This window comes from Pseudoflavonifractor hominis (genome assembly GCF_014288125.1).
In the GTDB taxonomy this organism is placed as follows: domain Bacteria; phylum Bacillota; class Clostridia; order Oscillospirales; family Oscillospiraceae; genus Pseudoflavonifractor_A; species Pseudoflavonifractor_A gallinarum.
In genome coordinates this window covers 112,084-338,741 of sequence record NZ_JACOPR010000001.1, presented here as the reverse complement: position 1 = coordinate 338,741, position 226,658 = coordinate 112,084, and the positions used below count along the sequence as shown (strand labels likewise).

The 226,658-nt window shown below is 63.3% G+C and carries 213 protein-coding genes, 1 tRNA gene, 1 pseudogene and 2 riboswitches (2 of these 217 only partly in view); of the genes and pseudogenes, 154 read left to right on the top strand and 61 right to left on the bottom strand.

The features are described 5' to 3' along the window. From H8S34_RS01625 to H8S34_RS01590, 8 genes are all read right to left on the bottom strand, one after another. A protein-coding gene (locus tag H8S34_RS01625; RefSeq protein WP_186962860.1) for an NAD(P)/FAD-dependent oxidoreductase crosses the window boundary here: on the bottom strand, positions 1–544 show its 5' portion. 536 nt of this gene lie to the left of the window's left edge; 544 of the gene's 1,080 nt are visible here — the first part of the coding sequence; its start codon is at positions 542–544; its stop codon lies off the left edge, out of view. Next, positions 541–852 carry a (2Fe-2S)-binding protein gene (locus H8S34_RS01620; RefSeq protein WP_101693622.1) on the bottom strand — a complete coding sequence of 104 codons (312 nt, stop codon included), beginning with the start codon at positions 850–852 and terminating at the stop codon, positions 541–543. Before H8S34_RS01620 ends, H8S34_RS01625 begins: the two co-directional genes overlap by 4 nt. Positions 853–866: 14 nt before the next feature. Continuing rightward, positions 867–1,997: an NAD(P)/FAD-dependent oxidoreductase gene (locus H8S34_RS01615; RefSeq protein WP_186962859.1), complete on the bottom strand. Its 1,131-nt coding sequence runs from the start codon at positions 1,995–1,997 to the stop codon at positions 867–869. Positions 1,998–2,131: 134 nt separating this feature from the next. Next, the gene (locus tag H8S34_RS01610; protein WP_186962858.1) at positions 2,132–3,184 is read right to left on the bottom strand and encodes a BMP family lipoprotein; all 1,053 of its coding nucleotides are present in this window, start codon (positions 3,182–3,184) and stop codon (positions 2,132–2,134) included. Positions 3,185–3,301: 117 nt separating this feature from the next. Continuing rightward, positions 3,302–4,222 carry an ABC transporter permease gene (locus H8S34_RS01605; RefSeq protein ID WP_101693619.1) on the bottom strand — a complete coding sequence of 307 codons (921 nt, stop codon included), beginning with the start codon at positions 4,220–4,222 and terminating at the stop codon, positions 3,302–3,304. Beyond that, the gene (locus tag H8S34_RS01600; RefSeq protein WP_101693618.1) at positions 4,222–5,304 is read right to left on the bottom strand and encodes an ABC transporter permease; all 1,083 of its coding nucleotides are present in this window, start codon (positions 5,302–5,304) and stop codon (positions 4,222–4,224) included. The genes H8S34_RS01605 and H8S34_RS01600 overlap by 1 nt, the downstream gene beginning before the upstream one ends. Then, positions 5,301–6,854 carry an ABC transporter ATP-binding protein gene (locus H8S34_RS01595; RefSeq protein ID WP_101693617.1) on the bottom strand — a complete coding sequence of 518 codons (1,554 nt, stop codon included), beginning with the start codon at positions 6,852–6,854 and terminating at the stop codon, positions 5,301–5,303. Before H8S34_RS01595 ends, H8S34_RS01600 begins: the two co-directional genes overlap by 4 nt. 496 nt (positions 6,855–7,350) lie before the next feature. Beyond that, positions 7,351–8,097 carry a GntR family transcriptional regulator gene (locus H8S34_RS01590; RefSeq protein ID WP_101693616.1) on the bottom strand — a complete coding sequence of 249 codons (747 nt, stop codon included), beginning with the start codon at positions 8,095–8,097 and terminating at the stop codon, positions 7,351–7,353. A gap of 593 nt (positions 8,098–8,690) precedes the next feature. Here H8S34_RS01590 and H8S34_RS01585 point away from each other — a divergent pair. The 18 genes from H8S34_RS01585 (at position 8,691) to H8S34_RS01500 (ending at position 29,879) form a co-directional block, all read left to right on the top strand. Beyond that, positions 8,691–10,085, top strand: a complete 1,395-nt coding sequence (locus tag H8S34_RS01585) for a uracil-xanthine permease family protein (protein WP_101693615.1) — start codon at positions 8,691–8,693, stop codon at positions 10,083–10,085. A gap of 203 nt (positions 10,086–10,288) precedes the next feature. Further along, positions 10,289–10,759, top strand: a complete 471-nt coding sequence (locus H8S34_RS01580) for a (2Fe-2S)-binding protein (RefSeq protein ID WP_101693614.1) — start codon at positions 10,289–10,291, stop codon at positions 10,757–10,759. 28 nt (positions 10,760–10,787) lie between these two features. Continuing rightward, positions 10,788–13,052: a xanthine dehydrogenase family protein molybdopterin-binding subunit gene (locus H8S34_RS01575; RefSeq protein WP_186962857.1), complete on the top strand. Its 2,265-nt coding sequence runs from the start codon at positions 10,788–10,790 to the stop codon at positions 13,050–13,052. Positions 13,053–13,154: 102 nt separating this feature from the next. Continuing rightward, positions 13,155–13,883, top strand: coding sequence for an SDR family NAD(P)-dependent oxidoreductase (locus H8S34_RS01570; protein ID WP_101694009.1), 729 nt, complete (start codon positions 13,155–13,157; stop codon positions 13,881–13,883). A 40-nt stretch (positions 13,884–13,923) separates the two neighbouring features. Further along, on the top strand, positions 13,924–14,883 hold the full coding sequence (gene mch, locus H8S34_RS01565; RefSeq protein WP_101693612.1) for a methenyltetrahydromethanopterin cyclohydrolase: 960 nt from the start codon (positions 13,924–13,926) through the stop codon (positions 14,881–14,883). A 109-nt stretch (positions 14,884–14,992) separates the two neighbouring features. Further along, positions 14,993–15,946, top strand: a complete 954-nt coding sequence (locus H8S34_RS01560) for a thiamine pyrophosphate-dependent dehydrogenase E1 component subunit alpha (protein ID WP_243207872.1) — start codon at positions 14,993–14,995, stop codon at positions 15,944–15,946. Beyond that, positions 15,943–16,926 carry an alpha-ketoacid dehydrogenase subunit beta gene (locus tag H8S34_RS01555; protein WP_101693610.1) on the top strand — a complete coding sequence of 328 codons (984 nt, stop codon included), beginning with the start codon at positions 15,943–15,945 and terminating at the stop codon, positions 16,924–16,926. Before H8S34_RS01560 ends, H8S34_RS01555 begins: the two co-directional genes overlap by 4 nt. A gap of 15 nt (positions 16,927–16,941) precedes the next feature. Further along, complete coding sequence (locus H8S34_RS01550; protein WP_186962856.1) at positions 16,942–18,255, top strand: dihydrolipoamide acetyltransferase family protein; 1,314 nt, start codon at positions 16,942–16,944, stop codon at positions 18,253–18,255. A gap of 168 nt (positions 18,256–18,423) precedes the next feature. Then, on the top strand, positions 18,424–19,824 hold the full coding sequence (locus H8S34_RS01545) for an amidohydrolase family protein (RefSeq protein WP_101693608.1): 1,401 nt from the start codon (positions 18,424–18,426) through the stop codon (positions 19,822–19,824). A gap of 22 nt (positions 19,825–19,846) precedes the next feature. Further along, complete coding sequence (locus H8S34_RS01540; protein WP_101693607.1) at positions 19,847–20,854, top strand: dihydrofolate reductase family protein; 1,008 nt, start codon at positions 19,847–19,849, stop codon at positions 20,852–20,854. 100 nt (positions 20,855–20,954) lie between these two features. Continuing rightward, entirely contained in the window at positions 20,955–22,346 is a 1,392-nt protein-coding gene (lpdA, locus tag H8S34_RS01535) for a dihydrolipoyl dehydrogenase (protein ID WP_101693606.1), read from the top strand. A 93-nt stretch (positions 22,347–22,439) separates the two neighbouring features. Further along, positions 22,440–22,784, top strand: coding sequence for a TIGR03792 family protein (locus tag H8S34_RS01530; protein WP_186962855.1), 345 nt, complete (start codon positions 22,440–22,442; stop codon positions 22,782–22,784). Then, on the top strand, positions 22,784–23,653 hold the full coding sequence (locus H8S34_RS01525) for an MBL fold metallo-hydrolase (RefSeq protein ID WP_186962854.1): 870 nt from the start codon (positions 22,784–22,786) through the stop codon (positions 23,651–23,653). Before H8S34_RS01530 ends, H8S34_RS01525 begins: the two co-directional genes overlap by 1 nt. Before the next feature lie 148 nt (positions 23,654–23,801). After that, positions 23,802–24,059 carry a YlmC/YmxH family sporulation protein gene (locus H8S34_RS01520; RefSeq protein WP_101693603.1) on the top strand — a complete coding sequence of 86 codons (258 nt, stop codon included), beginning with the start codon at positions 23,802–23,804 and terminating at the stop codon, positions 24,057–24,059. Positions 24,060–24,281: 222 nt separating this feature from the next. Further along, complete coding sequence (gene glmS, locus H8S34_RS01515; RefSeq protein ID WP_186962853.1) at positions 24,282–26,114, top strand: glutamine--fructose-6-phosphate transaminase (isomerizing); 1,833 nt, start codon at positions 24,282–24,284, stop codon at positions 26,112–26,114. Positions 26,115–26,191: 77 nt separating this feature from the next. Next, positions 26,192–27,811: an ABC transporter substrate-binding protein gene (locus H8S34_RS01510; RefSeq protein ID WP_186962852.1), complete on the top strand. Its 1,620-nt coding sequence runs from the start codon at positions 26,192–26,194 to the stop codon at positions 27,809–27,811. Positions 27,812–27,915: 104 nt separating this feature from the next. Continuing rightward, on the top strand, positions 27,916–28,881 hold the full coding sequence (locus tag H8S34_RS01505; protein WP_186962851.1) for an ABC transporter permease: 966 nt from the start codon (positions 27,916–27,918) through the stop codon (positions 28,879–28,881). Further along, positions 28,878–29,879, top strand: coding sequence for an ABC transporter permease (locus H8S34_RS01500; RefSeq protein ID WP_186962850.1), 1,002 nt, complete (start codon positions 28,878–28,880; stop codon positions 29,877–29,879). The genes H8S34_RS01505 and H8S34_RS01500 overlap by 4 nt, the downstream gene beginning before the upstream one ends. A 47-nt stretch (positions 29,880–29,926) precedes the next feature. Here H8S34_RS01500 and H8S34_RS01495 read toward each other — a convergent pair whose 3' ends face one another. From H8S34_RS01495 to H8S34_RS01485, 3 genes are all read right to left on the bottom strand, one after another. Next, positions 29,927–31,300 (bottom strand): permease prefix domain 1-containing protein, encoded by a 1,374-nt coding sequence (locus H8S34_RS01495; RefSeq protein ID WP_186962849.1) that lies wholly within the window; start codon positions 31,298–31,300, stop codon positions 29,927–29,929. Beyond that, complete coding sequence (locus tag H8S34_RS01490; protein WP_186962848.1) at positions 31,290–31,631, bottom strand: PadR family transcriptional regulator; 342 nt, start codon at positions 31,629–31,631, stop codon at positions 31,290–31,292. The genes H8S34_RS01495 and H8S34_RS01490 overlap by 11 nt, the downstream gene beginning before the upstream one ends. A gap of 187 nt (positions 31,632–31,818) precedes the next feature. Beyond that, positions 31,819–31,995 (bottom strand): hypothetical protein, encoded by a 177-nt coding sequence (locus H8S34_RS01485; protein ID WP_180956924.1) that lies wholly within the window; start codon positions 31,993–31,995, stop codon positions 31,819–31,821. 271 nt (positions 31,996–32,266) lie between these two features. Between H8S34_RS01485 and H8S34_RS01480 the strand changes: the two genes are divergently transcribed. Genes H8S34_RS01480 through H8S34_RS01445 form a run of 8 tightly spaced genes read left to right on the top strand, consistent with a single transcriptional unit; the run spans position 32,267 to position 40,147 of the window. After that, entirely contained in the window at positions 32,267–33,544 is a 1,278-nt protein-coding gene (locus H8S34_RS01480; protein ID WP_101693596.1) for a dihydroorotase, read from the top strand. 55 nt (positions 33,545–33,599) lie between these two features. Beyond that, a complete protein-coding gene (gene pyrF, locus H8S34_RS01475; protein WP_186962847.1) occupies positions 33,600–34,526 on the top strand; it encodes an orotidine-5'-phosphate decarboxylase in 927 nt (308 codons plus the stop codon). 42 nt (positions 34,527–34,568) lie between these two features. Further along, entirely contained in the window at positions 34,569–34,826 is a 258-nt protein-coding gene (locus H8S34_RS01470; RefSeq protein WP_186962846.1) for a PF20097 family protein, read from the top strand. 33 nt (positions 34,827–34,859) lie between these two features. Further along, positions 34,860–35,639, top strand: coding sequence for a dihydroorotate dehydrogenase electron transfer subunit (locus H8S34_RS01465; protein ID WP_186962845.1), 780 nt, complete (start codon positions 34,860–34,862; stop codon positions 35,637–35,639). Beyond that, entirely contained in the window at positions 35,632–36,552 is a 921-nt protein-coding gene (locus H8S34_RS01460; RefSeq protein ID WP_186962844.1) for a dihydroorotate dehydrogenase, read from the top strand. Before H8S34_RS01465 ends, H8S34_RS01460 begins: the two co-directional genes overlap by 8 nt. Before the next feature lie 23 nt (positions 36,553–36,575). After that, the gene (locus H8S34_RS01455) at positions 36,576–36,914 is read left to right on the top strand and encodes a DUF6054 family protein (RefSeq protein WP_186962843.1); all 339 of its coding nucleotides are present in this window, start codon (positions 36,576–36,578) and stop codon (positions 36,912–36,914) included. A gap of 33 nt (positions 36,915–36,947) precedes the next feature. Continuing rightward, complete coding sequence (locus tag H8S34_RS01450) at positions 36,948–38,123, top strand: bifunctional histidine phosphatase family protein/GNAT family N-acetyltransferase (RefSeq protein ID WP_186962842.1); 1,176 nt, start codon at positions 36,948–36,950, stop codon at positions 38,121–38,123. Between the two features lie 32 nt (positions 38,124–38,155). Further along, positions 38,156–40,147, top strand: a complete 1,992-nt coding sequence (locus H8S34_RS01445) for a YgiQ family radical SAM protein (RefSeq protein ID WP_186962841.1) — start codon at positions 38,156–38,158, stop codon at positions 40,145–40,147. Positions 40,148–40,441: 294 nt separating this feature from the next. On the opposite strand, the gene recQ is transcribed toward H8S34_RS01445, so the two are convergent. The 3 genes from recQ to H8S34_RS01430 all read right to left on the bottom strand — a co-directional run bounded on the left by recQ (position 40,442) and on the right by H8S34_RS01430 (position 43,386). Continuing rightward, positions 40,442–42,268 (bottom strand): DNA helicase RecQ, encoded by a 1,827-nt coding sequence (recQ, locus tag H8S34_RS01440; protein WP_186962840.1) that lies wholly within the window; start codon positions 42,266–42,268, stop codon positions 40,442–40,444. Between the two features lie 210 nt (positions 42,269–42,478). Then, a complete protein-coding gene (locus H8S34_RS01435) occupies positions 42,479–43,054 on the bottom strand; it encodes a hypothetical protein (RefSeq protein WP_186962839.1) in 576 nt (191 codons plus the stop codon). Between the two features lie 35 nt (positions 43,055–43,089). Next, entirely contained in the window at positions 43,090–43,386 is a 297-nt protein-coding gene (locus tag H8S34_RS01430) for a hypothetical protein (protein ID WP_186962838.1), read from the bottom strand. Between the two features lie 211 nt (positions 43,387–43,597). Between H8S34_RS01430 and H8S34_RS01425 the strand changes: the two genes are divergently transcribed. The 7 genes from H8S34_RS01425 to H8S34_RS01395 all read left to right on the top strand — a co-directional run bounded on the left by H8S34_RS01425 (position 43,598) and on the right by H8S34_RS01395 (position 49,090). Further along, positions 43,598–43,798, top strand: coding sequence for a helix-turn-helix domain-containing protein (locus H8S34_RS01425; protein ID WP_186962837.1), 201 nt, complete (start codon positions 43,598–43,600; stop codon positions 43,796–43,798). 184 nt (positions 43,799–43,982) lie between these two features. Beyond that, positions 43,983–44,906, top strand: coding sequence for a metal ABC transporter substrate-binding protein (locus H8S34_RS01420; protein ID WP_366485538.1), 924 nt, complete (start codon positions 43,983–43,985; stop codon positions 44,904–44,906). Beyond that, entirely contained in the window at positions 44,903–45,670 is a 768-nt protein-coding gene (locus tag H8S34_RS01415; RefSeq protein WP_101693585.1) for a metal ABC transporter ATP-binding protein, read from the top strand. Before H8S34_RS01420 ends, H8S34_RS01415 begins: the two co-directional genes overlap by 4 nt. Position 45,671: 1 nt before the next feature. Beyond that, on the top strand, positions 45,672–46,520 hold the full coding sequence (locus H8S34_RS01410; RefSeq protein WP_186962836.1) for a metal ABC transporter permease: 849 nt from the start codon (positions 45,672–45,674) through the stop codon (positions 46,518–46,520). Positions 46,521–46,541: 21 nt separating this feature from the next. Continuing rightward, on the top strand, positions 46,542–46,694 hold the full coding sequence (locus H8S34_RS01405; protein WP_180956888.1) for a hypothetical protein: 153 nt from the start codon (positions 46,542–46,544) through the stop codon (positions 46,692–46,694). A 17-nt stretch (positions 46,695–46,711) separates the two neighbouring features. Next, positions 46,712–47,581: a patatin-like phospholipase family protein gene (locus H8S34_RS01400; RefSeq protein ID WP_186962835.1), complete on the top strand. Its 870-nt coding sequence runs from the start codon at positions 46,712–46,714 to the stop codon at positions 47,579–47,581. 141 nt (positions 47,582–47,722) lie between these two features. Then, complete coding sequence (locus H8S34_RS01395; RefSeq protein WP_101693582.1) at positions 47,723–49,090, top strand: citrate/2-methylcitrate synthase; 1,368 nt, start codon at positions 47,723–47,725, stop codon at positions 49,088–49,090. A 75-nt stretch (positions 49,091–49,165) separates the two neighbouring features. On the opposite strand, the gene H8S34_RS01390 is transcribed toward H8S34_RS01395, so the two are convergent. The 8 genes from H8S34_RS01390 to spoVAD form a co-directional block, all read right to left on the bottom strand. Further along, entirely contained in the window at positions 49,166–50,461 is a 1,296-nt protein-coding gene (locus tag H8S34_RS01390; protein WP_186962834.1) for a polysaccharide deacetylase family protein, read from the bottom strand. A 183-nt stretch (positions 50,462–50,644) separates the two neighbouring features. Next, positions 50,645–51,151 (bottom strand): Gx transporter family protein, encoded by a 507-nt coding sequence (locus tag H8S34_RS01385; protein ID WP_101693580.1) that lies wholly within the window; start codon positions 51,149–51,151, stop codon positions 50,645–50,647. Positions 51,152–51,182: 31 nt separating this feature from the next. After that, on the bottom strand, positions 51,183–52,064 hold the full coding sequence (locus tag H8S34_RS01380; RefSeq protein ID WP_101693579.1) for a 4Fe-4S binding protein: 882 nt from the start codon (positions 52,062–52,064) through the stop codon (positions 51,183–51,185). After that, positions 52,048–52,194: a CD1871A family CXXC motif-containing protein gene (locus tag H8S34_RS01375; protein ID WP_180956887.1), complete on the bottom strand. Its 147-nt coding sequence runs from the start codon at positions 52,192–52,194 to the stop codon at positions 52,048–52,050. The genes H8S34_RS01380 and H8S34_RS01375 overlap by 17 nt, the downstream gene beginning before the upstream one ends. Beyond that, on the bottom strand, positions 52,191–52,787 hold the full coding sequence (locus tag H8S34_RS01370; protein WP_101693578.1) for a TlpA family protein disulfide reductase: 597 nt from the start codon (positions 52,785–52,787) through the stop codon (positions 52,191–52,193). The genes H8S34_RS01375 and H8S34_RS01370 overlap by 4 nt, the downstream gene beginning before the upstream one ends. An 82-nt stretch (positions 52,788–52,869) precedes the next feature. Next, positions 52,870–53,427, bottom strand: coding sequence for a phosphodiesterase (gene yfcE / locus H8S34_RS01365; RefSeq protein WP_101693577.1), 558 nt, complete (start codon positions 53,425–53,427; stop codon positions 52,870–52,872). A 138-nt stretch (positions 53,428–53,565) separates the two neighbouring features. Further along, positions 53,566–53,934, bottom strand: coding sequence for a stage V sporulation protein AE (gene spoVAE / locus H8S34_RS01360; protein WP_101693576.1), 369 nt, complete (start codon positions 53,932–53,934; stop codon positions 53,566–53,568). A 12-nt stretch (positions 53,935–53,946) separates the two neighbouring features. Continuing rightward, a complete protein-coding gene (gene spoVAD / locus H8S34_RS01355) occupies positions 53,947–54,960 on the bottom strand; it encodes a stage V sporulation protein AD (RefSeq protein WP_186962833.1) in 1,014 nt (337 codons plus the stop codon). Positions 54,961–55,175: 215 nt separating this feature from the next. Between spoVAD and H8S34_RS01350 the strand changes: the two genes are divergently transcribed. The 7 genes from H8S34_RS01350 (at position 55,176) to H8S34_RS01320 (ending at position 67,655) form a co-directional block, all read left to right on the top strand. Further along, a complete protein-coding gene (locus tag H8S34_RS01350) occupies positions 55,176–55,784 on the top strand; it encodes a hypothetical protein (RefSeq protein ID WP_101693574.1) in 609 nt (202 codons plus the stop codon). A gap of 23 nt (positions 55,785–55,807) precedes the next feature. Continuing rightward, entirely contained in the window at positions 55,808–56,554 is a 747-nt protein-coding gene (locus tag H8S34_RS01345) for an acyl-[acyl-carrier-protein] thioesterase (protein ID WP_101693573.1), read from the top strand. A 58-nt stretch (positions 56,555–56,612) separates the two neighbouring features. Beyond that, positions 56,613–58,088, top strand: coding sequence for an IMP dehydrogenase (gene guaB, locus H8S34_RS01340; RefSeq protein WP_101693572.1), 1,476 nt, complete (start codon positions 56,613–56,615; stop codon positions 58,086–58,088). A 93-nt stretch (positions 58,089–58,181) separates the two neighbouring features. Beyond that, complete coding sequence (locus H8S34_RS01335; RefSeq protein ID WP_186962832.1) at positions 58,182–61,511, top strand: PD-(D/E)XK nuclease family protein; 3,330 nt, start codon at positions 58,182–58,184, stop codon at positions 61,509–61,511. Positions 61,512–61,557: 46 nt separating this feature from the next. Next, complete coding sequence (locus H8S34_RS01330) at positions 61,558–62,997, top strand: alanine/glycine:cation symporter family protein (RefSeq protein WP_186962831.1); 1,440 nt, start codon at positions 61,558–61,560, stop codon at positions 62,995–62,997. Positions 62,998–63,053: 56 nt separating this feature from the next. Next, entirely contained in the window at positions 63,054–66,665 is a 3,612-nt protein-coding gene (gene addA / locus H8S34_RS01325; RefSeq protein ID WP_186962830.1) for a helicase-exonuclease AddAB subunit AddA, read from the top strand. A 63-nt stretch (positions 66,666–66,728) separates the two neighbouring features. Then, the gene (locus tag H8S34_RS01320) at positions 66,729–67,655 is read left to right on the top strand and encodes an AEC family transporter (protein ID WP_186962829.1); all 927 of its coding nucleotides are present in this window, start codon (positions 66,729–66,731) and stop codon (positions 67,653–67,655) included. A 10-nt stretch (positions 67,656–67,665) separates the two neighbouring features. On the opposite strand, the gene H8S34_RS01315 is transcribed toward H8S34_RS01320, so the two are convergent. After that, positions 67,666–69,045: an alanine/glycine:cation symporter family protein gene (locus tag H8S34_RS01315; RefSeq protein WP_101693567.1), complete on the bottom strand. Its 1,380-nt coding sequence runs from the start codon at positions 69,043–69,045 to the stop codon at positions 67,666–67,668. A 197-nt stretch (positions 69,046–69,242) separates the two neighbouring features. Between H8S34_RS01315 and rpmE the strand changes: the two genes are divergently transcribed. The 9 genes from rpmE (at position 69,243) to rpoD (ending at position 77,343) form a co-directional block, all read left to right on the top strand. Then, positions 69,243–69,449 carry a 50S ribosomal protein L31 gene (gene rpmE / locus H8S34_RS01310; RefSeq protein ID WP_101693566.1) on the top strand — a complete coding sequence of 69 codons (207 nt, stop codon included), beginning with the start codon at positions 69,243–69,245 and terminating at the stop codon, positions 69,447–69,449. A gap of 96 nt (positions 69,450–69,545) precedes the next feature. Next, the gene (locus H8S34_RS01305; protein WP_186962828.1) at positions 69,546–70,052 is read left to right on the top strand and encodes a flavin reductase family protein; all 507 of its coding nucleotides are present in this window, start codon (positions 69,546–69,548) and stop codon (positions 70,050–70,052) included. Between the two features lie 21 nt (positions 70,053–70,073). After that, entirely contained in the window at positions 70,074–71,378 is a 1,305-nt protein-coding gene (gene hflX, locus H8S34_RS01300) for a GTPase HflX (RefSeq protein WP_186962827.1), read from the top strand. A 12-nt stretch (positions 71,379–71,390) separates the two neighbouring features. Beyond that, positions 71,391–71,933, top strand: a complete 543-nt coding sequence (locus H8S34_RS01295; RefSeq protein WP_101693563.1) for a GNAT family N-acetyltransferase — start codon at positions 71,391–71,393, stop codon at positions 71,931–71,933. 9 nt (positions 71,934–71,942) lie between these two features. After that, the gene (locus H8S34_RS01290) at positions 71,943–72,572 is read left to right on the top strand and encodes an IMPACT family protein (RefSeq protein WP_101693562.1); all 630 of its coding nucleotides are present in this window, start codon (positions 71,943–71,945) and stop codon (positions 72,570–72,572) included. A gap of 16 nt (positions 72,573–72,588) precedes the next feature. Next, positions 72,589–73,149: a GNAT family N-acetyltransferase gene (locus tag H8S34_RS01285; protein ID WP_101693561.1), complete on the top strand. Its 561-nt coding sequence runs from the start codon at positions 72,589–72,591 to the stop codon at positions 73,147–73,149. Between the two features lie 102 nt (positions 73,150–73,251). Then, positions 73,252–74,256 carry a deoxyguanosinetriphosphate triphosphohydrolase gene (locus tag H8S34_RS01280; RefSeq protein ID WP_101693560.1) on the top strand — a complete coding sequence of 335 codons (1,005 nt, stop codon included), beginning with the start codon at positions 73,252–73,254 and terminating at the stop codon, positions 74,254–74,256. A 20-nt stretch (positions 74,257–74,276) separates the two neighbouring features. Beyond that, positions 74,277–76,031: a DNA primase gene (gene dnaG, locus H8S34_RS01275; protein ID WP_186962826.1), complete on the top strand. Its 1,755-nt coding sequence runs from the start codon at positions 74,277–74,279 to the stop codon at positions 76,029–76,031. Positions 76,032–76,035: 4 nt separating this feature from the next. Continuing rightward, the gene (gene rpoD, locus H8S34_RS01270) at positions 76,036–77,343 is read left to right on the top strand and encodes an RNA polymerase sigma factor RpoD (RefSeq protein WP_186962825.1); all 1,308 of its coding nucleotides are present in this window, start codon (positions 76,036–76,038) and stop codon (positions 77,341–77,343) included. 73 nt (positions 77,344–77,416) lie between these two features. Here the strand turns inward: rpoD and H8S34_RS01265 are convergent, their stop codons facing one another. Beyond that, positions 77,417–78,100, bottom strand: a complete 684-nt coding sequence (locus H8S34_RS01265) for a DUF2461 domain-containing protein (protein ID WP_186962824.1) — start codon at positions 78,098–78,100, stop codon at positions 77,417–77,419. A 74-nt stretch (positions 78,101–78,174) separates the two neighbouring features. After that, the gene (locus tag H8S34_RS01260; RefSeq protein WP_186962823.1) at positions 78,175–80,076 is read right to left on the bottom strand and encodes a VanW family protein; all 1,902 of its coding nucleotides are present in this window, start codon (positions 80,074–80,076) and stop codon (positions 78,175–78,177) included. A 364-nt stretch (positions 80,077–80,440) separates the two neighbouring features. Between H8S34_RS01260 and H8S34_RS01255 the strand changes: the two genes are divergently transcribed. Both H8S34_RS01255 and H8S34_RS01250 read left to right on the top strand, forming a co-directional pair. After that, positions 80,441–81,571 carry a 5-bromo-4-chloroindolyl phosphate hydrolysis family protein gene (locus H8S34_RS01255; protein ID WP_243207870.1) on the top strand — a complete coding sequence of 377 codons (1,131 nt, stop codon included), beginning with the start codon at positions 80,441–80,443 and terminating at the stop codon, positions 81,569–81,571. 68 nt (positions 81,572–81,639) lie between these two features. Further along, positions 81,640–82,410 (top strand): peptidoglycan recognition protein family protein, encoded by a 771-nt coding sequence (locus tag H8S34_RS01250; RefSeq protein WP_186962822.1) that lies wholly within the window; start codon positions 81,640–81,642, stop codon positions 82,408–82,410. Positions 82,411–82,468: 58 nt separating this feature from the next. Here H8S34_RS01250 and murC read toward each other — a convergent pair whose 3' ends face one another. Further along, positions 82,469–83,842 carry a UDP-N-acetylmuramate--L-alanine ligase gene (murC, locus tag H8S34_RS01245; protein WP_101693554.1) on the bottom strand — a complete coding sequence of 458 codons (1,374 nt, stop codon included), beginning with the start codon at positions 83,840–83,842 and terminating at the stop codon, positions 82,469–82,471. A 147-nt stretch (positions 83,843–83,989) separates the two neighbouring features. Between murC and H8S34_RS15010 the strand changes: the two genes are divergently transcribed. The 17 genes from H8S34_RS15010 (at position 83,990) to H8S34_RS01160 (ending at position 100,205) form a co-directional block, all read left to right on the top strand. After that, the gene (locus H8S34_RS15010) at positions 83,990–85,180 is read left to right on the top strand and encodes a CCA tRNA nucleotidyltransferase (RefSeq protein WP_207724861.1); all 1,191 of its coding nucleotides are present in this window, start codon (positions 83,990–83,992) and stop codon (positions 85,178–85,180) included. Further along, positions 85,174–85,554 carry a prenylated flavin chaperone LpdD gene (gene lpdD / locus H8S34_RS01235; protein ID WP_101693553.1) on the top strand — a complete coding sequence of 127 codons (381 nt, stop codon included), beginning with the start codon at positions 85,174–85,176 and terminating at the stop codon, positions 85,552–85,554. The genes H8S34_RS15010 and lpdD overlap by 7 nt, the downstream gene beginning before the upstream one ends. 166 nt (positions 85,555–85,720) lie before the next feature. Then, positions 85,721–87,472 carry an aryl-sulfate sulfotransferase gene (locus H8S34_RS01230; protein WP_186962821.1) on the top strand — a complete coding sequence of 584 codons (1,752 nt, stop codon included), beginning with the start codon at positions 85,721–85,723 and terminating at the stop codon, positions 87,470–87,472. A gap of 120 nt (positions 87,473–87,592) precedes the next feature. After that, positions 87,593–87,874 (top strand): YabP/YqfC family sporulation protein, encoded by a 282-nt coding sequence (locus H8S34_RS01225; protein ID WP_101693551.1) that lies wholly within the window; start codon positions 87,593–87,595, stop codon positions 87,872–87,874. Between the two features lie 10 nt (positions 87,875–87,884). Next, complete coding sequence (locus H8S34_RS01220) at positions 87,885–89,135, top strand: sporulation protein YqfD (protein WP_186962820.1); 1,251 nt, start codon at positions 87,885–87,887, stop codon at positions 89,133–89,135. After that, positions 89,132–90,106, top strand: coding sequence for a PhoH family protein (locus H8S34_RS01215; RefSeq protein WP_101693549.1), 975 nt, complete (start codon positions 89,132–89,134; stop codon positions 90,104–90,106). The genes H8S34_RS01220 and H8S34_RS01215 overlap by 4 nt, the downstream gene beginning before the upstream one ends. Positions 90,107–90,136: 30 nt before the next feature. Next, positions 90,137–90,649: an rRNA maturation RNase YbeY gene (gene ybeY / locus H8S34_RS01210; protein ID WP_101693548.1), complete on the top strand. Its 513-nt coding sequence runs from the start codon at positions 90,137–90,139 to the stop codon at positions 90,647–90,649. After that, the gene (locus tag H8S34_RS01205) at positions 90,636–91,388 is read left to right on the top strand and encodes an XAC2610-related protein (protein WP_186962819.1); all 753 of its coding nucleotides are present in this window, start codon (positions 90,636–90,638) and stop codon (positions 91,386–91,388) included. Before ybeY ends, H8S34_RS01205 begins: the two co-directional genes overlap by 14 nt. Positions 91,389–91,421: 33 nt before the next feature. Beyond that, entirely contained in the window at positions 91,422–92,318 is an 897-nt protein-coding gene (gene era, locus H8S34_RS01200; RefSeq protein ID WP_101693546.1) for a GTPase Era, read from the top strand. A 232-nt stretch (positions 92,319–92,550) separates the two neighbouring features. Then, the gene (gene recO, locus H8S34_RS01195) at positions 92,551–93,357 is read left to right on the top strand and encodes a DNA repair protein RecO (protein WP_101693545.1); all 807 of its coding nucleotides are present in this window, start codon (positions 92,551–92,553) and stop codon (positions 93,355–93,357) included. Beyond that, a complete protein-coding gene (locus H8S34_RS01190; protein ID WP_186962818.1) occupies positions 93,354–93,845 on the top strand; it encodes a nitroreductase family protein in 492 nt (163 codons plus the stop codon). Before recO ends, H8S34_RS01190 begins: the two co-directional genes overlap by 4 nt. Before the next feature lie 39 nt (positions 93,846–93,884). Further along, positions 93,885–96,266 carry an endonuclease MutS2 gene (locus H8S34_RS01185; protein ID WP_101693543.1) on the top strand — a complete coding sequence of 794 codons (2,382 nt, stop codon included), beginning with the start codon at positions 93,885–93,887 and terminating at the stop codon, positions 96,264–96,266. Positions 96,267–96,442: 176 nt separating this feature from the next. Then, positions 96,443–96,706, top strand: coding sequence for an HPr family phosphocarrier protein (locus H8S34_RS01180; protein WP_101693542.1), 264 nt, complete (start codon positions 96,443–96,445; stop codon positions 96,704–96,706). Between the two features lie 84 nt (positions 96,707–96,790). Then, positions 96,791–98,650, top strand: coding sequence for an excinuclease ABC subunit UvrC (gene uvrC, locus H8S34_RS01175; RefSeq protein WP_186962817.1), 1,860 nt, complete (start codon positions 96,791–96,793; stop codon positions 98,648–98,650). A gap of 6 nt (positions 98,651–98,656) precedes the next feature. Next, entirely contained in the window at positions 98,657–99,202 is a 546-nt protein-coding gene (gene rsmD, locus H8S34_RS01170; RefSeq protein WP_101693540.1) for a 16S rRNA (guanine(966)-N(2))-methyltransferase RsmD, read from the top strand. Positions 99,203–99,234: 32 nt separating this feature from the next. Then, positions 99,235–99,732, top strand: coding sequence for a pantetheine-phosphate adenylyltransferase (gene coaD, locus H8S34_RS01165; RefSeq protein ID WP_101693539.1), 498 nt, complete (start codon positions 99,235–99,237; stop codon positions 99,730–99,732). Then, on the top strand, positions 99,732–100,205 hold the full coding sequence (locus H8S34_RS01160; RefSeq protein ID WP_101693538.1) for a hypothetical protein: 474 nt from the start codon (positions 99,732–99,734) through the stop codon (positions 100,203–100,205). The genes coaD and H8S34_RS01160 overlap by 1 nt, the downstream gene beginning before the upstream one ends. 74 nt (positions 100,206–100,279) lie before the next feature. On the opposite strand, the gene H8S34_RS01155 is transcribed toward H8S34_RS01160, so the two are convergent. Then, positions 100,280–100,915, bottom strand: coding sequence for a DUF1847 domain-containing protein (locus tag H8S34_RS01155; RefSeq protein ID WP_186962816.1), 636 nt, complete (start codon positions 100,913–100,915; stop codon positions 100,280–100,282). Positions 100,916–101,232: 317 nt separating this feature from the next. Here H8S34_RS01155 and mraZ point away from each other — a divergent pair, with 317 nt between their 5' ends. The 14 genes from mraZ (at position 101,233) to H8S34_RS01085 (ending at position 116,974) form a co-directional block, all read left to right on the top strand. Further along, positions 101,233–101,670: a division/cell wall cluster transcriptional repressor MraZ gene (mraZ, locus tag H8S34_RS01150; protein WP_101693536.1), complete on the top strand. Its 438-nt coding sequence runs from the start codon at positions 101,233–101,235 to the stop codon at positions 101,668–101,670. Between the two features lie 49 nt (positions 101,671–101,719). Continuing rightward, positions 101,720–102,655 carry a 16S rRNA (cytosine(1402)-N(4))-methyltransferase RsmH gene (gene rsmH / locus H8S34_RS01145; protein WP_101693535.1) on the top strand — a complete coding sequence of 312 codons (936 nt, stop codon included), beginning with the start codon at positions 101,720–101,722 and terminating at the stop codon, positions 102,653–102,655. 49 nt (positions 102,656–102,704) lie between these two features. Next, the gene (locus H8S34_RS01140; protein WP_186962815.1) at positions 102,705–103,256 is read left to right on the top strand and encodes a hypothetical protein; all 552 of its coding nucleotides are present in this window, start codon (positions 102,705–102,707) and stop codon (positions 103,254–103,256) included. Positions 103,257–103,363: 107 nt separating this feature from the next. Then, a complete protein-coding gene (locus tag H8S34_RS01135) occupies positions 103,364–105,799 on the top strand; it encodes a penicillin-binding transpeptidase domain-containing protein (RefSeq protein WP_243207869.1) in 2,436 nt (811 codons plus the stop codon). Between the two features lie 100 nt (positions 105,800–105,899). Then, positions 105,900–107,408 carry a UDP-N-acetylmuramoyl-L-alanyl-D-glutamate--2,6-diaminopimelate ligase gene (locus H8S34_RS01130; protein WP_186962814.1) on the top strand — a complete coding sequence of 503 codons (1,509 nt, stop codon included), beginning with the start codon at positions 105,900–105,902 and terminating at the stop codon, positions 107,406–107,408. A 105-nt stretch (positions 107,409–107,513) separates the two neighbouring features. After that, entirely contained in the window at positions 107,514–108,506 is a 993-nt protein-coding gene (gene mraY, locus H8S34_RS01125; protein ID WP_101693532.1) for a phospho-N-acetylmuramoyl-pentapeptide-transferase, read from the top strand. Between the two features lie 45 nt (positions 108,507–108,551). Next, entirely contained in the window at positions 108,552–109,772 is a 1,221-nt protein-coding gene (locus tag H8S34_RS01120) for an FtsW/RodA/SpoVE family cell cycle protein (RefSeq protein ID WP_243207868.1), read from the top strand. 42 nt (positions 109,773–109,814) lie between these two features. Next, on the top strand, positions 109,815–110,939 hold the full coding sequence (murG, locus tag H8S34_RS01115; protein ID WP_101693531.1) for an undecaprenyldiphospho-muramoylpentapeptide beta-N-acetylglucosaminyltransferase: 1,125 nt from the start codon (positions 109,815–109,817) through the stop codon (positions 110,937–110,939). A 77-nt stretch (positions 110,940–111,016) separates the two neighbouring features. Next, positions 111,017–112,306, top strand: a complete 1,290-nt coding sequence (gene murA, locus H8S34_RS01110) for a UDP-N-acetylglucosamine 1-carboxyvinyltransferase (protein ID WP_186962813.1) — start codon at positions 111,017–111,019, stop codon at positions 112,304–112,306. A gap of 84 nt (positions 112,307–112,390) precedes the next feature. Then, positions 112,391–113,257: a cell division protein FtsQ/DivIB gene (locus tag H8S34_RS01105; RefSeq protein WP_180956884.1), complete on the top strand. Its 867-nt coding sequence runs from the start codon at positions 112,391–112,393 to the stop codon at positions 113,255–113,257. A 40-nt stretch (positions 113,258–113,297) separates the two neighbouring features. After that, a complete protein-coding gene (locus tag H8S34_RS01100) occupies positions 113,298–114,044 on the top strand; it encodes a DUF881 domain-containing protein (protein ID WP_101693528.1) in 747 nt (248 codons plus the stop codon). Then, on the top strand, positions 114,044–114,436 hold the full coding sequence (locus H8S34_RS01095) for a small basic family protein (RefSeq protein WP_101693527.1): 393 nt from the start codon (positions 114,044–114,046) through the stop codon (positions 114,434–114,436). Before H8S34_RS01100 ends, H8S34_RS01095 begins: the two co-directional genes overlap by 1 nt. A 50-nt stretch (positions 114,437–114,486) precedes the next feature. Then, a complete protein-coding gene (gene ftsZ / locus H8S34_RS01090; RefSeq protein WP_101693526.1) occupies positions 114,487–115,641 on the top strand; it encodes a cell division protein FtsZ in 1,155 nt (384 codons plus the stop codon). 403 nt (positions 115,642–116,044) lie between these two features. After that, the gene (locus H8S34_RS01085) at positions 116,045–116,974 is read left to right on the top strand and encodes a magnesium transporter CorA family protein (protein WP_180956917.1); all 930 of its coding nucleotides are present in this window, start codon (positions 116,045–116,047) and stop codon (positions 116,972–116,974) included. A gap of 61 nt (positions 116,975–117,035) precedes the next feature. On the opposite strand, the gene H8S34_RS01080 is transcribed toward H8S34_RS01085, so the two are convergent. The 5 genes from H8S34_RS01080 to H8S34_RS01060 all read right to left on the bottom strand — a co-directional run bounded on the left by H8S34_RS01080 (position 117,036) and on the right by H8S34_RS01060 (position 121,879). Beyond that, positions 117,036–117,605: a chromate transporter gene (locus H8S34_RS01080; protein WP_101693525.1), complete on the bottom strand. Its 570-nt coding sequence runs from the start codon at positions 117,603–117,605 to the stop codon at positions 117,036–117,038. Next, a complete protein-coding gene (locus H8S34_RS01075; RefSeq protein ID WP_101693524.1) occupies positions 117,602–118,177 on the bottom strand; it encodes a chromate transporter in 576 nt (191 codons plus the stop codon). Before H8S34_RS01075 ends, H8S34_RS01080 begins: the two co-directional genes overlap by 4 nt. Before the next feature lie 57 nt (positions 118,178–118,234). Then, positions 118,235–119,854: an NAD(P)/FAD-dependent oxidoreductase gene (locus H8S34_RS01070; protein ID WP_186962812.1), complete on the bottom strand. Its 1,620-nt coding sequence runs from the start codon at positions 119,852–119,854 to the stop codon at positions 118,235–118,237. A 12-nt stretch (positions 119,855–119,866) separates the two neighbouring features. After that, entirely contained in the window at positions 119,867–120,577 is a 711-nt protein-coding gene (deoD, locus tag H8S34_RS01065; RefSeq protein ID WP_101693522.1) for a purine-nucleoside phosphorylase, read from the bottom strand. 105 nt (positions 120,578–120,682) lie between these two features. Then, positions 120,683–121,879 (bottom strand): acetate/propionate family kinase, encoded by a 1,197-nt coding sequence (locus tag H8S34_RS01060; RefSeq protein WP_101693521.1) that lies wholly within the window; start codon positions 121,877–121,879, stop codon positions 120,683–120,685. Between the two features lie 160 nt (positions 121,880–122,039). On the opposite strand from H8S34_RS01060, the gene H8S34_RS01055 reads away from it, so the two are divergent. After that, positions 122,040–123,245, top strand: a complete 1,206-nt coding sequence (locus H8S34_RS01055; protein WP_186962811.1) for a tRNA(Met) cytidine acetate ligase — start codon at positions 122,040–122,042, stop codon at positions 123,243–123,245. Positions 123,246–123,501: 256 nt separating this feature from the next. Here the strand turns inward: H8S34_RS01055 and H8S34_RS01050 are convergent, their stop codons facing one another. After that, on the bottom strand, positions 123,502–124,380 hold the full coding sequence (locus H8S34_RS01050) for a rhomboid family intramembrane serine protease (protein WP_186962810.1): 879 nt from the start codon (positions 124,378–124,380) through the stop codon (positions 123,502–123,504). 92 nt (positions 124,381–124,472) lie between these two features. Beyond that, positions 124,473–126,806 carry a polysaccharide pyruvyl transferase family protein gene (locus H8S34_RS01045; RefSeq protein ID WP_186962809.1) on the bottom strand — a complete coding sequence of 778 codons (2,334 nt, stop codon included), beginning with the start codon at positions 126,804–126,806 and terminating at the stop codon, positions 124,473–124,475. Between the two features lie 206 nt (positions 126,807–127,012). On the opposite strand from H8S34_RS01045, the gene H8S34_RS01040 reads away from it, so the two are divergent. After that, the gene (locus H8S34_RS01040) at positions 127,013–128,116 is read left to right on the top strand and encodes a glycosyltransferase family 4 protein (RefSeq protein WP_186962808.1); all 1,104 of its coding nucleotides are present in this window, start codon (positions 127,013–127,015) and stop codon (positions 128,114–128,116) included. 14 nt (positions 128,117–128,130) lie between these two features. Beyond that, positions 128,131–129,669 carry an O-antigen ligase family protein gene (locus H8S34_RS01035; protein WP_186962807.1) on the top strand — a complete coding sequence of 513 codons (1,539 nt, stop codon included), beginning with the start codon at positions 128,131–128,133 and terminating at the stop codon, positions 129,667–129,669. 58 nt (positions 129,670–129,727) lie between these two features. Here the strand turns inward: H8S34_RS01035 and H8S34_RS01030 are convergent, their stop codons facing one another. The 3 genes from H8S34_RS01030 to H8S34_RS01020 are packed head-to-tail and all read right to left on the bottom strand — an operon-like array spanning position 129,728 to position 135,998. Next, entirely contained in the window at positions 129,728–132,964 is a 3,237-nt protein-coding gene (locus tag H8S34_RS01030) for an apolipoprotein A1/A4/E family protein (RefSeq protein ID WP_186962806.1), read from the bottom strand. Continuing rightward, positions 132,948–135,401, bottom strand: a complete 2,454-nt coding sequence (locus H8S34_RS01025; protein ID WP_186962805.1) for an efflux RND transporter permease subunit — start codon at positions 135,399–135,401, stop codon at positions 132,948–132,950. The genes H8S34_RS01030 and H8S34_RS01025 overlap by 17 nt, the downstream gene beginning before the upstream one ends. A 3-nt stretch (positions 135,402–135,404) precedes the next feature. Next, a complete protein-coding gene (locus tag H8S34_RS01020; protein ID WP_180956883.1) occupies positions 135,405–135,998 on the bottom strand; it encodes a TetR/AcrR family transcriptional regulator in 594 nt (197 codons plus the stop codon). A 291-nt stretch (positions 135,999–136,289) separates the two neighbouring features. On the opposite strand from H8S34_RS01020, the gene rpoN reads away from it, so the two are divergent. After that, on the top strand, positions 136,290–137,648 hold the full coding sequence (rpoN, locus tag H8S34_RS01015) for an RNA polymerase factor sigma-54 (protein WP_101693513.1): 1,359 nt from the start codon (positions 136,290–136,292) through the stop codon (positions 137,646–137,648). Between the two features lie 83 nt (positions 137,649–137,731). Here the strand turns inward: rpoN and H8S34_RS01010 are convergent, their stop codons facing one another. The 5 genes from H8S34_RS01010 to pepF all read right to left on the bottom strand — a co-directional run bounded on the left by H8S34_RS01010 (position 137,732) and on the right by pepF (position 142,073). Further along, positions 137,732–138,205, bottom strand: a complete 474-nt coding sequence (locus tag H8S34_RS01010; protein WP_186962804.1) for a threonine/serine exporter family protein — start codon at positions 138,203–138,205, stop codon at positions 137,732–137,734. Next, positions 138,202–138,978, bottom strand: a complete 777-nt coding sequence (locus H8S34_RS01005) for a threonine/serine exporter family protein (RefSeq protein ID WP_366485530.1) — start codon at positions 138,976–138,978, stop codon at positions 138,202–138,204. Before H8S34_RS01005 ends, H8S34_RS01010 begins: the two co-directional genes overlap by 4 nt. A gap of 225 nt (positions 138,979–139,203) precedes the next feature. After that, positions 139,204–139,842 (bottom strand): flavodoxin family protein, encoded by a 639-nt coding sequence (locus tag H8S34_RS01000; protein ID WP_101693511.1) that lies wholly within the window; start codon positions 139,840–139,842, stop codon positions 139,204–139,206. 198 nt (positions 139,843–140,040) lie between these two features. Beyond that, a tRNA-Ala gene (locus tag H8S34_RS00995) sits at positions 140,041–140,116 on the bottom strand. Positions 140,117–140,267: 151 nt separating this feature from the next. Further along, on the bottom strand, positions 140,268–142,073 hold the full coding sequence (gene pepF / locus H8S34_RS00990; RefSeq protein ID WP_186962803.1) for an oligoendopeptidase F: 1,806 nt from the start codon (positions 142,071–142,073) through the stop codon (positions 140,268–140,270). A gap of 241 nt (positions 142,074–142,314) precedes the next feature. Here pepF and H8S34_RS00985 point away from each other — a divergent pair, with 241 nt between their 5' ends. Both H8S34_RS00985 and H8S34_RS00980 read left to right on the top strand, forming a co-directional pair. Next, positions 142,315–142,548, top strand: a complete 234-nt coding sequence (locus H8S34_RS00985; RefSeq protein ID WP_101693509.1) for a hypothetical protein — start codon at positions 142,315–142,317, stop codon at positions 142,546–142,548. Between the two features lie 240 nt (positions 142,549–142,788). Continuing rightward, entirely contained in the window at positions 142,789–143,268 is a 480-nt protein-coding gene (locus H8S34_RS00980) for a phage holin family protein (protein ID WP_101693508.1), read from the top strand. A gap of 114 nt (positions 143,269–143,382) precedes the next feature. On the opposite strand, the gene H8S34_RS00975 is transcribed toward H8S34_RS00980, so the two are convergent. From H8S34_RS00975 to H8S34_RS00940, 8 genes are all read right to left on the bottom strand, one after another. Next, positions 143,383–144,237: an undecaprenyl-diphosphate phosphatase gene (locus H8S34_RS00975; RefSeq protein ID WP_207724860.1), complete on the bottom strand. Its 855-nt coding sequence runs from the start codon at positions 144,235–144,237 to the stop codon at positions 143,383–143,385. Positions 144,238–144,408: 171 nt separating this feature from the next. Continuing rightward, on the bottom strand, positions 144,409–146,232 hold the full coding sequence (locus tag H8S34_RS00970; RefSeq protein ID WP_186962802.1) for an ABC transporter ATP-binding protein: 1,824 nt from the start codon (positions 146,230–146,232) through the stop codon (positions 144,409–144,411). Beyond that, on the bottom strand, positions 146,216–147,961 hold the full coding sequence (locus H8S34_RS00965; RefSeq protein ID WP_186962801.1) for an ABC transporter ATP-binding protein: 1,746 nt from the start codon (positions 147,959–147,961) through the stop codon (positions 146,216–146,218). The genes H8S34_RS00970 and H8S34_RS00965 overlap by 17 nt, the downstream gene beginning before the upstream one ends. An 18-nt stretch (positions 147,962–147,979) precedes the next feature. After that, positions 147,980–148,405, bottom strand: a complete 426-nt coding sequence (locus H8S34_RS00960; protein ID WP_101693504.1) for a MarR family winged helix-turn-helix transcriptional regulator — start codon at positions 148,403–148,405, stop codon at positions 147,980–147,982. 137 nt (positions 148,406–148,542) lie between these two features. Beyond that, entirely contained in the window at positions 148,543–148,728 is a 186-nt protein-coding gene (locus tag H8S34_RS00955) for a hypothetical protein (RefSeq protein ID WP_101693503.1), read from the bottom strand. Between the two features lie 118 nt (positions 148,729–148,846). Then, a complete protein-coding gene (locus H8S34_RS00950) occupies positions 148,847–149,131 on the bottom strand; it encodes a zinc-ribbon domain containing protein (protein WP_101693502.1) in 285 nt (94 codons plus the stop codon). A gap of 58 nt (positions 149,132–149,189) precedes the next feature. Then, on the bottom strand, positions 149,190–149,399 hold the full coding sequence (locus H8S34_RS00945; RefSeq protein WP_186962800.1) for a cold-shock protein: 210 nt from the start codon (positions 149,397–149,399) through the stop codon (positions 149,190–149,192). Between the two features lie 175 nt (positions 149,400–149,574). After that, the gene (locus H8S34_RS00940) at positions 149,575–149,886 is read right to left on the bottom strand and encodes a hypothetical protein (RefSeq protein ID WP_101693500.1); all 312 of its coding nucleotides are present in this window, start codon (positions 149,884–149,886) and stop codon (positions 149,575–149,577) included. A 169-nt stretch (positions 149,887–150,055) separates the two neighbouring features. Between H8S34_RS00940 and H8S34_RS00935 the strand changes: the two genes are divergently transcribed. Beyond that, positions 150,056–150,676 carry a flavodoxin family protein gene (locus H8S34_RS00935; RefSeq protein ID WP_186962799.1) on the top strand — a complete coding sequence of 207 codons (621 nt, stop codon included), beginning with the start codon at positions 150,056–150,058 and terminating at the stop codon, positions 150,674–150,676. A gap of 55 nt (positions 150,677–150,731) precedes the next feature. Here H8S34_RS00935 and H8S34_RS00930 read toward each other — a convergent pair whose 3' ends face one another. Further along, the gene (locus H8S34_RS00930; RefSeq protein ID WP_101693498.1) at positions 150,732–151,925 is read right to left on the bottom strand and encodes a coenzyme F420-0:L-glutamate ligase; all 1,194 of its coding nucleotides are present in this window, start codon (positions 151,923–151,925) and stop codon (positions 150,732–150,734) included. A gap of 232 nt (positions 151,926–152,157) precedes the next feature. Here H8S34_RS00930 and H8S34_RS00925 point away from each other — a divergent pair, with 232 nt between their 5' ends. The 3 genes and pseudogenes from H8S34_RS00925 to proC form a co-directional block, all read left to right on the top strand. Continuing rightward, positions 152,158–152,538: a BlaI/MecI/CopY family transcriptional regulator gene (locus H8S34_RS00925; RefSeq protein ID WP_186962798.1), complete on the top strand. Its 381-nt coding sequence runs from the start codon at positions 152,158–152,160 to the stop codon at positions 152,536–152,538. Between the two features lie 3 nt (positions 152,539–152,541). Continuing rightward, a complete protein-coding gene (locus tag H8S34_RS00920; protein ID WP_186962797.1) occupies positions 152,542–155,598 on the top strand; it encodes a M56 family metallopeptidase in 3,057 nt (1,018 codons plus the stop codon). Between the two features lie 64 nt (positions 155,599–155,662). Beyond that, a pseudogene (proC, locus tag H8S34_RS00915) lies at positions 155,663–156,475 on the top strand (pyrroline-5-carboxylate reductase); the annotation flags it as partial. Between the two features lie 123 nt (positions 156,476–156,598). On the opposite strand, the gene rpmB reads toward proC, so the two are convergent. Next, positions 156,599–156,787: a 50S ribosomal protein L28 gene (gene rpmB / locus H8S34_RS00910; RefSeq protein WP_101693494.1), complete on the bottom strand. Its 189-nt coding sequence runs from the start codon at positions 156,785–156,787 to the stop codon at positions 156,599–156,601. A gap of 205 nt (positions 156,788–156,992) precedes the next feature. Between rpmB and hprK the strand changes: the two genes are divergently transcribed. Both hprK and H8S34_RS00900 read left to right on the top strand, forming a co-directional pair. Beyond that, positions 156,993–157,937 (top strand): HPr(Ser) kinase/phosphatase, encoded by a 945-nt coding sequence (hprK, locus tag H8S34_RS00905; RefSeq protein WP_101693493.1) that lies wholly within the window; start codon positions 156,993–156,995, stop codon positions 157,935–157,937. A gap of 215 nt (positions 157,938–158,152) precedes the next feature. Then, positions 158,153–159,001: a C39 family peptidase gene (locus tag H8S34_RS00900; protein WP_186962795.1), complete on the top strand. Its 849-nt coding sequence runs from the start codon at positions 158,153–158,155 to the stop codon at positions 158,999–159,001. Between the two features lie 41 nt (positions 159,002–159,042). On the opposite strand, the gene H8S34_RS00895 is transcribed toward H8S34_RS00900, so the two are convergent. After that, the gene (locus H8S34_RS00895; protein ID WP_101693491.1) at positions 159,043–159,666 is read right to left on the bottom strand and encodes a superoxide dismutase; all 624 of its coding nucleotides are present in this window, start codon (positions 159,664–159,666) and stop codon (positions 159,043–159,045) included. A 145-nt stretch (positions 159,667–159,811) separates the two neighbouring features. Here H8S34_RS00895 and H8S34_RS00890 point away from each other — a divergent pair, with 145 nt between their 5' ends. From H8S34_RS00890 to H8S34_RS00855, 8 genes are all read left to right on the top strand, one after another. Next, positions 159,812–161,041 carry a class I SAM-dependent rRNA methyltransferase gene (locus H8S34_RS00890; protein WP_101693490.1) on the top strand — a complete coding sequence of 410 codons (1,230 nt, stop codon included), beginning with the start codon at positions 159,812–159,814 and terminating at the stop codon, positions 161,039–161,041. Between the two features lie 12 nt (positions 161,042–161,053). Next, positions 161,054–161,452, top strand: a complete 399-nt coding sequence (locus tag H8S34_RS00885; RefSeq protein ID WP_101693489.1) for a Mini-ribonuclease 3 — start codon at positions 161,054–161,056, stop codon at positions 161,450–161,452. Positions 161,453–161,455: 3 nt separating this feature from the next. Next, positions 161,456–163,183 carry an Rqc2 family fibronectin-binding protein gene (locus H8S34_RS00880; RefSeq protein WP_186962794.1) on the top strand — a complete coding sequence of 576 codons (1,728 nt, stop codon included), beginning with the start codon at positions 161,456–161,458 and terminating at the stop codon, positions 163,181–163,183. Between the two features lie 18 nt (positions 163,184–163,201). Next, positions 163,202–163,897, top strand: a complete 696-nt coding sequence (locus H8S34_RS00875; protein WP_101693487.1) for a response regulator transcription factor — start codon at positions 163,202–163,204, stop codon at positions 163,895–163,897. Between the two features lie 103 nt (positions 163,898–164,000). Beyond that, a complete protein-coding gene (locus H8S34_RS00870) occupies positions 164,001–164,924 on the top strand; it encodes an ABC transporter ATP-binding protein (RefSeq protein WP_101693486.1) in 924 nt (307 codons plus the stop codon). Continuing rightward, positions 164,917–165,672 (top strand): ABC transporter permease, encoded by a 756-nt coding sequence (locus tag H8S34_RS00865; RefSeq protein ID WP_101693485.1) that lies wholly within the window; start codon positions 164,917–164,919, stop codon positions 165,670–165,672. Before H8S34_RS00870 ends, H8S34_RS00865 begins: the two co-directional genes overlap by 8 nt. Before the next feature lie 23 nt (positions 165,673–165,695). Further along, on the top strand, positions 165,696–166,451 hold the full coding sequence (locus tag H8S34_RS00860) for an ABC-2 transporter permease family protein (protein WP_186962793.1): 756 nt from the start codon (positions 165,696–165,698) through the stop codon (positions 166,449–166,451). Between the two features lie 102 nt (positions 166,452–166,553). Further along, on the top strand, positions 166,554–167,465 hold the full coding sequence (locus tag H8S34_RS00855; protein ID WP_186962792.1) for a sensor histidine kinase: 912 nt from the start codon (positions 166,554–166,556) through the stop codon (positions 167,463–167,465). A gap of 10 nt (positions 167,466–167,475) precedes the next feature. On the opposite strand, the gene H8S34_RS00850 is transcribed toward H8S34_RS00855, so the two are convergent. Beyond that, positions 167,476–168,018 (bottom strand): beta-class carbonic anhydrase, encoded by a 543-nt coding sequence (locus H8S34_RS00850; RefSeq protein ID WP_101693482.1) that lies wholly within the window; start codon positions 168,016–168,018, stop codon positions 167,476–167,478. A 387-nt stretch (positions 168,019–168,405) separates the two neighbouring features. Between H8S34_RS00850 and H8S34_RS00845 the strand changes: the two genes are divergently transcribed. Both H8S34_RS00845 and gltA read left to right on the top strand, forming a co-directional pair. Beyond that, complete coding sequence (locus H8S34_RS00845) at positions 168,406–169,266, top strand: sulfide/dihydroorotate dehydrogenase-like FAD/NAD-binding protein (RefSeq protein WP_186962791.1); 861 nt, start codon at positions 168,406–168,408, stop codon at positions 169,264–169,266. Between the two features lie 15 nt (positions 169,267–169,281). Further along, entirely contained in the window at positions 169,282–170,676 is a 1,395-nt protein-coding gene (gltA, locus tag H8S34_RS00840; RefSeq protein WP_186962790.1) for an NADPH-dependent glutamate synthase, read from the top strand. A 64-nt stretch (positions 170,677–170,740) separates the two neighbouring features. On the opposite strand, the gene H8S34_RS00835 is transcribed toward gltA, so the two are convergent. Further along, positions 170,741–172,078: an S-layer homology domain-containing protein gene (locus H8S34_RS00835; RefSeq protein ID WP_186962789.1), complete on the bottom strand. Its 1,338-nt coding sequence runs from the start codon at positions 172,076–172,078 to the stop codon at positions 170,741–170,743. A 75-nt stretch (positions 172,079–172,153) separates the two neighbouring features. Continuing rightward, positions 172,154–173,374, bottom strand: a complete 1,221-nt coding sequence (locus H8S34_RS00830; RefSeq protein WP_243207867.1) for an FtsW/RodA/SpoVE family cell cycle protein — start codon at positions 173,372–173,374, stop codon at positions 172,154–172,156. Positions 173,375–173,522: 148 nt separating this feature from the next. Between H8S34_RS00830 and tsaE the strand changes: the two genes are divergently transcribed. The 5 genes from tsaE to H8S34_RS00805 all read left to right on the top strand — a co-directional run bounded on the left by tsaE (position 173,523) and on the right by H8S34_RS00805 (position 178,342). Next, positions 173,523–173,972, top strand: a complete 450-nt coding sequence (tsaE, locus tag H8S34_RS00825; protein ID WP_186962788.1) for a tRNA (adenosine(37)-N6)-threonylcarbamoyltransferase complex ATPase subunit type 1 TsaE — start codon at positions 173,523–173,525, stop codon at positions 173,970–173,972. Further along, positions 173,969–174,694, top strand: a complete 726-nt coding sequence (gene tsaB, locus H8S34_RS00820) for a tRNA (adenosine(37)-N6)-threonylcarbamoyltransferase complex dimerization subunit type 1 TsaB (protein ID WP_243207866.1) — start codon at positions 173,969–173,971, stop codon at positions 174,692–174,694. Before tsaE ends, tsaB begins: the two co-directional genes overlap by 4 nt. Positions 174,695–174,714: 20 nt before the next feature. Continuing rightward, positions 174,715–175,344 carry a uracil phosphoribosyltransferase gene (gene upp / locus H8S34_RS00815; protein WP_101694001.1) on the top strand — a complete coding sequence of 210 codons (630 nt, stop codon included), beginning with the start codon at positions 174,715–174,717 and terminating at the stop codon, positions 175,342–175,344. A gap of 76 nt (positions 175,345–175,420) precedes the next feature. Continuing rightward, entirely contained in the window at positions 175,421–176,503 is a 1,083-nt protein-coding gene (gene eutH / locus H8S34_RS00810; protein WP_101693478.1) for an ethanolamine utilization protein EutH, read from the top strand. Between the two features lie 168 nt (positions 176,504–176,671). Further along, complete coding sequence (locus H8S34_RS00805; RefSeq protein WP_195278495.1) at positions 176,672–178,342, top strand: formate--tetrahydrofolate ligase; 1,671 nt, start codon at positions 176,672–176,674, stop codon at positions 178,340–178,342. Between the two features lie 289 nt (positions 178,343–178,631). Here the strand turns inward: H8S34_RS00805 and H8S34_RS00795 are convergent, their stop codons facing one another. After that, the gene (locus H8S34_RS00795; protein ID WP_186962787.1) at positions 178,632–180,227 is read right to left on the bottom strand and encodes an N-acetylmuramoyl-L-alanine amidase family protein; all 1,596 of its coding nucleotides are present in this window, start codon (positions 180,225–180,227) and stop codon (positions 178,632–178,634) included. 212 nt (positions 180,228–180,439) lie between these two features. Here H8S34_RS00795 and H8S34_RS00790 point away from each other — a divergent pair, with 212 nt between their 5' ends. The 6 genes from H8S34_RS00790 to H8S34_RS00765 all read left to right on the top strand — a co-directional run bounded on the left by H8S34_RS00790 (position 180,440) and on the right by H8S34_RS00765 (position 187,227). After that, the gene (locus H8S34_RS00790) at positions 180,440–182,671 is read left to right on the top strand and encodes a hydratase (RefSeq protein WP_186962786.1); all 2,232 of its coding nucleotides are present in this window, start codon (positions 180,440–180,442) and stop codon (positions 182,669–182,671) included. 94 nt (positions 182,672–182,765) lie between these two features. Beyond that, on the top strand, positions 182,766–183,932 hold the full coding sequence (locus H8S34_RS00785) for an alanyl-tRNA editing protein (protein WP_186962785.1): 1,167 nt from the start codon (positions 182,766–182,768) through the stop codon (positions 183,930–183,932). Positions 183,933–184,065: 133 nt separating this feature from the next. After that, on the top strand, positions 184,066–185,613 hold the full coding sequence (locus H8S34_RS00780; protein ID WP_186962784.1) for a peptidylprolyl isomerase: 1,548 nt from the start codon (positions 184,066–184,068) through the stop codon (positions 185,611–185,613). 116 nt (positions 185,614–185,729) lie between these two features. Further along, entirely contained in the window at positions 185,730–186,425 is a 696-nt protein-coding gene (locus H8S34_RS00775) for a tRNA threonylcarbamoyladenosine dehydratase (protein WP_101694000.1), read from the top strand. 65 nt (positions 186,426–186,490) lie between these two features. Beyond that, positions 186,491–186,871, top strand: a complete 381-nt coding sequence (locus tag H8S34_RS00770; RefSeq protein ID WP_235964270.1) for a TSUP family transporter — start codon at positions 186,491–186,493, stop codon at positions 186,869–186,871. Further along, complete coding sequence (locus H8S34_RS00765) at positions 186,865–187,227, top strand: sulfite exporter TauE/SafE family protein (RefSeq protein ID WP_186962782.1); 363 nt, start codon at positions 186,865–186,867, stop codon at positions 187,225–187,227. The genes H8S34_RS00770 and H8S34_RS00765 overlap by 7 nt, the downstream gene beginning before the upstream one ends. On the opposite strand, the gene H8S34_RS00760 is transcribed toward H8S34_RS00765, so the two are convergent. Then, a complete protein-coding gene (locus H8S34_RS00760; RefSeq protein ID WP_101693471.1) occupies positions 187,224–187,529 on the bottom strand; it encodes a putative quinol monooxygenase in 306 nt (101 codons plus the stop codon). The two genes, H8S34_RS00765 and H8S34_RS00760, sit on opposite strands and share 4 nt — an antisense overlap. Before the next feature lie 58 nt (positions 187,530–187,587). Beyond that, positions 187,588–188,007, bottom strand: coding sequence for a Holliday junction resolvase RuvX (ruvX, locus tag H8S34_RS00755; protein WP_101693470.1), 420 nt, complete (start codon positions 188,005–188,007; stop codon positions 187,588–187,590). Between the two features lie 327 nt (positions 188,008–188,334). On the opposite strand from ruvX, the gene rpmG reads away from it, so the two are divergent. From rpmG to hemL, 33 genes are all read left to right on the top strand, one after another. Then, positions 188,335–188,499, top strand: coding sequence for a 50S ribosomal protein L33 (gene rpmG / locus H8S34_RS00750; protein ID WP_087262704.1), 165 nt, complete (start codon positions 188,335–188,337; stop codon positions 188,497–188,499). 39 nt (positions 188,500–188,538) lie between these two features. Continuing rightward, on the top strand, positions 188,539–188,820 hold the full coding sequence (gene secE / locus H8S34_RS00745) for a preprotein translocase subunit SecE (protein WP_101693469.1): 282 nt from the start codon (positions 188,539–188,541) through the stop codon (positions 188,818–188,820). Between the two features lie 12 nt (positions 188,821–188,832). Next, positions 188,833–189,357 (top strand): transcription termination/antitermination protein NusG, encoded by a 525-nt coding sequence (gene nusG / locus H8S34_RS00740; protein ID WP_101693468.1) that lies wholly within the window; start codon positions 188,833–188,835, stop codon positions 189,355–189,357. Between the two features lie 88 nt (positions 189,358–189,445). Then, entirely contained in the window at positions 189,446–189,871 is a 426-nt protein-coding gene (gene rplK / locus H8S34_RS00735; protein WP_101693467.1) for a 50S ribosomal protein L11, read from the top strand. A 19-nt stretch (positions 189,872–189,890) separates the two neighbouring features. Continuing rightward, positions 189,891–190,583: a 50S ribosomal protein L1 gene (rplA, locus tag H8S34_RS00730; RefSeq protein WP_101693466.1), complete on the top strand. Its 693-nt coding sequence runs from the start codon at positions 189,891–189,893 to the stop codon at positions 190,581–190,583. Between the two features lie 396 nt (positions 190,584–190,979). Then, on the top strand, positions 190,980–191,525 hold the full coding sequence (gene rplJ / locus H8S34_RS00725) for a 50S ribosomal protein L10 (protein ID WP_101693465.1): 546 nt from the start codon (positions 190,980–190,982) through the stop codon (positions 191,523–191,525). 107 nt (positions 191,526–191,632) lie between these two features. After that, positions 191,633–192,013, top strand: a complete 381-nt coding sequence (gene rplL / locus H8S34_RS00720) for a 50S ribosomal protein L7/L12 (protein WP_101693464.1) — start codon at positions 191,633–191,635, stop codon at positions 192,011–192,013. Positions 192,014–192,233: 220 nt separating this feature from the next. Beyond that, positions 192,234–192,935, top strand: a complete 702-nt coding sequence (locus H8S34_RS00715; protein WP_101693463.1) for a response regulator transcription factor — start codon at positions 192,234–192,236, stop codon at positions 192,933–192,935. 91 nt (positions 192,936–193,026) lie between these two features. Then, the gene (locus H8S34_RS00710) at positions 193,027–195,051 is read left to right on the top strand and encodes a sensor histidine kinase (protein ID WP_186962781.1); all 2,025 of its coding nucleotides are present in this window, start codon (positions 193,027–193,029) and stop codon (positions 195,049–195,051) included. Between the two features lie 115 nt (positions 195,052–195,166). Next, positions 195,167–195,350, top strand: a riboswitch (cobalamin riboswitch). An 86-nt stretch (positions 195,351–195,436) separates the two neighbouring features. Next, the gene (cbiD, locus tag H8S34_RS00705) at positions 195,437–196,591 is read left to right on the top strand and encodes a cobalt-precorrin-5B (C(1))-methyltransferase CbiD (protein WP_186962780.1); all 1,155 of its coding nucleotides are present in this window, start codon (positions 195,437–195,439) and stop codon (positions 196,589–196,591) included. Next, complete coding sequence (gene cobM, locus H8S34_RS00700; RefSeq protein ID WP_101693460.1) at positions 196,588–197,346, top strand: precorrin-4 C(11)-methyltransferase; 759 nt, start codon at positions 196,588–196,590, stop codon at positions 197,344–197,346. The genes cbiD and cobM overlap by 4 nt, the downstream gene beginning before the upstream one ends. Next, the gene (locus H8S34_RS00695; protein ID WP_186962779.1) at positions 197,343–198,398 is read left to right on the top strand and encodes a cobalt-precorrin 5A hydrolase; all 1,056 of its coding nucleotides are present in this window, start codon (positions 197,343–197,345) and stop codon (positions 198,396–198,398) included. Before cobM ends, H8S34_RS00695 begins: the two co-directional genes overlap by 4 nt. Then, positions 198,389–199,123, top strand: coding sequence for a precorrin-3B C(17)-methyltransferase (gene cobJ / locus H8S34_RS00690; RefSeq protein ID WP_101693458.1), 735 nt, complete (start codon positions 198,389–198,391; stop codon positions 199,121–199,123). Before H8S34_RS00695 ends, cobJ begins: the two co-directional genes overlap by 10 nt. Position 199,124: 1 nt before the next feature. After that, entirely contained in the window at positions 199,125–199,871 is a 747-nt protein-coding gene (gene cobK / locus H8S34_RS00685; RefSeq protein ID WP_186962778.1) for a precorrin-6A reductase, read from the top strand. Further along, positions 199,868–201,070: a precorrin-6y C5,15-methyltransferase (decarboxylating) subunit CbiE gene (cbiE, locus tag H8S34_RS00680; protein ID WP_101693456.1), complete on the top strand. Its 1,203-nt coding sequence runs from the start codon at positions 199,868–199,870 to the stop codon at positions 201,068–201,070. Before cobK ends, cbiE begins: the two co-directional genes overlap by 4 nt. Further along, positions 201,067–202,437, top strand: coding sequence for a cobyrinic acid a,c-diamide synthase CobB (locus H8S34_RS00675; protein ID WP_186962777.1), 1,371 nt, complete (start codon positions 201,067–201,069; stop codon positions 202,435–202,437). Before cbiE ends, H8S34_RS00675 begins: the two co-directional genes overlap by 4 nt. A gap of 2 nt (positions 202,438–202,439) precedes the next feature. Next, entirely contained in the window at positions 202,440–203,501 is a 1,062-nt protein-coding gene (gene cobT, locus H8S34_RS00670) for a nicotinate-nucleotide--dimethylbenzimidazole phosphoribosyltransferase (protein WP_101693454.1), read from the top strand. Continuing rightward, positions 203,498–204,484: an adenosylcobinamide-phosphate synthase CbiB gene (cbiB, locus tag H8S34_RS00665; RefSeq protein ID WP_186962776.1), complete on the top strand. Its 987-nt coding sequence runs from the start codon at positions 203,498–203,500 to the stop codon at positions 204,482–204,484. The genes cobT and cbiB overlap by 4 nt, the downstream gene beginning before the upstream one ends. A 24-nt stretch (positions 204,485–204,508) precedes the next feature. Continuing rightward, on the top strand, positions 204,509–205,558 hold the full coding sequence (locus H8S34_RS00660) for a pyridoxal phosphate-dependent aminotransferase (protein ID WP_186962775.1): 1,050 nt from the start codon (positions 204,509–204,511) through the stop codon (positions 205,556–205,558). Next, positions 205,558–207,060 (top strand): cobyric acid synthase, encoded by a 1,503-nt coding sequence (locus H8S34_RS00655; RefSeq protein WP_186962774.1) that lies wholly within the window; start codon positions 205,558–205,560, stop codon positions 207,058–207,060. The genes H8S34_RS00660 and H8S34_RS00655 overlap by 1 nt, the downstream gene beginning before the upstream one ends. 3 nt (positions 207,061–207,063) lie before the next feature. Further along, positions 207,064–207,711: a precorrin-8X methylmutase gene (locus H8S34_RS00650; RefSeq protein WP_101693450.1), complete on the top strand. Its 648-nt coding sequence runs from the start codon at positions 207,064–207,066 to the stop codon at positions 207,709–207,711. 18 nt (positions 207,712–207,729) lie between these two features. Next, on the top strand, positions 207,730–208,536 hold the full coding sequence (locus H8S34_RS00645) for a sirohydrochlorin cobaltochelatase (RefSeq protein ID WP_101693449.1): 807 nt from the start codon (positions 207,730–207,732) through the stop codon (positions 208,534–208,536). A gap of 37 nt (positions 208,537–208,573) precedes the next feature. After that, positions 208,574–208,766: riboswitch (cobalamin riboswitch) on the top strand. Between the two features lie 158 nt (positions 208,767–208,924). Continuing rightward, entirely contained in the window at positions 208,925–209,638 is a 714-nt protein-coding gene (locus H8S34_RS00640; RefSeq protein WP_186962773.1) for an energy-coupling factor ABC transporter permease, read from the top strand. A 13-nt stretch (positions 209,639–209,651) separates the two neighbouring features. Next, positions 209,652–209,942 carry an energy-coupling factor ABC transporter substrate-binding protein gene (locus tag H8S34_RS00635; protein ID WP_101693447.1) on the top strand — a complete coding sequence of 97 codons (291 nt, stop codon included), beginning with the start codon at positions 209,652–209,654 and terminating at the stop codon, positions 209,940–209,942. Between the two features lie 4 nt (positions 209,943–209,946). Beyond that, positions 209,947–210,729: a cobalt ECF transporter T component CbiQ gene (cbiQ, locus tag H8S34_RS00630; RefSeq protein WP_101693446.1), complete on the top strand. Its 783-nt coding sequence runs from the start codon at positions 209,947–209,949 to the stop codon at positions 210,727–210,729. Next, positions 210,726–211,580 (top strand): ATP-binding cassette domain-containing protein, encoded by an 855-nt coding sequence (locus H8S34_RS00625; RefSeq protein WP_186962772.1) that lies wholly within the window; start codon positions 210,726–210,728, stop codon positions 211,578–211,580. Before cbiQ ends, H8S34_RS00625 begins: the two co-directional genes overlap by 4 nt. Next, positions 211,577–212,269, top strand: coding sequence for a precorrin-2 C(20)-methyltransferase (gene cobI, locus H8S34_RS00620; RefSeq protein ID WP_186962771.1), 693 nt, complete (start codon positions 211,577–211,579; stop codon positions 212,267–212,269). Before H8S34_RS00625 ends, cobI begins: the two co-directional genes overlap by 4 nt. 1 nt (position 212,270) lies before the next feature. Further along, a complete protein-coding gene (gene hemA / locus H8S34_RS00615) occupies positions 212,271–213,449 on the top strand; it encodes a glutamyl-tRNA reductase (RefSeq protein ID WP_243207865.1) in 1,179 nt (392 codons plus the stop codon). A gap of 15 nt (positions 213,450–213,464) precedes the next feature. Further along, complete coding sequence (locus H8S34_RS15065; RefSeq protein ID WP_243207864.1) at positions 213,465–213,914, top strand: precorrin-2 dehydrogenase/sirohydrochlorin ferrochelatase family protein; 450 nt, start codon at positions 213,465–213,467, stop codon at positions 213,912–213,914. Beyond that, a complete protein-coding gene (gene hemC, locus H8S34_RS00610; RefSeq protein WP_101693443.1) occupies positions 213,911–214,780 on the top strand; it encodes a hydroxymethylbilane synthase in 870 nt (289 codons plus the stop codon). The genes H8S34_RS15065 and hemC overlap by 4 nt, the downstream gene beginning before the upstream one ends. Next, the gene (cobA, locus tag H8S34_RS00605) at positions 214,773–216,266 is read left to right on the top strand and encodes a uroporphyrinogen-III C-methyltransferase (RefSeq protein WP_186962770.1); all 1,494 of its coding nucleotides are present in this window, start codon (positions 214,773–214,775) and stop codon (positions 216,264–216,266) included. The genes hemC and cobA overlap by 8 nt, the downstream gene beginning before the upstream one ends. Positions 216,267–216,305: 39 nt before the next feature. After that, positions 216,306–217,289 (top strand): porphobilinogen synthase, encoded by a 984-nt coding sequence (gene hemB / locus H8S34_RS00600; RefSeq protein ID WP_101693441.1) that lies wholly within the window; start codon positions 216,306–216,308, stop codon positions 217,287–217,289. Continuing rightward, positions 217,289–218,578, top strand: coding sequence for a glutamate-1-semialdehyde 2,1-aminomutase (gene hemL, locus H8S34_RS00595; RefSeq protein ID WP_101693440.1), 1,290 nt, complete (start codon positions 217,289–217,291; stop codon positions 218,576–218,578). Before hemB ends, hemL begins: the two co-directional genes overlap by 1 nt. A 57-nt stretch (positions 218,579–218,635) precedes the next feature. Here hemL and H8S34_RS00590 read toward each other — a convergent pair whose 3' ends face one another. Then, positions 218,636–219,226: an adenylyltransferase/cytidyltransferase family protein gene (locus H8S34_RS00590; RefSeq protein ID WP_207724859.1), complete on the bottom strand. Its 591-nt coding sequence runs from the start codon at positions 219,224–219,226 to the stop codon at positions 218,636–218,638. Positions 219,227–219,576: 350 nt separating this feature from the next. On the opposite strand from H8S34_RS00590, the gene H8S34_RS00585 reads away from it, so the two are divergent. After that, a complete protein-coding gene (locus tag H8S34_RS00585; RefSeq protein WP_186962768.1) occupies positions 219,577–220,239 on the top strand; it encodes a DUF624 domain-containing protein in 663 nt (220 codons plus the stop codon). A 79-nt stretch (positions 220,240–220,318) separates the two neighbouring features. On the opposite strand, the gene H8S34_RS00580 is transcribed toward H8S34_RS00585, so the two are convergent. Beyond that, entirely contained in the window at positions 220,319–221,692 is a 1,374-nt protein-coding gene (locus H8S34_RS00580) for an ROK family protein (protein WP_186962767.1), read from the bottom strand. A 262-nt stretch (positions 221,693–221,954) separates the two neighbouring features. On the opposite strand from H8S34_RS00580, the gene H8S34_RS00575 reads away from it, so the two are divergent. The 5 genes from H8S34_RS00575 to H8S34_RS00555 form a co-directional block, all read left to right on the top strand. Further along, a complete protein-coding gene (locus H8S34_RS00575; protein WP_243207863.1) occupies positions 221,955–223,166 on the top strand; it encodes an AGE family epimerase/isomerase in 1,212 nt (403 codons plus the stop codon). Between the two features lie 35 nt (positions 223,167–223,201). Continuing rightward, a complete protein-coding gene (locus H8S34_RS00570) occupies positions 223,202–224,053 on the top strand; it encodes a MurR/RpiR family transcriptional regulator (RefSeq protein ID WP_101693435.1) in 852 nt (283 codons plus the stop codon). A gap of 161 nt (positions 224,054–224,214) precedes the next feature. Then, the gene (locus H8S34_RS00565; protein WP_186962766.1) at positions 224,215–225,564 is read left to right on the top strand and encodes an ABC transporter substrate-binding protein; all 1,350 of its coding nucleotides are present in this window, start codon (positions 224,215–224,217) and stop codon (positions 225,562–225,564) included. A 121-nt stretch (positions 225,565–225,685) separates the two neighbouring features. Further along, positions 225,686–226,624 (top strand): carbohydrate ABC transporter permease, encoded by a 939-nt coding sequence (locus H8S34_RS00560; RefSeq protein ID WP_101693433.1) that lies wholly within the window; start codon positions 225,686–225,688, stop codon positions 226,622–226,624. 12 nt (positions 226,625–226,636) lie between these two features. Next, positions 226,637–226,658: the start of a carbohydrate ABC transporter permease gene (locus tag H8S34_RS00555; RefSeq protein WP_101693432.1), read on the top strand. It continues 818 nt past the right edge of the window; the window shows 22 of its 840 coding nt (coding positions 1–22); its start codon is at positions 226,637–226,639; its stop codon lies beyond the right edge, outside the window.

Here is a 226,658-nt window from a genome sequence, read left to right as displayed (position 1 = left end):
CGGCCTCCAGGATGGCCTTGACGTTGGCCCCCGCCTGGAGGAGCTGATAGGTGACGATGAGGCCCACGTTGCCCGAGCCCACCATCACGATGTTCTGCCCGGGCAGGACGTGGTGGACGTTGGCGAAGGTCTGGGCCGCGCCGGCGGTCATCACGCCGGGGAGGGTGCAGCCGGGGAAGGCCAGGGCGTTCTCCGAGGCGCCGGTGGCCAGGATGAGGTAGGAGCCCTGGTAGCGGACGCTCTCGGTGTCGTTGGCGGCGGTGACGCTGCCGTCGGGGAAGATGCCCCACACCCGGCGGCCCAGGTGGATCTCCACCCCGGCCTCCTCGGCCTCCTGGAGCAGCTGGCGGCCGATGGCGAAGCCCCGGGTCCCGGCGTAGTGCTCCCGGGAGCCGAAGAACTTGTGGATCTGCTTGAAAAGCTGGCCGCCGGGGCGGTCGTTCTCGTCCAGCAGGAGGACCTTGGCACCCTGCCGTCCGGCCTCGATGGCGGCCCCCAGACCGGCGGGTCCGGCCCCCACCACGATCACATCATAGTGTTTCATGAAGCGCTCCCTCCATTTCCCTCCTGGGTGCGGACGGTCATGCCCTCCCGGACCCGGGTGATGCAGGTTTTCACGTTGGGCTTGCCGTCCACCTCCATCACGCAGTCGGTGCACTGGCCGATGCCGCAGAAGAGGCCCCGGGGCTCGTGATAGCGGGCGGTGTGGCGGAAGGTGCGGATGCCGTTGGCCATGAGGGCGGCGGCGATGGTATCTCCCTCCCGGGCCTCGATGGGGGTGCCGTCCACCGTGATGTGGACCACGGGGCGCTCCTCCACGGAGAGGATGGGATGTTGTTGGATCCGATGCATCAAAATTCCTCCTTTCAAAGGGCAGAGACGGTACGGTCGGGGGAGAAGGCGTCGCCCTCCCACACGAAGCCCTCGTCCAGGGCGCGCACCAGCACGCGGGCGGCGGCGGGGGCGATGGAGAAGGCCCCCTTGAAGCCGGTGAAGTGGAAGAGGTTGGGGAAGGAGCGGCTGAAGCCGAAGATGGGGAGCCCGTCGTGGGTGAAGGGGGTGACGCAGGCCCAGGCCCGGACGATCTCCAGGTCGCCCAGGGTGGGGAAGTGGTCCAGGAAGGTGCGGGCCGTGAGGCACAGGCCGGGGAGCGTGACCTCCCGGCTGTCCACCCCGGAGGTCTCGGTGGCCTGGGCGATGATGACGCTGCCGTGGGCGGTCTGCACGCCGCCCAGACCGATGTGGCGGCGCAGGGACATGTCCCGGTGAGCCAGGAACATCTCGCCGCCCACGATGGGACCCCGGATGCAGGGGGGAATGGGCTGGGAGACGAAGGCGGTGGCCCGGTGGTAGCCCAGGGGGATGGAGAGCCCCAGCATCCCGGCCAGATCCAGGCTCCAGGCGCCGGCGGCGTTGACAAAGAGGTCGCCCTCCACCCGGCCCTGGTTGGTCTGCACGGCGGTGACGGTGTCGCCGCAGGTCTCAAATCCGGTCACGCAGGTGTGGAGGCGGATCTCCGCCCCGGCGTCCTCGGCCTGGCGGTAGTAGTGGAGGGTGGTGAGCAGGGGGTTGAGCTTGCCCTCATGGGGGCAGTGGAGCACGCTGTGGATCACCGTGTCGTCCAGGAAGGGCTCCACCTCCCGGGCCTCCTTTCCCACCAGGATGCGGGCGGGCTCGCCCAGGCGGCGCAGGGCGTCGCAGACGGGGAGGGCCCCCTCGTACTGGGCCTCATCCTGGAGGACCACCACGCCGCCGGAGCAGTCGTATTCGATGGTCTCTCCCAGGTGGGAGAACTCCTCAAAGGTCTCGCAGGCCAGGGCATAGTGCCAGGGCTCGATGCGGTCGAAGAGGGAGAGCTGCCCCAGGTTGGCGCCCGAGGCGCCGCAGGCCAGTTCGCCCTTTTCCAGCACGGTGACCGGATGTCCGGCCCGGGCCAGAGCCGCTGCCGCCGCGGCGGACATCAGACCGCCGCCGATCAGTACCACACGTGGCTTCATGGGAAAGGCTCCTTTCATCAGTTGAGATAGAGGGTGGAAAACGAAAAAGGGCCGGCGCAGCTGCGCCGGCCCTCCTCGTATATTCGGTGAGGAGATAATGCGAAGTTCAAAGGATCGCGTTGGAAAAGCAGAGGTTAGTTGTAGGAAGCCAGCTGCTCCTTGGCAGCGTCCTGCTCATACTCGTTGGGAACGTCGATCTTGCCGCTCTTGATGTCCTCGTAGGCCTGATCCACGGCAGCCTGCACGTCCTCGGGCAGCGGGATGTCGGAGTTCCACTCCACGGACACACAGCCGTTGGCGATGGTCAGGTACATGATCTCGGCCTCAGCAGTGCCTTCCATGATGGCCTTGGTGGCCTCGTCATAGCCCACGTTGTAGTCGCCGATGATGTTGCCCAGAACCTTGCCGGGAGCCATGTCGAAGAAGTTGCCCAGGCAGCCGAAGGTGTAGACGTTCTCGCTCTCGCCCACGGCCTTCATGGCGCCGGCCTGACCCTCGTTGGAGTTGGAGAGGATGAAGTCGGCTCCGCTCTTGATCTGGTTCATAGTGGTCTCATAGCACTCGTTGGAGTCGGGGGAGCTGAGGACGGCCTCCTGGATCTTCAGGTCGGGGTTGACGCTCTTGGCGCCCAGGGCGAAGCCCATGGTGGTCTTGGTGTAGGCGGGGTAGTCGCCGCCCAGGGTGAAGGCGATGTTGTCGGTCTGAGTCATCATACCGGCCGCCACGCCCAGCACATAGGTGCCTTCCTCCGCGCACATGCACACGGGGAAGAGGTTGTCCCGGATCTCGGTGCCGCCGAAGGTGACGAACCAGGTGTCGGGATAGTCCTCGCAGATCTCAGCGAAGGGAGCGGAGCACTGACCGCCGTGACCGAAGACGATCTTGTAGCCCTCAGCGGCCATGGTCTCGGCCTCGGACTTGATGACGTCGGCGGTGCCGGCCTCAACGGTGGCCACCTCGTAGCCGTAGTTCTCCTCCAGCTTCTTGCCGGCCTCGGCGCCCTGCTGGGAGAAGCCGCCGTCGGTGGGGGAGCCGGGGATCAGGATGCCGATCTTCACGTCGGAAGCCTCGCTGCCGCCCTCGGCGGGAGGAGTGCTGCCCTCAGGAGTGGTGGAGGTGCCGCCGCCGCAGGCGGCAGTACCGAGCAGGAGCGCGCCGGACAGGATCAAAGGGATCAGCTTTTTCATGTTCATTCCTCCAATAAAATGTTTTTAAAACCAATGGTTTTGGTTACGGAATGGGATAAAACGTGATCAAATAGGATCCATACATTCTGCTGAGGAAGGGTGCTTGGATGGGAATGCTTACGCCTTCTCGTAGGCCACGCCCTTGGCGCTGGCGTCCACGGCCTTCTTCTTGCAGGCGGCCAGAACAGCCAGAACGGTGACGATGTAGGGCACCATCAGGATGAGGTTGTTGGGGATGTTGAGGCCCGCGTTCTGGAGGGTCATCTGCAGGGCATTGGAGCCGCCGAAGATCAGAGCGCCCAGAAGCACGCCGCCGGGCTTCCACTTGCCCAGGACCACCACGGCCATGGCGATGTAGCCCTTGCCGCCGGTCATGTCCACCTGGAAGGTGTTGGACTGGGCGATGGCCAGGTAGGCGCCGGCCATACCCATCAGCAATCCGCTGAAGAGGGTGGCGGCATAGCGGGTGGTGAAGACGTTGATGCCCAGGCTGTCGGCCGCCTTGGGATGCTCGCCCACGGCGATGATCCGGGTGCCGATGGAGGTGCGGTTCATCAGGAACCAGATGGCCGGAACCAGGATGAAGCCGATGTAGACGATGATGTTGTGCTGGAAGAAGACCTCACCGATGAAGGGGATGCTGGAGAGGCCGGGGATCTGGATGGGAGGGAAGGGGGTGACCTGGGTGCCGCCGGTCTGCGCGTCAAAGAACATCTTGCGGAACAAAACGGCGGTGAAGCCGGAGCCCAGCATGTTGATGGCGCAGCCGATGACCACCTGGGGTGCCCTGAAGCGGATGGAGGCCACCGCAAAGATCAGCGTCATGAAGCAGCCTGCCAGCATACCGGCCAGCATGCCCAGCCAGTAGTTGTTGGTGTAGTAGGCCACGGCGAAGGCGGCAAAGGCACCGGTAAGCATGGTACCCTCCACGCCGATGTTGATGAGGCCGGCGCGCTCAGAGACCACCAGGCCCAGAGCAGCGATCAGAAGGGGAATGGCCATGCGAATCGTCGCAGCGAGGAAAGAAGAGAGATCCATTACTGCTTCGCCTCCTTCAAAACAGGCTTTTTACCGGGACGGGCCGGAGCGGTACGCTTTTTCTTCACGCGGCTGACCGCGGCCACAGCGACAAAGATGATGATGATGCCCTGCACGATGTCAGCGAAGGAAGAGGAGACACCGATGTTGCGCTGCATGGCAGTGGAACCGGACGCCAGGAAGCCGAAGAGCAGGGAGCTGAGGATGACGCCGATGGGGTTGTTGTTGGCCAGGATGGCCACGGCGATGGCGGTGTAGCCGTAGCCGTTGGAGATCTTCTCGTAGAGGTAGTGGGCGGAGCCGGCCACCTCGAACGCGCCGCCCATGCCGGCCAGAGCGCCGGAGATGAGCATGGTGGAGATCATGGTGCGGCTGACGTTGATGCCGCCGTACTTGGCCGCGGTGGAGTTGTAGCCCACGGCGCGCACTTCATAGCCGAAGTAGGTCTTGAAGAGCAGGATGAAGATGACCACAGCGGCGATGCAGCCGAAAAGGAAGCCGGGATGCAGCTTGGTCTTGGCGATGAGGTAAGGCATGAAACCCTGCTCCGCGATGGTGTAGGACTGGGGCTCGGCCTGGCTCAGGTCGCGCATGGGGTTGCGGACCAGATAGCCCACCAGCTGGAGGGCGATGTAGTTGAACATGATGGTGGTGATGATCTCAGAGATGCTGAACTTGGTCTTGAGGAGACCGGGGATGAAGGCCCAGGCGGCACCGGCCAGCGCGCCGGCCAGAACCATGAGGATCATCAGGAGGATACCGGGCATATAGGTGAAGGTGATGCCCACCCAGGTGGCGGCGGTACAGCCCATGATGAACTGACCTTCTGCGCCGATGTTAAAGACGCTGCCGCGGTTGCCGATGGCCACGGCGATACCGGTGAACAGAAGGGGACAGGCCTTGTTCAGGGTGTTGCCGAACACGCGGAGATTGCCGAAGGTGGCGTCCCACAGGGAGACAAAGGCCTCATTGGCCGGATAGCCGAAGGCCGTCAGCAGCAGCCAGCTGCAGATGACGGCGAAGAACACCGCCACCAGGGGTTTCCAGATGGACTGTAACAGTCCCGTCAGTTTTTCTTTCATCCTTGGACGCCTCCTCCTGCGGCAGCGTGCTGCTCCGCCTTCAGATCTTCTTGGCTCTTACCGGCCATCATCAGGCCGAGAATGCTGACGTCGACATCGGGAGAGACCTCACCCATGACGCGCCCGCCGTGCATGACCAGGATACGGTCGGAGAGGGAGAGGATCTCGTCCAGGTCGGTGGAGATGAGCAGGACCGCCTTATCCTTGGCGCGCTCCTCCACCAGCTTGGAGCGGACGAACTCGATGGCGCCGATATCCAGGCCGCGGGTGGGCTGGATGGCCAGCATGACCTTGGGGTCACGGGAGACCTCGCGGGCCAGAATGACCTTCTGCTGGTTGCCGCCGGAGAGGCCGCCGGCCAGATACTCGGGATCGTGGGGACGGATATCAAAGGCCTCCACCATCTCGGCGCCGTGCTTGGTGATGGCGTGGTTGTCGGCCATGAGACCGTGGGCAAAGGGGGCTTTGCGCTGGGTGCCCATGATCAGGTTCTGCTTGATGGGGAACTGGAGGACCAGACCCTTGGTGAGGCGGTCGTCCGGGATGTGGGCCAGGCCCAGATCCAGGTGGCGGCGGATGTTGGCCTTGGTGACCGACTCGCCGTCCAGACGGATGTCGCCGTCCTCGATCTTGCGTCCGCCGACGATGGCCTCGCCCAGCTCCAGTTGGCCGTTGCCGTCGACGCCGGCGATGCCGACGATCTCACCGGCGTGGACCGCGAAGGAGATGCCGTCCACCGCGGGCAGGCCCTTGTCGTTCTTGACGCGGAGATGGTCGATCTCCAGCAGGGGCCGGCCGGCCTCCTTGGGCTCGATCTGGCGCTCCAGATGGACGTCGCGGCCCACCATCATGTGGGCCAGCTCTTCCTCGGTGGTGTCCTTGACGTTGACCGAGCCGATCACCTCGCCCAGCCGCATGACGGTGACGCGGTCGGCGTAGGTCATAACCTCGCTCATCTTGTGGGTGATGAGGATGATGGAATAGCCGCTGTCGGCCAGCATCCGGATGGAGGTAAAGAGCTCTTCCACCTCGTTGGGAGTCAGAACAGCGGTGGGCTCATCCAGAATGAGGATCTTGGCCTGACGCATCAGGACCTTGAGGATCTCCACCTTCTGCTGCACGCCGACGGGGATCTGCCAAATCAGGGACTGGGGATTGACGTTGAAGCCAAACCGGTCGTTGAGCTCCTGGACCTTTTTGTCCAGCTCTTTGATGTGGTGGACGATACCCGTCTCTTTATCCATGCCGAGGAAGATGTTCTGCGTGACGGTGAGCTGGGGGATCAGCATGAAGTGCTGGTGCACCATGCCGATGCCGTGCTGAATGGCCACGCTGGGGCTGGACATGTGAACTTCTTCCCCGTTGATGAGAATATGTCCTTCGTCATGGGCGTAAAGGCCGTAAAGGATGTTCATCAGGGTGGACTTACCGGCTCCGTTTTCGCCGAGCAGCGCATGGACTTCGCCTTGCTTCAGGGTAAATTCGATGTTCTTGTTGGCACAAAAATTCCCGAAGTATTTGCAGATGCCATGCATTTCTACAACGTTCATTTTCTGGCTCCTTTCGGATTGGTTTGTTTGCCGATGGGAACACGAGCTTTTCCGTTCGAAGCGCCGGAGAACCGCAGGGACACGGTAGACAGGCTTTCCAGCAGATCGCAGATGCAGAGACAGAGGTACAAGTCCTTTGTACTACATACAACTTATGATGATTATATAAAGGTACCCTGGTAAAGTCAATATAATTTTGACAAATCTCACGAAAGGGCGTGTAGATTATGAAAAAGAAGAAACTTAAAATAAAGCATTATTCTATAAAAAAGAAGGAAAGATCGGGCAAAAAAACGCGGGAATCGCAATAGAATATTACACAAAAGAAATACATTATAACATCATAAGACTATACAGTTTAAATAAAAAGGAAACAGAAAAGACAAAAAAGAAGAGGGTACGTCAAATCTGTTACAGAGTCATCGCATCGTAAAACAGGTTTGACGTACCCTCACAAAGGGTCGGATCGGGAGGATTTCCAGCCGGTAAGGCAGCTTTACCAGTTTTTCCGCAGGAACTTGAGGTCCAGGAACCCGCTGCGGAAATAGATGGTGGAGTGGGCCACGATCTCATGGTCGTAGTTATAGACATAGTCGTCCATCAGAAGGACGGGCTCGTGCTCGCCCAGGTGCATCAGCTCGATCACAGCGGGGGGCGGGATGACCGCGTCGATGTGGGAGAGGGTGTAGGCCATGGTGGTGTGGCAGTACTGCTCCAGGAACTGATAGTGCCCCATGTTCTGGAGCTTGAAGATGGAATCCCGGGCGGGCTCGGCAAAACGCCCGTCGATGTGGTCGGTACAGTAGGCGGCCACGACGCCGTCGATCCAGCCCAGTTTTTCGGTATTTAAATAAGAGGTAGACTCCGGACCGAAAGCGGGGTCGTTCTGGAACACGAAGCCCAGGTTCAGAGACTCGATCCGGGGGTGGTAGCCGGCCTCCTCCATGGAGCGGAAGAGCTCCGGAGCGGTATCCAGCCGGAACGCGTTGTCGGCCAGCTGCGGATTGGCAATGGTACCCTTTCCGCGCCGACGGGTGACCACACCCATTTCCTCCAGAGAGGCCAGCGCGTCACGCAGTACATTCCGGCTGATGCCCAGCCGGCGTGAGAGCTCGTCCTCATTGGGAAGTTTGAAAGGGGCGTTGTCCTGACTTGAAGTGCGGATGAGATCCAAGAGCGCACGCTTTGTTTTATAGGAGAGCTGCTTATTGTCTACCCGCAGGATATGCAACTGATCATCCATCTAGTACCACGTCCAACAAAGTTTAATTCGCCTGAGAAACATCCTTATTATACCTCCCGGACCTGTTGAATGCAAGACTATATTCAAATAAACGAAAAAAAGAAAAAATAAAACCGGAAAATAAGATAAAATAGACAATCGAAAGGCTGGTGTAGCGAAAAAATTGATTTTTGCAAATGGAAGAAATGCAGAATAAAAGGGAAGACCCTGCAAAACCGTTCGTTCTACTTTGTGAAAGTGCCGAAGAAAGAGACTCAAAAAAATATTTGGTAGTACTAATATACCAAAAAGTCATATAAAGTGAATGAAAAGAGATAGAAGCGAAACATAAAAAAGTAAAATTAGCATTTGAAATTTAGCATATTATACAGAATTGATAAAAATGAGGGAAATACGCAAATAAAATTGACATATTAGACGGAGCGGTCTATACTGACATTAGTACTACAAACGACCAAGGAGAGATGATTCAGACGCGGTGCCCCCCAGCCGGGAACCCCAGTGAAATGAGTGTTATTGCGGAAGATATGAAATAAGGTGTTATATATCCTGTCTCTCGGCGTTCTGTAAATCCAAAAGAAGGTGGATTCGAGATGGAAAACCTCAAGTATGGAATCAACGACAAGCCAACCCTTGTAAAGACCATTCCCCTTGCGTTCCAGCACGTGCTCTCCGCTTTCGCAGGCACGCTGTCCGGCGCACTGATGCTGGCGACCGGCATGGGCATGAACAGCCAGGATACCGCCCTGGTCGTCCAGTGTGCCATGCTCATCTGTGCCGTGGCCACCATCATCCAGTCGGTAGGCATCGGCCCTCTGGGCGCCCGTCTTCCCATCGTCACCGGCGGCAGCTACACCCTGATCGCTCCCATGGTGGCTCTCTCCAAGGATATGTCCATCGGCACGGTGTTCGGATCCTCCTTTGTGGCGGCCATCGCGCTGACCGTGCTCGGCCCTCTGGCGGTCAAGTATCTGCATCGCTTCTTCTCCCCCGTGGTGACCGGCAGCGCCGTGCTGGCCGTCGGTATGTGCCTGATGGGCAGCGCCTTCAGCTACATGGTCAACAACTCCGCGGATCCCGCCAATGAGCCTCAGATCTGGTTCTTCGTGGGCATCGCTCTCTTTACTCTGGTTCTCACTCTGGTGCTGGACTCCTTCACCAAGGGCTTCGTCCAGTCCTGCTCCATCCTGATCGCCATCGTCGTGGGCTACGTCCTGTGCGTGGTGCTGGGCCTGGTGGACTTCTCCGCCGTGGGCACCGCCTCCTGGCTGGCTCTGCCCAAGCCCGTGAACTTCGGCTTCGGCTTTAACTTCAGCGCCATCATCACCCTGTGCATCGTGCACATCGCTACCGTCATGGAGAACATCGGCGACACCACCGGCGTGGTCTCCGGCGTGGAGGACCGCCTGCCCACCAAGAAAGAGCTCATGCGCGCCGTCAGCGGCGACGGCCTGGGCAGCATCTTCGCCGCCCTGTTCAACGGCCTGCCCGTGATCTCCGGCTCCCCCAACGTGGGCATCATCACCATGACCGGTGTGGGCAGCCGCTTCGTCACCCTGGCCGGCGGCATCATCATCGGCATCCTGGCCTTCTTCCCCAAGTTCGCGCAGGTCCTGGCTCTGACTCCCTACCCCGTCCTGGGCGGCGTGCTCTTCGTTTCCTTCGGTACCATCGCGGCCTCCGGTATCCGCGTGATCGGCATGAGCCGTATGAGCAAGCGTGACATCACCATCCTGGCCATGGCCATCGTGGTGGGCATCGGCGGCAGCGCCGCTTCCGCCAGCCTGAGCTTCCTGCCCTCCACCGTGCTGACCCTCATCACCGGCATCCCCGGCACCGCCATGACCGCTCTGGTCCTCAACATCATCCTGCCCCGCAGCAAGGCGGACAAGGAGTTCGAGGCCAAGCAGGCCGCCGAGAACGCCCGTCTGGAGGCTGAGGCCGAGGCCAAAGTGGCCACCCAGACCCAGAAGAGCGGCAAGAAGTAAGCATTTTGTACCGGTTCCGGCGGGCGGGACAGGGGCGGGAAACCGCCCTTGCCCGATCTGCCAAAAACAGACCCTGAAGTTTGGTTGTTTTTTTCAAAAAAACAGGCGAAAGAGATATGAAGACTGCGTGACATTTCCGATGAGATTCGGTATAATAGGGCCAGGGAACCATTAATAAGACTTATGAAGGAGAACGGGTAACTATGGAATCCATTGAACTGAAAATCAACGGAGAAGTCAAGTCGGTCCAGGTGGAGAAAAACTGGACGCTGCTCTATGTTCTGCGTGAGGTCCTGGACCTGACCGGCGCCAAATGTGGATGCAACACCGGCGACTGTGGTGCCTGTAAGGTGATCATCGACGGCGAGGCGGTCAACTCCTGCCTGGTGCTGGCCCCTAAGGCCGTGGGCAAGGACATCTGGACCATCGAGGGCCTGTCCAACGGTCCGGAGCTCCATCCCATCCAGCAGGCGTTCATCGATGCCGGCGCGGTCCAGTGCGGTTACTGCACGCCGGGCATGGTGATGTCGGCCAAGGCTCTGCTGGACAAGAACCTGGATCCCTCTGAGGAGGAGATCCGCGCCGCGATCTCTAACAACCTGTGCCGCTGCACCGGGTATGTGAAGATCGTGGAGGCCATCCGGCTGGCCGCCGAGCGCATGCGCAACGCTTAACGAGGATACAGGAAAGGACGCAAAACATATGAGCTGTGAAACTCCTACCAACGGAATGATTGGAAGCCGCCTCCCCGTGCGGGACGCACAGGTCAAGGTCACCGGTCAGCTCAAGTACGTAGCCGATATGAAGATGCCCCACATGCTGCACGCCAAGGTGCTCTTCAGCCCCGTGGCTCACGCCCGGATCAAGAGCATCGACACCAGCGAGGCGGAAGCCCTGCCCGGCGTGCGTGCGGTGGTGTGCTACAAGAACGCCCCCGACATTCCCTTCAACTGCTGCGGCGAGAACATCGACGAGAGCAAGAACGAGCGCATCTTTGACCAGGTGGTCCGCTATGTGGGCGACAAGGTGGCCGCTGTGGCCGCCGACACCGTGCAGATCGCGGAGAAGGCTCTCAAACTGATTAAGGTAGAGTATGAGGAGCTGCCCTTCTACATCGACCCGGAAGAGGCCATGAAGGAGGACGCCTATCCCATCCACGAGGGCGGCAACATCGCCGAGGTGGTCAACCTGAACCAGGGCGATGTGGACGCCGGCATGAAGGAGGCCGACCTGGTCTTTGAGGACCGGTACAGCCTGCCCGCCATCCACCACAGCGCCATCGAGACCCATGCGGCCCTGGCCTCTTACGACGCCAACGGCAAGCTCACCGTCTGGTCTCCCTCTCAGGACGCCTTCGCGGTGCGGGTCAACCTCTCCCGGCTGTTCGGACTGAAGATGAGCCGGGTCCGTGTGGTGGCCTCCGCCATCGGCGGCGGCTTCGGCGGCAAGATCGACATGATCGTGGAGCACGTGGCAGCGCTCCTGTCCATCAAGACGGGCCGCCCGGTGCGCCTGGTCTACACCCGGCGGGAGGACATTCCCTCTTCCCACAGCCGCCATCAGATGATCGTTTACCTCAAGACCGGCGTGAAGAAGGACGGCACCGTCGTGGCCCAGGACTTCAACGTGGTCATCAATGCCGGCGCCTTCGCCGGCGGCACCTCCAGCGTGGCCTGGGCCATGGGCGGCAAGGCCTTCCGGATCATGGACACCCCCAACATCCGCTTCAAGGCCACCGAGGTCTATACCAACTGCACCTGCGGCGCGGCCATGCGCGGCTTCGGTTCGCCCCAGCTGTTCTTCGCCCAGCAGCGGCAGTTCAACAAGATCGCCAAAGAGCTGGGCATGGACCTGACCGAGTTCCTCCTCAAGAACCTGAAGGGGGAGCTGGGCATGGACCTGCGCAACAACACGCCTCTGGGCAACACCTATGCCAAGGCCTGTGTGGAAAAGGGCGCTGAGATCTTCAACTGGAAGAAGGCCCTGGAAGAGCAGGAGGCCTCCCGCAAGGAGAACGGACGCTACCGCATCGGCGTGGGCATGGCAGTGGCCGCCCACGGCAACGGCGTGTTCGGCGTCCATCCCGACACCACCGGCATCATCCTGCGGATGAATGAGGACGGCACCGTGATCCTCTCCAGCGGCTGCTGCGATATGGGCAACGGCTCGGTCTCCCTCCAGGGCCAGCTGGTGGCCGAGGTCCTGGGCATCCCCATGACCGACATCGAGTACATCCAGGCCGATACCGACGCCACCCTGTGGGATCTGGGCAACTACTCCAGCCGCGGCACCTACGTCAGCGGCGCGGCGGCGGTGAAGGCGGCCAACAGCCTGAAGAAGATGCTCCTGGAGGAGGCGGCCGACGTGCTGCCCGAGGATCCCGACCGGATCGTGTTCCACGACGGACGGGCCTGGAGCCTGAACTACCCCGACCGCTCCGCCAGCATGGCGGACCTGGCCCACCACGCCCACCACAAGAACCAGCGGGATCTGGTGGTGGCCGAGACCTTCGCCAGCCAGGCCATGGCGGTCTCCTACGGCGCCCACTTCGTCAAGACCCAGGTGGACACCGAGACCGGCGAGGTCAAGGTGCTGGACTATGTGGCGGTCCACGATGTGGGCACCCCCCTGAACCCCATGTCGGTGGAGGGCCAGATCGAGGGCGCCATCCAGATGGGCCTGGGCTATGCGCTGTGCGAGAGCATCGACCGGGACGAGAAGGGCAAGGTAAAGAACGGCACCTTCCGCACCTATCACATCTTTACGTCCACCGAAATGCCGCCCATTCGGATCGGCTTTGTGGATAAACCGGAGGAGACCGGCCCCTACGGAGGCAAGAGCATCGGCGAGTGCTCCGTGGTCCCCGCACCGGCCGCCATTGCCAACGCGGTATCCAACGCGGTGGAGGGCGACTACCATGACCTGCCTCTGCGCAAAGAGGTGGTGCTTGCGGGTCTTCCCCAGTAAGCAGCATCGAAACGCCTCGATTTCGAGGCGTTTCGGAAGAGGGACGGAGGGTTCCGTCTCCCTTCCGAGACGCCCCAAATGAATGGAAATGGAGCTGATACCATGGAATTTGAAGGAAAGGTTGCCGTCGTTACCGGCGCCGGACAGGGCCTGGGTGCAGGCTTTGCCAAGGACTTTGCCCGCCAGGGTGCCAAGGTGGTCCTGCTGGGCCGGACCCTCTCCAAGGTGGAGAAGGTGGCCGAGGAGATCAAGGCCGAGGGCGGCTGGGCGCTGGCCCTGGGCTGCGACGTGGGCGACCGGGACCAGGTGAAGGCCAGCTTTGAGCGCATCTTCGCTGAAGTGGGCGGCGTGGACATCCTGGTGAACAACGCCGCGTATCACCGCTCCCTCTCGGTGCTGGACACCAGCATGGAGGAGTGGGACAAACACATCAATTCCAATCTGAATGGTACCTTCTACTGCATCAAGGCAGTGCTCCCCGGCATGGTGGAGCGGCGCTACGGCAAGATCATCAACATCAGCTCGTCGGGCGCCAAGCTGTTCTTCCCCGGCTTCGGGGCTTACGCGGCCTCCAAGGGCGGCATCGTCTCCCTGACGCAGATCCTCTCGGAGGAGGTCAAGAACTACAACATCAACGTCAACGCCATCTATCTGGGCATGACCAATACCGAGCACACCCGGGAGCGCATCGACAGCGACCCCGCCGTCACCGTCAAGCTGGACGAGATGCTCCAGGTGGACGAGGTGTCCAAGGTGGTCTGCTTCCTGGCTTCCGATGCCGCCGCTCCCATCATGGGCGCCGCCATCGACGTATTCGGAAAGAAAGCATAAGAACGGAATAAAAAATAAGACAGAAAGAAGGTAAAACAAGATGGTCAGTACGAATCAGCGCGCCATGAAAGTGGTGGAGGAGCTGCTGGAGAACGCGGAAGCTCTGGGCTGCAAGGTGGTCAAGCTGGACTGCGGCGCCACCGTCATCGACCTGGGCCTCAACTGCCGGGGTAGCTGGCAGGCCGGCGTCCTCTTCACCCGGGCATGCATCGGAGACCTGGGCGTGGTCAGCCTGAGTGATTTCAAGCTGAATGACCAGTACAGCTTTGCCGCCGTCAATGTCTTTATCGAGCAGCCCCTCATCGCCTGCCTGGGCTCTCAGATCGCCGGCTGGAAGCTGGGAGAGGGCGAGTTCGCCACCATCGGTTCCGGTCCCGCCCGCGGCATCGCCCACGTGGCCTCCGACTGGTACTTTGAGATGACCGACTACAAGGACGACTACGACAAGGCGGTCCTGTGCATCCAGGATGTGAAGTATCCCTCCAATGAGATCGCCCTGGAAGTGGCCAACGCCTGCCATGTCAAGCCGGAGGACACCTACATCCTGATGTCTCCCAGCACCTGTGTGGCCGCCTCCATCCAGGTCTCCGCCCGGATGCTGGAGCAGACCTGCCACAAGATGTTCGAGAAGCACTTTGACCCCGCCCAGATCGTCATGATCCGCGGTAAGGCCCCCATCGCCCCGGTGGTGAAGGATGAGCTCAAGACCATGGGCCGCATCAACGACGCCCTCATCTACGGCAGCGAGATCGAGGTGTGGGTGGACGCCGAGGACAAGGACATCGCCAAGGTCATCCACCAGCTGGCGGGCAAGACCTCTTCCCCCAACTACGGCGAGCTCTTCGAGGACGTGTTCAAGGATGCCGGCTGCGACTTCTTCTATGTGGACCACGATGTCCATTCCGTGGGCAAGATTCAGATCCACAACGTGAACACCGGCCGGGCCTACTGCGCCGGCGAGATCAACTACGAGGCGCTGGAGCGCAGCTTCCTGAACTAAGGGATCTCAGCGCGTCACCTAAAATTTTTTAGGTGAATCCGTTTGTGATACATACTACTAATTTCAATAAATAGGAGGAAACAAGATGGCACTTTCGAATGAAAGATTATTGAAGCTGTATCGTGACATGGTCATGATCCGCCGCTTTGAGGAGGTCATCGAGACCTATGCCGCCAACGGCACCGTCCCCGGCTTCGTACACCTGAGCATCGGCCAGGAGGCCTGCCAGGCCGGCGTGGTGGACTGCCTGAAGAAGACCGACTATAAGTTCCCCGATCACCGCGGACACGGCGCCATCTGCCTGTGCGGCACCGATCCCAAGCTGGTCATGGCCGAGATCTTCGGCAAGGCCACCGGCATCAACCACGGCCGCGGCGGCTCCATGCACGTCAACGACCTGGACTGCGGCAACATGGGCTTCAACGGCATCCAGGGTTCCACCATGGTCACCTGCCTGGGCACCGCTTTTAACGCCGTTTACAACCACACCGACGCCGTTACCGCCGTGTTCATGGGCGACGGCACCCTGGGTGAGGGCACCTGCCATGAGAGCATGAACATGGCCGCCACCTGGAAGCTCCCCATCATCTACTGCCTGGTGAACAACCAGTACGCCATCTCCACCAAGTACACCGAGGCTCATCCCCAGAAGCGCCTGAAGACCTGGGGCGAGGGCTACGAGGTGCCCAGCTTCTTCGTGGACGGCAACGACATCGAGGCCGTCGTGGAGGCCGTCGAGGCCGCTGTGGAGCGCGCCCGCAAGGGTGAGGGCCCCACTCTGCTGGAGTTTGACACCTACCGCTGGCAGGGCCACTTCGCCGGCGACCCCGCCGCCTACCGTCCCGAGGAGGAGGTCCAGGCCTGGAAGGATCGCGATCCTGTGAAGCTGTGCCGCAACACCATGCTGGAGCGCGGCATCTCCGAGGCCGACATCAAGAAGATCGAGGACGAGGAAGAGGAGCACGTGCAGGAGATGCTGAAGTTCTCTCTGGAGAGCCCCTATCCCGGCATCGAGACCGCTACGACCTACACTTATGCTGACAGAGAGGTGGAGACGAGATGAGCAGAGGAAAGAAGCTTTCTTACGGCATGGCCATCAACGAGGCCCTGCATCAGATCATGGAGCAGGACGAGCGCGTGTTCGTCCTGGGCGAAGACGTAGCCAAGATGGGCGGCGACTTCGGTATCACCAAGGGCATCTGGGCCAAGTGGCCTGACCGCATCAAGGACACCGCTCTGTCCGAGTCCGCCATCCTGGGCCTGTCCTGCGGCGCCGCCGTCTGCGGCCTGAAGCCCGTGCCCGAGATCATGTTCGCTGACTTCCTGGGCGTCGGCTTTGACCAGATCACCAACAACGCCGCCAAGCTGAACTACATGTATCAGGGCAAGGCCCACTGCGGCATCACCGTCCGCGCCCCCCAGGGCGGCGGCATCCGCTGCGCCTACCATCACTCCGCCTGCGTGGAGTCCTGGTTCATGAACACCCCCGGCCTGGTCATCGTGTGCCCCACCACCCCCTATGAGGCCAAGGGCCTGCTGATCTCCGCCATCAAGAGCGACAACCCCGTGCTCTTCCTGGAGCACAAGGCTCTGTACAACGTCAAGGGCGAGGTGCCCGAGGAGATGTACGAGATCCCCCTCTACGAGGCCGAGATCGAGCGCGAGGGCAGCGACGTGACCATCGTGGCCACCCAGACCATGCTGGCCAAGGCCCACAAGGCCGCCGAGGAGATGGAGAAGGAGGGCGTCAGCTGCGAGATCATCGACCTGCGCACCGTCTTCCCCTACGACAAGGACACCATCCAGAAGTCCGTCGCCAAGACCGGCCGTCTGGTCATCGCCCAGGAGGGCGTCAAGTGCGGCGGCTGGGCTGCTGAGATTTCCGCTATGATCAATGAGGACGTGTTCGAGTACCTGCGCGGTCCCGTCAAGCGCGTGACCGGTCTGGATTCTCCCATGCCCTTCTCTCCGGATCTGGAGGACTACGTCATGCCTCAGCAGGACGACGTGGTCAAGGCCATCCGCGAGGTTATGGAATATTAAGGGGAGGATACGACAATGATTACGAAATACGGTATGCCGAAGTTCGGCCTCTCCATGGAGACCGGCATCATCGGCGAGTGGCTCGTGAAAGAGGGCGACTCCGTGAAGAAGGGCGACGCCCTGGTGGAAGTGAGCACCGATAAGATCACCAACACCGGCGAGGCTCCCTGCGACGGCGTGATCCGCAAGATCATCGCTCAGGTGGACGACGAGATCCCCTGCGGCGAGACCATCTGCCTCATCGCCGACAGCATGGATGAGCCCGTGGACGGCGACGCCCCCGCCGCGGCTCCTGCCGCCGCTGAGGCCGCTCCTGCCGCTGCCCCCGCTGCGGCTCCCGCCGCCGCGCCCGCCGCTCCCGCCGGGGATGTGAAGATCACCCCCCGCGCCAAGAAGATCGCCGAGGAGAAGGGCCTGGCCTACGCCCACATCAAGGGCACCGGCCTGCTGGGCATGATCACCATCGACGACCTGAAGAAGTACGGCAAGCCTCTCTCCGAGGTGGCTGCTCCCGCCGCTCCCGCGCCCGCTGCGGCTCCCGCCCCTGTGGCCGCCCCCGCGGCTCCTGTGGCCCCCGCGCCCGCGGCCGCTCCGGCTCCTGCCGCCGCTCCCGCCCAGGTCTACAACACCGCGCCCTGCGCCGAGGGTGACGTCATCACCAAGATGACTCCCATGCAGTCCGCCGTGTGCAAGGGCATGATGAACTCCCTCCAGGGTTCCGCCCAGATCACCATCGCCACCGAGGCCGATGTGACCAACCTGGTGAAGGTGTACAAGTCCATCAAGGGCAAGTACAAGAACGCCGGCGTGAAGCTCAGCTACACCGCCATGCTCATCAAGTCCGTGGCCCAGGCTCTGGAGAACCATCCCGCCATGCGCATGACCGTGGCCGACGCCAACCACATCAAGACCACTGCCCGCATCAGCATCGGCTGCGCTGTGGACATCCCCGACGGCCTGATCGTGCCCGTCATCCGGGACGCCAACCTGAAGGACCTGCGCACCATCTGCCTGGAGCTGGCCGATCTGACCGAGCGCGCCAAGGCCGGCAAGCTCAACAGCGATGAGCTGGGCAATGCCTCCATCACCATCACCAACCTGGGCATGTTCGGCATCACCTACTTCACCCCCATCATCAACGCTCCCGAGGGCGCCATCCTGGGTGTTGGCGCGATCCTGGAGAAGATGATGGTGAAGGACGGCGGCTTCTATCCCGGCTCCGTCATGAACCTGAGCCTGACCCACGACCACCGTGTCATCAACGGCGCGCCCGCGGCCCGCTTCCTCCAGGAGGTCATCACCGGCCTGCAGGACTTCAAGTGGCTGTAAGACACGCCCCACGGAATGGCTGACGACCACCCACTGATATTGACGTGAGCACTTCCGCTCACTGAACCGAACCGGCGGCGGCCAACCCAAACTGCGGTTGGCCGCCTGCTGTCTATCCGGCTTAGATTGGCATCCCCGCATGTATACGAAACGGAAAGGATCGTGGCTATGAAGCAGATTGACCTCATTATCAAAAATGCCTACCTCATCACCATGAATGCCAAGCGGGAAGTGATTCCCAATGCCTGCATCGCGGTGGAGGGAGACAAGATCCTGGCGGTTGGAACCGATGCGCTTTTGGAGCAGTATCAGGCCGACAAAGTTATTGACGCCGCGGGCAAGTATGTCTTCCCCGGCTTTATCAGCACCCACTCCCATCTCTTCCAGACCATGCTCAAGGGTCTGGGCCGGGACAAGTTCCTCATCGACTGGCTCAACAGCTCTGTGCGGGTGGCCCTGCACAACTTCGACGAGGAGACCGTCTACTATGCCGCCCTGCTGGGCTGCATGGAGGGCATCCGCTCCGGCACCACCACTATTCTGGACTATATGTACGCCCACCCCATCGCCGGGCTGGACGACTGCGTGACCCAGGCCTTTGAGGACATCGGCATCCGCGGCGTCCTGGGCCGCGCCTTCACCAACGTGGCTTCCTTCCCGCCTGAGATCGCCTGCCCCCGTGTGGAGACCGAGCGGGACTTCTTCGACGACGTGCGCCGTCTGAACACCAAGTATCAGAACCACTCCCGCATCAGCGTGTGCATGGCCCCCGGCATCATCTGGGACCACACCGACGAGGGCTTCCGGGAGATGCGCAGCACCGCCAACGAGCTGCACATGCCCATCACCATGCACCTGGTGGAGACCCCCGACGACGACGCTTTCTCCCGTGAGCAGTACGGAGAGGACACCATCCCCCACCTGGAGAAGCTGGGCGTCCTGGGCCCCGACTTCATCGCCGTGCACTGCGTGTATATGAAGGACGAGGACCTGGATACCTTCAAGAAGTACGACGTGAAGGTCTCCCACAACCCCAACTCCAACATGGTTCTGGCCTCCGGCGTGGCCCGCATCCCCGAGATGCTGGAGAAGGGCATCACGGTCAGCCTGGCCTGCGACGGCTCGGCCAGCAACGACACCCAGAATATGCTGGAGGTCATCAAGGCGGCCAGCCTGATGCAGAAGGTCCATCACTGCAATCCCTCCCTGATGCCCGCCTCCACCGTGCTGGAGCTGGCCACCCTGGGCGGCGCCCGCACCCTGGGCCGGGAGAGCGAGCTGGGCTCCGTGGAGGCCGGCAAGAAGGCCGACTTCATCCTCTTCGATCCTCTGAGCCCCTGGTCCGCCCCCGTGTATGATCCGGTCAGCACCCTGACCTATGCCTGCAGCCCCGACAACATCAAGGCGGTGGTCATCGACGGCAAGGTGGTCATGGAGAACGGCCATATGACCACGGTGGATGAGGAGAAGGTCATCCGCGAGGCCCAGCGTCTGGGCACCAAGCTGGTGGAGAAGTCCGGCCTGGGCAACGTCCAGTGGGGCCAGAAGATGCCCCTGATGCACATTTGATCTGGTGGGAGGTAGTAAAACCATGAATAAGCTGTTCTTTTTCCAGACCCCGAAGGAAAATCTGAAGATCAACGTGGTCTTCCGGGACGAGAAGCTGCTGGAGTCCTTCAAGGCCGACTCCGCCGAGACTGAGGTCCTGCCCGACGTCCACGACTACTATACCGACATCTACTTCCCCAAGGCGCCCGCGGATCGTCCTTACACCTTCTCCTCCATCGTGCTCTCTTCCGATGGTAAGATGGCCTATCAGGACAATCCCTCCGGCCCCCTGGTGGCCAAGAACAACTTCCTGGATCCCGACGGCTCCCTGGGCGACTTCTGGGTGCTCAATGTGCTGCGCTCCTATGCCGACGGCATCATCGTGGGCGCCAACACCCTGGCCAAGGAGCCCGGCATCACCTGCCACGTCTACGACGAGGACCTGACCCGTCAGCGCCGGGAGCACCTGGGCAAGAAGCATCAGCCGGTCAGCGTGGTGGTCTCCTTTGACGCCACCGACATCCCCTTCGACCACTACACCTTCGACGTCGACCCCGCCGAGGAGCTGAAGATGGTCATCGCCACCGGTCCCGACGGACTGGACTACATCCAGAAGAAGTCCCCCCTCAAGCACGTGGTCTACGGCCCCTTCACCTGCAAGGAGGATGTGGACAAGGCGGAGCTGGCTCCCCTGGACCGGGACTACGACGTGGTCCCCGTCATCGTCACCGGCGAGGGCAAGAACCCCGACGGCCATGTGATGATGTATGTCCTCAAGAAGCTGGGCCTGGAGAAGCTGTGCGTGGAGTCTCCCTCTTACTGCGCCTACATGCTCAAGGAGCAGATGCTGGATGAGTACTTCATCAACTACTCCATGGTCTTCGTGGGCGGCACCACCACCCCCGGCTCCTTCATCTCCTACGGCCACCTGGATCACCCCCACGCCGATCTCATCTCTCTGGGTACCCACAAGAGCAACTTCCTCTTTACCCGTCAGAAGATCCGCTACAACGTCAAGCAGGAGACCGACCTCTCCGCCTACAAGTATTAAACTGAAACCATTCGTCCAAGGCGCACAGCGCCATCGGGACACCGTCCGGCGGGGAAGGCCCCGCGGAATTTGTCCTCATGAAAATTAGGAGGAAAGAAACATGAATTACGATCTGGTTGTCATCGGCGCCGGCCCCGGCGGCTATGTGGCCGCCATCCGCGCGGCCCAGCTGGGCATGAAGACTGCGATTGTGGAGAAGGACGCCTGCGGCGGCACCTGCCTCAACTACGGCTGTATCCCCACCAAGGCCCTGTACAAGAACGCCGAGGTGGTGGACGAGATCATGCACGCCGATGAGTTCGGGATCTCGGTCAAGGGCTACGACATCGACATGAAGAAGGTCCAGGCCCGCAAGGCCAAGGTGGTCAAGACCCTGTCCGGCGGCGTGGAGTTCCTGCTCAAGGCCAACAAGGTGGAGCTGGTGAAGGGCGCCGCCAAGATCCTGGCCCCCGGCAAGGTGGACGTGAACGGCAAGGTGCTGGAGACCAAGAACATCCTCATCGCCTCCGGCTCCAAGGCCTCCAAGCCTCCCATCAAGGGCATCGACAACCCCGGCGTGCTCACCAGCAAGGAGGCGCTGGAGATGGACCACGTGCCCGGTAAGATCGTCATCATCGGCGGCGGCGTCATCGGCATCGAGTTTGCCGGCATCTACAAGGCCTTCGGCGCCGAGGTCACCATCGTGGAGTTTATGCCCAAGATCATCCCCAACATGGACAAGGAGATCACCGACCGCCTCCAGAAGCTGCTGGAGAAGAAGGGCATCCAGTTCATGGTGGGCACCAAGGTGGAGGAGATCAGCAAGAGCGGCTCCGGCCTCTCCGTCACCGTGGACAAGGACGGCACCAAGAGCAGCCTGCCCTGCGACGAGGTGCTGGTCTCCACCGGCCGTGAGCTGGACATCGAGGGCCTGAACCTGGACGGCCTGGGCATCGCCTACGACCGCAAGGGCGTCAAGGTGGATGAGAACTTCCAGACCAACGTCCCGGGCATCTACGCCATCGGCGACGTGATCGGCGGCGTGATGCTGGCCCACGTGGCTTCCGACGAGGGCAAGGTCTGCGTGGAGCGCATGGCCGGCGAGGACGCCCGGGTGGACTATGACCTGGTGCCCAGCGCCGTGTTCACCTTCCCCGAGGTGGCCAGCGTCGGCATGTCCGAGGAGCAGGTCAAGGAGAAGGGCCTGGAGTACGAAGTGGGCAAGTTCCAGTTCTCCGGCAACGGCAAGGCCCTCACCATGAACAACGCCGAGGGCATGATCAAGGTCATCGTGTCCAAGGACAAGCAGCGCATCCTGGGCGTCCACATCGTGGGCCCCAACGCCAGCGACCTGCTCACCGAGGCGGCCCTGGCCATGCGCGGCGAGTTCACCGTGGAAGAGGTGGCCAACACCATGCACGGCCATCCCACCCTGTCCGAGGCCTTTGAGGAGGCCCTGACCCTGACTCTGGGCCGCGGCATCCACAGCGCCCCCGCCAAGAAAAAGAAATAAGGCTCCGTCCGGAAAACGGCGCATTTGGGCAGAGACACCCCTCCGTGCAGCAGCGCGGAGGGGCCTTTGCCTACCATTGAAGGAGGAATTACCATGGAACTCAAAGTCTATGACAAGCCCCAGTTCATCGAGGAGCTGGTGTTCCGCATCGCCCCCGGACAGGTGGAGCGCTATCTGGAGCTGGAGCAGGAGATCTTCTCCGAGCCCCTCTCCCACCGGGCCGGCTTCCTGGGAGCCGAGACCTGGATGAGCAAGGACCACGAGGGGGAGGTGACCTCCCTCTACTTCTGGGAGAGCGAGGAGGCCTACCACAACCTGGATCAGGTCTGGCTGGGCGGCCAGAAGGATAAGATGGGCCAGCTCATGGGCGAGGACGCGGTCTTTGTCCGGGCGGGCCATGTGTCCGACCGCCGCTTCCGGGTGCGGGAATACCGCTGATGGCAGCCGTCCGGTCCAAGCGGGACCTGCCGCCGGAGGGGCCTCTCCCGCGGCCGGAGCCCCGGCAGTGGTGGGAGGGGGAGGAGCCGGTGGAGCTCCGCCTCACGGCCAACGCAGGGGTGCTTCTGACCTTCCGGGGGGAAAAGCTGCTGGTGGACGGACTCCACGACAGCCGCGCCCACGATTTCAGCCCGGTCGCCCCGGAGACGCTGGCGGCACTGGCGGCCGGCGCGCCCCCCTGGGACGGGATCCGCTGGCTCTTTTATACCCATCTGCACATCGACCACTTTTCCGGCCGGGAGACCATCCGCTTCCTGGAGGGAAACCGGGTGGAGAAGCTCTTCCTGCCCGCCGGGAACGGGGGACCGGGGATCGACCGGGAGGACGTGTCCGCCCTGCGCAGCTGGCTCACCCAGCGGGCCGCGCCGGTGCAGGAGCTGCGCCTTCCCGAGTACCGCAGCGTGACCTATCCGCTGGTGAGCGGGATCCGGGTGACGGCCTTCCGCTCCCTCCACGCCGCGGAGGAGTTTGAGGAGGTGGAGCACGAGTGCTTCCTCTTCGACCTGGCCGGGAAGAAGATCCTCTTTCTGGGGGACTCCAACTACGACCGGGACTACTTCGCCACCATGCTGGACGGGGTGGAGGTGGATACGGCGGTGGTGAATCCCCTCTTTCTCACGAATCCCTCCGGACGCAGCGTGGTGCTGGAGGGGGTCCGGCCCCGCCGGGTGGTCATCGACCACATCCCCTTCCAGGAGGACGACAAGCTGCACATGCGCAAGCTGGTGGTGCGCAGCCTGGAGCGGTGGGGAGAGTCCTTTCCCCCCGTGGCGGTCCTCTGGGAAGCGGGGGACACCGTGCGCCTGTAAACCCGGAGGGCCCGGAGGGGAGAAGCGCTCCCTTCCGGGCCCTGTTTCGTCCCCGCAGATTCCTCCAGAATCCCTCATAGTACAAGCTGCCCCGCGCATAAGATGACAGCACAAGCGCGGAGAGCGCGCGTCGAATGGAGGGATCTCAATGGAACAGCGTATTGCCGACCTTCGGTGCAAGGAGATCATCAGCATCAACGACGGGACGCGGTACGGATTCGTGGGTGATGTGGAGGTAGAGCTGGACACCGGCCGGATCCGGGCCCTGGTGGTGCCGGGCCGCCTGCGGCTGTTTGGCCTGCTGGGGCGGCGGGAGGACCGGCTCTTCTCCTGGGAGAGCGTGCGCCGCTTTGGAGAGGACATCATCCTGGTGGAGGAGCATCCGAGGCGTTTGCCGGAGGAATAAATTTTTTGTTCGCCCGTTTGGTATGAAAAGCATGCTTTTTTTTCACAAACGGGAGGAAACGTCAGGAAATAGTAAAGGATGTTCCGGAAGGGGGCACCGCCCTCCGGAATCGGGGACTTTACGATGCTAAAAGATGTGATATAATAACGGGTATAGTTTAGGAACGATTTTTAAACTTGTTAGTATGTTAAAAAATGCACGAGACAGGCTGGGGGAACCATTATGTGCGGAATCGTAGGATTTGCAGGAAAAGAGGAAGCGGCGCCCATTTTGCTGGACGGCCTGCGCCGTCTGGAATACCGGGGATATGATTCGGCCGGTGTGGCCGTCTATCACCCGGAGCGGGGCCTCCAGGTCATCAAGACCAAGGGCCGCATCCAGGCGCTGGCCGACCAGGTGGAGGCCGCCGGCGGCATGCCCGGGAGCATTGGCCTGGGGCACACCCGCTGGGCCACCCACGGAGAGCCCTCCGATGTCAACTCCCACCCCCACATGAGCCAGAACGGCCGCATTGCGGTGGTACATAACGGCATCATCGAAAATTATGCCGAGATCAAGGAATTTCTCCAGTCCACCGGCGTGCATTTTGTCTCCCAGACCGACACGGAAGTGGTGGCCCAGCTGCTGGAGTACTACTATGACGGCAACATTCTGGACGCGGTCACCAAGGTGCTCCACCGGATCCAGGGGGCCTATGCCCTGGGCATCCTGTGCGCCGACTGCCCCGACCGGCTGATCGCCGCCCGGAAGGACAGCCCGCTCATCCTGGGCTTTGGGGAGGGATTCCACCTCATGGCCTCCGACGTGACGGCGGTCATCCGCCACACCCGGGAGGTCTGCTACCTGGACGACGGGGAGATCGCCGAGCTCACCCCCGACCACTGCTGGGTGTACGACGCCTATCTCCGCCCGGTGGAAAAGAAGCACCACCAGGTGGATTGGGAGATCTCCGCCGCCGAAAAGGGCGGATATGAGCACTTCATGCTCAAGGAGATCCTGGAGCAGCCCAAGGCGGTACGGGACACCATCTCCCCCCGCATCCAGAACGGGGAAGTGGTCCTGGACGGGGTGGAGCTGGACGCGGACTATCTCCACGGTCTGGACAAGATCTATGTGATCGCCTGCGGCTCCTCCTACCATGTGGGCGTGGCGGCCAAGTACATTCTGGAAAAGCTGCTGCGCAAGCCGGTGGAGGTGGCCCTGGCCTCCGAGTTCCGGTACTGTGACCCCATCGTGAGCAGCCGGACCCTGGCCCTGGTCATCAGCCAGTCGGGCGAGACCATCGACACCCTGGCCGCCCTGCGGGAGGCCAGACGGAGAGGGGCCCGGGTCCTGTCGGTGGTGAATGTAGTGGGCTCCACCATCGCCCGGGAGTCCGACGAGGTGCTCTACACCTGGGCCGGGCCCGAGATCGCGGTGGCCACCACCAAGGCCTACTCCACCCAGCTGGCCCTGGTGGATCTGATCGCCCTGTACGCCGCCCGGCAGATGGGGACCATTCCCGATGCGGAGTATGCCGCCGCCGTGGCCGCCCTGGAGGGGCTGCCCGAGCTGCTGGAGAGGGTCCTGGAGCAGCGGGAGCAGATCCAGTATCTGGCCTCCCTGTACTTCAACCACCCCTCGGTCTTCTTCATCGGCCGCAACCTGGATTACGCGGTGGGGCTGGAGGGCTCCCTCAAGCTCAAGGAGATCTCCTATCTCCACTCGGAGGCCTACGCCGCCGGAGAGCTCAAGCACGGCACCATCTCCCTGATCGAAAACGGGACCCTGGTGGTGGCCCTGGCCGGATACGCCCCTCTCTTTGAAAAGACCATGAGCAACGTGGTGGAGGTCAAGAGCCGGGGGGCCGACGTGCTGGGCCTGACCATGGAGGGCTTTGAGAAGCCCATGTCGGAGGCGGTCAACCACACCCTCGCAGTGCCCGCGGCCCATCCCATGCTGCTCCCCTCCCTGGAGGTGGTGCCCATGCAGCTGTTTGCCTACTACGTGGCCCTGATGCACGGGTGCGACATCGACAAGCCCCGCAACCTGGCAAAATCGGTGACCGTGGAATGACGGCACGTTTTTGACAAAGCGCCCCCTCTTCCGCCGGGAAGAACGGACGTAAAAAAGATCTGGAGGTATCCTGAATCGTGAAAAGACTGCTTGCACTGACGCTGTCCCTGGCTGTGGCCGGCACCCTGACCGCCTGCGGTTCCGCGCCCTCTGACTCCTCTGCGCCCTCTGGTTCCTCCGCGCCGACCCAAGAGCAGAACTCTGCACAGCCTGTTGTGATCAATTACGGACTCTCCAACCCGTGGGATTCGCTCATGCCCTACAACAGCCCCTCGGGCAGCAACTACTCCCGCATGATCTACGATAAGATCTACGACCGGCTGGTCTTTGTCCACGCCGACGGCACCCTGACCCCCAGAGCGGCCAAGTCCTGGGAGAGCGCCGACGACGGCCTGGCGGTGATCTTCCACCTGGACGAGAAGGCCGCCTTCCACGACGGCACGCCGGTCACGGCCCAGCACTGGGTGGACAGCATCGCCCTGGTGACCAACCCCGACTGCCCCGCCCTGGGACGCTCGGCCTTCGCCGTGCTGGCCGGCACCGACAGCACCGGTGCCGCCGTGGCGGGGGAGAAGCTGGGCGCGGAGGCCCTGGACGACACCACGCTGAAGCTGACCTTCAAGAACGTGACCACGCCCGAGGACTTTTTGCTGGACAAGAACCGGGAGTTCTACGTCCTGCCCACCCATCTGCTGGAGGGGACCGACCCGTCGCAGGTGATGGAGCTGGACCTGTGGAAGGCCCCCATCGGCTCCGGCCCGTGCAAATTTGTCTCCGAGGTGGCGGGCAGCACCCTGACGCTGGAGGCCAATCCGGACTACCAGCTGGGCGCGCCCGGCTTTGACCAGCTGGTCATCACGGTGATGGACAAGTCCAGCCTCCTCACCGCCCTGATCGCCGGGGATCTGGACTACTACGGCATCGGCGGCAGCGTCACGGCGGACACCGCCCCCGCCGCCACCGAGGCCGGGCTGACCGTGCAGGAGGGCACGGTGCCCAACACCTTCTATGAGCTGATGCTCAACAACGAGACCATCTCGGATGCCCGCATCCGCCGGGCCATCGAGCTGGCCCTGGACAAGGAGCTGCTGAGCGAGCAGTCCACCGGCGGATACGGCACGGTCACCGGCACCTCGGTGCTGCCCACCTGCGCCAGCTACGCCGGAGACTACAACACCCCCTACGACGTGGAGGGGGCCAAGGAGCTGCTGACCGAGGCCGGGTATGACGGGACCACCTATACCCTGGCCTGCGCCTCCAACCGCGCGGGTCTCGCCGCCCTCATGCAGCAGGAGCTGGCCGAGGCCGGCATCACCATCACCATTGAGACAGTGGACTCCGCCACCATGTTCTCCGGCATGGCGGACGGCACCTATGACATGGGCATCGCCAGCCATACCCCCAGCGCTCTGCCCCTGTGGTTCGTGGAGAGCCGGTTCACCGAGAACAACAACATCTTCCACGTCCAGGACCTGAGCGAGGTGTCGGCCCTCATCCAGGCGGTGAAGGAGGAGACCGACCCCGATGCCCGCACCCAGGCCGTGAAGGCGCTGGAGGACTGGATGGCCCAGGAGCGTCCCTTTATCCCCCTGTGGTTCGGGACGGCCCTCCACGTGGAGTCCCCCACGGTGAGCGGCATCGAGTACACTGCGGCCAGCTTCTCCAACGAGAACGTGTGGGAGTGGGTCAAGAACTGACGGCCGGACCAGACGCCCGGCGGTGAAATTTGGAAAACCTCCGTAAGAGCCTGCGGGCTCTATGCTCCCCCACCGGGGAGCCGGAAGTGTAGGAGGAAACAATCGTGCTACATTATATCCGCAAGCGGCTTTTGACGGTGATCCCGGTCTTTTTTGGGATCACACTGTGTGTCTTTCTCTTTCTCCATCTGGGGCCGGGGACCATCGCCGACCTGATGGGGGACGGAAGTTCCTTCAACGACACGGACCGGGCGGCGCTGGAGGCCCAGCTGGGCCTGGACCAGCCCTTCCTGGTGCGCTATGGCCACTGGCTGGGGGACCTGCTCCAGGGAGATCTGGGCAGTTCCTACCAGACCGGCCGTCCGGTGGCTGAGACCATCGAACAGCGGGTGATCCCCTCCCTGATCCTGACGGGGACGGGCGTAGTCCTGGCGGTGGCTCTGGCCATCCCCCTGGGGGTGGCGGCGGCCTGGAAGCCGGGCTCCTTCTGGGACAAGCTGGCCTCCGGGTGCGCCATGGTGAGCTTTGGAGTGCCCGGGTTCCTGCTCAGCCTGATGGCGGTCTATGTGTTCTCCATCACGCTGGGCTGGCTCCCCTCGGCCCGGATGTACACCACCGGGAGCACGGGCACCCTGCCCGACCTGCTGCGGCATCTGATCCTGCCCGCGGCGGTCATCTGCGTGAGCAATATGGGAGAGCTGGTGAAGCAGACCCGCTCGGCCTGCCTGGAGACCCTGGGGGAGGACTATATCCGCACCGCCTGGGCCAAGGGGCTGCGGGGGCGGGTGGTCATGGTGCGCCATATGTTCCGCGGCTCTCTCATCCCCATCGTGACCACCGTACTCAGCCACATCCCCCACATCATCGGCGGCTCGGTGGTGGTGGAGCGGGTCTTCGGCTGGCCGGGGATGGGAAGTCTCATGTTCTCGGCCATCAATAACCGGGATTTTACCATCGTCATGGGCGTGACGGTGGTCATCGCCCTGACCGTGCTGTGCACCAATCTGCTGCTGGACCTGGTCTACGGACTGGTAGACCCCAGGGTCCGGTATGGGAGGTGCGGCGGATGAGGCGGGGAGGAATGGCCGGCGTCTGGAGCCGGTTTTGCCAGGACCGCCGGGCGGTGGCCGGGTTGTGCATCCTGGTGGCTGAGATCCTGTGCGTGCTCCTTCTGCCCCCCCTGATGGGGCTGGAGCCCAATGTGACCGACCGCTCCGCAGGCTTCTGGGCGGCCCCCTCCGCGGCTCACTGGCTGGGCACGGACGATGTGGGCCGGGATCTGTTTGCCCGGCTGGTCTGCGGCGGGCGGATCTCCCTGCTGGTGGGCTTTGCCGCCGCCGGGATCAGCGTGGCGGTGGGCGTCCCCCTGGGGCTGCTGGCCGGATACCGCCGGGGCACGTGGGAATTCTGGATCATGCGCTGTGCCGACGTGGTCCAGAGCTTTCCCAGCATCGTGCTGGTGCTCTGCCTGGTGGCCATGGTGGGCGCGTCGGTGTGGAACATCATTCTGGTGATCGGACTGCTGGGGTGGACCTCCATCGCCCGGCTGGTCTACGGCAACACCCTCTCCATCCGGGAGAAGGAGTATATCCTGGCGGTCCGGGCGCTGGGCGGGAGCACCGCCACCATCCTGCGGCGGAACGTCCTGCCCAACGCGGTGGCCCCGGTGTGGGCCGCGCTGGCCCTGCGGGTGGGGCGTGCCATCCTGTCCGAGTCCAGCCTGAGTTTTCTGGGCGTGGGCATCCGGACCCCCCAGGCCTCCTGGGGCAATATGATCCAGTATGCCACCAATCCCGTGGTCTTCGCGGGAAAGCCCTGGGTGTGGATCCCGCCCAGCATCTGCATCGTGGTGACGGTGTTCTGCCTCCAGTTTATCGGGGACGGCCTGCGGGACGCCATGGACCCCAAGTGGGTCCGCACCGCGGGGGTGGCCGAGTCCCGCGGCGTGTGCCACGAGACGCCCGAGGAGCTGACCCAGGTGGAGCACTGCGCCGTGGAGACGGAGGAGCCCGACGGCCGGGTCTGTGCCTTTGGCCGCAAGCGGATGAAAACCCATCATTTGACCTGAGAGAAAAGCAGCGGTCCCGCTTCCTGTTTGGGAGGCGGGACCGCTTTTTAGTTTGCCCGGTATTCGATGTGGAGCCGTCCCCCGGGCAGGGGGATGGAGGCGGCATGGGAGCGGGGGGTGAGCCGGGTTGGGAAGGGTCCCTCCCGGGCCAGGGTGTCCATCCGGAACACCGACAGGAGCACCCCTGCCAGGAGGAAGGAGGGGATCTGTCCGGCGGGCGCGTAGGAGACAAAGGGGAGGGGGAGGGCGTTGGACAGCGGGCTGCACCCCAGGTTGCCCAGCCAGTAGAGGATGCCCTGGAAGAACAGGGGCCACAGGGCCGCCCAGGCCAGCAGGCGGCCGGAGGCACTTTGCAGGGCCAGAATGCGGCGGGCGCAGAGAAAGAAAAAGAGCAGGATGCACAGCAGAGCCGCCCAGAACACCACGCTCCCCATCCGGGAGGCCAGATTGGCCAGCATCAGGCTTATATCGTGGTAGAGGGCGGTGACCCGGTAGCCGGTATCCGTCCCCTGGAAGAGGGAGAGGCTGTCCCGCAGGGAGCGGAGGGTGGCGTACAGATAGCCCGCCCCGTCCCGGTCCGGATGCAGGAAGGTCTGGAAGCGCTGGGAAAAGAGGGCAGCGTGCCGGAGGCAGAAGGCCCCGGCCAGGAGGCACGGGGGTACCCAGATTGCCAGCAGGCCGGTCCGGCGCTTCAGAGAGAAAAACCCCTGCCAGACGGCGGCGGTCAGGACCAGAAGCATGGAGGCGTAGAGGATGGCGCAGACCTCCAGCGCGGGAAAGAGGGCGGGGACCAGCGCCCCCAGGAGCATCACCGGATGGCAGAGGAGGAGGGAGGGGAGGCCCCGCCCGGGCCGGGCGCTGAGCCAGGCGGCAAAGAGAAGGGGGACAAAGAGAAAGAGGTAGAGGAGCCACCGCCCGGGTGCGCCGGGGAGAGCGGACCGGGTGAGCGGGGCAGCGAGGCACGCGGCGGCGAAGGCCAGGACCAGCAGCAGGAAGCAGAGGGGGACCCACCGCCGCCCCTTCCGCAGCAGGCGGGGATAGTCACACAGCCAGACCGCCCCCATGCCCAAGAGGCCCAGGGAGATTCCCAGATACTGCTCCGGCCCATTGTAAAAGTGCGAGTTGGTAAATCCGTGCAGCACAAGGCCCACAAACACGATTCCCACCAGAAAGAGGACGATCTCCCAGCGGGTTTGGGGCCGGTGCAGGCGGTCCAGCTCCCGACCCACGGCCACCGGGTCCCCCATCTCTTCCACCGCCCGGGCGGCGGCCTCCTCCGGGGAGAGCCCCTGGTCCAGGAAGTCCCCCTCCTGGTCGGCAATGTGGTCGGAGAGCTCCCGGAGGAGATAGGTGCGGGCCCGGCCCCAGCGGATCTCCCGGCCCACGGAGTGAAGGTAAGTCCGGATCACGTCACGCTCCACACAGGGCACCTCCTTCCAGCACGCCCCGCACCGCGTCGGCGTAGGCATTCCACTCGGATTTCTGCTCCTCCAGGGCGGCGCGGCCCTGGGGGGTGATGCGGTAGTAGCGGCGCACCCGGCTCCCCGGTGCGCCGTCGTCGTAAGAGGTGACCCAGCCCTGCTGCTCCAGGGTGTGGAGCAGGGGATAGAGAGTTCCCGCCTTGAGCGCAAAGACCTGGTTGGAGCGCAGGCGGAGGGCCTCGATCATCTGATAGCCATACATGTCCTGTCCGGCCAGAAGGGCCAGCAGCAGCATACCCAGCCCGCCTGGACCATGCTTTTCCCGGGGCATATGCATTCCTCCCTGATAGATAGATTATCTATATAAGATTATAGATAGATCATCTATCTATGTCAAGAGGGCGGTGAGGCTGATCTGGAGGAACGGGCCGAAACAGAAAACTGGGACCGCTCGCATCCGAGCGGTCCCAGTGGCGCAGAGACAGGAGAACGGGATGGGAAACACAGTGTACGGTCCCTTAAAATCCCATGTTGCTGGACAGGTCGTCGGCCAGATTTCCCATGTTGCGCATAGCCTTGCGGGCGGTGCGCTTGAGGTCTTTTTTCTTGGGAGCCATGGCCATGCTCAGTGCGGCGCCGGCCACCATGCCCAGGCCCATCAGGCCCATACCGCCGAGAACGGGATGATGATTCATATGGTTTACCTCCTTACTTGAGTCTGCTGTTATTCTTCCCGAAAACCAGCAAAAATGCGTTGCTAAATCCTGAAAGTCACGGTATAATAAAAATGGATTTCCGGGCGATGGTGCGCCCGGAGGACCTTCATTCAGACAGGAACCGGATGCGGCCCCCAGGGGCGGTCCGGAGCAAGGGGCGGGGGAGGAACCTGGTCCCTTTTTCTATGTTCAAACGACCAGATTAATATGGTATCAAACGGGATACTGATCATGAGAAAGGAGTGATGGCGTGAAGCTGTTGATTCAACAGGGACGCCTGGTGGACCCGGTGAGCGGGATCGGCGGCGTCATGGACGTCCTGGTCGAGGACGGGAAGATCGCGGTTCTGGGCAGCGACATCCGTGATCCGGAGGCCGAGGTGCTGGACGCCCGCGGATTGACCATCTGTGCCGGCCTGGTGGATATGCACGTCCACCTGCGGGACCCGGGACAGGAGTATAAGGAGACCATCGAGACCGGCACCCGGGCGGCCGCCCGGGGAGGCTTTACCTCGGTGGCCTGTATGCCCAATACCCGTCCGGCCATTGACTGCGCGGAGCAGATTTCCTATGTCAAGCGCAAGGCGGAGGAGGCCTGCGGGGTCAACGTCTGGCCCATCGGCGCGGTGAGCCAGGGGGAGAAGGGCGAGGCCCTCACCGATTTTGAGGAGCTCAAGCAGGCGGGCGCGGTGGCCCTCTCGGACGACGGGATGCCGGTGCAGAACGCCAATCTCATGCGGGACGCCCTCATCCTGGCCCACCGGCAGGACCTGACCGTCCTCTCCCACTGCGAGGACGCCGACATGGTGAAAAACTATGCCGTCAACGAGGGACGGGTCTCCCGGCAGCTGCGTCTGCCCGGCCGTCCCGCCATCGCGGAGGAGATCATGGTGGCCCGGGACGCCATGCTGGCGGAGGAGACCGGCGCGGCCGTCCACATCTGCCACATCAGCACGGCCAAGGCGGTGGCCATCGTGCGCCGCTACAAGAAGAAGGGGGTCCACATCACCTGTGAGACCTGCCCCCAGTATTTCTCTCTCACCGAGGACGAGGTGCTGGAGCAGGGAGCCATGGCCCGGGTGAATCCCCCTCTGCGCACCCGCGCCGATGTGGAGGCCATCATTGAGGGCCTCAAGGACGGCACCATCGACGCCATCGCCACTGACCACGCCCCCCACTCCGCCGAGGAGAAGGCCCGCCTTCTGGAGGAGGCCCCCAGCGGCATGGTGGGCCTGGAGACCGCTCTGGGCGTGACCCTGACCTACCTCTACCACACCAAGCACATGCCCCTGTCCGATATCCTGCGGAAGATGACCCTGAACCCGGCCTGCATCCTGCGGATCAACAAGGGCCGTCTCGCCATCGGCGGGGACGCCGACATGGTGATCTTCGATCCCGATGAGGAGTGGACGGTGGACCCGGAGCAGTTTGCCTCCAAGGGCCGCAACACGCCCTTCGGCGGCCACAAGCTCAAGGGCAAGGTAAAGTATACCATCGTGGGCGGAAAGATCGTCTACCAGGACGCGTAAGCCCGGCAGATCCCGCCCCGGAAGAGAGAAAATAGAACAGAAGGAGAACATTCACATGTCTTTTGATGCACTTCAGGAGAAGATCCTTGCGGTAAAGAACCCCACCGTGGCCGGCCTGGACCCCAAGCCCGAGTATGTGCCTGAGCACATCCGCAAGGCCGCCTACGCCGCCCACGGCGAGACCCTGGCCGGCGCCGCCGAGGCCATCTGGCAGTTCAACAAGGGCCTGATCGACGCCCTGTGCGACATCGTCCCCTCGGTCAAGCCCCAGAGCGCCTACTATGAGCGCCTGGGCTGGCGTGGCATGGAGGTCATGGAGCGCACCATCCGCTACGCCAAGGAGAAGGGCATGTACGTCATCGCCGACATCAAGCGGGGCGACATCGGCTCCACCGCGGAGGCCTACAGCGACGGCTGGCTGGGTGCCACTCAGGTGGGCGAGCAGAGCTGCACCGTGTTTGACGCCGACTGCGTGACCCTCAACGGCTACATGGGTGCCGACAGCGTCAATCCCTTCCTGAACACCTGCAAGGAGTATGGAAAGAGCTGCTTCGTGCTGGTCAAGACCTCCAACCCCGGCTCCGGCGAGCTGCAGAACGTCTCCGCCGGGGAGAACGACACGGTCTACGGCCTGATGGCCGACCTCATCGAGAAGTGGGGCGTTGGCACCGAGGGCAAGTACGGCTACACCATGGCCGGTGCGGTGGCGGGCGCCACCCATCCCGAGGAGCTGCGGCAGATCCGTGCCCGGATGCCCCACACCTTCCTGCTGGTGCCCGGCTACGGCGCTCAGGGCGGCACCGCCGAGGATGTGCAGTACGCCTTCCACCAGGGCGGCAAGGGCGCCATCGTCAACTCCTCCCGCGGCATCATCTGCGCCTGGAAGAAGACGGGCCACAACGGCGAGGACTACCAGGAGGCCGCCCGCAACGCCGCGCTTTCTATGCGGGACGACATCTGCCGTTTCATCACCATCGAATAAAGAGGCAAAGAGAGCGCCATTCTGCGGAAGGAGCGTGTGCATATGGACTGTCCCATCTGTCACAGAGCCATGGAGCCCGGGAGCGTGAAGCTCCGGACGCTGGGGGGATTTATGAGCAGCCGGACCACCCTCACATGGTATCCCCGGAAGGCATCCGAGAAGCGCGGACTGGATGCCATCCTGCCCGCCGTGGGGAAGCAGCTGTCCGTCATCAGCGGGATGCAGAGTGAGACCTGTCCCGACGCCTGGTACTGCCCGGCCTGCGGGCACGTGATGGCGCTCTTTTCCGCCGATCCATGAACATAACATAGAAGAGACAAGGGCGTGATACCAATGAAAGTGGAACGCAAGTGTAAGATTGTATCCAAGGAGTGGCTCAACCAGGACGCGGTGTATATGGTCCTGGAGGTGGGCGATATGGTGCGGGAGGGCTTCAAGGCCCCCGGCCAGTTTGTCCATGTAAAGTGCGGGGAGGGACTCCTCCTCCGTCGTCCCATCTCGGTGTGCAGCTGTCAGGAGGGCGACCCCAGCGACCTGCTGACGCTGGTCTTTGAGGTGCGGGGCGAGGGCACCGCGTGGCTCTCTGAGCGCCAGGTGGGAGATACCCTGGATGTGCTGGGCCTGCTGGGCAACGGATTCCAGGTCCGGCCTGAGGGCCGCTACCTGCTGGTGGGCGGCGGCATCGGCATCCCCCCCATGCGGGGCTGCGCCCAGTACACCCAGGGCCGCTCCACCGCCATCCTGGGCGGCCGGTCGGCGGACAAGGTCATCCTGCAAAACTGCTTCCAGGACGAGTGCGCCAAGGTGCTCGTCGCCACCGACGACGGCTCCCTGGGCTACCACGGCTTTGTGGACGCCCTGGTGCGCCAGGAGCTGAGCGAGGACAAAAACTACGACGCGGTGCTGGCCTGCGGCCCCAAGCCCATGCTGCGCAACGTGGCGAAGGTGGCCGAGGAGTTCGGCGTGCCCTGCCAGGTCTCCATGGAGGAGCGGATGGGCTGCGGCGTGGGCGCCTGCCTGGTGTGCGTGTGCGACATGAAGGACGGCACCCGCAAGCACGCCTGCAAGGACGGCCCGGTGTTTGATTCCAAGGAGGTGGACTGGGATGCATAATGTGGATCTGTCGGTCACCCTGGCCGGGATGACCATGAAAAACCCGGTGGTGGTGGCCTCCGGTACCTTCGGCTTCGGCCGGGAGTACGGGGAGTTCTATGACCTCTCGGAACTGGGCGGCATCTGCGCCAAGGGCCTGACCCTCCACCGGCGGGAGGGCAACCCCGGTCCCCGCATCGCCGAGACCCCTATGGGCATCCTCAACTCCGTGGGCCTTCAGAACCCCGGTGTGGACGCCTTTATCGCCACTGAGCTTCCCTTCCTGCGGCAGTATGACGTGAAGGTCATCGCCAACATCTCGGGCAACAGCCCCGAGGAGTACGGCGTGATGTGCGAGAAGCTCTCCGAGGCCGGGGTGGATATGATCGAGGTCAACATCTCCTGCCCCAATGTAAAGGCGGGGGGCCTCGCCTACGGCACCCGGCCCGAGCTGGCCGCTGAGGTCACCGAGGTGGCCAAGGCCCACGCCGGGCAGGTGCCCGTGATGGTGAAGCTCTCCCCCAACGTCACCGACATCACCGAGATCGCCCGGGCGGTGGAGGGCGCGGGGGCGGACGCCCTCTCCCTCATCAACACCCTGCGGGGCATGCGGATCGACGTGAACACCCGCCGCCCCATCCTGAAGATGAACACCGGCGGCATGTCCGGTCCCGCCGTACTCCCCGTTGCGGTGCGCATGGTGTGGGAGGTCTCCAACGCCGTCAAGATCCCCGTGCTGGGCATGGGCGGCGTCTCCAAGGGCGAGGACGCGGCCCAGATGATGCTGGCCGGCGCCACCGCCGTGGCGGTGGGCACCGCCTGCTTTGCCGATCCCTACGCCCCGCTCAAGGTGCGGGACGGCCTGGCTGAGATCGCCGCCAGGCAGGGGCTCTCCGCCGTGTCGGAGCTCACCGGCGGCGTAAAGCCCTGGTAAAACGCGGAGAGGAGGCGCGGAACATGGAGGACCACTACTATGTATCCCTGAGCCTGGAGGAGTGCATCGACCGGGTCCACGCCGCCGTCACCGGCAGCATCACCGGCGAGCTCATCGACCGGTATGAGGTCCCCCATCCCAAGGGCGGGACCTGCGTGGTGCTGGTCTACGAGAAGCACTACTGGCGGGCGGGCAACCGCCTCACCCTCACCGTGGTGCTGGACGACTTTGCCGGAACCGACGTGACGCAGGTCCACTGTGCCGGCGGAGGCGGGGGCGAGGGCCTGTTCCGCTTTGACTGGGGCGCGGCGGGGAGCTTTGAGGACGCCGTCCACCGTGCCCTGGAGGCATACCGGCTCTGAGGCCGGAGAGACTGAGAGAGGGGGAGGAGTCCCATGGCTTGTACACTGTATATCGTCCGCCACGCCGAGGCGGAGGGGAATCTCTACCGCCGCATCCACGGCTGGTATGATTCCCTCATCACCGACAACGGCTACCGCCAGATCGCCGCGCTGGAGGAGCGCTTCCGGGACATTCCGGTGGACGCGGTGTACTCCAGCGATCTCTTCCGCACCAAGACGACCGCCGGGGCCATCTACCGCCCCAAGGGGCTGGCGCTCCAGACCCGGGACGACCTGCGGGAACTCTCCATGGGCGTGTGGGAGGACCATACCTGGGGCGAGGTGGCCCACTTCCAGCCGGAGCACTATCTCCGGTACAGCACCTGTGACCCCGGGTGGAAGAACGAGGGGGGCGAGTCCCGGCAGGAGGGCCGCCGCCGCATCCGCGCCGCCATCCTGGACATTGCCGCCCGGCATCCGGGCGAACAGGTGGCCGTGGTCTGCCACGGGGACATCATCCGCTGTCTCCAGGCCGAGGTGCTGGGGGTGCCGGTGGAAGAGATGCCCTCCCTGGGGCACTGCGACAACACCGGCGTGACCGCCCTGCGGGTGGAGGGGGAGCGGATGGAGCTCCTCTTCCAGAACGACAACTCCCACCTGCCGGAGGAGTGCTCCACCCTGGCCCGCCAGCGGTGGTGGAAGGACGTGCGCAACACCATGGGGGACGCCAACTTCTGGTTCCGTCCCCTCACCGCTGCGGATGAGGCCTTTTACTGCTCCCTCCACCGGGAGACCTGGACCGGGCTGTACGGCGCCGAGTCCGGCTATGACGCGGGAGCCTTCTTCCGGGACGCGCTGGAGTGGGCCGGGCGGGATGCCCGGGCGGTGAGCGTGGCCATGCTGCGGGAGGAGGCGGCCGGGATGGTACAGCTGGACCTCGCTCGGGATGAGGCCCAGGGAGCAGGACACATCCGCTTCCTGGCCCTGGCCCCCCAGCGGCGGGGGAAGGGGCTGGCCCCCCAGCTCCTGGGGCAGGCCGTGTCGATCTACCGGGGCATGGGCCGGGACCGGCTGCGCCTGCTGTGCGCGCCGAAAAATGAGCGGGCCCGGCGGTTCTACGACCGCCACGGCTTCCGTACCATCGCGGCTCAGCCCGGACACCGGGGGAGTCTGGATCAGATGGAAAAATACATCGGCTATCGTCCGGACGCCCGGGGAGGGCTCCTCTGACGGGGCCCATTTTAAGACAAGACGAGGTTTTTATGAATCAGTTTTTACCCGTATCCAAAGAGGAAATGGTGGAGCGCGGCTGGTACTGGTATGACTTTCTGGTCATCACTGGCGACGCCTATGTGGACCACCCCACCTTCGGCCCGGCCATCATCTCCCGGGTGCTGGAGGCGGAGGGCTACCGGGTGGCCGTGCTGGCCCAGCCCGACTGGCACAGTGCCGACGCCTTTGCCGCCATGGGGCGTCCCCGGCTGGGAGTGCTTCTCTCGGCGGGCAACATCGACTCCATGGTGGCCCACTACACCGCCGCCAAGCGCCGTCGGCACGACGACGCCTATTCCCCCGGCAATCAGGCCGGACGCCGTCCCGACCGGGCCACCATCGTCTACTCCAACCGGGTGCGGGAGGCCTTTGGGGACATCCCCCTCATCATCGGCGGCCTGGAGGCGTCTCTGCGCCGGTACGCCCACTACGACTACTGGGAGGACAAGGTGCGCCGCTCCATCCTGGTGGACAGCCAGGCCGACCTTCTGACCTACGGCATGGGTGAGCGGGCCACCCGGGAGATCGCCAGGCGGCTGGCGAAAAAGGAGCCCATCTCCTCCATCACCGATGTGAAGGGCACCTGCTTCCTGGCCCGCAGCGCCGACGCGTGCGCCTATCCCAAGGTGGAGGTGGCCTCCTTTGAGGAGGTGGCCCGGGACAAGCGGGCCTACGCCCTGGCCAACCAGGTGGAGTATGAGGAGCACGACCCCATCCGGGGCCGGGCCATCGTCCAGCGCCACGGGGATGCCTATGTCATCGCCAACCCGCCCGCCATGCCCCTGAACACGGCGGAGCTGGACGCGGTGGCGGAGCTCCCCTATGTGCGGGAGCCCCATCCCATGTACGATGCCATGGGCGGCGTGCCCGCCATCGAGGAGGTGCGCTTCTCGGTGGCCCACAACCGGGGCTGCTTCGGGGCGTGCAACTTCTGCTCCCTGGCCTTCCACCAGGGGCGGATGATCACCTCCCGCAGCCATGAGAGCGTTATCCGGGAGGTGGAGATGCTCACGAAGCATCCGGGCTTCAAGGGCTATATCCACGACGTGGGCGGCCCCACCGCCAACTTCCGCCATCCCTCCTGCGCCAAGCAGCTGGAGCACGGCCTGTGCAAAAAGCGGGCCTGTCTGGCACCCACGCCCTGCCCCAACCTGGACGCCGACCACAGCGACTATTTAAAGCTCCTGCGGGAGCTGCGCGCCATCCCGGGCATCAAGAAGATCTTTATCCGCTCGGGCATCCGCTTTGACTATATGCTGGAGGACAAGAACGGGGAGTTCTTTGCCGAGCTGGTCAAGCACCATGTCTCCGGCCAGCTCAAGGTGGCCCCGGAGCACTGCGTCAACGGCGTGCTGGACTATATGGGCAAGCCCCATATCCAGGTCTATGAGAAGTTCAAGCAGAAGTACGACCGCCTGAACCAGAAGTACGGCAAGGAGCAGTATGTGGTGCCCTACCTCATGTCCTCCCATCCGGGCTGTACCCTCCAGGACGCGGTGAAGTTGGCCGAGTGGCTCAACAAGACCGGACGCCAGCCCGAGCAGGTCCAGGATTTCTATCCCACGCCGGGCACCCTGTCCACCTGCATGTACTATACCGGCATCGATCCCCGCACCATGGAGCCGGTCTATGTTCCCACCGATCCCCACGACAAGGCCATGCAGCGGGCGCTCATGCAGTGGAAGCGCCCGGACAAGCGCCCCCTGGTACTGGAGGCCCTGCGGAAGGCGGGCCGGGGGGATCTCATCGGCTACGGGAAGGAGTGCCTGCTCCGTCCCGTCCACGGAGCGCCTGCCGGCGGACCGGCAGAGAGCCGGAAGAGCGCCGGGAAGGGCCGCACCGGGGAGAAGAGCCGGGGCGGCAAGCCCAAGCTCAAGCAGGCGGGCCTCCGGGTGGAGCACAACGAGTCCCACGCCAAGCGAAAGGCCGGCTGGGCCAAGCCCAAGAGCAAGAAGAACGCCAAGCCCGGAAAGGGCCGTTAAGCGCGTGTCAATGGAAAGGCCGCAGATAAAGTGTATTTCTGCGATTGGTGCTGCAAGAGCCTCGCAGAGTTCCGCCGTCCGCAGACGGCGGAAGAGGGTCGGATCGTGTTTTCCGGCGGCATGTACGTCGGAAAACACTCTGCTCAGGCCACAAGTGTGCGAGCGGAAGCGAGTGCGCACAGCGGCCTGCATCCCCTCGAAAAAATGCTTGCATTTTTGAGAAGCGTGTCGAAGTTTTTCGACACGCGGAAGGCCGCCGCGAAACCATTTCGGTTTCGCGGCGGCCTCTTTGCATCAGGTGTGGTTTCCCTGGATGACGGCCAGGAACTGCTTGCCGTACTGGGCCAGCTTGTGGCTGCCCACGCCGGGGACCCGCTCCATCTCGGAGAGGGTGGCGGGCTTGCGGGCCGCCATCTCCCGCAGGGTGCGGTCGGTGAAGATGACGTAGGCGGGCAGACTCTTTTTCCGGGCCAGCTCTCCCCGCAGGGCCCGCAGGTTCTGGAAGAGGGTCTCGTCCACCGGTCCTCCGGGGAGGGGCTGGGGCCGCTCCCGGCGGGCGGGATGGGACTGCCCGGCCTTCATGCGCATGGTGACCTGTGCACTTCCGGCGGAGAGCTCCCGGGCCCGGGGACCCTGGGAGAGAACAGGGTAGTCCCCGTCGCTGAGGGCCAGATACCCCTGGTCCACCAGGTGGCGGATCTGGGCCTTGACCTGCTCCACCTTCCGGTGGGACAGGAGCCCGAAGGAGCGCCGCCGGTCCAAATCCCACCGGAGGGTGCGCTCGTTCTCCCGGCCGCAGAGGAGGTCTGCGATGGTGGTCACGCCGAAGCGCCCGCCGCACTCATCCACGGCGGAGAGGATGGCCCGGGCCTCCTTGGTGATGTCCACATCCTCCCACCCATCGGTGCAGTTGGAGCAGTGGCCGCAGGAGGGGGACGGGGGCTCCTCCCCAAAGTAGCGGAGGATGAAATGGCGCAGGCAGTCGTTGGTGGTGGCGTAGAAGGTCATGGTCTTGAGCCGGTCCATCTGCCGCTGGCGCAGGGCGGAGAGGGCCTCCTCCTCCACCCCCTCGGGGGCCTGGGACTGGTCGATGAGGTAGCGGTTCGTGATTACGTCCCGCCCGCTGTACAGGAGGATGCAGTCGGCGGGACTGCCGTCCCGTCCGGCCCGGCCCGCCTCCTGGTAGTACCCTTCCAGATCCAGGGGCATGTTGTAGTGGACCACATAGCGGACGTTGGATTTGTCGATGCCCATGCCGAAGGCGTTGGTGGCCACCATGACGGGGCACTCGTCGGTGGCAAAGGCGTCCTGGTTGGCCTGCCGTTCCTCGGGGCTCAGTCCGGCGTGATAGCGGGTGGCGGCCACGCCGTGGGCCTGGAGAAAGGCGCAGACCTCCTCCACCGCCTTGCGGGTGGAGCAGTAGACCACGCCGCTCTCATTCTGCCGCCGCAGGAGGATGGAGAGAAGCTCGTCCTTCCGGTTCTGGGGATGGCGCACCTCGAAATAGAGGTTTTTCCGGTCAAAGCCGGTGGTAGTGGTCACCGGGTCCTGGAGGGAGAGCTTTTGCAGGATGTCCTCCCGCACCTCGGGGGTGGCGGTGGCGGTAAAGGCCCCCAGGGCGGGGCGCCTGGGCAGGGAATCCAGAAAGGCGGGGATCTTCAGATAGCTGGGGCGGAAGTCGGTGCCCCACTGGGAGACACAGTGGGCCTCGTCCACCGCCACCATGGAGATCTGGGCCTGCTGGGCGAAGCGGAGAAAGCCGGGGCTCTCCAGACGCTCGGGGGCCACATAGATGATCTTATAGCGGCCCTGCCAGGCCCGCTCCAGGGCCAGGGCATACTGCCGCTCGGTGAGGGAGCGGTTGAGATAGGCCGCCGGGATGCCGGCCTGCACCAGGCTCCCCACCTGGTCCTTCATCAGGGAGATGAGGGGGGAGATCACCAGCGCCACTCCCGGGAGCATGATGGCCGGGAGCTGGAAGCACAGGGATTTGCCCGCGCCGGTTGGCATGATGGAGAGCACGTCCCGCCCCTCCAGCAGGGCGTCCACCGCCCGCTCCTGGCCGGGAAGAAAGCCGCGGTATCCAAAATAGGCCTGGAGCATCTCCAGTTTATAGGACATGGGGGACCCCTCCTGTCTGCACTCGAACAATCGTTGCTATTGTAGCACAGATCGCGCCCCGAGACAACGGGGGAGGAAATTGCAAATGCCCTTTTACCATTTAGATTGATTTCGATGAAATGGGAATTCTATGTTCCAAATCGGAAGCGGTACAGATCAAAACCTCCACGAGATTTTCAATGCCTCGTGGAGGTTCTCTTCACATGGTCCTCAGAAAGTAATATTCACAACTTCGGTATCCACAATGGTTTCCCAGTTCTCGAAGTCGAACACATGGAACGACAATTCCACATCATTGATTGCCGTGATGTCGTTTTCACTCAGATCGGATTCCATAAATGTGATGGTATCCACCGCTTTCTTTCCTGCAACCACATTGCAGGAGAACATAGCATTCACCATAAAACCGTTGATGGATACGTCCCTGGTCTGCACCGTGATATCCTTGTCGCTGTTGTTTTCCATATAAACTACGATGCTTGGGCCAAAGATGGATTCATCCTCTGCAAGGCCCTTGATGACAATTTTTACACCATTTCCATCATAGGCTAAACTGCCGCTGTCGTCAAAAGTGTATTCATAAGTATCCGCGATGGAAGTTTTAAGCTGGATTGCATCGGTATCGAGGTAGGTCTCCCATTCGGCCGTATCAAAGATGTGGAATGCAATCTCCATATCAGCGATTGCATCAATACCGCAGGCTTCAAAACTTGATGCCGCAAAAATGAAACTGTCGTTGGCTTTTTTGCCATTCACAACATCCACAGACATCATTGTTTCTGCCATGTATCCGTTCACGCAGGCGTTTTTACATTGAAAGGTTAAGTCTTTACCGGAATTGTTCTCAATAAGGAGTTTAATCTCCGGTCCAAAGATTCCGTCCATTTCGAGGCTTTTGCTGTGATTTTTACTCCGGATTCCTCCAGAAGTACCGTTTCAGGAATCGTCACTTCTTCCGGCTCCGTTTTTCCTGCCTGCTCGCTCGGCTGTGCTTCTGCACCGCTGTTTCCAGTCGTAACAGAGGAAGCGTCTTTGATTTCTCCACCGGAAGAATCTCCGCAGGCGGCGAAGGACATCACGATGACGAGGGAAAGGATAGCGGCTAAAACTCTTTTCATGTTCTCTTCTCCTTTACTTTGCATCTTGTGGCATGAAAATAACTCCAATATTACCAGACAAACATACAGCTCAGCATTTCTTTTCCCGCCACATTTGGGTTCAGTATACCAAGTTTAAAAATATATGTCAATAATCGTATATATGAGTTATCGTATATATTAAAAATCGCACATACTTCCTATACTTCATAGTAATAGGAGGTACTGGTAGATGATCAGCTATGAACCGTTATTTCGGACAATGAAGGAAAAGGGGATCACATCCTATCGTTTGGGAAAAATGGGATTTCCCTTATCGAATTATTATGCTATGAAGCGTGGTGAGAATATATCTACACACACATTAAACCAGTTATGTAAATTACTTCAATGCAAAGTAGAAGATATATTGGAATATTTAGACGAAGAATGAACTGCGGATATGGGGAATGATCCTGTATCTGTGGTTTTTTATATCATAAAATATGACTTGAGTGCACCTGTTGGAGCATATTTGGACCCTAAATCAGGATTTTACAAATCCGGGCAAATAGGATATAATAAAGTGTTATAAATCCCTATAATTCCCTATAGGACCTAGATTCTGAGGTGCTTGCGTGAAAAAAACTTACCTGGCAGGCCTGGCGGCCTGCGCACTCCTGCTGACCTCCTGCGCGCCTGCGGGGGAGGGGAAGCAGGATCTGCCCACCGTAGCGGCCACCACCTGGCCGGTCTACTGCTTTGCCTCCGCGGTGGCGGAGGGCGTGGAGGAGATCCGGGTGGTGCCGGTGGTGAATGAGCCCATGAGCTGTCTCCATGACTATACCCTGTCCATCCGGGACATGAAGGCCCTGGACGGGGCAGACCTGATCCTGGAAAACGGCGTGGGGATGGAGGACTTCATGGCGGATGCCGTGGCTGCGTCCAGAACGCCGGTGGTGGACTGCTCCGCCGGCGTGGAGCTGCGCCACCTGGACGAGGACGAGGAGGGCCATGTCCACGAGGAACACGAGGGGCATGACCACGGCGAGTATGACCCCCACATCTGGATGGACCCGGAGCGGGCCGCCGTGATGACCGGGACCATCGCCCAGGCTCTGGCCCAGTGGGACCCGGACCATGCCGAGACCTACTATACCAACGCCCAGGCGGCCCAGGAGAAGCTGTGCGCCCTGGCGGAGGAGGGGCGGGAGACCCTGTCCGGCCTGACCAATCGGGAGCTCATCACCTTCCACGACGGCTTCGGCTATTTTGCCGAGGCCTTTGACCTGCACATCCTCAAGGCCATTGAGGAGGAGGAGGGGAGCGAGACCTCCGCCCGGGAGTTCAAGGAGCTGGTGGAGCTCATCCGCGCCGAGGAGATCCCGGCGGTCTTCACCGAGGTCAACGGCTCGGACGCCACGGCCCGGGCCCTCTCCCGGGAGACGGGGGTGACCAGCGCCCCCCTCACCATGATCATGAGCGGAGAGGGGAGCGGCCTGGACCCCTACCTGGAGGCCATGGAATCCAATCTTGAGACCATTTTGGAGGCACTTGCATGAGCGTACAGAAACATCAGAATGCCGGAGAGGGGTGCACGGGCGCCTGCTGTCTCCGGCTGGACAAGCTGGGGGTGGACATCGGCGGAGACTCCATTCTCCACGACGTGAGCTTCCACCTCCACTGCGGGGAGATCGTGGCCCTCATCGGGCCCAACGGCGCGGGAAAGAGCTCTCTATTCCGGGCCATCCTGGGGCAGATCGGCCACACCGGCAGCATCGACTTCCAGCAGGCCGGCGGGAGCCGGACCCGCCCCCTCATCGGCTATGTGCCCCAGAGCCCCAGCTTTGACCGGGGGGACCCGGTGAGCGTGCTGGACTTTTTTGCGGCGGCCATCTCGGACTGGCCGGTCTTTCTGCCCACACCCCGCCGGCTGCGGGAGCGGGTGCGCAGCTGTCTGGAGCGGGTCCACGGGGCCTCCCTCATCGACAAGCGCCTGGGGGCCCTCTCGGGCGGCGAGCTCCAGCGGGTGCTGCTGGCCCTGGCGCTGGAGCCGCTGCCCCACATCCTGATCCTGGACGAGCCCCTCTCCGGCGTGGACATCGACGGGGAGCGGCAGCTCCTGGACATGCTGGATGAGATCCGGCGCAGCTATGATCTCTCCATCCTCCTCTCCACCCACGACTTTGCCACCCTGGAGCAGTTTGCCGACAAGGTGGTCCTCCTCAAGAGCAGCGTGCTGCGGGTGGGCCCGCCCCGGGAGGTCCTCACCTCGCCGGAGTTCCGGGAGGTATTCCATCTGGATCTGCGAAAGGAGGGGATGTAACATGGAGCTGTGGTATGCTCTGGTAGAACTGCTCCCCTTTGAGTGGGCCCAGCCGGACAGCATGTATTTCATGAAAAACGCGCTGCTGGCCATCCTGGTGATCTCGCCCCTCTTTGGCCTGCTCTCCACGATGGTGGTGGAGAGCCGGATGTCCTTCTTCTCCGACGCGCTGGGCCACTCGGCCTTTACCGGGATCGCCATCGGGTCCCTGTGCGGTCTGGCCGAGCCCATGTGGTGCGCGGTGGTCTTTGCGGTGATCTTTGCCGTGCTGTTTACCTACGTCCGCCGACACACCAACCTGGCCAGCGACACGGTGATCGGGGTCTTTTCCTCCACGGCGGTGGCCCTGGGCATCTTCATCGCCACCCTGGGCGGGGGAAGCTTTACCAAATTCAACGCCCTGCTGGTGGGCGATATCCTGAGCGTGGAGCCGGGAAAGATCGGCCTCCTGGCGGCCATCCTGCTGGTGGTGGTCGTGCTGTGGGTGTGCTCCTTCAACCAGCTGATGCTCGCTTCGGTCCATCCGGCCCTGGCCGACAGCCGGGGCATCCGGGTGTTCTGGCAGGAGAGCCTCTTTGCCGCCGCCATCGCCGTGGTGGTGACGGTGTCCATGACTTGGGTGGGCCTGCTGGTCATCAACTCGCTTCTGGTGCTGCCCGCGGCGGCGGGGCGGAATCTGGCCCGGAACCTGCGGCAGTATCATCTCTTCTCGGTGGTGGGCGCCCTGGTGGCCGGAATTGCGGGGCTCTTGACCTCCTATCAGGTGGGGGCCTCCACCGGCGCGTGCATCACCCTCTATCTGGCGATCTATTTTGCGCTGACCTTCTGTTTCCGCACCCGGCGGATGTAAGAAAAGAAGGGGGAACACTTCATGAAACAACGGCAGAGTCTTCAAATCGTCCTGGTCCTGGTGCTGCTGGCACTTTTGGTGGGCGCGCTGTCCTACTGGGATGGACAGCACCGGAGGGAAGGGCCCCCGGGCCAGACCTCTGCCGTCTGTATGACGGTCCCAGCCGTGGGATAGAAAGAAGGAATGAAACCATGAAAACGGGAATCGTGCTGGAGGGCGGAGCGCTGCGCACCATCTTCTCCAGCGGCGTGACGGACGGCCTGCTGCGGGGCGGGGTGGACTTCTCCTATGTGGTGGGGGTCTCCGCCGGGATCGCCTACGGGGTGAGCTACCTCTCGGGGCAGTTCGGGCGGAATCTGGAGATTCTGACCCGCTATGCCAACGATAAGCGGTATATGAGCAAGCGCAACCTCCTCCGTCCGGGCAACCACTGCTACTTCGGCCTGCGCTTTACCTATGAGGAGATTCCCAACCGCCTGGTCCCCTTTGACTATGAGACCTTTGCCGCCTGGCCTGGAAAGGCCGAGGCGGTGGTCACCAACCTGGAGACCGGGCGGCCCGAGTACCTGGAGGTCCCCCGCCGGGACGACCAGTTCCTGCTCTTACAGGCCACCTGCGCCATGCCCCTGCTCTTTCCCATCTACGAGCTGAACGGGATCAAGTGCCTGGACGGCGGGGCGGCCGACGCCATCCCCTTCCGGCGGGCCTTCCAGCAGGGATGCGACCGGGTGGTGGTGGTCCTCACCCGGGAGCGGAGCTACCGCCGGCAGCCGGAGAAGCTCCAGCCCCTCATCGACCTGCGCTATCACAAGTATCCCCATTTCTGCGAGACCATGCGCCGCCGGGCCGAGACCTACAACGCCGACCGGGAGGAGCTCTTCCGCCTGGAGCGGGAGGGAAAGGTCCTGCTGCTGGCCCCCGAGGACACCCGTGGATTCTCCCGGGTGGAGCGGGATGTGGACAAGATCCGCGCCCTCTGGCAGTCCGGCTATGACCAGGCCATGGAGCGCATGGAGGAGATCCGGGACTTTCTCGGCCTGGAGGAGACGGCGGGGCGGTAAAACGGTTTTGCAGGAAAATTTACAGGACCATTCATAATCTGGTAACATTTTTATGCTACAATAGACCTCAAACAATTGCGCCATAGGAGGCAAAAGTGTATGGTGCCGTGGAAAAAGTGCGCATAGAATGGAGGTTTTTGTATGGCGAGCAATCCGAATTACGGCGTCGTGACCGAAGAGATCCGGTGCTTGGCGGCCCTGACCCAAGAGAATAGTTGCATTAACCCGGATGACTACGTGCGTTATGACGTCAAGCGCGGTCTGCGAGACCTGAACGGCAAGGGCGTCGTGGCCGGTCTGACGGAGATTTCTGATATTGTGGCCAAGCAGGTGGTCAACGGTGAGAGCGTCCCCTGTGAGGGCAAGCTCTATTACCGGGGCATCAATGTGGAAGACCTGGTACAGGGCGTGCTGAAGGAGGGGCGCTACGGCTTTGAGGAGACGGCGTACCTTCTGATGCTGGGCCAGCTGCCCAATGAGGCCCAGCTCCGGGAGTTTTGCGGACAGCTCTCCTACTACCGCACCCTGCCCAACAACTTTGTGCGGGACATCATCCTCAAGGCCCCCAGCCGGGACATCATGAACTCCCTGGCCCGGAGCGTGCTCAACCTGGCCTCCTATGACGAGGACGCTGACGACATCTCCCTGCCCAATGTGATGCGCCAGTGCCTCCAGCTGCTGGCGGTCTTTCCCATGCTGGCAGTGTACGGCTATCAGGCCTACAACTACAAGAGCGGCAGCAGCCTGTACATCCACGCCCCCCAGCCCGAGCACTCCACCGCCGAGAGCATCCTGGCCCTCCTGCGGCCCGATTCGGCCTACTCCTACTGGGAGGCCCACGTGCTGGACATCTGCCTGATGCTCCACGCCGAGCACGGCGGCGGCAACAACTCCACCTTTACCACCCACGTGGTCACCTCCTCGGGGACCGACACCTATTCCTGCATCGCAGCCGCCCTGGCCTCCCTGAAGGGCCCCCGGCACGGCGGTGCCAACATCAAGGTCATCCAGATGTTTGAGGACATGAAGCAGGTGGTCCGGGACTGGAAGGACGAGGACGAGGTGCGGGCCTATCTCCGGGCCCTGCTGGACAAGCGGGCCTTTGACAAGTCCGGCCTGATCTACGGCATGGGCCACGCGGTCTACTCCCTGTCCGATCCCCGTGCCAACATTCTCCACGGGATGGTGGAAAAGCTCTCCCGGGAGAAGGGACGCATGGAGGAGTACGAGCTCTACTCCCTGGTGGAGCGCCTGGGTCCCGAGGTCATCTCCGGCGAGCGGAAGATGTACAAGGGCGTATCGGCCAACGTGGACTTCTACTCCGGCTTTGTCTATCACATGCTGGACCTGCCCCAGGAGCTCTATACCCCCCTCTTCGCCATGGCCCGCATGGCAGGCTGGGGCGCCCACCGGATGGAGGAGCTCATCAACATGGGCAAGATCATCCGGCCCGCCTATCAGTATGTGGGCACCCATCAGGATTACCTGCCCCTCAAGGAGCGGGACTGAGCGCCCAGACATCCATGAAAAAGCCCCCGGCTGTCCTCCCGCAACAGGGAGGATAGCCGGGGGTTTGTTTTGTACTCAGGCGCCGGGCTTCTGGATCTGGTCCAGGATGGAGGCCTTTTCGGCCCAGTTGTTGCCGTAGTCGGGGCGGTGGACGGTATCCATGATGTCCCGCACGTCATAGAACTGGGTGTAGTGGTGTCCGCCGTAGCGCAGGGTGGTCCCGTCCGGATGGAGCCGGTCGCAGATGACGGCGGAGAGATCGTCCTTAATGTAGGAGAAGGAGTTGACGCCCACGCTGGCGAAGATCCGGAAGCCCTGGCTCTGGAGGTACTGGAGCTTGGGGCCGGTCTGATGCCAGTCGTCCTCGTCGGGGCGGGCGCCGTGGGGATAGAAGAGGATATTGGTGGGACCCACCAGGGAGCCCACCTCCTCGGCCCAGCGGACGGTGTCCCGCTTGACCCAGTCCAGATCCACCTTGGAGGAGCCCAGGTTGATGTGGCCCCAGGTGTGGGAACCGAAGGTCCAGCCGGTGTCCTTGAGGCGCTGAATGATGGGCTTGACCGCCTCGATCTCGGCCTGGCGGTTGGCGTCAAAGGCGGGACGGCGGGGGTCGTCGGCGGCGATGTCGATGTCGTTCTGGGTCCGGTAGCCCAGGATGCCCTCATAGCCGGTGAGGGAGAAGCAGCCCTTGGCGCCGTTGAGGGAGAAGTCCGGGTGGGCCCGGACAAACTGGTCCAGAATGGGAGTGGCGTCCAGATCCTGGGTGAGGAAGGTCTCCTTGGTGTTGGGATCGGTGCACTCAGCCCAGATGTCCCCGTCCTCGCCCAGCACCAGCTTGGAGGTGAAGCCCTCGGCCAGCATGTACTCGTAGTAGTTCACATCGTCAAAGGAGAGGACCAGGGGCTTCTTGCCCTCGGGCAGCATGAGGGTGTTGCGCTGCATCCGGGACTCGCCGCTCTCGGTGGTGTACTCGCTCCACACATCGCACATGTTGACCAGGATGTAGTCCCGCCGGTAGAGCTCGTCCAGGATCTTCTTGAACTCGTCGGCGGTGAGCATCCAGTCGTCCAGGCCCTTCTGCCGGTTCTCCGGCACGGCGCTGGAGAAGGTGAACTCCGGATAGGCGATGACCGGGTGGAAGAAGAGATGCTCCACCACCTGGTTGGGGCCCCAGGCCTGGGTGAGCTGGTCCTCCGACCAGTAGGTGCGCACGGCCTCCTCCGGGTCGGGCGTGGGTGTGGGCGTGGGGGCCGGGGCGGCGGAGGCGCTCGGCTCCGGTCCGGGTGTTGCGCCGGGCTTTTGGCAGGCGGCCAGAGAAAAGGTCATCAGCAGGGCCAGAGAAAAGGCCGCGCCGCGTTTCAGGCAATTCATAAAGCTCGCATCCTCTCTTTATCATCTGTATTTCCGGAGGAAGGAGGAGAAGACGGCGTCCCAGGGGACGATGCTCCTCCGGCAGACACTATCATAGCGCGGAAAGGACCGAAAAAAACCACAAACAGGTTACAAATTCTTACGAAATTCCGTCGAATCGTGTAAGATTTGGAAAAGGCCCGGTCAGGCGGCAGAGAAGGGTGCGGGCACCCGCCGCACCAGCAGGAGGGAGACCGCCCCGGTGACCGCCCCTGTCACCAGAGAGCAGAGGAGCAGCGGGGCCAGATAGACCAGCGGGGCCCGGCTGCCCAGCACAGCCATGGCGGCCAGGATCTGCCCGGTGTTGTGGGCGGCGGCCCCGGCGATGGATACGCCGTAGAGGGAGAGGGCGGGGAGCCGGAGCAGGAGGGCCATGACCCCCAGTGCCAGCAGTCCGCCGGTCAGGGAGAAGGCCAGGGCCATCAGATTGCCCCCCAGAAGGTTGCCCAGGAAGCAGCGGGCCAGGAGGATGAGGAGAGCCTCCCGCCCGGAGAGGCGGCACAGGGCGTATACCGTCACCAGATTGGCCAGGCCCAGCCGCAGGCCGGGCAGGGGGATGAGGATGGTCAGCGGGGCCAGACCCTCGGCCACCGAGAGGGCCAGGGCCAGAGCCGTCAGTACGGCGCAGCGGGTCAGTCGGGAAACAGACAAGGCGGGCGCTCCTTTCACAGCAGGGGAGAAATCAGGATCTGCCCCGGCAGGCCCTGCGCAGCTGGGCCGGGGTGGAGGTGATGGCGCCGGTGGGACAGGCCTGGAGGCAGTCGCCGCAGCGGATGCACTCCACGCTGTTGGGGCGCTGCCAGACCGGGATGTCCAGCTTACAGGCGCTCTGGCAGTGGCCGCAGCTGGTACAGCGGTGGGCGTCCACCTTCAGCCGGTACAGGGAGATGGGGTTCAAGAGGCCGTAAATGGCCCCCAGGGGACACAGGTACCGGCAGAAGGGACGGTAGACCAGAAGAGAGAGCACGATCAGCAGGATGAGGAGCAGACTCTTCCAGGCAAAGAGAAACCCGAGGACGTCCCGCAGCATGGGATTGACGGCGGCCAGGGGCCAGCCGGCCAGCAGGGTGCCGGAGGGGCAGACGTACTTGCAGAACCAGGGGGAGCCCTGTCCGAAGGCGTCCACCGCAAAGAGGGGGAGCAGGATGACAAAGCCGATCAGCAGCAGGTATTTGATCCTGCGCAGCCATTTCTCCCCGGGCAGACGGCGCAGCTTCCGCACGAAGGGGATCTTGTGGAGCAGGTCCTGCACCAGGCCGAAGGGACACAGCCAGCCGCACACAAAGCGGCCCAGGGCCGCGCCGATGAACATCAGAAAGCCCAGCACATACAGAGCGGTCCTGGCCCGGCCGCTGGCCAGGGTGGACTGGAGGGCGCCCAGGGGGCAGGCGCCCAGCGCGCCGGGGCAGGAGTAGCAGTTGAGCCCCGGGACGCAGTAGGCCTTGGAGGGACCCTTCCAGATGGTCCCGGAGGTAAAGCCCTGCACATAGCCGTTGGTGAGGGCGGTCCAGGCCAGCTGGACCCAGGTCCGGAGACCGCGGCGCTTCTTATCCAATGCCAACACACTCCAGACAGAGATTCACGGCCTTCATAAAGACCGCGTCCCGTCCCCCCAGACGGGTGCCCACCACCATCAGGGCCGCCCCCAGCCCCAGCACAAGCAGGGTGGGGAGAAAGGCGCGCACATTCTTCACTGCACTTCCTCCAGGGTCTCCTCAATGACGGCGGCCCACTGGTCCTTGGTCTTGGCCCCCATGTAAAACTTCCCCACCTGGTTGCCCTCGGAGTCCACAAAGAAGGTGGAGGGCAGGGCGTAGATCTGCCCCAGGATGGGATAGAGGCTCTCCGAGGGGAGAAGATTGGTGTAGGTGACGCCCGAGCCCTCCGCGATGGTGCGGGCCTCCTCCACCTGCTCCGGATTGAGGGTGCCGTCCTGGTTGAGCACGTCGCTGACGATGCCCACGATCTGGAAGCCCTGGTCGGCATACTCGGTGTGCAGCTCGGCCAGCGCGGGCATCTCCTCCTTGCAGGGGGGACAGAAGGTACCCCAGACGTTGATCATGGTCAGGTCATAGTCGGCCAGGATGGACTGGTCCACCGCCTGGTCGTTCAGGTCGGTGGCGGTAAAGACGCTGAGGACGCCGCTCTGTTCCTGGGCCGTATCCTCCGCAGCGGCAGAGGGCGAGGGGGAGGGAGAGGGAGAGGCGGCGGTGGTTCCGCCGCCGCAGGCGCTCAGGGTACAGGCCAGCAGCAGAGCCGAGGGGAGCAAGAGTCGGGGAAATTTCATAAAATACTCCTTATAGATTTGGAATCAATGGGGGATTGCGGTAGTTTGATTCTACCACAGGGGAGCGGGAACGTCCATGTCTTTACCGGGCAGGGGACATGGACCAGGCCTGAAAGACGTGTCCGTCCTCCAGGTCCTTCCACTGGAAGCGGCCGTCCTCCAGCAGCAGGACGCTGTGGGGGCTGTTCTCTTTGGGGATGGAGACCGAGCCGGGGTTGAGATAGGTAAAGACCGGCCCCTCCACACAGACCGGGACGTGGGTATGTCCGTGGAGCAAAATGTCTCCGGGCTGGAGCTTGGGCGGGTGGTCCAGGTGAAACTGGTGCCCGTGGGTGGCGAAAATCAGGTGCTCCCCCTCCTGGAGGAGGGCATAGTCGGCCAGGACGGGAAAGTCCAGCACCATCTGATCCACTTCCGCCTCGCAGTTGCCCCGGACGCACAGGATCTGGGAGGCGAGGGGGTTGAGCATGGCGATGACCTCCTTGGGGGCATAGTCCCGGGGCAGGTCGTTGCGGGGCCCGTGGTAGAGCAGGTCCCCCAGCAGGAGCAGCCGGTGGGCGCCCTCGGTGTGGAAGGCATCCAGCAGGCGGGCTGTCCAGTAAGCCGACCCGTGCAGGTCGGAAGCGATGAGCCATTTCATGAGCGGATACTCCTTTGCGTTGGAATACGATTGAGTATACCACAAAGACATGGGGAAAGAAAAGAGCGCCTGTCCCCCAAACGGGTGGACAGGCGCTCAGCGTGCGTGAATAGGTTCGACCGCTTTTTCAAACAGGCTTTAGGACTTTGGCTTTGGCTTGAAGAGAAGGGCCACCAGGTAGCCAAAGAAGATGGCGGCGGTGATCCCTCCGGCGGCGGCAGTGATCCCGCCGGTGAGCGCCCCCATCACGCCCTGTTCCTCCACCGCCTTGCGCACGCCCTTGGCCAGCAGATAGCCGAACCCGGTCAGGGGGACGGTGGCCCCGGCGCCGGCAAAGTCCACCAGATGTTCATAGATCCCCAGCCCGCCCAGGACCACGCCGGAGACCACATAGGTCACCAGGATCTTGGCAGGCGTGAGGGAGGTCTTGTCAATGAGCAGCTGTCCGATCAGACACAGGACGCCCCCGCACAGAAAGGCGCGGGCATATTCCCAAAAGAGATCCATATGCATTCCTCCTTAGACCTGGGTGGAGATGGCCACCGCGTGGCAGATGGCTGGGATGCTCTCCCCCTGCATGGTGGAGGTGGGGGAGAGGAGGGCGCCGGTGCCGCAGAACAGGATGTGCTTCCACCGGCCCTGGAGCATGCCCTGGAGCAGGTGCCCTGCCAGCACCACCGCGGAGCAGCCGCAGCCCGAGCCGCCGCAGTGGACGTCCTGCCCCTCCAGATCGTAGATGAGCACCCCGCAGTCCACCAGGTTTTTCAGATCCACGCCGTCCCGGTGGAAAAAGTCCAGCACGATCTCATGGCCCAGCTTGCCCAGATCCCCCGTGACGATGAGATCGTAGAAGGAGGGCTTGCGCCCCGTGTCCGAGAGATGGGTGCGGATGGTGTCGTAGGCCGCCGGGGCCATGGCGGCCCCCATATTGGCCGGGTCCTGGATGCCCTTGTCTACGATCTTGCCGGTGGTGACATGGGTCACATAGGGGCCGCTCCCCTCGGCGGTCAGGATGAGCGCGCCCGACCCGGTCACCGTCCACTGGGCGGTGGGGGTGCGCTGGCCGCCGTATTCCAGGGGGGTGCGGTACTGCCGCTCGGCGGAGCAGAAATGGGAGGAGGTCACGGCGGCCGTCAGGGTGCCGAACCCCCCGTCCAGCAGCATGGCCGCCAGAGAGAGGGACTCGGACATGGTGGAGCAGGCCCCATACAGGCCGAAAAAGGGGACGTCGGTCCCCCGGACGGCAAATCCGGTGCCGATGCACTGGTTGAGCAGGTCCCCGGCCAGGATATAATCCAGACAGGAGGCGGCCTTTCCCGCCTTCTCCAGGGCGGCGGACAGGGCCAGACGCTGCATGGCGCTCTCGGCCTTCTCCCAGCTGGTCTCGCCGAAGGTGTCATCCGCGCCGATCTGGTCAAAGGTGGCGGCCAGCGGCCCCTCGCCCTCTTTTTTTCCCACCACGCTGGCAAAGCCGGCGATGGAAGGAGGGCGCGTCAGAGCCACGGTCTGCTTGCCCCGTCGTTTGCTGTTCATGCCTTTCGCCTCCAAATGTTGTTCTCGGGCCTAGTTTGAACAAAAAGAAAGGGTCTTATGCACGCGGATTTTGTGGGGGGAACGTCTGGTCAAAGCGGGATGTTTCGAGTATAATATTTTTATCCTGTGCGGCCGCGGAAGACAGCGGGCACTCCTTTTGGGGGGAGTGCATGCGCGGCGCGGCGGCACTGCTTTTGTGGAAAAAAGGAGTTTTTATGGCGGAAGAGAAACGAACCATTGCCTATATCTGTCCCGCCTGCCGGCAGAGCGTGATCCTGGAGCGGAGCGTGTTCCAGCTGGCCGCGGCGCCCAATGAGCTGCCTTGTCCCTGCGGGAAATCGGCCCTGCGGGTGGAGATGATGGGAGATCGGGTGCATTTGACCGTGCCCTGTGTCTCCTGCGGAGGCGAGCACCGGGTGACCTGCGCCAGCCATGACTTTCTCCACCGGCGGGGACTGGCCTTCTCCTGCGGGAAGTCGGGCCTGGACTGCTGCTATGTGGGCGAGGAGGACACCGTGTTCGGCGCGGTGCGCCGCCTGGAGGAGGCCGTGGACAAGCTCCACCGGGAGGCCGGCGAGCGGGGCGCGTTCCTGGATGAGATCGTCATGCACGAGGTGCTCTCCGAGATCCGGGACATCGCCAAGCGGGGCGGGATCTCCTGCTCCTGCGGCGGCAAGGAGTGGAAGCTACAGGTCAATTACAGCTCGGTGGACCTGGTCTGTGCCGCGTGCGGGGGCGATCTGCGCATCCCCGCCGCCACCGAGAGCGATATTGAGGACATCTGCTGCAAGCACACCCTCCGCATCCACGGACGCCGGGCGTGACGGCGGAAAGAGGAGGGAAATATATGTATTTCACCTATGAATATACCATTGACTCCCGGGATACCGATCCCTTCAACCAGTGCCGCCCCTCGGCCCTGCTGGGGCTTTTGCAGGAGGCGGCCACCGAGGCGGCCGTGGCCCTGCACGTCTCCCGGGAGGAGACGCTGGAGCGGTACAACTGCTTCTGGATGCTGGCCCGGATGTGGTACCGTCTGGAGCGGCCTCTCCACTGGAATGAGACCGTCACGGTAAAGACCTGGCACCGGGGCGGCAAGGGGGCCTCCACCTACCGGGACTATGACCTGTATGTGGACGGGGTCTATGTGGGCGAGGCGGTCTCCACCTGGGTGCTGGCCGATCTGGAGACCCACAAGCTCCTGCGCCTGTCCAAGGTGCCCGAGTTCACGGGGACCGACGGGGGAGAGCTGTGCAAGGAGCGCACCCTGGGCAAGATCCACCTGCCCGCGGAGATGGCCCTGGCGGAGGAGCGGCGCATGCACTACAGCGACGCTGACGTCAACCGCCATGTGAACAACAGCAAATACGCCGATTTTATCTGCGACGCTTTGCATATGGAGAAGCTGGGCGAGGGGAAGTTCCTCTCGGAGCTCCAGGTGGGATTTTTGGCGGAATGCCTGCCGGGCGAGACCATTGAGGTCTATACCGGCACGGAGAACGGCATGTGGTATGCCCACGGCTCCGACCGGGATGGAAAGAGCCGGTTTGACGCGGCCCTCACCCTTGCGCCCCTTCCGGAAACGGAGGGTTGACAACCTTCGACACAGATAGTAAAATAGGAAAAATTCATTGCAGATAAGGAGATGCACTATGGTCAATACGGATGCAAGCCAGAAGTTTACCAAGCAGGGGCTCACCTTCGATGATGTGCTCCTGGTGCCTGCTGAGAGCAACGTACTCCCCGCGGACATTGACCTGACCACCAAGCTCACCAAGAAGATCACCCTGAACATTCCTCTGATGAGCGCCGCTATGGATACCGTGACGGAGTACCGCATGGCGATCGCCATCGCCCGGGAGGGCGGCATCGGCATCATCCACAAGAACATGTCCATCGGCGCCCAGGCGGAGCAGGTGGATATGGTCAAGCGCTCGGAGAACGGTGTTATCACCAACCCCTTCTGGCTGGCGCCCGGCCACACGCTGGCCGAGGCCGACGAGCTGATGGCCAAGTACCGCATCTCCGGTGTGCCCATCTGTGACAACGGCCGTCTCATCGGTATCATCACCAACCGCGACATGAAGTTTGAGACCGATATGAACCAGCTCATCGACAACGTGATGACCAAGGAGAACCTGGTTACCGCCCGGGAGGGCATCACCCTGGAGGAGGCCAAGGAGATCCTGCGCCGCCACAAGATCGAGAAGCTGCCCCTGGTGGACGAGAAGGGCAACCTGAAGGGCCTCATCACCATCAAGGACATCGAGAAGGCCAGCGTCTACCCCAACTCCGCCCGTGACGAGAAGGGCCGCCTGCTGGTGGGCGCCGCCATCGGCGTTACCTCCGACGTGATGGACCGCGTCTCCGCCCTGGTGGACGCCGGCGCCGACGTGCTGGCTCTGGACTCCGCCCACGGCCACAGCCACAACATTCTGGAGTGCGTCAAGCGCATCAAGGCCCTGTACCCCGACGTGCAGCTCATCGCCGGCAACGTGGCCACCGCCGAGGGTACCCGTGCCCTCATCGAGGCGGGCGCCGACTGTGTGAAGATCGGTATCGGCCCCGGCTCCATCTGCACCACCCGCGTGGTGGCCGGTATCGGCGTGCCCCAGATCACCGCTGTGTATGACGCGGCCTGCGTGGCCGCCGAGTACGGCGTGCCCATCATCGCCGACGGCGGCGTGAAGTACTCCGGCGACATCGCCAAGGCCATCGCCGCCGGCGCCAACGTGGTCATGCTGGGCTCCCTGCTGGCCGGCTGTGAGGAGTCCCCCGGGGACACCGAGGTCTACCAGGGCCGTCAGTTCAAGGTGTACCGCGGCATGGGCTCTCTGGGCGCCATGGCCTGCGGCTCCAAGGACCGCTACTTCCAGCAGAACAACAAGAAGCTGGTGCCCGAGGGCGTCGAGGGCCGCGTCCCCTACAAGGGACTCACCGGCGAGACCATCTATCAGCTCATGGGCGGCCTGCGCGCCGGTATGGGCTACTGCGGCTGCCCCACCATCGCCGATCTTCAGCAGAAGGCTCAGTTCATCCAGATCACGGCGGCCGGCCTGCGGGAGTCTCACCCCCACGATATCTACATCACCAAGGAAGCTCCCAACTACACCGTCAGCCCCCAGTAAACGCAAACACAAGGGCCCGCGCCAGGCGTTGGCGCGGGCCCTTTTTGACAGGAGGGCGGCCAGAGGCCGCCCTGCGGAAGGAGGAGGTCCAGTATGCTGCATCTGTTGTTGAGCCGGGGAGGAGGCGCGGCCTCCGGCGAGCTCTTCCGGCGCATTCGGGAGAGCGGGGGGGAGCGCCCCCAGATCCTCATCGTGCCGGAACAGCACTCCCACGACAGTGAGCGCCGTCTGTGCGCCGCCGCGGGGAACCAGGTCTCCCGCTATGCGGAGGTCCTCTCCTTTACCCGGCTGGCCGGGCGGGTCTTTTCGGTCTACGGAGGAGTGGCCACCCCGGCGCTGGACGCGGGGGGACGGCTCCTGCTCATGTATGCCGCCCTGCGGCAGATTGCCGACAAGCTCACGGTCTACCGCCGGCCCTCCCGCAAGCCGGCCTTTTTGACGGGTCTCCTCTCCACGGTGGATGAGCTCAAGAGCTGCTGCATCTCTCCCGAGGCCCTCTGGGAGGCCGGGGAGGAGACCGGCGGGGGCGAGGGGGACAAGCTCCGGGACATCGCCCTGATCTTCGGGGCCTATGAGGCCCTCACCCAGCAGCAGGGGGCCGACCCCCGGGACCGGCTTACCCGGCTGGTCACCGCCCTGGAGGGGAGCGGCTGGGCCCAGGGAAAGGACTTCTATCTGGACTGCTTTACCGACTTCACCCCCCAGGAGCGCCAGGTGCTCGCCGTCCTGCTCCGGCAGGCCCGGTCGGTGACGGTGACCCTCACCTGTGACACCCTGGAGGAGGGGGACGGGGAGGGCGGACTCTTTACCACGGCCCGGCGCACCGCCCGACAGCTCCTCCGCCTGGCCCGGCAGGGGAGAGTCCCCGCCGATACCCAGGTGCTGGAGGGGAGAGGGGAGCGGAGCCCGGCCCTCCAGGCGGTGGAGGAGGAGCTCTTCGCCCTGCGCCCGGGCGAGGCCAGAAGCGACTGGGAGGGGATCTCCCTCTTTGAGGCGGCCGCCCCCTACGCCGAGGTGGAGCGGGCTGCCGCCGGGATCCTCCGCCTGGTCCGGGAGGAGGGCTACCGCTTCCGGGACATCGCGGTGACCGCCCGCTCCATGGAGCTCTACGGCCCCCTGATCGAGACGGTGTTCGGGCGCTATGGAGTGCCTGTGTTCCTGGGGGAGATGAGCGACATCCTGCAAAAGCCGGTGCTCTCTCTCATCACGGCCGCCCTGGATACGGTGGCGGGGGAGTACCGCTATGAGGACCTTTTCCGCTATCTCAAGACCGGGCTCACCGACCTCACCGACGAGGAGCGGGACCGGCTGGAGAACTATGCCCTCAAATGGAACCTGCGGGGCGGGCAGTGGACCCAGAAGGGGGACTGGACCATGCACCCCCAGGGATACGGCCTGTCCTGGAGCGAGGAGGACCGCGCCGCCCTGGCAGAGCTCAACGCCCTGCGCCGGAAGGTGACCGGGCCCCTGGAGAAGCTCCGGCTGGGGGTGGACCGGACCGGCCGGGGACAGACCATGGCCCTCTATCAGTTTTTGGAGGAGATCGGCCTGCCCCAGCGCCTTCTGGAGCGGGAGGAGGCCCTCCGCGCCCGGGGAGAGCCCGCCCTGGCGGAGGAATACCGCCAACTCTGGGACATCCTGTGCGACGCCATGGAGCAGTGCGCCCGCATTCTGGGCGATCTGCCGCTGGAGGGGGAGGAGTATGCCCGGCTCTTCTCCCTGGTGCTCTCCCAGTACAGCGTGGGCTCCATCCCGGTCTCCCTGGACCGGGTCCACGCCGGGGAGATGCCCCGCCTGGCCCACAAGAGGTGCAGGGCCCTCTTCCTGCTGGGGGCGGACGACGCCTCCATCCCCCAGGCCTCCCCTGGGCCGGGCCTGCTCAACGACGACGACCGGAGTCTTCTGGCCTCCTTCGGGCTGGAGCTGGCCCCCAGCCTGCCCGACCGGCTGGACCGGGAGATGACCACGGTCTATGAGTCCCTGTGCATTCCAACGGAGCGGCTCTCGGTGAGCTGGCCAGCCGCCGGACCGGAGGGAGAGGAGCGCCGTCCCGCCTTCCTGGTGGGCCGCCTGCGGGGGATGTTCCCCGGCCTGGGGGTGGAGCGGGAGAGCCAGACGGGCGGGACCTTCCGCCTGTGCGCCCCCCGGCCCGCCCTGGAGCTGGCCGGGCGCTATCCGGAGGTGGAGGAGGCCCTGGAGGAGCTCCCGGAATACGCGGCGCTGGTGGAGCGGATGAAGCGGGCCGCCGCCCTGGAGCGGGGGCACCTGTCCCCCGCGGCGGTGGCCGCCCTGTACGGACAGCAGGTGCCCATGTCCGCCTCCCGCATGGACAAGTTCAAGTCCTGCCATTTCTCCTATTTCATGCAGTACGGCCTCAAGGCAAAGGCCCGCCGCCCGGCGGGCTTCCAGGCCCCGGAGTACGGCACCTTTGTCCACTATGTGCTGGAGCACGTGCTGCGCACCCTGACGAAAGAGGGCACCGTCCCCGTCCCCCGGGAGATGGAGCAGGAGGAGCTGCACGCCCTGAGCCGGTCGGTGGTGGAGCGGTATGTCCGGGAGAAGCTGGGCGGCCTGGAGGGGGAGTCCCCCCGCTTCCGCTACCTCTTCCGGCGGCTGCTCAAGTCGGTGTACGCCGTGGTGGAGAACGTGGTGGAGGAGCTCTCCCGCTCCGACTTCCAGCCCATCGCCTTTGAGCTGGGCTTCGGCCAGGGGAAGGACCTGCCGCCGGTCCAGCTGAAGGTGGACGGCCTGACCGTGAGCATCTCGGGCTTTGTGGACCGGGTGGACGGCTGGGTGGACGGGGACAAACTCTGTCTCCGGGTGGTGGACTATAAGACGGGGCGGAAGTCCTTCGACCTCACCGACATCTGGAACGGCATGGGGCTTCAGATGCTCCTCTACCTCTTCACCCTGACCGAGGAGGGGAAGGAGCGCTTCGGGAAACATATCGTACCGGCGGGGGTGCTCTACCTGCCCGCCCGGGACGCCGTTCTGGCGGGGAGCCGCTCCATGAGTGAGAGCGAGCGCCGCCGGGCCATGGACCGGGAGCTCCAGCGCAAGGGGCTCATTCTGGACGAGCCGGAGGTGCTCTCGGCTATGGAGCACGCCGGGCCGGAGGGGATCCGCTTCCTGCCCGTCAAGGTCTCCAGCCGGACGGGGGCCATTACCGGCGACGCCCTGGTCTCGGCCGAGCGGCTGGGCCGGCTGGAGCGCCACATTTCCGCCATCCTCCGGGAGATCGGCGCGGAGCTGGCGGCCGGAAAGATCGCCGCCGACCCCTTCTGGCGGGGACCGGACCACAACGCCTGCCAGTGGTGCGACTACGCCCCCGCCTGCCACTTTGAGGAGGGGCGGGGCGAGGACCGCGTCCGCTACTTCCCCACAGTAAAGGGGGAGGATTTCTGGCGGAAGCTGGGGCTGTGAGGTCCCACACGATTTTGCAGATCAAATGTTTTAAGGAGAGAAGTATATGACCACCTGGTTCAACTCGCTGTTAGGAGAGCTGAGCAACTTTCTGTACACCTATATCCTCATCGCCCTGCTGGTGGTGACGGGACTCTATTTCACCTTCCGCACGAAGGCGGTGCAGTTCCGCCTCTTTCCCGAGGCCATCCGGGTTTTGGGGGAGAAGAAGCGGGACGGAAGGGACATCTCGTCCTTCCAGGCCCTGATGATCTCCACCGCCTCCCGGGTAGGGACGGGCAACATCGCCGGCGTGGCCACCGCCATCGCCACCGCCACCGCTGTGGGCGGATACGGCGCGGTGTTCTGGATGTGGCTGCTGGCGCTGGTGGGGGCGGCTTCCGCCTTTATCGAGAGCACCCTGGCCCAGTGCTATAAGGAAAAACACGGAGAGGACTGGGTGGGTGGTCCCGCCTACTATATCCAGAAGGCGCTGGGCAGCCGGAAGTGGGGCGTGGTCTTTGCCGTACTCCTCATCGCCTGCTTTGCCTACGGCTTCAACGCCCTCCAGGCCTTCAACGCGGGCACTTCTCTGAAATACTATATCCCCCACTATGCCGACTCGATCTGGCCTCTGGTGGTGGGCGGCATCCTGGCCGCCCTCACGGCGGTGAGCATCTTCGGCGGTGTGCGCCGCATCAGCGCCATCACCTCCGGCCTGGTGCCGGTCATGGCGGCCGTCTATATCGCCCTGGGCCTCTTCATCACGGTCAAGAACATCGGCCAGGTGCCTGTCATGCTCTCCATGATCTTCCAGCAGGCCTTTGACCCCAAGGCCATGTTTGCCGGTCTGGGTGCCTCCTGCATCATGCAGGGCGTCAAGCGGGGGCTCTACTCCAACGAGGCGGGCATGGGTTCCGCCCCCAATGCGGCGGCGGCGGCCGACGTCTCCCACCCGGTCAAGCAGGGCCTGGTGCAGATGCTCTCGGTCTTTATCGACACCATCCTCATCTGCTCCACCACCGCCTTCATGCTGCTCCTCTCCGGGGTGCCCATTGACCCGGCGGTCAAGGACATGGGCTACGTTCAGGCGGCGGTGCTCAACCAGGTGGGAGAGTTCGGACCCCTCTTCATCACGGTGTCCATCTTCCTCTTTGCCTTCAGCTCCCTGGTGGGCAATTACTACTACACCGAGACCAATTTCAAATTCATCCGGGATTCCAAAACCGGACTCAACCTGTTCCGGGTAACCTGTGTGGCCGCCGTCTTCCTGGGGGCCCAGATGGACTTCTCCACCGTGTGGAACCTGGCCGACGTGCTCATGGGCCTGATGGCTCTCGTGAACCTGGTGGCCATCCTTCTGCTGGGCGGACAGGCCCTCCGGGTCCTGAGGGACTACAACGAGCAGCGCCGGGCGGGAAAGAACCCGGTCTACCGGGCCAGCGAGGTGGGGGTGGGCGACCCCGAGATCTGGAACGAGGAACACGCCCGGAAGTGGGAGGAGTAAGCTCCTCCCTTGCATGAGACAGGGCCGGAAGAGCGGCCGGGAAAGGAGCCAGGCGCATGGGATTTCAACTGACCAAACAGCAGCAGGCGGTGGTGGACAACCGGGGCGGGACCCTTCTGGTGTCGGCGGCCGCCGGCTCGGGCAAGACCCGGGTGCTGGTGGAGCGGCTGCTGGACCGGGTGGAGCGGGAGGGGCTCAACGTGGACGCCTTCCTGGTCATCACCTACACCAAGGCGGCCGCCGCGGAGCTGCGCTCCCGCATCGTGGAGGAGCTCTCCGCCCGGCTGGCCGCCCATCCGGAGGACGGGCACCTGCGCCGCCAGTCCACGCTGGTCTACAAGGCGCAGATCTCCACGGTCCACGCCCTGTGCGCCCAGATCCTCCGGGAGCAGGGCCATCTGCTGGACCTGCATCCGGACTTCCGCCTGCTGGACGAGAGCGAGGCGGGCCTGCTCATGCTGGACACCCTCACAGAGGTGCTGGAGCGGCGCTATGAGACGCTGGAGGAGGGGGACGACTTCTCCTTCCTGGTGGACACCATGTCGGCGGGGCGGGACGACAGCCGCCTGGTCCAGATCGTGCTGGACATCCGGGGGCGGGTCCAGAGCCATCCCCGCCCGGCGGCGTGGCTGGAGGAGCAGGAGCGTGCCTTCCTGCTGGACGGCGTGGCCGAGGCCGGCGAGACGGTATGGGGCCGGCTGCTGCTGGAGGACGCCGGGCGGCAGGCCGACTACTGGGCCGGGCAGATGGCCCGGGCCCTGGAGCTGTGCGTTTGCGACGATGTGTTTGAGGGGAATTACGCCCCCAGCCTGTCCGCCACGCTGGAGGGGCTGCGCCGCTTTTCCCAGGCCGCCCGCCAGGGGTGGGACGCCGCCCGGGAGGCGCTTCCCATCCCCTTCCCCACGCCGGGGCGGAAGAAGGTCCCGGCGGGGCTGGCCGACGCCGAGCGGGTGAAGGACCTGCGCAATCGCTGCAAGAAGCGGATGGAGAAGCTGGCCGAGGGCTTTGTGGACGAGAGCGCCGATCTCCTGGACGACCTGCGGGCGGTCCACCCGGCGGTGCGGGCCCTCTTCGCCCTGGTGCGGGACTTCGAGGGGGCCTATGCCGCCGAGAAGAGCCGCCGGGGCGTGCTGGACTTCTCCGACCTGGAGCATTTGACCGTGGAGCTGCTGGTGGGACCGGAGGGGCCTACCGAGCTGGCCGGGCAGCTCTCCGGGCGGTACGCCGAGATCATGGTGGACGAGTATCAGGACACCAACGAGGTGCAGAACGCCATCTTCTCCGCCCTCTCTCGGGAGGGAAAAAACCTCTTCCTGGTGGGGGATGTGAAGCAGTCCATCTACCGCTTCCGGCTGGCCGACCCCACCATCTTTCTGGAGAAATACCGCACCTCCCCCTCCTATGAGCACGCCCGGGAGGGGGAGAGCCGGCGGATCAATCTGAGCAAGAACTTCCGCTCCCGGCCTGAGGTGCTGGAGGGGGCCAACTTCCTCTTCCGCAACCTCATGTCGGTGGAGTTCGGCGAGATGGACTATACGCCCGAGGAGTTTCTCTATCCGGGGCCCGATTTCCCGGAAATCCCCAATCCCGCCGTGGAGCTGGACGCCCTGGACCTGTCCGGAGAGGACGAGGAGGAGCGCCCCGCCGAGGAGCGGGCGGCCAGGGTCTCCCGGGACCTGCAGGAGGCCCGCTTTGCCGCGGCGCGCATCCGCGCCCTTCTGGACGAGGGCTTTCCCGTGGGGGACGGGAAGGGAGGGGTGCGCCCGGCGGAGCCCTCCGACATCGTTATCCTCCTGCGCTCCCCCAACACGGTGCTTCCCCACTATGCCCGGGCGCTGGCCGAGCGGGGCATCTCCTGGGAGGCCGACGGAGGAGGGGACTTCTTTGCCTCCACCGAGGTGAACGTAGCTCTGGCCCTCCTCCAGATCGTGGACAATCCCCGGCAGGACGTGCCCCTCATCTCGGCCCTGCGCTCCCCGGTGTACGGCTTTACCGCCGACCAGCTGGCCCTGCTGCGGGCGGGCTGCCCGGATGGAGACTTCTACCAAGCGGTTTGCTCCGGGGCCGAGCGGGGGGACGAGCCCTGCCGGGCCTTCCTGGAGGAGCTGGAGGAGCTGCGCTTCGGCGCGGCCGATCAGAGCTGCTATCAATTGCTCTGGCGGCTGTATGACCGCTCCAACCTGATGGGGGTCTTTGGGAGCATGTCCAACGGCGAGGAGCGGCAGGCCAACCTCCTGCTCCTCACCGAGCTGGCCCGGCGCTTTGAGAAGGCGGGCCACCGGGGGCTGTACGGCTTCCTCTCCTACCTCACCCGCCTGCAGGAGAAGGGGGAGCGCATCACCGCGCCCGACCCGGGACGGGAGGGGGGCGGCGTGCGCATCCTGTCCATCCACCGCTCCAAGGGACTGGAATTCCCGGTGGTGCTGCTGTGCGGCCTGAGCCGGCGGCTCAACCGGGAGGACATGCAGCGCCCCATCCTCTTCCACCCCAGACTGGGCGTGGGGCCCAAGCGGCTGGACGTGGGGCGGATGGTGGAGTACCCCACCCTGGCCCGCCGGGCGGTGGCCCGGCAGCTGGAGTATGAGATGATGGCCGAGGAGCTGCGCCTGCTCTATGTGGCGGTGACCCGGGCCAAGGACAAGCTCATCCTCTCGGTGGCCCTCACCGGGGGCGGACGGGACATTGCCCGGCTGGCCCCCGACGCGGGCTGCCCGGTGGAGCCTCAGGCCCTGGCCGCCTGTCAGTCGGTGGGGCAGTGGGTCCTCCTGCCTGTTCTGGCCCGGCCCGAGGCGGCCCCCCTCCGGGACGCGGGTGCGGTGGAGGTCCCGCCCACCCTGGCCACCCTGGGTCCGGCCTGGGACATCCGCTGGATCCCCGGCGGGGCGCTGAAGCGTCCCCCTGTGTCCTCTCAGACGGAGGAGCGGACCGTGCGGACGGTCCGTCCCACCGGCATGGGGGAGGGGGAGCTGCGGGAAGCCCTCACCTGGCGCTATCCCTGGGCGCGGGACGTGGAGATCCCGTCCAAGCTGACCGCCACCCAGCTCAAGGGACGGGAGCTGGACCGGGAGGCCGCTGAGCACACCCCCCAGGCGGGCACACGCCGGGGAGAGGGGGTGCTCCGCCGTCCCCGCTTTGCGGAGGAGGAGTTCGGTCTGACCCCGGCCCAGAAGGGAGTGGCCCTCCACCTGGTGATGCAGTACATTGACTTTTCCAGGGCGTCCTCGGAGGCCCAGGTGGCCCGGGAGGTGGAGCGCCTGGTCCGGGAGGAGTATCTTACGCCCGAGCAGGGGAAGGCGGTGGACCCCGCCCGTCTGGCCGCCTTCTTTGCCTCGCCCCTGGGGCGGGAGGTGTGTTCCTCCGCCACCCTCCGCCGGGAGTTCAAGTTTTCCATCCTGGTCCCCGCCCGGGACTACTGGCCCCAGGCGGGAGCGGGCGAAGAGGTCCTGCTCCAGGGCGTGGTGGACTGCTTCTTTGAGACGGCAGAGGGGATCACCGTGGTGGACTTCAAGACCGACCGGGTGGCGGGGGAGGCCCTGCGCCAAAGGGCGGAGGAGTACCGTCCCCAGCTGGAGGCGTACAGCCGTGCCCTGGAGGAGATCACCGGCCGCCCGGTCTGCCGCCGGGTGCTGTGGTTCTTTTCGGAGAACCGAGGGGTAGAAATGATGTGAACCTGCCGGAAAAATCGGCAGAGAGAAATCCCATGTGTTTGAGAAGAAAAAGAGGAGAGAAACATGATCAGTTTGCTGCTGGCGGAGCAGATAGGAGAGCTGTTCCTGATGATTTTGCTTGGGTGGGTCCTGGTGCGGAGCGGACTTCTGGGCTCCGAGGACAGCCGAAGTCTTTCGGTGGTGACCCTTTACCTGGTCTCGCCCTGCGTGATGCTCAACGCCTTTCAGATTGAGCGGACGCCGGAGCTGGTGAAAGGACTGCTCCTCTCTCTGCTGACGGCGGTAGTCATCCATGTGGTTCTCTTTTTGCTGGTCACCTTGCTTGGAAAGGTATGGCGGTTTCGTGCGGTGGAGCAGGCCTCTGTGATGTACTCCAATGCGGGAAATCTCATCATCCCCATCGTCAGTGAGATCCTGGGCAAAGAGTGGGTGGTCTTCACCAGCGTTTTTCTGGCCATTCAGGTCCCGCTGCTGTGGACACACTGCCGGATCCTCCTCAGCGGGGAGCGGCAGGTTTCCCTCCGGAAAATTTTGCTTAACCCCAATATTTTGGCGGTGCTGGCGGGAGTCGTTCTCTTTGCAGCGGGCATCCGGCTGCCCGAGCTGCTGACGGGCGCCATGGAGGGGATGGGCGGCATGATCGGGCCGCTCAGTATGGTGGTGGCCGGTATGCTGATCGGCGGGATGGACCTGAAGAAGGCCTTCTCCTTCCGGGGCATCTGGAAGGTGACGGCCCTGCGCCTGGTGGTGGTCCCGCTGATCCTGCTGGTGCTGCTGAAATTCAGCGGGCTTTCCGCCCTGGCGGAGAACGGCGAGACCATCCTGCTGGTGAGTCTTCTGGCCGCCATTACGCCGTCGGCGGCCACGGTGACCCAGATGGCACAGCTCTATGACCGGGAGGCCGACTATGCCAGCGCCATCTATGTGGTGACGACCCTCCTGTGCATCGTGACCATGCCCATTCTGGTGGGTCTCTATCAGATGGGATAGGCGCAGAGGTTCAGGGCTGGAGCTCCCGCCAATGGCGCAGCAGGCGGAGGGCCTCCGGGGTGAGGAGCAGGAGGGCCGCCAGGTTGGGCAGGGCCATGAGGCCGTTGAAGATGTCGGCCAGCTGCCACACGGCGGACACGTCCCCCACGCTTCCCAGCACCACCGTCACCAGAAAGACCACCCGGTAGAGGGCGCAGGCCCGGCGGCTCCCGGTGAGGTAGGCGAGGCCCCGCTCCCCGTAGTAGCTCCATCCCAGCAGGGAGGTAAAGGCAAAGAGGAGCAGGCACACCGAGACGAAGAGTCCCCCGTAGGGGCCGAACACGGTGGAGAAGGCCGCGGCCGAGAGGGGGGCGCCCAGCAGGGTGCCCGAGACATGGCCCCCGGCGATGGCGTCCAGGGCGGCCTGCGGATCGTACACGCCGGAGGTCAGGATGACCAGCGCCGTGATGGAGCAGACCGTCAGGGTGGCGATCCCAACCTCAAAGATCCCCCACATGCCCTCCTCGGCGGGATCGGTCACCTGGGCGGCGGCGTGGGCCATGGCGGAGGAGCCCATGCCGGCCTCGTTGGTGAAGACCCCCCGGGCCACGCCGTAGCGCATGGCGGCGGCCAGGCCATACCCCGCCGCGCCTCCCAGGGCGGCCTGGGGACACAGGGCGCAGGAGAAGATCTGGAAGAGGGCGGCGGGAAGGGCGTCGGCGTGGCGGAGGATGACAAAGAGCCCGCCGGTGAGGAAGAGCCCCGCCATGGCCGGGACCAGCTTCTCACTGACCGCGCCGATCCGCCCCACCCCGCCCAGGATGACCGCCCCGCAGCACAGGGCCACCGCCAGACCGATGGTCAGTGGATCCCAGCCCAGGGTGCTGTGGAGGGCGGCGGCGATGGAGTTGGCCTGCACCAGGTTCCCGCCTCCCAGGGAGGCTGCCACACAGCACAGGGAGAACCAGAGGGCCAGGGGCCGCGACCCAAGGCCCCGCTCCATGTAGCACATGGGGCCGCCCTGCCAGCCGCCGCCGGGGGCGCGCTCCCGGTAGCGCACGGCGAGGGTCTTTTCCGCACAGCTGGTCATCATGCCCAACAGGGCGGACACCCACATCCAGAAAACCGCCCCCGGACCGCCGTAGAAGATGGCGGTGGCCACCCCGGCGATGCTGCCCGTGCCGATGGTGGAGGCCAGGGCGGTGGAGAGGGCCTGAAACTGGGTCAGCCCCCCGGAGGACCGCTCTCCCCGCCGGCGGAAGAGGGAGCCCACGGTGGCGCGGAGCCAGCGGCGGACCTCGAAGATCTGAAAGAAGCCGGTGCGCAGGGAATACCATAGCCCCGTGAGCAGAAAAAGAAGCAGAAGCCAGGGGTTCCAGATGGCGTCCCCCAGCGCGGTGAGAAATGACATAGTTTACCCTCCGTCCGTTGCGCAGATCCGGGGGTACCCCCGGTGATACACAGGTATGCGCCGGGCGGGAGGACCATGTCCCTCAAAAAAGAAATCAAAAAAATTTGAAAAAACAGTTGCAATTTCAGGGGAAAGGTGGTAGTATATCAGTTGCGTTTATGACGACTGATCCCCTGGGAGAAAGAGGTGAACATAAAATGAAGGAAGGCATCCATCCCAATTACGAACAGACTACCATTAAGTGCGCCTGCGGTAATGTGATCGAAACCGGGTCTACCAAGAAGGACATTAAGGTTGAAGTTTGCTCTAAGTGTCACCCCTTCTTCACCGGCAAGCAGAAGATGGTGGATACTGGCGGACGTGTCAGCCGCTTCAACAAGAAGTTTGGTCTGGATCAGAAGTAAGATTCCAATGAAAACCCGTACCGGTTCCGGTACGGGTTTTTCTGTACCCGCCCCCCGGAGCGTCCGGGCGGAGCATCCATCCAAGGAGGGACAACCATGTTCAGGAAGATCAGACCGGAGGAGATCGATCAGAATCTCTTCTCCATGCTCAACGACCAGTGGATGCTGGTCACGGCCGGCACGCCGGAACACTGCAACACCATGACCGCCTCCTGGGGCGGACTGGGTGTGCTCTGGCGCAGAAATGTGGCCATGTGCGTTATCCGTCCCCAGCGCTACACGATGGAATTTGTGGAGCGGGAGGGATACTATACTCTGTCCTTCTTTGGCGACAAGTACCGCCGGGAGCTGGCCTTGTGCGGGGCCAAGAGCGGCCGGGAGCTGGCCAAGATCCGGGAGTGCGGCTTCACCGTGGCCGCGGCGGAGGGGAACGCCCCCTACTTTGAGGAGGCCGAGCTGGTCATCGTCTGCCGCAAGCTCTACTGGCAGGACCTGGAGCCCGGACACTTCACCGATCCGGCGGTGCTGGAGCAGTGCTATCCCGAGAAGGACTATCACCGGATGTATATCGGCGAGATCGTGGAGGTCCTGCAAAAAGCATAAGGGACGCCCACAGGAGGTACTATGACCGAACAAAACACGAAAGAGATCAACCGCGCCGTGCTGGTGGGCCTCTCCGCCCACTGCCTGAGCGCCGAGGAGAACGCCACCGAGACCACCATGGAGGAGCTGGAGGACCTGCTGGAGACGGCGGGAGGCACCTGCGTGGGCTCGGTGCTCCAGAACAAGGACACCCCCGATCCCCGCACCTTCATCGGCGAGGGCAAGGTGGCCGAGGTGCGGGAGCTGGTGGAGAACAGCGGAGCGGACATGGTCATCTTTGACAATGCCCTCTCTCCCTCCCAGCAGCGGGTGCTCTCCGAGGAGCTGAAGGTGGCGGTGATGGACCGCTCGGCCCTCATTCTGGACATCTTTGCCCAGCGGGCCCGTACCCGGGAGGGCCGCCTCCAGGTGGAGCTGGCCCAGTACCAGTACCTGCTCCCCCGGCTGACCGGCATGTGGGGACACCTGGTGCGCCAGACCGCCTCGGGCGGCAAGTCCCCCATCGGCACCCGCGGCCCCGGCGAGACCCAGCTGGAGACCGACCGCCGCCACATCCGCCGCAAGATCTCCAAGCTCAAGGAGGAGCTGGAGGAAGTGCGCCGGGTCCGGGGCGTCCAGCGGGAGCGGCGCATCAAAAACGAGGTGCCGGTGGTGGCCATCGTGGGCTACACCAACGCGGGCAAATCCACCCTGCTCAACAAGCTGACCGGGGCGGACATCCCCGCCAACAACCGCCTCTTCGATACCCTGGACACCACCACCCGCACGCTGGAGATCTCGGATACCTGCACCGTGCTCATCTCGGACACGGTTGGGTTCATCTCCAAGCTGCCCCACCACCTGGTGGAGGCCTTCAAGGCCACGCTGGAGGAGCTGAGCTACGCCGATCTTCTGCTGCACGTGATCGACTCCTCCAACCCGGAGTGGCGGGACCAGGCCGCGGTGGTGGAGAAGCTCATCGTGGAGCTGGGGGCCGCTGAGACCCCCCGCATCGACGTATTCAACAAGTGCGACCGCTATACCGGGGAGATCGTGCCCCACGGGGAGGATATCGTGGCCATCTCGGCCAAGACCGGCCAGGGTCTGGACCAGCTGCTGGAGCAGATCGGCAAGCGGCTGGATACCGGTGCCTGCCGGGTGGTGCTCCACCTGCCCTATGACCAGGGCGGCCTGCTGGATATGCTCTACCGGGATGCCAAGGTGGAGCAGGTGGAGTATGGGGAGACCATCGAGGTGACGGGCATCCTCACCCCCATCCTGCTGGGGCGCATGAAGGACTATATCGTAGAGGGCTGGAAACCGCCCAAGGAATTCTGGGAGGACTGAGGAGGAGAAAGGATGCGTCTGGAAACCGAACGGCTGATCCTGCGGCCCTTTGAGGCGGGGGACGCGGAGGATCTCTTCTCCTACGCCCAGGACCCCAGAGTGGGTCCCCCCGCGGGCTGGAAGCCCCATGAGAGCCTGGAGGAGAGCCGGGAGATCATCCGCACCGTATTCTCCGAGCCCGGGGTCTTTGCTGTGGTACACCGGCAGGACGGACGGGTCATCGGCTCGGCGGGTTTCACCGGGCGGCACCGGAAGGAGGCCGGAGGGCCGGACGACGAGATCGGCTACTCCCTGGACCCGGCCTACTGGGGACGGGGACTCATCCCCGAGGCGGTGGAGGAGCTGCTGCGCTACGGGTTTGAGGACCTGGGCCTCCACACCATCTGGTGCGACCACTATGACGGCAATCAGAAGTCCAAGCGGGTCATCCGGAAGTGCGGCTTTTCCTTCCGCTTCCTCCGGATGCAGCGTCTGACCGCGTTCGGCGGGGAGCCCCGCCTGACGCTGTGCTATGCCATGACGCGCGCGGACTGGGCGAGAACAAGGGGAAAGTGAGGGGCGGCGATGACCGAGTACTATATCCCCACGGGGGATGCGGAGACCGAGTTTGTGGAGAAGCGCTCCCGCTTCATCGGCCATGTCTGGCGGGTGGAGTCCGAGGAGGAGGCCCGGGCCCGGATCGAGGCCACCAGGAAGAAATACCACGACGCCCGGCACAACTGCTGGTGCTATCTGATCCGGGAGGGCGGGATCGTCCGCTACTCCGATGACGGGGAGCCCCAGGGAACCGCGGGACAGCCCATGCTGGGGGTGTTCCAGAAGGAGGAGATCACCAACGTCTGCTGCGTGGTGACCCGCTACTTCGGCGGCATCCTGCTGGGGGCTGGGGGCCTGGTGCGGGCCTATACCCGCTCGGCCAAGGACGCCCTGGACGCGGCGGGCCGTTCTGTAGTCCGCCGCTGGGTGGATACGGCCGTGCCCTGCCCCTATGCGATGTTTGAGCGGGTCAAGCTGGAAGTGGAGGCCTGCGGCGGCGTGCTGGGAGAGACCGAATACGCCGCCGACGTCACCGTCCACGCCCTCCTGCCGGAGGGGGCGGTGGAGCCCTTCCAGGCCCGCATCACCGAGCTCACCGCCGGCACCTCCACGGCCCAGGTGGTGGGAGAGGTATTCAAGGACGTACCCATCGGCTGAGTGAGGAGGAGAGAAGATGACAGAGGAACTGTATCTGGAGACCGAGCGCCTGGTGGGCCGGGTCCCGGAGGAGTCCATGGCCGCTCTGGTCCTGGATTTCTACACCCGCAACCGGGACTTTCTGGAGCCCTATGAGCCCGAGCGCGCGCCGGAATTCTACACGCTGGAGGAGCAGAGCCGCCTGCTCCGGCAGGCCCGGATCGACCGGGAGGAGGGCCGGGGCTATTCCTTCTGGCTCTTCCGCAAAGGGGAGCCGGAGCGGGCCATCGGCTACATCGCCCTCAACAACATCGTGCGGGGTGCCTTTCAGTCCTGCTTCCTGGGCTGCAAGATGGACGGGAGCGAGATCAACAAGGGCTATATGACCGAGGCGGTCAAGGCCTGCGCCGCGTTTGCCTTCGGGACGCTGGGCCTGCACCGCATCGAGGGGAACATCATGCCCCGCAACCGCCGCTCCCTCCGGGTGGCGGAGAAATGCGGCTTCCGGGAGGAGGGCCTGGCCCGGGCCTATCTGCGCATCCACGGGGTGTGGGAGGACCACATCCACATGGTCCGTCTGGCCGACGACCCGGTGTAAGCCGGAGTGCAAAAAAATTTTTGCAAAAAGAAGGATTTTCACGCCGGAAAGCGTATATAGTAATTGGAGTGCCTTTTCAGTCGTTTCGGGAGGAGGAGCGCCATGACAGTACGGGAAGCGGTGGAACAGGCCCAGCGGGAGCAGCTGTCGCCCTGGGCCTGCCGGGCGGAGGAGAGCCGCGGCCGGGCCCGGCCGGTACCGCCCTGTCCCATGCGCACGGACTTTCAGCGGGATGTGGACCGGATCGTCCACTCCAAGGCCTTCCGGCGGCTGATGCACAAGACCCAGGTCTTTCTGGCCCCCGAGGGGGACCACTACCGTACCCGCATGACCCACACTCTGGAGGTGGCCCGGGTGGCCCGGACCATGGCCCGGGGACTGCGCCTCAACGAGGACCTGACCGAGGCGGCCGCTCTGGGGCACGATCTGGGGCACACCCCCTTCGGCCACGCCGGGGAGGCCGTCCTCAACGAGATCATGCCCGGCGGGTTTGAACACAATGTCCAGTCCCTCCGGGTGGTGGAGCGGCTGGAGCAGGGGGGCGCGGGACTCAACCTCACCTGGGAGGTGCGCAACGCCATCCGCTGCCATACCGGCGCGGAGGAGGCCGCCACCCTGGAGGGGCGGCTCATCCGCCTGGCCGACCGGATCGCCTATATCAACCACGATATCGACGACGCCATCCGGGGCGGCGTGCTCTATCCGCTGGATGTGCCGCTGGAGCTGTCCCAGGTGCTGGGCTTCTCCCACGGGGAGCGGATTGACACCCTGGTCTCCGATGTGATCGAACAGAGCCGGGACAAGGGAGAGATCTGCCAGTCGGAGCCCTGCCGCCGGGCCATGGAGGAGCTGCGGGCCTTTCTCTTTGCACGGGTCTACCACAGCCCCCTGGCCAAGGGGGAGGAGCGCAAGGCCCAGGATATGCTCCGCTTTCTCTTTGAGTACTACCGGAGGGAGGCCGACCGCCTCCCCGGTGAGTTCCAGGAAATCCGGGCGCTGGAGGGGACCGAGCGGGCGGTGTGCGACTACATCGCCGGCATGACCGACAAATACGCCGTGGAGCAGTTCCGCACCCTGGCCATCCCAAGGGCCTGGGCGGTAAAATGAGGGGAGAGGGGGGGAGCGCCATGGCCATACCTGAGGCATTTATCGACGAGCTGGTGGCCCGGAACGAGATTTCCGACGTGGTCTCCTCCTATGTCCACCTGACCCGAAAGGGAAACAATCTCTGGGGCCTGTGCCCCTTTCACAACGAAAAGACCCCCTCCTTCTCCGTGGCGCCCGAAAAGCAGATCTACCACTGCTTCGGCTGCGGCAAGGGCGGCGGGGTGATCTCCTTCATCATGGAGATGGAGAACCTGCCCTTTGTGGAGGCGGTGCGTTTTCTGGCCCAGCGCTCCGGCATGGAGATGCCCGAGCAGGGGGAGAATGAGGGATACCGCCGCCGGCGGGAGCGGCTCCTGGCTCTGAACAAGGACGCGGCCCGGTTTTTCCACGAAAAACTGCGGGCCCCGGAGGGGAGAGCGGGGGCGGAATATCTCTTCCAGAAGCGGGGCCTCTCCCCAGGGGTGGTCACCCGCTTTGGACTGGGCGTTGCCCCGGAAGGGTGGGACAACCTGATCCAGGCCATGATGGAGAAGGGCTATGCCAAGCGGGAGCTGCTGGATGCCGGACTGGCGGTGGACAACAAAAAGGGGCGGATCTATGACCGCTTCCGCAACCGGGTGATGTTCCCCATCATCGACCTGCGGGGGGAGGTCATCGGATTCGGCGGCCGCGTACTGGACGACTCCACGCCCAAGTACCTCAACTCCCCGGATACGGTGATCTACAACAAGAGCCGCAACCTCTTTGCCCTGAACATCGCCAAAAAATCCAAGCAGGGCCGGATCATCCTCACGGAAGGGTATATGGATACCCTCTCCCTCCACCAGGCGGGGTTTGACTGCGCGGTGGCGAGCCTGGGCACCTCCCTGACTCAGGAGCACGCCCAGCTCCTCTCCCGGTATACCAAGGAGGCGGTCATCGCCTACGACGGGGACGGCGCGGGGATGAAGGCTGCCCAGCGGGCCATCCCCATTCTGGAAAAGACGGGCATCCAGGTCAAGGTCCTCCAGATGCGGGGGGCCAAGGACCCGGATGAGTTTATCAAGAAATACGGCCGGGAGGCCTTTGCCAAGCTGCTGGATCAGAGCGAGAACCACATTGAGTACCGCCTGCGCCAGATCCAGGTGAAATACGACCTGAGCGACGACGCCCAGAAGGTGGAATTTCTCCGGGAGAGCGCCGCCATGCTCTCCACCCTCCCCAGCCCGGTGGAGCGGGAGATCTACGGCGGCCGGGCCGCCCAGGCGGCGGGGATCTCCCCCCAGGCCATGGCGCAGGAGATCCAGCGGGAGTATCAGCGCCGGCTCCGGCAGGCCAAGAAGCAGCAGGAGCGGCGGGACCTGACCCCGGCGGCCCAGCTTCAGCCCCGGGAGTACGGCATCCGCTATCCCAACATGCGCTCGGGACGGGCGGAGGAGGGGGTTTTGCGGCTGATGCTGCTGGAGCCCGCCCTCTTCCGGGAGAGCGAATCCCTGACGCCGGAGCAGTTTTCTGTCCCGGTGCTGGGGCGGGTATACGCCCTCCTGCGCCAGCGCTTTCAGGAGGGACGCAGCACCCAGCTGGCCGCACTGGCCGGCGAGCTGACCAGCGAGGAGATGAGCTTCCTGGCCGGGGTGCTGGAAAAGCCGGAGTCTCTGGCCCACAGCCAGCAGGCTCTGCGGGATTACATAGCCATCATTCAGACCGAGGCCCTCAAGCGGGCGGGGGAGAGCGCAGTAGACCCCCTCCTGGCGGCCGCGGAAAAATTTAGAGAAAAAAAAGCCTACGGAGGATGAGCACATGAGTGAAAAGAAAGTAAACGCGGCCAAGGGTGCCAAGGGCCCCAGCGAGGCCCAGATCGAAGCCGGACGCCTGGAGATCATGAAGGTCGTGGAGGGTGTTCCCGGCGCGGAGAAGCTCAGCGAGCTCATCGAGCGGGGCAAGAAGAAGGGCAAGCTCTCGGCCAGCGAGCTGATGGACGTGCTGGAGAACATGAATCTGGAGAGCGACCAGATGGACAAGATCTACGATACCCTGGAAAACCTGGGTATCGACACCGCCGGTGAGGACTATCTCCCCGACCTGGGCGATGACATCGTCCCCTCCATCGACGATCTGGAGGACATCCCTGAGGAGGAGATCGTAGACCCCAACACTCTGGTGGACGCCTTCAACATCGACGACCCCGTGCGCATGTACCTCAAGGAGATCGGCAAGGTCAACCTCCTCTCCCCCGACGAGGAGATCCAGCTGGCCCAGGACATGGGCGCCGGTGACGCCGCTGAGGAGCAGTGGGCCGAGATTGAGAAGGCCCGCAAGAACGGGGAGGACTATCCCCTCACCGCCGAGGAGGAGGCCGCCATCAAGAAGGCCATCCGCCGGGGCAAGGCGGCCAAGCAGCGTCTGGCCGAGGCCAACCTCCGTCTGGTGGTCTCCATCGCCAAGCGCTATGTGGGCCGCGGCATGCTCTTCCTGGACCTGATCCAGGAGGGCAACCTGGGCCTCATCAAGGCCGTGGAGAAGTTTGACTACACCAAGGGCTACAAGTTCTCCACCTACGCCACCTGGTGGATCCGGCAGGCCATTACCCGCGCCATCGCCGACCAGGCCCGTACCATCCGCATCCCCGTCCACATGGTGGAAACCATCAACAAGGTCATCCGCGTCTCCCGTCAGCTCCTCCAGGAGCTGGGCCACGATCCCAGCCCCGAGGAGATCGCCGCCGAGATGTCCATGCCGGTGGACAAGGTGCGGGAGATCCTGAAGATCGCCCAGGAGCCGGTCTCTCTGGAGACCCCCATCGGCGAGGAGGAGGATTCCCACCTGGGCGACTTCATCCCCGACGAGGATGCTTCCGAGCCCTCCGAGGCCGCCAGCTTCACCCTGCTCAAGGAGCAGCTGGTGGATGTGCTCTCCACCCTGACCCCCAGGGAGGAGAAGGTCCTCAAGCTCCGCTTCGGCATCGAGGACGGCCGTACCCGCACCCTGGAGGAAGTGGGCAAGGAGTTCAACGTCACCCGTGAGCGTATCCGCCAGATCGAGGCCAAGGCCCTGCGGAAGCTCCGCCACCCCAGCCGCTCCAAGAAGCTCAAGGACTTTTTGAACTGATCCCACAGACGGATAAGAAATCAAAAAAGCAGCTCTCCCGGTTTGCGCCAGACGCACCGGGAGAGCTGCTTTCTTATCCCTCCCGCGGGTCCGGATCGCCGTCCAGGGAGGAGAAATAGGTGTAGAAGGGGAGCAGGAAGTCATATCCCTCCAGCAGAGTGTCCACCAGGTCGTGGGAGTAGAGAAGGTCGTCCAGCTTGTGATCGCACTCCAGCGCCAAACTCTTCTTGTTGTACCAGGGGGCGAGGAGGGGGGAGGGAGGGGCCCCCTTGGGACGCTTGTAGTCCACGCCGGTGAGCTGAAAGACCGCCTGCCGGTCCATGCTGCGGACCAGGCGCTCAAAGGGCGCGGGGTCCCGGTCCAGCCGGGCGCGGAACTTGGCCATGGTCAGCGGAGTGGCCGAGTAATACCCCAGACCGTAGGACCAGCCCTCCGGCTCCAGCTCAAACCAGAAGACCGGGCGGGTGGAGAAGGCGTCCTCGGTGGGACGCTCCATGGACCACCAGAGATGATCCTTATAGGGGCCTCTGCCGTGCAGGCGCCGAGCGTCCCGGTAGATACGGGAGACCTTGCAGCACAGGCCCGGGACCTGGTGCCGGGCCTGGAAGGCGTCATAGACCTCCTGGGCCAGGGCCTTCATGGGCTGGTAGAAGTGGGTCAGATACTCCTCTTTGTGGGCCTGAAACCAGGGGCGCTCATTGTTGAACCGGATGCCCCACATAAAGTCGATGGTGGCATCGGAAAAGCCTTGAAACATAGGGGAATCCCTCCTTAAAGTGATAAACAGGAGCGCGGGTCAGAGATGACCCGCGCTCCAGGTGGCGAAAAAACTCAGGTTCCGGTCTGGGCCTCCGGGGGAAGGACCGGCACATTGGGATCGGTGGATGCATTGGGTGCCGGTGTACTGCTGGGGGGTGCGGAGGTGGTGGGCGCCGGAGTCGGTGTCGACGTGGGCGCCGCAGTGGGAGCGGGGGTACTGGAGGGCGCCGGTGTGGGTGCCGGTGTGGGTGCCGGTGTCGCGGTGGGGGACGGCGTGGGCGCCGGTGTGGGCGTGACAGGCACCTCGGTCATCAGACCGGTGGAGGTGTCGATGCCCAGACGGGCCGCGTCAGCGGGGTTATAGAAGTAGACTGCGTTGCGCACATCAAAGCGGTCGTTGTGGATGACCGTGTCACTGATGACCTTGCCGTTGGCGTCCCGCAGGCGCTGATGGACCTCCACCACCTTGCCGGTGTAGGCGGTGCGGGTGGGGTCCTTCTGGGGCTTGGAGCCCTGGGGCACCGAGCTGTTGGGCTCGTAGACGGTCTTGGGGGCGGTGGTGCTCACCACCACCGAGTAGGGATCGCCGTAGATACCGGTGGTGTTGGTGCCGTAGATGGTGACGTTGCAGTACCGGGTGCCGCCGCTCTTGGTGAGAGAGGCCACGATCTTGATGGGGTAGTCGGTGTTGTTCTTGAACCGGAAGTCCAGGCTGTTGCTGTAGACCGTGGCATCCAGGCCGGAGGGGAGATACCCCACGTCGTACTTGTGCTTGTGGCGCTCCACGGTCTCCAGATTGGCCTTGAGGGTCGTATAATAGAGGGTGGAGGAGAGCTGGCACACGCCGCCGGCCCAGGTGTCCTGGGTGGTGCCGCTCACATAGGCGCCGGCCTTCTGATAGCCGCCGGCCTGGGAGTAGGGACCCACCGTAGCGTTGTAGGAGAAGGTCTCACCGGGGAGAAGAATGGTGCCGTTGACCCGCTGGCAGGCCAGATCCACATTGTGCCAGCGGGAGGAGCCGCCGGCGGTCTTGGTGGAGGACTTGCCCAGGACATCCTTGAAGAGATTGGCATTGAGCTTAGCGGTGGTGATGTTGGGCTCCTCCTTCTCCAGAGGCACGGAGCAGACCTCGCCCTCCGCGGTGTCGGCCAGGGCGGTACGGGCGGCGTCCGTGTCAAACCGGATGCCGGTGACCGAGGGGACGATCTCCTTGGTGTTCTTGTCCAGGTAGGCGTCGGCGGGCTCGGTGTAGACCTCCTGATAGATGGCCTCAAAGTCGGGCTCGGGGGGCTCTTCCGTCATCACGGGGACCTCGATGGGCACAGGGGCGGAGGTGCCGCCCTCGGACAGCAGGGTCTGGAACTCCCGCAGGAGCTGCTCCTCCAGGGCGTCCACGTCGATGGCCTGCCCGGTGGTGCCCTTGGTAAAGTCCAGCGTGTCGGCCGTTACGGTCCAGCTGGTCTCCACCATGGGGTTGGAGATATGCTCCTCCGCCTGAGTGATGGAGGCGGGGGTCTGGGAGAAGGAGAGCTGGACCTCCACCTCGCTGGACTGCCCTGCCAGGGCGGAGAGGAAGCGGAAGCCGCCGGCCGCCGCGCCGCCCTTTTGGTTGTCGTTCCAGGCCGCCTCTACCGCGCCGGAGATATCGGCGCTCAGGGCATCCCCGGAGACAGTAAAGGTGCTGCCGTTGCAGGTGAAGTCAGCGGAGAGGGACGAGAGCCGGGTGGGAAGCTCCGCCTCCAGCTTGGCCTGGGCCTCTTCCTGGGTCAGACTGCCCACCTGGACGCCGCTGATGCGGGTGTTGGGCAGCAGCTTCCCGCTGGTGGCGGCATAGGCGCACATACCGGCGTAGCCGGCACAGAGCAGCAAAAGGAAAATGAGTACACCGACCAGGACCTTGGGTGGTCGGCCGGATTTTCTGCGTCTGCCGCCCTCCGGGTCGGGCATGACGCGTTTGCCTTTCGAGTGTTCCATGGATATCAACTCCCAATATTGAGGTAACGAACTGGATACGCTCTCCATTATAGGTGTCCCTGCCCCAAAATGCAATTACAGAACGGTTACAGGGCTTATTCCTGCCGGTTTGCGCTCCATCTAAGCGTGTTGTATGAGTTTGAAGTACTTTTTAGACGTGCCAAAAGGGATTCGGTTCCCTGTGTGGGGCGGGTTTAAAAAAATTTAAATATATTTTTCATCGATTCTTTCAGAGTTCTGTGCTACAATCAGAGATAATAAGAGTGGAAAAACCATTGCCGAACAGGAGGGCCCGGATATGGCGGGTTATGGGAAGAAAGATACAAATAACAGTGAGATCGGATCCTGGATCCTGATCGTGCTTATGCTGGCGCTGTTTTGGCCGGTGGGTCTGTTTCTGCTGTTCCGGAAATTGACCGAGAACAACCGCCCGGCGAGCCATGGGCGTTCGGCCCCCACCGGACGGACCTATGTGCAGCCCGGTACCCAGGGCGTGCACCAGGAGGAGCGGCCGGTGGTACGCCGGCGGACGGAGGTGCGCCAGCCCGGCACCCAGGGGGTATCCACCGGAATGGGGGCAGCGCGGAAGGTCCAGCGCCGGGTCCCGGCAGAGCAGGAACACCTGCGCCTGAACCGGGGGAAGAGCATGATGATCGTCGGCGGCGTGATCGCGGGCGTCTTCGGTCTGGGCACTGCCAGCGCCATTTTGGAGATGGTGGAGAGCCTGTTCTGGGGCGGCAATCCCATCTGGTACCTGGAGGACGTATTCTTCCCCCTGGGCTTCTGCTGCGCCGGCTTCGTGGTGCTGGCCGTGGGGATGAGCAGGAACAAAAAGGCCCGCCGGTTCCGCAAGTATCTGGCGCTGATCGGGCATCAGACCTCGATTTGGGTGGAGACATTGGCGCAGGCCATGCCGGTGTCGGTGCATACGGCCTGCGATGATCTGCAGGAGATGCTGGATGAGGGCCTCTTGCCCACCGGCTATCTGGACATGAGCACCGGACGCCTCATCCTCAGCGACGAGGGAATTCAGGAGGAGAAGCCTGAGCCGAAGCCCGAACCCGCCCAGGGAGAGGACGACCGGACGCTGGCCCAGATCCGCGCGGTGAACGACGCCATTGAGGACGCCGCCATGAGCGAGAAGATCGACCGCATCGAGGAGATCACCCGCAAGATCTTTGAGTATCAGAAGAAGAACCCGGAAAAGGGCGGCCAGCTGCGCAGCTTCCTGAATTACTACCTTCCCACCACGCTGAAGATCCTCAACTCCTATGCCCAGCTGGAGGAGCAGGGCGTGGAGGGCGAGAACATCAGCGCCGCCAAGGTCCGCATCGAGGGGATGATGGATAAGGTGGTGGAGGGCTTTGAAAAGCAGCTGGATAAGCTCTTTGAGAACACGGCCATGGACATCACCACCGATGTGAAGGTGCTGGAGCAGATGCTGGAAAAGGACGGTCTCTCCCAGAAGGGGAGCGGCCTGACCCTGGGCGGCTGATCTCCCAAGGGGGCCGCAGGGTGTCCGAAAAGAGAGGCGGCGCATAGGATACTCCGGGAGGAGAGACCATGCAGCTGACCGAACACATTTTAACACGAAACGACTGCTATAAGGCGGGGCGCACCATCGTACCCAAGGGCATTATGGTCCATTCCACAGGGACGCCGCAGCCGGACGTGAATGTCTGGCTGCGGCTGTGGGACCAGCCGGGGGTGGATAAATGCGCCCACGCCTTTGTTCATGCCGACGGCGTGACCGAGACCCTGCCCTGGAACTGGCGGGGCTGGCACGCCGGGACGCCGCCCAACGGCGGCACGTCGGCCAACAACACCCACATCAGCTTTGAGATCCTGGAGCCCGCCGGGCACACCTACCAGGGAGGGACCATGGTGGGCTATGACGCGGAGAAGAATGCGGACTATTTCCGGCGGGTCTACGCCAACGCCGTGGAGCTGTGCGCCATGCTCTGCCGCAAATACGGCCTGGACCCCCTGCGGGACATCGTGGACCACCGGGAGGGCTACCAGGAGGATATGGCCAGCAACCACGCCGACGTGTCCCACTGGTTTCCCAGGCACGGCAAGAGCATGGATACCCTGCGGGCCGATGTGAAGGCCCTTCTGGAAGGAGAGGACGAGTTGACACAGGAGCAGTTTGACGCCATGTTTCAGACCGCCATGGCGGCCTACCGCAAGGAGCAGGCGGCTAAGCCGGTCAGTTCCTGGGCGGAGACGGACTGGGAGGCAGCGGTGCAGGCGGGGCTCTTTGACGGGACCCAGCCCTGCGCCCCCCTGACCCGGGAGCAGGCCGCCGTCGTATTCCAGCGCATGCAGAAATAACAGTGCGGGCATACCCGGGAAGAGGGGACTTTCCGGGTATGCCCGCTTTTTGACTGGATTACTGGTGCTTGACCAGAGCCTCTCCGGCGGTGTAGATGTCGCCGGCGCCCACGGTCAGGATGAGATCCCCCGGACGGGCGATCTCCCGCAGGAGAGCCGTGACCTCCTCCAGGGTGGCGCAGTAGCGGCTGCCCGGGATCTGCTCGGCCAGGTCCCGGGAGGAGATGCCCAGGGTGTCGGTCTCCCGGGCGGCGTAGATCTCGGCCAGGATGGCCAGATCAGGCTCCCGGAGCACCTGGACAAAGTCGGAGAAGAGGGCCTTGGTCCGGGTGTAGGTGTGGGGCTGGAAGGCGCAGATGATGCGCTCATAGCCCATGCCCTTCACGGCGGAGAAGAGAGCCTGGAGCTCTCCGGGATGGTGGGCATAGTCGTCGTAGACCTCCGCCCCGTGGAAGCTGCCCTTGTGCTCAAAGCGGCGGCCCGCGCCGTGGAAGGCGGCCAGACCCTCCTCCACCGCGGCGGGGGGGAAGTGCAGGGCGATGGCCGAAGCGGCGGCGGCCAGGGCGTTTTTCACATTGTGTACGCCGGGGACCTGGAGCTCCACATGGGCGAATTTCTCCCCGCGGCAGATCACGTCAAAGGCGGGCAGGCCGTTGACCCAGGTCAGACCGGCGGCGTGGACGTCGCCCTCCTCCAGACCGAAGGTGAGGATGGGACGCTCCTCCCCCTCCAGGGCGTGCATGGTGTTGGCATCGTCCCGGTTGGCGATGATGAGACCGCCCTCGGGCACCCGGTCGGCAAAGGCGCGGAAGGAGTGCTCCACGTCCTCCAGATCCTTGAAGAAGTCCAGGTGGTCGGCCTCGATGTTGAGGATCACCGCCACGGTGGGGAAGAAGGAGAGGAAGGAGTTGCAGTACTCGCAGCTCTCCAGAATGATGGTGTCCCCCTTGCCCACCCGGTGGCCAGCGCCCAGCAGGGGAAGGGTACCGCCGATCATGACGGTGGGGTCGGCAGCGGCGGCCATGGCGATGTGGGTGCACATGGAGGTAGTGGTGGTCTTGCCGTGGGTGCCCGAGATGCACAGGGCGTTGCGGTAGCCCCGCATGATGGAGCCCCAGGCCTGGGCCCGTTCAAAGACCGGGATGCCCAGACGGTGGGCCTCGGCGATCTCGGGGTTGGAGTCGTGGGCGGCGGCGGTGCGGATGATGAGATCGGCGCCGGCGACATTTTCGGCCCGGTGGCCGATGTCCACCCGGATGCCCAGGGAGCGCAGATGCTCCGTGGTGGCGCTCTCCCGCATATCGGAACCGGTGATGGTCATACCGGCCCCGTGGAGGACCTCCGCCAGAGGGGACATGGAAACGCCGCCGATGCCGACCAGATGGGCCCGCCGGCCGGGACGCAGATAATCATGGATGTCAGTTGCAGCCATGGGTTTACACACCCTTTCCAGAAGTTTATAATGACGATATGGTATCGTATTGCGCCCTGGGCGCAGAGGGAAAACAGATTTGGAACATATTATTATATACCGCAGTATAGTCCCCTTACAAGAGAAAAATACGGGAAATGGGGTGGTATGGTGAAAGAGCTGTACATACCGGACGGCGTGCGGAGGTGCCGGGACCGCCTGTGGGAGGCGGGGTGGCCCACCTATCCGGTGGGCGGATGTGTCCGGGATCTGCTCCTGGGACGGACGCCGGGCGACTTTGACCTGACCACGGCGGCACGGCCCGAGACCGTGATGGCCCTCTTTCCCCGCACTGTCCCCACGGGCATGCGCCACGGGACGGTCACCGTGCTCACCGGGGACGGGCCGGTGGAGATCACCACCTTCCGGCGGGAGAGCGGCTATACCGACGGGCGCCACCCGGGCGAGGTGCGCTTTGACGCCACGCTGGAGGAGGATTTGGCCCGGCGGGATTTTACCATCAATGCCATGGCTCTGGCCCCGGACGGAGGGGTGATCGACCCCTTCGGCGGACGGCAGGATCTGGAGCGGGAGCTTATCCGGTGCGTGGGAGAGCCGGAAAAGCGCTTTACCGAGGACGCCCTGCGGATGTTCCGGGGGGTGCGCTTTGCGGCCCAGCTGGGGTTTGAGCTCCAGACCGACACGGCGCGGGGCATCTGGCGGTGCGCGGCGCTGGCCGAAGTGCTCTCCCATGAGCGGGTGCGGGGAGAGCTGGAGAAAATCTTGTGCTCTCCCCGGCCGGGATGGGCCCGGATGCTCTTTGACACCGGGCTGATGCGGCGGTACGAGTGCATCCCCCGGGGGGCCTTCGTCACCCTGAGCCGTCTGCCCCGGACGCCGGAGGCCCGCTGGGCGGGCTTCTGCGCCGTGGTGGGAGAGGAGGGGCCCTCCCTGTTGGAGACGCTGCGCCTGGAGAGAAAGACCATCCGGGCCTGTGCCGACGGATTCCGGCTGTGGAAGGCGGGACTGCCCCAGACCGACGAGGCGTGGCGGCGTGCCCTGTGGGAGTATGGCGTCGACGGGGCCCGGGCCGGGGCCTGGATGGGCGACTGGGAGGGCCGTGAGAGCTCCCCTGCGCTGGAGCAGGTGCTCCGCCGGGGGGATTGCTGGAGCGTGAAGGACCTGGCCCTGTCCGGGCAGGACCTGGCGGCCCTTGGCTACCGGGGGAAGGACATCGGCGCGGCCCAGCGGCAGCTGCTGGACCACGTACTGGAAGACCCCTCTGCCAATACGCCGGAGCGGCTGCGGGCCTATCTGAGCGAGACATCCAAGACAATCGAGGAGGATACGACATGCTGACCTTGCATACCGAGGGGGAGGGGATCGCCCTGACCCTGACGGCCCAGAGCATGGGCCGGGACTGGAACGTGACCATCACCGGAGGGGAGGTTCCCCATCTGGGCGCGGCGGCGCTGGGCGCGCCCTACCGCCATCCGGACGGGAGCATCGGCTCCAGCGCGTCGGTGCTGGTCCTGCCCAGCCATAAGGAGGACGGCGTGGTGAAAAAGGCCGCCGAGCGGCTGGCCAAGCGGCTGGACTGCGCGGTCCTGGTGAGCGGCGGCATCCATGTGGACGGCATCACGCCGGAGCAGATCGGCGCGGTGGTCGCCCTGGTCGGCGCGGCTGTGGAGCGGCTGGCAGAGCAGATGGAGCAGGAAGCGAACAGAGCGTAAAAGGTGCCGCCCGGAGGTTCGGGCGGCACCTTTTTGGGCGGAGAGAGACGAAATAACCCAAAAAATTTACAGATTTGTACTTGATATCGGAAATGGATTCCGTATCATTGAAAGATAGAAATTTACCTCAGGTCCGGTGAGCGGACCGCCAAGGAGCGAGTGTACCATGACAAAAAAACGAGCGATCCTGCTGATTGGAGGAGGTATCCTGCTGGCTGCCGGTATTTTGCTGGGGTGTAAGCTGGCGGTGGATTCTTTTCTGGGCGCGGAGATGAGCAGCCGGGACAGCTGGGATATCGCGGTGGGAGAGCATATCTACACCAGTGAAGAGCGGGGGATCGAGGTCTATACGGCGCCCTGCGAGGCCAGCATCCCGGTGGTGCAGATGGTGCCCGAGGAGTATGAGCAGGAGGGCTTCACCTACTATGACGAGGCGGTACAGCAGCGTTTGGCCCAGCATCTGCTGGAACTCATCCAGCAGGAGGCGCATGGGATCGGGGAGCCGCTGGCGGTGCTCAATCCTTTCGGTACGGGCTCCAACGGACTGCTGCTGTGCTTTGACACCGGGGAGAAGACCCAGATCCGCTATACGGTCCATACCACCAGCGCGGATGATCCCGACTTTACCGCGACGGCCAAGAGCGGAAAGGAGGCCTACACGGACCGCCACTGCTTTTTGCTGATCGGTCTGGTCCCGGGGGAGACCAACCAGGTCACTCTGGAGGCGGTGGACGAGCGGGGGGAGGTACAGGAGTCGGCCACATTTACGGTGGCGATGCCGGACGCCCTCTCGGGCTATGATACCCGCCTGGACGCTACCGGCCAGGCGGAGGGAGAGGCCCTCTCCGACGGGCTCTTCTATGCCACGGGGATCGGAGATTATTACGGCTACACCTTCTTCTTTGACAATGAGGGGGTCCTGCGGTATGAGATGGTGCTGGAGGGCTATCACTCCGACCGCTTCCTGTGGGAGGAGCGGGGATTCTACACCTGTGTGGGCAGCCGGAAGATCGCCCTTCTCAATCCGCTGGGCCAGGCGGTGCGGGTCTATGATCTGGGACAGTATGAGCTCCACCACGACATCAACTGGGGGCCGGACGGGACCATCCTTGCCCTGGTCACCGACACAGAGCAGGAGACCACGATGGACGTGGTCATCGAGATCGATCTGGAGAGCGGCGCGGTGACCGAGCGGGTGGATTTTTCCGAGCTGATGGACTCCTACTGTCAGAGCACCCGGCCGATCAGCGCCACAGACCCCTTTTTCTGGCAGGCAGGGGAGCGGGACTGGCTGCACCTGAATTCCATCCAGTATCTGGAGGAGAGCGACAGCATCGTGGTCAGCTCCCGGGAGACCTCCACCATTCTACAGGTCACGGGCCTTCAGACCGAGCCGGTCCTCACCGCGCTCATCGGAGACCCGGATTTCTGGGCGGGCACAGAGTATGAGAGCCTGTGCTATCAGCCGGAGGGAGACTTTGTCTTTCAGTATGGGCAGCACGATGTGGAACGGGTGGAGGATGAGAGCCTGCCGGAGGGCGTGTACCTTCTGCGCATGTACAACAACAACTACTGGGGGCTGAGCACCCGGGACGGCTATGAGCCGGAGCTGGACGAGAGCGTCGGCACGTCCCTGACAGACGGAGCGGGCGTATCCTCCTACATCTACTACTACCGGGTGGACGAGACAAACCGGACCTTTGCTCTGGTGGAGTCCATCCCGCTGGTCTACTCCAGCATTGTGTCCAATGTCCAGGAGGTGGGGGAGCACTATGTGTTCAACAGCGGCGTGGCCCATACCTTTGGCGAGTGCGATAGGGAGGGAAATGTACTGCGCTCCTTCTCCTACCCGTGTATGATGAACGGATACCGGGTCATGAAAGACAGCTTCACCGGCTTCTGGTTTGAGGCGTCCTGAGTGAGCGGCAGAATACAGGGTGTGCGTCCGGAGAAGATCCGGATGCACACCCTTTTCGTTGGGACAGGCAATTCCGAGCGGGGCGGCGCATAAAGTAGTCGGGAACAGGAGGGCGTTGCCATGGCAGGGAAGCGAAAAAAGGAGAGCGTTCTGGAGCGGACCGCCCAGGTCTTTGATCTGCCCGGCGATCTGGTGGCGGGACTGCCCCGGATGGAGCTGATCGGGGACCGGGAGCTGCGGATGGAGAATCACCGGGGGATTCTGGCCTATGGGTCGGAGGAGATCCATATTTCCGGGGGAAAACTCATCCTGAAAGTGCGGGGCGAGGGGTTGGAGCTGCGTTCCATGAACGCCGGAGAGCTGCTCATCACCGGACAGATCCGGGCCGTGGAGCTGGATTAGGAGGAAGCGGATGAAAAAAGTGGTCAATTTCCTCCGGGGCAGCGTGGAGGTGGAGGCCCAGGGGGCCTTTCCGGAGCGGTTTCTCAACCTGTGTGCCCAGCGCGGAGTGTCCTTCTGGGGGGTGGAATGGGTGGAGAGCACCGCCGTGCGGCTCAAAGTGCCCCGGCAGGAGCGCGGCGACCTGGAGGACCTGGCGACCCGGTCCGGATGCACCCTCTCCGAGGTGGAGCGGGGCGGGCTGCCCACCTTTTTGGAGCGCTTCCGCAGGCGGTACGCCCTCTTGGCCGGACTGGCCCTGTCGCTGCTGGCGGTCCTCCTGATGACCCAGTTTGTGCTGGTGGTGGATGTCTCGGGCAATACCGAGGTGCCGTCGGCCACGATTTTGTCCACCCTGCGCCGTCAGGGGGTGCGCCCCGGGGCCTTTGGTCCGGCGCTGGAGATCAACTACATCGAGCAGCGGGCGCTGCTGGAGCTGGAAGGCATCTCGTGGATGTCCATCAACCTCCACGGGGCCCGGGCCGAGGTGCTGGTGCGGGAGCGGGTCAAGGCCCCAGAGCTGGTGGACGAGAGCGAGCACGGAGACATCATCGCCGAGACCGACGGCGTCATCACCCGCCTGGAGGTCCTCGCCGGAGAGACCGAGCGCAAGGTGGGGGAGCCGGTGGCCGCGGGGGACGTGCTCATCCAGGGAAATGTGCTGCTGGAGGGGCCCATGTACAGCGAACAGGACGTGGGCTGGCAGCAGGTCCGGGCCCAGGGACGGGTGGAGGCAAAGACCTGGCGCACCCTTCAGGCCACCATTCCCCTCACGGCCCAGGTCAAGGAGTACACCGGGCGGGAGACCGGACGCTGGTTTCTCACCATTCTGGGAAAACGCATCAATTTTTACCGAAAGAGTGGAATTTCCTTCCCACAGTATGATAAAATAAGCAGTACTTGGAATGCGGGGAGCGGAATGGATCTGGCTCTCCCTCTGAGCCTGGGCCGGGAGACCATGCGGGAATACACGCTCACCCCGGCAGAAGTGGACCTGGCTGCCGCCCAAGAGATGCTGGAGGCGCAGCTGGAGCGGGCTCTCACGGAACAGATCGAAGGAGGAAGCATCACGCGGACCGAGTATACCGCCGTTGTGACGGATGAGATGCTGACCGTCACCCTCCGGGCGGAGTGCACAGAAGAGATCGGACGGTTCGTACCCTTTGACGAGCCTGGATACCAGACCCGCCTGCCGGCGGGAAGAGGAGACGAAACAAATTCATGATCGAACACACCATCAACATCGAACGGATGGAGGAGGCCATCAATATTTTTGGCTCCTTCGATGAAAATATCAAACTGATCGAGCAGGAGCTGGGGGTAACGGTGCTCAACCGGGACTCCCAGCTCAAGGTGACCGGCGAGGCCGAGGCCGTCATGTATGGCGTGAAGGCCATCGAGGGCCTGCTCACCCTTTCGGCCAAGGGGGAGTCCATCAACGAGCAGAATGTGCGCTACATCATCAATCTGGTGCGGGCGGGCAATGAGGACAAGATCGGCACCCTGGCCAAGGACGTGCTCTGCGTCACCGCAAAGGGAAAGCCCATCAAGCCCAAGACCCTGGGCCAGAAGCGGTATGTGGAGGCCATCAAGAAGAATACCATCACCCTGGGCATCGGCCCGGCGGGCACCGGCAAGACCTATCTGGCGGTGGCCGCCGCGGTGGCCGCCTTCCGGGACAAGCAGGTCAACCGCATCATCCTGACCCGCCCGGCCGTGGAGGCGGGGGAGCGGCTGGGCTTCCTGCCCGGCGATCTTCAGTCCAAGGTGGACCCCTACCTGCGCCCGCTGTACGACGCCCTCTTCGACATGCTGGGGCCGGAGAACTATCAGAAATATGTGGAGCGGGGCAACATCGAGGTGGCCCCCCTGGCCTATATGCGCGGCCGGACCCTGGACGACTCCTTCATCATCCTGGACGAGGCCCAGAACACCAGCCGGGAGCAGATGAAGATGTTCCTGACCCGGTTGGGCTTCGGCTCCAAGATCGTCATCACCGGCGACATCACCCAGATCGACCTGCCCACCGACAAGGTCAGCGGTCTGAAGGAGGCCATGCGGGTGCTCAAGGGCGTGCAGGACATCGAGATCTGCAAGCTCAATGAGGGAGACGTGGTGCGCCATGTGATCGTACAGCGCATCATCAAGGCCTATGAAGAGGATGAAAACCGCCGCAACGCCCGGCGGGACAAGTAACGGAAAGCGCCGCACAAGGGGGAGAAGCAGATGGAACATCAGATCATCATTGAGACCGAGGTAGAGGGCGTCGAGGCCTTTGCCGACGCCCTGCGGGAGGTCATCCCGGCCGCACTGGAGGCGGAGGGAGTGGGGCTCCCCTGTGAGGTGGACGTGCTCTTCACCGACGACGAGGGCATCCACCAGATCAATCTGGAGCAGCGGGATGTGGACCGCGCCACCGACGTGCTCTCCTTTCCCATGTTTGAATTCACGCCGGGGGAGCCTCCCACGCCGGAGGACGAGGACCTGCTGGACCCGGGCAGCGAGGTGCTCCCCCTGGGAGACATGGTACTCTCGGTAGACCACATCAAGGCCCAGGCCGCGGAGTTCGGCCACAGTGAGCGAAGGGAGCTCTGCTATCTGGCGGTCCACTCGGTGCTTCACCTGCTGGGCTACGACCATCTGGACGAAGGCCCCCAGAAGAAGCAGATGCGGGAGCGGGAGGAGGCCATCCTGGGCGCGCTGGGTATCACCCGGGAGGAGGACCATGGCGCAGAATAAGTGGCCCCTGGCGCTGAGCGCCGCGGTACTGCTGACCGGCCTGTGCGCCTGCGCGGCCCCGGAGTCTGTACCCACGCCCACCCCGGAGGCCGCCGAGGATCCGGAGCAGGAAGCGGTGCGGTGGCTCTCCGACGAGAACCACCGGGCCTTCGCGGTAGGGGACTTCTGGGTCACCCTGAACCATATCGAGGAGGACAAGTCCCGCATCCAGGTGTGGGACCCCAACCACCTGTCCGCCCCCCTCCAGACCATGGAGCAGACGCTGGAGACCCCCTACTTTTTCGGCGTGAGCGAGGTGGCGGACGCCAATTTTGACGGATACCCGGACTTCGGATGTCTGTACTTTATGGGCAATCAGCCCACCTACTGGAACTACTGGCTCTGGGACCCGGAAGCGGGAGAATTTGTGGAGGAGCCCGCCCTGGCGGAGGTCTGCGCACCGGAGTTTGACGCAGCCGGGCAGGTGGTGCGCAGCTATACCCGGGGCGGCTATGCCGGGCTGGTGGGGACCCACGCCTTCTACCGCTGGGAGGAGGGCGAGCTGGTGTGCGTCCGCCGCACGGACAGCAGCGTCATCCCCGGCGCGACGGAGGAACAGGACCGGGTATTGCTGACCGTGGAGGACCGGATCGACGGGAAGCTCACCCCGGTGGTCCGGGCGGAGTACACCGTGGACAGCCGGGGGTGGTTCCCGGTGGAAGAGGCCTGGCAGGATCTCGCTTATCACGGAGAATCCTAACATAAATACGCTCAAGAAAGTTGAGGATAACCTATGGAAATCAAAAAATCGGGCATGATATCGATCGTGGGACGGCCCAACGTGGGCAAGTCCACTCTGACCAACGCCCTGGTGGGCGAGAAGATCGCCATTGTCACCAACAAGCCCCAGACCACCCGCAACCGCATCTGCGCCGTGGTCAACCGGAACGACTGCCAGTTCGTCTTTATGGATACCCCGGGCCTGCACAAGGCCCGCACCAAGCTGGGCGACTACATGGTGAAGGTGGTCAAGGACAGCGTGGCTGATGTGGACGCGGTGTGTCTCATCGTGGAGCCCATTCCCCACGTGGGTGGACCGGAGGAGGAGCTCATCGGGCGCATCAAGAGCCTGGGCGTCCCCTCGGTGCTCATCATCAACAAGATCGATACCGTGGAGAAGGAGGAGCTGCTGGCCGTCATGCAGACCTACGCTGCGGCCCATGAGTTCAACGCCATCCTGCCCATCTCCGCCAAAAACGGCGAGGGAGTGGAAGAGGTGCTGGACGTGCTCGCCCAGTTCCTGCCGGAGGGACCCCAGCTCTTCCCCGAGGACATGGTCACCGACCAGCCCGAGCGGCAGGTCTGCGCCGAGATCATCCGGGAGAAGCTCCTGCTGTGCCTGGACAAGGAGATCCCCCACGGCACCGCTGTGGAGCTCATCCGCTTTGCCGAGCGGGAGCGGGACGGCGTCATCGAGATCGACGCCACCATCTACTGTGAGAAGGACAGCCACAAGGGCATCATCATCGGCAAGGGGGGCGCCATGCTCAAGAAGATCTCCACTCTGGCCCGGCAGGACATCGAGCGCTTCATGGGCGCCAAGGTGTACCTCCAGACTTGGGTGAAGGTGAAGGAGAACTGGCGGGATAACCTGAATTTGATCCATAATTTTGGATATAAAGACGAGTGACCATAAAATTTACCGCTTATAAATCCACGCGTCCTCAGCCAAGCTAACCGTGAAAAGGGGGCTTGCGCCATGGACAGCGAGACCTTGTGGGAACTCTTCTGGGCCACCGGCCTGCCGGAGGCCGCCGCGCTGGCGGAGCATCTCCGGCACAGCGAGGAGGAGGCCCAAAACGATAAGACCGCCTGAGGCGGCGGGGGGACTTGTCCCCCTTACATAGAATGGGGAAAGGGACATGCTGCTCACCACACAGGGGATCATCCTGCGGGAGGTCAATTACAAGGAATCGGACAAGATCCTCACCGTACTCACCCGGAGCGGGGGGAAGGTGACGGTCAAGGCCAGGGGCTGCCGCCGGAAGGGGAGCCGCCTGGCCGCCTCCACCCAGCTGCTGGTCTACTCGGAGATGACCCTCTTCTCCTACCGGGACCACTATACCCTCAACGAGGCCGAGCCGCTGGAGCTCTTCTGGGGCGTGCGCTCCGACGTGGAGAAGGTGGCCCTGGGCTCCTACTTTGCCGAGGTGCTGGAGGCGGTGGTGGGGGAGGAGCAGCCCGATCCCGCCGTGCTCTCCCTCCTCCTCAACGCCCTCTACGCGCTGGACCGGCTGAACAAGCCCCTGCCGCTGGTCAAGGCGGCCTTTGAGCTCAAGCTCCTCTCCCTCATCGGGTATGAGCCGCTGCTGGACGCCTGTGCCGTCTGCGGCGTGCCCGAGCCGGAGGACGCCCGCTTTCAGCTGGTGGACGGGGTGCTGCTGTGTGCCCGCTGCCGCGGAGGCGGGGAGGGACTCTCCGTCCCGGTGAGCCCGGGGGTGCTGGCCGCCATGCGCCATGTGGTGTACGGCGACCCCAAGCGGCTCTTTTCCTTTGCACTGGGGGAGGAGGGGCTGCGGCAGCTGGGGCGTGTGAGCGAGCGGTTTCTGACCACGCAGCTGGACCGGGGCTTTCGCACCCTGGACTTTTATAAGAATCTGGCCTTTCCCATACCCGGGCTCAGCCCGGCGGCGGGGGGCAACGACCAACAGGAGAACCGATCAGTATGAACAGTATTTTTCAGCGGGTAAGCGTACGTAAATTTCAGGACAAGCCGGTGACCGACGCCCAGGTGGAGCAGCTCCTCCGGGCGGCCATGGCGGCTCCCTCCGCCACCAACCAGCAGCCCTGGGAGTTCTATGTGGTGCGGGACCGGGGGCTGCTGGAGCAGTTGTCCCAGTGTCATGCCTATTCCATGTGTGCCAAAAACGCACCCATGGCCATCGTGCCCTGTTACCGGAAGGACGCGACCCATCCGGAGTATGCCCAGATCGACCTGAGCGCCGCCACCGAAAACATCCTGCTGGAGGCGGTGGAGCTGGGCCTGGGCGCCGTCTGGCTGGGCATCGCCCCGGTTCCGGAGCGAATGGATAAGATGCGGGAGATCCTGAATCTGCCCGACCATCTGGAGGCCTTCGCCATCGTGCCTGTGGGCTATCCCGAGCGGGAGAAGGCCCAGCAGGACCGCTATGACCCGGCGCGGGTCCACTGCCTGTAAGGACGGGCGCCGGGAAACCGATTGGAGTATATCGAAACTATGACAGATCTATTTGAAAAATCCATACAGACGCTGGAGCTGCCCCGGGTGCTGGAGCGCCTGGCCGAGCAGGCGGTGACGGCCGAGGGTAAGGAGCGCTGCGCCGCCCTGCGTCCCCTCACCGACGCCGACGACGTGAAGCGGCGTCTGGCCGAGACCACGGCGGCGGTGGAGCTGATGACCCTGAGCGGGACGCCCTCCTTCTCCGGCGTGAAGCCGGTGGGAGCTTCCCTACAGCGGGCCAATATGGGGGGCGCCCTCAACACCCGGGAGCTGCTGGACATCGCGGCCGTCCTGCGTGCCGCCCGCAGCGCCAAGGAGTACGCCGACGGCCGGGCGGGCGGGGAGAAGCGGACCTGCATCGACCACCTCTTCGCCTCCCTGACCCCCAACCGCTATCTGGAGGAGAAGATCACCGGCTCCATCGTGGGAGAGGATGAGATCGCCGACTCGGCCAGTCCCGAGCTGGCCTCCATCCGCCGCCACATCCGTTCCACCGCCAGCAAGGTGCGGGACATCCTCAACAAGCTCATCTCCTCCAACCAGGCCAAGTACCTTCAGGAGGCCATCATCACCCAGCGCAACGACCGCTATGTGGTGCCCGTAAAGTCGGAGCACAAGAACGAGGTCCCCGGACTGGTCCACGACGTGTCCTCCTCGGGCTCCACCTTCTTCATTGAGCCCATGGGCGTGGTCAAGGCCAACAACGAGCTCCGGGAGCTCCAGGCCCGGGAGGAAAAGGAGATCGAGCGCATCCTGGCCGAGCTCTCCGCCGAGTGCGCCTCCTACCGGGAGGACATCGCCCAGAACTACGACCTGCTCATCCTGCTGGATGTGATCTTTGCCCGGGCCAAGCTCTCCTACCGGATGAAGGGGTCCGAGCCCAGGATCGTCTCCCGGGGGATCTACCTCCGCCGGGCCCGCCATCCCCTGCTGGACCCCAACAAGGCGGTGCCCAACGATCTGATGCTGGGGGAGGAGTTTGACACCCTGGTTATCACCGGCCCCAACACCGGCGGTAAGACGGTCACCCTCAAGACCATTGGCCTCCTGGTCCTCATGGCCCAGTGCGGCCTCCACATCCCTGTGGACGGGGACAGCCACATCCAGGTGTTCTCCCGGGTGCTGGCCGACGTGGGAGACGAGCAGTCCATTGCCCAGAGCCTGTCCACTTTCTCCTCCCACATGGTGAACATTGTGGGCATTCTGGAGGCGGCCGACGACGAGACCCTCATCCTCTTCGATGAGCTGGGAGCGGGCACCGACCCCATCGAGGGCGCGGCCCTGGCCGCCGCCATCATCGAGAGCGCCCGGGAACTGGGGGCCCTGGTGGCGGCCACCACCCACTATGCCGAGCTCAAGGTGTACGCCATGACCACCAAGGGGGTGGAGAACGCCTCCTGCGAGTTCAATGTGGACTCTCTGGCCCCCACCTACCGGCTGCTCATCGGCATCCCCGGCAAGTCCAACGCCTTTGCCATCTCGGAGCGGCTGGGCCTGCCCAAGCACATCATCCAGAAGGCCGCCGACCGGCTGGACGCGGAGAATGTCCGCTTTGAGGACGTCCTCACCCAGCTGGACGAGCAGCGCCAGCAGATGGAACAGGAGAAGGAGAACGCCGCCAAGCTCCGCCGGGAGATGGAGAACTCCGCCAAGGTGGCCCGGGAGTACCGGGAGAAGCTGGAGCAGGAGCGGGCCAAGGCGGTGGAGAAGGCCCAGGCCGAGGCCCGGCGCATCCTGGAGGAGGCCCGGGAGACCGCCGACCAGGTCTTCCAGGAGCTCAACGACATGCGAAAGCGCCAGCGCAAGGAGGAGGACTGGCAGCGGGTCAATGAGGCCCGCTCCGGCCTGAAGCACCGGCTGAACGAGGCCGAGGACAAGCTGGGCCGCCGGAAGGAGACCCCCGCGCCGCCCCCCACCCGGCCTGCCAAGGCCGGCGACACGGTGGAGCTGGTCAAAATGGGCACCCAGGCCACCGTCCTGAGCGTCAACAAGGACGGATCCCTCCAGCTCCAGGCCGGCATCCTGAAGATCACCGCCAAGCAGAGCGAGGTCCGGGTGGTGGAGGGCGAGAGCCAGACCAAGAAGGAGGCCCAGAAGGTCATCCGCCGGGCCGAGCACAAGCTGCGCAGCCTGGGCGCCTCGCCCGAGGTGGACCTGCGGGGCATGATGACCGACGAGGCCGTGGGCGCGCTGGACATCTTCCTGGACAACGCCGTCATGGGCCGCCTGACCGAGGTGGTGGTCATCCACGGCAAGGGCACCGGCGCGGTGCGCAAGGCGGTACGGGAGCACCTCAAGCGCAGCCGCTATGTAAAGTCCTTCCGGCCCGGCCGCTACGGCGAGGGCGAGGACGGCGTCACCGTGGTGGAGCTGAAGTAACCGACGGATATCGGAAGGAACGTCCGCCTGTGACAAACAGATGACTCTTTTCCATGCCTGCGTGGAAAGGAGCGACATGGTTCGCTGGAATTTGTGTAAAATGTCATTGACGGGTTGGGACAAATTTGCTATTCTATATTACAGAGTATGCAAGTGCATATGGGGAGGAAACGCTTATGTATATGAAAGAGGCAGTGGTGAACAACCAGGTCGGTCTGCATGCGCGTCCGGCGACGTTTTTCATCCAGAAGGCCAATGAGTTCAAGAGCTCCATCTGGGTCGAGAAGGAGGAGCGCCGGGTGAACGCTAAGAGTCTGCTGGGTGTGCTCTCCCTTGGTATCGTGAAGGGCACCTCCATCAACCTGATCGCGGACGGCCCCGATGAAAAGGAAGCTGTGGAGGCTCTCATCGAGCTGATCAGCTCCAATTTCTCCGAGTAATCTTTATGCGCACAAGAAAAAAGCGCCGCTGACCGCGGCGCTTTTTTTCAACCGTTTTCCTGGGATGTCCTCCAGAGGTGGAATATGACCTTTGACGAACTGAAAGAAAAAGCCCACAGCCTGCCCCTCCAGCCCGGCGTGTACATCATGCAGGACGCCAAAAACACGGTCATCTACGTGGGGAAGGCCAAGGCCCTGAAAAATCGGGTCAGCCAGTACTTTGCCAATCTGGCCTCCCACACGGAAAAGACCCGGGCCATGGTCAGCCAGATCGACCATTTCGACGTCATCGTGGCCGACTCGGAGTTTGAGGCCCTGGTGCTGGAAAACGCCCTCATCAAGCGGCACCAGCCCCACTATAACATCCTGCTCAAGGATGGAAAGGGCTATCCCTATGTTCGGCTCTCGGTTCAGGACGCCTATCCCCGCTTTTCCCTGGTGGGCAAGGTGGCGGAGGACGGGGCGCGGTATTTCGGGCCCTTTGCCAGCCGGGGGAATACCCAGGCCATCCTGGACGCCATCTGCGCCGCCCTGCACCTGCCCACCTGTGCACGGGTCTTCCCCCGGGACATCGGAAAGGGCCGTCCCTGCCTCAATTACCACATGGGACGGTGCGACGGCTACTGCCGGAAGGACATGGACCAGTCCCGCTATGGGGAGGCCATCGAACAGGCGGTGCGCCTTCTGGAGGGAAAGTTCCAGGAGGTGGGGGAGGAAATCCGCGCCGAGATGGAGCGGGCCGCCGAGGAGCTGCGCTTTGAGCGGGCCGCCCAGCTGCGGGACCGTTACCGGGCCATCGAGCTGCTGGGAAAGCGGCAGAAGGTGGTGGCGGGCAGTCTGGCCGACACCGACGTGGTGGGTTTTCACCGGGGAGAGGCCAAGAGCTGCTTTGTGGTCCTCCACTATGTGGACGGGGAGCTGGCCGCCAAGGACTGGGACCTGCTGGAGACCCCCATGGAGGAGGACGAGGGGGATGTGATCTCCGCGCTGGTGCGGGGCTTCTACGGGGGCCGGGGGGACCTGCCCCGGCAGATCCTGCTGCCCTGTGAGCTGGAGGACGAGGTGCCCATCACCCGGATGCTCTCCGAGCAGGCCGGCCGGCGGGTGCATCTCATCACGCCCCAGCGGGGGGCCAAGATGGATCTCATCCGCCTGGCCACCAAGAACGCCGTGGAGGAGGTGGCCCGGGCCACCTCCCGGGAGGAGCGCCAGAGCAAGCGCATGGAGCTGCTGGGAAAGCTCCTGGATCTGCCCGAGCCTCCGCACCGTATCGAGGCCTACGACATCTCCAACACCGGCAGCGACGACATCGTGGCCTCCATGACGGTCTTTGTGGACGGAAAGCCCCGCAAGCGGGATTACCGCCACTTCAAGCTCCGGGACATGGACGGACCGGACGACTACGCCTCCATGGAGCAGGTGCTGACCCGGCGCTTCCGGCGCTATCTGGACGGGGATGAGAAGTTTGACCAGAAGCCCGACCTCCTCTTCATCGACGGCGGGACCACCCACGCCCGGGTGGCGGCCGGGGTGCTGGAGCGGATGGAGCTCTCCATTCCGGTGTACGGCATGGTGAAGGACGACCGCCACCGGACCCGTGCCCTGGTCACTCCGGCCGGGGAGGAGATCGGTATTCAGGGCAATCCCGCCCTCTTCTCCCTGGTGGGACAGATCCAGGAGGAGACCCACCGCTTTGCCATCGAATTCAACCGCCTCCAGCGGAAGGGGCGGGTCCGGGGCTCCGAGCTGGACCAGATCCCGGGCGTAGGGGAGAAGCGGCGCAGTGAGCTGCTGCGCCACTTCAAGAGCATCAAAAACATCCGGGCCGCCACAGTGGAGGAGCTGGAAAACGTAGTGCCCAGAAATGCGGCCCAGGCGGTCTATGCGCACTTCCACCCACGGCAGGAGCCGGAGGGGCAGACCCATCAACCAGGAAAGGAATGAAGCGATATGCGCGTGATATCGGGAGAGGCCCGGGGACGTCGGCTCAAGGAGCTGAGCGGCATGGAGACCCGGCCCACCACCGACAAGGTGAAAGAATCCATTTTCAATATTGTACAGTTTGACATCGAGGGGCGCAAGGTGCTGGACCTGTTCGGCGGAACGGGCCAGCTGGGCATCGAGGCCCTGTCCCGGGGAGCGGCGGAGTGTACCTTTGTGGACCTGCGCCGGGAGGCGGCCGCCCTCATCCGGGAGAACCTGAAGGCTACCCGTCTGGAGGAGCGGGGCAAGGTGGTCCAGGGGGATTCCCTGTCCTTCCTGCTCACCTGCCGGCAGAAATACGACCTGATTTTCCTGGACCCGCCCTATGCTTCCGGCCTGCTGGAAAAGGCCCTGGAACAGATCGCTGCAATTGACATCCTTTCGGAACATGGTATAATGGTCTGCGAAAGTGCGGCCGAACAGGCCCTTCCCGCTCTGGCTGAGCCCTATCAGAAGGGCAGGGAGTACCGTTACGGCAAAATCAAGATCACCCTGTACCGGCGCGGACTGTAACGGACGTCCGCGGGGGAGGAGAGAGTTATCCCTTGAAGACTGCGATTTATCCTGGAAGCTTTGACCCCATTACGCTGGGCCATCTGAATATCATCAAGCGGGCGGCGGTGTGCTTTGACAAGCTGATCGTCTGCGTGATGGTGAATTCCGACAAACTCCACACGGGCCTCTTCACCCCGCCCGAGCGGGCGGAGCTCATCCGCAAAGTGGTGTACAAGCTGCCCAATGTGGAGGTGGACTGGTCCACGACCCTCCTGGCGGAGTACGCCAGGGAGCGGAAGGCCTGCACCCTGGTGAAGGGCCTGCGGGCGGTATCGGACTATGAGAACGAGCTGCAAATGGCTCTGCTCAACCGAAAGCTCAATCCCAGACTGGATACCATGCTGATGCCGTCCAGCGCGAAATACACCTATATCAGCTCCAGTGTGGTGAAGGAAATGGCCCGCTACGGGGCCGACCTCTCGGACTTCGTGCCCAGGGAGATCATCGACGATGTGAACGAACGAATGAGACAGAGGAGGGGAGAGTAATGGCCAGCGGTGTGGAAGAACTGATGGACCTGCTCTATCAACTGATCGACGAGGCCAAGGGCGTGCCCCTGAGCAGTGACAAGTGCATCATCGAGCGGGACAAGGCGCTGGACCTTCTGGATGAGATCCGGGGCCAATTCCCCATGGAGCTGAGCGAGGCCAAGAAGCTGATCGCCAGCCGGAACGACTATATCGCCTCCGCCAAGCGGGAGGCCGACCTTATCAAGCGCCAGGCCGAGGACCGGGCCAAGCAGATCCTGGCCGAGGATGAGCTGACCGCCCAGGCCAAGCAGCGGGGCAACGAGATGCTCCGCCAGGCCGAGGAGCGCAGCCGGGAGCTGCGTCAGGCCGCCAACGCCTACTGTGAGGACGCCCTGCGCCGCACGGAAGAGGCAGTGGCCGAGGCCTATGACGAGATCAAGAAGTCCCGTGCCCGGTTCCGCAGCGCCGCCTCCAGCATGGGCAATAAATAAATGCAAAGAAACGCTCCCCCTTCCGGGTTGTTCGGAAGAGGGAGCGTTTTTTGTTTTTTGGCCGGGGGAGAGGATCAGTCCTCCCGGGGCGGATAGAGCTTTTTGCGGTAATAGCCCTGGGCCTGGTAGATGGGGGCCAGGGGATTGTGTCCGGTGACCCGGTCCTTGACGGCGAGGACCGAGGCGGGACCCTCCAGGTATTTCAGGATCAGAGTGTCATGCCCCACGCACAGACCCAGCAGCAGGTTGAAGTCGGTGCGGGCCTCGTTGAGGACCAGTGCCTGCGCAATGGGATTGCACATGACCTCGTCCGCACAGCCCCGGACGGTCTCCTGGTCACTCAGGCCCAGATCCCGCTTGGGGTGACAGCCGTTTTTACAGATGGCGGAGCAGACCTCAAAGCCGTGGTACTCCAGGATCTTGGTCAGCTCGTGGGCCTCCCGCCACAGCCCGGTGCAGAAGGCCAGACCGATCTTGTGACAGCCCATCTTCTTCAAAAAGAGGATGGTTTCCTCCACCCGGGTAAGGCGGCCATACCCCTCCGCCTCCACCTGGGCAGCCGTGCGGGCCAGCCTCTGGTTTTCCTCCTCCGCCAGAAGGGACATGGCCTGCTCCTGGAGCGGGGCGGCACAGCTGGGGCAGTCCACAGGCGGGTGCTCCAAAACGCCCCCCGCGCAGGAGTGGGGGGCACAGTTGGCACAGTGACTCATCCGATTTCCTCCTTCCAGTCCTGTATACGCAGGATGGGATTCTGTCCCATCTTACCATGTTTGGGCCGGAAAGTCACGGTTTTTACAAAAATATGCCAGATTCCGGAGCGAAAGAGGACGGGGATATTATTTAAATCGAACATATGTTTTTGTGCCGAAAACCGTGAAATTTTCCCGAAAAGACGGAACTTTTTTGAAAAAAAGAAATAGAAAATACTTGCAATTTGGTTACAGAGCCTTTATACTAAGAAACAGAATGGAGCAGAATGGAGGAATAGGGAGCAAAATCCCATTCCGGTGAGGGGAGTGAGCGGAGCATGACCGGCACCTACGAGCATACCCTGGATGCCAAGGGCCGTATGTTCCTGCCAGCCAAGCTCCGGGAGGAGCTGGGCCCCAGCTTCCACGTGGCGGTGGGCGCCAATCGCGACGCCGCCGGCATCTGCAAATACCTGGTGATGTATCCGGACGCCACCTGGCGCCGCTTACAGGAGCGGGTGGCCGAGCTGCCCAGCAGCCAGGCGGCCGCCATGGATGTGATCTTCGGCAACGCCGCCCGGTGTGAGCCGGACAGCCAGTGGCGGATCCTGATCCCCCAGGATCTGCGGGACTATGCGGGGCTCACCCGGGACATCGTCGTGGTGGGCAACAATGACAAGGCCAAGATCTGGGACGCCCAGGCTTGGAATGAGAAGAAGAAGCGCGAGCTCACCCCGGAGCAGGTGGCGGAGACCATGCTCCTGCTGGGGCTTTGAGCTCGGGCAGAGAAGATACAGAGATACGTAGAGAGGAGACCGCTCCGGTATGGCAGAATTTACCCACCTTCCTGTGCTGCTGCATGAGTGCATCGAGGGGCTGGACATCAAACCGGAAGGGATCTATCTGGACGGTACCCTGGGCCGGGCAGGCCACTCCCGGGAGATCGCAAAGCGCCTGACCACCGGTCGGCTCATCTGCGTGGACCGGGATCAGGCCGCGCTGGACGCCGCGCAGGAGCGGCTGGGTCCCTGGATGGACCGGGTCTCCCTGGTACATAGCAATTTCTGCGAGATCGACGCGATTCTGGACGGGCTGAAGATCCCGGCGGTGGATGGAATGCTCTTTGACTTGGGCGTATCCTCCCCGCAGCTGGACGACGCGTCCCGGGGCTTTTCCTATATGGCGGACGCTCCGCTGGACATGCGCATGGATCAGAGCGATACTCTGACGGCCCGCACCGTGGTCAACGAGTGGCCCCGGGAGGAGCTGCGGCGCATCTTCTCCCAGTACGGGGAGGAGCGCTATGCCGGCCCCATTGCCGCGGCCATTGAGCGCCGCCGGGCAGAGCGGCCCATCGAGACCACGCTGGAGCTGGTGGAAGTGATCCGCTCGGCCATGCCGGGTAAGGCCCTTAAGGAAAAGCAGCACCCCGCCAAGCGGTGTTTTCAGGCCATCCGCATCGCGGTCAACGATGAGCTCAGCTCGGTGGACCGGATGCTTCAGAGCGCTGTGCCCCGGCTCAAGCCCGGTGGGCGGCTGGCGGTGATCTCCTTCCACTCTTTGGAAGATCGGATCGTGAAAAATGCCCTGGCCGGATTTGCCAAGGGGTGCACCTGCCCGCCGGATTTCCCGGTGTGCGTATGCGGAAAGAAGCCGGTGATCCGGCTGGTCAGCCGTAAGCCCATCGTCTCGGGCGCGGAAGAGCTGGAAGTGAATCCCCGTGCCAGAAGCGCCAAGCTTCGGGTGGCGGAGAAATTGTGATCCCACGGAACCGGGGGATCGCCTTACGAAAGAAAAGGAGTTGGTTCCCATGGCCTCAATCGCCAAGCGTAAAACGAGATCTGCGTACCAGAGGATACCGGGAACTGCCTATGATGGCTCCGCTGCCCGCCGTCTGGAGCGGGCGGAGGTACTGGAGCCCCGTCCCCGGGTCCGCCCCAGAGAGCGGGCTGTCTCCCGCCCCCGGGTACAGGTACGGGAGGCCGGACGTGTCTCCATCTTTGCGGTGGTCGGCTTTGCGGCGGTGGCCGTGTTTGCCGTGCTGCTTCTGATGAGCTATGTCCAGCTGGCGCAGATCTCGGACGATGTGGTCTCTCTCAAGCGGGAAATGACCACCCTTCAGAGCGACGAGGCGCAGCTCCGGGCGGAGTATGCCCTGGCCTATGATCTGAGCGAGATTGAGCAGAAGCTCACGGCGGACGGCAGTATGATCCGTCCGGATGACAGTCAGATCTGCTATGTGGATCTCTCGGAGCCCGATGCCATTGAGTTCCTGACGGAGGATGCCCCGGTGAAAGGGGTAGAAGGGGTGATCCGGAGCATTCAGGAGATCGTGGGCGAAGTGGTGGAATATTTCCGCTGAGTCCTTCCATATAGTACATTGCAGACCCCAAAAAAGAGAACCGGGCTGCCCAGGATTGGCAGCCTTCCGGCGAGGGCGTAAGAAAATTTCACTTTTCTTACGCCCTCATGCAGTATATCAAGGAGAACGGCATGAGAAATGACAAAAAACGACCGCAGCCGGACCGAAAAGCCAACCGGACCATCCTGATGCGCACCCTCTTCCTGATGGTGGTGTGCGGTGTGGTGGCCTTTATCCCGCTGTTTATCCGCCTTTACAGCATTCAGATCGTGCAGCATGACGAGCTGGAGGCCAAGGCGCTGGATCAGCAGACCTGGGACCAGGCCGTCACCGCCAACCGGGGGACCATCTATGACAGCAAGGGTTCTCCCCTGGCCATGAGCGCCGAGGCCTATTATATCCAGCTTGCCCCCCGGGAGATCATCGAGCGGCAGCAGGAATACCGGGAGAAGGTGGAAAAGGCCCAGGCAGAGAGCGACCCGGAGAAGCGGGAAAAGCTCATGCCGGACTATCCGGAGCCCACGAATGAGTCCATTGCGGAGAATCTCTCCGCCATTCTGGGGGTGGGGCAGGAGGAGATCCTCAAGCGCCTGGCCAAGACCAACTCGGCCTATGAGGTCATCAAGTCCCAGGTGGAGCGGGATGTGGCCGACCAGGTCCGGAGCTATGCCTCGGAAAACGGCCTCTCCGAGGGCATCTATGTCCAGCCCAGCTCCAAGCGCTACTACCCCAACAACAGCCTGGCGGCCCAGGTCATCGGCTGGGTCAACTATGAGAACAACACGGTCAGCCACGGCGCCTACGGCATGGAGGCCATCTATGACGAGGAGCTGGGCGGCAAGGTGGGCCGTGTGGTCACCGCCAAGAATGGCCGGGGAACCCAGATGCTCTACCGGTATGAGGACTATGAGGACGCCATTGACGGCAACGACCTCCACCTGACCATCGACGCCACCATCCAGTACTACTGCGAGCGGGTGCTGGCTGAGGGTATCGAGAAATTTGAGGTGCAGGACGGAGGATTTGCCATCGCCATGGACCCCAAGACCGGGGCCATCCTGGCCTGGGCCAACTCGCCCACCTATGACCTGAACAATCCCCGCACCATCAGCGACCCGGTGCTCTCCGCCAAGCTGGACGCCATCAAGAACGATTCCAGCCTGAGCGACGAGGAGCGCTCCAAACAGAGCACGGAGCTGCTCTATGAGCAGTGGAGCAACAAGGCCATCAACGAGCCCTATGAGCCGGGCTCTACCTTTAAATCCATGGTGCTGGCCGCCGCCCTGGAGGAGGGCGTGGTCAGCGAGAGCGACACCTTTGTCTGTACCGGATCGGCCACCGTGGCCGACCGGACCATCAAGTGTTCCAAGCGGACGGGGCATGGGACCCAGACCCTGGCCCAGGCGGTGGCCAACTCCTGCAACCCGGCGTTCATCGCCATCGGGCAGCGGCTGGGGGCGGAGAAGTTCTATGAGTATGTGGAGGACTTCGGGTTCCTCTCCCAGACCGGCATCGACATGATGGGAGAGCCTAATTACAGCGTGTTCTGGTCCGAGGACCTCTTTACCAGCGCCAACGGTATCACCAACCTGGCCACGGCCTCCTTTGGACAGCGGTTCAAGGTGACCCCCATCCAGCTTCTGACGGCGGCGGCCTCGGTGGTCAACGGGGGACACCTGATGAAGCCCTATGTGATGGAGAGCATCACCGACGCCAACGGGAACATCCTCCAGCATACCGAGCCCACCGAGGTGCGGCAGGTCATCAGCGAGCAGACCAGCGAGCGCTGCCGCTCCATTCTGGAGGGCGTGGTCAAGCCGCCGGGCACTGGTAAGGGCGCCTATGTGGCAGGCTACCGGATCGGCGGAAAGACCGGCTCCTCTGAGACCGAGGAGAAGGACCACACCATCGTGTCCTTCCTGGGCTTTGCCCCGGCGGACGATCCCCAGGTCATCGTTCTGCTGGCCTATGACAACCCCAAGCCGGTGGCTCCCGGCGCCAACACCACGGCCGGCGGCTGGTACATCAGCGGCGGCAGCATGGCGGCCCCCCAGGCGGGCAAACTGCTCACTGATATCCTGGACTATATGGGAGTCGCCAAGCAGTATACGGAAGAGGAGAAGGCGGCCATGGATATGGTGGTGCCCTCCGTGCTGGGCATGACCCAGGCCAACGCGACAGCCCGCCTCAAGGAGAGCGGACTGGATGTGCGCGTGGAAGGAGAGGGCGATACCGTCACCGCCCAGATCCCGGCCCAGGGTGTGGCCATCCCGGGCGGAAGCCAGGTCATCCTATACATGGGCGTGGAGAAGCCCACCGACAAGGTGACGGTGCCCAATGTGGTGGGAATGAACCGGGAGCAGGCCCAGACCGCCATGACCAATGCGGGACTCTACCTCAAATCCACCGGTCTCACCGTGGGCAGCGATGTAAAGGCGGAGAGCCAGACCATCACGGCCGGGACCCAGGTGGAGCGGGGCACCGTGGTGGAGGTCCACTTTATCCAGAGCACCGCCAGCGGCGGTGCCGGGACCGGCATCTGACCCGATACCAAACCATAGATAAAAAATAGATCTCACAGACATTTTAGAGAGAATCCATACATAGAGTGAATGGAAGCGACAAACCCAAAGGGGTGACAGTATGAGATTACGCCAGCTTCTGGCCGGCGTCGCCCCTTTGGGGGCGTCGCTTGACTCTAAAATGGAAATTTCAGGAATTTGTTACGATTCCAGGACGCTGCAGCCGGGGGAGCTCTTTGTGGCTCTGCCGGGCAGCCGTACCGACGGACACCGGTTCATTTGGGAAGCGGTGGAGCGGGGGGCCTCCTGTGTGGTGTGTGAGCACCCGCCGGAGGGGGAGGGACCGTGGATCACGGTGCCCGACGCCCGCGCGGCCCTGGCCGCACTCTCGGCCAACTGGTTTGGGCACCCGGCCCGGGAGCTGACCGTGATCGGCGTCACCGGGACCAATGGCAAGACCACCACCACGTATCTGCTCAAGGAAGTTCTGGAGGAGGTACTGGGGGCCCGGGTGGGGCTCATCGGCACCAACCGGAATATGATCGGCGGGGAGAGCCTGCCGGCCCAGCGCACCACGCCGGAGAGTTGGGAGGTCCAGAAGCTCCTGCGGGAGATGGCAGACGCCGGATGCAGCCATGTGGTGATGGAGGTCTCTTCCCACGGGCTGGTCCTCCAGCGGGTGGCGGGGATCTCCTTTGCAGTGGGGATCTTCACCAATCTCACCCAGGATCACCTGGACTTCCATGGGACCATGGAGGCATATCGGGCGGCCAAGGGCCTGCTCTTCCGGCAGTGTGAGCGGGCGGTGGTCAATCTGGACGATGAGGCCGGGCGGTATTACGCCGCCACAGCCCCCTGTCCCTGCTACACCTATTCGGAAAATAAGGACAGCGCCGACCTGACGGCCAAGTGTATCCGGCTTTTCCCGGGACATGTGGAGTTTGAGGCGGTGATCCGGGGCGGAATTTCCCGGGTTCATCTGCCTATCCCGGGCGGATTCACCATTTACAATGCCCTGGGCGTCATCGGATGCGGCTTGGTCCTGGGGCTTCCCCTGGACGGGATCGCCCAGGCGCTGGAACACGCCCAGGGGGTCAAGGGCCGCATCGAGGTGGTGCCCACCCCCACCGACTACACCGTCCTCATCGACTACGCCCACACCCCGGATGCCCTGGAGAACATCCTCACCACGGTGCGGGATTTTACGGCGGGACGGGTGATCTGTCTCTTCGGCTGCGGGGGAGACCGGGACCGGGCCAAGCGCCCCAAGATGGGAGCGGTGGTCTCGGCCCTGGCGGATCTGGCGGTGGTGACCTCGGATAATCCCCGCTCGGAGGAGCCCATGGAGATCATCTATGACATCCTCCGGGGCATGGACCCATCCGGAGCCCCCTGGCGGGTGGAGCCCGACCGGCGCAGGGCCATCCGGCTGGCCCTCTCCCTGGCCCGGACGGGGGACACCGTGGTCCTGGCCGGGAAAGGACATGAGACCTACCAGGAGGTGGGGGGCATCCGCTTCCACCTGGATGAGCGGGAGGAGGTGGCCTCCTGCTTCCCCCCGGATGCCCCGGCGGTGGCCGCCATGGCAAAAGGGGGAGAGAACCCCGCTGCGGGGCGGGATATTTCGTGACATATTTCTCCGCCCTTTTGGTGGAAATACCAGCGTGTGTGTGATAAAATACGTCTTTGTGAGTGAATCCAGGTTTATTACAAAGAGGTACGGAGGTTCAAAAGAATGGATTTGAGTATTGTCCTGAGCATCCTTCTGGGATTCGTGGTGTCCGCCGTGGCGGGCCGGCTGCTGATCCCGGTTCTGCGCCGGCTGAAGGCGGGGCAGGCCATCAAGGAGATCGGTCCCACCTGGCACATGACCAAGCAGGGGACCCCCACCATGGGCGGACTGATGTTTATCATCGCCATCGCGGTGGTGCTGGTGGTCATCGGCTGGAAGGACCTGATGGCGGGCCGTCTGGGCGGTCTGTATACCTATCTGTTTGCGCTGGTGTTCGGCGCCATCGGCTTTCTGGACGACTATATGAAGGTAAAGAAGAAGGAGAACACCGGACTCACCGCCGGACCCAAGTTCCTCCTTCAGCTGGCGGCTGCCATTGTGTTTACCATCCTGCTGCGCAATGAGGGGTACCTGAGCCCCGATCTCTACATCCCCTTTGTCAACGTGACCTTCCAGCTGCCCTGGGTGGTCTATATGGTCTTTGCCGCCTTTGTCATGGTGGGCACGGTCAATGCCGTGAATATCACGGACGGAATCGACGGCCTGTCCAGCAGTGTCACCGTGCCGGTGGCCATGTTCTTCACCATTGTGGCGGTCCAGTGGGACCGCGGGGAGATCGGTGTGGTCTCCGGCGCCCTGGTGGGCGGACTGCTGGGCTTCCTGATCTATAACTTCCACCCGGCCAAGGTCTTTATGGGCGACACCGGCTCCCTCTTCATGGGCGGCATGGTGTGCGGCCTGGCCTTCGCGCTGGATATGCCCCTGATCCTGATCCTGGTGGGGATCATCTACATCGCGGAGACCCTCTCCGACATCATCCAGGTCACCTATTTCAAAGCCACCCATGGCAAGCGGATCTTCCGCATGGCGCCCCTCCATCACCACTTTGAGATGGGCGGCTGGAGCGAGGTCAAGCTGGTGGTGGTCTTTACCAGCGTGACCGTGGTATTCTGTGTGCTGGCCTACCTGGGTGTGGCCAACCGTTTTCCCGTATAATCTGCCCGGAAGTCCGGGCGGGGCCAAGAGCAAGGAGGCGATTCTTTGGCGCGGAAACACAAGCGAGACCTGACCGTGGAGGAACAGCTGGCCCGCGGGCCGGTGGACCTGCCCTTTCTGATGTTGGTGGTCATGCTGACCGTGATCGGCGTGGTCATGGTCTTTTCCGCCTCCTATGCCACGGCGCTCTATGACGCCAAGACGGCCCACAATAACCCTACCTATTATTTTGTCAAGCAGGCGGGCTTTGCGGTGGCGGGACTGGTGGCCATGTATGTGGTCACCAAGATCAACTATCAGTCCTTCCGCTGGATGTCGGTCTTTGTGCTGGGCGCGGCCTATGTGCTGCTGCTGCTGGTCTTTACCCCGCTGGGCTTTGGTAAGGCCACGGTGGGCGCCCAGCGGTGGATTCAGATCGGCCCCATCAATTTTCAGCCCTCTGAGGTGGCCAAGATCGGTGTTATCATGTATTTTTCCGCCCGGCTCTGTAAGCGCAACACGGAAAAACCCCGGCGGATCAATCCCCGCTCCTACTGGAGCGGTCCCCTCACTGCGCTGCAGCGGACCGGTTTTCTGGAGCTGGTGCCCTATGGGGCCATCCTGCTCTCCATCGCGGTGCTTATGATGCTGGAGCCCCACATGTCGGGTACCATCCTCATCATGCTGGGCGGCGCGGCGGTGCTCTTTGCGGCGGGAATCAAGCTCTACTGGTTCGTGGGCGGCGCGGCCGGCCTGGCCGGGCTGCTCCTGCTGATGATGAGCGGCTATCAGTCCACCCGTATCAAGATCTGGAGAGACCCCTGGAACGACGGCATGAACGGACGGGGGGACGGCTTCCAGATCATCCAGTCCCTGCTCTCCATCGGCTCCGGCGGCCTGCTGGGCGTGGGCCTGGGCAAGAGCCGGCAGAAATTCGATTTCCTGCCCGAGCCGGAGAATGACTTCATTTTTGCGGTGGTCTGTGAGGAGCTGGGTCTGGTGGGGGCCTGCGTGATCCTCTTCCTCTTCGCGCTGCTCATCATCCGGGGCTTCTGGATCGCCATCCACGCCCGGGACCGGTTCGGCGCGCTGCTGGTGGTGGGTATCATGACGCTGCTGGCCGGACAGGTGTTTCTGAACATCGCGGTGGTGACCAACCTCATTCCCACCACAGGCATTTCTCTCCCATTTTTCAGTTACGGCGGCACCGCCCTGATGATCCAGCTGGCCGAGATGGGGATGGTATTGAGCGTATCCCGTCAGATCCCGGCAGCCAAGCAGGGATAGCACCGGTGCAAGATACAGAGAATCAAGAAGGTTGTGAGAAAGATGAACGTACTCTTTACCTGTGGCGGCACGGCCGGACACATCAATCCCGCTGTGGCGCTGGCCCGGCTTTTTCAGCTCCGGGACCCGGACTGCAAGGTGCTCTTCGTGGGGGCGGACGGCGGCATGGAGACCCGTCTGGTGCCCAAGGAGGGCTATGATCTGCGCACGGTGACCATCACCAACTTCCGCCGCTCCTTTACCCCCGCGGCCATCGGACACAACCTGAAGACTGTGGTCAACATGGGCCGCTCCAAGAAGCAGGCCCAGCGGATCCTGAAGGAATTTCAGCCCGATCTGGTGGTGGGGACAGGTGGCTATGCCTCCTATCCTATCGTGAACGCGGCGGCGGCCAAGGGGATTCCAACTGCGGTCCACGAGTCCAACGCGGTGCCCGGCCTGACCACCAAGGCCCTGTCCAAGGTGGTGGATCAGGTGATGGTGGGCTTTGAGGAGAGCCGCAGCCACTACGACTGCCCGGAGAAGGTCGTGGTCACCGGGACCCCGGTGCGGGGAGACTTTTTCCAGTACACCCGCAAGGAGGCCCGTGCCAAGCTGGGCATCACCGACGAGCGGCCGGTGGTGGTCTCGGTCTGGGGCAGCCTGGGCGCGTCGGTGATGAACCGGCAGATGGCCGACTTCATCGCCCTGGAGTGCAAGGCCGGGGAGCCCTTCCATCACATCCACGGCGCGGGCCGGGATTATAAGAACGTGTGCGCCGCGCTGAAGGAGCTGGGTGTGGATCTGAAGGATCACCCCTCCATCGACGTGCGGGAGTATATCTACGACATGCCGGTGGTCATGGCGGCGGCCGACCTGGTGCTCTGCCGGGCGGGAGCCTCCACCATTTCGGAGCTGACCGCCATCGCCAAGCCGTCGGTGCTGGTCCCCTCGCCCAACGTGGTGGCCGACCATCAGACCAAGAACGCCCGGGTCCTCTCCGAGGCGGGCGGCGCCGTGCTGCTGCCGGAGAAGGAGTCCTCCGGCCAGAAGCTCTATGAGATCACCGCCGATCTGCTCACCCACAAGGAGAAGCGGGACGCCATGGGAGAGGCCCTGCGGCACATGGCGGTGCCCGATGCCAGCGAGCAGATCTACAAGACCCTTCTGGCTCTGACGCGGAAATAAGGTTTTTCACCGATGGTTCCGCTCTGCATAGGATGGTTTGTAAAACCAACAAACCAATGTTGCGGAGGACGGAATCCATGAGTGCTTTGATCGTTGAAGGCGGACGGCCGCTGAGCGGCACAGTCCGCGTCCATGGGGCGAAGAACAGCGCCCTTCCCATCCTGGCTGCCGCCATTCTGGCGCCTGGGACCAGTGTGATCCATAACTGCCCGCCCCTGTCCGATGTGACGGCCTCTCTGGAGATCCTGCGCCATCTGGGCTGCCGGGTCACCCAGGAGGGGACCACCGTGACGGTGGACGCCACGGCCCCGGTACGCTGGGACGTTCCCCACGCCCTGATGCGGGAGATGCGCTCCTCCGTGATCTTCCTGGGGGCCATCCTGGGACGGATGGGGGAGGCCGACCTCTCCTTTCCGGGCGGGTGTGAGCTGGGACCCCGTCCCATCGACCTGCACCTCAAGGCCATTCGTACCCTGGGGGGAGAGATCGAGGAGCGGGGCGGACGCCTGTACTGCCGGGGTGCGCTGAAGGGCCGGGAAGTGATCTTTGCCCGTCCCAGCGTAGGGGCCACCGAGAACGCCATGCTGGCGGCGGTGGCGGCGCCCGGGACCACTATTTTGTGCAATGCGGCCCGGGAACCGGAGATCGTGGATCTCCAGGGCTTCCTCACGGCCATGGGCGCCAGTGTGCGGGGCGCGGGGACCTCCATGGTGGTGATCGAGGGCGGCCGGCCCCTGCACGGCGGGGAATATACCGTCATGGGGGACCGGATCGTGGCCTGTACATATCTGGCGGCGGCTGCGGCGGCCGGAGGCGAAGTGACGGTGACCGGAGTGGACCCCCGGCACATCTCCACCGTGACGTCGGTCCTGGCGGAGGCTGGCTGCCGGGTGGTCAGCCAGCGGGATGCCGTCTGCCTGAGCAGCGACGCCCCCCTCTTTGGGAGCCGCCCCATCCATACCGCCCCCTATCCCGGCTTTCCCACCGACGCCCAGCCCCCGCTGATGGCGGCCCTCTGCAAGGGAAAGGGGACTACCCTCTTTGTGGAGAATATTTTTGAGAGCCGGTACCGCCATGTGGACGAATTGGCCCGGATGGGAGCCGATATCCGGGTGGAGGGCCGGGTGGCCGTGGTGTGCGGCGTGCCCGAGCTCCACGGCGCGGCCGTGGAGGCCGCCGATCTGCGGGGCGGAGCCGCGCTGGTGGTGGCCGCTCTGGCGGCCGAGGGACGCAGTGTCATCACGGGTCTCAAGCATCTGGACCGGGGCTATTGGCACCTGGAAGAGGCCCTGGGCGAACTGGGGGCCCAGATCACCCGCGGCGGAGCGGAAGAGGAGTCCGAGCCGTCCGCATTGGTCGGCCGGTAGCAGACCGGAACGGGAGATCCCCGGGAGTGGACGATGCTCCCGGGGCGGGGCTTACCAAGGAGAAGAACAGCGGAGGACAGACAAATGGCGGCGAGAAGAAAACGACGGGGAAGGCGCAGACGGGGACGCTTCGGCATCCTCTATAAAGTGCTGTCCTTTTTTCTCATCCTGGCTGCCATCGTCACGGGCTGTATCGTCTTTTTCCGGGTCAATGAGATCGTGGTGGTGGGGGAGACCCGCTATTCCGAGGCGGAGATCATCGCTGCTACCGGCGTGGAACAGGGGGAAAACCTCTTCCAGCTCAACAAGTTCGACATGGCCCACAAGGTATTGACACAGCTCCCCTATGTGGATGAAATCACCATCAGCCGTAAGCTGCCCGATACGCTGGTGCTCAAGGTGACCGAGAGCACCCCGGTGGCCGTACTGGAGAGCGGAGGGAACTGGTGGCTGCTGGATGTACGCGGAAAACTGCTGGAGCAGGGAGATGCCTCTCTGGCCCAGGGACGGGCGGTGCTGACCGGACTCGACCCGCTCTCCCCGGCGGTGGGAGGCAAGCTGGCCGTGGGCGAGGAGCAGCAAAAGAAGCTGGAGAGCCTTATGGCCCTCTTCAATGCCCTCCAGGCCAGAGGAATGGCCGGACAGGTGACCGAGTTTATCGACCTGACCGCGGAGAATGTGGTGCGGTTTGGCTACGGGGGGACCCTCACGGTGGAGATGCCCCTCTTTGACGACTTTGGGAACCAGACCTGGCGGCTCCAGCGGGCGCTGGAAGAATTGAGCGCCCGAAACGGAACGGTGAGCGGTACGCTGCACCTCCCCTCCGAGGGAAACAAGGCCTGGCTGTTGGCCCAGCGCTGGATGCCGGGGGATGAGACGGAGAGCTCCTCCACCGGGGAGGAGAGCACGGCCTCGCCCTCGCCCAGCCCAAGCCCCGCGCCGGAGGCTTAAATCAGCTTGTCCCCAACGGTCGGGGTAGAAGGAGGAAAATATGCCAAAGAGACGCAAACGCGGAGAGTTCGCGGTGGTGGCGGCCTTTGCCGTCCTGGGATTTCTGCTGGCGGTCCAGCTCAAGAGCGTCAAGCTCAATACGGCGCTGGACGCCACCAGTGCCGGCCGTCTGGAGACCCTTCAGGAGCTCTATAACGATCTGACCACCGAGCGGGACGGATTGAAGAGCCGTCTGGAGGAGACGCAGAAAGAGCTGGAGCAGTACCGGGACGCGGCGGTCTCCGGAGAGAGCAGTGCCGCCCTCAAGGCGGAGGTGGAGTATCTGTCCATGGTGGCGGGGCTGACCGACGTGGAGGGACCGGGGGTATCCGTCATCCTGAGCGACTCCAAGGCGGAAAACACCACCGGGGATGAGGCCGACTATCTCATCCATGACAGCGACCTGCTCTCGGTCATCAACGAGCTGCGGGACGCGGGGGCCCAGGCCATCTCCTTCAATGGAGAGCGCATCCTCTCCACCAGTGAGGTCCGCTGTGCCGGCTCGGTGGTCATGGTCAACGGAAAGCGCTTTGCCGCCCCCTTCATCATCTATGCCATCGGCGATCCCACCACCCTCTACAACGCGCTGACCATGCGGGGCGGCGTGGTGGATGTGCTCAGCCAGTGGAAGATCAACGTCACGGTACAGATGAGTGAAAAGCTCCTGATCGAGAAGTATACCGGGACCATCCCCACCGATTATCTGAGTACCCCCACGGCCACCGGGGAAGAAGGGAGTGAGGGCTGATGCTGAAACTGGAATTCATCGGCCTCGCGGTGGGCCTTCTGCTGGGGTGGCTGTGCCCCTGGACCTTCCCGGCCTCCTCCTCCCTCTATGTGGCGGCAGGTCTGCTGGGCGCGCTGGACTCGGCCTTTGGCGGCTGCAATGCCCGCATCAAGGGCCACTTCAAACTGGGGATCTTTCTCTCCGGCGCCATTGGAAATACCCTCATCGCGGTCTTTCTGGCCTGGCTGGGACAGAAGATGGGGATCCCCCTCTATCTGGCGGCCGTGGTGGTGTTCGGCACCCGCATGTTCCAAAACTTTGCAGAAATCCGGCGTGAGCTATTGACCAACAGGCAAAAGAGCGATAAAATAAACCAAGATATTGATTCTGAGCCGTTCGACGGCACTAAATAGCAGATTTTTACTTTTATAGAGTCGAATTGTTTTACTTAGGAGGAGCAGATATGCCATTTGGACTGGATACCGGGCCGGACAGCGTAGTTACCATTAAGGTAATCGGTGTAGGCGGCGGCGGAAATAACGTGGTAAACCGGATGATCGAGACCGGTATGGAGGGCGTGGACTTCATTGCGGCCAATACGGACAAGCCCTTTCTGGATGTGTCCCGCGCCACCTACAAGGTGCAGCTGGGTGAGAAGCTGACCGGCGGCCGGGGCGCAGGTGCCGATCCCGAGAAGGGCCGCAAGGCCGCGGAGGAGAGCCGGGCCCAGATCTCCAAGACGCTGGAGAATACCGACATGGTGTTCATCACCGCCGGTATGGGCGGCGGTACGGGTACCGGCGCCGCTCCCATCGTGGCCGATGTGGCCAAGGAGATGGGTATCCTCACCGTGGGCGTGGTGACCAAGCCCTTCAACTTTGAGGGCCGCCGCCGCATGATGCAGGCGGAAAAGGGCATCGAGGACCTGCGGGACAAGGTGGACAGCCTGGTCATCATCCCCAATGAGCGTCTGAAATACGCCACCGACCAGAAGATCACCTTCCTCAACGCCTTCCAGATCGCGGACGACGTGCTCCGCCAGGCGGTGCAGTCCATCTCCGACCTCATCAAGAAGACCGGCCTCATCAACCTGGACTTTGCCGATGTGTCCGCCGTTATGAAGGACGCCGGCATGGCCCACATGGGCGTGGGCCGGGCCGCCGGCAAGAACAAGGCCGAGGAGGCCGCCAAGATGGCCATTTCCAGCCCCCTGCTGGAGACCTCCATCGACGGGGCCAAGGGCGTGCTCATCAACTTCACCGGTTCCATGGACATGAGCCTGGAGGAAGTGGACGCCGCCGCCGGTCTGGTCAGCCAGGCTGTCCATCCCGACGCCAACATCATCTTCGGTACCACCTTCGATGAGAACATGGAGGATGAGATCCGGATCACCGTGATCGCCACCGGTTTCGAGGACAACTACCCCGGCGCCCTCTCCAACAAGCCCTTCTCCGCTCCGGAGAAGAAGGAGGAGTCCGCCCCGGTGAGCGCCGCTCCGGTGTCTCAGAGCGTGTCCTCCTCCGTGTCCAGCGCGCCGGCTCCTGCGGCCGGTGAGAGCACCGGTATGACCGATGACGGCTGGGACGATATCTTCAAAATCTTTAATCAGAAGCACTGATTCTGCCATGCGGCCCCGGTGATCCGGGGCCGCATTTTTTGTCCTTGCATTCGGGCGCGGCGGGAGGTATAATGAAGCGTACGGGACAGGCGGACATGCCGTCCCCATGGCAAGGTGACCGGTTTTGTTCGGCCGGTCCCTTCGCGGAGTGAGATCCGCAGATCAGCTTGGCCAGCGAAGGAGTGATATGCGCCGTGAGCAGCGACCCTTGGAGTCGAAAACGGAACAACGAGATCCAACCAGCGGCGCGCAGAGCCTGAGCCGGAGCCTTTTTTCCGTGCTGTCTGTGCAGCCGTGGTATTCTTGCGCTTATCCGGGTGCAGGAAACGAAACGAAAACACAGACGCGCGGGTGAATTTGTCTGTTGATACAGACCCCATCCGCCGGGAAAGGCGTGATTTTTTTGCTCTCGATCCACAAGACCATTGACGGGAAAATGACAAAGCTGGATACCATCCAGGACGGATGCTGGGTCAATCTGACCTATCCCAGCGAGGACGAACTCAACACGGTGGCTGCCACGCTGGGCGTGGAACCCACCTTCCTCCGGGCCGCACTGGATGAGGAGGAGACCTCCCGTATCGACACGGAGGACGGGCAGACCCTCCTGATCATCGACGTGCCCGCCGTCGAGAAGGACGACGCGGTGGTGTACTCCACCCTCCCTCTGGGCATCATCGTCACGGAGAAGCATATCATCACCGTCTGCCTGAAGGAATCCTCCATCATCAAGGATTTCCAGGACGGTCTGGTGCGCAATGCCGAGACCCAGAAGCGGACCAGCTTTATCCTCTATATGCTGCTGCGGGTGGCCAAGCGCTTCCTCCAGTACCTCAAGCAGATCGACAAGATCTACAACTACATGGAGCGGCAGCTCTACAAATCCCAGCGGAACAAGGAGCTGATCCAGCTGCTGGATTTGGAGAAGTCACTGGTCTACTTCAATACCTCTCTGAAGGCCAACGAGGTCACCCTGGAGAAGATCCTCCGCGGACGGATCATCACCCTCTACGAGGAGGATCACGACCTGCTGGAGGACGTGCTCATCGAGGTGCGTCAGGCCATCGAGATGGCCAACATCTACTCGTCCATCATCTCGGGCATGATGGACGCCTTTGCCAGCGTCATCTCCAACAACCTGAACGTCATCATGAAGGTGCTCACCTCCATTACCATTCTGCTGACGGTACCCAATATCGTCTTCAGCTTCTACGGCATGAATATCGAGGGGAGCGGATTGCCGCTGGCGCAGTTCTGGTGGTTCCCCCTGACGGTTACCGCGGTCATCATCGGCATTGTGGCGGTCATTCTGAAGAAGCGGGATCTCTTCTGATTGGATAAGAAAAAAGAACGGTCACAGAAAAGGACTTTTGCCTTTTCTGTGACCGTTTTTCTTATCCCAGACCGGGGAGAAACAGATAGAGGATGCCCCCCAGTATGCCGCAGCCCAGCATGACCACAACCGGGTCACACTTCCAGCGGCGCAGCACGGCGAAGGCTCCCACAAAGAGCCCTACCGCCACAAGATCGGGAAGGACGGGCGCAAAGCCCTCCGTTCCCCAAAAGGCGGTTATGACCAGAGAGAGTCCCGCCGAGGCGATGAGGGACACGATGGCCGGACGCAGGCCGTACAGGGCCCCCTGGATGGCGGTGAGACTCCGGTACCGGTAGTAGACCCAGGCCAGCAGGGAGACAATGACGCAGGAGGGGAAGACACAGCCCAGGGTAGCCACAATAGCCCCCAGGGGCCCGGCGATCTGGGTGCCCACAAAGGTAGCGGCATTGATGGCAATGGGCCCCGGGGTCATCTGGGAGATGGTGATGAGATCGGTGAGCTCCGCCATATCCAGCCAGTGGTGGACGTCCACCACCTGGGTCTGGATGAGGGGAAGGGCGGCATATCCTCCGCCGAAGCTGAAGAGCCCGATCTGGAGAAAGCTGAAAAAGAGCTGGATCAGGATCAAGGCGAACCCTCCTTCCGGCGCTGGGCGGCAAAGGTGGCGGTGATGCCCAGAAGCGCGCAGACCAGAAGGATCCAGGCCACATTGAGCCCGTCCCAGAGCAGGGTCACCAGAAAGGAGCCCGCCATGATGGCGGTGGGAAGCCATTCCCGCCGCCGCAGGATGTCCCCGCCCATGTCCACCACCACACTGGCGATGACGGCGGACACACCGGCCTGCATCCCCTTGAGGACGGCGGCCACCACCCGGTTTTCCCGGAAGGCGGTGTAAAAGAGCGAGACCACCGACAGGATGAGAAAGGGCGGCAGAATGGTCCCAAGGATGGAGAGGGCGGCCCCCAGCGGCCCGCCCACCCGGTACCCCAGCAGGATGGCGGCGTTGACCGCGATGGGGCCGGGTGCAGACTGGGCGATGGCGGTGAGGTCCAGCATCTCCTGCTCCTCCAGCCAGTGGAGCTGGTCCACAAACTTCTGCTTCATCAGGGGAACGATGACATAGCCCCCGCCGAAGGTAAAGGCGCTGAGCAGAAAGGTGGAGGAGAACAGACGGAAATAGAGTGTGTGGTCCCGCTTCAAAACAGGAAACGCCTCCTTTTGCACTGTGCTTGCCGGGAAAGGGGAGTGGACAGCCCGTCAGGGACGGGTGGCCACTGCTTCGGCCACCCGCACTCCGTCCACGGCGGCCGACATGATGCCACCGGCGTATCCCGCGCCCTCTCCGCAGGGGTAGAGCCCCCGAAGGCCGGTGGACTGGAGATCCTCCCCCCGCAGGATGCGCACGGGGGAGGAGGAGCGGGTCTCCACGCCGGTGAGGACGGCGTCCGGGGCGGCAAATCCATGCACCTTCCGGTCAAAAATGGGGAGGGCCTCCCGCAGGGTGTCGGTCACATAGGCCGGGAGGCAGCGGGTGAGGTCGCTCCAGGTGACCCCGGGGCGATAGGTGGGCTGCACCTGACCGGGCCCCTGGGAGGGGCGTCCCGCCAGGAAATCGCCCACGGTCTGCGCGGGGGCGTGGAAAAGGGGGGCGTCTTTCTGCCAGCGAGGGGCCGCGCCGCCCGTCCCCAGCTCCCAGGCCGCCAGCTCCCAGGCCTCCTGGAAGCGGACCCCGGCCAGGGGATCGTCCCCGGGGAAATCCTCGGGCCCCACACCCACCAGGAAGCCGCCATTGATGTTCTCCCCGTCCCGGGCCCGATGGCTCATGCCGTTGGTGACCACCTGGCCGTAGTCCGAGGCGGCGGCCACCACCTCTCCGCCGGGGCAGACACAGAAGGTGAAGGCACTGCGCCCCGAGGGAAGGTGACAGGAGAGCTTGTAGTCGGCCGGGGGCAGGTCCTTCCAATAGTCCCCGAACTGGGCGGCGCTGATGTCCCGCTGCCGGTGCTCAATGCGCACGCCGATGGCAAAGTTCTTCTGCTCCATGGGCAGATCCATGGCGTGGAGCATGGCGAAGGTGTCCCGGGCCGAATGGCCGGGGGCCAGGATGAGGGAATCGCAGGGGAGGTCATAATTGCCCGTGTCCGTGGTGACGGTGATGGAGCGGACCGCTCCCTCCTCCGTTTGAATGGCGGTGAGCTGGCTCTCAAAGCGCACGTCGCAGCCCAGGCGGATGAGCTCCAGCCGGATGGCTTTGACCACCTGGCGGAGCACGTCGGTGCCGATGTGGGGCTTGTGGCTCCAGGCCACGTCGGCGGGCGCGCCCGCCCCCACCAGGGTGTCCAGCACGGTGCCGATGCGGCTGTCATGGGTGCCGGTGGTGAGCTTGCCATCCGAGAAGGTGCCCGCGCCCCCCTCCCCGAACTGCACGTTGGAGGTGCGGGAGAGGGCGCCGGTGCGCCAGAAATGCTCCACATCCGCGGCGCGCTCGTCCACGTTCCGGCCCCGCTCCAGCACGATGCAGGGGATTCCGGCCCGGGCCAGATAGAGGGCGGCAAAGAGTCCGGCCGGCCCCATCCCCACCACCACCGGCGGCAGGGAGGAGCGGCGCAGCACCGGCGGGAAGCGGTAGGGCTTCCGCTCTACCTTGGAGACCTGCTTGGACTTGCAGCGGCTGAGGACCTTCTCCTCCCGGTCCACCGCCACCTGGACGGTGCAGACCAGATGGACGTCGTTCTTTTTCCGGGCGTCAATGGACTGGCGGATGAGCCGGAGCTCCCCGATGTCCTCGGGGCGCAGATTCAGGACGCGGGCGGCGCGCTTGCGCAGCTGATCCTCCCCGCCGCCCACGGGGAGGGAGAGATTGCTGATCTGTATCATGGGGCGGAGTCCTTACAGGGCGGCGGCGGTGTCCAGTGCCACCTCCATCATGGCGGTGAAGGCGGTCTGCCGCTCAGCGGCGGAAGCGCTGGCGCCGGTGAGGAGCTCATCGGAGACTGTGAACATGGCCAGGGCCTGCTTTCCGGCCCGGGCGGCGTTGCAGTAGAGGGCGTTGGCCTCCATCTCGATGGCCAGGACGCCCATCTTCCGCCAGTCCTCCACGGGGGAGACGTCGTCATAGAACACATCGGCCGAGAGCACGTTGCCCACCACGCAGTGGAGATCCTTCCGGGCAGAGGCAATGGCCTCCGCGGTCTTGAGCAGGGGGAAGGAGGCGGTGGGGGCAAAGAGGCCGGGCAGGTGGTACTGGGCGGCGAAATTGGAGGTGGTGCAGGCACCCATGGCCATGACCAGGTCGCCCACCTTCAGGTCCTCCCGGATGGAGCCGGTGGTGCCGATGCGGATGATATTCTCCACGTCGTAGAAGTGGTAGAGCTCATAGGAGTAGATGCCCATGGAGGGGCAGCCCATGCCGCTGCCCTGGACGGAGACCGGGACGCCCTTGTACTTGCCGGTGAAGCCCAGCATGCCGCGCACGCCGTTGACCTGCACGGCGTCGGTGAGGAAGGTCTCGGCAATGAATTTGGCCCGGAGGGGGTCGCCGGGCATGAGAACGGTCTTGGCGTAAGCGCCGCGCTCGGCTTCGATATGGGGAGTGGACATAGTGAGATCCTCCTTGTCAGTGAGTGTATGATTTGGGGGAAGTGGGAAAAAACAGACATCCCCACGGCCGGACTGGGACCGCGGGGATGCTGCGATGCAAGAAATTTACTTGCCGACGATCTCGGCGGTGTCGCGGGCGATCATGAGCTCCTCGTTGGTGGGGATGAGCAGGACCTTGACCTTGGAGTCGGCGGCGGAGATGACAGCCTCCTTGCCGCGGACGTTGTTGGCCTCGGCGTCCATCTTCACGCCCATGAACTCCAGACCGGAGGCGATGGCCATACGGGTGGCGGCGTCGTTCTCGCCCACGCCGGCGGTGAAGATGATGGCGTCCACCCCGCCCATGGCGGCGGCATAAGCGCCCACGAACTTGCGCACGCTGTACTGGAAGGCCTCCAGAGCCAGAGCGGCACGCTGGTTGCCCTGAGCAGCAGCCTCTTCCAGGTCACGGAAGTCGGAGGACACACCGGAAATGCCCTGCACGCCGGACTTCTTGTTCAGAACGGTGAGCATCTCCTTGATGTCCATGTTGTACTTGTTCATCAGGTACTCCAGGATGCCGGCATCCAGATCGCCGGAACGGGTACCCATGGGCACGCCGGCCAGGGGGGTGAAGCCCATGGTGGTGTCCACGCTCTTGCCGCCGTCGATGGCGGTGATGGAAGAGCCGTTGCCCAGGTGGCAGGAGATCAGCTTGAGCTCCTCAGGCTTCTTGCCCAGCATAGCGGCGGCACGGCCGGCCACGTACTTGTGAGAGGTGCCGTGGAAGCCGTAGCGGCGGACCTTGTCGTTCTCATAGTACTCGTAGGGCAGAGCGTAGATGTAGCTCTTGGCGGGCATGGTCTGATGGAAAGCGGTGTCGAACACGGCGACCATGGGCACGCCGGGCATGACCTTCTCGCAGGCCTTGATGCCGGTGATGTTGGCGGGGTTGTGCAGAGGAGCCAGGGGGATGCACTCCTCCAGAGCGGCCATCACGGCCTCGTCGATCTTGACGGAGGAGGCGAACTTCTCGCCGCCGTGGACCACGCGATGGCCCACCGCCTCGATCTCGCTCATGCTCTTGATGACGCCGTGCTCCGCGCTGGTCAGAGCGTCCAGAACGGCCTGGATGGCCTCGGCGTGGGTGGGCATGGCGATCTCAAACACGTGCTTGGCGCCGGTGGCGGGGATCTTGTGGGTCAGACGGCCGTCGATGCCGATGCGCTCACACAGACCCTGAGCCAGGACCTCCTCCGTGCTGGGATCCAGCAGCTGATACTTCAGGGAGGAGCTGCCCGCGTTGATAACAAGAACCTTCATGACACATAACTCTCCTTTATTTTGGGTTCCCCGGCTTGTGTGCCGGGGGGAAGGTATTGTAGAATAGAGCTGTAACATATGTATTTTAGCGTATTTTTCTGGAAAGAACAACCCCGCTTTGCCCCATGTGATAGGATTTTTTTCAAGGAGGCCCCTTTTTATGCGCGCAGTTGGAATAGTAGCCGAATATAACCCCTTTCACACGGGACACGCCTGGCATATTGCCCAGACCCGCCGCCGTCTGGGCGGGGAGCGGGCCATCGTGTGCGCCATGAGCGGGCACTGGGTCCAGCGGGGAGAGTGTGCGCTGACCGACAAATGGTGCCGGGCGGAGCTGGCCCTGCGGGGGGGCGCCGACCTGGTGCTGGAGCTCCCCACCCTGTGGGCCTGCGCCTCGGCCGAGGCCTTCGCCCGGGGGGCGGTGGAGGTGCTGGCCGGGACGGGGGTGGTGGATACCCTCTCCTTCGGCAGCGAGAGCGGGGAGCTGAAGTCTCTCCGGGCGGCGGCCGACTGCCTGAACCGGGAGGAGTACCACCGGGAGGTGCGCCGTCTGGCGGGGACGGGGATGGCCTTTCCGGCGGCCCGGCAGGCGGCGGCCGCAGCGCTGCTGGAGCAACAGGGGCGGCCGGACAGGGCGGCCTGCCTGGCCCGGCCCAACGACAACCTGGGGATCGAGTACCTCCGCTTTCTCCCGGCCGGGTGGGAGGCCATGACCGTGCAGCGGCAGGGCGTGGCCCATGACGGCGGGGCGGCGGAGGGCTTTGCCTCGGCGTCCCATCTGCGGCAGCTGCTGCGGGCAGGAGAGAGCGGGGCGGCAGAGCCATTTCTCACCCAGCCCTGGCAGGGAAACCTGGCCGACGGAGCGCGGTGCGAGCGCCTGGTGCTGGACCGTCTGCGTACCATGGAGGAGGGAGACTGGGCCCTCCTCCCCGACAGTGGGGCCAGGGAGGGTCTGCCCGAGCGGCTGGTGCGCTGCGGCCGGGCGGCGGGCACGGTGGAGGAATTTTTGACCCTGGCCAAGACCCGGCGCTATACCCACGCCCGGCTGCGGCGGATGGTGACCTGGGCCTTTCTGGGTCTGACCGCCCGGGACCGGCCCGCGCATGTGCCCTATCTGCGGGTGCTGGGCTTCAACCACCGGGGCAGAGTGCTGTTGGCCGAGATGAAGGAAAAGGCCACCCTCCCCATCCTCACGAAACCGGCCCACGCACGGGCGCTTTCCCCGGAGGGGCGAGCCCTCTTCGCACTGGAGAGCCGGTGTACCGACCGCTTCGGACTGTGCCTGGAGGCGGTCCCGCCCTGTGGGGAGGAGTGGCGGCACAGCCCGGTGGTCCTGCGGGAAACAGAATACAGCGTCGTTCCATAGACACGCTTCTCAAAAATGCAAGCATTTTTTCGAGTGGATGCAGGCCGCCACGCGCACTTGCTTTCGCGCGCACACTTGCGGCCTGAGAGGAGTGTTTTCCGACGTACACGCCGCCGGAAAACACGCTTTGACCCTCTTCCGCCGTCTGCGGACGGCGGAACTCTGCGAGGCTCTTGCAGCCAAAATCGCAGAGATATACTTTATTGCCAGACTAAAATGGGTCCGTTCCCTCCAGGGGAACGGACCCATTTGTTTATCACTGGATATGCACGTGGTTGTTGATGTGCTCTTTGCAGTAGCAGTAGTAGCCGTTGCACTTGGAGCAGTAGCGGAACTCCAGATCGGGGTAGTCCGTGTCGGTCTTGCCGCACACGGCGCACTTGTGGATGTACTCCTTTTTCTGCTGGGCCTGCTGCGTGGCCTTCTTGAAATTGACGGTCTGAGCCGAGGCCTGATGGCGGCGCCGGGCATTGGCGCGGCGGAACAGGCGGCTGATATCCGACCAGAAGAAAATGGCGTAGTTGACCCAGGCGGCGATCAGCATGGGCAGCAGAACGGGGAGCAGAATGGGCAGGAACACCCGGTTCATGCTGACGATGTTCCACACCTGAAGGAAGACATAGAAGCCAGCCAGCCACTTGGCCTTGACGGGCAGAATGAAGTACACCCGAATCTGAGCGTCGGGATAAAGGGTGGCAAAGGCCAGAAACAGGGTCTCATGGACCGAACCGAGGCTGACCATATAGCCCATGGTGCCGCCGGTCCAGAAATAGGTGACGATGCTGGCCAGGAAGGTGAGTACCGCGCCGCAGAGGTAGAACAGGGTGAATTTGGCACTTCCCCAGCTCTCTTCCATGGTATTGCCCAGGAAGTAATAGAAGAACATGGCGACCACGAACCAGATCGGCCTGGAGGCCTCGGGCACAAAGACAAAGGTGACCAGGCGCCAGAGCTGAAGATTCAGAATGGCGGCCCCAAAATCCAGTCCCAGCAGGGCGCTGGCCATACCGCTGGAGAACATGTCCAGCACATAGACGATAACGTTGCCGAAGATGATATAGTTGATGAGATGGGGGATCCCGAACCGCGGATGTTTGTAGCAGAAGCGGTCCAGCCAAGTGTCAATCGAACGCAAACGAATACCTCCCAAACAGTATTGTCCAGAGTCTACCCTATCCTAGCAGGGTGAAACGGAAAAATCCAGAACAATTTGTAAATATTTCAGTCCTACTTCAAAACCTTCCGGATGACCTGCTTCATCTGGGGGGTGAGGACCTTGGAGGCCATGCGGTAGGGCAGCGGGGGCTGGGAGAGGAACTGGGCCGCGGTCTTTTCAAAGGGACGGGTGCGGAAGGAGGCAAAGAAGGCGGCGCGTTTGGGGCTGGGCACGCTGGGGGAGGCCAGACGGGGATTGCCCGCCACCGCCTCGGAGAGGGGACGCTCCACCTGGCCGAACCGGTCGGCCAGGGCGGCGAAACGCTCCTCCGCCTTGCCCGAGTTAACCAGCACCAGAGAGATGCCCTTGCTCCGGTCAGTAGGCAGCTCCAGCTTGGGGTCCAGGCCCCAGAAGTCGCCCAGGGTGAAGTCGGCCGGCCGGTGGGTGTTGGTATAGGCGCACTGGGCGCAGCAGGGGCGCAGGAAGAGTCCCATGCCGAAACCCCGGCCGAAGGTGGTGCGGTAGAGCACCTCGGTCCAGTGGCTGCCGTCCGAGAACTCCGCGGTGAGGTGGGCGGTCTGCCAGCCGTGCTCCTTGTCCCGGAAGCGCAGGTTGGTGACCTGCTTGCCGTGGGTGTGCTCCAGCTCCTCCACAAAGGCGCGGAGGACGGCGGGGGAGGGTACGCCGTGACACACCAGATCCACGGTGGTGAGCTGGGGATAATCCCGGCCCAGATAGCGGTTCAAACCGTCCACCTGGCAGGCAAGGCCTGAGAAGAGCACGGGCGTTCCCTGCTCCAGAAGGTCCTTGATCTGGCGGAAGGTGTCGCCCAGGTCGCTCTGGGCGTATTTGGAGCCCCGCATGGGGGCCAGTTCCGCCTCGGTGCGGGCGGGGGCATGGCGCACGACGCGGCCCTGCTCCAGCACGGCCCCGAAGACCACGCCCCCCCGCTGGAAGGTGTCCCGGGCCAGAACGGTGAAGAAGCCGCCGGAGGTGCTCTTCTGCCGCACGGCCTCCTCCTTGCACCAGACGGCGTGGACCGGATCGGGCTGAGCGTCGCTGTCGGCGGCGGGACGGGGATGCAGGCCGGGGCAGACCCCCTCGCACTTCCGGCAGAGCACACAGGCGTCAGATACCACGGGGCGGAGGAAGCCCTCATGGTCGGGCTGCATGGAGATGGCGTTCACCGGGCAGACCGAGGCGCAGGCAGTACACCCGGTGCAGGCCGCCGGAGCGCACAGGGTGGGCCGGTTGGCGGGCGCGGTGGGCTCATCGGTCTGCTCGGGGGGAATGGGGGTGCCCTCAATGGCGGCCTTTAGATAGGCCAGACAGTCGCTGCGGGCCTCGGTGAGCTTTTCGTGGACATGGTCGTAGTCGATGGGGGCGTCCACGGGGGCGGTAGTCGCCATGCCGATGACCCGGTCGGCGCAGCCCAGCCGGGAGAGAAGGCTGTAAATGCGGGAGAAGGTGGGGTTGGCCCGCTCCTTGGGGGACATGGAGGTGAAGAAGGGGCGGTCGAACTGGAGGGAGAAGACCGCGCCATGGAAGGAGTTGGTGCACACGCAGGCGGCATGCTGGAAGAGGCCCAGGAACTCCCGGGGACCGGCGTCAAAGACCAGCTCCTTCACACCGGGGAGCTTCCGCCGGGCGCCGGCCAGCTGCACGATGGGCCAGCCGGTGCGCTCGGCCAGGGCCTGGACATAGGGAGCCACCTCTCCGGGATCGGAGACAAAGTAGCACAGGATGTAGGGGCCCTGGATCTTGGGGGCCACGGCCAGCTCGCCCCACTGCTCGCCGGTGAGGAGCAGGGTGGGGTCCAGCACCAGCCGGGCATCCCGTCCGGCCACCTCTTTCATGAGCACCTGTCCCCGCTTCTCCCGGGCGGAGAGGGCGTCAAAGCTGGAGAGGTAGTGCCGGAACTGGGCGTCATAGGGGGGCGGAAGGGTGGGGGTGGCCAGACTGGGCGCGTAGGAGATCTTCCGGCCCTCCCGGACAAAGTCCAGCAGGAAGGCGGGCTCAAACTGCTTGTCCGCGTAGATGAAGGGGTTCCAGATCTGGTCGCTGCCCGCCACATAGACGTCATAGGCGGGCGGATCGTTTTTCAGCTCCTGAAAGGAGGTGTAACGGCGGGGACTCAGATTCATCTGCTCCTCCACAAAGGCATTGAAGCGATCATAGCGGGCCTTGAAGGCGCCGTAGTGGAGGGCGGTGTGGGCGTCGGAGGCCAGTGCGCGCACCGAGGCCGAGCGCTTGAAGAGCTCATTGGTGCGTGTGGTGTGGGGCAGACGGAAGTCGATGATCTCGCAGTCGTGGCCCAGGCCCTGAATGGCCCGCATGGTGGCGTAGGCCTGAAGCTGAGCCCCGTAATGGTGGGCAAAATGGAAGGTGATAAGACCTGTTTTCATAATCAAGGGTCACTCCTGTATTATTTTCCACGGCATTTAGCTCTCTATTATACCATATACCTATCATACCCTTCAAGACAAATCGGGAAACCGGTGGGAAGAGGAGAATCGGGAAGAAAGAGTGGACAAACCGGGTGGTTGACGGTAAAATAAAGAGCGTGGGTTTCTGTCCACATCAATCAAGAAAGAAAAGGAGGGTCCTTTTTATGATGAAGGTCCTCTATCTGCTCAACTTTGCCGGGAAGGCCGGCACCGAGCGGTATGTAGAGACGCTGGTCCGCTATCTGAACCACACCCGGGTGGAGGCCTATTTCGCCTACAACGAGGGCGGGCTCCTGGTGGAGCGTCTAGAGGAGATGGGCGTGCCCTGTCGCCGGGTGGAGATGCGCCGCCGCTTTGACTTCAAGGCGGCCAAAGAGCTGGCCGAGCTGTGCCGGGAGTGGGAGATCGACCTGGTCCACTGCCACTACCTGCGGGAGCACTACACCGCCCTGCTGGCCAAGAAGTACAACCCCCACATCCGGGTGGTATACACCAACCACTTCGTGCTGGCTAACGATGCCATGACCCGCCTGTCCAACCGCTGGATGGACAAGCGGCAGGATCAGATGATCGCCGTGTGTAACAAGGGAAAGGAACAGCTCATCGCCAACGGCTGGTCCGGGGATCGGATCCAGGTGATCTTCAACTCGGTGGACCCGGCGGCATGGGCCGGGGACCGGTCGGAGTCCACCCTGCGGCAGGAGCTGGGCATCCCGGAGGACCGGTTTGTGATGCTCTGCGCCTCCCGTTTTGCCGAGGACAAGGGGCACAAATACCTCATCGACTCCCTCAAGCGGCTGACCACCATCACGGCGGTGCCCTTCACTATGGTGCTGGCGGGAGACGGGCCCCTGCTGGAGCCCTCCAAGGCCCAGGTGAAGGAACTGGGGCTGGAGGAGCAGGTGAAGTTCATTGGCTTCCGCAAGGACATCAAGAACCTCTACAAGGGTTCGGACCTGTATGTGAACGCCTCGGAGCACGAGGCCCTGTCCTATCTCATCATCGAGGCCATGGCAGCGGGACTGCCCGTCATCGCCACCGATATGGGCGGCAACCGGGACATCGTCAACGACGAGGCCGGCTGCGGCGCGCTGGTGCGGTATGACGATCCGGTCTCCATGTCGGAGGCCATGAAGCGCCTGATGGAGGACCCGGGCCTGCTGGCGCGGTGCCGCGAGGGGGCGCTGCGGACCATCGACGAGAAGTTCGAGATCCACAAGTGGATGGAAAAGACCTATGCCGTCTATGAGGCCGCACGGAAACGCTGAAAAAGGAGAATCCCATGTCAATTGCAGAAAACAGTATCTTACTGCGCTTCCTTCTGGGAATCTGGCAGGTCCTTGCCGGGGCCTGGGGGGAGAGCGCTGTGGGGCGGGTGTTTGCCCGGATAGGCCGGGCCATCTGCCGCTGGGTGCAGGGAAGCGCCCTGTGCCAGTTCGTCTGGCGGGAGGGCACCCTGCCCAAAAGCTGGCGGGAGAGCGTATCCTGCTCTCTCTTCACCCTGATTTTAAACCTGCCCTGTACCCTGGTCCGGTGGATCTACCGGGTGGGGAAGGGTGTGTGGGACGGAAGCCTGGTCTTCCGTGCCCTCTCCGCTATGGGCGGGGCCAGCTTCTTCCTGATGGGCCTCTTCCTGCTGGTGATGCTGATCGCCCCCCACCAGATCTGGAACAATGCCTACGGCCTGCTGGGCGCGGTGGGTGTGACCGCCCTCTTTGTGGTGGGAAGCGCATCCCGGCCCAAGCACCATCTGGAGAGCACCATCTTCGGGCCCTATATGCTCTTCTATCTCATGTGCATCGGCTGTGCGCTGGTGGCCAGTCTGTCCACCCGCCTGTCCATGCGCTTCTTCTCGTTCCATGTGATCTCCTTCCTCATCGTGGTGCTGGTGGTCAGCTCGGTGAAGCGGTATGAGCAGCTCCGGCTGATGGTGGCGCTGGCGGTGGCCGGAATCACGGTGGCCGCCCTGTATGGCTGCTATCAGGGCTATGTGGGCGTGGAGATCGTGGCCTCCCAGCAGGATATGACCGTCAACTACGGCATGCCCGGGCGGGTCTACTCCTTCTTTGATAACCCCAATAACTTCGCGGAGCTTCTGGCCATGCTCATCCCGCTGGATCTGGCGATTCTGCTCTCGGCTAAAACGGTGCGGGGCCGCTTTTGGTCCTTTGTGGCCCTCTTCCCTTGCGTGGCGGCCATTGGCCTGACCTACGGCCGTGCGAGTTGGATCGGCCTGGCCTTGGCGATATGTGTATTCATCGCCCTGGAGAACTGGCGCCTGGTGCCGGTGATGCTGGTGGCCGGTCTGTGTCTCATTCCCTTCCTGCCCGAGACCATCTATAACCGCATCCTCACCATCGGCAATTTGAAGGACTCCTCCACCCGCTACCGCTTGGCTATCTATGATGCATCAGTGGATCTGATGCGGGACTACTGGTACAAGGGCGTGGGCCTGGGCACTGACGTGATGAAGCAGGCCTTCCACGCCTACCCGGCCATGTATGACGGGAGCTTCCCCATTCATCTACACAACAACTACCTCCAGATGTGGGGCGAGACGGGAATCTGGGGCTTTTTGAGCTATCTGGCCATGCTGGCCTACACCCTCAAGACCGGCGTGAAGCAGTACTATCAGACCATGGACAAGCGAGTGCGCCATATGCTGGCCGCCGCCCTGGGAGCCTTCTGCGGGATTCTGGTGATCGGCTTTGCCGAGTACACCTGGTTCTATCCCCGGAATATGTTTATCTACTGGTTCCTGGTGGGCGTCATCATGGCCTGCGTAAAGCTCTCCCGGATGCCCCGCCGGGAGGAAAACTGAACAGAGTGCAAGAGAGCGGGCCGTCTGCCGGAAAGCAGACGGCCCGCTTTTTTTGTTCTTATACCGGTGCGGAAGGTTGCTCGGTTTCGGCCGCCGGAGTGCTCCGGGGCGTGGCGCGCCGACGCCGGAAGAGGAGCAGGCCGCCGGCCATCAGAAGAAGGACACCCCCGCCGCAGCCAATCAGCAGGGGGAGGGAGGGCCCCGGCTTCACGGCCAGAAGGAGGGAACCGGAGGAGGGCGCGGAACAGACCAGATAGCTGCCGTCCACGGTGGCATCCAGCTCGGTCAGTGCTCCGTCCTCCAGGAGGAAGACCCGGGCGGAGGGGTCCTCACTGCGCAGGCGCAGTGTGACCTGAGAGGGGACCTCCGCGTCGGGATCGGTGATGTCGTAGGAAGTGCTGTCCAGCACCTTGAGGCCGGAGGGGAGCAGGGCGGCATCACAGTTCCAGTCGGCAATGCTCAGACGGGCCGCAGGTGAAAAGCTGCCCTCGGCCAGGAGCAGGGGCTGTGTGCCGCCCGAGGAGATGGTGGTGGTCCAGTTGTCATAGACCGCGTGGACCGTGACGCTGCGGCGGAGATTGACCTGTGGGAAGTCCTCCCAGGTGCCGTAGCGCCCTTCCCAGACGGGGACGTCGGGGATGTCCGAGGGGTCTATGCTGCCGCCGTATTCCACAGGAATGGAGCGGATCACCGTTCCGTTGGAGACAAAGGCGACCTGGAAATCCAGAAAATCGGCGGGCAGATCGGGCAGTGCGGAGAAGGCATCATAGGAGAGCCCTTCGGCCTGGCCGGTGTAGCTCATGCCGTCCACGCCCCCCAGCTCTTCCTGGAGGAAGTAGTTCTCAGAGACCGTGCCGTCGGCGGTCCCGGCCACGGCGCCCAGCTGTTCGCCGGAACTGTCGATGACGGTCATGGCGAGACAGCCGGAGATGTCCCGGCCCTCGCCGGCGATCCCGCCCAGGGCGTCGCCGCCCTTCAGTTCGGCCTGGGCGGCACAGTCCCGGATGACCGAGCGGGAGAGCCCGGCGATCCCGCCGGCCTGTCCGGCGTCATCCGTCTCCACACGGCTGCGGCTGACGCACTGGAGAATGGCGCCTACCTCGCCCCGGCCAACAATGCCGCCGGCCGAGTCCTTTTTGGCGGTGATATCTCCGTCGTTGCGGCAGCCCAGAACGGTGGCGGTGAGCAGGACTGTGGTGTCCACTAGAACCTGCTCATCCTCCAGGTCCAGATCCTGCTCCGGGTCCTCCCCCAGCTCCAGGGAGACCATACCGGCGATCCCACCCACATTGGCATCGGCCTGGATGACGCCGGTATTGGTACAGGTGCTGATTCGGCCCGGACCGGTGTCCGCATGGTCGGCGGAGATGTCCTGCACCGTCTTTTTCGGCTGGTCGGTCAGCGCCCGGATGGCGGCCCGGGCCACATCCAGCTGGGTGAGGATGGCGGTCGTGGTGGTGTGGACGTCCTGATTGACCGAGGAGGCGCCGCTGGTCATCTTCTCCACCTGGTCGTGGATCAGGGAGAGCTGGGCATCAATGTCGTCGGCCGCACTCTGTCCCTTGTCGCTGGCGGTGTCCCAATAGGCTTTGAGGGTGTCAGAGATGAGATCGGTCTGGGTGCTCACCGTATGGAGGGAGTCACTGGCGGACTGCCCATAGGCGGAAGCGCTCTTCCGCAGGGCATCGGTGGCCTTGTCCAGGGCGGAGAGAGCGGCATCGGCATCGTCCCAGTCCTCCTGAAGGTCGTCACTGGTGTCCTGATAGATGCGGTTGAGGGAAGAGCTGAGGCTCTTGCTGATGGAGGCGATGTTGCCGATGGCAGTGCGGATACCGTCCAGATGGCCGCGGATGTCCACGCTCTGGATGGCATCGGCCGCCTCCCGCAGGGCGGCGAGCTTTTCACTCAGCGAGCCATCCCCGCTGACGATGCGCGCCACATCTTTCACAAAGTTCTGGAGCTGCTCCAAATCGCGGTGGAGGGCGTCCAGATTGCCGCCGATCCCCTGGTCCACCTCCCGCTGGATGCGGGAGAGGTCACTTTCCAGGGTGTCAAAGGCGTCGGTAAGACCGGCATCGGCATCTCCCGCCAGGTGATCGGCCGCGGTGCGCAGGTCCGAGATGGATTTGTCCATGGCGCTGAGCTGCCGCTCGGCGTCGGCCCGGAAGGAATCGGTGCAGTCCAGCAGGAGGTCCAGGGCCTGGCCCATGGACTGTGAGGCGGTATAGATGGTCTGGATGGCGGCATCCGCGTCTTCCATTCCCTCGGTACCGGCGGCATGTGTCCGATCCCGGATGGCGTCCATGGCGTCGCTGATGGCCTGGGTGTCCTGGGCGGCGTCTCCAGCAGCGTCACTGAGCTGGTCAGAGAGGGTCTGCATCTGCCCGGAGAGGTTGGAGAGGGCCGCATCCAATTCCTCCATAGGGTCCGTCCCGAAAGAGAGCTCCACATGGGGCTCCAGCTGTCCCACGATGCCGCCCACATCCTTGCGGCCGAAGATGCTCCCCGTGTTGCGGCAGGAGACCACCGCTCCGCTCTGGAGCCCCACGATGCCGCCGGTGTTGTAGCCCAGATGGGGGTATCCCAGGTCGGCGTCATTTTCACAGAACTGGATGGTGCCCGTGGAACGGCCGGCGATGCCGCCGGTGTTGCTGGGTGCGCTGGCTTCGCCGTCCTGGTTGACGGGACCGTGGTTCACACAGTGCTCCACGAGCCCGTCGTTGTGCCCGACGATGCCGCCGGCGTCGGCGGAGGCCTTTACCTCGGCCTGGTTGGTGCAGCCGCGGATCACGCCGCCGGTCTCGTTGATGCCGGCCAGTCCGCCCACCCGGCTCTCCCCCTCCACCTGGCCGGAGACGGTGCAGTTGGCAAGGGTGCCGCGGTTCTGTCCGACCAGAATTCCCACATCGGAGCGGGAGCCTTCGGGGGAGAGGACGGCGTCCTCCACCGTCAGATCGGAGACCAACGCGCCCGCCTCGATGCGGCGGAACAGGCCGGCCTGGGAACCCCGCTGGGTGTGGTAGAAGTGGGTAATCTTGTGGCCGTTTCCGTGGAAGGTACCACAGAAGACCGGGATAGAGGTAAATCCGCTGCCCGAGAGATCCAGATCGGTCTGAAGCTCCACGGTCAGCCCTTTGGAATAGGCGTCGCTCTGGCAGGACTGAGCAAAGTCTAGAAAATCGGTGATGCTGGAGATAGAAATGGTATCCCCGGCAGCCCAGGCGGGAGGGAGCAGACTCAGGCAGAGGACCAGGGAGAGCAGCGCCGCCGCGGAACGTTTAAGGATGGTCTTCATGGTCTTCCTCCTGTAAGAGATCGGGTTTCTGGTAATGGCTCTCGATGAGGGCGTCCACACTGCCGTGGAGCACGCCCTTGAACTCACCGTCGATGAAGCCGGAGACATGCCCCCGGACATGGCCATCCAGGCGCATGGTGCCCTGGTTGAAGCGCTGCTTCCGGTCCCGGTTGAGGGTGATGGCGGTGCGCTCAATGAGGGCGTCACCCAGCAGCAGGAGCTGGGGCAGGACGGTCATGACCAGCAGGATGGAGGTGAGGGTGCCCCGTCCGAGGGCCAGTCCCACCGAGCCGATGGTGGCGTCCGTGGAGATATTGCCGATGAGGAAGCCGGCCACCGACATGACGCTGCCCGAGGTGAGTACCGTGGGGAAGCTCTGGTTCAGGGCCTGGACCACCGCCTCCCTGCGGTCCATCCGGGTCTTGAGATCCAGATAGCGGTTGGTGATGACAATGGCGTAGTCGATGGTGGCGCCCATCTGAATGGAGGAGACCACCAGATAGCTGAGGAAGAACATGTTGGTCCCCGTGAGAGCGGGGAAGGAGAAGTTGATCCAGATCGAGCCCTGGATGGTCAGCACCAGCAGGATGGGAAGTCCGGCGGACTTGAAGGTAAAGAGCAGGATGACCATGACGAACAGGGCGGTCAAAATGCTGATCTTCAGGTTGTCACCGGAGAAGGAGCTGGAGAGGTCGAAGGCGTTGGTGGAGTTGCCCACCAGCACCACATCGTCACCGTAGTGGGCTTTGGCGATGCTGCGGATCTGATCCAGGAGGGCATAGGTCTCTTCGCCCTCCTGGGGGAGATCGGCCACAAAGACCAGGCGGGACCAGTGTTCGCCCCGCAGCTGCTTGAGCCCGGCGTCCAGTGTCTCCTGGAGGTCCTCCACCTCCCGGGCCTGCTCTCCGCTCAGGGAGACCACGCCCTTGTCCTTTTGCTCTAACAGGAACTCAAAGACGTCCACCAGGGGGGCTGTGTATTGGTCCACGTCCTGGAAGATGGCCCCGTATTCCTCGTTGGAGAGGCCGTAGGCCTGATAGAGAAGCCGGGCCAGCTCCACATCCACGCCGGCCAGCTCTGCAAACTGACGGGGGGTGAGCTGGTCGGTCAGATAAGTACCGTCCTCCACCTCGATATTGGCAAGGCCCGTGGCCGAGGTGATGTTGGGGAGGGCTTCCACCTGCCGGAGGACCTGGCCCTCCTTCTCGTAGTCGCCCCGGGGGACCAGAAGGGCGATGGTATTGGTCTGGCCAAAGGTGTCGGCCACCTTCTCGTCGGCAATGCGCCACTCGGGCTTGTTGTCAAAGTCGGTGTCCGTGTCGATAAAGACATAGTCGCAGCCATTGGAGAGGACCGCGCAGACGATCACCACCACCAGGAAGATGGGGGGAAGCAGAAAACGCAGCTTGACCACGCCCTGGCCCCAGAAGGTGATCTTGGGAACCAGATTCCGGTGCCGGGTGCGCTCGATGGGGGTATGGAAGAGCATCAGCAGACCGGGCATGAGCAGGAAGACGCACAGCATGCTGCATACGATGCCCTTGGCCAGGACGATGCCCATATCAAAGCCGATGCGCAGCTGCATGAGCATCAGGGCCACCAGACCGGAGATGGTGGTGAGGCTGGAGGAGGAGATCTCCACAATGGCCTTGGAGAGGGCGGTGATGTCGGCATCCCGGGCGTCCAGTCCGTTGTCCCGCTCCTCCATATAGCGGTGGCAGAAGATGATGGCGTAGTCAATGGCCAGCGCCAGCTGAAGGACAATGGCAATGGAGTTTGTGATAAAGGAGATGGTGCCGAAGATGAAGTTGGTCCCCATGTTCAAAATGGCGGCCACGGCAAAGACAATGAGGTAAACGGGGACCTCCATATAGCTCTTGGAGGTGAAGGTCAGCACGATCACGATGACGGTCGCCGCGATGAGCAGAATGACCGACATCTCCTTCTGGAGGCTGACCGAAATATCCCGGCCCACCGTGGTGGAGGGATAGGCGTCATAGCCCTCCAGAAGGGTATTGATGGACTCCATGGCCGCCACGGTATCGGGGTCGGTCTCCTCCCCGTCAAAGGTGACGGAGAAGAGGGCGGAGGAGTCCTTGTAGTGCTCCTCTGTGTGATCAAAGACCACCTCGGAGACCCCTTCGATCTGGGAAATATGCTGTGAGAGGGCATCTGCCTGCTCAAAGGTGATGTTGGACACCATGACATTTGCGGTGCCCAGGGTGACGAACTCCTCCTCCATGATGGTGAGGCCCCGGCGGGTCTCGGTGTCGGCGGGGAGATAGGAGGTGATGTCATTGTTGATCTGCACCTTGTTGATGGAAGCAGCACAGAAGATGCTGGCCGCCAGAAAGACCAGATAGAGCGCCTTGCGCTTGTCTACGATGAAGCGGGCGAGCTTGATAAGGAAGGTTTCACTGTTTTTACTCTGAGACATCGGTCAGCCTTTCTCCGCACAGATGGATCGGCCGGGCAGGAAGTGGTCCAGATGGCGTACCAGGACCTCTTCGGTCACGGGCATATTGTGCTCCACCCACCAGTAGACGAGGCTCGCCATTGCGCCGGCATAGAAATGGGCCGTGATTTCGGGATTCAGATCGCCCCAAATACCTTGAAAAGAGGGCTGAGTCAGATGTTGGGACATACGCTGAGACAGGGTGGACTCCAGCGCCAGTGCGCCGAAGTGATCCTGCGTGCCCAGTCCCACCTGGAACAGGCTGCGGTGCTGGCTGAGGAAGACCAGCGCGCTGTGGGCCACGGCCAGGAAGAAGTCGTGCGGAGAGAGGGAGGGAGAGGCTGCCGAGATCTCAAATTCCTGGAGGATGCTTTCGATGGTATAGTGCAGCAGCGCCTGTTTATCCTCAAAATGGGCATAGAAGGTCGTGCGGTGGACCATGGCGCGCTGGCAGATGTCCACCACGGAGAGGGAGGAGAAGGATTGCTCCTCCAGCAGTGCGACCAGAGCCTGCACCAGCAGGTGCCGGGTACGTTTTTGCCGCAGGTCCTCCTTGGAACGGCGGATTGTTTGCGTCATAGGGATGCTCCTTTCCGGTGTGCCTGGGATGGTGTGAGATAGCATAGCACGCAAAACAACACATGTCAAGATAAACAACGAATGTAGATTATCTTATCAAACGGATGGGAAAACAGCAAATTATGTGCCAACTCATAAATGGGAATTGAAATATGTACAGGGCCATGCTATACTATGTCGAGAATAGCGCAGGAATCCGGTATATTAGCTGGATTTATTAGGCAAAAAAGCAAGAGAATTGGTAGAGAAAGAGATGCGGTGCCATGGGGCTGCCGCCAAGTGGTGAGATGAATGGAACTGAACCTTGTACAAAAACAGACGCAGACGCTCTCTCCCCTGATGATGCAGTCCATGGAGATCCTCCAGATGGGGACACAGGAACTGATGGAATTTGTGGACAAGACCCTTCAGGAGAACCCGGTGCTGGAGCGGGAGGACCGCTTTGACTCGGGGGAAGAGGACGGGGAGCTCCTCCGGCGGAAGCTGGAGTGGCTGGAGAGCAATGACCGGCAGAACCGTACTTACTACCAACAGGATGACGAGGACCGCCCGCTGGAGAATTACGGCGTGGACCAGGGGGAGGAGGAGACGCTGTATGCGCACATCCTCTTTCAGATCCGCGGGATGGAGTTGGATCCCGCCATCCGGGAGAGTGTGATCTTCCTGGCCGAGAGTCTGGACCGCAGCGGCTGGCTGGATGAATCACTGGAAGTCCTGGCCGAGGATTCCGGTCTGCCGATGGCCGATCTGGAGGAGGGGCTGCGTCATCTCCAGAGTCTGGAGCCTGCGGGGGTGGGCGCGCGCAATCTGTCCGAGTGCCTGTGTATCCAGCTGCGGCGGCTCTATCCCAGAGATCTGCTTGCCCTGCGGATCGCCCAGGAGTGTCTGGAGCCGCTGGCCCGCAACCAGTACGGCTTGATCGCCCGGCGTGTGGGAGCCGATGCCCAGAAGGTGCGGACGGCCTGTGACCGTATCCGCACCCTGAATCCCCGCCCGGGCGCGGGGTTTGCCGGTCGGGAGGCGCCCCACTACATCACGCCCGATCTCCGGGTGGTGTGGGAGTATGACCATTTTGAAGTATATCCCAATGACCAGTGCTTTCCGGAGTTGAGCCTGAGCGGGTATTATACCCGGATGCTCCGGGAATGCGGAGAGCAGGAGGTACAGAATTATCTGTCCGATAAAGTGCGCCAGGCCAAATGGGTCATGCGGAGCATCGAGCAGCGGCGCAGTACGCTGCTGTCCTGCGCGAAATGTATTTTGAAGTTCCAGGAGGAATTTTTCCGCCAGGGACCGGGGCATCTGCTGCCGCTGGCGCTGTCTGACGTGGCTGAGGTGGTGGGCGTACATGAGTCCACGGTGAGCCGGGCAGTGAAGGACAAGTACCTCCAGTGTGACAAGGGGCTCTATCCCCTCTCCTATTTCTTTTCCCGCAAGCTGGGGGAGGGCGGCGAGGGCATGTCTCCCGATACGGCCAAGGCCCTTCTGCGCCGGCTGATCGACGAGGAGGACAAGCATAAGCCCCTCTCCGACCAGCATCTGTGTGAGCTGATGACCGAGGAGGGCTGTCAGATCTCCCGCCGCACGGTGGCCAAATACCGGGAGGAGATGAACATCCCCTGTACCAGCGGCCGAAAGCTCTTTGCCTAAACGGAATGGAAAAAAGCGTCCCGATCTTCCACTGTGTATCGACACAGAGAGATCGGGACGCTTTTCTAAACAGAGGGCGAAGGTCATTGCGGATTGTTTCCGTCCTGCGGATTGACGTTGCGCCGCCAGCCGAAGAGCCGGGCGGGGAGCGAGTAGCCCGCCAAAATTCCCAGCGCGATGGCCACGGCAAACATCAGCGTGGTATAGGCCTGGGCCACCGCCTCATCCGGCTGGTTCATAAAGATATAGTACGCGGTATAGTAGATATAGGCTCCGGGCACCAGTGTAAAGATACCGCTGAGGAGAAAGACCAGGGTGGGCGTCCGCCGCAGGGTGGAGAACCACCGGGCGCATGCGGTCAGGACCAGGGTGGCCAGAAAGGTGGCCAGAGGCGTGGAGTCGGAGCTCCACTGCACCAGCCGGTAAACCAGCCAGCCGATGGCCCCTACCAGGCCGCAGAAGGGGAAATGACGGGGTGCTACCTGAAACAGAATGGAAAAGCCGACGGTACCCACCGCGGCGGCCACCAGCTCCAGAAGAAAATGGGTGAGATTCATAGGACGATCCCTCCAAAGAGCGTATTCCAGGTCGTGATGACGCAGCCCACGCCGACCGCGATACAGCCGGCGACCAGTACGGCGTCCGTCAGACGGACCAGACCGGCGATATAATCATTTTCCATAAAATTGCGCACGGCAATGGTAAGGGGCACGCCGGGCACCAGAGGGAAGATGGCGCCCACGATCATCTTGTCCAGATGGTCTCCCAGCCCCAGGTGGAGCGCCACGCAGCAGAACAGCGTGACCAGCACACTGCTGAGGATATTGGTCATCACCTTGCGGATGTGGAAGCGGTTGCAGAAATTGAGGATGAACACATAGAGCAGCAGCCCGGCCAGGGCGGACATGGCGCAGTCCCGCAGATTTCCGCCGAAGAGAAAACCGAATCCGCCGGCGCCCAGAGCGGAAGCCAGGGTGAGGGCCACTGGCCCCGCGCCCTTGATGGCGCGAATGCGGTGTACTTCGGCCTTGGCCTCCTCCGGACCAACCACACCGGCCGCAATCCGCCGGGAGAGATCGTTCATGGCCTCCACCCGCTCCAGGTGGATGGGGGTGAGCGGAATATGCCGTACCTGACAGGAATAGAGCTCGCCCTCCACAATGGCAGAGACAAAAATACCGTTGGCGATGGTAAAGACGCTGCACTCCCGCAGACCGAACTGCCGGGCGGCGTAGACCATCAGCTCATTGGTGCGAAAAATTTCTCCTCCGTTGGAGAGCATGGTCTCCCCCAACAGAAGGACCAGATCAAACAATTCCTTTTGACTCACAGAGCCCCCACTCCTTTTTCCACTCCCTTTGCGGGTATAACGGTACTAGAAACCGACCGCTTTGTCAAGTGGAGAAAAAGCCAGCGGTATCACAGCGGATTCTGAGGAATTCGACCAGGGCGGGGGAGAAGCTCCGCGCCCTACACGGACGTGAAAAAAACCGGGGACAGGCTGCCTGTCCCCGGTTTTTGCAGATCGGAAAAAGCGTGTGTTCCCGGCCGTTTTTTATACCATCTCGTGTCCGGCCTTGAGGGCCTTGGCCACCTGGGCCACCTTCCGGCCCAGCGTCCGGCAGTTATCGATGCCGATGGGATCGTCCATGGTCGTGGAGCCGTCACCGGGATTCCACAGCATGGCGCCGCCGTAGATTCCGCCGCCGCAGGAGCAGATGTTGATGCCGTGGGTGGAAAACAGATTGTGGATGGAGCGGAGCACCGCCTCCTGTCCGCCGTTGCGGGTTCCGCCCACCACGATACCGGCGCCCACCTTGTACTGGAAGAAAGAGGTGTTGTCGACGCTCAGCTTCCAGGAAGAGCGGAAGCGGCTGTAAAACTGTGCCAGCTGGGCAGTGACGTTCATATCATAGACCGGACAACCGATGATGATGCCGTCCGCCTGGAAGAACTTATCATACAGTTCGTCCATATCATCGTGGAATACCGTGCAGCGGTCCGAGTCGTCCCGCAGACACTTGTTGCAATGGATACAGGGTGCGATTTTTCGGCCGAAGAGCTCCACCAGTTCCACCTCGACCCCATCGATGCTCTGAGCTCCCTCCATCGCAGCCATCAGACCGGCGTAGGTGGCGGAACGCGCCTTTGGGCGGGGACTGCCGCAAACCAACAAAAGCTTGACTTTGTCCATCCGAATTCCCTACCTTTCATATTCTCCGTTTGCCAAAAGGCAAAAGTCATAATAAGAGTATACGACGAAGTGCAAAAAAAAGCAAGTGGTATCTGTGAAATTTTCTAGGAGCAGCCAAAAGAGAAGTGTAAAACTTGTGCAATTTAGCAGAGCGCCCAACGCAAAAAAGACTTGAAACCGAAGTTTCAAGTCTTTTCATGGTGGAGATAAGCGGGATCGAACCGCTGACCTCTTGAATGCCATTCAAGCGCTCTCCCAGCTGAGCTATACCCCCATATTCACTTATCGCGCCGCCGGACCGGCGACTCAACGTTGGATATTATAGCGTTTCGTGACGCATTTGTCAACCCTAAATTGAAAAAAGAACAGATAAATTTGGAGAGGCCCCGGGCAGACCAATTTGTCCGCCCGGAGCCTTGGGAAAATTACGCCTCCATGAGGGACTCCATCTCATCCAGCAGCTGATCGAACAGGTCCAGTGCGGATTGGATGGGCTGGGGGGAGGTCATATCCACCCCGGCGCCCTTCAGCAGGTCGATGGGGTCCTGGCTGCATCCGCCGGAGAGGAAGTGCAGATAGTCCTCCACGGCCTGGGGTCCGCCGGAGAGGATGCGGCGGGACAGCGCGATGGCGGCGGAATATCCGGTGGCATACTGGAAGGCATAGTAGTTGTAGTAGAAGTGGGGAATGCGGGACCACTCCAGGGCGATGGCGTCATCCGAGACCATGTCGGGACCGAAATAGGCCTCGTTGAGGGCCTTGTACTCCCGGCACAGGAGGTCGGCGGTCAGGGTCTCCCCCTGGGCGGCGAGCTCGCCCATGCGCAGCTCAAATTCCGCAAACATGGTCTGCCGGTAGAGGGTGCTCTTGAACTGCTCCAGGAAATGGTTGATGAGGAAGGCGCGGGAGCGCTTGTCGGAGGTACGGGCGAGCAGATGCTCCATCAGCAGGGTCTCATTGCAGGTGGAGGCCACCTCGGCCACAAAGATCACATAGTCCCGGTAGACCGTGGGCTGGTCCCGGTTGGAGCGGTAGGAGTGGACGGCGTGCCCCAGCTCATGGGCCAGGGTGAACATGCTGTCCAGATCATCCTGATAGTTGAGGAGAATATAGGGGTGGACCATGGCACCCGACATGTATCCGCCCGAGCGCTTCCCCACATTTTCGTACACATCGATCCAGCGGTGATCCAGCGCCTCCCGGAGGATGGATTGGTACTCTTCCCCCAGGGGAGCCATGGCCTGGTAGACGGTCTCCTTGGCCTGGTCGTAGGGGAAGGCCGTAACACCGCCCGAGACCATGGGAGCATACACATCATACATATGCAGCTCATCCACCCCCAGCAGCTTCCGGCGGAGGCGGACATACCGGTGCATCTTGTCCAAATTGGCCCGGACCGTGCGGATGAGGGTGTGATAGACCGATTCCGGAACGTGATTGGCATCCAGAGAGGCGGAGAGGGCGCTGGGGTATTTGCGGGCGGTGGCAAAGAATTGCAGCTGCTTGACCTGGGAGGACAGCGTGGCGGCCAGGGTATTCTTCATTCCGCCGTAGGAGGCATACAGCCCCTCGAAGGCCGACTTGCGCAGGGCGCGGTCCTCGCTGGCCATGAGGAGGGTGTAGGAGGCGTTGGAGAGAGGATGCTGCACCCCCTGGCTGTCCACCGCCGGGGGGAAGGTGAGATCGGCGTCGGTCAGCTTGGAGAAAATATCATCCGGGGCCTGGGCCATGTCACCGGCGGCGGCCAGGAGCCGCTCCTCGGCGTCCGAGAGGGTATGGGAACGGCGGCGCTGGATGTTGTGGAAATAGCGGCGGTAGAGGGTCAGCTCCGGCTTTTGGGCATAGAAGGCCTCCAGCTGCTCCTCCGGAATGGAGAGGACCTCCGGCGTCTCAAAAGCGGTGGCGCGCAGGAAGTCCACATAGAGGGACATGGCCTTGCCCACCATGGCCTGATAGGTGTCTACGCGGGTATCCTCGTCGCTTTTGCGCTGGGCATAGTCCAGCAGCTTGGAGAGCCGCTCGCCGGCCTCCTGCTCCAGTGTGACATAGTCGTACAGCGTATCCGCGCCGGAGCCCAGACGCCCGGCATAGCTGCCCAGGGTGTCGATCTGGGTGCGGAGGAGCTGGGCATCCGTATGCCACGCGTCGTCCGTGGGATAGAGGTCGGCAGTATTCCAGGTATAGGCCTCCGGAATTTCACTGCGGAGGGGGATCGTTTTATGGTCAGGCATGAAGAGAGCCTCCTTTTCAGAATGATAAGGTGGGTTGGAAAACAGGGTACACCACACGATTAGTATGGTAACACGGCGGAGTGCATATCACAATGGGCAAAGAAAAACTCAAAAGTATCTTGACAAGATGCTTTTGGCTGAGTATACTATTGGTATCCTGACAAGATATTTAAGAAAGGTTTTGTATGGCTCTTTTTTTCAAACAAAAAGTATCTTAAAAAGAGCTAAAAGGGAGGAGTATATGGCAACACTGCTGGAATTATCAGAGCGGTATCTGGAGGAGGCGGAGCGGCTGAAACAGGATATTGCCTGCCGCAGCCGCCTCCTGCCGGAGCTGCTGCCCGAGGAGCAGAAGGCGATGGAGCACGATCTTCGGCTGCTGCGTCAGATGCTCCGGGAGACGCGGGAGATCGGCAACACCCTGCGCCACTACTATGAGCCGTCCTACTGGCGCAATCGCAAGTACATCTGCTGAAGCCCCGAGAGGGGAGATTGGACCGCCAAAGGGCGGAGAAATGAGGAAAGAGAGGAAGGTACGATGGAGATGGATTGGAACATGGGACGTACCGAGAGGTTCTGCCGCGGCACACCTTCGCGCTGTGCGGAGCATAGCATTGCCATAGAGGGTATGCGCCGGCCTCCGGTCCGGAGGGAACTTGGCTGCGGCGGGCCGTTCCATGCCAAGGCACAGGTGGAGTGAAAGGAGGTGATGGATATGGATCTGAATCATGTGAAAGCGTGGAAAGCCGCCGGGACCGCTCTGTTGGGCGGTCTGACCGCCTTCTGGGGGTGGTTGGGCTGGCTCGTTGTGGGCTGGCTGGGCTGTATGTGCCTGGACTATATCACAGGCTCGGCTGCGGCGGCCAAGGCGGGAAAGTGGTCCTCCCAGACCGCCCGGGACGGGATCTGGCATAAGGCGGGTATGATCGTGGTGGTTTTAGTGGCCGCCGGGGCGGATCTGCTGCTCTGCCTGGTGCTGGACCAGCTTCCGGTCATCCAGCTTCCCATGACCTACCGCGGACTGGTCTGTCCACTGGTGCTGGTGTGGTACTGCATTACGGAGCTTGGCTCCATCGGGGAGAACGCCATGGCCATGGGCGCGCCGGTCCCACGCTGGCTGCCCAAGCTGCTGGAGGCGGGAAAGAACGCGGTCGACCAGGTAGGAGAAAGCCTCCCCACGGAGGAAAAGAAATAGAATACAGAACAAAAGTATCTTAAAAAGAAAAGATCCACCGGGAAAACGGTGGATCTTTTTTGTGCAATAAGAATCTTGCTGAGATATTATAGATACCAAGCAGGAATGGCTGGATCAGGCTGTCAGAAGGGCGCGGGCGCCAAAGAAGAGCAGCACGATCACGCCCAGGACAATGCGATACCAGCCAAAGGGCTTGAAGTCATGCTTCTTGACGAAGTCCATCAGGAAGCGGATGCACAGCAGGGAGACCAGGAAGGAGACCACGAATCCCACCAGCAGGATGGCGGCCTCTTCTCCGGTAAAGAGAGCCTGACCGGCCATCAGCTTTTTGGCAGAGAAGGAGCCCAGCTTGAGCACGCTGACCCCCACCATGGTGGGGATCGCCAGGAAGAAGGAGAACTCTGCGGCCACCGGGCGGGCACAGCCCAGGAGAATGGCGCCCAGGATCGTGGCGCCGGAGCGGGAGGTGCCGGGGATGATGGACAGGGTCTGGAAGAGACCGATGTACAGGGCGATTTTCCAGGAGAGATCGTCCGTGCGGCGCAGAGTGGGGGCGGCATGCCGGTTTTCAATGACTAGGAAGCCCACACCATAGACGATCAGGGCGGCAGCCACCACCCAGGGGGTCATCAGGTGGGTGTCCATCCAGTCATTCAGAGGCAGTCCGATGACGGCCGAGGGGATACAGGCCAGCACGACCTTTCCCCAGAGCGTCCAGGTCTGGGTGCGCTGCAAGGTATTTTTCCGGGGAGAGAAGGGGTTGAGCTTGTGAAAAAAGAGGACCAGGACGGCCAGAATGGCGCCCAGCTGAATGACGTAGCGGTACATATCCATAAATTCGGTGGACACGCGCAGCTGGATGCACTCATCCAGCAGAATGAGATGCCCGGTCGAGCTGATGGGCAGCCACTCGGTGATGCCCTCCACAACGCCGAACAGCAGGGACTTGAACAGTTCCAGAATAAACATGGGACGCTCCTTTCATATGACGGGGTCTGACCGGAAACACCGGTCAACTGCCAAGTATACCATGCCGCGCCGGGAGAAACAAGCAGAACCGGGCGGATTGCGCCACAGAAAAGAGAAGGGGCGGGGACCATTCTGGTCCCCGCCCCCAAACAGTTCCGCAGAAAGCGAGGGTCAGGAGAGCTCGAACATGCCGTGATAGAGCTGGTAGTAGATGCCCTTTTGCGCCAGCAGTTCGGCGTGGCTGCCCCGCTCCACCACCCGGCCCTGCTCCAGAACCAGGATGGCGTCGGCATTGCGCACGGTGGAGAGGCGGTGGGCGATGACAAAGACAGTACGCCCCTCCATCAGCCGGTCCATCCCCTGCTCAATGAGAGACTCGGTGCGGGTGTCGATGGAGGAGGTGGCCTCGTCCAGAATGAGCACCGGGGGATCGGCCACGGCGGCCCGGGCGATGGCCAGGAGCTGACGCTGACCCTGGGAGAGGTTGGCCCCGTCCCCGGTGACCAGCGTATCGTAGCCCTGGGGGAGCCGTCGGATGAAGGAGTCGGCGTTGGCGATGACGGCAGCCCGTTCGATCTCCTCCTGCGTAGCATCCAGCTTGCCGAAGCGGATGTTGTCCGCGATGGTGCCGGTGAAGAGGTGGGTGTCCTGGAGGACCATACCCAGGCTGCGGCGCAGGTGGTCCTTGCGGATGCGCCGGACGTCGATCCCATCGTAGGTGATGGTGCCGCCGCTCACCTCATAAAATCGGTTGATGAGGTTGGTAATGGTGGTCTTGCCCGCGCCGGTGGAGCCCACAAAGGCGATCTTCTGACCCGGCTTGGCGTAGAGGGAGAGGTCGTGGAGGATGGTCTGCCGCGGCTCATATCCAAACTGCACATGGTCAAAGCGCACATCCCCCCGGAGGGGCACGTCGGGCGCACCGGGCTGGGCCGGGTCCCGCCAGGCCCACGGGGAAGGACCTCCTTCCGTGCGGACCAGCTCCACAGAGCCCTGGTCGATCTCTGGCTCCTCCTTCATGACGGCGAAGATGCGCTCGGCTCCGGCCAGGGCGGCCAGGAGGAAATTCCCCTGCTGGGTAAACTGGTTGATGGGCATGGCGGACTGACGGACAAAGACCAGATAGCTGGCCAGGCTGCCCACATCCGACCAGCCCAGGATCACCATGATCCCGCCCAGAACGGCGATGACGGCATAGTTGATATAGGAGATGCTGACCACTGCGGGGATCATGGTACCGGCAAAGCTCTGGGCACTGGTTCCCGCCCGGCGCAGGTTTTCGTTGCGTTCCAGGAAGCCCTGGAGGTTGGCCTCCTCATGGCGGAAGACCTTGACCACCTTCTGTCCTGCCACCATCTCCTCGATGTAGGCGTCCAGCTCGCCCAGGTATTCCTGCTGCCGCTTGAAGTAATATTTGCTCCGCTGGCCGCTGTACCGGATGTAGAGGAACATCCCGCCGTAGCCCACCACCACGATCAGGGAGAGCCGCCAGTTGAGGAGGAAGAGAAGGGCCAGCGTGCCCACCACCTGAATGAAGCTCTGGATTAGCATGGCAAAGCTGTTGTTCAGGGCATCAGAGATGGTATCCACGTCGTTGGTGAACAGGCTCATCAGCTCCCCCTTGCGCTGGCTGTCAAAAAAGCGCAGAGAGAGGGTCTGGAGATGGGCGAAGAGATCCCGGCGGATGTCGCTGAGGACCTTCTGGGCTGCCCGGACCATGATCTGTGTGTAGCCCAGTGTGGACAGGGCCCCGGTAGCATAGATGGCGGCGGCGATGGCCACCCCCACGGCCAGACCGGAGAGGCTGCCCTCTTCCATGACCTGGTTGACGATGGGTTTGATCATATAGGTGCCCAGGAGACTGGCGGAGGCGCTGACCGCGGCCAGGATCCCCACCAGGATGAGCAGCACCCGGTGCCGGCCCAGATAGGAGAGGAAGGTGCGCAGGGTCTGCCCCAGGTCCTGGGGGCGTTTTCCGTTAAAGGGCTTGGCCATCGTTCTGACCTCCTTTCATCTGGGAAGCATAGATCTCCTGGTAGATGGGATCGCTCCGCAAAAGCTGATCGTGGGTGCCCACGGCGTGGACCCTGCCGTCCTCCAGGAGAATGATCTGATCGGCCTGCATCACGGAGGTGACGCGCTGAGCGATGATGATCTTGGTCACATCGGAGAGGGAGGAGAGGGCTCGGCGGATGCTGGCCTCGGTGGCGGTATCCACCGCGCTGGTGGAGTCATCAAAAATCAGGACCTTGGGCCGCTTGAGGAGAGTGCGGGCAATGCACAGGCGCTGCTTCTGCCCGCCCGAGACATTGACGCCGCCCTGTCCCAGATCGGTGTCCAGTCCGTCGGGCATCCGGGAGAGGAACTCGTCCGCGCAGGCCATGCGGCAGGCCTGCCAGAGGGTATCGTCGTCGGCATCCGGGTCGCCCCAGCGCAGATTGTCCCGGATGGTGCCCGAAAAGAGGACGTTTTTTTGCAGAACGATGCCCACTGCGTCCCGGAGCGTACCAAGGTCATAGTCCCGCACATCGTGTCCGCCCACCCGGACGGTGCCTAGGGTGGCGTCATAGAGGCGGGGAATGAGCTGGACCAGTGTGGTCTTGGCCGCTCCGGTGCCGCCCAGGATGCCCACCGTGGCCCCGGCCGGGATGTGGAGGTTTACATGGGAGAGGGCATAGGTCTGCGCGCCCTGCACATACTGAAAGGACACATCCTCAAAATCGATCTCCCCATTGGGGACCGGCCCCACCGGAGCGGCGGCGTCGGTGAGCGCGGGGACCTCCTCCAGCACCTCCCGGATGCGTCGGGCGCTGGCCAGAGAGCGGGTGAGGAGGAGAAATACGTTGGAGATCATCATCAGGGAATTCATCACCTGGAGCACATAGCTCAGGAAGGCGGTCAGATCGCCTACCAGCATTCCGCCCACCAGCATCTGCTTCCCGCCCTGCCAGAGGATGAGCACGATGGCGGTGTACATCACCGCCTGAAAGGCGGGCAGGTTGAGGACCGCGTGGCGGAAAGTGTCCCGGCTGGCGTCGGTCAGCTCATCGTTGACCTTGGAAAATTGTTCGGTCTCATAGCTGCCCCGGACAAAGGCCTTGACGGCCCGGATGGCGGTGAAGCTCTCCTGCAGGCGGCCGTTGACATGGTCCACCGCCTGCTGCTGCCGGCGATAGAGGGGGCTGACCTTGTGTACGATGAGGGCCAGAATGATGCCCAGAATGGGGGCGGTGAGCACAAAGACCAGGGCCAGGCTCGGGTTGAGGAAAAAGGCCAGACCGATTCCCATAAAGAGCATGACCGGGCTGCGGACCAGGGGGCGCAGGCCGGCGTTTACCGCATTCTGCATGACCGTGACATCGGTGGTCATGCGGGTGACCAGGGAGGGAGTGGAGAAGCGGTCCAGGTTGGAGAAGGCGTAGTCCTGGAGCCGGCGGTACTCCGCCTGGCGCAGCTCCGCGCCGAAGCCATAGGCCGCCCGGGCGGCATAGCGGGCATAGAGCAGACCGGTCACCAGGGCCAGGACGGCGCAGAGCACCATTTTTCCGCCCTGTTGGAGGAGAAAGGCAATGTCGTGGTTGGCCACCCCGATGTCCACCATGTCGGTCATGAGCAGCGGGATAAGCATCTCAAAGACACACTCCACAAAGACCAGAAAGATGGCCAGAAAGAGATCCCGGCGATAGGGTTTCAGATAGGAAAAAATATGCTTCAAGTCTTTCATACCGCATTCCTCCCCCACTCACAGCAGGCGTCCGCCCACGTTTCGGTAGGCGCGGGTGAGAAAGTCCCGGAGCTGGGCGCGCTCCTCCGGGGAGAAGTCGTGCAGCATCTGATCCTCCAGTGTCTGACACTGGTCCTCCCAGGCGGCAAAGGCCTCCCGGCCCTTGTCGGTGATGGAGACCTCGCCGGTGCGCCGGTCGGTCTGAGAGGGACGGCGCGTCAGAAAGCCATCCCGCTCCAATGTATCCAGGATGCGGCAGATGGCGGAGGGGTCCACCTCACAGCAGTCGGCCAGCATCCGCTGAGAGCAGGGGCCCAGATGGACCAGACAGCGCAGGATCTTGGGTTGACCCAGGGAGAGGCCCAGCTTACTCAGGTGAGGCCGAAGATGGTTCTGCACGGCGTGGGTGGTGCGGGCCAGCAGAACATGGACGGCATATTCCATCGGGATACCTCCTTTGTTGATATATCAATTATTGACATGGAATGATTATAGGAGGGCGGGGGAGAAAAGTCAATACGCCGGGACAAACGATCCGCCCCGCAGACCAATGTCCGCGGGGCGGGAGAGAGGAAACGTGCTCAGAGTGCCGCGCTGGGCAGATGGGCCGCGAAGGAGCGCACCTGCTGGGGTGTGCTGAGCTGGTGGAGCTGATTCAGGATAGCCTGCTTCTGCTGGGGAGAACAATTCTGATAGAAGCGCGCGGCGGAAGGATGGGATTGCAGACAGCTCTGGAAGGCCGCGTCGGGCGAAAAGGATGGTCTCATAATCAAATCACCTCATCGCTAGTATATCCAGAGCGGGGAGCTTACAACCGTGAAAAGAATCTCCAATCCCATGCACAAAAAATGCCGCGCACCCGATTCGGGTGCGCGGCATCTGGGATCAGCGGCGGAAACAATCGCTGCAGTAGACCGGGCGGTCATTGCGGGGCTCGAAGGGCACCTTGCAGGAGACGCCGCAGGAGGCACAAACGGCATCATACATCTGGCGGGCGGGACGGCTGTCCCGGCTGCTGGAACCGCCGCCGCCCTTGCGGGTATCACGGCAGGACTTGCAGCGCTGGGGCTCGTTCTGGAAGCCGCGCTCTGCGAAAAATTCCTGCTCACCGGCGGTAAAGGTGAACTCCTGGCCACAATCTTTGCAAACGATCATCTTGTCTTGGAACATAAAACATACCTCTTTTAAATATAAAAAATTTCAATGGGTTCGGTGTAAGTGCACTCCCTTACACCAGGGAGACGCGGGCTGCGCGCAGTTTGTGGGAATCCCGTGGATCCCGCTCGACCTCGAATGTGACTTTCTGGCCCTCAGTCAGGGATTTGAAACCCTCGGTCTGGATGGCGGAAAAATGCACAAACACATCTTCCCCGCCGCCGTCGTTGGAGAGAAAGCCGAAGCCCTTCTCATCGTTAAACCATTTGACAGTACCTTGCATGGAACATACCTCCTTTCCAGCAGGATAACTGAGCAAAAAAACGGCGCCTATGAAGTCAAAATGAAAAATTGACTCCATAGGCGCCGATCAATTACTACATTTGAATACTTGCTTAGTATAGCACGGCGGGATAGACTTGTCAAGGAAAAGTTTTTTTCTTTTTGAGAGGCCCGGATCAATAGAAGTGCGGGGTCCCGTCCTCCATGATCCCCAGCATCCGGCACAGGGGGCTGGTGATGGTAAAGGCGGGGCGGCAGTAATCCCCGTGGGGACCATAGGGGAAGGCACGTCCACCCCCCTCCCAGACGGCGATGGGGGGGAGGCCCCGGTCGTCCTTCCGGTCGGGATAGAGGGTCTGGGCGGCGGAGCGGAGGGCCTCCAGATCGGTGGAGCGGGCGGTCTCATAGATCTGGAGGAGTTCCTCCGCGGTAAAGGTGACCATACCCTGGTGCATCTTTTGAATGGATGTGACAATATCGTCGGGCATAAGTGGAATACCTCCGGGATTGGATTTGTACGGAAGCGGGAAAGTGCGGTATAATGGAAGCAGACGATGGGACGGAGTGGTCCCAATGTGTCCCCCTCCATATATATAATAGGAGGGAGGCGGAGGAGGATGCCATCCCACCGCCCCATCAGAACAGGAGGAAGCGAATATGAAGGTATTGTTGCTCAACGGAAGCCCCCACGAAAAAGGGTGTACCTATACAGCGCTGCGGGAGGCGGCCGATATGCTGGAGCAGTGCGGCGTGGAGACCGAGATCTTCTGGATCGGGACGCAGGCCATCCACGGCTGTGCCGGCTGCGGCGGGTGCGCCGCCGGAAAGGGATGTGTTCTCCCCAGCGGAGAGGTCAATTCCTTTTTGGAGAAGATGGAGGGGGCGGACGGCCTGATCGTCGGCTCCCCGGTCTATTATGCCTCGGCCAACGGCGCGCTCACCAGCTTTCTGGACCGGGCCTTCTATGCCGGAAAGTGCTTTGCCCACAAGCCTGCTGCGGCGGTGGTCTCGGCCCGGCGGGCGGGCACGACGGCCTCGCTGGATCAGCTGACCAAGTACTTCACCATCTCCCAGATGCCGGTGGTCTCCTCCACCTACTGGCCCATGGTCCATGGAACCCGGCCGGAAGAGGTGCAGCAGGACCGGGAAGGACTTCAGATCATGCGCAATCTGGGGCGGAATATGGCCTGGCTGCTGCGCTGCATCGAGCTGGGCCGGGCTCAGGGCGTGGAGCCCCCGGCCGCCGAGCGGGAGGCGCGGACCAACTTCATCCGCTGAGCAAATGGAGAAAAGGCCCCTGCGGTTTTGCCGCGGGGGCCTTTTTGTTCTGCGGTTATTCGGTGGTATAGTTGTCGAAGTAACCCTGGATGTAGACGATGGGGGTGCCCTTATCGCCGGAACCGGAGGTCAGATCGCACAGAGAGCCGATCAGGTCGGTGAGACGGCGGGGAGTAGTGCCCTCGGAGACCATCTTGCCCACCAGGCTGCCGTCCTTCTTCTGGATCTCCGCCTTGATGGCGTCCCGCAGGGCCTCGCCGGACAGGTCGGCAAAGTCGTTGTCGGCCAGGTACTTGAGCTTGAGCTCATTGGGAGTGCCCTCCAGACCAGCGGTGTAGGCAGGGGAGACCACCGGGTCAGCCAGCTCCCAGATCTTGCCCACAGGGTCCTTGAAGGCGCCGTCGCCGTAGACCATGACCTCCACGTGCTTGCCGGTCTTCTCCAGCATGATCTTCTGAATGGACTCAACCAGGTCCTGGCACTCCCGGGGGAAGAGCTTCACCGTCTCCTCGGTGGACTTGTTGGAGCCCAGAAGACCATATTTCTCATTGTAGCCGCTGCCGTCCACGGGGGCGGTCAGGATGTCGTCCAGACCAAAGACCCGCTCGGCGCCCGCAGCCTTGAGCAGGCGCTTGGTGCGCTTGCGGGTGTGGATGTCACAGGCCAGGACGTTCTTGGTGTACTTGAGGATGGCGCGGGGATCGTTGGCGAAGATGATCTCCACCTCGGCGCCGCTCTCCCGGATGAGGTCGGCGTAGTAGGCCACATAGTCCACGCCGGTGAAGGGGTGGGTGGTGTACCCGAACAGCTCCCGGTACCGCTCCAGGGTGAGCACGTCCTGGTAGGGATCGATGCCCTTCTCGTCCATCACGTCCACATCGATGAGATGGTTGCCCACCTCGTCAGAGGGATAGCTCAGCATCAGCACCACCTTCTTGGCGCCCTTGGCGATGCCGCGCAGGCAGATGGCAAAGCGGTTGCGGCTGAGGATGGGGAAGATGACGCCGATGGTCTCGCCGCCCAGCTTGGCGCGCACATCGGCGGCAATGTGGTCCACCGAGGCGTAGTTGCCCTGGGCACGGGCCACAATGGCCTCCGTCATCGCGATGATGTCCCGGTCACGGACAGAAAAACCGTCCTCCGCGGCGGCCTCCAGGACGGATGCGGGCACGATCTGGGAGAGATCATCTCCGCTGCGGATAATGGGGGCCCGGACGCCCCTGGAAATGGTGCCGACCATCCGGCTCATGTTGCAACACTCCTATTACTCATTCAAATCAAAACACAGATTGTGCTCTTCTGACAGAAGAGCACAACTATTATACTATAATTCTCGGAAAATGTAAAATAAAAACTGGACGGATTGCAGTCCTCCCGGGAAAAACAGGGGAGAGGGACCAACTGTAACCAAAATGTAGTTGACAGTTGTAGTCCAAAATGATACGTTAGGTTTACAAGAGTAGACCAAAGGAGGAAAGAATATGGGACAGGAAAGCAGACTGCGTCTGAGTGAGAGCGAATGGCGGGTGATGGAGGTGCTCTGGGAGGGCCCGGCCACCCTGATGGAGCTGGTGCGGGCGCTGCATGAGCGGGCGGGCTGGGCCAAGAGTACGGTGACCACCATGGTGCGGCGCATGGAGGAAAAGGGGTTCATCCGCCACACGGAGGGCGGACGGACCAAGACATTTTATCCGGCGGTGGAGCGGGAGGCGGCGGCTGCCGCCGAGACGGAATCCTTGCTGGAGCGGGCCTACCACGGCAGTGTGGGCCTGCTGGTGAGCAGCCTGGTGCGGCGGGAGCGGCTGAGCCGGGCGGAGATCGACGCGCTCTATGCCCTGCTGGAGGAACAGAAGGAGGGGTAGATCATGCTGGAACGGATGGTCACGTCGTCGGTGTTGATTTTGGTGCTGTGCGCCCTGCGCTTTCTGCTGCGGGGCCGGGTGAGCGCCCGGGTGATGTACGGGCTGTGGCTGCTGGTGGCACTGCGTCTGCTCCTGCCCGTGGGACTGGTGGAGAGCCCGGCCAGTGTCATGAATGTGGTGCCTTCCGCGCCGGTGGTGGAAGAGACGCTGAGTCGGCTTCCGGCCGCACCGGCGGAGAACCCCGTGCAGCCAGAGAGAGGCCCGGTCCTGCCGCAGATCCGTCCGGAGTCCCGGCCGGAGGCGCCTGCCCAGTCTGTGGAAACAGAGGCCGGACCGGAGCTCTGGCCGGTGGTCTGGGGGGCAGGCGCCCTGGCCGTGGCGGTGTGGTTCCTTCTGGTCAACCTGCACCTGCGTGTCCGGCTGCGGGGGGCGCGGCGACTGGAGATGGCGGGAAGGGTGCCGTTGTATGTGGCCGAGGGGCTTCCATCCCCCTGTGTAGTGGGACTCTTCCGCCCGGCCATCTATGTGACCCCGCCCTGTCTGGAGGATGAGCGGCGGATGCGCCATGTGCTGGCCCACGAGAGGACCCATCTGCGCCACGGTGACCCGCTGTGGGCCTGGCTGCGGTGCCTGTGTCTGGCGCTCTACTGGTTCCACCCGCTGGTCTGGGTGGCGGCAGCGCTCTCCCGGCGAGACTGTGAGCTGGCCTGTGATGAGGGGACAGTGGCCTGGCTGGGAGAGGAGGAGCGCATCCCCTACGGCCGCACTCTGGTGGATCTGGTAGCGGTAGGAGCCTCGCCCAACGACCTCCTTCAGACCGCCACCACCATGGCGGGACGCCGAAGCGCCATCCGGGAGCGGGTAACGCGCATTACCCGCAGGCCCCGCATGCTGGCCGCTGGTCTGGCGGTGGCAGTCCTGGCGGCGGGCATCGCCGCGGTGTGTACCTTTACCGCCCGGACGGAGGAGACGCCCACGCTGGAGGAGCGTCTGGCAGAGCTGCCGGAGGAACTGGCGGACACCGTGGTGCTGGAGCGGAATCCAAGTGAGGACACCCTCCTGGTCTGCTACCATGCACCTGACTACCAGAGCGACTATGGCGGCTATCTCTGCTCCCTCTTTGCGGTGGAGCGGGCATTCTTTGAGCGGGAATACGACAGCCGGGAGATGACCGGCGGCTGGGACTACCTGGGCGTAAGCGGGGAGGGGAAGTACTACATCCTCCAGACTCCCACCGATGTGCAGTTTGACCCAGCCAATCAGGAGAGTTACGTGGCGGCCCAGAAGAAAGTGACAGCGTGGCTGGCCGAGGCAGTGAAAGCATCTGCCGGGACCATTCCCGTGGAGGAGGACCCCCGCTGGCAGTCCTTCCAGGCGGCCTGCACTTTCCCTGGGGAGCACTGGCTGGCCAAAGCAGTGCTGCCGGGCGGGACGGAATACTACTTTGTGCTCTCCCAACCTGTTGAGCAGGGGGAGGAGGGCATCTGGTGCGTGGACCGCTGGATCACCGGGCAGGGCGATAACCGGATCGTCCATCCTCAGGGCGCGTACAGCGTCCCCATGGAGGAGTACTATGCCCGGCAGCAGCAGGAGAACCAGGCGGCGTGGTCCGACCCAGAGCAGGTCCTACTGGACTACTGGCAGGAGGCCTTTGGGTGGCAGTATGTCCGGCCGGAGTCTATGGTCTCGGTGACCGAAGAGGAAGTGGGGGCGCTGGTGGACGCCTTGCGGCGGGAGAGCGGTACAGAGGTGTCGGCCGCCTCCGCCCTTCAGAAGGAGCTGGAGGCCCGGAAGGAGCAGCCTCTTTTTCTGACGCTGGAGCAGGCGGGCGTGGAGACCACTACCCTCCCACTTTCGCGCGGGGAGCTGCCCCTGGAGGTCCTTACCCAGTCCTATGACTGGTACCCCCAGGCGGGCGGCGAGGAGATGGACAGCGACTATACCGTCACCCTGACCGACGGAGCGGGGTTCTCGCTCCGCGGTACGGCGGGGCGGGCAGAGGTGGCGTGGACTGCGGACGGGCGGACGGACTGGTATCGGACCGAGCCCCACTACCCCTCGGATACCGACCCTGGGGTGGCGGGTCAGCTCCGGCTCTGGTATGACGAACGGGAGGCCGACTTCTACGCCCTTACCCTCCCGGTGGAAGAGGGGGAGCCCCCTGCCCGCACCATGCGCCGGCTGAGCGAGGCCCTGGCCGCCCATATCCGGGGGCTGACGCCGGGCAGCTGCTTTGCAGTTTCGCAGGCCAGAAGTCTGGGCAGCGGCATCTTTGATGTGGCCGACCAAGGGCAGGACGCCTTAGCGGGGACGGTCAGTCTGGCGCTCTCCATCCCACCGGAGTCGGTGGAGAACTCAATTTATCAGGCCGGTTCCGGGCTGGGTGAGCTCTCCGGCGACTGGACGGGCTGGTACGGCTGGGGAAGAGAGGTCATGCTCCGGCGGGACGGTGCCCGCTGGCAGGTGAGCGAGCTGGGCACCGGAGGCATGGCGGTGGATGGAGCGGCCGATCTGGGCTGGGAGCGGAACGGCGCCTCTGGCGGGAGCGTGGCGGTCTATGATGACAGCGCGCTCTGGCGGCAGGTGGAGGAGGCGCTGGACCAGCCGGTGCCGGTACAAGAGATTCCGGCTGGTGACCAACTCACCCTGTTTCCCTATGGGCGGGGAGACCACCCGACGGTCAGCGCCTGGCGGGACAGCGACTTGATTCGGGTGTGCGTTGGAGAGGAGGAGAGCTTCTACGCCGCACCGGGGCTGTGGGAGGTCTTTCAGACGGCATTCGCCCGGCTGGAACGGGAGGAGAGCGTCTCTTTCACGCTGATGGCGGATGGGCGCAGCCCCCAGGCACTGGCGGAGGACTGGGCCGGACAGTGGCTGGCCCGGGAGCATGCCAACGCACCCTATGGAGCATATGGAACCAGTGAGATGGCCCGCTGTGTCCTGGGATCACACATCCAGGACCAGATCTCTTTTTCCGTCTACTTCCGGGACGGTGAGGACCCCCTCGCGGTCCGGCTGGAACGGGGGGACGGGGTCTGGCACGGTACCTTTACTACCTGACCGGACATTGGAAAGCATTGCCGGAACGGGGATGGTGTGGTAAACTGGTCAAAAAAAGAAAGCGAGGTCTTGCAGGATGAAGCAGGCAGCATTTTTGGGAACGGGAAATATGGGCGGTGCGCTGGTGCGGGCGGCCTGCCGGTCGGTGGGGGCGGAAGAAGTGATCCTCTCCAACCGGACCCCGGCCAAGGCCCAGGCCCTGGCGGATGAGACCGGCTGCTCCGTGGCGGAGGACAACCGGGCGGCGGCGGAGAGCGCCCGCTATCTCTTCCTGGGTGTCAAGCCCCACATGGTGCGCCAGCTGCTGGAGGAGATCGCCCCGGTCCTCACCCGGGGTCAGGTGCTGGTATCCATGGCCGCCGGACTCACCACCGAGACCCTGGCCTCCTGGTCCCCGGAAGGGTTCCCCATCCTGCGTATCATGCCCAACACCCCCAGCGCCATCGGAAAGGGGATGACCGCGCTGTGCGCCGCCCCCGGCGTGGCGGAGGAACACTTGGCGGCGGTGGAGACCATCCTGGCCGGGGCCGGCCGGATCGAGCGGCTGGAGGAGCGGCTGATGGACGCCTTTTCGGCGGTGGCCGGATGCGGACCGGCCTTTGTCTATCCCTTCCTGGAGGCCATGGCCGACGGCGGCGTGCTGGCGGGCCTGCCCCGGAAGCAGGCCATGGTGTTTGCGGCCCAGACCATGCTGGGCGCGGCGGCGCTGGTGCTGGAGAGCGGGGAGCATCCGGGTGCCCTTAAGGATGCGGTGTGCTCGCCCGGCGGCTCCACCATTGAGGGTGTGGCGGTGCTGGAGCGGCATGGCTTCCGCGGCGCGGTGCTGGATGCAGTGGAGGCTGCCTGGAAGAAAAACACCGCCCTGGGCAAGGCATAACCGAATCGGAAAACGGGCCGGACCGCTCCAGAGAGCGGGTCCGGCCCCTTTTGGCGTGAAAAAAGAAATGAGTCTGTACCGAAACGGTACAGACTCATGATCTTCTTTTCTGTGGTAATCAAATTACACAGCGCGGGTGACCTTACCCGAACGGAGGCATCTGGTGCACACATAGACGTGCTTGGGCGTACCATTGACAACCGCCTTGACGCGCTTCACGTTGGGCTTCCAGGGACGATTGGAGCGGCGGTGAGAGTGGGAGACCTGGATACCGAACACAACGCCCTTGTCGCAGAATTCACATTTAGCCATTCGCTTAAACCTCCTCGCTTGCAGATATCACGCTTCTTAAAGCATCGAACGATATAATAGCAGAAAAGAGGAGAAAATGCAAGAGGGAATTTAAAAAAACTCGATCTCATCTTGTGGGAGAGTTGCCAAAGGGCTGGAAGACGTGGTATACTAATCCCATATTAAGACACGCGCGACTCATTACACGAGCAGGGAGGGACCAGCCATGTCTACGCCGTTGAGCGTCAAGCTAGGTAGTCTCATTGATGAATTCAATCTGGAGGTATTGCGGGGTGCGGAGGGGTACCGCGATCTTCCTATCTCCACGGAGGATATCAACCGCCCCGGTCTTCAGCTGACGGGATTTTTTGATTACTTTGATGCCCAGCGCATCCAGGTGATCGGCCTGGTAGAGAGCACCTATCTGGACGGCATCACCTCGGAGGAGCGGAGCATCCGCTTTGAAACCCTCTTCCAGAGCGAGATTCCGGCGTTCATCATCGCCCGCGGGATGGAGCCCTTCCCCGAGTGCATGGAGATGGCGGAGAAATACAACCGCACTGTGCTGCGCAGTAATGAGACCACGTCGGTACTCATCAGCGCCATCGTCACGTCCCTGCATAACCATCTGGCCCCCCGGATCACCCGCCACGGCGTACTGGTGGAGGTCTACGGCGAGGGCGTGCTGCTGCTGGGCGACTCGGGCGTGGGCAAGAGTGAGACCGCCATTGAGCTGGTCAAGCGCGGCCACCGTCTGATCGCGGACGATGCGGTGGAGATCCGCCGGGTCAACAACAAGAGCCTGATGGGCACCGCTCCCGAGCTGATCCGCCACTATATCGAGCTGCGGGGCATCGGCGTGGTGGATGTGCGCCGCATCTTCGGTATGATCGCCATTAAGGAAGAGACCGAGATCGACATGGTCATCAACCTGGAGCCCTGGCGCGAGGATGCGGTCTATGACCGTCTGGGACTGGACGAGCTCTATGTGGACATTTTGGACGTCAAGGTGCCCACCATCACCGTTCCCGTGAAGCCGGGCCGTAACCTGGCAGTCATCATTGAGGTGGCGGCCATGAACAACCGCCACAAAAAGATGGGCTTCAATTCCGCGCTGGAGTTCACCAAGCAGATTGAGAGCCATTTTGACCAGGCGATGGGAAATTTCTAAGCCTTCGATACAGTAAGAGACAGACCGGGCGACTTGTTGCCTGGTCTGTTTTTTATTCATATTGATAGAAATATTATGCAAAAATGAGGAGCATAATTTGGAAAAAATGTGCATTGCACTAGGGCGGCACACGCCGTATAATAACAGCCATCGCGTCCAGAATTTGGCGTGAAATCGGAATAGGGCAACATGCCCTCAACAAAGGAGATCGAGAAATGAAACAACCTGTCACTCTGGCTCTGGCCTCCACCCTGATGCTGACCACGCTGGTCGGCTGCGCGGCGGGAGCGGCCCAGACTTCCGGGGCGGACACGACATCCCTTGCGGATGCCAAACCGACTGCGGCCCAGACCGCGGAGAATTTCAGCGATGAGATGAAGATCGAACACGCCGTGGACCTCTCCCCCGAGGACGGAGCCGACTCCGTCGAGCGGGCGGGAGATCACGAGGACTCCCCCTACTTCAAGCATCCGGATTTCTACAATATGGAATCCACCGATACCCTTACCATCCTGCCCAAGTTCAAGACCATTCAGCAGACCAGCGAGTGGAGCTGCGGCGTAGACGCCATCCTGATGGCCATGGACTACTACGGCAAGCTGGGCGACTGGAATGAGGAGAGCCTGGCCGCGCTGCGCCATGAGCTCACCGGCGAGATGGCAGGGTATCCGGGTACCACTCTGAAGCAGGCCATGGATATTCTGGACGGCGTGGGCGGTTTTGAATATATTACCAGTCTGGACTATGAGGATGTGTACAGCGAGGTCACGCTGGAGACCTTCCAGCAGTGGCTGAGCGAGGGTAAACCCATCCTGGTGGCCTGGAACGACTGGGGCGGCCACTGGCAGGTCATCATCGGCTATGACACCATGGGGACCGAGACCACCCAGGACGACGTCATCATTGTGGCCGATTCCTACGACACCACCGACCACAACCAGGACGGCTACGGCATCTATCCTGCCGAGCGGTTCTACTACAACTTCACCATGTATGACTCCTTCACCGAGGAAGAGGGCGGAAACGATATGCTCTTTATCGTCCCCACTCCCACGGAGGCTTGATGGAAGCCCCCGGGACCATATAGGTCCCGGGGGCTTTTGCGCTACCAGGGGGCGGTATAGCGGGCCTCGGCCAGGGGCCAGGCGAGCAGGGAGAACCAGCGCTCCACGTAGTCGCCCCGGCGGTTGCGCACGTCCAGATAGTAGGCGTGCTCCCACACGTCCAGACAGAGCAGGGGGCGCAGACCCAGGGTGAGGGGGCAGTCCTGGTTGGGCAGAGCCAGGAGGGACAGCGCGCCCTCCCGGTCGGAGACCAGCCAGGCGTAGCCCGAGCCGAAGAGGGTACGTGCGGCCTCCGCCATCTGCCGCTTCCAGGCGAAAAAGGACCCGAAATCCCTCTGGATGGCCTCGGCCAGTGCTCCGGAAGGCTCTCCTCCGCCGCTGGGAGAGAGACCGGCAAAATACAGAAGGTGGTTGTACACCCCGCCGGCGCTGCGGCCCACCGGGACACGGTCCTGGGCGGGCAGGCTGTCCAGGTCCCGGAGCAACTCCTCCAGAGTCTTGCTCCGGCCGGCCTCGCAGTCCTCCAGCGCCCGGTTGAGCTGCTCCACGTAGGAGCGGAGGTGCTTGTCGTGGTGAAAGCAGAGGGTCTCCTCCCCGATGGCGGGGCACAGCTCGTCATAGCCGTAGGGGAGTGGGGGAAGGGTATAGGGATAGCGCAGATCCATCCTTGCATACTCCTTTCAGGGGGGCGGTTGTGTTTCCGGTGGTTTTGCGGTATACTAAATCGTTACAGGCGCGCCGGGTGCGCCCCCTGTGAGATACCAATATATGCGGGTCTGCCGCAAGCCATACAAGAGGGAGACTGGGACCATGAAACAGGAACGCGGATATGCGAAAGTGACCATCACGCCAAAGGGAGAGCGAGCCCTGCTGGGCGGACACCCCTGGGTGTACGACGGGGAGATCGTCTCCATCGAGGGCGCGTATGAGAACGGCGCTCTGGTGGATGTGGTGAGCGGAAAGGGCCGCTACCTGGGCACGGGATTTCTCAGCGAGACCTCCCGGATCCGGGTGCGTCTCATCTCCCGCAACGCCAACGACCGGTTTGACGAGGCCTTCTGGGCGCGCCGGGTGCGCTACGCCTGGGAGTACCGCAAGACGGTCATGGGGGAGGATACCGACTGCTGCCGCATCATCTTCGGGGAGGCGGATTCCTTCCCAGGCCTCACGGTGGACCGGTTCCATGATCTGCTGGTGACCCAGACCCTCTCGCTGGGGATGGAACTGCGCAAGGAGATGATCTTCCCCCTGATCTATAAAGTGCTGACCGAGGACGGACAGACCATCCGGGGGATCTATGAGCGCAACGACGTGGCCATCCGGGCCCACGAGGGGCTGGCGGAGAACAAGGGATGGTTCCATCTGGAGGGAGTCCCGGTCCCGGAGAGTCCCCGCACCGCCATCGTGGAAAACGGGGTGGAGTACGCCGTGGACGTGGAGAACGGACAGAAGACCGGCTTTTTCCTGGACCAGAAGTACAACCGCCAGGCTGTGGCCCGGCTGGCCCGGGGCAAGCGGGTGCTGGACTGTTTTACCCACACTGGCTCCTTTGCCCTGAACGCCGCCAAGGGGGGCGCGGCCCACGTGACCGCCGTGGATGTGTCTGAGCTGGCGGTGGAGATGGCCCGGGAGAATGCCCGGCGCAACGGCCTGGAGGGGATCATGGACTTTACGGCTGCCAATGTGTTCGACCTTCTGCCTGCTCTGGAGGAGAAGGGGGGCCATCCCTACGACTTCATCATCCTGGACCCGCCCGCCTTCACCAAGAGCCGCAAGACCATTGACGCCGCCGCACGGGGCTATAAGGAGATCAACTACCGGGCCATGAAGCTGCTCCCCCGGGGCGGCTATCTGGCCACCTGCTCCTGCTCCCACTTCATGGATGAGGAGCGGTTCGTGCGGATGCTCCACAGCGCGGCCCGGGACGCGGGCGTACAGCTGCGGCAGATCGAGGCCCGGCAGCAGTCGCCCGACCATCCCATCCTGTGGAATGTGCCCGAGACCAATTACCTGAAATTCTACCTGTTCCAGGTGGTATAAAGGAGAACGACCATGGATTATTTTCACTTGAATGCCTCCCGCGACCAGATCGCCGGGATCAGCAACCTGGGCCTGGCCCATCTGGGGGACGCGGTCTTTGAGGTGATGGTGCGCTCCTGGCTGTGCCTGCACGGCAAGGCCAGCGCCCGGGGCCTCCACAAGGCCACCGTCCGCTATGTGGCCGCCCCTGCCCAGGCCCAGGCGGTGGAGCGGATCCTCCCCCTGCTCAGCGAGGAGGAGGGAGACGTCTACCGCCGGGGACGCAACACCAGCCCCCACTCGGTCCCCCAGAAGGCCAGCCGGGCCGAGTACCAGAGTGCCACCGGACTGGAGGCCCTCTTCGGCTGGCTCTATTTGCAGGGGCGGACCGAGCGGCTCAACGAGCTCTTTGCCCATATGATGGAGGAGTGACCCATGCCCTTGGACGCCATTTGCCTCTCCGCCGTGGCGGAGGAGCTGCGCGCCGCCCTGGTGGGCGGGCGCATCGATAAAGTATATCAGCCCGGCCGGGACGAGGTGGTGCTGGCCGTACGGGGCAGCGAGGGGAACGGAAAGCTCCTCCTCTCGGCCAGCCCCAACCAGCCCCGGGCCCAGCTCACCACCGTCAGCCGGGAGAACCCGGGCACGCCCCCCATGTTCTGTATGCTCCTGCGCAAGCACCTGACCGGGGGCCGCATCCTGGAGATCGTCCAGCCCCCCATGGAGCGCCTGCTGGACTTCCGGCTGGAGGTCCTGGACGAGCTGGGTGACCGGGTGGAGCGGCGCCTGATCCTGGAGTGTATGGGCCGCCGGGCCAACCTCATCCTGCTGGACGGGGAGGGGCGGATCGTGGACTGCCTGCGCCGGGTGGACGGAGACCTTGCCTCCAACCAGCGGCAGGTATTGCCCGGGATGTTCTACCGCCTGCCGCCTGCGCCGGACAAGCTGGACCTGCTCGCCTGCTCGGAGGAGGAGCGGGCCGCCGCCCTGGAAAATCCCATGGGGAAGAGTCTGGACAAGCTCCTGCTGGACGCCTTTACGGGCATCTCCCCCCTCATCGCCCGGGAACTGGTCTTCCGGGCCGGGGAGGATCCCGCCGCACTGCGGGAGGAGCTGGAGAAATTCCGCACGGAGGTGCAGGAAAAGCGCTTTGCGCCCTATCTGCTGGTGCGGGAGGGCCGGGCGGTGGACTTTACCTTTCTGCCCATCCTCCAATACGGACCGGAGACTGAGTGCCGCCGTCAGGAGCGCTTCTCTCCGATGCTGGACGCATTCTATGAGACCCGGGATCAGGCTGAGCGGGTGCGCCAGCGGGGCCAGGACCTCATCAAATCGGTGACCAGCGCCCGGGATCGGGTGGCCCGTAAGCTGGCCAACCAGGAGCGGGAGCTGGAGGCCACTCTGGACCGGGAGCGGCTGCGGGAGCTGGGGGACATCATCACCTCCAATCTCCACGCCATGCACAAGGGACAGAGCGTACTGCGGGCGGTGGACTTCTATGACCCGGAGTGCCGGGAGGTGGAGATCCGGCTGGACCCCCTCCGCACTCCCCAGCAGAACGCTGCCAAATATTATAAGGATTACAACAAGGCCAAGACCGCCGAGGAGATGCTCACCATCCAGATCGAAAAGGGTGAGAAGGAGCTGGAGTACCTCAACAGTGTGCTGGAGAACATCACCCTGGCCGAGGGCGAGCGGGATTTGCAGGAGATCCGGCAGGAGCTGGCCGACACTGGCTACCTCCGCCGGGGCAAGACGGCCGCCAAGCGGGAGAAGCGGGTGTCGGGCAAGCCCATGGAGTTCCGCTCCTCCGCGGGGCTGCGGATCTCGGTGGGCAAGAACAACAGTCAGAACGACCAGCTCACCACCAAGATGGCCTTCAAGAGCGACATCTGGTTCCACACTCAGAAGATCCACGGCTCCCACGTGATCCTCTGGACCGAGGGAGGGACCCCCGACGTGCAGAGCCTCCACGAGGCGGCGGTGCTGGCGGCCTGGTTCTCCCAGGGACGGGAGGGGAAAAAGGTGCCGGTGGACTATACGCCGGTCAAGTATGTGAAAAAGCCCGCGGGGGCCCGGCCCGGCATGGTGATCTATACCACCTATGAGACCGCCTATGTGGACCCGGACGGGGAACTGGTGAAGCGTCTGCGCATAAAATAATAAGAGGAGGAAAGTGCCATGGAGAACTGTCACATTCTGGTGGTAGAGGACGACCCGGACATCAACCGCCTGCTCTGTACGGTGTTGGGGAACGCGGGATACGACTGCCGCCCCGCCTTTTCCGGGAGTGAGGCGGAGCTCTGGGCCACCCAGTACAACTATGACCTGGTGCTGCTGGATCTGATGCTTCCCGGTCTGACCGGAGAGGAATTCATCCAGAAGATGCGCCGGAAAAAGACCATGCCCATCCTGGTCCTCTCGGCCAAGGCGGGCCTGGAGGACCGGGTGAACGTCCTGCGGCTGGGGGCGGACGATTTCATCCCCAAGCCCTTTGACAACGCAGAGGTCCTGGCCCGGGTGGAGGCCCAGCTGCGGCGGTACAAGGAATTTTCCGGCGGCGGGGCGGGGCAGGTCCTCACCCACGGCGCGCTGGTCCTGGACCGGGAGAGCGTGACCGTCACCGTGGACGGAAAGCCCGCCAGCCTGACCGCCCGGGAGTTTGAGATCCTGGCTCTGCTGATGGCCCATCCGAAAAAGGTCTTTACCCGGGAACAGCTCTATGAGCAGGTATGGGGCGGGGAGTTTATGGGGGATGATAATACGGTGAATGTCCACATCTCCAACCTGCGCTCCAAGCTGAACAAGGTCAGCAAGGGGGACTATATCAAGACGGTCTGGGGCATTGGATTTAAAATGGCGGAGGAGAACGAGTGAGTCCCCGGGCAGAGTTTAGACATTCTTAATCTTTGCTTTATCCGGCTTTATGGACGAGCTGCTACAATGGCATCACAATCAAAAAGGAAGGGTTGATGCCTGTATGGCAGAACAAGTATTGACGACCCGGGGCCTTACCAAGCGCTACGGCCATGCGCTGGCCGCGGATCATATCAATCTGGACCTGGAACGGGGACAGATCTACGGCCTGGTCGGACGCAACGGCGCCGGAAAGACCACCATCATTCGGATGATCACCGCCCAGACCACCCCAACCGAGGGGGAGATCTCCCTCTTTGGGGCACGGGATGAGCGGGAAAACGCCCGTATGCGCGCCCGTACCGGGGCCATGGTGGAGACCCCCAGCTTTTATCCCTATCTGAACGCCCGTCAGAATCTGGAGTATTACCGCATTCAGCGGGGCATCCCGGGGAGGAATGCGGTGGACGAGGCGCTGGAGGCGGCCGGACTGACGGATACCGGGACCAAGCCGTTCAAGCATTTTTCTCTGGGCATGAAGCAGCGCCTAGGCCTGGCGCTGGCCCTGATGAACCGCCCCGATCTCCTGCTTCTGGACGAGCCCATCAACGGCCTGGACCCGGAGGGGATCGTGGAGTTTCGGAACCTGCTCCTGAAGCTCAACCGGGACCGGCAGACAACCATCCTGATCTCCAGCCACATTCTGAGCGAGCTTGCCAACCTGGCCACCTGCTACGGGTTCATCGACCACGGCGTGCTGCTGGAGCAGATCTCCGCCGCGCGGCTGAGTGAGAAGTGCCGGGCCTGCCTGGAGCTGCGGGTAGACGACGCCGCCAAGGCGGCCCTGGTCCTGGAGGAAGATTTGGCAACCCGGGACTTTGAGGTACTCAGTCCGTCGGTCATCCGGCTTTACAGCCATCTGGACCGGCCGGGAGAGGTCACCCGTGCCCTGGTAGGGGCGGGCGTGGGCCTCTCTGCCGTGGAGCCCCAGGGGGCCAATCTGGAGGATTACTTCCTGGGCCTGATCGGAGGTGTCCGCCATGCGTAACTATCTGGCTGCCGAGTGTTTCAAGGTGTTCCGGCGCAAGTATTTCTATGTGACCATGGCGATTTTTCTGGCTCTGGAGGGCATTCTTCTTTGGGGGTATTGGAGGACCTATTCCTGGGGCAATCCGCAGGTCTCCTTTTACTCTACCAGTATGATCGTGGCCCTGCTGCTGAGCTTCGGCATGTATGCCACCTTTGGGACCGGCGATATGGTGTTTTCCGACCAGTACAAGCATACCACCCTGAAAAATGAGGTGTCCTACGGTATCCCGCGGGTACGCATTTATCTGGGCAAGCTACTGGTCTCCCTGTTGGTAGCATTTGTCGCCTGTGCAGTGCTGGTGGGCTTCTATCTGGCAGGGTGCTGGCTTCTCTTCCCCCACAGCGGAGAGGACGGGCAGGCGCTGGCTATAGTTGGCTACTGTCTGGCCGGGGCACTGCCGCTTTGGATGGCAGCCCAGGCGGTAGTCCTGGCCTGCTACTTCCATGTACGCAGCTCCGCGATGGCGGCCTTCCTGGGGGTCGCGATCCTGGCGGTCCTGCCCAGTGTGTTTCAGGCCTTTGGTATCCTGTTCCACCCCATCTTTGAGACATTGCGGGGCTTTATGCCCGCCGTGATGCTGGAGGAGCTGAGAAATCGTGCCTTTGATGGAGGCTATCTGGCCCGATGCTGGATCACCGGACTGGTCTGGTTCGGTGCTGCCACCGGGATCGGGATGGGCCTGTTCCAGAAAAAGGAGATTCGCTGAGGTGGAAAGGGGGGAGCTTCCATATGTTCAACTATGTCAAGGCGGAGCTGTGGAAGCTCACACAGCGCCCCGCGCTCTTTCTGACCTGGGGCATTCTATTTCTGCTCATGGTGGTCTATTCCGTCCTTTTGAGCGGGAGAGAGTACAGCAATCTCGTGGCGGCATGCACGGTGGTCCTGGTGGCGGGCGTCCTGGTCGCGCCCCTGCTGGTGCTACTGGTGGATGACGGCGCACCCGATACCCTGAAGCATGAGGTCGCTTTTGGTCTGAGCCGCACCCGGATCTATCTGGGAAAACTGATTGCGGTCCTGCTGGCCGGGCTGGCCCTGTGTGTCATACTGCTGGGGGCCTGCCTCATCGGGGGGTGGCTGCTGCTGAACCACAGCGATCCGGAACAGGAGTGGACCAATCTGGTGGTGCTGGGCTTTTCTCTCCTGGGCGCGGTGCCCATCTGGTGCGGTATGGCGGGGGTCTGCCATATGGCGGCGCTGGCCATCCGGAACACGGCGGTGTGGATCTGCGGATACTATATTTATTTCTTTTTTGGACAGCCCATTTTATTGGTGTTCGTGGCCATCCTCTTTGCGGGCAACACCTCCTCCTGGGCGGCAACCGTTGCCGAGGCGATTGTTATGCCCTCTCTGCTTCTGACGCCCCGGTTTCTGAGCGGATGGCTGACTTGGACGTATCAGGTTTGGTGCTGGGGCGTGGGGCTGGGCTGGCTGGCTGCCAGCACGGCGGCCGGACTGGCTCTGCTGAAACGGAAAGACATCCGGTAGACAGAAAAAATAGGCGCACCCGCGCAAAGCGGGTGCGCCACGATTTGTTTGGAAGGGGAAGGGTCCACAGACGTGGGCCCTTCTCAGAAAGGGGAAAGGACCATGTGGATCCTCTGCGGAATCTTGCTGGTGCTGTGCATTGTGCTGGTGTGTTGGGGCCGTATACAGAACCGCTCACTCCGCTCGGCGGTGGAGCAGCTTCGGCAGCTGGAGGAGCAGGACAGCGTCTCCCGGGTACGGCTGGAGGCCCCCAATGCCGCGGCGGAAGCCCTCCTGGAGGAGGTCAACCGGCTGCTGGCCCTTCGGCAGGAGGAGCGGGCGGAGGGAAGGGCCCGGGAGCGGGAGCTCCGGCGGCAGATCTCCAACATCTCCCACGATCTGCGCACCCCGCTGACCTCCATTTTGGGTTACCTCCAGCTTCTGGAGGAGGGCGGCCTGACCGAGGAACAGCAGACGGAATATCTGGGCGTGATCCGGGGCCGGGCTCAGACGTTGCAGCGGCTCATCACCAGCTTCTATGATCTCTCCCGGCTGGAGGGCGGGGAATTTCCGCTGGAAAAGCAGCGGGTGGACCTGAGGGCGGTCTTTTCCGAGCTGCTGGCCTCCTTCTATACCGACTTTACCGAGGCGGGGTTTGAGATGGAGGTGGATCTGCCCTCCGACCTGCCCCCCGTCCAGGCCGATCCGGGGGGCGTGCTCCGGATCGGGACCAATCTGCTGCGCAATGCACTGGACCACGGGGCTGGTCCCATGTCCATCCGTCTGTGGCAGGAGGGGGGCACGGTCGTCAGCTCCTTCGCCAATGCGGCCCCCGGGCTGGAGGCGGAGGATGTGCCCCGGGTATTTGAGCGGTTTTTTACGGCGGATAAGATGCGCACCGGACGCAACACCGGGTTGGGCCTTGCCATTGTCAAGACCCTGGGGGAACAGATGGGATGCACCGTTACGGCATCCGGAGATCAGGCACGCTTTGAGATCCGGATCACCTGGCCCAGGTGGCGGGAGAGAGGGTGAGACTCTCCGGTCAGGAGACCGGGTCCAGCCGTCCGGTGGCGGGGTCCATCAGAAAGCCGCGCACCACCAGGCCGTCCGGCATGAGCGGGTGGGAGACGATCTGCTCCACGGTGGCCCGGACGGAGTCCTCCGCACTGTCAAAGCCGGTGAGCCAGCGGCGCAGGTCAATGCCGCAGCTCTCCACCAGGCGGATGCGGTCCTCGGAGATGCCGCGCTCCCCCATATGGCGGAGCATTTCCTCGCCGTCCATGTGCTGCACTCCGCAGTCGTAGTGGCCCACCACCATGATCTCCTCCACGCCCAGCTCATAGACAGCGATGAGGAGGCTGCGCATGATGCTCCCGAAGGGATGGCTGACCACCGCGCCGGCATTCTTGATGAGCTTGACATCCCCGTTGCGCAGGCCCAGCGCCGCGGGGAGCAGTTCCGTGAGCCGGGTGTCCATACAGGAGAGGACCGCCAGATGCTTGTCGGGATATTTACTGGTCTGATAGGGGGCATACCGCTCCTGAGAGACAAAGGAGCGGTTATAGCGCAGGATCTCATCGATCATATCAGGACCACCGCCTTTCACGAGATTGACTGTATTATCATACTCTTTTTGGAAAACAATGTAAAGAGTGGGCGGCGTGTTGCGGGTTGCCTGCGGAGCGATTGTAGAAATAGAGAAAAAGCTCTGGTAATTTCTTGACAAAGTTATGGGAAACTGCTATCTTTTCTTAGAGGATAAGAACTCATAGGACTTGAAACGGAGCAGAAGGCCGTTTTTATTAAACTTATGAGTCTTATTTGTTGAGTTTAGAGAGTCCGGCGGGACCCTGTTCTGCCGGAAAACGAGACGGATGGCCCCGGCTCCGCTGTCCAGCCCCACCGAAGGGAAACGGGATGGTCTGGAAACGTGCGGGCATTGGCCGAGTCGGAGGAAAGGAAAGATCAAGGTATGGTTAAAGTCGTGAGAAAGAAGGTCCTCAATCCCAGCGTGACCCTGCTGGAAGTCGAGGCCCCCATGATCGCCAAGAAGGCACAGGCGGGACAGTTCATCATCCTGCGTCTGGATGAGGAGGGCGAGCGTATCCCCCTCACCATCGGCGATTATGACCGCGAGAAGGGCACCATCACCATCATGTTCCAGAAGGTGGGCCTGACCACGGAGCTGCTGGGCGACCTCAATGAGGGTGATTATATCCGGGACTTCGTAGGCCCCCTGGGCCAGCCCACCCGCCCCGAGCTGGGCGATGTGAAGCGGGTGTGCGTGGTCGGCGGCGGCGTGGGCTGCGCCATCGCCTATCCCCAGGCCAAGAGCCTCCACGCTGAGGGCATCCAGGTGGACGTCATCGCCGGTTTCCGCTCCAAGGACATCGTGATCCTGGAGGAGGAGTTCAAGGCCGCCTGTGACAACTTCTACCTGACCACCGACGACGGCACCTACGGCGAGAAGGGCTTTGTCACCGACAAGCTCAAGGCCCTCATCGAGGCCGGCAACCAGTATGACGCTGTGATCGCCATCGGCCCCGTTCCCATGATGAAGTTTGTCTGCAAGACCACCGAGCCCTTCGGCATCCACACCCTGGTGAGCCTCAACCCCATCATGATCGACGGCACCGGCATGTGCGGCTGCTGCCGTGTCACGGTGGGCGGCGAGATGAAGTTTGCCTGCGTGGACGGCCCCGACTTTGACGGCCACAAGGTGGATTTTGACGAGCTGATGAACCGCAACTCCGTGTACCGCGAGCGTGAGGCCAAGGAAAAAGAGCGCCACACCTGCCGCATGGAGACGCTCGCCAAGAACATGATTCACTAAGGGAGGTCGAAGAAAATGCCGAACATGAGCATGACGAAGAATCCGATGCCGGAGCAGGATCCCGGCGTCCGTAACCATAACTTTGAAGAGGTGGCCATGGGCTACACCGCCGAGATGGCCATCGACGAGGCCAAGCGCTGCCTGAACTGCAAGAACAAGCCCTGCGTCAACGGCTGCCCCGTGAACATCCGTATCCCCGAGTTCATCGCCAAGGTGGCCGAGGGCGACTTCCAGGGCGCCTATGACGTCATCACCAGCACCAACGCCCTGCCCTCCATCAGCGGCCGTGTCTGCCCCCAGGAGACTCAGTGTGAGTGCCACTGTGTCCGCGGCATCAAGGGCGAGCCCGTGGCCATTGGCCGTCTGGAGCGCTTCGTGGCCGACTGGTACCGTGAGAACGTCAACGCCATGCCCGAGAAGCCCGCGTCCAACGGGATCAAGGTGGCGGTGGTGGGCTCCGGCCCTGCCAGCCTGACCTGCGCCAGCGATCTGGCCAAGAAGGGCTATCAGGTCTCCATCTTCGAGGCCTTCCACACCGCCGGCGGCGTGCTGGTCTACGGCATCCCCGAGTTCCGTCTGCCCAAGGCCATCGTGCAGAACGAGGTCGACAAGCTGTGCGCTCTGGGCGCTGATCTGGAGTGCGACGTGGTGGTGGGCCGTACCTACACCATCGACGAGATGTTTGAGGACGGCTACAAGGCCGTGTTCGTCGGTTCCGGTGCCGGCCTGCCCATGTTCATGGGTATTCCCGGCGAGGCTCTGGCCGGCGTGTACTCTGCCAACGAGTACCTGACCCGCATCAACCTGATGAAGGCCTACCGCGAGGGCTATGACACCCCCGTGAAGGACGCCAAGGCCGTGGCCGTCGTGGGCGGCGGCAACGTGGCCATGGACGCCGCCCGCTGCGCCAAGCGCATGGGCGCCAAGGTGTATGTGGTCTACCGCCGGGATGAGGAGGCCATGCCTGCCCGCCGTGAGGAGATCCATCACGCCAAGGAAGAGGGCATCGAGTTCCTGTTCCTCAACAACCCCGTCAAGATCCTGGACGATGGCCACGGCAAGGTCCGCGCCATGGAGTGCGTGAAGATGGAGCTGGGCGAGCCCGACACCTCCGGCCGCCGCCGTCCGGTGGAGATCCCCGGTTCCAACTTTGAGCTGGAAGTGGACACCGTCATCATGTCCCTGGGCACCAGCCCCAACCCCCTGATCCGCTCCACCACCCCCGGCCTGGAGGCCAACAAGAAGGGCTGCCTGGTGGCTGATGAGGAGACCATGGCTACCAGCCGTGAGGGCGTGTACGCCGGCGGTGACGCCGTGACCGGCGCCGCCACCGTGATCCTGGCCATGGGCGCCGGCAAGAAGGCCGCTGCCGCCATGGACAAGTACCTGCAGGAGAAGTACGGGAAGTAATCCGGTTGCCCCCGAAAACAACAGCGCGCCGCAGAGTCAAAGCTCTGCGGCGCGTTTTTGCATGTTACCAGGGAAGGAAGCTCCCGGTCTCCCGATTTTCCAGCACGTTGAGCGCACCGACCAGAAGCTGGGCGGCCTCCGCCCGGGTCAGGGTATTGGAAAGGGTAAGTGTGCCGTTGGACTCGGCCTGAAGGACACCGCAGCTCTCCAGGTTGGCCGCCGACTGGACCGCCCAGGCGGGCGCGCCGGTCAGATCCACGCCGAAGGTGGGCTGCGCCACGTCGGTGACCTGGAGTACCCGGTTGAGCAGTACGCTGGCCTCGGCCCGGGTCACGAGTGCCTGGGGCTGGAACACCACCTGTCCATCGGCGCTCTGGGTCCCCTGGACCAGTCCCGCTTTGAGGGCGGAGGCCACATAGGGCTTGGCCCACTGGGGAATGGAGGTGTCGTCGGCAAAGCCGGTGCGGCTCACGTCCTCCAGGGCCTCCAGCCCGGTGGTATCCATCACCATGGCCACGAACTGGCTGCGGGTCACAGGCAGATCAGGCTGGAAGAAGTAGGAGTCCCCCATACATTCCCCCACAAAGATCCCCTCTTCGGCCAGACGAATGGCGGCGTTGGCGGCGGCGTGGCCGTCCATATCCGCATAGGTGACCTTGGTGGCCGGCTTCTCGATGGTGATGGTCACCTTGGCCGGAGCGGAGGTGTTGCCCACCGAGTCCACGGCCACGTAGGTGAAGGCGTCTTTTCCAGTCTTGCCCTCATAGGGCGTGTAGGTGAAGGTGTTCTCCCCCTCGGCGGGCATGGTCACCGCGCCCCGGGCCGGTTTGCTGACCAGCTGGTAGGAGAGCAGATCTCCCTCGGGATCGGTGGCGGAGAACGGTGCGGTGAGTACGGTGTTTTTATAGGTGGAGAGCTCCAGATGCTGGGCCACCGGGGTGTTGTTCTCAGCGGAGAGAAGGTAGAGCCCTACCTCCACCTCCCGGCCGGAGACACCGTTGGAGAAGACGGGGGCAAAGGTGAACTGCGAGGTGGCCGCGGTGGGCTGAGTGGAGGCGAGAAAGCGCAGTCCATCCACCGCGTCCATGGAGACGGAATCCCCCACGTTCAGCGGGATACCGGCCAGAGTGAGCACGCCGGCTGCGGCGTCGGGAAGGGAGGAGATGACCACGGCGTCCAGGGCCACATCTCCGTCGGCGTCCACCCGGAAATCCTCGGCGGAGAAGGAGATGGACTCTCCCGGCAGGCCGTTTTTGGCAAAGGCGGCCACCGTGGCCTCTCCGGCCGATGTCTCCTCCTTGCCCCAGAACAGAAAGGCGGAGGCGGGAAGGGAGAAGGTCAGGGTGAGGGCGCACAGCGCACCCAGGGATACCAGGCGGCGGGTCAGTGCGGAATGCTTCAAAGAAAAAACCTCCTTGTTTGGAAAAATGGGATCACCCACAGTCTTTCCCAAAACAAGGAGGTTATGCGGTTTTTCCTATAATTTGCTCCGGTCCCGTAGCCAGCTGGGGAGGGAGCGCATTTTTACGCTGGATACGATGCCCATGGCGGCAAACATGGTGATGATGGAGGAGCCGCCGTAGCTCACGAAGGGGAGGGTCAGACCCACCACGGGGAAGATATACAGGCACATGGCGATGTTGACGCCCACCTGAGCCAGGAGCATTCCGGCATATCCCATCACCAGGTAGGCCGACTGGGGGGAACAGGCCCGCCGGGCCACCCAGATGCAGCGCAGGATAATGGAAGACATCAGGAGGAGCAGGAACACGCAGCCGATAAAGCCGAACTCCTCACCACAGACGGCGAAGATCTCGTCGTTGTACCGGGCGGGCAGGCTGGTGGCATAGGCGCTCTGGGTCAGGTTGCCGTTGAGGTAACCCATGCCGGTGAGCTGGCCGCTGCCGATGGCAGTGATACTCTTGGTCTGCTGCCACCCGGTGTCCATGGTCTGATCGTAGAGGGTGTCCGGGTTGCCGGTGATGTGGTCCACCACCACCTTGATTCGGCGGAAGAAATAGATGCCGCTGAACTTGTCCCAGAACAGAACGATCAGCACCACCATGGCGGCAAAGAGCAGGATGGCCAGGACAAACCAACGCTTCTTGACACCGGACACCCAGGCCACCACCACGAAGATGAAGAGATAGGTGAGCCCCATGCCGAAGTCGCCCGAGGCCACCGCGATCAGGCCGAACATCATCAGGGTATGGCCTGTGATCTGCATGACCGAGGGAATGGAGCTGATGTCATGCCCCCGGCTCTGGATGCGGCTGCACTGCCAGGCCAGAAGCAGGATAAAGGTGAGTTTGACGATCTCCGCGGGCTGGAGCTCAAAGGGGATACCGGGGATAGAGAGCCAGCTGCGGTTGCCTGTGCCGTGGTCCACACCGATGGGGGTGCGGGTGAGCAGCACAAAACCGATGTTGAAGGCCAGAAGAAACTTCCAGGATTTTTCGGTAAAAAGCTCCACGTCCACCGAGGACATCACAATATAGACCAGCACGCCCAGCACAATCGCGATGGACTGGACCGGCATGAAGCGGGTGCTCTCGGTATAGCGGGATGCGCTGTAAATGAGCACCAGTCCAAAGCCGCTGGCAGCCAGGCAGAGGGAGAGGAGCACAAGGTCGCCCTTGCGGAAAAACTCTTTCAGGGAATCGGTGAGCCAGGACAGAGAAAACGGCCTCCTTTCCAAATCGAACCAATCAGAAATCCGGAGCGCTTCCGCCGGGAAGCTCCGAGGAACGGCTCTTATCATATCACCTTTTTGGAGAGACGTAAACCGTTTTGCGCTTTCTTCAAAGATATGTTATAATATCCCCGGTTTGAAGGAGCGTGAATCCATGGAATATGTTTCCAATTGTGTGGACGATACCGAGGCGCTGGGGGAGGCCCTGGCGCGGGTGCTGACACCCGGGTCGGTGGTGGCCTTTTCCGGAGACCTGGGGGCGGGCAAGACGGCCTTTACCCGGGGGCTTGCCCGGGGCCTGGGCATCGCAGAGCGGGTGACCAGTCCCACCTTTACCATCGTCAACGAATATGAGGGCGGCCGTCTGCCGCTGTTTCACTTTGATATGTACCGCCTTGGCTCGGAGGAGGAGCTCTTTGACATCGGCTGGGAGGACTATCTGGCCCGGGGCGGCGTGTGTGCCGTAGAGTGGAGCGAAAATGTGGAGCGGGCCCTGGAAGCGGGCTGTATCCGGGTGGATATCCGCCGGGGAGCAGGAGAGGACCAGCGTCTCCTCACCATCACCGGGGCCCCCGCGCTCACGGAGAAGGAGGGGAGAGCATGAAGATTTTGGCACTGGAATCCTCGGCCACGGCCTGTTCCGTGGCGCTGTGTGAGGAGGAGAAGCTGATCGCCCAGTCCTTCCAGAACAACGGCCTGACCCACAGCCGCACGCTGATGCCCATGCTGGAGCATATGCTGGACAGCTGCGCTTCCACCCTGGATGAGATCGATCTCATCGCGGTGGCGGCCGGTCCGGGCTCCTTTACCGGGTTGCGGATCGGCGTGGCGGCGGCCAAGGGACTGGCCTGGCCGGCGGAAAAGCCCTGTGCAGGGGTCTCCACCCTGGAGGCCATGGCCTGGACCATGGCCCACACCGGCGGGGAGATCTGCGCCGTGATGGACGCCCGGCGCAGCCAGGTCTACAATGCCTGCTTCCGGGGAACGGGAGAGGGACTGGAGCGCCTCACGCCCGACCGGGCCATCGGCTTGCCGGAACTGGCGGCCGAGTTAAAAAACAGGGAAAATCCGCAAATTCTGGTTGGAGACGGCGCGCTTTTATGTTATACTACGTTTAAGGAACAGGGGCTGGATGTCCATTTGGCACCGCCCCATCTGCGCTATCAGAGCGCCTGGGGAGTTGCCCGGGCGGCACTGGAGCAGGCCCGAACCGGGGCGCTGACCGACGCGCAGGGCCTGGTCCCTGTTTACCACCGCCTCTCTCAGGCGGAACGGGAGCGGCTGGAAAGGCTCCGGGCGGAGGAAGCCGCTGAGAAAACAAGATAAAAGGGGAAGATACCATGGACATGGAAAAGGTACACATTCTGGACCACCCGCTGCTGCAGCACAAGCTCTCCATCCTGCGGGATGAGCGCACCGGCTCCAAGGAGTTCCGGGAGGTCGTTTCCGAGATCGCCACCCTTATGTGCTATGAGGCCACCCGCGACCTGCCGCTGGAGGAGGTCGAGATCAAGACCCCCATCACCACCGCCAAGTTCAAGACCCTGGCGGGCAAGAAGCTGGCCATCGTTCCCGTGCTGCGGGCCGGCCTGGGTATGGTGGACGGCATTCTGGAGCTGCTCCCTGCCGCCAAGGTGGGCCACATCGGCCTGTACCGGGATCCCGAGACCCTGGAGCCCGTGGAGTACTACTGCAAGATGCCCAACGACATTGCCGAGCGTGACATCATCATCCTCGATCCCATGCTGGCTACCGGCGGCTCCGCCTCCGCGGCCATCCAGTTCATCAAGAACTATGATGTCAAGCACATCAAGCTGATGAACATCATCGCTGCCCCCGAGGGCATCGAGCGGGTCCACAAGGATCATCCCGACGTGGAGATCTATGTGGCCGCTGTGGATGAGAAGCTCAACGAGCACGGCTACATCGTGCCCGGCCTGGGCGATGCGGGCGACCGTATCTTCGGCACCAAGTAAGAATATCACACTGGATGAAGGGACGCCCCCGGTATATGCGCGGGGCGTCCCTCTTTTTATGGCGGGATGAGAGAATATGAATGGATTGATTGCGTTTCTGCTGGTTCTGGCGGCCCTGGGGCTGCTGGATCAGCTGCTGGGCGGCCGGATGGGACTGGCGGAGCCCTTTGGACGGGGTGTGGACTCCATGGGCAGGCTGGCCATCTCCCTGGTGGGGCTGTACTGTCTGGGCATCACCGCGGTGCGGGGCAATACCCAGGCGGTGGCGGCTCTCGCCGGAGTGCTCCCCTTTGACCCCTGCGTACTGGTGGGCTGCATCCTGGCCCCCGACCTGGGCGGGTGGTCCATTGCCCGGGAAATGGCGGGGAATCCGGCGGTAGGACGGTTTGCCGGTGTGATCGTCTCCTCCACATTGGGCTGTGCCCTGAGCTTTGTGCTGCCCCTCTCTCTGGCCGGGATCGGGCGGGAAGAGGTGGGCGCCATGATGCGGGGACTGGTGCTGGGGATCGTCACCCTCCCTGCCGCCCTTCTGAGCGGAGGCATTTTGCTGGGCGTGGGATGGGGGGAGCTGGCAAGGACCTGCGCCCCCATTCTGCTGGTCTGTGCGGGGCTCTGCCTGGCCCTCTGGAAGGCCACCGGCCCCACCACCCGGGTGCTTCTGCTGCTGGGCAACGGGGTGCGGGCGCTGAGCTTTGTGCTCTTCGCGCTGGTGGTGCTGGGACTCTTTCTCCCGGCGTGGAATCTTTCGGAGCCGGGGTTGGCGGAGGAGGCCCTTGTGGTGGTGCTGAAGATCACCGCGGTGGTCTGCGGGGCCATGGTGCTCTCCCGGCTGATTCTGGCCTGGTGCCAGGGACCCATCCGGCGCCTTGCGGGCTGGATGGGTGTGAATGAGTCCGCGGCGGTGGGTCTGATTTTGAGCCTGGCCACCAGTCTCTCCATGCTCCCTCTGTTCAGCCAGATGGACCCCAGAGGAAAGGCCATGAACGCCGCCTTTTCCGTGTCGGGCGCCTTTGCCCTGGGGGGACAGATGGCCTTTATCGCCAGCGTGGAGCCGGGACCGGTGGTGGCGGCCTTTGTGGCCTCCAAGCTGCTGGGCGGCGTGTGTGCGCTGGGCGCAGCGGCCCTCTTCTATCCGCGGGTCAAGTCGGAGGGACAATAAGGGGGTCGGATGCCTTGAGAAGAAAATTTCAAAAACTAAACTGCCAAGTCTTGACAATGCCTCCGTTTCCGTGCTAGTATGGAAACAGAGTTTCCCGGAGTCGGGACATTCCATTGATTACATACAACAAACGGAAAGCGAACATGGATAATGGATAAAGGAGGCTGTATTCCGATGAAAACGGATATCGAAATCGCGCAGGAAGCGAAAATGCTGCCCATCGCAGAAGTGGCCGCCAAGCTTGGAGTTGCCGAGGACATGCTGGAGCCCTATGGCCGCACCAAGGCCAAGCTGGATCTCAACCCCCTGCGAGAGATGCCTCGAAAGGCCAAGCTTGTGCTGGTGACCGCCATCAACCCCACGCCGGCAGGCGAGGGTAAGACCACCACCAGTGTGGGACTGGCCGATGCCCTCAATCAGCTGGGCAAAAAGGTCGTTCTCTGCCTGCGCGAGCCCAGCCTGGGCCCCGTGTTCGGTGTGAAGGGCGGCGCGGCCGGCGGTGGATATGCCCAGGTGGTCCCCATGGAGGAGATCAACCTCCACTTCACCGGTGACTTCCACGCCATCGGCGCGGCCAACAACCTGCTGGCCGCCATGCTGGATAACCACATTCAGCAGGGCAATGCGCTGGATATCGACGTGCGCAAGATCACCTGGAAGCGCGCGGTGGATATGAATGACCGTCAGCTGCGCAACATCATCTGCGGCCTGGGCGGCAAGCCCAACGGCGTGCCCCGTGAGGACGGATTCGACATCACGGTGGCCTCCGAGATCATGGCAGTTCTGTGCCTGGCCACCAGCCTGACCGATCTGAAGGCCCGCCTGGCCCGCATGGTCGTGGCCTATACCCGGGATGACAAGCCGGTCACCGCCCATGACCTGAAGGCCGAGGGCGCCATGGCCGCCCTCCTGAAGGACGCCATCAAGCCCAACCTGGTCCAGACCCTGGAGCACACCCCCGCGCTCATCCACGGCGGACCCTTTGCCAACATCGCCCACGGCTGTAACTCCATCATGGCCACCGACACCGGCATGAAGCTGGGCGACTATGTGGTCACCGAGGCGGGCTTCGGCGCCGACCTGGGTGCCGAGAAGTTCCTGGACATCAAGTGCCGTGCAGCGGGCTTCGCGCCCAGCGCTGTGGTGATCGTGGCCACCGTCCGCGCCCTGAAGCACCACGGCGGCGTGGCCAAGGCCGATCTGAATCAGGAGAACCTGACCGCGCTGGAGGCCGGCCTTCCCAACCTGCTCCAGCACGTGGAGAATGTGACCAAGGTCTTTGGCCTGCCCTGCGTGGTGGCCATCAATGCCTTCCCCACGGATACCGCCGCCGAGCTCAAGCTGGTGGAGGACAAGTGCAAGGAGCTGGGCGTCAACGTGGCCCTGTCCGAGGTGTGGGCCAAGGGCGGCGAGGGCGGCAAGGCCCTGGCCGAGGAAGTGGTCCGTCTGTGCGAGCAGCCCAACCAGTTCCGCTACTGCTATGAGTCAGACGCCTCCATTGAGGAGAAGCTCAACGCCATCGCCACCAAGATCTACCGGGCCGAGGGCGTGGATCTGACCCCCAACGCCAAGAAGCAGCTCAAGCAGCTGACTGAACTGGGCTACGGCAATCTGCCCATCTGCATGGCCAAGACGCAGTACTCCTTCTCGGACGATCAGACTCTCCTGGGCGCTCCCAAGGGCTTCCGCATCACGGTGCGCAACCTGAAGGTCTCGGCGGGTGCCGGCTTCATCGTTGCCCTGACCGGTGATATCATGACCATGCCCGGCCTGCCCAAGGTGCCGTCGGCGGAGAAGATCGATATCGACGAGAACGGCGTGATCTCTGGTTTGTTCTAAGGCCGGGAATGGTCATGTCCGCCGCAGGTGCGGCGCAACAAGTCCTTTGGCAAAGCCAAATGCTTGATGCTGGGCGGATTGATTCCGCCCGAGCAGATCAAAGAAAAGGGCCCCAAAGCGGCCCGCCGCTTTGGGAAGCATGCCCGGCCTGCCCAAGGTGCCGTCGGCGGAGAAGATCGATATCGACGAGAACGGCGTGATCTCCGGGCTGTTCTAAGCGTTCCATTCCGTGTTCATAAAAAAACCCTGTCCGGTGCGCAGTGCCCGGACAGGGTTTTTTGTTTTGTAATTATGAGGAAGAAGAGTTCAGGTACCGGATGATACCATCCGCCATGCCCTGAGCCAGAAGCTGCTGGTAGGCCGGGTCGGACAGGCGCATGAGCTCCTCATGGGAGGACATAAAGCCGGTCTCCACCAGAATGGCGGGCATTTTGGTCTGCCGCAGGACGGTATAGTCGGAGTTATTCCGGATGCCGCGGTTGATGGCCCCGGTGGCCTCCGCCGTGGCGTCCTGGACGGCCTGGGCCAGTTTTTGGCCCTTGGTACTGCCTGTGGAATAGAAGGTGATGAGCCCCTGGTAATTCGTGTTGTTGGCTAAGGCGTTGCAGTGGATACTGATGAACAGGTCGGCATCCACCTCATTAGCCACCGCACAGCGGTCGGAGAGGGTCATGTAGACGTCACTCTCCCGGGTCATGATTACGTTGTAGCCCTCGTCCTCCAGAATGTCCCGCAGATAGAGACTGATGGGGAAGGTGAGATCCTTTTCCATGATCCCCTCGTAGTAGGCGCCGGAGGCGGAGCCGCCATGGCCGGGGTCGATCACAATGGTGGCCGTGGAGGGGTCGATGGGATCGGTGGGAATGTCCGGAGGAGGCGCCACATCCTCATAGTGGGAGGTCACCAGAACGCCGCCCACCTGCTTCTCTACGGTTATATTTTCCGAGTAGGTAAAGCCCTCCGCCAGGTCAAAGACCACGCGCACCGTGTGGGGATAGCTGTATCCCAGGTCGTCCCCGTGCTGGGCGTAGCGGACGGCGGTGATCACTTCGTTTTCCACGGTGATGCTGCCGCTGCCCGGGTCGATGACCGTGCCCAGAATATCCACGGCGACCCGGCTTCCCAGATCCACCACCCGGTATTCCGGAACGTGGTTGGTGGCGATAAAGATGGACTGGGCGTTGTCATCCTGCTCGATGCGCACGATGGTGCCCCGATCCTCATGCTCCGGCGACGGTGTGGGCGTAGGGGTCGGCGTGGGAGTGGGAGTCGGTGTGGGCGTAGGAGTCGGCGTGGGCGTAGGAGTCGGCGTGGGCGTAGGAGTCGGAGTCGGCGTGGGCGTGGGAGTCGGAGTAACTGCACCGGTACGGATATCGGCAGTAAAGGTGTCATTATCCCAGAGGACCTCCGCACCCAGGGTCTCGGAGACAAACCGGAGGGGGACCATGGTGCTCTCTTTTCCGTTGTATTTGACGGCACCGGCCGGAACGCCGCCGGGCAGATCGGTAATCGTGCCGTTGACCGTTGCCTTGGAGGAGCCCAGGGTGAGCACGATGGTCTGACTCTCATTCTGGATGATGACCTGACGGGTGTCGTTGACCCAGAGCACGTCGGCACCCAGGGCTTCCGAGACCAGACGCACCGGGACCAGAGTCCGCCCTGCGCCGCCGATGTACTGGATGAGGGCCGGGACGTCAGGCGGGGTAAGGGCCGTGCCGTCCAGCTGGAGCTGAACCAGATCAGTCTGGACAGGGGCGTCATAGCGCTTGGCGCTCTCACTGTAAAAAGAGACGCTCAACGTTCCCGCCGGTCCGGCCGCCTGGGCGGTGAGAAAGCCGGCCAGCAGACAGAGCATGGCGAGGAGACATAGGAAAGTTTTTTTCATGACGGACTCCTTTTCTGAGAATTGCAGACATAATTTTACCGGAAAGGAGAAAATCCGTCAACCGAATCCAGGAAAAATAGTTGACATAAATTTCAAAAGAACTTGTGCAAAATCGGGAAAGAAGGGGCTTGGAAGGGTTGCGCTCTCTGCCGCTTCTTGATACAATAAACTAAATCGCTAAATGAGAGCGACACCGTTTGGAGGGAAACCACATGATTCGAATCACACGTTCCGGCGTTTACTACCGTTCCGGCGCCTTCCTCTCGGAGGAGGAGGGCCGGACCGCCGGTCTGCCTGCCCCCGCCCAGGCCAGAGAGGGCACCATGGCCTACGGCATCCTCAAGGCCCACAACACCCTGGACACCATGGACCGTCTGGCCATCCGGTTCGATGCCATGGCCTCCCATGACATCACCTATGTGGGCATCATCCAGACTGCCCGGGCCTCCGGGCTGACGGAATTCCCGCTGCCCTATGTGCTCACTAACTGCCACAACTCCCTGTGCGCGGTGGGCGGCACCATCAACGAGGATGACCATGTCTTCGGCCTCTCGGCCGCCAAGAAGTACGGCGGTGAGTTTGTACCTGCCCATCAGGCGGTCATCCACTCCTATATGCGGGAGCGGTATGCCGCGCCGGGCAAGATGATCCTGGGTTCCGACTCCCACACCCGGTATGGCGCCTACGGTACCATGGCCATCGGCGAGGGCGGACCGGAGCTGGCCCGTCAGCTCCTGCGCAAGACCTATGACATCGCCTATCCCAAGGTCATCGGCATCCATCTCACCGGTGCGCCCCGGCCCGGCGTGGGTCCCCAGGATGTGGCCCTTGCCATCATCGGGGCTACCTTCCGGGAAGGCGTGGTAAAGAACGCCGTCATGGAGTTCTTTGGACCCGGCGTGGGGAGCCTGTCCATGGACTACCGCTCCGGCATCGACGTTATGACCACCGAGACTGCCTGCCTGTCCTCGGTGTGGAGCACCGACGAGACGACCCGCGCGCATCTGACTGCCCTGGGCCGGGGCGAGGAGTTCAAGGCCCAGGCCCCTGCGGACGGAGCCTGGTATGACGGCCTTCTGGAGGTGGACCTGTCCACGGTGGAGCCCATGATCGCCCTGCCCTTCCATCCCTCCAACGCCTATACCATCCGGGAGTTCAAGGCCAACGCCCGGGAGCTGCTCCGCCAGGTGGAGGCCGACGCGGCCGAACAGCTGGGGATCAAGGGCGCCGCGCCCCTCACCGACAAGCTGGTGAATGGACAGTTCCGGGTGGATCAGGGCGTCATCGCCGGCTGCTCGGGCGGTACTTATCAGAACCTGGTACGCGCCGCCCAGATCCTGAAGGGGAGCGCCATCGGACCGGATGAGTTCTGGCTCTCCTGCTACCCCGGCTCCATGCCCATCAATCTGGAGCTGACCCGGCAGGGCTACATCGCCGACCTGATGGCGGCGGGTGCCTCCATCCGCTCCTGCTTCTGCGGCCCCTGCTTCGGCGCGGGAGACGTGCCCGCCAACGGCGCCTTCTCCATCCGCCACTCCACCCGCAACTTCCCCAACCGGGAGGGCTCCAAGCCCGGCGAGGGCCAGATCTCCTATGTGGCCCTGATGGACGCCCGCTCCATTGCGGCCACCGCCCGCAACGGCGGCGTGCTCACTGGGGCGGATGAGCTGCCCGACTGCCCGGCCGATCAGAAGGACGAGAGCTGGAGCTATGACGATTCGGCCTACCGCTCCCGGGTCTATTTCGGCGTGGGGAAGGCAAAGCCCGAGACTGAGCTGGTCTACGGCCCCAACATCGCCGACTGGCCTGAGCAGATTCCCCTGCCGGAGAACCTGCTCCTCACGGCGGCGGCGGCCATCTACGATCCGGTGACCACCACCGACGAGCTGATCCCCTCCGGTGAGACCTCCTCCTATCGCTCCAACCCCCTGCGGCTGAGCGAGTTTGCCCTGTCCCGGAAGGATCCCCAGTATGTGCCCCGTGCCAAGGCCATCCTGGCGGAGGAGCGCAAGCGCCGCGCCGGAGAGGCCACCGATGCCCTCATGGGACGGGATCCCAAGACCACCGGCCTGGGTTCCTTCGTCATGGCCCTCAAGCCCGGTGACGGCTCCGCCCGGGAGCAGGCGGCCTCCTGCCAGCGGGTGCTGGGCGGCTGCGCCAACCTGTGCGCGGAGTTTGCCACTAAGCGCTACCGCTCCAATGTGGTGAACTGGGGCATGCTCCCCTTCATCGCCGAGGACGTGAAGGATTGGAACATCCAGCCCGGCGATCAGCTCTATCTGCCCGGGATTCGTGCCGCGCTGGAGCGGGGCGAGGAGAGCATCCAGGCCGTCCTGATCCAGAACGGAGCGGAGCGTCCAGTGACCCTCAAGCTGCCCGGCATCACCCAGGAAGAGCGGGAGATCATCCTGGCCGGATGCCTCATCAACTACTACGCCAAATAAGGTAAGCCATCGAAAAGACGGGGACCCGCGCCGCGGGTCCCCGCTTTTGACAAAAGACTTGTTTTCCAAGGGTTGAAAAGGAGAAATACGTACTATGATGACAGAGCGCGTGTATGATCTGGACAGTTATATCCGCTCGGTGGAGGCCACGGTTCTGGCCTGTGAGGAGCGGAAGGGCGGATGGCGGATCGCCCTGGACCGGACCTGTTTCTTTCCAGAGGGGGGCGGACAGTTCGGCGATGTGGGAAGCCTGTACCCGGCGGAGGGAGAGCCCCTGTCCGTCACCGACACCCAGGAGGCGGAGGGCACGATCTGGCACCACACGGACCGTCCTCTGCCCGTGGGTACCCGCGTGCGGGGGGAGATCGACTGGGAGGTGCGTTTTTCCCGGATGCAGTGCCACACCGGAGAGCACATCGTCTCCGGCCTCTTCCACACCCTCTACGGACTGGAGAACGTGGGCTTTCATCTGGGAGACGAGGAGGTCACCATCGACCTGAGCGGGCCGGTGACCTGGGCGGACGTCCAGGAGGTAGAGCGCCGGGCCAACCGGGCAGTGGCGGAGAATGTCTCCGTGGTGTGTGCCTACCCCGCACCGGAGGAGCTGGAGCACCTGGAATACCGCAGCAAGCTGGATCTGAAGGAGCACGTTCGTATCGTCACCATTTCCGGGTATGACCGGTGTGCCTGCTGCGCGCCCCATGTGGGGCGGACGGGGGAGGTGGGGCTCATCCACCTGCTCTCCATGCAGAACTGGAAGGGGGGCGTGCGCCTGCGCATGCTCTGCGGCAGCCGGGCGGTGGAGGATGTGATGCGCAAGCAGGAGAGCATCACGGCCATTTCCAATCTGCTCTCGGCCAAGCAGGAGGACGTGGCGGAGGCCGCCCGCCGGATGAGCGGGGAGCTGGAACAGACCAAGCTCCGCGCTGCCCGGCTGGGGCGGGCACTGGCCTGTGCCAAGGCGGAGCTTCTGCCCCGGGAGACCGAGCGGGTACTGGTTTTTGAAGAGTTGGACACCGACGGGCTCCGGGCGCTGGTCAACGCCGCCTTGGAGCGGGGGATCGGACTGTGTGCCGCCTTTGCCCCGGAGGAGGGACGCTTCCGCTATATTCTGGGCTCCGCGGGGCGGGATCTCCGGCCGCTGGTCCGGGAGATGAATGCCGCCCTGGAGGGACGGGGCGGCGGCTCGGCCGGGATGGTCCAGGGCAGCGTCACCGCCGGCCGGGCGGCCATCGAAGCCTGGTGGGACAAGTGTGAATAAACCGTAAAAACTGGATGTAGCGGGCGGAGAAGCCGCCTTGGGACTTGAAAGAAAACGGCTTTTCCTGTATAATGTCAAGTTGTTTATGCGAAGACTACCCTTCGCGGGAATTACTACGAGAGGACTGAACAAAATGAGCGCATCCAGAGAAAAGAAGCAGCGCCAGGATGACCCCAACCAGGGGCTCACCCAGAAGCAGATCAAGGAGCGCAAGGAAGCTGCCATCAAGAAGCGGAATACGGTGATCTATACGGTCATCGGCGTGGTGGTGGCCGTCCTGGTGGTGGCCCTGCTGGTTTGGAATTCCGGCTTCTTCCAGAGCCGTACCGTCGCTATGACCATCAACGGACGGGATTACAGCCCCGCTGAGGTCTCCTACTACTATGGGCAGACCAAGCAGAGCTACGGCTATTATCTGTCCATGATGGGCTATGACTCCACCAAGTCCGACCGGGACCAGGTGGTGGACGAGGAGAGCGGCAAGACCTTCTATGATCTCTTTATGGAGCAGGCGAAGGCTACCATGATCAAGGAGGCCGCCCTGGCCGATGCGGCCCGGGAAGAGGGCGTGACTCTGACCGAGGAGAGCCAGGAGCAGCTGGAGACCGCCCTGGAGAGCTACCGCAGCGGCGCCAGCCAGAGCGGCTACCCCAGCCTGAACAGCTTCCTCAAGGCCTACTTTGGCTCTTATATGAATGAAAAGGTCCTGCGCAGCTGCCTGGAGGAGAGCCTTCTGGCCTCTCAGTACCAGACCGCTTATTCCGACAGCCTGACCTATGATGACGCCGCGCTGGAGGAGTATTACACCGAGAACTCCGCGGACCTGGATACCTTCCGCTATCACACCATCTTCTTCAGCGGCACCGCGGAGAGCACCACCGATGAAGAGGGCAACACCGTGGAGCCCACGGAAGAGGAGCAGACCGCTGCGATGGAGGCGGCCAAGGCTAAGGCCGACGCCTTCCGGAGCGAGGTGGAGAAGTCTGACTTTGCCACGGCGGCCGAGGCGGCCAAGGCGGAGGACGAGGACCTCACCTATGAGGGAGAGATGAGCCATGTGGGCAGCGCCCTGGCTGGCCCCTATCAGGAGTGGCTCAGCGACAGCAGCCGTAAGGCCGGCGACATCACGGTGGTCGAGTCCGAGGGCTCCGGCTACTATGTGGTGCAGTTTGTGGAGCGCTTCCGCAACGAGGACGACTTCGGCACCGCCAATATCCGCCACATCCTGGTGAAGGCCGAGGTGGCCGAGGGGGCGGAGGAGCCCACCGAGGAGGCCATGCAGGCCGCCGAGGATAAGGCCCAGGAGATCCTGGATCAGTTCAAGGCGGGCGATCAGAGCGCCGACTCCTTTGCCGAGCTGGCCAAGGCCAACTCCGAGGACCCCGGCTCCAAGGACAACGGCGGCCTCTATGAGGATGTGACCCGGAGCACCAGCTTCTTCCCTGAGTTCCTGAACTGGATCTTTGCCGATGGCCGCAAGGTGGGCGACACCGGCCTGGTGGAGAATACCCAGTCCGGACAGCAGGGCTGGCATGTGATGTATCTGGACAGCGTGGGTGATCCTCTGTGGAAGTACACCGCGGAGAACGATCTGCGGGATGCCGACGTCCAGACCTGGCTGGAGGGCCTGCAGGAGGGCTATGAGGCTGTGGACGGCTCCGGTATCCAGTATATCGGCTGATCTGCACGAGACCATTTGAATTTGACAGCCTGAGGGGGCGGGGCATTGCCCCGCCCCTGTTTTATCGGGCGGAAGGAGTGAACACAGTGGGACAGGAAGCCTTTTTGCGTACGGAGATGATGCTGGGGGAGGCCGCCATGGAGCGGCTGTGGAACAGCCATGTGGCCGTGTTCGGTCTGGGCGGCGTGGGAAGCTGGGCTGTGGAGGCCCTGGCCCGGGCCGGGATCGGCGCGCTGACCCTGGTGGACCATGACGAGGTGGGAATGACTAACCTGAACCGGCAGCTGGGGGCCCTCCACTCCACCCTGGGGATGCCCAAGGCAGAGGCACTGGCCGCCCGGGTGAGAGATATCAGCCCGGATTGTCGGGTGACACCGGTGGTGAAACGGTATGAGGGAGCCTGCCGGGAGGAGTTTTTCGGCGAGCGCTATGATTTTGTGGTGGACGCCATCGACCTGGTCTCCTGCAAGCTGGATCTGATCCAGACCGCGCTGGAACGGGGAATCCCCATGATCTCGGCACTGGGCACGGGCAACAAGCTGGACCCCAGCCAGTTCCGCATCAGCGACATCTCCAAAACAGAGGGCTGTCCCCTGGCACGGGTGGTGCGCAAGGAACTGCGCAATCGGGGGATCCATCACCACCGGGTGGTCTGGTCTCCCGAGCTGCCCGCCGTCACGGACCAGAGCGGGGAGGCCCCGCCGCCGGGACGCCGCAGTGTGCCCGCCAGCGTATCCTGGGTGCCCTCCTGCGCGGGGCTGATGATGGCCGGCGATGTGATCATGACACTTGCCGGACGGAACCAGGCATAGAACGGAATCTGGAATAAAAGCATCCCTCCATTGGCAGACTGAGACCAATGGAGGGATGCTTTTTGATGAATCAGAATGGAAAAAAACAGCGGCTGCCCCTGGCCGCCCTGGTTGCAGGTGGATTGGCGGGGCTGGCAAACGGCTTTTTCGGCGGGGGAGGGGGGATGATCCTGGTGCCCATGCTCCTGGGCCGCTGTCAGCTGGAGCCCCGCCGGGCCTTCGCCACATCGGTGGCGGTGATCTTGCCCCTGTGCATGCTCTCGGCCGGGATCTACTGGCTCCGGGGCGGGCTGGATCTGTCCCTGGCGCTGCCCTATCTGGTGGGGGGACTGGCAGGGGGATTCTTGGGCGGAAAGCTCTTCCGGGGGGTCAATATCCTGTGGCTGCGCCGGATTTTCGGCGCGTTCCTTCTCTACGGCGGGGGGAAGGCGCTGCTGGGATGGTAGCCTGGTGGGGGGCGGTGCTGGTGGGCGGGCTGACCGGCATCCTCTCCGGGTTCGGCGTGGGCGGGGGGACCCTTCTGCTCCTCTATCTGACCGCGGTCGCCGGAATCCCCCAGCACCTGGCCCAGGGAATCAACCTGCTCTATTTTCTGCCCACGGCGTCCACCGCCCTCGTTTCCCATGTGCGCAACGGGTATGTAGACAAAAAAACAGCGGTGCCCGCCATCCTGGCCGGACTGGCGGGCACCGCACTGGCGGCCTGGGTGGCCACAGGGCTGGAGGTGGAGCTGCTCCACCGGTGCTTTGGGGGCTTCCTGCTGGTGGTAGGGGTGCGGGAGCTCTTCGCCCGGCCCCGTTAACCCTTCTCTCCGGCGCTCACATCAAAGCGGCGGACATCCACCTGGGCCACGTGGGCCTGCTCCACCTGGTGGATGGCCTGGAAGGGAGCGCCCGCCATATGGGCGTCCAGATGGGCCTGGCTGTCCCAGTGCTCCAGCAGCACCAGCCGGTCGGGAGACTCCACGGCGGCAAAGAGCTCATACTGGAGACAGCCCGCCTCTCCGCGGACCTGTTCCAGAAGCTGGTTCTGCTGAAGGGCGGCCAGGAAGGCCTCCCGGGCGCCGGGGTGGAGGGTGTAGGTCACATTGAGCACGATATGCATGAGAAAAGACTCCTTTCCAAAACATGATGTGCGGGGATGCACGCCGGAGGAGATGGGATCAGGGGCGGTTCCGGCGGAGGGTGAGATAGCCCTCCAGGATCAGCGTGGCGGCCACGGCGTCCACCGTCTTTTTGTGCTGCTTCATCTTCTTACCGCTGGCGTGGAGGATGCTGTGGGCCTCCACGGTGGTGCGCCGCTCGTCCCAGAGCACCGGGGTGAGGCCGGTACGCTCCTCCAGCTGTCCGGCGAATGCCCGGTAGAGCTCGGCCCGGGGGCCCTCTGTGCCGTCCATATTGCGGGGGAAGCCCATGACCAGCTCCTCCACCCCGTGGGCGGCGATCAGCTTTTCGATCTCCTCCGCAACCACCTCGCTCTTTCGGCTGTGGATGACGGTGGTAAAGCCGGCCAGCAGACCGGTGGCGTCCGATATGGCGATCCCGGTGCGGGCATCGCCGTAGTCGATGGCCATAATGCGCATGGTTTCATTCCTCCTTCGTGTCTGGTTCTATTATCCGGGCAGAGAAGGAAAAAGTCAATTTTTATTTCAAAAGAAGCTTGACTTTCGGTGGAGGGTGTGCTATTCTGGAAACACCTATGAAAGAGGGCTTTTCTTTTGTGCGCGTTTTTACGGTGTGACGGGCATGAAACCCTCCCCTCCAGGCGAGGACATAGGGAGGCAGACATGCCGAGTCCGCACCGTGACGATAGGCGCAGTGCGCCCACGTCGCTGGATTCGGCCAAGGGCTGTATCCGGCGTTTTTTTATGCCGGTGTACCGCTCAACTATTGAAGGAGGTGCCGAACACATGGCAAAGGCAGGTTCCCGGGTGAAGATCACCCTCCGCTGCTCCGAGTGCAAGCAGAGAAACTACAACACCAACAAGAATAAGAAGAACACTCCCGACCGTCTGGAGCTGAACAAGTACTGCCCCTTCTGCAGAAAGCATACGGTTCACAACGAGACCAAGTAATGAGAATGTATCTCTCATTAAGAAAGAAGGGTGTACGGAATGCCTGATTACGAGAAGAACGAGCAGGCCGCTGCCGCCAAGGCGGACAAGTCCAAGAAGGACGTCAAGAAGTCCAAGCCTGGCTTTTTCGCCCGCATCGGCAAGTGGTTCCGCGAGATGAAGGTCGAACTCAAGAAGGTCCAGTGGCCCACGAAAAAGCAGACGATCAACAACACCGTCGTCGTCATCGTGTGCTGTATCGTCATTGGCATCTGCATCTGGGCGTTTGACTGGCTGGCGCAGTCCGTCTTCGCCGCGCTCATGAATCTGTTCAAGGGTTAAGGAGCGGCGAGTATGGCAGATAACGCGAAGTGGTATGTCGCGCACACCTATTCTGGTTACGAGAACACCGTAGCTGCTTCCATTGAGAAGGCGGTGGAAAACCGCGGGATGCGCGATCTCATCCATGAGGTAAACATCCCCATGGAGACGGTTACCGAGATCACCGAAAACGGGCCAAAGACCGTGGACCGCAAGGTCTTCCCCGGCTATGTGCTGGTGAAGATGGTCATGACCGACGAGACCTGGCACCTGGTGCGCAACGTGCGCGGCGTGACTGGTTTTGTGGGTTCGGGCAGCAAGCCCATTCCCCTCACCGAGGAGGAGGTTGCCTCCATGGGTGTGGAGAAGAAGGAAGTCGTGGTCGGCTATGAAGTGGGCGACCGCGTCAAGATCACCGAAGGCGCGCTGGAGTCCTTCCTGGGCGCCGTGGAAGAGATCGACCTGGAGCGCAGCAAAGTGCGCGTCGTGGTCGAGATGTTCGGCCGTGAGACCCCTGTCGAGCTGGAGCTCGATCAGGTGGAGCGGGTCGACGACTAAACGGGTGAAAGACCCCGTATCCCCCGCACGTGGGAGGAATTGTATCAATTCCGTCTCAACCACATTTAAGTAGGAGGTGCTGTTTCAAATGGCACAGAAAGTTACTGGTTACGTCAAACTGCAGATTCCTGCCGGCAAGGCGACTCCCGCCCCCCCTGTGGGCCCCGCCCTCGGCCAGCATGGCGTGAATATCGCCGCTTTCACCAAGGAGTTCAACGAGCGCACCAAGAATGACGTGGGCATGATCATCCCCGTCGTCATCACCGTGTATGCCGACCGCTCCTTCACCTTCATCACCAAGACTCCTCCCGCCGCCGTGCTCATCAAGAAGGCCTGCAACATCGAGTCTGGTTCCGGTGTGCCCAACAAGACCAAGGTTGCCACCATCAGCAAGGAGGACGTCCGCAAGATCGCGGAGACCAAGATGCCCGACCTGAATGCGGCCAGCATCGAGTCCGCCATGAGCATGATCGCCGGCACCGCCCGCTCCATGGGCGTTGTCGTGGGCGACTAAGGCGAAGGAGGGAGAAGCAATGTTTAGAGGTAAGAAGTACGTCGAGAGCGCCAAGAAGATCGAGAAGGGCACTCTCTATGATGCCGCTGAGGCTATGGACCTGGTCGTGAAGACCGCCACCGCCAAGTTCGACGAGACCGTCGAGCTGCACGTCAAGCTGGGCGTTGACTCCCGCCATGCGGACCAGCAGGTCCGCGGCGCCATCGTCCTGCCCCACGGCACCGGCAAGACCCAGCGCGTGCTGGTCTTCGCCAAGGGCGACAAGGCTGAGGCCGCCAAGGAGGCCGGCGCTGATTTCGTCGGCGAGATGGACCTGGTGCAGAAGATCCAGTCCGAGAACTGGTTCGACTACGATGTGGTCGTCGCCTCTCCCGACATGATGGGCGTGGTTGGCCGCCTCGGTAAGGTCCTGGGCCCCAAGGGCCTGATGCCCTCCCCCAAGGCCGGCACCGTCACCCCCGACGTGGCCAAGGCTGTCAAGGAGATCAAGGCCGGTAAGGTCGAGTACCGTCTGGACAAGACCAACATCATCCACTGCCCCATCGGCAAGGTGTCCTTCGGCGCTGAGAAGCTGACCGAGAACTTCACCGCTCTTATGGGCGCCATCATCAAGGCTAAGCCCGCTGCCGCCAAGGGTCAGTATATCAAGAGCTGTGTCACCGCCACCACCATGGGCCCCGGTGTGAAGATCAACGGCGCCAAGCTGGTGTAAGAAGCGCGAATCGCCCGAAGCAGGCGCACAGTGAACCGCGCAGACCGGAAAACAGGCGACCCCGTAGGGGGAGCGGCATTTCCGGCGGAGCGGGGCGCAGTGTGCCGCAGCGGAGGGTGCGGAGCGTGCCCAAGGAAGCGCGAAGGCCGCGCCCCGATTGTGCGCGAGCCATAGCGTGACAGGGCGGAGTACATCCGTCCCCACAAAAAAGATCATTTCCGGACAGGTTATGCTTGACATAGCCTGTCCGGGGTGATATAATAATTCGCGTGTTCAAAGACAGCGGGCAGCCATAAGCCCCGCCGAGAATGCAGCAAGTGAAGAAGCTTTCTTTGTGCTGTTTTCGTGCTTTGAGCATGAGAATAGCATTTTTTATTTCATGGAGGTGAATCCCACATGCCTAACGCAAAGGTTCTGAGTGAGAAGCAGGCCATTGTCGCCGACCTGACTGAGAAGCTGAAGACCGCTGCCAGCGGTGTTCTGGTGGACTATAAGGGTATCACCGTTGCCGAGGATACCGCCCTGCGTGCCGAGTGCCGCAAGAACGAGCTGGACTACGCTGTTGTGAAGAACACCCTGGTTCGTTTCGCCATCAACAACGTGGGTCTGGAGGAGATGGATTCCGTTCTGAATGGTACCACTTCTCTGGCCCTGAGCCATGGTGACCCCATCGCTCCCATGCGTGTGATCGCGAAGTTCGCCAAGCAGTTCAACGGCGAGAAGTTCACCATCAAGGCCGGTTTCATGGACGGCAAGGTGCTGTCTCTGGACGAGATCAAGGCTCTGTCCGACCTGCCTTCCAAGGAAGTCCTGCAGGCTCAGGTTCTGGGCACCATGCTGGCTCCCATCACCAGCTTGGCTATCGTCCTCAAGGCGATCGCCGAGGAGAAGGGCGGCTTCGTCGAGGCTGCTCCCGCCGAGGAGGCTCCCGCTGCCGAGTAAGGTTGGTACGTCAGTACCCGCCTGACAGCGGTTCTGTTCCCCGCATCCCCGCACTGGGGAGACTCAAACTTATTTTTTAAATGATTGAATTTAGGAGGTATCTTATCATGGCTAGCGAGAAGATCACTGCTTTGATTGAAGAGGTTAAGGGCCTGACTGTTCTGGAGCTGTCCGAGCTGGTGCACGCTCTGGAGGAGGAGTTCGGCGTTTCCGCTGCTGCTATGGCCGCTCCCGCTGCTGGTGGCGCTGCCGGCGGCGAGGCTGCTGCTGAGAAGACCGAGTTCGACGTGGTTCTGGCCGGCTTCGACGCTGCTGCTAAGATCAAGGTCATCAAGGTTGTCCGCGAGATCACCGGCCTGGGCCTGGCTGACGCCAAGGGCCTGGTCGAGGGCGCTCCCAAGGCTCTGAAGGAGGGTGTCTCCAAGGACGAGGCCGAGGAGATGAAGAAGAAGCTCGAGGAGGCCGGCGCCAAGGTCGAGCTGAAGTAAGAGTTTCTCTTGCTGTACTGCAACGTGCGTGTCCCAATCGGGGCACGCACGTTTTTTTATGCCCTTTGACGGCGGACGGATCAAATGCTATGATGGGATAACGTTAAGAAATTGCTAAGAAATGCCCCTGGAAAACCATAAGAAGCGCCTGTTATCCTATCCTTGCCGGAAGGAGATCGGGACCGATCGGGGAAGTTCAAACGGTGGAGGAGATGTCTAGATGGAAGCGTGTGTACTGGTAGTAGATGACGACCGGGAGATCGTCCAGGCCATTGCCCTGCTGCTGGAGAAGGAGGGATACCGGGTGCTGCGGGCCTACAACGGCCTGGAGGCACTGGAGCTGGCCTGTGAGCGCTCGGTACAGCTCATCCTGCTGGACGTGATGATGCCCAGGCTGGACGGGCTCTCCGCACTGATGAAGATCCGGGAGAAACGGAACCTGCCCATCATCGTGCTCTCTGCCAAGAGTGAGGACAGCGACAAGATCCTGGGACTCTCCATGGGGGCGGACGACTATGTGTCCAAGCCCTACAATCCCCAAGAGCTGCTGGCCCGGGTCCGCAGTCAGCTGCGTCGGTATACCCGGCTGGGGGACGTCCATGCGGAAGAGCGGAGCGGAGAGATCGTCAACGGCCGTCTTACCTATTTGCCGGAGGCGCTGGAGCTTCGGGTGGATGGAGAACCGGTCCGACTCACCGCTACTGAGACTCGCATCGTGGATCTGTTGATGCGCAATCTGGGACGGATCTTTCCGGCTGAGGAGATCTACCGCCGGGTGTGGGACGGGGAGGAGGCCTATGCCTCGGAAAACACGGTCATGGTCCATATCCGGCACATCCGGGAGAAGATCGAACTCAATCCAAAGGAACCGGAGTATTTAAAGGTGGTGTGGGGCATTGGATACAAAATGGAAAAAAAGTAAAGGTATTTTGAGTGTGCTGTTCCTCCTGATCGGACTGACGCTCATGGCCATTTTTGGAGGTATCGGACTGTTGGGCGCCCGTAGTCTGCACTTGAGAGACATTATGGACGGTTTCCACAGCGACTATCAGGATACCCGGCGCTTCCGCAGGGAGATCAGCTATGACCTGCATACCATGCTGGAGTTTGTGTTGACCGGGGAAGAGCCCTCCTGCTTCCAGGATGAAAACCTCCGCTGGGGGATTTGGAAGGACGAGAAGCTGCTGGCCAGCAACCTCAACGGCATCACGGGAAATCTGATGGGACATCAGGAACCGGGCTATAATTTCTATCTGGAGTACCGGGACGGCAAGGTGCAGATCTGGAAGGATGGTGCCGAGGTGGATGTCTATGGAGACGAAGTCTACCGGGACCGGTGGGAGCAGTGGGAACTGCCCGGCTACCGCAATCTGGACACCGAGCTCTTTGTGGGCGGAGGTTGGACCGACAGCGGCCAGGGCGTTGATCTCTCCAGCATCACTGGGGCAGCCACTCCCATGGCGACAGCGGTCCCTGAAGAGCCCGGCGGGGAGGAGCCTGCTGACGGCAGCGGGAAGCCGTGGGACGGCGTGACGATCCGGCTGGCGGCGGCCGAAACACCGGTGGATTTTTACGGCCCCAACACCAACAGGATCTATCAAGTGGCGGAGACCCTGAGATATAAGCGCCTTGCGGTATGTATCGTGGGAGGCTGCTTCCTGCTGGGTGTGGCGCTGGTGGTGTGGAGCCTCCTGTGGCGGCGCTGGATGGCGCTGACCTTCCGGGCGGCTGGACGCCTCACGGGGAAGATCTGGCTGGAGATCAAGCTGCTCCTCCTGGCGCTCCTGGTGGGACCGCTGATGGTGTCCCTGTCCTATATTGCTGATCCTATTTTCTTGGTCTTTGCCATCGGCCTGTGCTGGATTCTGGTGTTTTACCTCAACGACTTCCTCTGCAATCGGGGCCGTCTGTGCCGGGTGAGTTTCTGCGGCTGGCTGGCGGGAAAGCTGCGGGGAGATGGGTTGGACCTGCCCCTCCAGCGCCGGGCCATGCGGAGCGGAGTGGTCCACCTGATGGCCGTGGTGATTCTGGCCCTGGGGGCCGCGGCCTTTGACTTGGAGTTGTTTCTGTCGGCCTGGCGCAGCGGCTCTATCCGGATCTGGGTCCCATTCCTGATCGGGCTGGTGGGGCTGGTGCTGCTGGGGATCGTCTTTCTCCACTGGAAGGAGGAGCGGGCGATGATCGAAGACCTGGGGGCTCTCTCCGATCAGATCGAGGCGGTGCGCAGGAAACAGCAGGGGACCATGCTGGCGGCGGAGCGACCTCTGGCCGGGCTCTCCCAGGCGGTAGCCGACATCGACAGCGGCCTTCAGCAGGCGGTGGAGGAACGGCTGCGCAGCGAGCGGATGAAGGTAGAGCTCATCACCAACGTCTCCCACGACCTCAAGACCCCGCTGACCTCTATCCTGAGCTATGCGGCCCTTCTGGAAGAGGAGGAACTGCCTGACCATGTGCGGGACTACGTGACCATCCTCAACGACAAGGCCCAGCGCCTGAAGAACATGGTACAGGAGGTCTTTGACGTGAGCAAGGCGGCCTCCGGAAATCTGAATCTCCACTGGGAGGAGCTGGACCTGGCCAAGCTGCTGCGGCAGACCCTGGCCGACCAGGCCGAGCCCATCGCCGCAAGCGGTCTGGATCTGCGCACCCGGCTTCCGGCGGAGCCGGTCCTCATCCGGGCGGACGGCGACCGGCTCTACCGGGTCTTTCAAAACCTGATCCAGAATGTGCTCCAGTACAGTCTGGAGGGCTCCCGGGCCTACCTCACCCTGGAGACCAACGGGGAGAGCGGGCGGGTGTGCGTCCAGAACATCTCCCGGGAGGAATTGTCCCGGGAAAAGGACTTCACAGAGCGCTTTGTCCGGGGGGATGAGAGCCGCAGCGACGGCGGGAGCGGGCTTGGTCTGGCCATCGCCAAGAGCTTTACCGAGGCCTGCGGCGGAACCTTCCGGCTGCGGACCGACGCCGACCTCTTCACCGTGGAGGTGGAATTCCCGTGTGTCCAGCCCTCCCTTCCGGAAGGAACGGAGTCAGTATAAGCCAAATGCCCTGCGGATGGGAGGATGTCCCCGTCCGCAGGGCATTTCTATGGGAAAAGATGTGTACAAAATAGACAATCCACTTTACTTTCTGCGGGGATATGGTTATACTAATGTCTAGTAACTGCCAAACGGTGCGGCGAGGGCTCGCCGCTGAAAAGGGAAGCCGGTGAAAATCCGGCGCAGTCTTACCTCTACTGTAAGCGCGGACAAAGGCGTCAGACCCATTGGCTCTGCCGAGAAGGGACGCCGGCGGAAGAAGCGCAAGCCAGGAGACCTGCCTTTTGGCCGACGTCGCTCTTAGGTGGAGAGCGCCGCTGTTTGCCTGTGCAGATCTGCGGCCCGTCTCCTCTGGAGGCGGGCTTTTTCTGTGGGGAGGTGGAGCATGCCGAAGCTGGAATACTATATCCCGGTGGGGCGGCAGCGGCTGCGCTGCGGCTATACCACCGGCACCTGTGCCGCGGCGGCGGCACGGGGCGCGGCGCAGGCCCTGCTGACTGGTATTCGCCCGGCCGGAGTGGAGATCGACACCCCCGCCGGCGTGCGGGTGCAGGTGGAGCTGCTGGACTGGTCCGCTGGAGCGGACTGGGCCATGTGTGCCGTGGAAAAGGACGGCGGGGATGACCCGGATGTGACCGATGGCATGCGGATCTATGCCAGAGTCTCCCGGCGGAGCGACGGCACGCTGCGGGTGGACGGGGGAGAAGGTGTGGGCCGGGTGACCCGACCTGGGCTGGACCAGCCCCCCGGCGCGGCGGCCATCAATTCCACCCCCCGCCGGATGATCGCCGAGCAGCTCGCGGCCGCCCTGCGGGAGGCAGGGGACCACGGCGGACTGGAGGCGGTCATCTCCGTCCCCGGGGGAGAGGTGCTGGCCCGCAAGACTTTCAACCCACGGCTGGGGATCCAGGGTGGGATCTCCATCCTAGGGACCAGCGGGATCGTCCGCCCCATGAGCGAGGCGGCTCTGGTGGACTCCATCACGCTGGAGCTGGACATGGCCCATGCCGCCGGGGTACAGCACCTGCTGGTCACGCCGGGCAACTATGGGGAGGACTACGCCCGGGACCATCTGGGTCTGGAGACGGAGGGCTGCATCTCCTGCAGCAATTACCTGGGCGCAGCCATCGACCACGCGGCGGGGCTGGGCTTTTCCAGCTTCCTGCTGGTAGGGCATCTGGGCAAGCTGGTGAAGGTGGCCGGCGGCGCCATGAACACACACTCCCGGACGGCGGACGGCCGCCGGGAGACCATGGCCGCCCACGCCGCCCTGTGCGGCGCGCCCCGGGGGCTGGTGGAACGGATCTTTGAAGCTGCCACTACCGACGCGGCCCTGGAGCTTCTGGAGGAGGCGGGGCTGCGGGAGGACGTGATGGCCTCTCTGACCAGGGCGCTCTATGAGAACCTCCGCCATCGGGCGGGGGAGGAGATGGAAATTCAGGCGGTGGTCTTTTCCAACCGCTTTGGCCTGCTGGGGCAGACCCCGGGGGCCAGTGAACTGCTGGCGCGCCACAGGCGCGGGGAAGGAGAATCCTTATGATCCATTTTATTGGCGCCGGACCGGGTGCGGCCGACCTGATCACGGTCCGGGGGGCCCGCCTTCTGGGGGAGGCCGACGTGATCATCTACGCGGGGAGCCTGGTCAATCCGGCCCTGCTGGAGTACCGCAAAGAGGGCTGTCAGGTCTATGACAGCGCCTCCATGACCCTGGAGGAGGTTCTGGCCGTCATGCGGGAGACCGAGGCGGCGGGCAAGACCACCGTCCGGCTCCACACAGGGGACCCCTCCCTCTACGGGGCCATCCGGGAGCAGATGGACGCCCTGGATGTGGATGGGATCTCCTACGATGTGACGCCGGGCGTCTCCTCCTTCTCCGGCGCGGCGGCCGCCCTTCAGGCGGAGTACACCCTGCCTGATGTCTCCCAGAGCGTCATCATCACCCGTATGGCCGGGCGGACGCCGGTGCCCGAGGGAGAGGCACTGCGCAAGATGGCCAGCCACGGCTGCACCATGGTGCTCTTCCTCTCCACGGGCCTGCTGGAGGAGGTGGAGCGGGAGCTGATGGCGGGGGGATATGCCCCCGACACCCCGGCGGCCATCGTCTACAAGGCCACCTGGCCAGAGGAGCGGGTGTTCCGCTGTACGGTTTCCACCCTGGCGGAGACCGCCCGTACCAACGGCGTCACCAAGACCGCCCTCATCACCGTGGGACGGTTCCTGGGAGAGGACTATGAGCGCTCCAAGCTCTATGACCCGACCTTTACCCACGGCTGCCGGAAGGGGATCGAGGTATGAGACTGGCCCTCACCGCCTTCACCCGCCGGGGATATGGTCTGGCCTGCTCCCTGGCCCGGGCACTGGAGGAACAGGGGGAGGAAGTGAAGCTGGCCCTCCCGGCACGGCTGGCCCAGGAACTGGGGACAGCCTCCTATGAGCGGCTGGCCGACTGGACGGGAGCGCGCTTTACCGACTGCGAGGGGCTCCTCTTTGTGGGGGCCTGCGGCATCGCGGTCCGGGCCATCGCCCCCTGGGTGAGGGACAAGTATACCGACCCCGCCGTGGTCAGTGTGGACGAGGGAGGGGCCTGGGTGGTCCCACTCCTCTCCGGCCATGTAGGCGGAGCCAACGACCTGGCCCGCCGGGTGGCCCGGCTCACGGGCGGCACGGCAGCCATCTCCACCGCCACTGATGTGAACGGGCGTTTCGCGGTGGATAGCTGGGCAAAGTGTAAAGGTTTATACATTGACAGTAAAATGGCGGCCAAACGGGTGTCCGCTGCCCTTCTGGCGGGGGATTCCGTAGGGCTGCAAAGTGATTTTCCTATACAGGGAGAGCGGCCGGAGGGCCTCTCGTCGGGGCCGTCTGAGGTGGGGATCGTCCTGACTGCGGATGTGGAAAAGGCACCCTGCCCGGTGACCCTGCGTCTTGTCCCACCGGTGCTCACCCTTGGCATCGGCTGCCGGAAGGGAACCAGCGCCGAGGCCATTGCCCGGGCGGTGGAGGAGACCCTGAAGGCCTTCCGGCTCCATCCGCGCGCGGTGTTCCAGGTGAGCACCATTGATCTGAAACAGGAGGAGCCGGGGCTGCTGGAGTTCTGCCGGACCCAAGGGCTGCCCCTGCGGGTCTGGACGGCGGAGGAACTGGCCGAGACACCAGGAGCCTTTACCCCCTCCGCCTTTGTCCGCTCGGTGACCGGGGTGGACAATGTCTGCGAGCGTGCCGCCGTGCGGGCGGGGGGAGCGCTGTTGGTCCCCAAGCAGGCGGCAGACGGGGTCACCGTTGCGGTGGCCCGGCGGCCATGGGCCGTCTCATTTGAAGAAGGAAGCGAGGAAACACCATGCGAGTGACCGTGATAGGACTGGGCCCCGGCGCCGGGGCCGATTTGACCGGGCGGGCCGTGGAGGCGCTGGAGCGCTGCGACCTGATCGTGGGCTACACCGCCTATATTGCCCTGCTGGAGGGGCAGTTCCCCGACAAGGAGCGCCGCTCCACCGGTATGCGCCGGGAGGTGGACCGCTGCCGTATGGCGGTGGAGGAGGCAGCGGCCGGCCGGGATGTGGCCCTGGTCTGCTCCGGCGACTCGGGGGTGTACGGTATGGCGGCCCTGGTGTACGAGGTATCCCGGGACTATCCGCCCATCGAGATCGAGGTGGTCCCCGGCATCACCGCCGCCTGTGGGGGAGCCGCCGTACTGGGCGCGCCCCTGACCCACGACTTTGCAGTGGTCTCCCTCTCCGACCTGATGACTCCCTGGGAGACCATCGAAAATCGCCTGCGCCTGGCGGCCCGGGCCGACTTTGTGCTCTGCCTCTACAATCCCTCCAGCCGGAGCCGGGCCGACTATCTCCAGCGGGCCTGTGACATCCTGCTGGAGGAGAAGAGCCCGGATACCGTGTGCGGCTATGTCCGCAACATCGGCCGCGCCGGGGAGGAGGCCCATACCTGCACCCTTGCCCAGCTGCGGGAGACCCAGGTGGACATGTTTACCACGGTCTTTGTGGGCAACCGGCAGACCTGCCTCATCGGCGGAAAGATGGTCACCCCCCGGGGCTACCTCCAGCGGGGGATGTGAGATGGAGGTCCTGCTCTTTGGCGGCACCACGGAGGGCCGGGAGCTGGCCCTGTGGCTGGCCCAGCGGGACTGCCGGGTGACCGTCTGTGTGGCCACCGACTACGGGGCCACACTCCTGCCCGAGGGGGAGGGGATCGCGGTCCACACCGGACGGCTGGACGCGGCAGGAATGGAGGAGCTGATGAAAAGCCGCCCCTTCTGCTGCGTGGCCGACGCCACCCACCCCTATGCCGTACAGGTCACCGCCCAGATCCGCGCCTGCTGTGAGAAGCTGGACCTGCCCTACCGGCGGATCGTTCGAGCGGAAGAGGGGGCGGGGGACTTCCTGCGCTGTGCCAGCCTGACCGACGCCGCCGAGCTGTGCCGGGAGCTGCCGGGGAACATCCTGCTCACCACGGGCAGCAAGGAGCTCGCTCCCTTCGCCCAGCCAGGGCTGCGGGAGCGATGCTATCCCCGGGTGCTGCCCAGCGTGTCCTCTCTGGAGGCCTGTCAGGCAGCGGGGTTTCCACCGAAACAGATCATCGCCATGCAGGGGCCCTTTTCGGCGGAGCTTAACCGGGCCGTGATCCGGCAGCTGGATATCTCCGTGCTGGTGACCAAGGAGAGCGGTGCGGCCGGAGGATTTGAAGAGAAGTGCGCGGCGGCCCGGGACACGGGCTGCCGGCTGATCGTGGTGGAGCGTCCCACCCGGGAGCGGGGGGAGACGCTGGCGGAATTTCAAAGGAACTGGGAGGTGCAGCGGCCATGAAAGTCTATCTGATCGGCGTGGGCATGGGAAATCCGGACACCCTCACCGGGGAGGCCCGGAGGGCCATCGAGGAGAGCCGGGTGCTCCTGGGCGCCCCCCGGCTGCTGGAGCCCTGGAGCGGGGAGAAACCGGCTCATCCCCTCATCCGCCCGCGGGAGATCCTCGCCGCCCTGGAAGGGGAGAGCGACGGCCCGGCGGCCGTCCTCCTCTCCGGAGATACGGGCTTTTACAGCGGGGCAAAGGCGCTCTGGCCCCTGCTGGAGGGGTACGAGGTACATACCATCCCGGGCATCTCCTCTCTCTCTTACTTCTGTGCCCGGCTCAACACCACCTGGCAGGATGTCCACTGGGTGAGCGCCCATGGACGTACCCACAACGCGGTGGGGGAGATTCAGAGCCACCGGCGCACCTTTGTTCTCACGGGAGGTGAGACCCGGGCCCAGGACCTGTGTGCGCAGCTGTGCAGCCGGGGCTTGGGTGATGTGCGGATCTGGGTTGGGGAGCGGCTCTCCTACCCGGAGGAGCGCATCTGTGCCGGGACGGCCCAGTCCCTGGCGGGGGAGGAGTTTGCCGATCTCGCCGTGCTGCTGGCCGAGCATCCCCACCCGGTGGAGCGATCCGCCGCCGCGCCCGGTCTGCCCGACAGCGCCTTTCAGCGGGGAAAGGTGCCCATGACCAAGGAGGAGGTCCGCGCCCTCGTGGTCTCCAAGCTCCGTCCGGAGCGGGAGAGCGTGATCTGGGACGTGGGGGCGGGCACCGGCTCGGTGTCGGTGGAGTGCGCCCTGGCCGCCCCGGCCGGAGTGGTCTACGCGGTGGAGCGGCGGAGCGAGGGCCTGGAGCTCATCGCTCAGAACGCCGCGGCCCTGGGCGCCTCCAACGTGATCCCGGTGCCCGGGACCGCCCCCGAGGCCCTGGCGGAGCTGCCGCCCCCCGACCGGGTCTTTGTGGGGGGAAGCGGGGGTGCCCTGCGGGCCATCCTGGCCGCCGCGTTGGACAAGCGCCCCGGCCTCCGGGCGGTGGTGTCGGCCGTGACTTTGGAGACCCTCCAGGAGGCGGTGTCGGCCTTTGAGGAACTGCATTTTCAGGATGTGGACCTGGTCCAGGTGGCGGTCACCCGGACCCGGAAGGCGGGAAGCTACCACATGATGGAGGCCCAGAATCCGGTGTGGCTCATCAGCGGAACGGGGGGAGCGGAATGAATCCTCCCCGTCTGCTCTTTGCCGCCCCCGCCAGCGGGTGCGGTAAAACCACGGTGACCTGCGCCGTACTCCAGGCCCTGGTAAACCGGGGACTGGATCCGGTGGCCTTCAAATCGGGGCCGGACTACATCGACCCCATGTTCCACGCGGAGGTGCTGGGGGTGCCCTCCCGCAACCTGGACCTCTTTCTGATGGGGGAACAGGCGGTGCGCCGCTCTCTGTGTCAGAACTGCGCCGGCCATGGACCCGCCATCCTGGAGGGGGCCATGGGCTACTACGACGGCGCGGCCCTCTCCAGTGAGCTCAGCGCCTGGAATCTGGCCCACCGGACCGCCACGCCGGCGGTACTGGTGGTGGACGGACGGGGCGCGGCCCGCTCTCTGGCGGCAGTGGTGAAGGGCTTCTGTGCGCTGGAGGAGGAACACGGCATCCGCGGGGTGCTCTTCAACCGGGTCTCCCCCATGTTCTACCCCGCCCTGAAGGACTGCGTGGAGGAGGAGACCGGCATCCCGGTTTACGGCTACCTTCCGGTTCTCCCCGACGCCTCCCTGGAGAGCCGTCATCTGGGCCTTATCACGGCCGCAGAGGTGTCCGATCTGCGGGGAAAGCTCTCTGCCCTGGCTGCCCAGGCCGAGAAGAGCATAGACCTGGACGGCCTTCTGGCCCTGGCCCGGTCGGCCCCCGACCTGCCGCCGGAAGAGGAGAACATCCCCGCCTCCCATCCGTCCCGGCCCCGCATCGCCGTGGCCCGGGACGAGGCATTTTGCTTCTACTACGCCGACGCCCTGGAGCTGTTGGAGAAACTGGGGGCCGAGCTGGTCCCCTTCTCCCCGCTGCGGGACGAGGGACTTCCGGAGGGATGCGCCGGGCTCTATCTGGGGGGCGGCTATCCCGAGCTCTACGGAGCGGCGCTGGCCAACAATACCGCCATGCGCCGGGCAGTGCGCCTTGCAGTGAATCGCGGGATGCCCACCGTGGCCGAGTGCGGAGGCTTTCTCTACCTCCACCGGACCCTCTCCGACGCGGACGGGGTGGACCGCCCCCTGGCGGGAGCCCTGCCCGCCGCGGCCTGGAACCAGGGAAAGCTGGGGCGCTTTGGCTATATCACGCTGACGGCCCGGACGGAGGGCCTGCTCTGCGGGGCGGGGGAGAGCCTGCCGGCCCACGAGTTCCACTACTGGGAGAGCGACCGGCCGGGAGCAGATTTCCACGCCCAGAAGCCCAGAAGCAAGCGGGGGTGGGACTGTGCCTGGCATACGCCCACCCTCTATGCGGGATTTCCGCACGTACATTTTTGCGGCTGTCAACAGGCGGCGGAGCGATTTGTGGCCGCCTGTGCCAGATATCATGGGGAAAATGAGGGATGAACATGGGACTGTTGGAGAAGACCGTACGAGAGATCACGCCTGCCGATGAGCGGGCCGCGCAGGCCGCCCGCCGCCGGTGGGATTCCATCGCCAAGCCGCTGCACAGCCTGGGCCTTCTGGAGGATGCGGTGGTACGCATCGCGGCCATGGGCGGAAGCCCCGACGTAGACCTGAGCCGCCGGGCCATCGTGGCCATGTGCGCCGACCACGGCGTGGTGGCCGAGGGGGTGACCCAGACAGGACAGGAGGTCACCGCCATCGTCACAGAGAATATGTCCAAGGGGGATACCAGCGTCTGCTGCATGGCCCGGGTGGCTGGTGCCGAGCTGGTCCCGGTGGACATCGGCGTGGCCCGTCCGGTGGAGGGGGCGCGCATCCTTCAGCGCAACCTCATGCGGGGGACCCGCAATATGACCCGGGAGCCGGCCATGGACCGGGAGACCTGTGTCCGGGCCATCGAGACCGGCATCCAGATCGCGCAGGAGCTCTGTGCTTCCGGCGTAAAGCTCCTGGGTACCGGAGAGATGGGGATCGGCAACACCACGGCCTCTTCCGCCGTGGTCTCGGTGCTCCTGGGCGTGGAGCCGGAGACGGTCACCGGCCGGGGCGCGGGCCTCTCCTCGGAGGGGCTGGTGCGCAAGGTGGACGCCATCCGCCGGGCCGTGGCGGTGAACCAGCCCGATCCAACCGACCCGGTGGACGTGCTCTCCAAGGTGGGAGGACTGGATCTGGCCGGTCTGGCCGGGGTCTTCCTGGGCGGCGCGGCCTGCCGGGTACCCGTGCTGGTGGACGGGTTCATCTCGGCGGCGGCTGCCTTGTGCGCCGTGCGGCTTTGCCCGGCGGCGGGGGACTACCTGCTGGCCAGCCACGTCTCAGCGGAGCCCGCCGGGGAACTGCTGCTGGAGGCCCTGGGCCTGACCCCCTTCCTGCGGGCCAGAATGTGCCTGGGAGAGGGCACCGGGACGGCGGCGGTCATGCCTCTGCTGGATATGGCCCTGGCGGTCTACCGGGAGATGGCCACATTTGATGAGATCGAGGTGGAGGCTTACCAGCCGCTGACATGATACAATCCTTTTTTCAGACCAACCTGACCGCCCTGCTTCTGGGGTTTTGCCTGGATCTGCTGCTGGGGGACCCCCACTGGGCCCCCCACCCGGTCCGGGCCGTGGGACAGCTCATCGCGGGGCTGGAGGGGCCCCTGCGCCGCGTCTTTCCCAAAACCCCGGGAGGAGAGCGGGCCGGCGGTACGGCGCTGGTGGTCCTGGTGCTCTTTTTCTCCGTGGGGGTGACCGGACTGGTGCTCGCCCTGTGCGCCAGACTCCACCCGGCCCTGGACTTCGGGGTGCGGACCCTCTTGTGCTATCAGCTGCTGGCAGCCCGGTCCCTGCGGGATGAGAGCGGGAAGGTCTACCGCGCCCTCCGGGATGGAGACCTTCCGGGAGCCCGCCGGGCGGTGAGCATGATCGTGGGCCGGGACACCGAGAAGCTGGACGAGACCGGTGTGGCCAAGGCGGCGGTGGAGACGGTGGCCGAGAACGCCTCGGACGGCGTGGTGGCCCCCCTCTTCTACCTGGCCCTGGGCGGTCCTCTGGCCGGAATGGCCTACAAGGCGGTCAACACCATGGACTCCATGGTGGGCTACAAGAATGAGCGCTATCTCTACTTCGGGCGGACTGCGGCCCGGCTGGACGACGTCCTCAACTTCCTGCCCGCCCGGCTGGCGGGGGGGCTCATGTGCCTGAGCGCCTTTCTCACCGGATTTGACGGACCGGGGGCGATACGCATCTTCCGGCGGGACCGGAAGAACCACGCCTCTCCCAATTCGGCTCACACCGAGGCCGCCTGTGCCGGGGCCCTGCGGGTGCAGCTGGCCGGTCCGGCCGTGTACTTTGGCCGGAGGGTGGAGAAGCCCACCCTGGGCGACCCCATCCACCCGGTGGAGGCCCTGGACATCCTGCGGGCCAACCGGCTGATGTACGGCACGGCCTTTTTGTCCCTGCTCCTGCTGTGCGGGGTGCCGCTGATGGTCCTGCGCTTTCCCTTTTAAATCCCAAAAGGAGGGAGTCATCCCATGCCCATCTATACCCATGGCGGAGACATTTACGCCCAGTCCGGACCGGTGCTGGACTTCTCCGCCAACCAGAACCCGCTGGGGATGCCCCCTGCCGTGGCGGAGGCGGCCCGGGCGGCCGTCGTGGATGCCCAGCGCTACCCGGACAGTCTGTGCCGGGAGCTGCGCCGGGCCATTTCCCGGCGGGACGGCGTCCCGGCCGAGTGGATCTGCTGCGGAAATGGCGCGGCCGATGTGATCTTCCGGCTGTGCCTGGCTCTGCGGCCCCGCCGGGCACTGGTGACCGCCCCCACCTTCTCCGAGTATGCCCAGGCCGTGGAGGCGGCCGGGGGAGAGGTTGTCCGCTATCCCCTGGCCCGGGAGAATGGCTTTGCAGTGGATGAGGGCTTTGCCGCCGCCCTTTCGGGTGGGGTGGAGCTGGCCTTCCTGTGCAGCCCCAACAACCCAACCGGGCGGCGGGTGGCCCAGCCCGTGCTGGAGGCCATCCTCCGGCGGGCGGAGGAGGAGAAGGTCTGGCTGGTGGTGGATGAGTGCTTCCTCCACCTCTGCGACGGAGGCGGAGAGGGGCTGACCGCCCGGCTCTCGGATTTTCCGCGGCTGGTGCTCCTGCGGGCCTTCACCAAGTGCTACGCCATGCCCGGGCTGCGCCTGGGGTACTGTCTGACCGCCCATCCGGAGCTGCCCGAGCGGCTCTACCGGGTGGGGCAGCCCTGGAGCGTCTCAGCCCCCGCCCAGGCCGCCGGCATCGCCGCCTGCGCCTGTCCCGGATGGCCGGAGACGGCCATGGAGCAGGTCATCCGCCCCCAGCGCGCCCGGTTGACGGCGGCGCTGCGGGCCCTGGGCCTGACCGTGTGGGAGAGCGAGACCAACTACCTGCTCTTCTCCGCGCCCGGGCGGAGCGACCTCAAGGAGCGCCTGCTGGAACGAAGGGTGCTCATCCGCTCCTGCGCCAACTACCCCGGACTGGGGGCGTGCGACTACCGCATCGCCGTGCGGCTTCCGGAGGAAAACGACATTCTGCTCAACACCTTGAAGGAGGTACTGGACTGATGGCAAAGTGCATCATGGTACAGGGGACCACGTCCAACGCGGGGAAGAGCTTCCTGTGCGCCGCCCTCTGCCGGATCTTCCGGCAGGACGGGCTCCGGGCAGCCCCCTTCAAATCCCAGAACATGGCCCTCAACTCCTTCATCACCCGGGAGGGACTGGAGATGGGCCGGGCCCAGGTCATGCAGGCCGAGGCGGCGGGAATCGAGCCCTCCGTGCGGATGAACCCCATCCTGCTCAAGCCGGTGAGCGACGTGGGCTCCCAGCTCATCGTCAACGGCGTGCCCCGGGGCAACTGGAAGGCCCGGGACTATTTCGCCTACAAGCGGGAGCTCATCCCGGAGATCCTGGAGGCCTATGAGAGCCTGGCACGGGAATATGACGTGATCGTCATTGAGGGGGCAGGAAGCCCTGCCGAGATCAACCTGAAGGACGGGGACATCGTGAACATGGGCCTGGCCGCCATGGTGGACGCCCCGGTCCTCCTGTGCGGCGACATCGACCGGGGCGGGGTGTTTGCCTCCCTCTACGGCACGGCGGCTCTGCTGGAACCGGAGGAGCGGGCACGGCTCAAGGGATTTGTCATCAATAAATTCCGGGGAGACGTGGAGATCCTCCGCCCCGGCCTCTCCATGCTGGAGGAGCGTACCGGTATCCCCGTGACCGGCGTGGTGCCCATGGTGAACGTGGACCTGGACGACGAGGACTCCCTCTCCCAGCGGCTGGGGAACGGCGGCGGGGTGGGCCTCATCGACCTGGCGGTGATCCGGCTGCCCAAGCTCTCCAATTTCACCGACTTCAACCCCCTGGAGCGCATCCCCGAGGTCTCCCTCCGGTATGTGTCCAGCCCCGCCCAGCTGCGGGAGCCAGACCTCATCCTGCTCCCCGGCACCAAGAATACCCTGGACGACCTGCGCTGGCTGCGCGCCAGCGGTCTGGAGAGCGCCATCCGCAAACACGCCGCCCGGGGCGGCGCGGTGATCGGCATCTGCGGCGGATACCAGATGCTGGGGGAGGAGGTCTCCGACCCCGACAGCGTGGAGGGGGGCGGAAGCCTGCCCGGCCTGGGCCTGCTGCCCGGGCGCACCGTGTTCCGGGGAGAAAAGACCCGCACCCGGGTCCAGGGCGTCTTTCACGGCCTGGAGGGAATCTTTGCGGGCATGAACGGCGTGGCGTTCGAGGGCTATGAGATCCACATGGGCGAGACCGCCCGGGGCGATGCTGCCGGGAGCTGCGCCCGCCTCCACACCCTGGACGGCGTGGAGAAGGCCGACGGTCTGGCCCGGGGCAATGTGTGGGGCAGCTATGTCCACGGCCTTTTCGATCAGGGCGGCTGCGCCGGAGCGCTGGTCAACTGCCTGCGCCAGGCCAGAGGGCTGGGCGAGCAGGAGGCTGTCTTGGACTGGACGGACTACAAGGAGCGCCAGTATGACATTCTGGCCGACGCCGTGCGTGCGGGGCTGGATATGGAGCGGGTCTACCGCATTCTCAACCGGGAGGAATAGGACATGAGAGAGATCCACTTGCAGCGGGTGGCCCCCGCTGAGATCGAGGCCAGGAGTATGGAGATCATCGCCTCCGAGCTGGGGGAGCGGGACATCCCGGCCCCGCAGCTGGCCGTGGTGAAGCGGTGTATCCACACCAGCGCCGACTTTGACTATGCCGACAATCTGGTCTTTTCTCCCCATGCGGTGGAGCGGGGGGTGGAGGCCCTGCGGAAGGGCTGCACCATCGTCACCGACACCCAGATGGCCCGGGCTGGCATCAACAAGCGGGTGCTGGAGGGCTTTGGCGGCCGCGTGGTGTGCTTTATGTCCGACCCGGATGTGGCCGCCGAGGCCAGGGAGCGGGGGGAGACCCGCGCCACTGTCTCCATGGAGCGGGCCGCCGGGCTGGAAGGGCCCGTGGTCCTGGCCCTGGGCAACGCCCCCACCGCTCTGGTGCGGGCCTGCCAGCTGATGGAGGAGGGACGGCTCCGGCCTGAGCTGGTCATCGGTGTGCCGGTGGGCTTTGTCAACGTGGTGGAGTCCAAGGAACTGCTCCTCTCCATGGGAGGGGAGCACATCGTGGCCCGGGGCCGCAAGGGGGGGAGCAACATCGCCGCAGCCATCTGCAACGCCCTGCTCTACCTGGCCTCCGGAGACCGGAGAGAGTAATACGTGAGGTGAGATACCATGGGGAAAGCACTTCTGATGGTCTCCTTCGGGACCAGCTATCCCGAGACGCTGGAGAAGAACATCAGCCGCATCGAGGCGGCTGTGGCCGCCGCCCTGCCGGACCGGACGCTGTTCCGGGCCTTTACCAGCGGCATGATCCTGCGCAAGCTGGCGCGGCGGGACGGCGTACAGATCGACAATGTGGACCAGGCCCTGGAGCGCCTGGCCCGGGAGGGCTATGAGGACGTGCTCCTCCAGCCCACCCACATCCTCAATGGAGAGGAATATGACAAGCTCTGTGCCCAGGCACAGCCCTGGCGGGGGCGTTTTGCCCGCTTTGTGGTGGGCAAACCCCTGCTCACCACGGCGGAGGACTATCTGGCCGCAGCCGATGCGGTGATGGAATCCATCCCCGCTCCGGAGGCAGATGAGGCCCTGGTCTTTATGGGCCACGGCAGCGAGCATTTTGCCAATTCCGCCTATGCCCTGCTGGAGTATGCCCTCCACGACCGGGGCTGGGACCGGGCTTTTCTGGGGACGGTGGAGGGATACCCCACCCTGGACCAGGTCCTGCGCCGCCTGCGGGAGTGCAGCGGCGTGCGCCGGGTACGACTCCAGCCCTTCATGGTGGTGGCGGGGGACCACGCCGCCAACGACATGGCGGGCGAGGAAGAGGACTCCTGGAAGAGCCGCCTGGAGCGGGAGGGCTATACGGTGGAATGTGTGCTGCGGGGCCTGGGGGAATACCCGGCCTTCCGGGCCCTCTTTGCCGGCCACGCCCTGGCGGCCCAGGGGGAAGAAGAGGGAGACAAGCGCCCGGACTGAGCGCCGAGACGCTTTCTCACCGGAGCGTGCTCCGGGGATAGAAGAGACGGTCTGCGGTAACCGCCCTGCGGGGCGGTTTCAAAAGGGAAGACGGGTGAGAATCCCGCACAGTCCCGCTGCCGTGATGGAAGAGCAAACCCGCATACAAGTCACTGGCCCCTTCGGGCCGGGAAGACACGGGCGCGCCATGAGGCCAGAGTCGGAAGACCTGCCGCAGACCGCGCCGGCCATGCCGGCAAACCATACCGCTACGGATGATAGGAGGTGTGTTTCCCGTGAAGAAGCAGTGGAACTCAAAAGCCGGTACCGGGTGAGCCCGGGCGCAGGACCGGTCCCGCTGGGGCGGGACCTTTGACCAAAGTGCAAATTGGGAAAGGATGAATGTACCATGAAACGATTGGATTCCTGTGTCCGCCTGGCCGCCGCCCTGTGTATGGCGCTGGGCGTGCTCACCGTGAGCGCCTCGGCCATGCACATCGCCGAGGGCTATCTCCCCCGGCCCTGGGCCTTTGGCTGGATGGCCGTGTGCGTGCCCTTTGTGGCCGCCGGTATGCGCTCTATTCAGAAGAGGGTGCGGGACTACCCCCGGGCCAAGGTGCTGCTGGCCATGTGCGGCGCCTTCGCCTTTGTGCTCTCGGCCCTCAAGCTCCCCTCGGCCACCGGCTCCTGCTCGCACCCTACCGGTGTGGGACTGGGCGCCATCCTCTTCGGGCCCACCGCTACCACGGTGCTGGGGCTCATCGTGCTGCTGTTCCAGGCTCTTCTGCTGGCCCACGGCGGCATTACCACCCTGGGGGCCAATGTCTTCTCCATGGCCATCGTGGGGCCCTTTGTCTCCTGGGGGGTGTACCTGCTGCTCAAGAAGCTGAAGGCCCGCCCCGCCGTGGCGGTCTTCTGCGCCGCCGCGCTGGGGGACCTGGTGACCTATGTGACCACCTCGGTGCAGCTGGGCATGGTCTACGGAAACATCGGGGAGTATCTGACCATCTTTGCCGTCACCCAGCTCCCCCTGGCCGTGGCCGAGGGTCTGCTGACGGTAGTGGTCTTCAACGTGCTGGAGAAGTATGCCCGGGATGAGCTGCTGGAGCTCTCGGTGCTGTAAGGAGGGACGGAACATGAAAGTCTGGCAGAAAAATACCATCCTCATTTTGCTGGTGATCCTGTTGGCGGCGGCCCCTCTGTGGCTGTGCCGGGAGGCCGAGTTCGGCGGAGCCGACGGCATGGCCGCCGAGCTGGTGGAGGAGAGCGTGCCCGGGTTTGAACCCTGGTTTGAGCCCATCCTGGAGCCGGCCAGCGGCGAGATCGAATCCCTGCTCTTCGCCCTCCAGGCGGCGGTGGGGTCCGGCGTGGTGTGCTTTATCCTGGGCCGCATCACCGCCCGGAAACCGGACAACAAGGACGCGTGACCACATGGGGACCGATCGCTATGCCTATGCCTCCCGCCTGCGGCGGGTGGACGCCATCCCCAAGCTGTGGCTGTCGCTGATCCCCCTGCTCCTGTGCGTGTGCTGTGACAGCGCCGCCGTGGGAGTGGCCACCCTGCTTCTGATGGGGGGACTCAATGTGTGGCTGGGCGGGCAGAGGCTGAGGACGGTCCTCCGTTTTCTCAAGGTCCCGCTGGCCTTTCTGGCCGTGGGCTGTCTCACCATCCTGGTGCGTCCCCTCTCGCCGGAGGAGGGCGCACTGTGGGCGGTGGAGCTTCTGGGCCGCTTCCGCTGGGGGATCACGGCGGAATACCGGGATCTGAGTCTCATGGTGCTGTGTAAGGCCATGGGAGCGGTGTCGGCCATGTATTTTCTCTCCCTGAATACCCCCGTCACCGACGTGACCCTGGCCCTGGAGCGGCTGCGGGTGCCCAAGCTCCTGGTGGAGCTGATGGAGCTGATCTACCGCTTCATCTTTGTCCTCACGGACACCGCCGGACGCATCCGGGTGGCCCAGGAATCCCGGCTGGGCTACCAGGGCTGGCGCAGAAGCCTGGAGAGCATGGGGACGCTGGTCTCCATGCTCTTCCTCCGGGCCTGGCGGCAGGGGGAGCGCTCCTTTACCGCCCTGGAATCCCGGGGCTATAAGGGGCGTTTGGACACACTGCCTGCCGACGCCGTGCCGGGGAAGTGGCTCTATGCCGTGCTGGCCGGAGTGAGCGCGGCGCAGCTGGGCGCGCTGGCGCTGGAAAGGAGCTTGCTGGGATGAACTACGCCATCGAGACAAGGGAACTGTGCTATACCTATGAGGACGGCACTCGGGCCCTGGACGCCATCTCCATCCGGGCTGCCCGGGGGGCGGTCACAGGGATTCTGGGGGCCAACGGCGCAGGCAAGTCCACCCTCTTTCTCAACCTGAACGGGGTGCTCACTCCCTCCGGGGGGCAGGTGCTGCTGGACGGGAAGGAGGTATCCTATGCCCGCCGGGATCTGCCCGAATTGCGCCGGAAGGTGGGCATCGTCTTTCAGGACCCGGACGACCAGCTCTTCTCCGCCGACGTGTACCGGGACATCTCCTTCGGAGCGGTGAACCTGGGTCTGCCGCCGGAGGAGGTGCGCCGGCGGGTGGAGCTGGCCATGGAGCGCACGGGGGTGACCGCCCTGCGGGACAAGCCCACCCATGCCCTCTCCTATGGACAGAAGAAGCGGGTGGCCATCGCCGGGGTTTTGGTGATGGAGCCCAGCGTGATGATTTTGGATGAGCCCACCGCGGGATTGGATCCCCAGGGGGTGAGCGAGCTGATGCGCCTGCTCACCGCCCTGCGGGACCAGCTGGAGATGACCATTCTGCTGGCCACCCACGATATGGACATCGTGCCCCTCTACTGCGACTACGCCTATGTACTCAGCGGAGGGCGCGTGGCGGGGGAGGGAACGGCGGAGGAGCTGGTCTGCCAGCCCGGACTCCTGCGGGAAAACCACCTGCGTCTGCCCCGGATGGCCCATCTGATGGAGGTCCTGGCCCGGGAGGACGGGATGGATCTGCCCCGCTCGGCCGCCACCATTGGGGCGGTCCGCCGGGCCATATTAGAGCTGCTCAACAAGGAGGAAATGAGATGAAGCGAGGAATACTGTACGGCGTGGGGGTGGGTCCCGGGGACCCGGAGCTGCTCACCCTGAAGGCGGTGCGCATTCTGCGGGAGGCCGACGTGGTGGCCATGCCCGACAAGGGCAGCGGTGAGCAGACCGCCCGCAAGATCGTGCAGGCCTATATCGAGGGGAAGGAGCTCCTCTCCTGCCCCACCCCCATGGTGCGGGACAAGGAGGTGCTGGCGCAGAGCTATGAGGCAAACGCCGACACCTTGTGCGCCCTGCTGGATCAGGGGAAGAACGTGGCCTTCATCACCCTGGGAGACCCGTCGGTCTACTCCACCTATCTCTACATCCATGAGCGGGTGGCCGAGCGGGGCTACGAGGCCCGCCTGATCCCCGGCGTGCCCTCCTTCTGCGCCGTGGCCGCCCGGTTGGGCATCAGCCTGTGCCAGGGAGAGGAGCGGCTCCTCATCGTTCCGGCCAGCCACAGCGTGGAGGACTGCGTGGATTTCCCCGCCAATCAGATCTACATGAAGGCCGGACGGCGTCTGGGCGGACTCCTGGAGACGCTGGAGCAGCACGGACGGCTGGAGGGGGCCATGGCGGTCTCCAACTGCGGTATGGAGGAGGAGCAGGTCTGGCCCCGGGCGGCCGACATGGACCCGGAGAGCCGCTATTTCTCCGTCCTCTTCGCGCCGGGAAAGGACCGGGACTGAGATGGGCATTTATTATTGCGGCCTGAGCGACCGGCGGGCCCCCATCGCCCTGCGGGAGCGGCTCTCCTTTACCAAGGGACGGGTGGAGGAGGTCTGCGCCCAGCTGGCCCGCCGGCCCGGCATCCGGGGCTGTGTCCTCCTCTCCACCTGCAACCGCACCGAGCTCTACTGCTCCTGGGAGGGGGAGCTGCCCCCCGGACCCCAGCTCCTCTGCGAGGCTGCGGGGGTGGAACTCTCCCTCTTTGACGGAGCCTTCCGGACGCTGTCGGGGGAGGAGGCGGGACGCCACCTCTTTGAGGTGGCTGCCGGCCTGCGCTCCCGGATCTGGGGAGAGGATCAGATCCTCTCCCAGGTGCGGGAGGCTCTGACCATCGCCCGGCGGGCGGGGAGTACGGACAGCGTGCTGGAGACCCTCTTCCGCATTGCGGTGTCGGCCGGGAAGGAGCTGCGGAGCAAGGTCCGTGTGAGCGGCGTGTCCCCCTCCTCGGCGGCCCGGGCGGTGGAGGTCCTCCAGGCGGAGACCGGGGGTCTGGCCGGCAAGCGGGCGCTCGTCATCGGCAACGGGGAGATGGGACGGCTCTCGGCCCGGCTCCTGCGGGAGGCGGGGTGCGCCGTGACCGTGACCCTGCGTACCTACCGCCATGGGGAGACCGTGGTCCCCGCTGGGTGTGCTGTGGCCCCCTATGAGGAGCGCTACCAGGCCATGGAGGGAATGGATCTCCTCCTCTCGGCCACTACCAGTCCCCACTATACGGTGGGGGCAGAGGAGTACGACGCCCTCTCCCGGCCCCCGCGTCTGCTGGTGGATCTGGCCATCCCTCGGGACATCGCCCCCCAGGTGGGGGAGCGGGCAGACGTGACCCTCTACAACATCGACACCCTGGGCTGCGGCGTGGAGCGGGTGATCCCGCCGGAGGGGGAGGCCATCCTCACCGCCGCCATGGAGCGCTTCCGCCAGTGGGAGGGCTATCGCTCCAGCCTGGGGGCCATCGAAGAGGTCAAGGCGGCGGTGCTGGAGCGGGTGCTGGCCGCCGGATGCGCGGAGCTGGAGCCGGAAGAGGCCGCCGAACTGGCCGTGAGCCGGGCGGTGGAGCTGCTGGCCGGGAATCTGAAGGGCTGTTTGAGCGCGGAGGACCTGACCCACTGCGCCCGTAAGATCCGCGCCCACACCCGGGCATAGAGAGGAGGAAGGGCCATGGAACCAAACAGAATGCTGTTTCCCCTCTTTGTGGACCTGCGGGACAAGCGGGCCGTGGTGGTGGGCGGCGGAACGGTAGCCGCCCGGCGCACCGGTGTGCTGCTGCGCTTTGGGGCCCGGGTGCGGGTGGTGGCCCCTCAGGTGAAAGAGCGGCTGGAGGGCGCGGAGTATGTGCTGCGCCCCTACGCCCCGGGAGATCTGACCGGGGCGGACCTGGCGGTGGCCGCCACCGATGACCGCCAGGTGAACGCCGCGGTGGGGGAGGAGGCCCGGAGCCTGGGCATCCCTGTCAGCGTGGCCGACGCGCCCGGAGAGTGTACCTTTTTCTTTCCCGCCATCTGTGAGGGCGGAGAACTGATCGCCGGCATGGTCTCCCGCAACGGGGACCACCGGGCCGTGGCCGGAGCGGCCCGGGCGGTGCGCCGGACATTGGAGGAGTGGAAATGAGCGTGATCCGTATCGGAAGCCGGGAGAGCCTGCTGGCCGTCCGGCAATCCGAGCTGGTAATGGAGGCCATGCGCGCCCTCTGTCCCGGTGTGGAGCTGGAGCTGGTGACCATGAAGACCACCGGGGACAAGATCCTGGACCGGACGCTGGACCAGGTGGGCGGAAAGGGCCTGTTTGTCCGGGAGCTGGACGCGGCTCTGCTGGAGGGGCGGGTGGATATCACCGTCCACAGCCTCAAGGACCTGCCCATGGAGACCCATCCGGAGCTGCCGGTGGTGGCCTTTCCCCGCCGGGCCGATCCCCGGGATGTGCTGGTGTTGCCCGAGGGTGCGGCAGAGCTGGATCGGACGAAGCCCATCGGCTGTGCCAGCCGGCGGCGCGCGCTCCAGCTGGAACGCCTCTTTCCCGGAGTAGAAGTCCGGCCGGTCCGGGGGAATGTGCAGACCCGGCTGCGCAAGCTGGACAGCGGGGAGTACGGTGCCCTGGTCCTGGCATCCGCGGGACTGTGCCGCCTGGGACTGGAGGGGCGCATCGCCCGGTATTTTTCCACGGAAGAGATGCTCCCCGCCGCCGGGCAGGGCATCCTGGCCGTCCAGACCCGGCGGGACGCCCCGGCGTGGCTGGAGAGCCTGAATGACCCGGACGCCCGGGACTGTGCCCTGGCGGAGCGGGCCTTTGTGCGGGTACTGGACGGAGGATGTTCCTCTCCGGTGGCCGCCTACGCCGTGATCGAGGGTGAGGAGCTCCTCCTCACCGGTATGGATGAGACCGGCCGGCGGCAGACCATCCGGGGGAGCCGGCAGGAGGCCGAGGCCCTGGGCAGCCGCCTGGGCGCACGGATCAAGGAGGAGAAATGCCATGGGTAAGGTGATTCTGGTCGGAGCCGGCCCCGGAGATCCGGGCCTGCTCACCGTCAAGGGGCGGGAGGCTTTGGCCCAGGCCGATGTGGTGGTCTATGACCGCCTGGTGAGCCCCGCCATTCTGGACCTCATCCCGGCGAAGGCCCGGCGGATCGATGTGGGCAAGAACGCCGGATGCCACCCCGTGCCCCAGGAGGAGATCAACCGCATCCTCCTGGAGGAGGGGAGCGGGAACCAGGTGGTGGTCCGCCTCAAGGGGGGCGATCCCTTTCTCTTCGGGCGGGGCGGGGAGGAGCTGGAGCTCCTGGCCCGGCATGGCGTCCCCTTTGAGGAGGTGCCCGGCATTACCTCCGCCATTGCGGCCCCGGCCTACGCGGGCATCCCGGTGACCCACCGGGATTTCTGCTCCTCCCTCCACATCATCACCGGCCACCGCCGGGCGGGGGAGAAGCTGGATATCGACTTCGCGGCCCTGTGCCGCGCGAAGGGTACTCTGGTCTTTCTGATGGGGGTGTCGGCCCTTCCGGACATCTGCGCCGGGCTTCTGGCCGCCGGAATGGACGGCTCCACCCCGGCCGCCGTGGTGGAGCGGGGAACCACCCCCGACCAGCGGCGGATCTCCGCCACCCTGGAAGAGCTGCCCGCCCGGGCGGCCGCAGCGGAGGTGCGCAGCCCCGCCGTCATCGTGGTAGGGGGCGTGTGTGCCCTGGCGGAGGAATTTGACTGGTTTGACCGGCTCCCCCTGCGGGGCAAGCAGGTGGTGGTCACCCGGCCCCGGGAGCGCGCCGGGACGCTGACCGGACGGCTGCGTGCCCTGGGGGCCCAGGTGTGGGAGCACCCCTGCATCGAGACCATCCCCCTTTCACCTTGTCCCGAGATGGAGGAGGCGCTGGGGCACCTGGAGCGGTATGAGTGGCTGGCGCTCACCAGCCCCGCCGGGGCCGAGTTCCTCTGGGCGGCTCTGGAGCGGATGGGTCTGGACGCCAGAGCGCTGGCCGGGGTGCACCTGGCTGCCATCGGGCCGGGGACCGCCCGTGCGCTGGCCGGGCATGGATTGAAGGCCGACCTGATCCCGGAGGTCTACGACGCATCCCACCTGGGCGAGGCGCTGGCCGCCCAGGCTGCGGGCAGGGTCCTCCTCCTGCGTGCCAGGGAGGGATCCCCCGCCTTGACGCAGGCGCTGGAACGCGCTAAACTGGAATATAACGACGTGGCTATCTATGAGACCTGCTACCGCAATCCCAAGAGCCAGGCTCTGCGGGAGGCGGTGGAGGAGAGCCGGGTGGATCTGGTGACCTTTACCTCGGCCTCCACGGTGAAGGGATTTCTCGCCACGGTGGGGGAGGGGGCCGACCTCTCCCGCATCACCGGCATATGCATCGGGGAGCAGACCGCCGCCGAGGCCCGGCGCAGCGGCATCCCCGTCCGGGTGGCCCGTTCGGCCACTCTGGAGGCCCTGACCGAGTGCGCGGTGGAGTGCGCCCGGGGGTGAGCCCGTCTGACAAGCAAGAAAAACAAGGAGGCCATTTCCATGGACCTGAGCATTCGGCCCCGCCGCCTGCGGGGCAATGAGAGCATCCGGAAGCTGTGCCGGGAGACCCGTCTCTCCCCCGACAGCCTGATCTATCCCATCTTTGTGGACGAGACTCTGACGGGCACCCGCCCCATCCCTTCGCTGGAGGGACAGCTCCACTACGGGCTGGACAGCGTGGGACAGGCGGTGGAGGACTGTCTGGCTCACGGGGTGGGCCGGTGCATCCTCTTTGGCCTGCCGGAGCACAAGGACGCCACGGGCTCCTCCGCCTGGGATGAGCACGGCGTGGTGCAGGAGGCGGTGCGCCTCATCAAGCGGTCCTATCCCGACTTCTATGTCATCACCGACGTGTGCATGTGCGAGTACACCGACCACGGCCACTGCGGGGCTCTGTGCGGCCACAGCGTGGACAACGACGCCACGCTGGAGCTGCTGGCTAAGACCGCGCTCTCCCACGCCCGGGCGGGTGCCGATATGGTGGCTCCCTCCGACATGATGGACGGCCGTGTGGCGGCCATCCGGGCCAGACTGGACGAGCACGGGTTCCAGAATGTGCCCATCCTGTCCTACTCGGCCAAGTACGCCTCGGCCTTTTACGGCCCCTTCCGGGCGGCGGCCGGCTCCGCCCCCTCCTTCGGGGACCGGAAGGGATACCAGATGGACCCCCATAACCGGAAAGAGGCCCTCAAGGAGTGCGCACTGGATGTGGAGGAGGGGGCCGACCTGCTGATGGTCAAGCCCGCGCTCCCCTATCTGGATGTGATCCGGGAGTGTGCCGATGCCTTCCGCCTGCCCCTGTGTGCCTACCAGGTGTCGGGAGAGTACGCCATGATCAAGGCGGCAGCCCGGGAGGGGCTCATCGACGAGCACCGGGTCATGTGTGAGAGCGCCGTGTCCATCTTCCGGGCAGGGGCCAATATGCTCATTACCTACTATGCCAAGGAGCTGGCCGACGCCATGCGGAAGGGGGAGATCGGATGATGAACCGGCACAAAACCTCTCAGGAGCTCTTTGCGGAGGCCCTCAAGGTGCTCCCCGGCGGCGTCAACTCTCCCGTGCGGGCCTTCCGTGCGGTGGACATGGCCCCCCGCTTCATTGCCCGCGCCAACGGCCCGTACATCTACGACGTGGAGGGGCGCGGCTACATCGACTATGTCTGCTCCTGGGGTCCCATGATCCTGGGGCACAACCACCCGGTCATCCGGGAGGCGGTGGAGCGGGCCGTCAAGGACGGACTCAGCTTCGGCGCTCCCACTGAGCGGGAGGTGGAGATCGCCCAGCTCATGGTGGAGCTGGTCCCCAACATCGACATGGTGCGCATGGTCAACTCGGGAACGGAGGCCGTCATGTCGGCCATCCGTCTGGCCCGGGGAGCCACCGGACGGGATAAGATCATCAAGTTTGAGGGCTGCTACCACGGGCACAGCGACTGCCTGCTGGTGGGAGCGGGTTCCTCCGCCCTGGCGGGAGGACATCCCACCTCGGCGGGCGTGCCCCAGGACGTGGTGCGCCACACCCTGACCGCCCAATTCAACGACCTGGACAGCGTGGAGCGTCTGCTGGAGGCCAATCGGGGCGAGGTGGCCTGCGTCATCGTGGAGCCCGTGGCGGCCAACATGGGCGTTGTGAACCCCGCACCCGGCTTCCTGAGCGGTCTGCGGACCCTGTGTGACAAGTATGGTGCTCTGCTGGTCTTTGACGAGGTCATCACCGGCTTCCGGCTGGCGCTGGGCGGGGCCCAGGCCTATTTCGGCGTGCGGGCCGACATTGTGACCTTTGGAAAGATCATCGGCGGCGGCATGCCGGTGGGGGCCTACTGCGCACGGCGGGAGCTGATGGAAGAGGTGGCCCCCTGCGGTCCGGTCTATCAGGCGGGCACCCTCAGCGGCAACCCGGTGGCCATGGCCGCGGGACTGGCCCAGCTGAGCTGGCTGAAGAGCCATCCGGAGATCTATTCCATGATTGAGGAGAAAGCCCTCTGGCTGGCCCGGGAGTTCCGGGCGCTGGCGGAAAATCACGGGGTGGCCGTCTCCATCAACCAGATCGGCAGCCTGCTCTCTCCCTTCTTCACACCCAGCAGTGTGAGCACCTTTGTGGATGCCAAGGGGAGCGATGTGGGGATGTACGCCCGGTATTTCGCCGGAATGCTGGAGCGGGGCGTCTACCTGGCTCCCGCCCAGTTTGAGGCCATGTTCCTCTCGGCAGCCCACACCGAGGAGCTGCTGGAGCACACCCGCGTTGCGGCGGACGAGGTCTTTGCCGCGCTGTAACTAGGAAAACAAGAGCCCCCGCAGAATAAAAATTCTGCGGGGGCTTCTTTCTATCTGTTATCGGGAAGGATTGGAGTCCTCCGGCGGGATGCCGGCAGCCAGCCGCTGGGTCAGGCCGTGCTCCAGCAGATACCGGGATACCGCCGGCGGGACCAGGTGGGACCAGGGCTTTCCCTCCGCGATCAGCCGGCGGACCTCCGTTCCGCTGGTGAGGCGCTGGCTGTCGTCCCGCACCCAGAGGACCCGGGTGGGAAAGCCCAGATCGGTCAGGACCTGGCGCTTGTGGTATCCCCACTGGTCATAGATGGTCACATAGCACACGGCCTCCCGGGGGATGAACTCGGGGATGCGCTCCGGGTGCTCGATGGGGAAGGGGACAATATCAAAGCGCTCCCGGGGAAGTCCGGCCTCGGTGAGTGCATCCCGGAGCATGGCTAGGCGCTCATAGTAGGTGAAGGGATTGGCCGAGGTGTTCATGCGGCCCAGATCCCGGAGCTCCTCCGGGGCGTGCTCCCAGGGGTCAAAGTGGGTCACGCCCACCAGAAGATGTTCGCAGCGCTGTGCCCCTGCCAGCAAGTATTCCATATGCCCCAGGTGTAGTCCCTGAAAACGGCCCATGACCACGCCCAATGTATCTCTCTGTTCCATATCCATCCGCCTGTCCAGCTCCTGTCTCTGATTTGCCGCCCGTGCAGCAGACACTATCTTAGTCGAAACCGGGCAAAAAGGGAAGAAGGGAGGAGACTTTATCGAAAAATAAAATAGCAATGGAAGAAATAGGGGGAAAAACGGGTTGACACCGCGCCCTAAAAGACATATAATGACTTTATCTCCCGAGGGGAGACGCGCCGCCGTGGGCGGGCGTGAGGAAAAGGTGAGGAAAATGCCGCGGGTCATCCCGCGGCATTTGACGTTTTTCGGGAAATAGGATAGAATACATTCCAACAGATGGACCGGGCCTGGACGAATGCCCGGAGGACCACAAGGAGGACATCGGTGTGTGGCGCAGTATCTTTGATCCCCAAAACGGTTTTTTTCAGACCATTGACCTGATTTTCAATCTGGCGGCCCTGAGCCTGCTCTGGGTGGCGCTGTGTATTCCGGTGGTCACGGCGGGCCCGGCCACCACAGCCCTTTACTATACGCTGGTCAAGTGCATCCGGAAGGGGGAGCCCTATCCCTTCCGGAACTTTCTGGAGTGCCTGAAGAGCAATTTCAAGGTGAGCTTTCTGACCGGGCTGGTGTGCCTGGTGGCGGGACAGCTGGTGCTGGGAGGACTGTACGTGGTCTACCAGATGGCCCTGGCGGGCAACCGTGCGGCCATGTCCCTGCTGCTGGTCTATGCACTGGTGACGCTGGTACTGCTGGGGGTGCTGGGCTATGTATTCCCGGTGATCTCCCGATTCAGCCAGGGGGTTTGGGGGGCTCTGGGCCTGGCTCTCCGGCTGGCGCTGGGGCATCTTCCCTCGACCCTGGGACTGGGGATAGTGCTGCTGGCGGCAGGACTGGTGTCGGTGCGGTATCTGGTGCCGCTGATGATCCTGCCCGCCCTGGCTGGACTGCTGGCCTCTCTGCTGCTGGAGCGGATCTTCCGCCCCTATACCATTCCAGAGGAGGGGCTGCCGGAAGATCCGGCGGAGCGGCCCTGGTATCTGCGCTGACTCGTTGTGCACATAGGAAAACGTCCGGCTCTCCACAGGGAGAGCCGGACGTTTTTTGCTTTGCTATGCTGTGACCGGATTAAAACTCGGGCAGGGAAGCGGCAGCCACAGACTGACCCACGCGGCGGGCCTTCTCGTCGGGCAGGGTGGGATTGATCTTGGAGGCGATGTCGGCATACTCCTCAGCCAGCACACGCTTGGCCTCGGCCAGCACGATGTCGCCGCCCTTGCCGGACATCACGCGGCCCAGCAGCAGGATGTGCTTGAAGCCGTAGAAGTGATAGTACAGGCGCAGGGCATGGCCCAGATACACGCCGATGGAGCGGTAGATAGCAGCGGCACGGTCGTCGTCCTTCTCCATGAGGCCCTGCACCACCTTGAGCTTCTCAGCGGGGGAGAGGGACTCGTCCAGCTCAATGCCGGCAGCGGGGGCCAGCTTGATGACGGAATCCTGGGAGAAGTACTTCACGCCGCAGCCGATGTCGCCGGACCACTCGTCCACCATGGCGGTGGGGGCGGCGTCCACGGGGACGAAAGCCAGCTCGTTGAGCCAGCCGGTGATGTTGCCCTTGTCATCCACGAAGCCAACAGCCTCGCTGGTGCCCATGGCGATACCCAGGACGTTGTTCTCCTCCAGGCTCATGGCACCGGCCAGGGCGGACACGTCGCCGTCGTTGGCCACCACGATGGGCACATCGCCAAACTCCTTGGCGGCGCGGATGTAGATGTCCTTGACCTTGGCGTCAAAGTCTTCCTTGCCCACCTTCAGGAACAGGGAGGCCACCATGGTGCGGTTGTCGATGTAGATACCGGCGGAGGACACGCCGATGGCGTCCACGCGGGGCATATGGGCAGCGGCGGACTTCATGGCGTCCACGATGCCCTGGTAGTGATAGTCGGGGTCGGAGTTGGTCTTGGGGAACCACACCACCTCTTCGGAGAAGACGGGCTCACCGTCGATGACAGCGGAGACCTTGCGGTCGCTTCCGCCGGCGTCAAAGCCGATGCGGCAGCCGTTCATATGGCGGCCGATGGCCTCGGACTTGCTCACCTCAGCGGGAACGGCGTCGCAGTAGACCACTTCGAAGGGATGCTCATAGACGCCAGCCATAAAGTCCTCGTCAAAGGCGCGGGTGCCTTCCTTGGAGTAGGCCTTGTGAATGGCCTCATAGATGGCCTTGTCGCCCGCGATATAGACCTTGAAGCCGCCCTTGAGCCACAGCAGGGTCTTGATGATGCGGTCCACATAGTAGAGGTCGGCCTCAGCCATCTCGGGAGTACCGTGAATGAAGGTCTTGTAGACAGCGACCTGACCGGCAGAGCGCTCCACCGCGATGTCCAGGGGCTTGGAAGCGCCCTTCAGAAAGGACTCATAGAAGGGGAAGAGCGGAATGTAGTTGGGGTCCAGCTCAGGGAGATTACGAACGGAAACGTCAATGCCGAGGTGTTTCATCGGTATCCTCCTCCTTGAATGTATCATTTGGGGGTATTTTTTGTACCGCCCATCAAATTTATCCACTTATAGGCTATCAGTTTTTTTCAATCTGTCAAGGGATTTCCGAGAAAAATCGAAAAAACTTTCAAAGAAGCTATTGACTGAAAGTTACTTTCAACGGTATGATATAGGCGATAAGGAAAGGGAAGCCTGTTTCAAGCCCCCGTCCATTATGCAATTTGTATCAAAAGGAAGGCGGAACGAAGTTATGGATACTGCTATGAGAGAGCGCCTTGAGGCCCATCAGAAGTGGATCAAGGAGGAGCTGGACATCTGCGTCAACTTCTGGCTGAAAAACGGTATGGACCACGTCAACGGCGGCGTATACACCTGCCTGGACCGCAAGGGCGAGATCTATTCCACCGATAAGAGCGTCTGGATGCAGGGCCGCTGCGCCTGGATGTTCGCCTACCTGTGCCACCAGTACGGGGTGAAGGAGGAGTGGCTCCAGGCCAGCAAGAGCTGCCTGGACTTTATGGAGGCCCACTGCATCAACCGGGAGGCCGGCAACCGGATGTACTTCACCGTTACCGCGGAGGGCAAGCCCCTGCGCCAGCGCCGCTACTGCTTCTCCGAGGGCTTCTACGCCATCGCCAACGCCGAGTACTACGGCGTCACCGGCGACGCCGCCTGCCTGGAGCGCGCCCGTGCTGCCTATGAGCTGATCTACCAGCTCAACAACGGCCTCATCCAGGATCCCACCGGCATGGGTCCCAAGACCATCCCCACCACCCGCACCGGCCGCGCTCTGGCCGATCCCATGATCTACCTGAACATCACCTCCGTGCTTCGCCGGGTGGACACCGATCCGGAGCGGCAGAAGCTCTACGCCGCCCGGGCCCAGGAGTGTGTGGAGACCATCTTCCAGTACCACTACAAGCCTGAGCTCAAGTGCACCCTGGAGTCCGTGGCGCCCGACGGAACCCCCCGTCTGGATGTCACCGAGGGCCGCGTGGTCAACCCCGGCCACGACATCGAGTGCTCCTGGTTCCTGATGGAGGCGGCCAACTACGCCCACGACGCCGAGACCCACGCCACCGCCGTCAAGATCTTTGACCAGGCCTTTGAGGCTGGCTGGGACAAGGAGTACGGCGGACTGCTCTACTTCATCGACTGCCTGGGCAAGCCCACCGAGGCCTACGAGCACGATATGAAGCTCTGGTGGCCCCACGACGAGATCCTGATCGCGTCCATGATGATCTTCCGGGATACCGGGGACGTGTCCTACCTGGAGAAGTTCGAGCAGACCCTGGACTACTGCAAGAAGCACTTCTCCGACCGGGAGTATGGCGAGTGGTACGGCTATCTGCGCCGTGACGGCCTGCCCACCATGCCCTCCACCAAGGGTTCCACCTTCAAGGGCCCCTTCCATCTGCCCCGTATGCTCTCCATGGTGGACAACATGCTGGGACAGATTCTGGCCCGGGACTGATTCTGCCCGCGGCAAGCGCAGGGAGGTGAGGACCCATGCCGCAGGTCAATGTGTTCGCCCGGCTGGATAATGAGTATTATCAGCTGACCGGTGCGGAAAAAAAGGTGGCCGACTATGTGGTCAGCCACGAAAAACAGACCCAGTATATGTCCATCTCAGAGCTGGCCGAGGAGTGCGGCGTGGCCGAGGCCACCATTTCCCGCTTCTGCCGCCGGATGGGGTATAAGGGGTACAGCGCCTTCAAACTGGCTGTGGCCAACTCTACGGTGATTCCGGAGCGGGTCTCCCCCATCCAGGAGATGGATCTGGAGGAGGGGGAGATCAGTCCCTGCCAGCGGCTTTACAACGCGGATGTGGCCGCCATCGCCCAGACACGCAAGCTCATTCGCCCGGAGGAGATCGCCCGGGCGGTGGACCTGATGATGGGGGCGGGGAAGGTCCTGTGCATGGGACAGGGCGGCTCCATGATCATGGCCCAGGAGGCGGCCCATCTCTTCTCCACGGTGCGGCCCAATTTCTACCCCATCTGCGACGCCCACATGCAGGCCATCTGGACGGCCCAGCTGGCGCCGGGAGATGTGGTGCTCTACTTCTCCTACTCCGGCGCCACCCGGGATCTGGTGGAGGTGCTGGCCCAGGCAAAGGGGAGAGGGGCCAGGTGCATCCTCATCAGCCGCTTTCCCAAGTCGCCCGGATCGCAGTATGCCGATCTGGTGCTCCAGTGCGGTTCCAAGGAGGGCCCCCTCCAGTTGGGAACGGTGGCGGCGCGGATGGCTCAGCTCTATCTGCTGGACGTGCTCTTCCATGAGATGTACCAGCGGGACCCCAAGGGCGCGGAGGAGAGTCGGGAGCGCATCGCCGACGCTCTTTCGGAGAAACACCTCTGATCGAAACAGGAAGAAGTTTTGAAAAAAATTTCAGTTTGAATTGAAAAGAAAAATATTTTCAGTTAACTATTGACAAAAAGGGTTTGTGATTGTACAATCTACACAACGGGTATCTCTGGCGCTCGAGAGAAATTATTCAAATCATGAGGAGGAGATCAGCAATGAATCTGAAAAAAGCAGTTGCTCTTGCACTGGCAACCGGCATGACCCTGAGCCTGGCCGCCTGTGGCGGCGGGGACGCTAAGACCAGCGGGACGCCCGCTCCCGCGGCCAGCGGCTCCGGTGCCGCTACCGGCACCGAGATCACCATGTGGACCTACCCCATCGGCAAGTGGGGCGGCACCGAGGCCAAGGTGGACGAGATCATCGCCGCCTTCAACGCCGAGTATCCTGACATCAAGGTGAACGTGGAGTTCCTGGACTACACCAACGGCGACACCCAGGTCACCTCCGCGATCACCGCCGGCAATACCCCCGACATCATCATGGAGGGTCCTGAGCGCCTGGTCTCCAACTGGGGCGCCGCCGGTAAGATGGTGGATCTGAGCGATCTGTGGACCGAGGAGGCTACCGCCGACATCGCCGCTGTGAGCGAGTCCGTGGTCAACGCCTGTAAGAGCAACGACGGTACTTACTATGAGTACCCCCTGTGCATGACCACCCACTGCATGGCCATCAACAAGGAGGTCTTTGAGGCCGCTGACGCCATGCAGTACATCAACGACGAGACCCGCACCTGGAACAGCACCGAGGACTTCCTCAAGGCCATCGCTGCTGTGAAGGCCTCTGGTCAGGTGGCCACCCCCGGTATCATCTACTGCGGCGGCCAGGGCGGCGACCAGGGTACCCGCGCGCTGGTGAACAACCTGTACGGCGGCACCTACACCAATGCCGACCACACCGAGTACACCGCCAACTCCGCTGAGAACGTCAAGGCCCTCCAGACTCTGTCTGAGCAGGTCAAGGCCGGCAACCTAACTGCCGACGCCAGCTTCCAGGCTGCCGACGAGCTGCAGGCCTTTGCCAACGGCACCGCTGCTATGACCTTCTGCTGGAACGCCTCCAACCAGGCTCAGTATGCCTCTCAGGTCTCCTTCACTCCCTACGCGGTGGCCTTCCCCACCGATCAGGAGACTCCCGCTCTGTGCGGCGGCATCTGGGGCTTCGGTATCTTCGACAACGGCGATGAGGCCAAGATCGAGGCTGCCAAGACCTTCATCAAGTTCGTCTGTGACGACGCCGAGCAGGGTCCCGAGAGCGTCCGCCTCTCCGGCTTCTTCCCCGTGCGTGCCTCTCAGGGCGACGTCTATGCCGGCACTGAGGACGAGGCCCGTATGGCTGAGTTCCAGGTCATGATGCCTTACCTGGGCGACTACTACAACGTCATCGGCGGTTGGACCGAGCAGCGCACCAACTGGTTCAACATGCTGCAGCAGATCTTCGTCAGCGGCGAGGACGTGCAGACTGCGGCCGACAACTTCGTGGAGGCCAGCAACGCCGCCATCAAGTAAGACCTCTTTACACGCAATCATGCGCCCGCTCCCTATTTGAGAGGGGGCGGGCGCATTCGCTTTGACCCGCGGAGAGCGGGGGAGAGGAAGCGTATTTTACGACAAAGGGGAACGATACGTTATGGAGCAAAAATCCGTGCCGGCTGCGGCAAAAAAGCCCAAAAAGGAACGGCGCTCTGAGTTCTCCGGCATGAGCAAGGCTCTGGTACGCCGGGAAACGATTTCCGCCTACCTCTTTCTGCTGCCCAGCCTGATTTTCTTTGTGGGGTTCGTTGTGATCCCCATGATCATCTGTGTGGTATACAGCTTTCTGGACTACGGCCTGGCGGGCTTTGAAGGGTTCGCCGGTCTGAACAACTACATCGAGATGTTCCAGGATAAGGTCTTTATCCGGGCCTTCTGGAATACGGTACTCATCGTGGTCGTAGCCGTGCCTACGGTCACCGCGTTTTCGCTGTGGGTGAGCTCCGCCATCTGCCCCATGAAGGCGGTCACCCGTTCTTTCTTCCGCTGCGTGTTCTATCTGCCCGTGGTCACTGGTACCGTGGCGGTCACCGTGGTGTGGAAGTGGATGTTCAACCCCTACACCGGTCTGCTCAATCAGATCCTGGGGACCACCGGTTTCAACTGGCTGGGCAATCCCAAGACCGCGATCTGGTGTATCATCATGATCCTGTTTACCACCTCCATCGGCCAGCCCATCGTGCTCTACGTGGCGGCCCTGGGCAACGTGGACCAGTCCCTCATCGAGGCGGCCCAGGTGGACGGCGCCACCAAGCTCCAGGTGTTCTGGAAGATCAAGTGGCCCCAGATCATGCCCACCACCCTGTACATCCTGGTCATCACCACCATCAACAGCTTCCAGTGCTTCGCGCTCATCCAGCTGCTGACTTCGGGCGGACCCAACCACGCCACCGATACCATCATGTACTATATCTTTGATATGGCGTATAAGTATCAGCGCTTCGGCTATGCCAACGCCATGGGTGTCGTTCTGGCCCTGATCATCGCGGTGTTCTCCGCCGTGCAGTTCAAGGTCACGAAGACCGACAACGGTTAAGGGGGTGAAGAGATGAACAACAGTCTTGCCATGA

What these genes read in the sequence shown, in the direction of transcription:
- H8S34_RS01620 (WP_101693622.1), bottom strand. Translation starts at nt 852, where the DNA reads ATGCATCGGATCCAACAACATCCCATCCTCTCCGTGGAGGAGCGCCCC.
- H8S34_RS01615 (WP_186962859.1), bottom strand. Translation starts at nt 1,997, where the DNA reads ATGAAGCCACGTGTGGTACTGATCGGCGGCGGTCTGATGTCCGCCGCG.
- H8S34_RS01610 (WP_186962858.1), bottom strand. Translation starts at nt 3,184, where the DNA reads ATGAAAAAGCTGATCCCTTTGATCCTGTCCGGCGCGCTCCTGCTCGGT.
- H8S34_RS01605 (WP_101693619.1), bottom strand. Translation starts at nt 4,222, where the DNA reads ATGGATCTCTCTTCTTTCCTCGCTGCGACGATTCGCATGGCCATTCCC.
- H8S34_RS01600 (WP_101693618.1), bottom strand. Translation starts at nt 5,304, where the DNA reads ATGAAAGAAAAACTGACGGGACTGTTACAGTCCATCTGGAAACCCCTG.
- H8S34_RS01595 (WP_101693617.1), bottom strand. Translation starts at nt 6,854, where the DNA reads ATGAACGTTGTAGAAATGCATGGCATCTGCAAATACTTCGGGAATTTT.
- H8S34_RS01590 (WP_101693616.1), bottom strand. Translation starts at nt 8,097, where the DNA reads ATGGATGATCAGTTGCATATCCTGCGGGTAGACAATAAGCAGCTCTCC.
- H8S34_RS01585 (WP_101693615.1), top strand. Translation starts at nt 8,691, where the DNA reads ATGGAAAACCTCAAGTATGGAATCAACGACAAGCCAACCCTTGTAAAG.
- H8S34_RS01580 (WP_101693614.1), top strand. Translation starts at nt 10,289, where the DNA reads ATGGAATCCATTGAACTGAAAATCAACGGAGAAGTCAAGTCGGTCCAG.
- H8S34_RS01575 (WP_186962857.1), top strand. Translation starts at nt 10,788, where the DNA reads ATGAGCTGTGAAACTCCTACCAACGGAATGATTGGAAGCCGCCTCCCC.
- H8S34_RS01570 (WP_101694009.1), top strand. Translation starts at nt 13,155, where the DNA reads ATGGAATTTGAAGGAAAGGTTGCCGTCGTTACCGGCGCCGGACAGGGC.
- mch (WP_101693612.1), top strand. Translation starts at nt 13,924, where the DNA reads ATGGTCAGTACGAATCAGCGCGCCATGAAAGTGGTGGAGGAGCTGCTG.
- H8S34_RS01555 (WP_101693610.1), top strand. Translation starts at nt 15,943, where the DNA reads ATGAGCAGAGGAAAGAAGCTTTCTTACGGCATGGCCATCAACGAGGCC.
- H8S34_RS01550 (WP_186962856.1), top strand. Translation starts at nt 16,942, where the DNA reads ATGATTACGAAATACGGTATGCCGAAGTTCGGCCTCTCCATGGAGACC.
- H8S34_RS01545 (WP_101693608.1), top strand. Translation starts at nt 18,424, where the DNA reads ATGAAGCAGATTGACCTCATTATCAAAAATGCCTACCTCATCACCATG.
- H8S34_RS01540 (WP_101693607.1), top strand. Translation starts at nt 19,847, where the DNA reads ATGAATAAGCTGTTCTTTTTCCAGACCCCGAAGGAAAATCTGAAGATC.
- lpdA (WP_101693606.1), top strand. Translation starts at nt 20,955, where the DNA reads ATGAATTACGATCTGGTTGTCATCGGCGCCGGCCCCGGCGGCTATGTG.
- H8S34_RS01530 (WP_186962855.1), top strand. Translation starts at nt 22,440, where the DNA reads ATGGAACTCAAAGTCTATGACAAGCCCCAGTTCATCGAGGAGCTGGTG.
- H8S34_RS01525 (WP_186962854.1), top strand. Translation starts at nt 22,784, where the DNA reads ATGGCAGCCGTCCGGTCCAAGCGGGACCTGCCGCCGGAGGGGCCTCTC.
- H8S34_RS01520 (WP_101693603.1), top strand. Translation starts at nt 23,802, where the DNA reads ATGGAACAGCGTATTGCCGACCTTCGGTGCAAGGAGATCATCAGCATC.
- glmS (WP_186962853.1), top strand. Translation starts at nt 24,282, where the DNA reads ATGTGCGGAATCGTAGGATTTGCAGGAAAAGAGGAAGCGGCGCCCATT.
- H8S34_RS01500 (WP_186962850.1), top strand. Translation starts at nt 28,878, where the DNA reads ATGAGGCGGGGAGGAATGGCCGGCGTCTGGAGCCGGTTTTGCCAGGAC.
- H8S34_RS01490 (WP_186962848.1), bottom strand. Translation starts at nt 31,631, where the DNA reads ATGCCCCGGGAAAAGCATGGTCCAGGCGGGCTGGGTATGCTGCTGCTG.
- H8S34_RS01485 (WP_180956924.1), bottom strand. Translation starts at nt 31,995, where the DNA reads ATGAATCATCATCCCGTTCTCGGCGGTATGGGCCTGATGGGCCTGGGC.
- pyrF (WP_186962847.1), top strand. Translation starts at nt 33,600, where the DNA reads ATGTCTTTTGATGCACTTCAGGAGAAGATCCTTGCGGTAAAGAACCCC.
- H8S34_RS01470 (WP_186962846.1), top strand. Translation starts at nt 34,569, where the DNA reads ATGGACTGTCCCATCTGTCACAGAGCCATGGAGCCCGGGAGCGTGAAG.
- H8S34_RS01465 (WP_186962845.1), top strand. Translation starts at nt 34,860, where the DNA reads ATGAAAGTGGAACGCAAGTGTAAGATTGTATCCAAGGAGTGGCTCAAC.
- H8S34_RS01460 (WP_186962844.1), top strand. Translation starts at nt 35,632, where the DNA reads ATGCATAATGTGGATCTGTCGGTCACCCTGGCCGGGATGACCATGAAA.
- H8S34_RS01455 (WP_186962843.1), top strand. Translation starts at nt 36,576, where the DNA reads ATGGAGGACCACTACTATGTATCCCTGAGCCTGGAGGAGTGCATCGAC.
- H8S34_RS01450 (WP_186962842.1), top strand. Translation starts at nt 36,948, where the DNA reads ATGGCTTGTACACTGTATATCGTCCGCCACGCCGAGGCGGAGGGGAAT.
- H8S34_RS01445 (WP_186962841.1), top strand. Translation starts at nt 38,156, where the DNA reads ATGAATCAGTTTTTACCCGTATCCAAAGAGGAAATGGTGGAGCGCGGC.
- recQ (WP_186962840.1), bottom strand. Translation starts at nt 42,268, where the DNA reads ATGTCCTATAAACTGGAGATGCTCCAGGCCTATTTTGGATACCGCGGC.
- H8S34_RS01435 (WP_186962839.1), bottom strand. Translation starts at nt 43,054, where the DNA reads ATGGCAGAAACAATGATGTCTGTGGATGTTGTGAATGGCAAAAAAGCC.
- H8S34_RS01430 (WP_186962838.1), bottom strand. Translation starts at nt 43,386, where the DNA reads ATGAAAAGAGTTTTAGCCGCTATCCTTTCCCTCGTCATCGTGATGTCC.
- H8S34_RS01425 (WP_186962837.1), top strand. Translation starts at nt 43,598, where the DNA reads ATGATCAGCTATGAACCGTTATTTCGGACAATGAAGGAAAAGGGGATC.
- H8S34_RS01415 (WP_101693585.1), top strand. Translation starts at nt 44,903, where the DNA reads ATGAGCGTACAGAAACATCAGAATGCCGGAGAGGGGTGCACGGGCGCC.
- H8S34_RS01410 (WP_186962836.1), top strand. Translation starts at nt 45,672, where the DNA reads ATGGAGCTGTGGTATGCTCTGGTAGAACTGCTCCCCTTTGAGTGGGCC.
- H8S34_RS01405 (WP_180956888.1), top strand. Translation starts at nt 46,542, where the DNA reads ATGAAACAACGGCAGAGTCTTCAAATCGTCCTGGTCCTGGTGCTGCTG.
- H8S34_RS01400 (WP_186962835.1), top strand. Translation starts at nt 46,712, where the DNA reads ATGAAAACGGGAATCGTGCTGGAGGGCGGAGCGCTGCGCACCATCTTC.
- H8S34_RS01395 (WP_101693582.1), top strand. Translation starts at nt 47,723, where the DNA reads ATGGCGAGCAATCCGAATTACGGCGTCGTGACCGAAGAGATCCGGTGC.
- H8S34_RS01390 (WP_186962834.1), bottom strand. Translation starts at nt 50,461, where the DNA reads ATGAATTGCCTGAAACGCGGCGCGGCCTTTTCTCTGGCCCTGCTGATG.
- H8S34_RS01370 (WP_101693578.1), bottom strand. Translation starts at nt 52,787, where the DNA reads ATGAAATTTCCCCGACTCTTGCTCCCCTCGGCTCTGCTGCTGGCCTGT.
- yfcE (WP_101693577.1), bottom strand. Translation starts at nt 53,427, where the DNA reads ATGAAATGGCTCATCGCTTCCGACCTGCACGGGTCGGCTTACTGGACA.
- spoVAE (WP_101693576.1), bottom strand. Translation starts at nt 53,934, where the DNA reads ATGGATCTCTTTTGGGAATATGCCCGCGCCTTTCTGTGCGGGGGCGTC.
- spoVAD (WP_186962833.1), bottom strand. Translation starts at nt 54,960, where the DNA reads ATGAACAGCAAACGACGGGGCAAGCAGACCGTGGCTCTGACGCGCCCT.
- H8S34_RS01350 (WP_101693574.1), top strand. Translation starts at nt 55,176, where the DNA reads ATGGCGGAAGAGAAACGAACCATTGCCTATATCTGTCCCGCCTGCCGG.
- H8S34_RS01345 (WP_101693573.1), top strand. Translation starts at nt 55,808, where the DNA reads ATGTATTTCACCTATGAATATACCATTGACTCCCGGGATACCGATCCC.
- guaB (WP_101693572.1), top strand. Translation starts at nt 56,613, where the DNA reads ATGGTCAATACGGATGCAAGCCAGAAGTTTACCAAGCAGGGGCTCACC.
- H8S34_RS01335 (WP_186962832.1), top strand. Translation starts at nt 58,182, where the DNA reads ATGCTGCATCTGTTGTTGAGCCGGGGAGGAGGCGCGGCCTCCGGCGAG.
- H8S34_RS01330 (WP_186962831.1), top strand. Translation starts at nt 61,558, where the DNA reads ATGACCACCTGGTTCAACTCGCTGTTAGGAGAGCTGAGCAACTTTCTG.
- addA (WP_186962830.1), top strand. Translation starts at nt 63,054, where the DNA reads ATGGGATTTCAACTGACCAAACAGCAGCAGGCGGTGGTGGACAACCGG.
- H8S34_RS01320 (WP_186962829.1), top strand. Translation starts at nt 66,729, where the DNA reads ATGATCAGTTTGCTGCTGGCGGAGCAGATAGGAGAGCTGTTCCTGATG.
- H8S34_RS01315 (WP_101693567.1), bottom strand. Translation starts at nt 69,045, where the DNA reads ATGTCATTTCTCACCGCGCTGGGGGACGCCATCTGGAACCCCTGGCTT.
- rpmE (WP_101693566.1), top strand. Translation starts at nt 69,243, where the DNA reads ATGAAGGAAGGCATCCATCCCAATTACGAACAGACTACCATTAAGTGC.
- H8S34_RS01305 (WP_186962828.1), top strand. Translation starts at nt 69,546, where the DNA reads ATGTTCAGGAAGATCAGACCGGAGGAGATCGATCAGAATCTCTTCTCC.
- hflX (WP_186962827.1), top strand. Translation starts at nt 70,074, where the DNA reads ATGACCGAACAAAACACGAAAGAGATCAACCGCGCCGTGCTGGTGGGC.
- H8S34_RS01295 (WP_101693563.1), top strand. Translation starts at nt 71,391, where the DNA reads ATGCGTCTGGAAACCGAACGGCTGATCCTGCGGCCCTTTGAGGCGGGG.
- H8S34_RS01290 (WP_101693562.1), top strand. Translation starts at nt 71,943, where the DNA reads ATGACCGAGTACTATATCCCCACGGGGGATGCGGAGACCGAGTTTGTG.
- H8S34_RS01285 (WP_101693561.1), top strand. Translation starts at nt 72,589, where the DNA reads ATGACAGAGGAACTGTATCTGGAGACCGAGCGCCTGGTGGGCCGGGTC.
- H8S34_RS01280 (WP_101693560.1), top strand. Translation starts at nt 73,252, where the DNA reads ATGACAGTACGGGAAGCGGTGGAACAGGCCCAGCGGGAGCAGCTGTCG.
- dnaG (WP_186962826.1), top strand. Translation starts at nt 74,277, where the DNA reads ATGGCCATACCTGAGGCATTTATCGACGAGCTGGTGGCCCGGAACGAG.
- rpoD (WP_186962825.1), top strand. Translation starts at nt 76,036, where the DNA reads ATGAGTGAAAAGAAAGTAAACGCGGCCAAGGGTGCCAAGGGCCCCAGC.
- H8S34_RS01265 (WP_186962824.1), bottom strand. Translation starts at nt 78,100, where the DNA reads ATGTTTCAAGGCTTTTCCGATGCCACCATCGACTTTATGTGGGGCATC.
- H8S34_RS01260 (WP_186962823.1), bottom strand. Translation starts at nt 80,076, where the DNA reads ATGGAACACTCGAAAGGCAAACGCGTCATGCCCGACCCGGAGGGCGGC.
- H8S34_RS01255 (WP_243207870.1), top strand. Translation starts at nt 80,441, where the DNA reads ATGCTGGCGCTGTTTTGGCCGGTGGGTCTGTTTCTGCTGTTCCGGAAA.
- H8S34_RS01250 (WP_186962822.1), top strand. Translation starts at nt 81,640, where the DNA reads ATGCAGCTGACCGAACACATTTTAACACGAAACGACTGCTATAAGGCG.
- murC (WP_101693554.1), bottom strand. Translation starts at nt 83,842, where the DNA reads ATGGCTGCAACTGACATCCATGATTATCTGCGTCCCGGCCGGCGGGCC.
- H8S34_RS15010 (WP_207724861.1), top strand. Translation starts at nt 83,990, where the DNA reads ATGGTGAAAGAGCTGTACATACCGGACGGCGTGCGGAGGTGCCGGGAC.
- lpdD (WP_101693553.1), top strand. Translation starts at nt 85,174, where the DNA reads ATGCTGACCTTGCATACCGAGGGGGAGGGGATCGCCCTGACCCTGACG.
- H8S34_RS01230 (WP_186962821.1), top strand. Translation starts at nt 85,721, where the DNA reads ATGACAAAAAAACGAGCGATCCTGCTGATTGGAGGAGGTATCCTGCTG.
- H8S34_RS01225 (WP_101693551.1), top strand. Translation starts at nt 87,593, where the DNA reads ATGGCAGGGAAGCGAAAAAAGGAGAGCGTTCTGGAGCGGACCGCCCAG.
- H8S34_RS01220 (WP_186962820.1), top strand. Translation starts at nt 87,885, where the DNA reads ATGAAAAAAGTGGTCAATTTCCTCCGGGGCAGCGTGGAGGTGGAGGCC.
- H8S34_RS01215 (WP_101693549.1), top strand. Translation starts at nt 89,132, where the DNA reads ATGATCGAACACACCATCAACATCGAACGGATGGAGGAGGCCATCAAT.
- ybeY (WP_101693548.1), top strand. Translation starts at nt 90,137, where the DNA reads ATGGAACATCAGATCATCATTGAGACCGAGGTAGAGGGCGTCGAGGCC.
- H8S34_RS01205 (WP_186962819.1), top strand. Translation starts at nt 90,636, where the DNA reads ATGGCGCAGAATAAGTGGCCCCTGGCGCTGAGCGCCGCGGTACTGCTG.
- era (WP_101693546.1), top strand. Translation starts at nt 91,422, where the DNA reads ATGGAAATCAAAAAATCGGGCATGATATCGATCGTGGGACGGCCCAAC.
- recO (WP_101693545.1), top strand. Translation starts at nt 92,551, where the DNA reads ATGCTGCTCACCACACAGGGGATCATCCTGCGGGAGGTCAATTACAAG.
- H8S34_RS01190 (WP_186962818.1), top strand. Translation starts at nt 93,354, where the DNA reads ATGAACAGTATTTTTCAGCGGGTAAGCGTACGTAAATTTCAGGACAAG.
- H8S34_RS01185 (WP_101693543.1), top strand. Translation starts at nt 93,885, where the DNA reads ATGACAGATCTATTTGAAAAATCCATACAGACGCTGGAGCTGCCCCGG.
- H8S34_RS01180 (WP_101693542.1), top strand. Translation starts at nt 96,443, where the DNA reads ATGTATATGAAAGAGGCAGTGGTGAACAACCAGGTCGGTCTGCATGCG.
- uvrC (WP_186962817.1), top strand. Translation starts at nt 96,791, where the DNA reads ATGACCTTTGACGAACTGAAAGAAAAAGCCCACAGCCTGCCCCTCCAG.
- rsmD (WP_101693540.1), top strand. Translation starts at nt 98,657, where the DNA reads ATGCGCGTGATATCGGGAGAGGCCCGGGGACGTCGGCTCAAGGAGCTG.
- H8S34_RS01160 (WP_101693538.1), top strand. Translation starts at nt 99,732, where the DNA reads ATGGCCAGCGGTGTGGAAGAACTGATGGACCTGCTCTATCAACTGATC.
- H8S34_RS01155 (WP_186962816.1), bottom strand. Translation starts at nt 100,915, where the DNA reads ATGAGTCACTGTGCCAACTGTGCCCCCCACTCCTGCGCGGGGGGCGTT.
- mraZ (WP_101693536.1), top strand. Translation starts at nt 101,233, where the DNA reads ATGACCGGCACCTACGAGCATACCCTGGATGCCAAGGGCCGTATGTTC.
- rsmH (WP_101693535.1), top strand. Translation starts at nt 101,720, where the DNA reads ATGGCAGAATTTACCCACCTTCCTGTGCTGCTGCATGAGTGCATCGAG.
- H8S34_RS01140 (WP_186962815.1), top strand. Translation starts at nt 102,705, where the DNA reads ATGGCCTCAATCGCCAAGCGTAAAACGAGATCTGCGTACCAGAGGATA.
- H8S34_RS01135 (WP_243207869.1), top strand. Translation starts at nt 103,364, where the DNA reads ATGCAGTATATCAAGGAGAACGGCATGAGAAATGACAAAAAACGACCG.
- H8S34_RS01130 (WP_186962814.1), top strand. Translation starts at nt 105,900, where the DNA reads ATGAGATTACGCCAGCTTCTGGCCGGCGTCGCCCCTTTGGGGGCGTCG.
- mraY (WP_101693532.1), top strand. Translation starts at nt 107,514, where the DNA reads ATGGATTTGAGTATTGTCCTGAGCATCCTTCTGGGATTCGTGGTGTCC.
- murG (WP_101693531.1), top strand. Translation starts at nt 109,815, where the DNA reads ATGAACGTACTCTTTACCTGTGGCGGCACGGCCGGACACATCAATCCC.
- murA (WP_186962813.1), top strand. Translation starts at nt 111,017, where the DNA reads ATGAGTGCTTTGATCGTTGAAGGCGGACGGCCGCTGAGCGGCACAGTC.
- H8S34_RS01105 (WP_180956884.1), top strand. Translation starts at nt 112,391, where the DNA reads ATGGCGGCGAGAAGAAAACGACGGGGAAGGCGCAGACGGGGACGCTTC.
- H8S34_RS01100 (WP_101693528.1), top strand. Translation starts at nt 113,298, where the DNA reads ATGCCAAAGAGACGCAAACGCGGAGAGTTCGCGGTGGTGGCGGCCTTT.
- H8S34_RS01095 (WP_101693527.1), top strand. Translation starts at nt 114,044, where the DNA reads ATGCTGAAACTGGAATTCATCGGCCTCGCGGTGGGCCTTCTGCTGGGG.
- ftsZ (WP_101693526.1), top strand. Translation starts at nt 114,487, where the DNA reads ATGCCATTTGGACTGGATACCGGGCCGGACAGCGTAGTTACCATTAAG.
- H8S34_RS01070 (WP_186962812.1), bottom strand. Translation starts at nt 119,854, where the DNA reads ATGATACAGATCAGCAATCTCTCCCTCCCCGTGGGCGGCGGGGAGGAT.
- deoD (WP_101693522.1), bottom strand. Translation starts at nt 120,577, where the DNA reads ATGTCCACTCCCCATATCGAAGCCGAGCGCGGCGCTTACGCCAAGACC.
- H8S34_RS01060 (WP_101693521.1), bottom strand. Translation starts at nt 121,879, where the DNA reads ATGAAGGTTCTTGTTATCAACGCGGGCAGCTCCTCCCTGAAGTATCAG.
- H8S34_RS01055 (WP_186962811.1), top strand. Translation starts at nt 122,040, where the DNA reads ATGCGCGCAGTTGGAATAGTAGCCGAATATAACCCCTTTCACACGGGA.
- H8S34_RS01045 (WP_186962809.1), bottom strand. Translation starts at nt 126,806, where the DNA reads ATGAAAACAGGTCTTATCACCTTCCATTTTGCCCACCATTACGGGGCT.
- H8S34_RS01040 (WP_186962808.1), top strand. Translation starts at nt 127,013, where the DNA reads ATGATGAAGGTCCTCTATCTGCTCAACTTTGCCGGGAAGGCCGGCACC.
- H8S34_RS01035 (WP_186962807.1), top strand. Translation starts at nt 128,131, where the DNA reads ATGTCAATTGCAGAAAACAGTATCTTACTGCGCTTCCTTCTGGGAATC.
- H8S34_RS01030 (WP_186962806.1), bottom strand. Translation starts at nt 132,964, where the DNA reads ATGAAGACCATCCTTAAACGTTCCGCGGCGGCGCTGCTCTCCCTGGTC.
- H8S34_RS01025 (WP_186962805.1), bottom strand. Translation starts at nt 135,401, where the DNA reads ATGTCTCAGAGTAAAAACAGTGAAACCTTCCTTATCAAGCTCGCCCGC.
- H8S34_RS01020 (WP_180956883.1), bottom strand. Translation starts at nt 135,998, where the DNA reads ATGACGCAAACAATCCGCCGTTCCAAGGAGGACCTGCGGCAAAAACGT.
- rpoN (WP_101693513.1), top strand. Translation starts at nt 136,290, where the DNA reads ATGGAACTGAACCTTGTACAAAAACAGACGCAGACGCTCTCTCCCCTG.
- H8S34_RS01010 (WP_186962804.1), bottom strand. Translation starts at nt 138,205, where the DNA reads ATGAATCTCACCCATTTTCTTCTGGAGCTGGTGGCCGCCGCGGTGGGT.
- H8S34_RS01000 (WP_101693511.1), bottom strand. Translation starts at nt 139,842, where the DNA reads ATGGACAAAGTCAAGCTTTTGTTGGTTTGCGGCAGTCCCCGCCCAAAG.
- pepF (WP_186962803.1), bottom strand. Translation starts at nt 142,073, where the DNA reads ATGCCTGACCATAAAACGATCCCCCTCCGCAGTGAAATTCCGGAGGCC.
- H8S34_RS00985 (WP_101693509.1), top strand. Translation starts at nt 142,315, where the DNA reads ATGGCAACACTGCTGGAATTATCAGAGCGGTATCTGGAGGAGGCGGAG.
- H8S34_RS00980 (WP_101693508.1), top strand. Translation starts at nt 142,789, where the DNA reads ATGGATCTGAATCATGTGAAAGCGTGGAAAGCCGCCGGGACCGCTCTG.
- H8S34_RS00975 (WP_207724860.1), bottom strand. Translation starts at nt 144,237, where the DNA reads ATGTTTATTCTGGAACTGTTCAAGTCCCTGCTGTTCGGCGTTGTGGAG.
- H8S34_RS00970 (WP_186962802.1), bottom strand. Translation starts at nt 146,232, where the DNA reads ATGGCCAAGCCCTTTAACGGAAAACGCCCCCAGGACCTGGGGCAGACC.
- H8S34_RS00965 (WP_186962801.1), bottom strand. Translation starts at nt 147,961, where the DNA reads ATGAAAGACTTGAAGCATATTTTTTCCTATCTGAAACCCTATCGCCGG.
- H8S34_RS00960 (WP_101693504.1), bottom strand. Translation starts at nt 148,405, where the DNA reads ATGGAATATGCCGTCCATGTTCTGCTGGCCCGCACCACCCACGCCGTG.
- H8S34_RS00955 (WP_101693503.1), bottom strand. Translation starts at nt 148,728, where the DNA reads ATGAGACCATCCTTTTCGCCCGACGCGGCCTTCCAGAGCTGTCTGCAA.
- H8S34_RS00950 (WP_101693502.1), bottom strand. Translation starts at nt 149,131, where the DNA reads ATGTTCCAAGACAAGATGATCGTTTGCAAAGATTGTGGCCAGGAGTTC.
- H8S34_RS00945 (WP_186962800.1), bottom strand. Translation starts at nt 149,399, where the DNA reads ATGCAAGGTACTGTCAAATGGTTTAACGATGAGAAGGGCTTCGGCTTT.
- H8S34_RS00940 (WP_101693500.1), bottom strand. Translation starts at nt 149,886, where the DNA reads ATGCCCGACGATATTGTCACATCCATTCAAAAGATGCACCAGGGTATG.
- H8S34_RS00935 (WP_186962799.1), top strand. Translation starts at nt 150,056, where the DNA reads ATGAAGGTATTGTTGCTCAACGGAAGCCCCCACGAAAAAGGGTGTACC.
- H8S34_RS00930 (WP_101693498.1), bottom strand. Translation starts at nt 151,925, where the DNA reads ATGAGCCGGATGGTCGGCACCATTTCCAGGGGCGTCCGGGCCCCCATT.
- H8S34_RS00925 (WP_186962798.1), top strand. Translation starts at nt 152,158, where the DNA reads ATGGGACAGGAAAGCAGACTGCGTCTGAGTGAGAGCGAATGGCGGGTG.
- H8S34_RS00920 (WP_186962797.1), top strand. Translation starts at nt 152,542, where the DNA reads ATGCTGGAACGGATGGTCACGTCGTCGGTGTTGATTTTGGTGCTGTGC.
- rpmB (WP_101693494.1), bottom strand. Translation starts at nt 156,787, where the DNA reads ATGGCTAAATGTGAATTCTGCGACAAGGGCGTTGTGTTCGGTATCCAG.
- hprK (WP_101693493.1), top strand. Translation starts at nt 156,993, where the DNA reads ATGTCTACGCCGTTGAGCGTCAAGCTAGGTAGTCTCATTGATGAATTC.
- H8S34_RS00900 (WP_186962795.1), top strand. Translation starts at nt 158,153, where the DNA reads ATGAAACAACCTGTCACTCTGGCTCTGGCCTCCACCCTGATGCTGACC.
- H8S34_RS00895 (WP_101693491.1), bottom strand. Translation starts at nt 159,666, where the DNA reads ATGGATCTGCGCTATCCCTATACCCTTCCCCCACTCCCCTACGGCTAT.
- H8S34_RS00890 (WP_101693490.1), top strand. Translation starts at nt 159,812, where the DNA reads ATGAAACAGGAACGCGGATATGCGAAAGTGACCATCACGCCAAAGGGA.
- H8S34_RS00885 (WP_101693489.1), top strand. Translation starts at nt 161,054, where the DNA reads ATGGATTATTTTCACTTGAATGCCTCCCGCGACCAGATCGCCGGGATC.
- H8S34_RS00880 (WP_186962794.1), top strand. Translation starts at nt 161,456, where the DNA reads ATGCCCTTGGACGCCATTTGCCTCTCCGCCGTGGCGGAGGAGCTGCGC.
- H8S34_RS00875 (WP_101693487.1), top strand. Translation starts at nt 163,202, where the DNA reads ATGGAGAACTGTCACATTCTGGTGGTAGAGGACGACCCGGACATCAAC.
- H8S34_RS00870 (WP_101693486.1), top strand. Translation starts at nt 164,001, where the DNA reads ATGGCAGAACAAGTATTGACGACCCGGGGCCTTACCAAGCGCTACGGC.
- H8S34_RS00865 (WP_101693485.1), top strand. Translation starts at nt 164,917, where the DNA reads ATGCGTAACTATCTGGCTGCCGAGTGTTTCAAGGTGTTCCGGCGCAAG.
- H8S34_RS00860 (WP_186962793.1), top strand. Translation starts at nt 165,696, where the DNA reads ATGTTCAACTATGTCAAGGCGGAGCTGTGGAAGCTCACACAGCGCCCC.
- H8S34_RS00855 (WP_186962792.1), top strand. Translation starts at nt 166,554, where the DNA reads ATGTGGATCCTCTGCGGAATCTTGCTGGTGCTGTGCATTGTGCTGGTG.
- H8S34_RS00850 (WP_101693482.1), bottom strand. Translation starts at nt 168,018, where the DNA reads ATGATCGATGAGATCCTGCGCTATAACCGCTCCTTTGTCTCTCAGGAG.
- H8S34_RS00845 (WP_186962791.1), top strand. Translation starts at nt 168,406, where the DNA reads ATGGTTAAAGTCGTGAGAAAGAAGGTCCTCAATCCCAGCGTGACCCTG.
- gltA (WP_186962790.1), top strand. Translation starts at nt 169,282, where the DNA reads ATGCCGAACATGAGCATGACGAAGAATCCGATGCCGGAGCAGGATCCC.
- tsaE (WP_186962788.1), top strand. Translation starts at nt 173,523, where the DNA reads ATGGAATATGTTTCCAATTGTGTGGACGATACCGAGGCGCTGGGGGAG.
- tsaB (WP_243207866.1), top strand. Translation starts at nt 173,969, where the DNA reads ATGAAGATTTTGGCACTGGAATCCTCGGCCACGGCCTGTTCCGTGGCG.
- upp (WP_101694001.1), top strand. Translation starts at nt 174,715, where the DNA reads ATGGAAAAGGTACACATTCTGGACCACCCGCTGCTGCAGCACAAGCTC.
- eutH (WP_101693478.1), top strand. Translation starts at nt 175,421, where the DNA reads ATGAATGGATTGATTGCGTTTCTGCTGGTTCTGGCGGCCCTGGGGCTG.
- H8S34_RS00795 (WP_186962787.1), bottom strand. Translation starts at nt 180,227, where the DNA reads ATGAAAAAAACTTTCCTATGTCTCCTCGCCATGCTCTGTCTGCTGGCC.
- H8S34_RS00790 (WP_186962786.1), top strand. Translation starts at nt 180,440, where the DNA reads ATGATTCGAATCACACGTTCCGGCGTTTACTACCGTTCCGGCGCCTTC.
- H8S34_RS00785 (WP_186962785.1), top strand. Translation starts at nt 182,766, where the DNA reads ATGATGACAGAGCGCGTGTATGATCTGGACAGTTATATCCGCTCGGTG.
- H8S34_RS00780 (WP_186962784.1), top strand. Translation starts at nt 184,066, where the DNA reads ATGAGCGCATCCAGAGAAAAGAAGCAGCGCCAGGATGACCCCAACCAG.
- H8S34_RS00775 (WP_101694000.1), top strand. Translation starts at nt 185,730, where the DNA reads ATGATGCTGGGGGAGGCCGCCATGGAGCGGCTGTGGAACAGCCATGTG.
- H8S34_RS00770 (WP_235964270.1), top strand. Translation starts at nt 186,491, where the DNA reads ATGAATCAGAATGGAAAAAAACAGCGGCTGCCCCTGGCCGCCCTGGTT.
- H8S34_RS00765 (WP_186962782.1), top strand. Translation starts at nt 186,865, where the DNA reads ATGGTAGCCTGGTGGGGGGCGGTGCTGGTGGGCGGGCTGACCGGCATC.
- H8S34_RS00760 (WP_101693471.1), bottom strand. Translation starts at nt 187,529, where the DNA reads ATGCATATCGTGCTCAATGTGACCTACACCCTCCACCCCGGCGCCCGG.
- ruvX (WP_101693470.1), bottom strand. Translation starts at nt 188,007, where the DNA reads ATGCGCATTATGGCCATCGACTACGGCGATGCCCGCACCGGGATCGCC.
- rpmG (WP_087262704.1), top strand. Translation starts at nt 188,335, where the DNA reads ATGGCAAAGGCAGGTTCCCGGGTGAAGATCACCCTCCGCTGCTCCGAG.
- secE (WP_101693469.1), top strand. Translation starts at nt 188,539, where the DNA reads ATGCCTGATTACGAGAAGAACGAGCAGGCCGCTGCCGCCAAGGCGGAC.
- nusG (WP_101693468.1), top strand. Translation starts at nt 188,833, where the DNA reads ATGGCAGATAACGCGAAGTGGTATGTCGCGCACACCTATTCTGGTTAC.
- rplK (WP_101693467.1), top strand. Translation starts at nt 189,446, where the DNA reads ATGGCACAGAAAGTTACTGGTTACGTCAAACTGCAGATTCCTGCCGGC.
- rplA (WP_101693466.1), top strand. Translation starts at nt 189,891, where the DNA reads ATGTTTAGAGGTAAGAAGTACGTCGAGAGCGCCAAGAAGATCGAGAAG.
- rplJ (WP_101693465.1), top strand. Translation starts at nt 190,980, where the DNA reads ATGCCTAACGCAAAGGTTCTGAGTGAGAAGCAGGCCATTGTCGCCGAC.
- rplL (WP_101693464.1), top strand. Translation starts at nt 191,633, where the DNA reads ATGGCTAGCGAGAAGATCACTGCTTTGATTGAAGAGGTTAAGGGCCTG.
- H8S34_RS00715 (WP_101693463.1), top strand. Translation starts at nt 192,234, where the DNA reads ATGGAAGCGTGTGTACTGGTAGTAGATGACGACCGGGAGATCGTCCAG.
- cbiD (WP_186962780.1), top strand. Translation starts at nt 195,437, where the DNA reads ATGCCGAAGCTGGAATACTATATCCCGGTGGGGCGGCAGCGGCTGCGC.
- cobM (WP_101693460.1), top strand. Translation starts at nt 196,588, where the DNA reads ATGATCCATTTTATTGGCGCCGGACCGGGTGCGGCCGACCTGATCACG.
- H8S34_RS00695 (WP_186962779.1), top strand. Translation starts at nt 197,343, where the DNA reads ATGAGACTGGCCCTCACCGCCTTCACCCGCCGGGGATATGGTCTGGCC.
- cobJ (WP_101693458.1), top strand. Translation starts at nt 198,389, where the DNA reads ATGCGAGTGACCGTGATAGGACTGGGCCCCGGCGCCGGGGCCGATTTG.
- cobK (WP_186962778.1), top strand. Translation starts at nt 199,125, where the DNA reads ATGGAGGTCCTGCTCTTTGGCGGCACCACGGAGGGCCGGGAGCTGGCC.
- cbiE (WP_101693456.1), top strand. Translation starts at nt 199,868, where the DNA reads ATGAAAGTCTATCTGATCGGCGTGGGCATGGGAAATCCGGACACCCTC.
- H8S34_RS00675 (WP_186962777.1), top strand. Translation starts at nt 201,067, where the DNA reads ATGAATCCTCCCCGTCTGCTCTTTGCCGCCCCCGCCAGCGGGTGCGGT.
- cobT (WP_101693454.1), top strand. Translation starts at nt 202,440, where the DNA reads ATGGGACTGTTGGAGAAGACCGTACGAGAGATCACGCCTGCCGATGAG.
- cbiB (WP_186962776.1), top strand. Translation starts at nt 203,498, where the DNA reads ATGATACAATCCTTTTTTCAGACCAACCTGACCGCCCTGCTTCTGGGG.
- H8S34_RS00660 (WP_186962775.1), top strand. Translation starts at nt 204,509, where the DNA reads ATGCCCATCTATACCCATGGCGGAGACATTTACGCCCAGTCCGGACCG.
- H8S34_RS00655 (WP_186962774.1), top strand. Translation starts at nt 205,558, where the DNA reads ATGGCAAAGTGCATCATGGTACAGGGGACCACGTCCAACGCGGGGAAG.
- H8S34_RS00650 (WP_101693450.1), top strand. Translation starts at nt 207,064, where the DNA reads ATGAGAGAGATCCACTTGCAGCGGGTGGCCCCCGCTGAGATCGAGGCC.
- H8S34_RS00645 (WP_101693449.1), top strand. Translation starts at nt 207,730, where the DNA reads ATGGGGAAAGCACTTCTGATGGTCTCCTTCGGGACCAGCTATCCCGAG.
- H8S34_RS00640 (WP_186962773.1), top strand. Translation starts at nt 208,925, where the DNA reads ATGAAACGATTGGATTCCTGTGTCCGCCTGGCCGCCGCCCTGTGTATG.
- H8S34_RS00635 (WP_101693447.1), top strand. Translation starts at nt 209,652, where the DNA reads ATGAAAGTCTGGCAGAAAAATACCATCCTCATTTTGCTGGTGATCCTG.
- cbiQ (WP_101693446.1), top strand. Translation starts at nt 209,947, where the DNA reads ATGGGGACCGATCGCTATGCCTATGCCTCCCGCCTGCGGCGGGTGGAC.
- H8S34_RS00625 (WP_186962772.1), top strand. Translation starts at nt 210,726, where the DNA reads ATGAACTACGCCATCGAGACAAGGGAACTGTGCTATACCTATGAGGAC.
- cobI (WP_186962771.1), top strand. Translation starts at nt 211,577, where the DNA reads ATGAAGCGAGGAATACTGTACGGCGTGGGGGTGGGTCCCGGGGACCCG.
- hemA (WP_243207865.1), top strand. Translation starts at nt 212,271, where the DNA reads ATGGGCATTTATTATTGCGGCCTGAGCGACCGGCGGGCCCCCATCGCC.
- H8S34_RS15065 (WP_243207864.1), top strand. Translation starts at nt 213,465, where the DNA reads ATGGAACCAAACAGAATGCTGTTTCCCCTCTTTGTGGACCTGCGGGAC.
- hemC (WP_101693443.1), top strand. Translation starts at nt 213,911, where the DNA reads ATGAGCGTGATCCGTATCGGAAGCCGGGAGAGCCTGCTGGCCGTCCGG.
- cobA (WP_186962770.1), top strand. Translation starts at nt 214,773, where the DNA reads ATGGGTAAGGTGATTCTGGTCGGAGCCGGCCCCGGAGATCCGGGCCTG.
- hemB (WP_101693441.1), top strand. Translation starts at nt 216,306, where the DNA reads ATGGACCTGAGCATTCGGCCCCGCCGCCTGCGGGGCAATGAGAGCATC.
- hemL (WP_101693440.1), top strand. Translation starts at nt 217,289, where the DNA reads ATGAACCGGCACAAAACCTCTCAGGAGCTCTTTGCGGAGGCCCTCAAG.
- H8S34_RS00590 (WP_207724859.1), bottom strand. Translation starts at nt 219,226, where the DNA reads ATGGAACAGAGAGATACATTGGGCGTGGTCATGGGCCGTTTTCAGGGA.
- H8S34_RS00580 (WP_186962767.1), bottom strand. Translation starts at nt 221,692, where the DNA reads ATGAAACACCTCGGCATTGACGTTTCCGTTCGTAATCTCCCTGAGCTG.
- H8S34_RS00575 (WP_243207863.1), top strand. Translation starts at nt 221,955, where the DNA reads ATGAGAGAGCGCCTTGAGGCCCATCAGAAGTGGATCAAGGAGGAGCTG.
- H8S34_RS00570 (WP_101693435.1), top strand. Translation starts at nt 223,202, where the DNA reads ATGCCGCAGGTCAATGTGTTCGCCCGGCTGGATAATGAGTATTATCAG.
- H8S34_RS00565 (WP_186962766.1), top strand. Translation starts at nt 224,215, where the DNA reads ATGAATCTGAAAAAAGCAGTTGCTCTTGCACTGGCAACCGGCATGACC.
- H8S34_RS00560 (WP_101693433.1), top strand. Translation starts at nt 225,686, where the DNA reads ATGGAGCAAAAATCCGTGCCGGCTGCGGCAAAAAAGCCCAAAAAGGAA.